Source organism: Streptomyces sp. R-74717, from assembly GCF_047305335.1.
GTDB lineage: Bacteria > Actinomycetota > Actinomycetes > Streptomycetales > Streptomycetaceae > Streptomyces > Streptomyces atratus.
The window spans coordinates 4735001-4965686 of the sequence record NZ_CP102361.1 but is presented as its reverse complement, the minus strand read 5'-3'; the positions used below and the strand labels follow the sequence as shown (position 1 = coordinate 4965686).

Annotated in this window: 186 protein-coding genes, 14 tRNA genes, 1 other RNA gene, 2 pseudogenes and 1 riboswitch (1 of these 204 only partly in view); of the genes and pseudogenes, 106 read left to right on the top strand and 97 right to left on the bottom strand. The window is 69.6% G+C overall.

The genetic code is table 11. From position 1 onward, the window contains the following. The 6 genes from efeB to NRF20_RS22630 form a co-directional block, all read right to left on the bottom strand. A protein-coding gene (efeB, locus tag NRF20_RS22655; protein ID WP_398628445.1) for an iron uptake transporter deferrochelatase/peroxidase subunit crosses the window boundary here: on the bottom strand, positions 1-460 show its 5' portion. The gene continues 854 nt to the left of window position 1, outside the view; only the first 460 of its 1314 coding nucleotides appear in the window; it begins with the start codon at positions 458-460; its stop codon lies off the left edge, out of view. 8 nt (positions 461-468) lie between these two features. Next, positions 469-2427, bottom strand: coding sequence for a copper resistance CopC/CopD family protein (locus NRF20_RS22650; RefSeq protein ID WP_413753190.1), 1959 nt, complete (start codon positions 2425-2427; stop codon positions 469-471). A gap of 14 nt (positions 2428-2441) precedes the next feature. Next, a complete protein-coding gene (locus NRF20_RS22645) occupies positions 2442-2891 on the bottom strand; it encodes a copper chaperone PCu(A)C (RefSeq protein ID WP_398628447.1) in 450 nt (149 codons plus the stop codon). Beyond that, positions 2888-3541: an SCO family protein gene (locus tag NRF20_RS22640; RefSeq protein WP_398628448.1), complete on the bottom strand. Its 654-nt coding sequence runs from the start codon at positions 3539-3541 to the stop codon at positions 2888-2890. The genes NRF20_RS22645 and NRF20_RS22640 overlap by 4 nt, the downstream gene beginning before the upstream one ends. A gap of 46 nt (positions 3542-3587) precedes the next feature. After that, entirely contained in the window at positions 3588-4316 is a 729-nt protein-coding gene (locus NRF20_RS22635) for a YcnI family protein (protein WP_413753189.1), read from the bottom strand. 166 nt (positions 4317-4482) lie between these two features. Next, positions 4483-5286 (bottom strand): hypothetical protein, encoded by an 804-nt coding sequence (locus NRF20_RS22630; protein ID WP_266359713.1) that lies wholly within the window; start codon positions 5284-5286, stop codon positions 4483-4485. Positions 5287-5545: 259 nt separating this feature from the next. On the opposite strand from NRF20_RS22630, the gene NRF20_RS22625 reads away from it, so the two are divergent. Continuing rightward, positions 5546-6073, top strand: coding sequence for an ATP-binding protein (locus tag NRF20_RS22625; RefSeq protein ID WP_413753188.1), 528 nt, complete (start codon positions 5546-5548; stop codon positions 6071-6073). A gap of 56 nt (positions 6074-6129) precedes the next feature. Here NRF20_RS22625 and NRF20_RS22620 read toward each other — a convergent pair whose 3' ends face one another. Continuing rightward, positions 6130-7593, bottom strand: coding sequence for an aminopeptidase P family protein (locus NRF20_RS22620; protein WP_266359709.1), 1464 nt, complete (start codon positions 7591-7593; stop codon positions 6130-6132). Positions 7594-7728: 135 nt separating this feature from the next. Then, positions 7729-9153 (bottom strand): PP2C family protein-serine/threonine phosphatase, encoded by a 1425-nt coding sequence (locus NRF20_RS22615; RefSeq protein ID WP_413754592.1) that lies wholly within the window; start codon positions 9151-9153, stop codon positions 7729-7731. A 568-nt stretch (positions 9154-9721) separates the two neighbouring features. Between NRF20_RS22615 and NRF20_RS22610 the strand changes: the two genes are divergently transcribed. Next, entirely contained in the window at positions 9722-10444 is a 723-nt protein-coding gene (locus tag NRF20_RS22610; RefSeq protein ID WP_398628453.1) for a bifunctional DNA primase/polymerase, read from the top strand. An 849-nt stretch (positions 10445-11293) separates the two neighbouring features. On the opposite strand, the gene NRF20_RS22605 is transcribed toward NRF20_RS22610, so the two are convergent. From NRF20_RS22605 to NRF20_RS22595, 3 genes are all read right to left on the bottom strand, one after another. Next, a complete protein-coding gene (locus NRF20_RS22605) occupies positions 11294-12259 on the bottom strand; it encodes a DUF5926 family protein (protein ID WP_398628454.1) in 966 nt (321 codons plus the stop codon). A 199-nt stretch (positions 12260-12458) separates the two neighbouring features. Further along, on the bottom strand, positions 12459-13064 hold the full coding sequence (locus tag NRF20_RS22600; RefSeq protein WP_398628455.1) for an ATP-binding protein: 606 nt from the start codon (positions 13062-13064) through the stop codon (positions 12459-12461). A 53-nt stretch (positions 13065-13117) separates the two neighbouring features. Beyond that, positions 13118-13951 carry a glycerophosphodiester phosphodiesterase gene (locus NRF20_RS22595; protein ID WP_398628456.1) on the bottom strand — a complete coding sequence of 278 codons (834 nt, stop codon included), beginning with the start codon at positions 13949-13951 and terminating at the stop codon, positions 13118-13120. A gap of 242 nt (positions 13952-14193) precedes the next feature. Between NRF20_RS22595 and NRF20_RS22590 the strand changes: the two genes are divergently transcribed. Beyond that, positions 14194-15690 (top strand): trypsin-like peptidase domain-containing protein, encoded by a 1497-nt coding sequence (locus NRF20_RS22590; protein ID WP_398628457.1) that lies wholly within the window; start codon positions 14194-14196, stop codon positions 15688-15690. A gap of 50 nt (positions 15691-15740) precedes the next feature. Beyond that, positions 15741-15825, top strand: a tRNA-Ser gene (locus tag NRF20_RS22585). 174 nt (positions 15826-15999) lie between these two features. Here the strand turns inward: NRF20_RS22585 and NRF20_RS22580 are convergent. The 3 genes from NRF20_RS22580 to NRF20_RS22570 all read right to left on the bottom strand — a co-directional run bounded on the left by NRF20_RS22580 (position 16000) and on the right by NRF20_RS22570 (position 18232). Beyond that, a complete protein-coding gene (locus NRF20_RS22580) occupies positions 16000-16470 on the bottom strand; it encodes a hypothetical protein (RefSeq protein ID WP_398628458.1) in 471 nt (156 codons plus the stop codon). Positions 16471-17037: 567 nt separating this feature from the next. Next, the gene (locus NRF20_RS22575; RefSeq protein WP_398628459.1) at positions 17038-17280 is read right to left on the bottom strand and encodes a hypothetical protein; all 243 of its coding nucleotides are present in this window, start codon (positions 17278-17280) and stop codon (positions 17038-17040) included. Positions 17281-17347: 67 nt separating this feature from the next. Next, positions 17348-18232 (bottom strand): bifunctional DNA primase/polymerase, encoded by an 885-nt coding sequence (locus NRF20_RS22570; RefSeq protein ID WP_398628460.1) that lies wholly within the window; start codon positions 18230-18232, stop codon positions 17348-17350. Positions 18233-18554: 322 nt separating this feature from the next. Between NRF20_RS22570 and NRF20_RS22565 the strand changes: the two genes are divergently transcribed. The 8 genes from NRF20_RS22565 to NRF20_RS22530 all read left to right on the top strand — a co-directional run bounded on the left by NRF20_RS22565 (position 18555) and on the right by NRF20_RS22530 (position 26402). Then, on the top strand, positions 18555-18866 hold the full coding sequence (locus NRF20_RS22565) for a hypothetical protein (RefSeq protein WP_398628461.1): 312 nt from the start codon (positions 18555-18557) through the stop codon (positions 18864-18866). Positions 18867-19071: 205 nt separating this feature from the next. After that, positions 19072-20247: an acyl-CoA dehydrogenase family protein gene (locus tag NRF20_RS22560; RefSeq protein ID WP_398628462.1), complete on the top strand. Its 1176-nt coding sequence runs from the start codon at positions 19072-19074 to the stop codon at positions 20245-20247. Beyond that, positions 20244-21203 (top strand): bifunctional MaoC family dehydratase N-terminal/OB-fold nucleic acid binding domain-containing protein, encoded by a 960-nt coding sequence (locus NRF20_RS22555; protein ID WP_266359689.1) that lies wholly within the window; start codon positions 20244-20246, stop codon positions 21201-21203. Before NRF20_RS22560 ends, NRF20_RS22555 begins: the two co-directional genes overlap by 4 nt. A 1-nt stretch (position 21204) precedes the next feature. Further along, positions 21205-22239, top strand: coding sequence for an acyl-CoA dehydrogenase family protein (locus NRF20_RS22550; protein ID WP_398628463.1), 1035 nt, complete (start codon positions 21205-21207; stop codon positions 22237-22239). After that, a complete protein-coding gene (locus NRF20_RS22545; RefSeq protein ID WP_398628464.1) occupies positions 22236-22631 on the top strand; it encodes a MaoC family dehydratase in 396 nt (131 codons plus the stop codon). The genes NRF20_RS22550 and NRF20_RS22545 overlap by 4 nt, the downstream gene beginning before the upstream one ends. Further along, positions 22628-23794 carry a lipid-transfer protein gene (locus NRF20_RS22540; protein WP_398628465.1) on the top strand — a complete coding sequence of 389 codons (1167 nt, stop codon included), beginning with the start codon at positions 22628-22630 and terminating at the stop codon, positions 23792-23794. Before NRF20_RS22545 ends, NRF20_RS22540 begins: the two co-directional genes overlap by 4 nt. A 190-nt stretch (positions 23795-23984) precedes the next feature. Further along, positions 23985-24608, top strand: coding sequence for a SigE family RNA polymerase sigma factor (locus NRF20_RS22535; protein WP_398628466.1), 624 nt, complete (start codon positions 23985-23987; stop codon positions 24606-24608). 144 nt (positions 24609-24752) lie between these two features. Next, positions 24753-26402 (top strand): long-chain fatty acid--CoA ligase, encoded by a 1650-nt coding sequence (locus NRF20_RS22530; protein ID WP_398628614.1) that lies wholly within the window; start codon positions 24753-24755, stop codon positions 26400-26402. Positions 26403-26524: 122 nt separating this feature from the next. Here NRF20_RS22530 and NRF20_RS22525 read toward each other — a convergent pair whose 3' ends face one another. After that, entirely contained in the window at positions 26525-30613 is a 4089-nt protein-coding gene (locus NRF20_RS22525) for a PAS domain-containing protein (protein ID WP_413753187.1), read from the bottom strand. A gap of 215 nt (positions 30614-30828) precedes the next feature. Next, entirely contained in the window at positions 30829-31287 is a 459-nt protein-coding gene (locus NRF20_RS22520) for an SSI family serine proteinase inhibitor (RefSeq protein WP_413753186.1), read from the bottom strand. 239 nt (positions 31288-31526) lie between these two features. On the opposite strand from NRF20_RS22520, the gene NRF20_RS22515 reads away from it, so the two are divergent. From NRF20_RS22515 to NRF20_RS22480, 8 genes are all read left to right on the top strand, one after another. Next, a tRNA-Ser gene (locus tag NRF20_RS22515) sits at positions 31527-31617 on the top strand. 248 nt (positions 31618-31865) lie between these two features. After that, a tRNA-Arg gene (locus tag NRF20_RS22510) sits at positions 31866-31938 on the top strand. A 79-nt stretch (positions 31939-32017) separates the two neighbouring features. Beyond that, positions 32018-32899 (top strand): DUF2797 domain-containing protein, encoded by an 882-nt coding sequence (locus NRF20_RS22505; protein ID WP_413753185.1) that lies wholly within the window; start codon positions 32018-32020, stop codon positions 32897-32899. Between the two features lie 34 nt (positions 32900-32933). Beyond that, on the top strand, positions 32934-33812 hold the full coding sequence (locus NRF20_RS22500) for an amidohydrolase family protein (protein ID WP_413753184.1): 879 nt from the start codon (positions 32934-32936) through the stop codon (positions 33810-33812). Between the two features lie 91 nt (positions 33813-33903). After that, positions 33904-34644, top strand: coding sequence for a response regulator transcription factor (locus tag NRF20_RS22495; RefSeq protein WP_398628470.1), 741 nt, complete (start codon positions 33904-33906; stop codon positions 34642-34644). A gap of 4 nt (positions 34645-34648) precedes the next feature. Next, positions 34649-36202 carry an ATP-binding protein gene (locus NRF20_RS22490; RefSeq protein ID WP_398628471.1) on the top strand — a complete coding sequence of 518 codons (1554 nt, stop codon included), beginning with the start codon at positions 34649-34651 and terminating at the stop codon, positions 36200-36202. A gap of 26 nt (positions 36203-36228) precedes the next feature. Next, positions 36229-37569, top strand: coding sequence for a glycosyltransferase (locus NRF20_RS22485; RefSeq protein WP_398628472.1), 1341 nt, complete (start codon positions 36229-36231; stop codon positions 37567-37569). Further along, positions 37566-39758 carry an ArnT family glycosyltransferase gene (locus NRF20_RS22480; RefSeq protein ID WP_413753183.1) on the top strand — a complete coding sequence of 731 codons (2193 nt, stop codon included), beginning with the start codon at positions 37566-37568 and terminating at the stop codon, positions 39756-39758. Before NRF20_RS22485 ends, NRF20_RS22480 begins: the two co-directional genes overlap by 4 nt. Positions 39759-39762: 4 nt before the next feature. Here the strand turns inward: NRF20_RS22480 and NRF20_RS22475 are convergent, their stop codons facing one another. Then, a complete protein-coding gene (locus NRF20_RS22475; RefSeq protein WP_398628474.1) occupies positions 39763-40620 on the bottom strand; it encodes an endonuclease/exonuclease/phosphatase family protein in 858 nt (285 codons plus the stop codon). A gap of 129 nt (positions 40621-40749) precedes the next feature. On the opposite strand from NRF20_RS22475, the gene NRF20_RS22470 reads away from it, so the two are divergent. Further along, positions 40750-42279 (top strand): MFS transporter, encoded by a 1530-nt coding sequence (locus NRF20_RS22470; RefSeq protein ID WP_413753182.1) that lies wholly within the window; start codon positions 40750-40752, stop codon positions 42277-42279. 94 nt (positions 42280-42373) lie between these two features. Continuing rightward, positions 42374-43132 (top strand): TetR/AcrR family transcriptional regulator, encoded by a 759-nt coding sequence (locus NRF20_RS22465; protein ID WP_413753181.1) that lies wholly within the window; start codon positions 42374-42376, stop codon positions 43130-43132. Positions 43133-43147: 15 nt separating this feature from the next. Here the strand turns inward: NRF20_RS22465 and NRF20_RS22460 are convergent, their stop codons facing one another. The 5 genes from NRF20_RS22460 to NRF20_RS22440 form a co-directional block, all read right to left on the bottom strand. Continuing rightward, positions 43148-44110: an NAD(P)-dependent oxidoreductase gene (locus NRF20_RS22460; RefSeq protein WP_413753180.1), complete on the bottom strand. Its 963-nt coding sequence runs from the start codon at positions 44108-44110 to the stop codon at positions 43148-43150. Between the two features lie 27 nt (positions 44111-44137). After that, complete coding sequence (locus NRF20_RS22455) at positions 44138-44608, bottom strand: PPOX class F420-dependent oxidoreductase (RefSeq protein WP_398628478.1); 471 nt, start codon at positions 44606-44608, stop codon at positions 44138-44140. A gap of 9 nt (positions 44609-44617) precedes the next feature. After that, positions 44618-45433: a YceI family protein gene (locus tag NRF20_RS22450; protein WP_413753179.1), complete on the bottom strand. Its 816-nt coding sequence runs from the start codon at positions 45431-45433 to the stop codon at positions 44618-44620. Between the two features lie 154 nt (positions 45434-45587). Continuing rightward, positions 45588-48083: an MFS transporter gene (locus NRF20_RS22445; protein ID WP_413753178.1), complete on the bottom strand. Its 2496-nt coding sequence runs from the start codon at positions 48081-48083 to the stop codon at positions 45588-45590. A gap of 23 nt (positions 48084-48106) precedes the next feature. After that, positions 48107-48625 carry a MarR family winged helix-turn-helix transcriptional regulator gene (locus tag NRF20_RS22440; RefSeq protein WP_398628481.1) on the bottom strand — a complete coding sequence of 173 codons (519 nt, stop codon included), beginning with the start codon at positions 48623-48625 and terminating at the stop codon, positions 48107-48109. A 565-nt stretch (positions 48626-49190) separates the two neighbouring features. Between NRF20_RS22440 and NRF20_RS22435 the strand changes: the two genes are divergently transcribed. Then, positions 49191-49409, top strand: a complete 219-nt coding sequence (locus tag NRF20_RS22435) for a hypothetical protein (protein ID WP_398628482.1) — start codon at positions 49191-49193, stop codon at positions 49407-49409. 39 nt (positions 49410-49448) lie between these two features. Here the strand turns inward: NRF20_RS22435 and NRF20_RS22430 are convergent, their stop codons facing one another. The 9 genes from NRF20_RS22430 to NRF20_RS22390 all read right to left on the bottom strand — a co-directional run bounded on the left by NRF20_RS22430 (position 49449) and on the right by NRF20_RS22390 (position 55125). Further along, positions 49449-50255: a hypothetical protein gene (locus NRF20_RS22430; RefSeq protein ID WP_398628483.1), complete on the bottom strand. Its 807-nt coding sequence runs from the start codon at positions 50253-50255 to the stop codon at positions 49449-49451. A gap of 67 nt (positions 50256-50322) precedes the next feature. Beyond that, the gene (locus NRF20_RS22425) at positions 50323-51189 is read right to left on the bottom strand and encodes an RNA polymerase sigma factor SigF (RefSeq protein WP_398628484.1); all 867 of its coding nucleotides are present in this window, start codon (positions 51187-51189) and stop codon (positions 50323-50325) included. A gap of 235 nt (positions 51190-51424) precedes the next feature. Continuing rightward, positions 51425-52324, bottom strand: a complete 900-nt coding sequence (locus tag NRF20_RS22420) for an RNA polymerase sigma factor SigF (protein ID WP_413753177.1) — start codon at positions 52322-52324, stop codon at positions 51425-51427. 198 nt (positions 52325-52522) lie between these two features. Continuing rightward, entirely contained in the window at positions 52523-52816 is a 294-nt protein-coding gene (locus tag NRF20_RS22415) for a Dabb family protein (RefSeq protein WP_398628486.1), read from the bottom strand. Between the two features lie 9 nt (positions 52817-52825). Further along, positions 52826-52990, bottom strand: a complete 165-nt coding sequence (locus tag NRF20_RS22410; protein WP_413753176.1) for a hypothetical protein — start codon at positions 52988-52990, stop codon at positions 52826-52828. 456 nt (positions 52991-53446) lie between these two features. Beyond that, positions 53447-53531: transfer RNA gene (locus NRF20_RS22405), tRNA-Ser, on the bottom strand. Positions 53532-53609: 78 nt separating this feature from the next. Further along, positions 53610-54131: a tRNA adenosine(34) deaminase TadA gene (tadA, locus tag NRF20_RS22400; RefSeq protein ID WP_413753175.1), complete on the bottom strand. Its 522-nt coding sequence runs from the start codon at positions 54129-54131 to the stop codon at positions 53610-53612. Positions 54132-54140: 9 nt separating this feature from the next. Further along, the gene (locus NRF20_RS22395; RefSeq protein WP_413754591.1) at positions 54141-54701 is read right to left on the bottom strand and encodes a hypothetical protein; all 561 of its coding nucleotides are present in this window, start codon (positions 54699-54701) and stop codon (positions 54141-54143) included. 187 nt (positions 54702-54888) lie between these two features. Further along, complete coding sequence (locus NRF20_RS22390) at positions 54889-55125, bottom strand: hypothetical protein (RefSeq protein ID WP_413753174.1); 237 nt, start codon at positions 55123-55125, stop codon at positions 54889-54891. Between the two features lie 95 nt (positions 55126-55220). Between NRF20_RS22390 and upp the strand changes: the two genes are divergently transcribed. Beyond that, on the top strand, positions 55221-55856 hold the full coding sequence (gene upp, locus NRF20_RS22385; RefSeq protein ID WP_266747425.1) for a uracil phosphoribosyltransferase: 636 nt from the start codon (positions 55221-55223) through the stop codon (positions 55854-55856). 47 nt (positions 55857-55903) lie between these two features. Here the strand turns inward: upp and NRF20_RS22380 are convergent, their stop codons facing one another. Both NRF20_RS22380 and NRF20_RS22375 read right to left on the bottom strand, forming a co-directional pair. Further along, a complete protein-coding gene (locus tag NRF20_RS22380; protein ID WP_398628616.1) occupies positions 55904-56497 on the bottom strand; it encodes a LytR C-terminal domain-containing protein in 594 nt (197 codons plus the stop codon). A gap of 164 nt (positions 56498-56661) precedes the next feature. After that, positions 56662-56958 (bottom strand): type II toxin-antitoxin system VapB family antitoxin, encoded by a 297-nt coding sequence (locus tag NRF20_RS22375; protein ID WP_072488263.1) that lies wholly within the window; start codon positions 56956-56958, stop codon positions 56662-56664. A 103-nt stretch (positions 56959-57061) separates the two neighbouring features. Between NRF20_RS22375 and NRF20_RS22370 the strand changes: the two genes are divergently transcribed. Next, positions 57062-58756, top strand: a complete 1695-nt coding sequence (locus NRF20_RS22370) for a helicase HerA-like domain-containing protein (RefSeq protein ID WP_398628487.1) — start codon at positions 57062-57064, stop codon at positions 58754-58756. A gap of 33 nt (positions 58757-58789) precedes the next feature. Here NRF20_RS22370 and NRF20_RS22365 read toward each other — a convergent pair whose 3' ends face one another. Next, complete coding sequence (locus NRF20_RS22365) at positions 58790-59407, bottom strand: HhH-GPD-type base excision DNA repair protein (RefSeq protein WP_413753173.1); 618 nt, start codon at positions 59405-59407, stop codon at positions 58790-58792. Between the two features lie 266 nt (positions 59408-59673). Here NRF20_RS22365 and NRF20_RS22360 point away from each other — a divergent pair, with 266 nt between their 5' ends. After that, entirely contained in the window at positions 59674-60498 is an 825-nt protein-coding gene (locus NRF20_RS22360; RefSeq protein ID WP_413753172.1) for a DUF4157 domain-containing protein, read from the top strand. Positions 60499-60571: 73 nt separating this feature from the next. Here the strand turns inward: NRF20_RS22360 and NRF20_RS22355 are convergent, their stop codons facing one another. Beyond that, entirely contained in the window at positions 60572-61903 is a 1332-nt protein-coding gene (locus NRF20_RS22355) for a hypothetical protein (protein ID WP_398628490.1), read from the bottom strand. Positions 61904-62113: 210 nt separating this feature from the next. Here NRF20_RS22355 and NRF20_RS22350 point away from each other — a divergent pair, with 210 nt between their 5' ends. From NRF20_RS22350 to NRF20_RS22320, 7 genes are all read left to right on the top strand, one after another. Continuing rightward, positions 62114-62740: a helix-turn-helix transcriptional regulator gene (locus NRF20_RS22350; protein WP_266359634.1), complete on the top strand. Its 627-nt coding sequence runs from the start codon at positions 62114-62116 to the stop codon at positions 62738-62740. Positions 62741-63083: 343 nt separating this feature from the next. After that, positions 63084-65078: an HYR domain-containing protein gene (locus NRF20_RS22345; RefSeq protein ID WP_413753171.1), complete on the top strand. Its 1995-nt coding sequence runs from the start codon at positions 63084-63086 to the stop codon at positions 65076-65078. Between the two features lie 28 nt (positions 65079-65106). Beyond that, complete coding sequence (locus NRF20_RS22340; protein WP_413753170.1) at positions 65107-65946, top strand: DUF4255 domain-containing protein; 840 nt, start codon at positions 65107-65109, stop codon at positions 65944-65946. Further along, positions 65943-68039 carry an ATP-binding protein gene (locus NRF20_RS22335; protein WP_398628493.1) on the top strand — a complete coding sequence of 699 codons (2097 nt, stop codon included), beginning with the start codon at positions 65943-65945 and terminating at the stop codon, positions 68037-68039. Before NRF20_RS22340 ends, NRF20_RS22335 begins: the two co-directional genes overlap by 4 nt. A 123-nt stretch (positions 68040-68162) precedes the next feature. Beyond that, positions 68163-68954, top strand: a complete 792-nt coding sequence (locus NRF20_RS22330; RefSeq protein ID WP_398628494.1) for an alpha/beta fold hydrolase — start codon at positions 68163-68165, stop codon at positions 68952-68954. Continuing rightward, the gene (locus NRF20_RS22325; protein WP_413753169.1) at positions 68951-70240 is read left to right on the top strand and encodes a cytochrome P450; all 1290 of its coding nucleotides are present in this window, start codon (positions 68951-68953) and stop codon (positions 70238-70240) included. Before NRF20_RS22330 ends, NRF20_RS22325 begins: the two co-directional genes overlap by 4 nt. 142 nt (positions 70241-70382) lie before the next feature. Next, positions 70383-70940, top strand: coding sequence for a hypothetical protein (locus tag NRF20_RS22320; RefSeq protein WP_398628496.1), 558 nt, complete (start codon positions 70383-70385; stop codon positions 70938-70940). A 64-nt stretch (positions 70941-71004) separates the two neighbouring features. Here NRF20_RS22320 and NRF20_RS22315 read toward each other — a convergent pair whose 3' ends face one another. Further along, positions 71005-74325: a hypothetical protein gene (locus NRF20_RS22315; protein ID WP_413753168.1), complete on the bottom strand. Its 3321-nt coding sequence runs from the start codon at positions 74323-74325 to the stop codon at positions 71005-71007. Between the two features lie 490 nt (positions 74326-74815). Between NRF20_RS22315 and NRF20_RS22310 the strand changes: the two genes are divergently transcribed. The 13 genes from NRF20_RS22310 to NRF20_RS22250 all read left to right on the top strand — a co-directional run bounded on the left by NRF20_RS22310 (position 74816) and on the right by NRF20_RS22250 (position 86974). Beyond that, entirely contained in the window at positions 74816-76366 is a 1551-nt protein-coding gene (locus NRF20_RS22310) for a phage tail sheath family protein (RefSeq protein WP_413753167.1), read from the top strand. Positions 76367-76441: 75 nt separating this feature from the next. Then, entirely contained in the window at positions 76442-76885 is a 444-nt protein-coding gene (locus NRF20_RS22305; RefSeq protein ID WP_148833117.1) for a phage tail protein, read from the top strand. After that, on the top strand, positions 76885-77355 hold the full coding sequence (locus NRF20_RS22300; RefSeq protein ID WP_398628499.1) for a hypothetical protein: 471 nt from the start codon (positions 76885-76887) through the stop codon (positions 77353-77355). Before NRF20_RS22305 ends, NRF20_RS22300 begins: the two co-directional genes overlap by 1 nt. Beyond that, positions 77352-77495, top strand: coding sequence for a DUF6760 family protein (locus NRF20_RS22295; RefSeq protein WP_093896703.1), 144 nt, complete (start codon positions 77352-77354; stop codon positions 77493-77495). The genes NRF20_RS22300 and NRF20_RS22295 overlap by 4 nt, the downstream gene beginning before the upstream one ends. Before the next feature lie 29 nt (positions 77496-77524). Beyond that, positions 77525-79339, top strand: coding sequence for a hypothetical protein (locus NRF20_RS22290; RefSeq protein WP_413753166.1), 1815 nt, complete (start codon positions 77525-77527; stop codon positions 79337-79339). A gap of 41 nt (positions 79340-79380) precedes the next feature. Further along, positions 79381-79818, top strand: coding sequence for a phage tail protein (locus NRF20_RS22285; protein ID WP_093549687.1), 438 nt, complete (start codon positions 79381-79383; stop codon positions 79816-79818). Between the two features lie 5 nt (positions 79819-79823). Next, positions 79824-80630 carry a LysM peptidoglycan-binding domain-containing protein gene (locus tag NRF20_RS22280; protein ID WP_398628501.1) on the top strand — a complete coding sequence of 269 codons (807 nt, stop codon included), beginning with the start codon at positions 79824-79826 and terminating at the stop codon, positions 80628-80630. Further along, positions 80630-82669: a VgrG-related protein gene (locus tag NRF20_RS22275; RefSeq protein WP_398628502.1), complete on the top strand. Its 2040-nt coding sequence runs from the start codon at positions 80630-80632 to the stop codon at positions 82667-82669. The genes NRF20_RS22280 and NRF20_RS22275 overlap by 1 nt, the downstream gene beginning before the upstream one ends. 36 nt (positions 82670-82705) lie before the next feature. Next, entirely contained in the window at positions 82706-82999 is a 294-nt protein-coding gene (locus NRF20_RS22270) for a PAAR domain-containing protein (protein WP_398628503.1), read from the top strand. A 6-nt stretch (positions 83000-83005) separates the two neighbouring features. Further along, positions 83006-83419 carry a GPW/gp25 family protein gene (locus NRF20_RS22265; protein WP_383072936.1) on the top strand — a complete coding sequence of 138 codons (414 nt, stop codon included), beginning with the start codon at positions 83006-83008 and terminating at the stop codon, positions 83417-83419. Continuing rightward, positions 83416-85374: a putative baseplate assembly protein gene (locus NRF20_RS22260; RefSeq protein WP_413753165.1), complete on the top strand. Its 1959-nt coding sequence runs from the start codon at positions 83416-83418 to the stop codon at positions 85372-85374. The genes NRF20_RS22265 and NRF20_RS22260 overlap by 4 nt, the downstream gene beginning before the upstream one ends. 5 nt (positions 85375-85379) lie before the next feature. After that, on the top strand, positions 85380-85913 hold the full coding sequence (locus NRF20_RS22255; protein WP_413753164.1) for a phage tail protein: 534 nt from the start codon (positions 85380-85382) through the stop codon (positions 85911-85913). A 530-nt stretch (positions 85914-86443) separates the two neighbouring features. Next, entirely contained in the window at positions 86444-86974 is a 531-nt protein-coding gene (locus tag NRF20_RS22250) for a discoidin domain-containing protein (RefSeq protein ID WP_413753163.1), read from the top strand. A 141-nt stretch (positions 86975-87115) separates the two neighbouring features. Here NRF20_RS22250 and NRF20_RS22245 read toward each other — a convergent pair whose 3' ends face one another. The 9 genes from NRF20_RS22245 to NRF20_RS22205 all read right to left on the bottom strand — a co-directional run bounded on the left by NRF20_RS22245 (position 87116) and on the right by NRF20_RS22205 (position 99657). After that, on the bottom strand, positions 87116-88474 hold the full coding sequence (locus NRF20_RS22245) for a diaminopimelate decarboxylase (protein ID WP_413753162.1): 1359 nt from the start codon (positions 88472-88474) through the stop codon (positions 87116-87118). 132 nt (positions 88475-88606) lie between these two features. Next, complete coding sequence (locus tag NRF20_RS22240; protein ID WP_413753161.1) at positions 88607-90319, bottom strand: PucR family transcriptional regulator; 1713 nt, start codon at positions 90317-90319, stop codon at positions 88607-88609. A 515-nt stretch (positions 90320-90834) separates the two neighbouring features. Beyond that, positions 90835-92763, bottom strand: a complete 1929-nt coding sequence (locus NRF20_RS22235) for a YncE family protein (RefSeq protein ID WP_413753160.1) — start codon at positions 92761-92763, stop codon at positions 90835-90837. Between the two features lie 594 nt (positions 92764-93357). Then, on the bottom strand, positions 93358-93882 hold the full coding sequence (locus tag NRF20_RS22230; protein ID WP_413753159.1) for a Pycsar system effector family protein: 525 nt from the start codon (positions 93880-93882) through the stop codon (positions 93358-93360). Continuing rightward, complete coding sequence (locus NRF20_RS22225) at positions 93879-94787, bottom strand: hypothetical protein (protein ID WP_398628511.1); 909 nt, start codon at positions 94785-94787, stop codon at positions 93879-93881. The genes NRF20_RS22230 and NRF20_RS22225 overlap by 4 nt, the downstream gene beginning before the upstream one ends. Then, complete coding sequence (locus NRF20_RS22220) at positions 94784-96868, bottom strand: hypothetical protein (RefSeq protein WP_413753158.1); 2085 nt, start codon at positions 96866-96868, stop codon at positions 94784-94786. Before NRF20_RS22220 ends, NRF20_RS22225 begins: the two co-directional genes overlap by 4 nt. Beyond that, the gene (locus NRF20_RS22215) at positions 96865-97773 is read right to left on the bottom strand and encodes a hypothetical protein (protein WP_398628513.1); all 909 of its coding nucleotides are present in this window, start codon (positions 97771-97773) and stop codon (positions 96865-96867) included. The genes NRF20_RS22220 and NRF20_RS22215 overlap by 4 nt, the downstream gene beginning before the upstream one ends. A 169-nt stretch (positions 97774-97942) precedes the next feature. Then, entirely contained in the window at positions 97943-98629 is a 687-nt protein-coding gene (locus tag NRF20_RS22210) for a Crp/Fnr family transcriptional regulator (RefSeq protein WP_398628514.1), read from the bottom strand. Positions 98630-99144: 515 nt separating this feature from the next. Then, a complete protein-coding gene (locus NRF20_RS22205) occupies positions 99145-99657 on the bottom strand; it encodes a hypothetical protein (protein WP_398628515.1) in 513 nt (170 codons plus the stop codon). Between the two features lie 540 nt (positions 99658-100197). Here NRF20_RS22205 and uppS point away from each other — a divergent pair. After that, positions 100198-101001 (top strand): polyprenyl diphosphate synthase, encoded by an 804-nt coding sequence (gene uppS / locus NRF20_RS22200; RefSeq protein ID WP_413753157.1) that lies wholly within the window; start codon positions 100198-100200, stop codon positions 100999-101001. A 98-nt stretch (positions 101002-101099) separates the two neighbouring features. Continuing rightward, the gene (locus NRF20_RS22195) at positions 101100-102509 is read left to right on the top strand and encodes an oxygenase MpaB family protein (RefSeq protein WP_413754590.1); all 1410 of its coding nucleotides are present in this window, start codon (positions 101100-101102) and stop codon (positions 102507-102509) included. A 358-nt stretch (positions 102510-102867) separates the two neighbouring features. On the opposite strand, the gene NRF20_RS22190 is transcribed toward NRF20_RS22195, so the two are convergent. The 4 genes from NRF20_RS22190 to NRF20_RS22175 form a co-directional block, all read right to left on the bottom strand. Continuing rightward, on the bottom strand, positions 102868-105675 hold the full coding sequence (locus tag NRF20_RS22190) for a hypothetical protein (protein ID WP_413753156.1): 2808 nt from the start codon (positions 105673-105675) through the stop codon (positions 102868-102870). A gap of 378 nt (positions 105676-106053) precedes the next feature. After that, the gene (locus NRF20_RS22185) at positions 106054-106647 is read right to left on the bottom strand and encodes an IS1096 element passenger TnpR family protein (RefSeq protein WP_413753155.1); all 594 of its coding nucleotides are present in this window, start codon (positions 106645-106647) and stop codon (positions 106054-106056) included. Between the two features lie 54 nt (positions 106648-106701). Next, positions 106702-107382 carry a response regulator transcription factor gene (locus NRF20_RS22180; protein ID WP_266365404.1) on the bottom strand — a complete coding sequence of 227 codons (681 nt, stop codon included), beginning with the start codon at positions 107380-107382 and terminating at the stop codon, positions 106702-106704. A gap of 23 nt (positions 107383-107405) precedes the next feature. Next, entirely contained in the window at positions 107406-108647 is a 1242-nt protein-coding gene (locus tag NRF20_RS22175; RefSeq protein ID WP_398628519.1) for a sensor histidine kinase, read from the bottom strand. Positions 108648-108787: 140 nt separating this feature from the next. On the opposite strand from NRF20_RS22175, the gene NRF20_RS22170 reads away from it, so the two are divergent. The 5 genes and pseudogenes from NRF20_RS22170 to NRF20_RS22150 all read left to right on the top strand — a co-directional run. Beyond that, on the top strand, positions 108788-109966 hold the full coding sequence (locus NRF20_RS22170; protein WP_398628520.1) for a serine hydrolase domain-containing protein: 1179 nt from the start codon (positions 108788-108790) through the stop codon (positions 109964-109966). Positions 109967-110036: 70 nt separating this feature from the next. After that, positions 110037-111203 (top strand): serine hydrolase domain-containing protein, encoded by a 1167-nt coding sequence (locus NRF20_RS22165; protein WP_413753154.1) that lies wholly within the window; start codon positions 110037-110039, stop codon positions 111201-111203. A gap of 19 nt (positions 111204-111222) precedes the next feature. Further along, positions 111223-111390, top strand: a complete 168-nt coding sequence (locus tag NRF20_RS22160; RefSeq protein WP_398628522.1) for a hypothetical protein — start codon at positions 111223-111225, stop codon at positions 111388-111390. 167 nt (positions 111391-111557) lie between these two features. Then, positions 111558-113186 (top strand): IS200/IS605 family accessory protein TnpB-related protein, encoded by a 1629-nt coding sequence (locus NRF20_RS22155; protein WP_413754589.1) that lies wholly within the window; start codon positions 111558-111560, stop codon positions 113184-113186. A 26-nt stretch (positions 113187-113212) separates the two neighbouring features. Continuing rightward, positions 113213-113538, top strand: a pseudogene (locus NRF20_RS22150) (site-specific integrase); the annotation flags it as partial. Between the two features lie 376 nt (positions 113539-113914). Here NRF20_RS22150 and NRF20_RS22145 read toward each other — a convergent pair. Then, complete coding sequence (locus NRF20_RS22145; RefSeq protein ID WP_413753153.1) at positions 113915-115270, bottom strand: hypothetical protein; 1356 nt, start codon at positions 115268-115270, stop codon at positions 113915-113917. A 366-nt stretch (positions 115271-115636) separates the two neighbouring features. Between NRF20_RS22145 and NRF20_RS22140 the strand changes: the two are divergent. Beyond that, positions 115637-116292 (top strand): annotated as a pseudogene (locus NRF20_RS22140) (YdcF family protein). A gap of 541 nt (positions 116293-116833) precedes the next feature. Here NRF20_RS22140 and NRF20_RS22135 read toward each other — a convergent pair. Next, entirely contained in the window at positions 116834-117766 is a 933-nt protein-coding gene (locus NRF20_RS22135; RefSeq protein WP_413753152.1) for a hypothetical protein, read from the bottom strand. A 1082-nt stretch (positions 117767-118848) separates the two neighbouring features. On the opposite strand from NRF20_RS22135, the gene NRF20_RS22130 reads away from it, so the two are divergent. From NRF20_RS22130 to NRF20_RS22120, 3 genes are all read left to right on the top strand, one after another. Further along, positions 118849-119295, top strand: a complete 447-nt coding sequence (locus tag NRF20_RS22130) for a hypothetical protein (RefSeq protein ID WP_413753151.1) — start codon at positions 118849-118851, stop codon at positions 119293-119295. A gap of 272 nt (positions 119296-119567) precedes the next feature. After that, positions 119568-120227, top strand: coding sequence for an HAD family hydrolase (locus NRF20_RS22125; RefSeq protein WP_413753150.1), 660 nt, complete (start codon positions 119568-119570; stop codon positions 120225-120227). Positions 120228-120435: 208 nt separating this feature from the next. Further along, entirely contained in the window at positions 120436-120999 is a 564-nt protein-coding gene (locus NRF20_RS22120; protein WP_413753149.1) for an HD domain-containing protein, read from the top strand. Here NRF20_RS22120 and NRF20_RS22115 read toward each other — a convergent pair. After that, the gene (locus tag NRF20_RS22115; RefSeq protein ID WP_413753148.1) at positions 120987-121454 is read right to left on the bottom strand and encodes an NUDIX hydrolase; all 468 of its coding nucleotides are present in this window, start codon (positions 121452-121454) and stop codon (positions 120987-120989) included. The genes NRF20_RS22120 and NRF20_RS22115 overlap by 13 nt on opposite strands. Then, on the bottom strand, positions 121441-122214 hold the full coding sequence (locus NRF20_RS22110) for a helix-turn-helix transcriptional regulator (RefSeq protein ID WP_413753147.1): 774 nt from the start codon (positions 122212-122214) through the stop codon (positions 121441-121443). The genes NRF20_RS22115 and NRF20_RS22110 overlap by 14 nt, the downstream gene beginning before the upstream one ends. Positions 122215-122311: 97 nt before the next feature. Here NRF20_RS22110 and NRF20_RS22105 point away from each other — a divergent pair, with 97 nt between their 5' ends. The 5 genes from NRF20_RS22105 (at position 122312) to NRF20_RS22085 (ending at position 125819) form a co-directional block, all read left to right on the top strand. Further along, a complete protein-coding gene (locus NRF20_RS22105; RefSeq protein WP_413753146.1) occupies positions 122312-123004 on the top strand; it encodes an HAD family hydrolase in 693 nt (230 codons plus the stop codon). 107 nt (positions 123005-123111) lie between these two features. After that, entirely contained in the window at positions 123112-124014 is a 903-nt protein-coding gene (locus NRF20_RS22100; protein ID WP_413753145.1) for a radical SAM protein, read from the top strand. Then, positions 124007-124648 (top strand): hypothetical protein, encoded by a 642-nt coding sequence (locus tag NRF20_RS22095; protein WP_413753144.1) that lies wholly within the window; start codon positions 124007-124009, stop codon positions 124646-124648. The genes NRF20_RS22100 and NRF20_RS22095 overlap by 8 nt, the downstream gene beginning before the upstream one ends. Further along, entirely contained in the window at positions 124566-125213 is a 648-nt protein-coding gene (locus tag NRF20_RS22090) for an SAM-dependent methyltransferase (protein WP_413753143.1), read from the top strand. The genes NRF20_RS22095 and NRF20_RS22090 overlap by 83 nt, the downstream gene beginning before the upstream one ends. A gap of 18 nt (positions 125214-125231) precedes the next feature. After that, positions 125232-125819, top strand: coding sequence for a class IV adenylate cyclase (locus NRF20_RS22085; RefSeq protein ID WP_413753142.1), 588 nt, complete (start codon positions 125232-125234; stop codon positions 125817-125819). Positions 125820-126329: 510 nt separating this feature from the next. Here the strand turns inward: NRF20_RS22085 and NRF20_RS22080 are convergent. From NRF20_RS22080 to NRF20_RS22065, 4 genes are all read right to left on the bottom strand, one after another. Next, on the bottom strand, positions 126330-128078 hold the full coding sequence (locus tag NRF20_RS22080; protein ID WP_413753141.1) for a relaxase/mobilization nuclease domain-containing protein: 1749 nt from the start codon (positions 128076-128078) through the stop codon (positions 126330-126332). Then, positions 128075-128635 carry a MobC family plasmid mobilization relaxosome protein gene (locus NRF20_RS22075; protein ID WP_413753140.1) on the bottom strand — a complete coding sequence of 187 codons (561 nt, stop codon included), beginning with the start codon at positions 128633-128635 and terminating at the stop codon, positions 128075-128077. The genes NRF20_RS22080 and NRF20_RS22075 overlap by 4 nt, the downstream gene beginning before the upstream one ends. A gap of 319 nt (positions 128636-128954) precedes the next feature. Next, positions 128955-129824: a DUF2637 domain-containing protein gene (locus tag NRF20_RS22070; RefSeq protein ID WP_413753139.1), complete on the bottom strand. Its 870-nt coding sequence runs from the start codon at positions 129822-129824 to the stop codon at positions 128955-128957. A gap of 249 nt (positions 129825-130073) precedes the next feature. Beyond that, entirely contained in the window at positions 130074-131612 is a 1539-nt protein-coding gene (locus tag NRF20_RS22065) for a DnaB-like helicase N-terminal domain-containing protein (RefSeq protein ID WP_413753138.1), read from the bottom strand. 266 nt (positions 131613-131878) lie between these two features. Between NRF20_RS22065 and NRF20_RS22060 the strand changes: the two genes are divergently transcribed. The 3 genes from NRF20_RS22060 to NRF20_RS22050 all read left to right on the top strand — a co-directional run bounded on the left by NRF20_RS22060 (position 131879) and on the right by NRF20_RS22050 (position 134623). After that, positions 131879-132424: a helix-turn-helix transcriptional regulator gene (locus NRF20_RS22060; protein ID WP_413753137.1), complete on the top strand. Its 546-nt coding sequence runs from the start codon at positions 131879-131881 to the stop codon at positions 132422-132424. A 130-nt stretch (positions 132425-132554) separates the two neighbouring features. Next, positions 132555-132854, top strand: a complete 300-nt coding sequence (locus NRF20_RS22055; protein ID WP_413753136.1) for a helix-turn-helix domain-containing protein — start codon at positions 132555-132557, stop codon at positions 132852-132854. Beyond that, entirely contained in the window at positions 132851-134623 is a 1773-nt protein-coding gene (locus tag NRF20_RS22050; RefSeq protein WP_413753135.1) for a tyrosine-type recombinase/integrase, read from the top strand. The genes NRF20_RS22055 and NRF20_RS22050 overlap by 4 nt, the downstream gene beginning before the upstream one ends. 62 nt (positions 134624-134685) lie before the next feature. Here the strand turns inward: NRF20_RS22050 and NRF20_RS22045 are convergent, their stop codons facing one another. Together NRF20_RS22045 and NRF20_RS22040 are read right to left on the bottom strand one after the other, a co-directional pair. Beyond that, a complete protein-coding gene (locus NRF20_RS22045; RefSeq protein WP_413753134.1) occupies positions 134686-137745 on the bottom strand; it encodes an N-6 DNA methylase in 3060 nt (1019 codons plus the stop codon). A 306-nt stretch (positions 137746-138051) separates the two neighbouring features. Continuing rightward, positions 138052-138139, bottom strand: a tRNA-Ser gene (locus NRF20_RS22040). A gap of 120 nt (positions 138140-138259) precedes the next feature. On the opposite strand from NRF20_RS22040, the gene ffs reads away from it, so the two are divergent. The 6 genes from ffs to NRF20_RS22010 all read left to right on the top strand — a co-directional run bounded on the left by ffs (position 138260) and on the right by NRF20_RS22010 (position 146922). Continuing rightward, positions 138260-138356, top strand: an RNA gene (ffs, locus tag NRF20_RS22035) — signal recognition particle sRNA small type. A 70-nt stretch (positions 138357-138426) separates the two neighbouring features. Beyond that, positions 138427-140604 carry a DNA polymerase III subunit gamma and tau gene (locus tag NRF20_RS22030; RefSeq protein ID WP_398628549.1) on the top strand — a complete coding sequence of 726 codons (2178 nt, stop codon included), beginning with the start codon at positions 138427-138429 and terminating at the stop codon, positions 140602-140604. 93 nt (positions 140605-140697) lie between these two features. Then, positions 140698-141948, top strand: coding sequence for a phosphoribosylamine--glycine ligase (gene purD / locus NRF20_RS22025; protein WP_413753133.1), 1251 nt, complete (start codon positions 140698-140700; stop codon positions 141946-141948). A gap of 423 nt (positions 141949-142371) precedes the next feature. Next, entirely contained in the window at positions 142372-144138 is a 1767-nt protein-coding gene (locus NRF20_RS22020; protein ID WP_398628551.1) for a hypothetical protein, read from the top strand. A 294-nt stretch (positions 144139-144432) separates the two neighbouring features. Next, entirely contained in the window at positions 144433-145896 is a 1464-nt protein-coding gene (locus NRF20_RS22015; RefSeq protein WP_413753132.1) for a N,N-dimethylformamidase beta subunit family domain-containing protein, read from the top strand. Between the two features lie 111 nt (positions 145897-146007). Beyond that, positions 146008-146922: a phosphoribosylaminoimidazolesuccinocarboxamide synthase gene (locus NRF20_RS22010; protein WP_266359571.1), complete on the top strand. Its 915-nt coding sequence runs from the start codon at positions 146008-146010 to the stop codon at positions 146920-146922. A gap of 60 nt (positions 146923-146982) precedes the next feature. Here the strand turns inward: NRF20_RS22010 and NRF20_RS22005 are convergent. From NRF20_RS22005 to NRF20_RS21970, 8 genes are all read right to left on the bottom strand, one after another. Further along, positions 146983-147055 (bottom strand) — tRNA-Gly (locus NRF20_RS22005). 22 nt (positions 147056-147077) lie between these two features. Next, positions 147078-147689, bottom strand: coding sequence for a response regulator transcription factor (locus NRF20_RS22000; RefSeq protein WP_093894677.1), 612 nt, complete (start codon positions 147687-147689; stop codon positions 147078-147080). Next, complete coding sequence (locus tag NRF20_RS21995) at positions 147686-148945, bottom strand: sensor histidine kinase (protein WP_413753131.1); 1260 nt, start codon at positions 148943-148945, stop codon at positions 147686-147688. Before NRF20_RS21995 ends, NRF20_RS22000 begins: the two co-directional genes overlap by 4 nt. A gap of 13 nt (positions 148946-148958) precedes the next feature. Further along, positions 148959-149729, bottom strand: a complete 771-nt coding sequence (locus tag NRF20_RS21990) for an ABC transporter permease (protein ID WP_413753130.1) — start codon at positions 149727-149729, stop codon at positions 148959-148961. Further along, entirely contained in the window at positions 149726-150766 is a 1041-nt protein-coding gene (locus NRF20_RS21985) for an ABC transporter ATP-binding protein (RefSeq protein WP_413753129.1), read from the bottom strand. Before NRF20_RS21985 ends, NRF20_RS21990 begins: the two co-directional genes overlap by 4 nt. 154 nt (positions 150767-150920) lie before the next feature. After that, positions 150921-150993 (bottom strand) — tRNA-Gly (locus NRF20_RS21980). Between the two features lie 98 nt (positions 150994-151091). Then, positions 151092-151163: transfer RNA gene (locus NRF20_RS21975), tRNA-Gly, on the bottom strand. A 185-nt stretch (positions 151164-151348) separates the two neighbouring features. Next, the gene (locus NRF20_RS21970) at positions 151349-151684 is read right to left on the bottom strand and encodes a histone-like nucleoid-structuring protein Lsr2 (protein WP_266359562.1); all 336 of its coding nucleotides are present in this window, start codon (positions 151682-151684) and stop codon (positions 151349-151351) included. 384 nt (positions 151685-152068) lie between these two features. Here NRF20_RS21970 and purS point away from each other — a divergent pair, with 384 nt between their 5' ends. The 8 genes from purS to purM all read left to right on the top strand — a co-directional run bounded on the left by purS (position 152069) and on the right by purM (position 161151). Next, positions 152069-152329, top strand: coding sequence for a phosphoribosylformylglycinamidine synthase subunit PurS (purS, locus tag NRF20_RS21965; protein WP_176729353.1), 261 nt, complete (start codon positions 152069-152071; stop codon positions 152327-152329). Then, positions 152326-153006, top strand: a complete 681-nt coding sequence (gene purQ / locus NRF20_RS21960; protein WP_093894672.1) for a phosphoribosylformylglycinamidine synthase subunit PurQ — start codon at positions 152326-152328, stop codon at positions 153004-153006. Before purS ends, purQ begins: the two co-directional genes overlap by 4 nt. Further along, positions 153003-155252 (top strand): phosphoribosylformylglycinamidine synthase subunit PurL, encoded by a 2250-nt coding sequence (gene purL / locus NRF20_RS21955; protein ID WP_398628556.1) that lies wholly within the window; start codon positions 153003-153005, stop codon positions 155250-155252. Before purQ ends, purL begins: the two co-directional genes overlap by 4 nt. Positions 155253-155651: 399 nt before the next feature. Beyond that, on the top strand, positions 155652-156350 hold the full coding sequence (locus NRF20_RS21950) for a TetR/AcrR family transcriptional regulator (protein ID WP_398628557.1): 699 nt from the start codon (positions 155652-155654) through the stop codon (positions 156348-156350). 11 nt (positions 156351-156361) lie between these two features. Then, on the top strand, positions 156362-157162 hold the full coding sequence (locus NRF20_RS21945) for a sterol carrier family protein (protein WP_398628558.1): 801 nt from the start codon (positions 156362-156364) through the stop codon (positions 157160-157162). Between the two features lie 37 nt (positions 157163-157199). Continuing rightward, a complete protein-coding gene (locus NRF20_RS21940; protein WP_413753128.1) occupies positions 157200-158021 on the top strand; it encodes an META domain-containing protein in 822 nt (273 codons plus the stop codon). Between the two features lie 469 nt (positions 158022-158490). Continuing rightward, complete coding sequence (gene purF / locus NRF20_RS21935) at positions 158491-160017, top strand: amidophosphoribosyltransferase (RefSeq protein ID WP_114245671.1); 1527 nt, start codon at positions 158491-158493, stop codon at positions 160015-160017. Between the two features lie 60 nt (positions 160018-160077). After that, positions 160078-161151 (top strand): phosphoribosylformylglycinamidine cyclo-ligase, encoded by a 1074-nt coding sequence (gene purM / locus NRF20_RS21930; RefSeq protein ID WP_398628560.1) that lies wholly within the window; start codon positions 160078-160080, stop codon positions 161149-161151. Positions 161152-161327: 176 nt separating this feature from the next. Here the strand turns inward: purM and NRF20_RS21925 are convergent, their stop codons facing one another. Both NRF20_RS21925 and NRF20_RS21920 read right to left on the bottom strand, forming a co-directional pair. Next, complete coding sequence (locus NRF20_RS21925) at positions 161328-161585, bottom strand: DUF3073 domain-containing protein (protein WP_030929682.1); 258 nt, start codon at positions 161583-161585, stop codon at positions 161328-161330. 312 nt (positions 161586-161897) lie between these two features. Next, positions 161898-162989 (bottom strand): Leu/Phe/Val dehydrogenase, encoded by a 1092-nt coding sequence (locus NRF20_RS21920; RefSeq protein WP_398628561.1) that lies wholly within the window; start codon positions 162987-162989, stop codon positions 161898-161900. A gap of 176 nt (positions 162990-163165) precedes the next feature. Between NRF20_RS21920 and NRF20_RS21915 the strand changes: the two genes are divergently transcribed. Further along, the gene (locus NRF20_RS21915) at positions 163166-164011 is read left to right on the top strand and encodes a hypothetical protein (protein WP_398628562.1); all 846 of its coding nucleotides are present in this window, start codon (positions 163166-163168) and stop codon (positions 164009-164011) included. Positions 164012-164535: 524 nt separating this feature from the next. Further along, complete coding sequence (gene bldC, locus NRF20_RS21910; protein ID WP_003949541.1) at positions 164536-164742, top strand: developmental transcriptional regulator BldC; 207 nt, start codon at positions 164536-164538, stop codon at positions 164740-164742. A 513-nt stretch (positions 164743-165255) separates the two neighbouring features. Here bldC and NRF20_RS21905 read toward each other — a convergent pair. The 3 genes from NRF20_RS21905 to hrpA all read right to left on the bottom strand — a co-directional run bounded on the left by NRF20_RS21905 (position 165256) and on the right by hrpA (position 169772). Further along, on the bottom strand, positions 165256-165498 hold the full coding sequence (locus NRF20_RS21905) for a DUF6274 family protein (RefSeq protein ID WP_398628563.1): 243 nt from the start codon (positions 165496-165498) through the stop codon (positions 165256-165258). Positions 165499-165637: 139 nt separating this feature from the next. Further along, a tRNA-Asp gene (locus tag NRF20_RS21900) sits at positions 165638-165712 on the bottom strand. Positions 165713-165827: 115 nt separating this feature from the next. Continuing rightward, the gene (hrpA, locus tag NRF20_RS21895; RefSeq protein WP_413753127.1) at positions 165828-169772 is read right to left on the bottom strand and encodes an ATP-dependent RNA helicase HrpA; all 3945 of its coding nucleotides are present in this window, start codon (positions 169770-169772) and stop codon (positions 165828-165830) included. A 155-nt stretch (positions 169773-169927) separates the two neighbouring features. On the opposite strand from hrpA, the gene NRF20_RS21890 reads away from it, so the two are divergent. Genes NRF20_RS21890 through NRF20_RS21880 form a run of 3 tightly spaced genes read left to right on the top strand, consistent with a single transcriptional unit; the run spans position 169928 to position 172062 of the window. After that, on the top strand, positions 169928-170362 hold the full coding sequence (locus NRF20_RS21890; RefSeq protein WP_398628565.1) for a hypothetical protein: 435 nt from the start codon (positions 169928-169930) through the stop codon (positions 170360-170362). Between the two features lie 60 nt (positions 170363-170422). Continuing rightward, a complete protein-coding gene (locus tag NRF20_RS21885; RefSeq protein ID WP_413753126.1) occupies positions 170423-171217 on the top strand; it encodes a DsbA family protein in 795 nt (264 codons plus the stop codon). Beyond that, on the top strand, positions 171214-172062 hold the full coding sequence (locus NRF20_RS21880; RefSeq protein ID WP_413753125.1) for a cytochrome c biogenesis CcdA family protein: 849 nt from the start codon (positions 171214-171216) through the stop codon (positions 172060-172062). The genes NRF20_RS21885 and NRF20_RS21880 overlap by 4 nt, the downstream gene beginning before the upstream one ends. Before the next feature lie 38 nt (positions 172063-172100). On the opposite strand, the gene NRF20_RS21875 is transcribed toward NRF20_RS21880, so the two are convergent. From NRF20_RS21875 to NRF20_RS21865, 3 genes are all read right to left on the bottom strand, one after another. Further along, positions 172101-172177 (bottom strand) — tRNA-Phe (locus tag NRF20_RS21875). Positions 172178-172199: 22 nt separating this feature from the next. After that, positions 172200-172274: transfer RNA gene (locus tag NRF20_RS21870), tRNA-Asp, on the bottom strand. A 38-nt stretch (positions 172275-172312) separates the two neighbouring features. Then, a tRNA-Glu gene (locus NRF20_RS21865) sits at positions 172313-172385 on the bottom strand. A gap of 340 nt (positions 172386-172725) precedes the next feature. Here NRF20_RS21865 and NRF20_RS21860 point away from each other — a divergent pair. From NRF20_RS21860 to NRF20_RS21835, 6 genes are all read left to right on the top strand, one after another. Then, the gene (locus NRF20_RS21860) at positions 172726-173076 is read left to right on the top strand and encodes a metallopeptidase family protein (RefSeq protein WP_030929660.1); all 351 of its coding nucleotides are present in this window, start codon (positions 172726-172728) and stop codon (positions 173074-173076) included. 159 nt (positions 173077-173235) lie between these two features. Next, on the top strand, positions 173236-173805 hold the full coding sequence (locus NRF20_RS21855; RefSeq protein WP_413753124.1) for a hypothetical protein: 570 nt from the start codon (positions 173236-173238) through the stop codon (positions 173803-173805). 239 nt (positions 173806-174044) lie between these two features. Next, positions 174045-176216: a DEAD/DEAH box helicase gene (locus NRF20_RS21850; protein ID WP_398628621.1), complete on the top strand. Its 2172-nt coding sequence runs from the start codon at positions 174045-174047 to the stop codon at positions 176214-176216. A 378-nt stretch (positions 176217-176594) separates the two neighbouring features. Next, the gene (locus NRF20_RS21845; RefSeq protein WP_413753123.1) at positions 176595-178079 is read left to right on the top strand and encodes an FG-GAP-like repeat-containing protein; all 1485 of its coding nucleotides are present in this window, start codon (positions 176595-176597) and stop codon (positions 178077-178079) included. A gap of 112 nt (positions 178080-178191) precedes the next feature. Next, positions 178192-179745 carry an amino acid permease gene (locus tag NRF20_RS21840; RefSeq protein WP_398628569.1) on the top strand — a complete coding sequence of 518 codons (1554 nt, stop codon included), beginning with the start codon at positions 178192-178194 and terminating at the stop codon, positions 179743-179745. A gap of 91 nt (positions 179746-179836) precedes the next feature. Beyond that, positions 179837-179909 (top strand) — tRNA-Lys (locus NRF20_RS21835). Positions 179910-179943: 34 nt separating this feature from the next. Here the strand turns inward: NRF20_RS21835 and xerC are convergent. Together xerC and NRF20_RS21825 are read right to left on the bottom strand one after the other, a co-directional pair. After that, positions 179944-181557 (bottom strand): tyrosine recombinase XerC, encoded by a 1614-nt coding sequence (xerC, locus tag NRF20_RS21830; protein ID WP_398628570.1) that lies wholly within the window; start codon positions 181555-181557, stop codon positions 179944-179946. Continuing rightward, complete coding sequence (locus tag NRF20_RS21825; RefSeq protein ID WP_413753122.1) at positions 181554-182135, bottom strand: transcriptional regulator; 582 nt, start codon at positions 182133-182135, stop codon at positions 181554-181556. The genes xerC and NRF20_RS21825 overlap by 4 nt, the downstream gene beginning before the upstream one ends. Positions 182136-182223: 88 nt before the next feature. Between NRF20_RS21825 and NRF20_RS21820 the strand changes: the two genes are divergently transcribed. The 4 genes from NRF20_RS21820 (at position 182224) to NRF20_RS21805 (ending at position 186845) form a co-directional block, all read left to right on the top strand. Next, positions 182224-183444: a DUF3631 domain-containing protein gene (locus NRF20_RS21820; RefSeq protein WP_413753121.1), complete on the top strand. Its 1221-nt coding sequence runs from the start codon at positions 182224-182226 to the stop codon at positions 183442-183444. Between the two features lie 194 nt (positions 183445-183638). After that, positions 183639-184460, top strand: a complete 822-nt coding sequence (locus NRF20_RS21815; protein WP_398628574.1) for a DUF2637 domain-containing protein — start codon at positions 183639-183641, stop codon at positions 184458-184460. An 86-nt stretch (positions 184461-184546) separates the two neighbouring features. Then, positions 184547-185122: a plasmid mobilization protein gene (locus tag NRF20_RS21810; protein WP_398628575.1), complete on the top strand. Its 576-nt coding sequence runs from the start codon at positions 184547-184549 to the stop codon at positions 185120-185122. A gap of 4 nt (positions 185123-185126) precedes the next feature. Further along, positions 185127-186845, top strand: a complete 1719-nt coding sequence (locus NRF20_RS21805; RefSeq protein ID WP_413753120.1) for a relaxase/mobilization nuclease domain-containing protein — start codon at positions 185127-185129, stop codon at positions 186843-186845. 76 nt (positions 186846-186921) lie between these two features. Here the strand turns inward: NRF20_RS21805 and NRF20_RS21800 are convergent, their stop codons facing one another. The 5 genes from NRF20_RS21800 to NRF20_RS21780 form a co-directional block, all read right to left on the bottom strand. Continuing rightward, on the bottom strand, positions 186922-187320 hold the full coding sequence (locus NRF20_RS21800; RefSeq protein ID WP_266359521.1) for a hypothetical protein: 399 nt from the start codon (positions 187318-187320) through the stop codon (positions 186922-186924). Positions 187321-187726: 406 nt separating this feature from the next. Further along, positions 187727-188638 (bottom strand): aldo/keto reductase, encoded by a 912-nt coding sequence (locus NRF20_RS21795; protein WP_413753119.1) that lies wholly within the window; start codon positions 188636-188638, stop codon positions 187727-187729. After that, positions 188635-189819 (bottom strand): JmjC domain-containing protein, encoded by a 1185-nt coding sequence (locus NRF20_RS21790; RefSeq protein WP_413753118.1) that lies wholly within the window; start codon positions 189817-189819, stop codon positions 188635-188637. The genes NRF20_RS21795 and NRF20_RS21790 overlap by 4 nt, the downstream gene beginning before the upstream one ends. Positions 189820-189832: 13 nt before the next feature. Beyond that, on the bottom strand, positions 189833-190000 hold the full coding sequence (locus NRF20_RS21785) for a hypothetical protein (RefSeq protein WP_266359515.1): 168 nt from the start codon (positions 189998-190000) through the stop codon (positions 189833-189835). Positions 190001-190307: 307 nt separating this feature from the next. Continuing rightward, the gene (locus NRF20_RS21780) at positions 190308-190700 is read right to left on the bottom strand and encodes a hypothetical protein (RefSeq protein WP_266359513.1); all 393 of its coding nucleotides are present in this window, start codon (positions 190698-190700) and stop codon (positions 190308-190310) included. A gap of 125 nt (positions 190701-190825) precedes the next feature. Here NRF20_RS21780 and NRF20_RS21775 point away from each other — a divergent pair, with 125 nt between their 5' ends. Continuing rightward, on the top strand, positions 190826-192175 hold the full coding sequence (locus NRF20_RS21775; RefSeq protein WP_413753117.1) for a hypothetical protein: 1350 nt from the start codon (positions 190826-190828) through the stop codon (positions 192173-192175). Positions 192176-192813: 638 nt separating this feature from the next. Here the strand turns inward: NRF20_RS21775 and NRF20_RS21770 are convergent. The 8 genes from NRF20_RS21770 to NRF20_RS21735 form a co-directional block, all read right to left on the bottom strand. Next, positions 192814-193125: an SCO5918 family protein gene (locus NRF20_RS21770; RefSeq protein WP_327368876.1), complete on the bottom strand. Its 312-nt coding sequence runs from the start codon at positions 193123-193125 to the stop codon at positions 192814-192816. A 54-nt stretch (positions 193126-193179) separates the two neighbouring features. Further along, a complete protein-coding gene (locus tag NRF20_RS21765; RefSeq protein ID WP_398628581.1) occupies positions 193180-193584 on the bottom strand; it encodes a CBS domain-containing protein in 405 nt (134 codons plus the stop codon). A 44-nt stretch (positions 193585-193628) separates the two neighbouring features. Further along, positions 193629-195143 (bottom strand): DEAD/DEAH box helicase, encoded by a 1515-nt coding sequence (locus NRF20_RS21760; protein WP_398628582.1) that lies wholly within the window; start codon positions 195141-195143, stop codon positions 193629-193631. A gap of 320 nt (positions 195144-195463) precedes the next feature. Then, a complete protein-coding gene (locus NRF20_RS21755) occupies positions 195464-195667 on the bottom strand; it encodes a cold-shock protein (RefSeq protein ID WP_030304224.1) in 204 nt (67 codons plus the stop codon). Between the two features lie 765 nt (positions 195668-196432). After that, positions 196433-196771, bottom strand: coding sequence for a MerR family transcriptional regulator (locus NRF20_RS21750; RefSeq protein WP_266359503.1), 339 nt, complete (start codon positions 196769-196771; stop codon positions 196433-196435). Between the two features lie 1743 nt (positions 196772-198514). Then, positions 198515-199393, bottom strand: a complete 879-nt coding sequence (locus NRF20_RS21745; protein ID WP_398634330.1) for a hypothetical protein — start codon at positions 199391-199393, stop codon at positions 198515-198517. A gap of 330 nt (positions 199394-199723) precedes the next feature. Then, positions 199724-201112: an FAD-binding oxidoreductase gene (locus NRF20_RS21740; RefSeq protein WP_413753116.1), complete on the bottom strand. Its 1389-nt coding sequence runs from the start codon at positions 201110-201112 to the stop codon at positions 199724-199726. Between the two features lie 229 nt (positions 201113-201341). Further along, on the bottom strand, positions 201342-201752 hold the full coding sequence (locus tag NRF20_RS21735) for an SHOCT domain-containing protein (protein WP_266359497.1): 411 nt from the start codon (positions 201750-201752) through the stop codon (positions 201342-201344). Positions 201753-202051: 299 nt separating this feature from the next. Between NRF20_RS21735 and NRF20_RS21730 the strand changes: the two genes are divergently transcribed. The 6 genes from NRF20_RS21730 to NRF20_RS21705 all read left to right on the top strand — a co-directional run bounded on the left by NRF20_RS21730 (position 202052) and on the right by NRF20_RS21705 (position 207995). Further along, positions 202052-202273 (top strand): hypothetical protein, encoded by a 222-nt coding sequence (locus tag NRF20_RS21730; RefSeq protein ID WP_093894655.1) that lies wholly within the window; start codon positions 202052-202054, stop codon positions 202271-202273. 96 nt (positions 202274-202369) lie between these two features. Continuing rightward, positions 202370-203569 carry a flotillin family protein gene (locus tag NRF20_RS21725; RefSeq protein ID WP_266359496.1) on the top strand — a complete coding sequence of 400 codons (1200 nt, stop codon included), beginning with the start codon at positions 202370-202372 and terminating at the stop codon, positions 203567-203569. A 153-nt stretch (positions 203570-203722) separates the two neighbouring features. Then, positions 203723-203796, top strand: a tRNA-Met gene (locus NRF20_RS21720). Positions 203797-204111: 315 nt separating this feature from the next. Next, positions 204112-205200, top strand: coding sequence for a PP2C family protein-serine/threonine phosphatase (locus NRF20_RS21715; protein WP_398634334.1), 1089 nt, complete (start codon positions 204112-204114; stop codon positions 205198-205200). A gap of 335 nt (positions 205201-205535) precedes the next feature. Next, a riboswitch (cyclic di-AMP (ydaO/yuaA leader) is annotated at positions 205536-205688 on the top strand. Between the two features lie 11 nt (positions 205689-205699). Then, positions 205700-206881, top strand: a complete 1182-nt coding sequence (locus NRF20_RS21710) for a M23 family metallopeptidase (RefSeq protein ID WP_398634328.1) — start codon at positions 205700-205702, stop codon at positions 206879-206881. A gap of 169 nt (positions 206882-207050) precedes the next feature. Next, positions 207051-207995 (top strand): aldo/keto reductase, encoded by a 945-nt coding sequence (locus NRF20_RS21705; protein WP_398634327.1) that lies wholly within the window; start codon positions 207051-207053, stop codon positions 207993-207995. A 455-nt stretch (positions 207996-208450) separates the two neighbouring features. Here the strand turns inward: NRF20_RS21705 and NRF20_RS21700 are convergent, their stop codons facing one another. The 4 genes from NRF20_RS21700 to NRF20_RS21685 all read right to left on the bottom strand — a co-directional run bounded on the left by NRF20_RS21700 (position 208451) and on the right by NRF20_RS21685 (position 214152). After that, entirely contained in the window at positions 208451-209974 is a 1524-nt protein-coding gene (locus NRF20_RS21700; RefSeq protein WP_398634333.1) for a PrsW family intramembrane metalloprotease, read from the bottom strand. Positions 209975-210061: 87 nt separating this feature from the next. Continuing rightward, entirely contained in the window at positions 210062-210985 is a 924-nt protein-coding gene (trmB, locus tag NRF20_RS21695; protein WP_398634332.1) for a tRNA (guanosine(46)-N7)-methyltransferase TrmB, read from the bottom strand. After that, entirely contained in the window at positions 210975-212231 is a 1257-nt protein-coding gene (gene lhgO / locus NRF20_RS21690; protein ID WP_398634326.1) for an L-2-hydroxyglutarate oxidase, read from the bottom strand. The genes trmB and lhgO overlap by 11 nt, the downstream gene beginning before the upstream one ends. Before the next feature lie 211 nt (positions 212232-212442). Beyond that, the gene (locus NRF20_RS21685; protein ID WP_413753115.1) at positions 212443-214152 is read right to left on the bottom strand and encodes a sporulation protein; all 1710 of its coding nucleotides are present in this window, start codon (positions 214150-214152) and stop codon (positions 212443-212445) included. Positions 214153-215348: 1196 nt separating this feature from the next. Here NRF20_RS21685 and NRF20_RS21680 point away from each other — a divergent pair. Together NRF20_RS21680 and NRF20_RS21675 are read left to right on the top strand one after the other, a co-directional pair. Beyond that, positions 215349-217460 (top strand): asparagine synthase-related protein, encoded by a 2112-nt coding sequence (locus NRF20_RS21680; RefSeq protein WP_398634324.1) that lies wholly within the window; start codon positions 215349-215351, stop codon positions 217458-217460. Positions 217461-217533: 73 nt separating this feature from the next. Beyond that, positions 217534-220941: an ATP-binding protein gene (locus NRF20_RS21675; RefSeq protein ID WP_413753114.1), complete on the top strand. Its 3408-nt coding sequence runs from the start codon at positions 217534-217536 to the stop codon at positions 220939-220941. Here NRF20_RS21675 and NRF20_RS21670 read toward each other — a convergent pair. Further along, complete coding sequence (locus NRF20_RS21670) at positions 220928-222928, bottom strand: sigma-70 family RNA polymerase sigma factor (protein ID WP_413753113.1); 2001 nt, start codon at positions 222926-222928, stop codon at positions 220928-220930. The genes NRF20_RS21675 and NRF20_RS21670 overlap by 14 nt on opposite strands. Before the next feature lie 755 nt (positions 222929-223683). Next, positions 223684-224595 (bottom strand): TetR/AcrR family transcriptional regulator, encoded by a 912-nt coding sequence (locus tag NRF20_RS21665; protein ID WP_398634321.1) that lies wholly within the window; start codon positions 224593-224595, stop codon positions 223684-223686. Positions 224596-224934: 339 nt separating this feature from the next. Between NRF20_RS21665 and NRF20_RS21660 the strand changes: the two genes are divergently transcribed. After that, entirely contained in the window at positions 224935-226395 is a 1461-nt protein-coding gene (locus NRF20_RS21660; protein ID WP_398634320.1) for an NAD(P)/FAD-dependent oxidoreductase, read from the top strand. A 187-nt stretch (positions 226396-226582) separates the two neighbouring features. Beyond that, entirely contained in the window at positions 226583-228385 is a 1803-nt protein-coding gene (locus NRF20_RS21655; protein WP_398634319.1) for a SpoIIE family protein phosphatase, read from the top strand. A gap of 41 nt (positions 228386-228426) precedes the next feature. Here the strand turns inward: NRF20_RS21655 and NRF20_RS21650 are convergent, their stop codons facing one another. Then, positions 228427-229737, bottom strand: a complete 1311-nt coding sequence (locus NRF20_RS21650) for an MFS transporter (RefSeq protein WP_413754588.1) — start codon at positions 229735-229737, stop codon at positions 228427-228429. Between the two features lie 155 nt (positions 229738-229892). Between NRF20_RS21650 and NRF20_RS21645 the strand changes: the two genes are divergently transcribed. Continuing rightward, the gene (locus tag NRF20_RS21645; protein ID WP_093894641.1) at positions 229893-230450 is read left to right on the top strand and encodes a MarR family winged helix-turn-helix transcriptional regulator; all 558 of its coding nucleotides are present in this window, start codon (positions 229893-229895) and stop codon (positions 230448-230450) included. Positions 230451-230686: the final 236 nt, after the last annotated feature.

Genomic DNA, 230686 nt, shown 5'->3' with positions numbered 1-230686 from the left:
AGCCGAAGGTGACGGTCAGCGAGGAAGGTCCGGCATCCAGCGCGATCCCGGTGTCATGGGCGGCGCCGTCCGCCGCGCCGCTGTCGGCGGCTTCGCCGGCCATCAGGCGCCGGGCCACGGCCGACCATCGGCGCATCAGGGCAGCCGCTTCCTTCCGTCCCGCACCAGGCGCCAGATCGAAGGCGACGAGATGGCCGCGGGCCTGAAGCGGAGTGGTGATCCCCGGTTGATGTTTCCCGTGAAACATCACCTGGGTGGAGCCGACCGCGGTCAGAGCGGTCGGCTCGTCGGTCCGGGTCGCGGCATAGCCGGTCGCGCCGCCCGCCGCACCCAGTACCAGCCCGGTCGCACCGGCCGCGCCCGCGCTGCCGAGCAGCCGCCTCCGGGAGATGGCGCCGTTGCCACGGCCTTTGTCGTCCCCGCTGCCTGAGGAGGTCTTCCTGTTGCTGTTTCCGCTCACGATCCTGCTCAGCCGATCTTCACGTTCTTGTCGATGGTCGTCTGATCGATGTCCGACGTACGCACGGTCACCGCGACCTTCCAGTTGCCCGCCATCGGGATCTGGACGTTGCTCGCGGTCCAGTGGCCCTCGGTGAGCCGGACAGGGACGACGGGGAGCGGGCCGATGTCCTTGGACCCCAGAGTGAAGGCGAGCTTCAGCTCGGGGACGTCCATGGCCTTGCCGTCGATGCTGTCGATCCAGATGTGGAGTTCATTGGCACCGGTACGGGCGGGGTCGATGTCCATCCGCACCGTTCCCTTGCCGTTCTTGCCGCCTGTGTCGAAGGGCAGCGCCAGATTGACCGGGCCTTCGGCCGCGGGGGCGGTTGCCGCCGTCGAGCTGCGGGCCGCCTCTTCCTCGGTACGTCCCGGCTCGGTCGAGGTCAGCACGGTCGCCACGGCCAACAGCGCCACGGCGACCCCTGCCTCCGCCAGCACCGAACGGCGGAGCCCGGACCGGTCGGGGTCGGCATCGCGGATCCGCTTCTTCTCGGCTGTGGCCACGGCGGCCCTCTGCCGGGCGAGCTGGGCCGCCCGCGCGGGGTCCTCGGCCCTGGCGTCCGATGTACCCGGGGCCCGGGACTCCGTGACTTGGACTTCGTCCCTGGCGCCGGCCCGGGGCTCCGCTCCCTCCCCGCCGGTTCCGCTCGTGACCAGCCGTGCGGTCCAGCGGCGCGAGATCCAGGCGATCCCGACCAGGAGAGCAACGAGCCCCACCTTCACGAGCAGCAGTTGCCCGTACCCGGTGCCGGTGAGCGCGGACCAGGTGCCGACCTGGCGCCAGGACTGGTAGATCCCGGTTGCGGTGAGCACGAGCACGCTGCCGAACGCGATGCGGGAGAAGCGCCGTACGGCTGCGGCTTCGATGTCCGGTGTCCGGTACAGCGCGACCAGCAGGGCCGCCAGCCCGCCCAGCCAGGCCGCGACGGCCAGCAGATGCAGCACGTCGACCGGCATGGCGATGCCCGGCTGGATCCCGGTCGAGGCGTGTTCGGCGAGTGCCCAGGTCCCGGCGATCCCGGCGGCGATCACCGTGCCGCCGATGGCCAGACCGAAGGTGAGGTCCTTCTTCTCGCGCTCGTCCTCGCGCTTCGCGTACGCCCCGAACAGCACGGCGACGAAGAGTGCGGAGGCGCCGAGCAGCAGTAGCCGGGATACGAGTGCCGCCCCGGGCTTGGTGTCGAGCACGGCCTTCAGACCGTCGAGGTCGAAGGCGTCCGCGAGCTTCCCGGAGCCGGTGTACGGGTTGCGCAGGAGCAGCATGGCCAGGGTGGCCGCGGTGAGGGTCATCCAGCCGCGTACGACCAGGCGCTGCAGGGGGCGTGCACCCGCCCCGCGCTGCCAGCAGGCCAGTACGAAGGCGGCGCCGCCGGCCAGCAGAATGAAACCGGCGTACGCGGCGTAGCGCGCGATGCCGTAGAGGGTGCCGACGAGGCCGCCCCCGGCCTCGTCCGTCGGGAGGGCGACGGTGGTCTTGGAAGGGGCTCCGACGGAGAAGGTGAAGGCGCCCGAGACGGGGTGGCTGTCCGCGGAGACGGCCTGCCAGGCGACGGTGTACGTACCGTCGGGCAGCCCGGTGTGCAGTGAGACGCCGTACTTCACGGTGGAGCCGCTCTGCAGATCACGTGGTGCGGCGCCGGTGTCGGCGCGCTTGCCGTCCGGGTCCAGGACCCTGATGGAGTCGTCGCCCATGGCGACCTGCTCGGAGAAGGTGAGAGTGACTTCCTTGGGAGCGGTGCCGACCACCGCCCCGTCCTGCGGATCGCTCCCGGTGAGCGCGGCATGCGCGGACGCGGGGCCCGCGCCGCCCAGCAGCAGGCCGAACACCATGCCGACAAGGGTGGCGAGGAGTGCGGCCGCGGCGAGTGGGCGGCGTGGCGCGTGAGTGGACGGGGACGGTCCGAAGTGCGGGGCGGTGGCTGTCATGGCGAGTCAGTCCCTCACTGCTTTTTCGGGTTGTGGGTGGTCTCCTTCACGGGAAGGTCGACCTTTATCGGGTCGGCCTTCTCGAAGTGCAGTTCCACGGACACCTTCTCGCCCTGCTTGGGCTGCTGCTTGAGCTTCATGAACATGATGTGGCTCCCGCCGCGTTCCAGATCCAGCTCGCCGCCCGCGGGCACCTCGAAGGACGTCACCATGCGCATCGTCTGGTTCTTCGTCTCGTGGATCGTGACGTCGTCCGAGATCGGGCTGGTGACCGAGGTGAGCCGGTCGGACGTGCCGCCGCTGTTCTTGACGACGAGGAAACCGGCCGCCATGTCGCTGACGGGCTGCGGCATGAATGCGCCGGTCACCTTCAGCTCGGGCTTGCTGTCCGAGGACGAGCACCCCGTCAGCGTCAGCCCGGCGGTGAGGGCGATGACGCCGGCGAGGGTGGTGCGGCGGTTCACGGAGTCTCCCCCTTGATGATCTTGGGGAGGTCCTTGGTGTAGTCGTCGGGCGAGGTGTCCTCGCTGTATACGAGGTACCCCTTGTCGGTCTTCGGGGAGAACGCGATGACCTGGGAGCCGTGCATCGAGGAGATTGTGCCGTCCTTCTCCTTCTTCGGGGCGTCGATGCCGATGCCGATCTGGCGCGCGCCCGCCTGGATGGTCGGGAAGTCGCCGGTGAGGCCGATGAAGGAAGTGTCCTGGGCCTTGAGCCAGCTGCCCAGTGAGGCCGGGGTGTCCCGCTCGGGGTCGGTGGTCACGAAGACGACCTGGAGCTTGTCCTGGTCGGCCTTGGGGAGGGACTTCTTGGCGATGGCGATGTTGCTCATGACGAGCGGGCAGACGTCGGGGCAGTTGGTGTAGCCGAAGTAGATCAGCGTCGGCTTGCCCTTGGTCTGCTCACGGAGGTCGTACTTCTTGCCGTGGGTGTCGGTGAGGACGAGGTCGGGCTTGGTGAACGGCTGGTCGAGTACCGTCGCGGCCTTGGTCTTGGCCTGGACGGACACATCGGCGATGGGCTTCTTCGCGCCGTCGTCGCTGCTGCCGCAGGCGGACAGGGTGAGCGAGGCCGCGGCGACGAACGCCGCGGCCAGCACCGTTTTCTTACGCATGGAGCACTGATTCCTGGTGGGTCGGTGGGGCTGATGGGACTGTGGGTCAGGCGGTGCGGCGGCGCCCGGAGAGGACGCCGAAGACCACCCCCGCGGCGCCGATGACGATGCCGACGATGCCGAGGACGCGGGCCGTGGTGTCACTGGAGGACTCGTCCGACGCGGCCGTCGTCTGCTTGTCCGCTGCCTTCGCGGTGGCGCCGGCGGCTGCGCTGTGCTCGTCGGCGGTCGCCGCGGTCAGCTTGAGGACCGGTGCCGGGCTCTCGGGCTCGGCGGCACCGTCCTTCTGCTCCTCGATCCAGCGGACGACTTCCTTGTTGTCGTACGTCTGGATGGCCTTGAACACCAGCTGGTCGGCGTCCTCGGGAAGCTGGCCGATGGAGAGCGGGAACTGCTGGAAGTCGCCCGGGCGGATGCCGCGCTCGTCCTTGTCGCCCTTGGCCGTCCAGGTGACCTTGGAGACGGCCTCGTTGATCTTCTGGCCGTGCATCTCGAGCGGCTTGGCCAGCTTGCTCTTGGTGACCTCGATGTCCCAGCCGGGCACGGCCTGCGGCATGACGGAGGCCAGCGGATGGTCGGTCGGGAAGTTGACCTCGACCTTGGTCGTCGAGGCGTCGTCGCGCTCGTTGGGAACCTTGAAGTTGACGGTGGCGTAACCGCCCTTGGCGGCCTCGCCCTGGGGCTGCACGCTGACGTGCGCGGAGGCCGTACCGGCGAGGATCAGCACGGTGGATGCGGCGATGCCGCCGACGAAGGCGATGCGGGAAACGTTCATGACAGGAATCTCTCCACGGAAGCACGAAGGAAAGGTGGTCCGGCGCGCGGGTGCGCGACGGCATCGCGACACCTCTACCTCACGTGCGGCGTGCGTATGCCTACCCGCACGGCACCGGGTGGGTGCGTGAGCCGAGTCGTGCGTGCATCGAGCGGAGGGTGTCGCGTCAGGCTGCGAGTGCGTATACGGGTGGCGGCCCGCGCCTGATCACCATGTGCTGCAAGGGGTCCCCGGTGGCCGGGGACGGGGCGTCGGCCGCGGTACGGGGGGTGCGCGGCCCGGTTGCCGCGCCCCCGGGAAGTCCGGCGCGCAGGGCGTTCACGAGCGCGAGCGCGGCGCGCAGCGCACGCAACCGGGCTCCGGCCGCGACCTGCTGGGCGCCGTGCGCGGAGAGCCGGGCCAGCCGGAACAGGGCGATCTCGCCGCGTCGCAGCAGCCAGCCGGTGGCAACGGCGGCCAGCAGGTGGCCGAGCAGCATGGGCAGGCTGGGCAGCAGACCGGCGAGGGCGGCCGGGTCCGAGCCGGTTGCGGAGGCCATGTGCTGGTGTCCGCCGGCCGTCACCGACGCCGGGTCGATGCCCGCGGTGGTGACGATGCGGTGCGCTTCGGCGGCGTTCAACTGCGCGGGTCCCATGCCGCACACGAGGCTTGCCGCGAACCGGATCAGTGAGTCGTCGCCCGCCGCGGTGTCCGTCGAGGTGGTGTGCGTACCCACGCCGAAGAGGGTGTGCAGGGCGATCTGTCCACCGGCCAGCGCGGCGGCGATGGACGGCAGTGAGCGCTCGCGTCCGGCGAGCGGTGCCGTCACCGCGAAGATCCCCAGGAATCCGGCGAGCAGGGTCCACCAGGGGACGGCCGCGCAGGAAGCCAGGGAGTGACCTGCCGCGGACAGCGCGACACAGACCGCGGTGAACACCGCGGCCCTCAGGAGCCGCAGACCGGCTCCGGCGCGTGCGACAGGCATAGACATGGCGGGGTCATCATCGCACCGTGCCCCGGGCCTCCGTACGGCAGGTCCGGAAGGTCACCTTCCGTCCGATGGGATGCGGGCCGGGGCCGCTGTGACCGGTTTGGACACCGGTCGAGGCCATCGGCCGGATCTGGCATACACGGGTGTACGGAGTGCTGGTATCCGCCGAATGAGCGGTCTCACATCCGGTCTGTGCTTACGAACGGTCCTGCACGGCAATACGTAACGGTATGTCGAGCCGCAGCCAGGAGGCTGGAGCATGAGCATCTGGTGGTCCCTCCATTTGCGGCGCGAGGCTGCGAGCGTTCCGCTCGCCCGTCGTTTCCTGCTGGGCGCGATGGAGACCGCGGGCGTGGATCCGGAGATCTCCTTCGACCTCTCGGTTGCGCTCAGCGAGGCCTGCGCAAACGCCGTTGAGCACGGCGGTGACCACAGGGTCCAGGGAGAACGGAGCGTCGGCCGGGATCCGTGGGACGTATGGGACGAGCCCGCGGGTACGGCCTGTGGGCAGTACCGGGTCACCGCTTATCTGGACGGCGAGAAGTGCCGTATCGAAGTCGCCGATTCTGGGCCCGGTTTCCCCGCCCGGCGTACGTTGCGTACTTCCGCGCAGCAGCCCGATCCCCAGCTGCACCCGTCGCTCAGTGCGGAGGACGGCCGGGGTCTCTGTCTGATCGAGCAGCTTGCCGATCACGTCCACTTCGGCAACCGTCCCGGCCGTGGCGCCGTGGTGAGTTTCGACAAGGTCCTGAAATGGCGGGAGGGCGCCCTGCTCATGGTGTCCTGAGCGGGGCGCCCTTCGACGCGTGGAGGTCCGTCGCCGGACCTGCCGGACGTTCCGGATCAGCCCTTGAGCTGAGCCATCCACGCCTCGACCTCGTCGGCCCGGCGCGGCAGCTTGTCGGAGAGGTTCCGGTTGCCGTCCTCGGTGACGAGGATGTCGTCCTCGATCCGGACGCCGATGCCCCGGTACTCCTCGGGGACGGTCAGGTCGTCGGTCTGGAAGTACAGACCGGGCTCGACCGTGAGGCATACGCCGGGCTCAAGCGTTCCGTTGACGTACGTCTCGGTGCGCGCGGCGGCGCAGTCGTGGACGTCCATGCCGAGCATGTGGCCGGTGCCGTGCAGCGTCCAGCGGCGCTGGAGGCCCAGCTCCAGGACCTTGTCCACGGACAGGTCGCCCAGCAGGCCCCACTCGACGAGCTTCTCGGCGAGCACGCGCTGCGCGGCGTCGTGGAAGTCGCGGTAGTCGGCACCGGGCTTGACGGCCGCGATGCCCGCTTCCTGGGCCTCGTACACGGCGTCATAGATCTTCCGCTGCAGCGGCGTGAACGTGCCGTTGATCGGAAGGGTGCGCGTCACGTCGGCGGTGTAGAGGTCATTGGTCTCCACACCGGCGTCGAGCAGCAGCAGCTCGCCGGAGCGCACCGCGCCGTCGTTGCGCACCCAGTGCAGGGTGGTGGCGTGCGGGCCGGCCGCGCAGATCGAGCCGTAGCCGATGTCGTTGCCCTCGATGCGGGCGCGCAGGAAGAAGGTGCCCTCGATGTAGCGCTCGCTCGTCGCCTCGGCCTTGTCGAGAACCTTGACGACGTCCTCGAAGCCGCGTGCGGTGGCGTCGCAGGCCTTCTGCAGTTCCGCGATCTCGAAGGCGTCCTTGACCAGTCGGGCCTCGGAGAGGAAGACGCGCAGTTCCTCGTCGCGCTCCGCGGTGACCTTGTCGGTCAGCGCGGCCTCGATGCCGGCGTCGTGGCCGCGGACGTTACGGACCGGGCCGGTGGCCTCGACCAGCGTGGCCGGGAGCTCGCGCACGTCCTTCGCCGGGATGCCCAGCAGCTGCTCGGCCTCGGCGAGGGAGTGGCGGCGGCCGACCCACAGTTCGCCCTGGCCGTCGAGCCAGAACTCGCCGTTCTCGCGGTTGGAGCGCGGCAGCAGGTGGATGGTCGCCTCGTGCCCGTCCTGGGTCGGCTCCAGTACGAGGACGCCGTCCTGGGTCTGGTCGCCGGTGAGGTACGCGTACTCGGTGGACGCGCGGAAGGCGTACTCGGTGTCATTGGAGCGGGTCTTCAGCTTGCCCGCGGGGATGACCAGACGCTCACCGGGGAAGCGGGCGGAGAGCGCGGCGCGGCGGGCGGCGGTGTGCTCGGCCTGGGCGATGGGTTCGAGGCCGTGCAGCTCGGTATCGGCCCAACCGGACTTCATGTTCGCGGCGAGTTCATCGGAGACGCCCGGGTACAGGCCGTTCTTCCGCTGCTTGACCGTCTCTTCTTCTTCGGTCTCCGGGTTCTCCGGGGTGAGCTCCTCAGCCACGATTTGTCTCTCCTTGATACGACACTGGACCCCGTCCATCGTACGGGCGTACGGAAGGGGGCACAGGGCCGGAAGACCTGTTACACAGCTTGGCCGCGGCGGGTTGCACAGCGCAGTCGGGGCGGGCCGGCCGGCTCAGTCGAAGCGCGCGGCCAGAATGACCACGTCCTCCGTGCTGTTGCCCTGGTCGAGCCCGTTCGGCAGCACGGTCCGCAGCACGTGGTCGGCAACGGACCCGGCGTCGCCACGCAGCGCCTTCGGTACGCACGCCGCCGCCGTGTGGAGCCGTGCGAACGCCCGGTCCATCGAGTCGCCGGTGCGGCGCAGCAGCCCGTCGGTGTAGAGGAGTACGGTCTCGCCGGGCGCGGGAGTGATCTCCACGCTGGGCGCCTCCCAGCAGGCGAGCATGCCCAGCGGTGCGGAGACCGAGGTCTCGATGAACTCGGTGCGCCGGTCGCCGATCACGAGCGGCGGGGTGTGGCCGGCGCCGGCCAGCAGGATCTTGCGGCGGGCGGGTTCGCAGTAGGCGAACAGGGCGGTTGCGGAACGGGCGGGTTCGGTCAGCCGCAGCAGCAGTTCCAGATCCGAGAGCACGGCGACCGGATCCTCGCCCTCCATCACCGCGTACGCCCGCAGACCGGCACGCAGCCTGCCCATGGCGGCCAGGGCGCTCGGGCCGGAGCCGTTCACCGAGCCCACGGCGAGACCGAGCGCACCTTCCGGCAGAGCCAGCGCGTCGTACCAGTCGCCGCCGCCCTGCGGCGCCGTGCGATGGCGTGCGGCCAGCTGTACGCCGGTGACCCGGGGCAGTCGGCTGGGCAGCAGCTCCTCCGTGACGGTGGCGACATCTGCCCTGGCCCGCTCCAGCTCCAGCAGCCTGGCCAGATGCTCGCCGGCGTATCCGGCGTAGAGGCCCATGAGATGGCGCTGGCGTTCCAGTGGTTCGGCGGGTTCGTCGTACAGCCAGACGGCGGCACCGAGTCTGCCGGTCGCCTCGGCGGTGAGCGGCAGGGCGTAGCTGGCGGCGTATCCGAGCCGGGCGGCGACCTCGCGGCGGCGGGGATCCAGGCTGGTGTCGCCGAGCAGATCGGGGGTGGTCTGCGCTCCTTCGGCGTCCGGGAGCCCTTCCAGGATCCGGCCGTAGGAGGTGGCGCTGCGCGGCACCGTCTCGATGTGCCCGAGCTCGGCATGGGCGAGTCCGAGGCCGATGGTGCTTACGGGGCCGCGGTGGTCGGACGGTTCGAAGACGACCAGACCGCGGCGGGCACCGACCAGGGCGGCTCCGGCGTCCAGCAGTTCGTGCAGCGCATCGTCGAGCGTGCTGGTTCTGGCCAGCCGCTCGGTGAGTTCGTGCAGCGTGGTGAGGTCGGAGACCCAGCCGGCCAGCCGGTCCTGGATGAACGCTCCGGGGGCGGCCGGTCCTTCGGACAGAGAGCCGGCAGTGTGCGCTGAAACAGGAACCATGGGATCGATTCCAGCCACTTTCGGCAGGTGCGGGGCGCTCATGGCAGTCGGCTTTCCAACCGGTGCGATTCGTCGAATAGCATCGCAAACCCCCATGTCATTCTGCGCCGCTATCAGTGCATCCACGTGTGCACGCAGCATCCACATGTACACGCACAAGTAAGGCCATGTCCAGCATTGTCCCTGCGGGATTTGTGGTGTCCAAGTGACTCATAAGTTGGCCAAAAAGTGCACCCTGTGGCGGCTATTTGCGGTCGACTGGGTGTGCTCGACAGGGGGTGTTCTCGGGGTGAAGTCCCAGAGGGAGCGTCATTTCGGGCATGCTGGGTACGTAATCGATGACGGTCAGGGGCAGTTCCGATCGCCCCGGAACCTGGCAGCGGGCCCGGACGTCCTCATCTGTGACGGCTACGCCCCCACCCCCGAGTGGCGGGGTTTGCACCCTGGGACGGCAGGCGCGATACGTGCGCTGCTCCTCGCCATGCTTGTGCCCGGACTCGTCTCGCCCCTGCTCGAACCGGCTCAGAGCGTGCTCGGTACCGACGACCCACCCGTACCGCAGATTTGAAGAGCATGTACGCACAGTGAAGTGATGCACGCGTGCTGTGATGCGCGCGTGGTGTGATGTGGACCCTCGGCGTTCAACGGAAAGGAACGAGCGCTCATGCGCGAGATCCTCGGAAGGCGACGCAGGCTCCGGCTCCGGCGCAGGGTGAGGCCCGCCCAACTGGACGCGGTCCTGACCTGTGCCACCGCATGGCAGTGGCCCGTGCTCCCCGGAGTGGGACTCGAGGCGGCCGGTGGGCGCGGTGACCGTGGCCGTGGCTGTGCCTGTCCCGATCCCGAGTGCGCCGTACCCGGCGCACACCCCTTCGATCCCGGTCTCCTCGCGGCGACCACCGACGAGCGCATGGTGCGCTGGTGGTGGGCCAACCGGCCCACCGCCCCGATCGTGCTGGCCACCGGCGGACGCGCCCCGTGCGCGCTGAGCCTGCCGGCCGTGGCGGCCGCCCGGGCGCTGGCCGAGCTGGACCGGATGGGCGCACGGCTCGGCCCCGTAGTGGCGACGCCGACCCGGTGGTCGCTGCTGGTCGCTCCGTACACCCTCGAACGGCTCGGCGAGCTGCTGCACGCCAAGGACCGGGTGCCCAGCTCGCTGCGTTTCCACGGTGAGGGCGGCTATCTCGTCCTTCCGCCGTCCGAGGTGGGGGCAGGGCAGGTGCGCTGGGAACGAGCTCCTTCCGCGAGCTCCCGGCCGCGCCCGAACAGGGGGGAGCCTGTCCCCGGATCCGCCGCGCCGTGGCTGCCGGATGTGGGGGCGGTACTCGACGCACTGGTCGAGGCGAGCAACGGTGCACCGGACGGCGGAAGTCGGCTCGCCTACTGACGAGTGGTCGGCGGGCGGTCGGCGGGTGCGCCGCGCCCCTGTGGGGCGGAACCCGCGGTCGGCTCACTCGTTCGGACGTGAGCCGACCGGAGTTCCCGGTGTAAAAGGGCGTGCGGTACCGGGGTGTTCATATTCTGCTGACATCTCCGGCGTATCGTCAGAAATTCGGGCGAATCTGACAGGCATCCACGGATGCCGACAGGTGGGGTCGCGTGATTCTCCGCGTGATCGGTATCGCGGGTGTGGCAGCGTTCATGGCTCCGGTTCCGCGCCCGTCTTCTCCCGGCCACTCCATCAGTCCCGGTCTCATGCCGGTCAATGCAAAGTCTGCCGCTGCAAAGTGCGTCGGCGCAGGGATTTCTGATGGATCTTCCAGAACCCTCTCGAAGTATTCCTCGAAGATTTATTCGAGTGGCTCTGTGGAGGGGTATCCATAAGGGAGTTCCCGCTTCTGTCCGAGGCCGGCCGGTCCTGCGGAACCGGCGGTACGTCGGTGGGGGAGGCTCCGCTGCCGATGGCGGCCCGTCGTCAATCCGGGTTCTGTCGCGCCGGGTTGACGACGGTGCACAGGTGCTGGGCTGCCGGGGCCCGACGTGGAGACGAGTGTGGGGCTGTACCGGTGAGGGGGCGTGCGCGGGCTCGTGCGCCGTATCGCGCGCTGTGTGCCGTACCCGGAAATGAGAATGCCCGATCGCTGGCGACGGGGGATGCACCAGCGACCGGGCTTCTAGAACGGTAACAAGAGATCTGCCGTTCGCAAATTCGATCTCGCGTATTAGGACAGCGATTTACCTGTGAGTACGGCGAGTTGTGACATGCGTCACCGAACGGGCCCGGGGGTCGTCACTGTCAGCTGAGCGTCACTTGGCGGTTGGTGAGCCCGCCACGGGCCCGCCGCTCCTCGGCGGTGAGCGGCGCGTCCGAGGCGAGCGCCGCCGTCAGCCGCTCCGCGAGCTCGGCCGCGGGCTTCTCGCACTCCGCGGCCCCCATCGCGCTCGGCAGATCCCAGACCGGGACCATCAGCCCGTGCGCCCGGAAGGAGCCGACCAGCCGCGTCCCCTCGCCCAGCGAGGAGGTGCCTGCGGCGTGCAGCCGGGCGAGCGCGTCGAGGAGCTGCTCCTCGGGGTGCGGCATGACCCAGCGCAGGTGGTTCTTCTCCGGGGTCTCGCACCAGTACGCGGCGTCCACGCCGGAGAGCAGGGTCGTCGGGATCGCCGCCTCGTTCGCGCGCTCCAGGGACGCGGACACCTCGGGCGTGGCGTTCTCCGCGTCCTGGACCCAGAACTCGAAGCCGGAGTGGACAACGGGCTCGAACGCCGCATCGGGGTCGAGTACGTCCTGCAGCCGCGGACCGTCGGCCGGTGCCCGCCGCGCGGCCACGGGCGAACCCGGCTCGGCGGCCAGCGCCCGCTGCAGCGTATCCGCGAGGTCACGGCTGAGGTCGCCGGACGGGGTGTCGTTCTGCAGGGCGAGCAGCACCGAGCCGTCGTCGCGGCGGAGCGCCGGCCACGCCATGGGCAGGACGGTCGCGAGAGTCACGGAGGGCACACCCTCGGGCAGCCCGCCCTTCAGCGTCAGCTCGACCGTTGCCGCGGGTACAAGCTCACGCAGGGCGACCCAGCCGCACTCGCCGGCCAGGCCCTCGAAGGGACGGTGGACGAGCTCGGTCACCGCCTGGGCGGCGGCGCGGCCGTGACACGCCTTGTAGCGGCGGCCCGAACCGCACGGGCAGGGCTCGCGAGCCCCGACCACAGGGATCTCGCCGTCCTTGAGTTGCTGCTTCCCGGCCTTGGTCTGAGGGCGCTTCTTGGCCATGGTGGGCTTTCTCCCGATTGTGACAGTGCGGTCTGGGCCGCGAGCCTAGCTGGCCGTGTCGCGTCCGGGACACATCCGCCTGCGCGCCCGGTGGTACGGGAGTGCGTAACGCCCATGCGTACGCCTGTCCATCGACACGTGTGCCGGTACGGGTACCCGTATCGCCGTCACCGCAGGCATCCGTACCCGCGCGGGAACGTCAGCCCATGTCGTCGAAGGCGTCCGCGAAGCCCAGCCCGTCGAGCCCCGGCACACCCTGTACTCCGGACACCCGCCCGTGCCCCTCTCTGACGAGGACCCAGACGGTGACCTCGCCGGACGAGCTGTCGCGTACGCCCCACTCCTCGGCGAGCGCACTGATGATGTTGAGCCCGCGGCCGCCGCGCGCCGTCACCGACGGTGTGGCCGGAATCGGTCGGGTCGGACCGCCTCCGTCCGTCACTTCGACGGTCAGGCCGCCTGTTCTGTCCACGCGCCATGCGGCGCGGATGTCGCCGTCACCCACATCTGTGTGCCGTCCCAGCGGCCTGCCGTGCCGACAGGCATTGCTGAGTAGTTCGGAAAGGATCAATACAGCATCGTCGACGACCGAATCCCGCACCCCGTAGCTGCGCAATTGCTCACGCATCCGGTGCCGCGCCTGACCCACGCCCGCAGGGCCATGGGGTACGGCCATGCTCGACGACGTGGGCACTTCCTGTGCCACCACCAACGCCACCCCCGAGACCTCCTTTGCCCCACGCCACGGAGTGGATGCCCTCCTGGACTGGACCGGAAACCGGCCAATCGCCTGCCGGTGACGCACTCGTAACGATCGAATGCGGTTCGAATGCGCCGGTGTACTCCGTGTAACTGATGTTAAGAGCGTCCCAGTTGTGACAGAACCTGTTTCGGGCGGTTCGTGATGATTGCCTCGACGCCGAGATCGATGCAGAGCTCGACGTCCTCGGGTTCGTTGACCGTCCAGACATGCGCGCGGTGGCCCGCACGGTGCAGCCGCTCGATGTAGCCGGGGTGACTGCGTACGATCCGCATCCCCGGGCCGGCGATCCGCGCCCCGGCCGGCAGTCGCCCGTCACGCAGGCGCGGCGAGACGAACTGCATCAGATAGACGGTGGGCAGGGTGGGGGACGCGGCCTGGATGCGGTGCAGGGAGCGTGCCGAGAAGCTCATGATCCGTACCGGCGAAGGGCCTTCGGCCGGCGGAACGTCGAATTCGAAGCGCTTCAGCAGATGCAGCAGCCGCTCCTCGACCTGGCCCGCCCAGCGGGTGGGGTGCTTGGTCTCGATGGCCAGCTGGAGCGGGTGCCCGGCTGCCCGTGTCTCGGCGACCAGTTCCAGCAGTCGCTCCAGAGTCAGCACGGAGGTGAGTTCCCCCGGTACCGGATCCCAGTCCGGGGACTCCGACTCCTCGCGGTCCTTCCAGGAGCCGAAGTCGAGGGCGGCGAGCTCGGAGAGCTCCAGCGCGGAGACGGCGCCGCGGCCGTTGGAGGTGCGATTCACCCGGCGGTCGTGTACGCAGACGAGATGGCCGTCGGCGGTGAGCCGTACATCGCACTCCAGCGCGTCGGCGCCGTCCTCGATCGCCTTCCGGTATGCGGCCAGGGTGTGCTCGGGGGCGTCGTCGGACGCGCCTCGGTGGGCAATGACCTGGATGGAGTGGTGCGTGGATTGCTGCCGTGCGTGGGTCACTGCGTCATCGTGTCACCGACAAGCCACTGCTGCGTACAGCTTGCGCCACGGGTGTCCGCACCTTGCGACGCGGCTGTGGGCACCTCGTACCGGGAGACCGTTTTGCCGGATGTAAAGATTGGCGTGCGGATGCACAGGTCCTGCTTACAGTGGCCCGACGCGCCTTGGGAAAAACTGTCCCGGGACACGTGCACAGCGGATCTCTTGCCGAAAATGATGTGGAACCGAGGAGTTAAAGAGCTGTGAGCACAGAGAACGAGGGCAACGAGGGCACTGCGGCCGAGGCCGTTCCGTCCGTTCCGTCCGCACCTCCAGTGCCGGCCGATGCTCCTCAGGGGCCACCTGAGAGCACGCCCGACACCCCGGCGTCCCCGCAGACGCCGGACGCGGCAGCCGCGCAGCAGTCGCCCCGGGCGCAGCAGCCGTACCCCCCGACGGAGGAACCGGCCACAGCGACCACCCCCATGGCTTCCGTGCCGGGTACGCCTCCCCCCGGGCTCCAGTCGGCCGCCGAAGCCAACTGGCCCCCGCCCCCTCCCGCCGTCCCCGCGTACGCGCACCATGGCGCGGACGGCGGCGGTGCCGGTCCGGTCTGGGGTGCCCCGGCCCAGCTCCACTCCCCCGAGGGCCCGCGCAAGCGAGGTATGGGCGGCCTGGTGGCCGCAGTGGCAGCGGCGGCGCTGATCGCGGGCGGTATCGGCGGTGCCTTCGGCTACTGGGCGGCCGACCGGAACGGCTCGACCACGGTCGCGGCGTCGGCCAACCCGCAGGACCTCAAGCGCGATCCCGGCACGGTCGCGGGCGTGGCGGCCAAGGCGCTGCCGAGCGTGGTCACCATCGATGCGCAGAGCGGTGACGGCGAGGGCGGTACGGGCACCGGCTTCGTGTACGACAAGGAAGGCCACATCCTCACCAACAACCACGTGGTGGCCTCCGCGGCGGACAGCGGCCAGCTCACGGTGACGTTTTCCAACGGCAAGAAGTACGGCGCCGAGGTGGTCGGCCGGGCGCAGGGCTACGACGTCGCCGTTCTGAAGCTGAAGAACCCGCCGCCGGGGCTCGCTCCGCTGCCCCTCGGCAACTCGGACCAGGTGGCGGTCGGTGATTCGACGATCGCGATCGGCGCCCCGTTCGGCCTGTCCAACACGGTGACCACGGGCATCATCAGCGCCAAGAACCGCCCGGTCGCCTCCGGTGACGGTTCCGGCGGCAGCAACTCGTACATGAGCGCCCTGCAGACCGACGCCTCGATCAACCCGGGCAACTCCGGCGGCCCGCTGCTCGATGCGCGCGGCGCGGTCATCGGCATCAACTCGGCCATCCAGTCGACCGGCAGCAGTGTCGGTCAGACCCAGGCGGGCTCCATCGGCCTCGGCTTCGCAATCCCGATCAACCAGGCGACGAACGTCGCCCAGCAGCTGATCAAGACCGGCCAGCCGGTCTACCCGGTGATCGGCGCCACGGTCACGATGGACGAGAGGACCGGGGGCGCCGCCATCCCCGACCAGGGCACGGGTGGTACGGCAGCCGTGGCGAAGGGCGGCCCCGCCGACCGGGCCGGCCTCAAGGCGGGCGATGTCATCACGAAGTTCAACGACACCGTGATCGACAGCGGCCCGACTCTGATCGGCGAGATCTGGACCCACAAGCCCGGCGACCGGGTGACACTGACCTACAAGCGCGACGGCAAGACGGCAACGGCCGAAGTCACCCTGGGGGAGCGCAAGGGTGACAGCTGACCGGCTAGGCTGTCCTCGCGTCAACCTCGGTCCATGGGCCGAGGGCGCGGGGTGGGTTGCCCGAGCGGCCTAAGGGAACGGTCTTGAAAACCGTCGTGGCGCGAGTCACCGTGGGTTCAAATCCCACACCCACCGCTTGCAGGTCAGCGCAGATGCTGGTCAGAAGGGGTGTCTCTCACCGAGAGGCGCCCCTTCTGCGTTCACCGTGTCTCACCCCGGGTCGGGCGTGTACCGGGTCTGACCAGTGCGTGTGGCCAACCTGCGGCCCCCTTCCCGTGTGGCCAGGCTGATGTGTCCCTGCAGTACTGGTTAGCCGTGCATCGCGGTGCTGTAGACGTACAGGGCGATCACACCGGCGATGCAGGCGAGGATCACCCATGAACCGAAACTGGTGTGCTTCCCACTGCCTTTGGGCCGTGCGGCCTTCCCGGACCGCTTGGACCGCTTGGACCGCCCGGGCGCTGCCCGTCCTGGCGCGACCGGCGCCACATCGGCCGCCGCCTCGGCGAGCAGGCGACGGCAGGTCGCGGCGAGCACGCCTGTACCGGCGGAGAGGAGCACCACGGCCTCCGAACGCGCCGGAGCGGTGGTGCCGCCGTCCAGGATGCGCCCCGCGCGTACGAGGACCTCGTCCCGGCCGCCCGCCGGAGCGAGGCTGATCCACCGCCGTACATGCTCACCCCGGATGACCACACCGCCGGACCGCTCCCGGTACACGGTGTGTTCCCGCCACAATATCTCCGCCAACTCCCCGGCGGTGTCTCTCAGTTGTGCGCTCACAGCGCCTCCCCCTCCGCCCCGCGGCGAATCGAACAAGCATCGCACTCTAGCGGCAGGCGCAGAGCGGGGGTCCAGCAGTCCCCCCAGTGACCGTGCCCGCCCCCGGGCATGGATCTAGTACTACGGGGACACATCAGCCTGGCCACACGGGAAGGGGCCAGGAGGCGGCGGCCTTGTGCATCGCCGCAGGTCGCAACCGGATGTGTCCCTGTAGGACTAGCCAGTTCGACCGACTACCGCGAGTGTGGTGGCGGGGCGGGACGAAGGAGTCGCTGACGGGAGCGGTCGGCCAACCTCCGGCCAGGAAGTGCGCATGCGAGTCTTGCCGGACCTGTATGCCCAGGTCAAAGGCTCGTAGTGGCGATATGCGGACCGGTCTTGAAAACCGTCGTGGCGCGAGTCACCGTGGGTTCAAATCCCGCACCCACCGCTTGCAGGTCAGCGCAGATGCTGGTCGGGAGGGGTGTCTCTCGCCGAAAGACACCCCTCCCGCGTTTCACCCCGTCTCACCCCGGGCGCCTGAATCCCACGGTTGATCAGCCCGTGTGGGCCATGTGTGGGCCAGGATCACCCCTCATCGTTGCTGCTCAGCTCCCTGCCGAAGAGCTGATTGGACTGATTGGCCCGGTCCTGCTGACCGCGCAGGATCTTCCTGCAGAAGGGGAAGAGCACCGCGATGCTGTGGCCGGCGGGGCGCGCCACCTCGACCGGGTCGACCCCTGCATTGATCCAGAGCGATACGCCTGCATGCGCGCGGAAGAGGCGGCTATCCCCGCCCGGTCCGTACTGCTTGATGTGCTCCCGCAGCATCGCGACGAGTACAGGCGGGACTGGCACCGGCCGCGTAGCGCGGCGCGCTCTGCGCTTGAGTCCCGCTTTACGTCGTCCCTGATTCGTTCGGACAGCCTCTGCTGAGGCGGGCCGCCGAGGCGATGGTGGCGCGGGCTTCGCGTTCGGTGAGGCCGGTGGTGACGGCGGCGTGGGCGAGGGCGTCCGCCAGGGTGTCGCCGAAGCCGTGTTCGTAGGCGCGGCAGGCTGCCCAGAAGAGCCGTGTGTTGCGCTGACCCTCGCGTGCTGCCAGGACGAACCGGACCAGTCCCCGGCCCTGGTCGGCCCGGGGCGTGGGGTGGTGAGGGCGCGCGGGGGGTGTGAGCAGGTGGAGGAGTGCGCGGGGGCAGGGGGCCGGCGGGAGGTCGGCGGTGCCCGGTGCGAGCCGGTAGGTGCCACGGGCGGTGACCGAGCCGGGGCCCACCAGGTAGCCGCCGGCGCCGCGGATGTCGATGCCGGGTGCGAGCCGGCTCGCGGAGTTCGGTATGCAGATGCCGGGCGGGCCGGTCAGCCAGATGTGGCGGCCGCCGCTGGGGGTGAGGACCGTGACGGTCGGCGGGATGGTGAACAGGTGGTGCAGTGCCAGCTGTTGGAGGGAGACGGCGGAGTCGTTGCGACCGGTGGTGTCGATGTCCAGGTCGATGCCGATGAGGCGGTGCGGGGGCCGGCCGCAGGCGATGCCATAGCCGGTGGCCCAGGGGGCGGCGGCGAAGAGGGCGCGTACGGCGGCGGGGTCGGTGGTGGCGTCGTGGACGCCGTGTCCCAGAAGGCCACAGGCGCCCCGGCAGGTGACCGGCCGGTCTTCGTTCCGGTGCGGAGAAGGCAGGGCGGGGAGCTTGCCGGCGGAGAGCGGGATGACGGGGAGCCCGCGCTCGGCTGCGGAGAGTGCGTGGGCGAGGGCCAGGGTGGCGGTCTGCCGGTCGGTGATGGCCATGACTCTATTTTCGTACAGGTGTTCGAAGAAGGGAAGGGGGCTTGGCAGGGTCGGGTGCCGGAACGCTTCTCCTCTTGGTGTGTGCGGGATTGGACGGCCCGGAGGGGGCGGATGGGGGCGCAGGAGGGGTGTGAGCTGGGGCTTTGGGGGGCGCGAGAAGGTTTATCGGGTGGTCATCATGCTTGCGGGGGAATCGGATCACATGGGTGGTTCGCCGGGGATTCGGTGGGCAACTCTGGTCTCGCGACGTCGTGACCAACACCGGGGCGGTCGGCCAACTGCCTCGGGACAAGCCGTACTTCCGCTTCCTGGAGGAATTGACATGGCAAGCATCCGTACCGCTCGTGCCCTCGCCGCTGTTGTAGCTCTGCCCCTCGCCGCCGCGCTTTTCGGCGGCGTGGCCCAGGCCGACAGCGGTTCGTTCGCGAACGACGGATCGAACGCGGCCGTTGCGACGGTCGTCGGCAGCGGCGTCGGTGGCAACAACTCCGGTAATTCGTCCACGTCGCAGCAGCAGGCCGTCGGCTCCGGAGCGTCGAACCAGAGCAACTCCGCGCAGGTGAACGGATCGGCGTTCACCGCGATCCACCAGCACAACGAGAACGTCGTGGTGAACTTCACCAATCTCTGGTGACCCCCGACCGGTCATGGGCCGGACGGGGGGTCGGTCACGGCTGGTTGAACAGCGGCCTGTGCGAGGGCACTTCGGTGTCCTTGTGCAGGCCGCTTCGCGTTACCCGGCGACCGCGCCGGAGTGTCGGCGACCTTGACAGCGAGCACGGATCTGACGGACAGTCAGAAACCCTGATCCGTACGCCCGTGTCCGGGAGGCAGCCGCCGTGCACCTCGCCCAGACGGAGCGTCAGCAACAGCTGCGCGCCGAACTCCGCACGTACTTCAGCAAGGTGATGCCCGGGAGGGACGCGAGGACGGGGCCCGGGGTCGAAGACCCGGCCGAGCAACGCCGACTGCTGCGCCGGATCGGCGCGGACGGGATGCTCGGACTCGGCTGGCCCGTCGAGTACGGCGGCCGGGGGCGCGGCCCCGACGAGCAGTTCGTCTTCTTCGACGAGGCCTACCGGGCAGGGGCGCCCGTTTCGATGGTCACCCTCAACACCGTCGGGCCGACGCTGATGAAATACGGGACCGAGGAGCAGAAGGCGTACTTCCTGCCCAGGATCCTCAGCGGCGACGTCGTCTTCGCCATCGGCTACAGCGAGCCGGAGGCCGGTACGGACCTGGCCGCGCTGCGCACCAGGGCCGTGCGGGACGGCGACTCCTGGGTGATCGACGGGCAGAAGATCTTCACCAGCAATGCGCAGAACGCCGACTGGATCTGGCTCGCCTGCCGCACGGACCCGGATGCACCCAAGCACCAGGGCATCTCGATCATTCTGGTCCCGACGGATGCCCCGGGGTTCGACTGGACGCCGATCGAGACCGTGGGCGGGCTGACCACGACATCCACCTACTACGACGCGATACGGGTGCCCGCCACTCATCTTGTCGGAGCGGAGAACGGCGGCTGGGGACTGATCACCAACCAGCTGAACCATGAACGGGTGGCTCTCGCCGCCATCGGAATGCAGGCCGAGGACTTCTACGAGGCGGCACTCACCTTCGCTCGCACCCCCGACCCGCTGACGGGCCGGCGTCCGGTGGACGAGCCGTGGGTGCGGACCCGGCTGGCCGAGGCGTTCGCCCGGCTGGCGGCGACGCGCCTGCTCAACTGGCGGCTGGTGGGGGATGTCGGGGCGGGATCGCTGGCCCCGGGCGAGGCGAGCGGCGTGAAGTTCGTGGGAACCGAGAGCGCTGTCGAGGTGTATCGGATCTGCCAGGAAATCACGGGCGAGGCCGGGACGATCCGGGGCGGTTCGCCCGGCTCCTTCGGGGACGGGGAGCTGGAGCGGATGAACAGGGCGGCGCAGATCAACACCTTTGGGGGCGGAGTGAGCGAGGTGCAGCGGGAGATCGTCGCGACGATGCGGCTCGGCATGAAGAGGGGCAAGCGGTGACGGGCGCGCGGGAAGGGCGGGAAGAACCGGGCGGGTCGGATCAGTTGTACGGGCGGCTCAAGGAGTTCGAGGGGCGTGCCGCCGCGACCGCGGGCATCGGCAAGGATCTCGTCAACGAGCCGATGATCAGGCACTGGTGCGAGGCGATGGGGGACACCAACCCCGCCTACACGGGGCCGGAGGCGATCGCCCCGCCGACGATGCTGCAGGCGTGGACGATGGGCGGCCTCTCGGGGCACACCGACCGCTCCCAGGCATACGAGGACCTGTTCGGCCTGCTCGACGGCGCGGGGTACACCTCGGTGGTCGCGACCGACTGCGAGCAGGAATATCTGCGGCCGCTGCGGCCCGGCGACCGGATCACGTTCGACGCGGTGATCGAGTCGGTCTCGGAGCGGAAGGCGACCAAGCTGGGGACGGGCTACTTCGTGACGACGCGGATGGACGTCCGCGCGGAAGGGGAGCCTGCCGGGACGCACCGCTTCCGGATCCTCAAGTACACACCGGCAGTGGTGAAGCGCGCGGCGCCCCGCAGCGGCCGGAGCCTGCGCCCGAGGCCGGTGATCAACCGGGACAACGCCGGGTTCTGGCAGGGCGTCGCCGAGCACAGGCTGCTGATCCAGCGGTGCGGCGAGTGCGCGACGCTGCGTTTCCCCTGGCTGCCCGGCTGCAACGGGTGCGGCTGCCAGGAATGGGACACGGTCGAGGCGAGCGGCGAGGGCACCGTCTTCAGTTACGTCGTGATGCATCACCCGCACTTCCCCGCCTTCAGCACCTCCGCGGAGGGCGGGCCGTACGCGGTGGCGCTGATAGAGCTGGCGGAGGGCGTGCGGATGGTCGGCAATGTGGTCGGCGTGCCGTACGACAAGGTGCGGACGGGAATGCCGGTGCGGCTGGAATTCCTCCGCACGGACCCGGAGTTGGAGCTTCCGGTCTTCCGGGGAGGCGAGGGCTGACATGGACTTCGCACCCACCGAGGAGCAGACCGCGGCACAGGGGCTGGCGGCGCAGATCTTCGGGGATCTGTCGACGCACGAGCGCCTGGCCGGAGCCGGCACGGGGACGGACGCCGAGCTGTGGAAGGAGCTCTGCGCGGCCGGGCTGACCGCAGCCGTGGAGGAGATCGGGCTGCTGGGCCTGGTGCTCCTGCTGGAGGAGCAGGGCCGGACGACGGCGCAGGTGCCGTTCGCGGCGAGCTGTGTGTACGGGCTGCTCGCCGTCGCCGGTCACGGCACGGACGAACAGCGGGAGCGACTGCTGCCTCCGCTGCGGGACGGCACGGCTGTCGCCACCGGGGCGTTCCCGGCTCGCGGTGGGATACGGGCGGACGGCGAGGGGCGGCTGAGCGGCAGCATGCCGTACGTGCCGTGGCTGCGGGACGCGGGTCTCGTCCTTGTCGCGGACTCGGACCGGGGGCTGTGGATCGTACGGACCGCTGATCCGGGTGTGGTGACGGAGCCGGTGGAGACCACGGCGCCGTGGTCGGCGGCGCGGCTCGTCCTGGACGGGGCGCCCGGGGAGCGGCTCGGTGGCGCCGGGGCGTACGAGGCGGTGCTGGCCGCGAGCCGGACTGCGTTCGCCGGGTTGCAGGCCGGGGTGTGCGCCGGTTCGCTGGCCAGGGCCGTCGCCCACACGAACACGCGGGAGCAGTTCGGGCGCCCGCTCTCCACCAAGCAGGCAGTGCTGCTGCGCGCCGCCGACGCCCATATGGACACCGAGGCGATACGCGTCACCGCGTACGAGGCGGCCTGGCGGTATGACACGGGACTGCCGTACGGACCGCAGGCGCTGACCGCCGCCTGGTGGGCGTCGGAGGCCGGAAAGCGGGTGGTGCACGCCGGACAGCATCTGCACGGCGGAACGGGCGCGGACCTCGACCATCCCGTACACCGCCACTTCCTCTGGGGCCGTCAGCTCGACGCCTATCTGGGATGCGGCAGCGAAGTACTGCAGGAGATCGGCCAGTCGCTGGTGAAGGAGGGACCGGAGTGAAGGTCGGTGAGGAGCTGGCGCCGCTGGAGATCGCGGTGACCCGCACGCTGATCGTGGCGGGCGCCATCGCCTCCCGCGACTACCAGGACGTGCACCATGACGCGGAACTCGCCCGGGAGAAGGGCTCCCCGGACATCTTCATGAACATCCTCACGACCAACGGACTGGTCGGCAGGTACGTCACCGAGCGCTTCGGTCCGTCGGCAGTGCTCCGCAAGGTCGCCATCAGGCTGGGCGTGCCCAACTATCCGGGGGACACCATGGTCCTGAGCGGCACGGTCACCGCGCTCGGCGACGACGGGACGGCCGAGGTGTCGGTCGTCGGAGCCAACGGTCTCGGCAGGCATGTCACCGGCACGGTGACCATCAGCGTTCCGGCGGGGGCGGCATGAGCGTGCGCAGGGCCGACTCGCTCGGCGGCAGGGCGGCGGTCGTGGGGATCGGGGCGACAGAGTTCTCCAAGAACTCCGGGCGCAGCGAACTCAAACTGGCCGTCGAAGCGGTGCGGGCCGCCCTCGACGACGCCGGGCTGACCCCTGGCGATGTCGACGGCCTGGTCACCTTCACCATGGACACCAGCCCCGAGATCACCGTCGCCCAGGCGGCCGGCATCGGGGAGCTGTCGTTCTTCTCCCGCGTCCACTACGGGGGCGGGGCGGCCTGCGCCACCGTCCAGCAGGCGGCCCTGGCCGTGGCGAGCAAAGTGGCCGACGTCGTGGTCTGCTACCGCGCGTTCAACGAGCGCTCCGGACGCAGGTTCGGTTCCGGGGTGCAGCAGCGGGAGCCCACCGCGGAGGGCGCGGCGCTCGGCTGGAACCTCCCCTTCGGGCTGCTCACGCCGGCCTCCTGGGTCGCCATGGCCGCCCAGCGCTATCTGCACACCTACGGGCTGACGCCGGATGTCTTCGGCCATGTCGCGGTCACCGACCGCCGCCATGCCGCCCGGAACCCCGCGGCGTACTTCTACGGGAAGCCGATCACGCCGGCCGACCATGCCGCATCGCGGTGGATCGTCGAACCCCTGCGGCTGCTCGACTGCTGTCAGGAGACCGACGGCGGCCAGGCGATCGTCGTCACCAGCGCGGAACGGGCCCGGGACCTTCCGCAACCGCCCGCCGTGATCGTCGCCGCCGCCCAAGGGGCCGGGCGGGCGCAGGAGCAGATGACCAGTTTCTATCGCGACGATCTGACGGGCCTGCCGGAGATGGGGGTGGTCGCCCGGCAGCTCTGGCGGAACTCCGGCCTCTCCCCCTCCGACATCGATGTGGGCATCCTCTACGACCACTTCACACCGTTCGTCCTGATGCAGCTGGAGGAGTTCGGCTTCTGCGCACCGGGCGAGGCCGCCGACTTCGTCGCGGCCGACGCGCTGCCCCTGAACACGCACGGCGGCCAGCTGGGGGAGGCGTATCTGCACGGGATGAACGGCATCGCGGAGGCGGTCCGGCAGATCCGCGGCTCGTCGGTGAACCAGTTGTCCGGGGCGGCCAGGACCCTGGTCACGGCCGGCACCGGCGTGCCCACCTCGGGACTGATCCTGGGCGCGGACGACTGAGTGCGGGTCAGCTGCCCGAGTGGGGTGCCGTCCGGGCCCGGGCGGGACGTCGGGGGGCGACCCTGAGCCCTGATGACGGCGACTCCACCTACAGGAGGTGGGGCAGGCCCCATCCCTACACCCTGAGGCGGACGCGGTTTCGGGACCTGGGGCCGATCCCCGGGACGGCGCCCGCTCCTAGCGTGGAGCCATGACCACGCCAGTCTGCACGGGCACCTCCGGGGGAGCTGCCACCATCGGACACGTCCCGTACGGCCCGTACGCCGCGCGCACACCGTATGCCGCGCGCACTTCGTACGCCTCACGGGCTCCGCACGCTCCGTATCCGTCGTTCTCCTCGTTCGTACGGGCAAGAGGGCCCGTACTGCTGCGTGCCGCGCGCTCGCTCACCGCGAACCCGAGCGATGCCGAGGATCTGCTGCAGACCGCGCTCACCAAGACGTATGTCGCCTGGGAACGGATCGAGGACCACCGGGCGCTCGACGGCTATGTCCGCCGGGCACTGTTGAACACCCGGACCTCGCAGTGGCGCAAGCGCAAGGTCGACGAGTTCGCCTGCGACGAACTGCCCGAGCAGGAGGCATCGCCGACTCCCGACCCGGCCGAGCGCCAGACGCTCCACGACGCGATGTGGCGTGCCGTGCTGAAGCTTCCGGACCGGCAGCGGGCGATGGTGGTCCTGCGGTACTACGAGGACCTGAGCGAGGCCCAGACGGCCGAGGTGCTCGGGGTGTCCATCGGCACGGTGAAGAGCGCGGTGTCGCGGGCGCTCGGCAAGCTCAGGGAGGACCCGGAGCTGGCTCCGGTGCGGTGAACCCGGGTGGCGGCAGCGTGCCGGGCAGGCCTGATTTTGCCGAACGACACCGATTCGTACTCTCGGGACTAGTGACATACCGACTGGTATGTGAGCAGAATCAGCGGAACTCTACTGCCGCGTAGCGCCCACCGGGAGGACGCCGTGCTGAGCACCATGCAGGACGTACCGCTGACTGTCACCCGCATCCTCGAACACGGGATGACCATTCACGGGAAGTCCCAGGTCACGACCTGGACCGGTGAGCCCGAGCCGCAGCGGCGCAGTTTTGCCGAGACAGGCCGGCGGGCCACGCAGCTCGCGAACGCGCTGCGCGACGAGCTCGGTGTCGACGGCGACCAGCGGGTGAGCACCCTCATGTGGAACAACGCCGAGCACGTCGAGGCGTATCTCGCGATCCCTTCGATGGGCGCGGTCCTCCACACGCTCAACCTCCGGCTCCCCGCCGAGCAGTTGATCTGGATCGTCAAGCACGCCGACGACAAGGTCGTCATCGTCAACGGCTCCCTGCTGCCGCTGCTCGCGCCGCTTCTCCCCCATCTGACGTCGATCGAGCATGTGATCGTCACGGGGCCGGGAGACCGTTCCGTGCTCGACGGCGCGGCGCCCCGGGTGCACGAGTACGAGGAGCTGATCGCCGGACGCCCGACCAGCTACGACTGGCCCGAGCTCGACGAACGCCAGGCCGCCGCCATGTGCTACACCTCCGGCACCACCGGTGATCCCAAGGGCGTCGTCTACTCCCACCGCTCCATCTACCTGCACTCCATGCAGGTCAACATGTCCGAGTCGATGGGCCTGACCGACAAGGACACCACGCTGGTGGTCGTCCCCCAGTTCCATGTGAACGCATGGGGTCTGCCGCACGCCACGTTCATGTCCGGCGTCAACATGCTCATGCCGGACCGGTTCCTGCAGCCCGCCCCGCTCGCCGACATGATCGAGCGCGTGAAGCCGACCCATGCCGCCGCCGTCCCCACCATCTGGCAGGGGCTGCTCGCCGAGGTCACCGCCAACCCGCGCGATCTCACCTCCATGGCCCGCGTCACCATCGGCGGCGCCGCCTGTCCGCCCTCCCTCATGGCGGCGTACGACAAGCTCGGCGTCCGCCTCTGCCAAGCCTGGGGCATGACGGAGACCTCGCCGCTCGGCACCATGGCCAACCCGCCCGCCGGGCTGACCGAGGAGCAGGAGTGGCCCTACCGCGTCACCCAGGGCCGCTTCCCGGCCGGCGTCGAGGCACGCCTGGTCGGCCCCGGCGGCGACCATCTGCCGTGGGACAACGAGTCGGCCGGTGAGCTGGAGGTGCGCGGCCCCTGGATCGCCGGCGCCTATTACGGGGGCGCGGACGGCGAAGCACTGCGTCCCGAGGACAAGTTCAGCGAGGACGGCTGGCTGAAGACCGGTGACGTCGGCGTGATCAGCGAGGACGGCTTCCTCACTCTCACCGACCGGGCCAAGGACGTCATCAAGTCCGGCGGCGAATGGATCTCCAGCGTCGAGCTGGAGAACGCGCTCATGGCGCACCCGGACGTGGCCGAGGCGGCGGTCGTCGCCGTCCCGGACGAGAAGTGGGGCGAGCGTCCGCTCGCGACCGTCGTCCTCAAGGACGGTGCCACCACCGAGTACGAGGTTCTGAGGAACTTCCTCGCCGAGTCCGGCATCGCCAAGTGGCAGCTGCCGGAGCGCTGGACGGTCATTCCGGCGGTGCCGAAGACGAGCGTCGGCAAGTTCGACAAGAAGGTGATCCGCAAACAGTACGCGGAGGGCGAGCTGGACATCACCCGGCTCTGACCCGACCCGGTCGGGGAGTGCGACGAGGGCGGTACGGGATCTCCCGTACCGCCCTCGTCGTCATCTCCGGTCGCCCGCCCGGCCGTTCGCGCCGTTGGGTCCGTATTGCGTGTCCGTACGCGTCAGTTCGTGCCGATCTTCGCGAGCAGGTCGACGATGCGCGACTGCACCTCGTCGCTGGTGGAGCGCTCGGCCAGGAAGAGGACGGTCTCGCCCGAGCTGAGCTTCGGCAGTTCCGACCCGGTCATGTCGGCGGAGGTGTAGACGACCAGCGGGGTCCGGTTCAACTGGCCGTTGGCACGCAGCCAGTCGACGATCCCGGCCCGGCGGCGGCGTACCTGCATCAGGTCCATCACCACCAGGTTGGGCCGCATCCGGGTGGCGAGCGTCACCGCCTCGTTGTCGGTGGAGGCCCGCGCGACCTGCATGCCGCGGCGTTCCAACGTCTCCGTCAGCGCCAGCGCGATCTCCTCGTGCTCCTCGATCAACAGCACGCGCGGCGGATGCTGTTCGCTGTCGCGCGGGGCGAGCGCCTTGAGGAGCACGGCCGGGTCGGCGCCGTACGCGGCCTCCCGCGAGGCCTGCCCCAGACCGGCCGTCACCAGCACCGGGACCTCGGCCGCCACCGCCGCCTGACGCAGCGACTGCAGCGCCTTGCGGGTGATGGGGCCGGTGAGCGGGTCGACGAAGAGCGCGGCGGGGAACGCCGCGATCTGGGCGTCGACCTCCTCGCGCGAGTGCACGATCACCGGCCGGTAGCCGCGGTCGCTCAGTGCCTGCTGGGTGGAGACATCGGGCGCGGGCCAGACGAGCAGCCGACGCGGGTTGTCCAGCGGCTCCGGGGGCAGCTCGTCATCGACCGGCTGCGGCGACGGACGGTTGGCGACCTCGACCGCGCCACCCGGACCATCCAGCGGCTCCGGCCCCTCGGCGCCCTCGTCGGGTGCCCCTATGGCGTACGCGCGTCCTTCGGCCTCGGGAGCGGAGAGCAACTGCCCCGAACCCGGGCCGTGGCCCTGCGCGGCGGCGGACTGGGCCGACGCGGACTGCGGGGTGCGCTCGCCCTCCGGCGGGGCGGCGAGCTTGCGGCGCCGTCCGGCACCGCCGAGCGTCTGGTTCTGCTGGTGCGCGATGTGCTGGGCGAACGGCACACCCTGCCCGAGCGTCCGCACGCTGAACGCGCGTCCCTGCGTCGAGTCCGACGAGCCGCCGGGCATCGGTGCCTCCGCGGGCAGCGGCTGCCTGCGCGCGTCCGCTACGGGCGCGATGTTCTGCGGACGGCTCTCCGCGATGCCGGTGGCGTCGGCGGTGCCTGCGACGGCTGTGGTGCCGGTGGTGTGCGTGGTGTGGCCGGCCGCGGGCCATTCCGGATCGCCGCCGGACCGGCTGCCGGGGTGATCGGCGGGGTGATCGCCGGGGTGGCTGTCGTCCCGGTCGTCGGCCTGCTCGCCGGGGTGGCTGTCGTCCCGGTCGTCGGCCTGCTCGCCGGGCGTGGTCAGCGCGGCCGGGCCCTGCCCCGAGGAGCCGTTCTCCGCCCAGCCGCCGGACTGCACGGGCTGCTGCTCCGCAGGCTGCCCGACGGCCGGTCCGGCCTGCTGGGGAGCGTCGGCGCGACGCGCCCGGCGCTGCCCGGTCGCTGCGGAGTGCGCCTGGGCCGGTGTGTGGTTGTCGTCCGGCGCGAGGCGTACGGCGTCGTGGCGTCCGGGCAGCGAGGCGTCCGCGTCGGCGGCCGTGGGCGGGGTCCGGTCGGCATCCGCGGGCGGGAGTGCGAACGCGGTACGAGGCCCGGTCGGCTCGGCCTGAGCGGAACGCTCCTGCACGGCCGCCAATGCCCGTCGCGCTCGCCGCCCGGTCGGCTGAGGCGCCGGCGCCGGACCGTCACCGGCCTGCGGGCCGCCTTCGGCGGCAGGAGCGGAAGCAGAAGCTGAAGCGGAAGACGGCAGAGCCAGCTGGTTCTCGCCGCCCTGGCGCGCCCGGTGTCCACCCGCAGGCACCGGCATCGGCGTCTCGGCCGGAACACCCCGCGGAGGCACGGTCTGCCCACGCTGCGGACGGCCACCGCCACCCTGCGCGCCCTCGGCCGCCGTCACCACCGCCCCCTCGGACGGTGCCGGGGCGGCGGGCAGCGCCAATGCCTGTCCCGGCCCCTGCTGCTCGACAGCAGGCTGCCCGGGCTTCTGCCCCTGCGCCTGCTCGGGCAACTGGGACAGCTGAGCCGGAAGCGAATGCTGAGCACCGGTCTCGGCCGGACTCGGCCGCCCACGCCTGCGCCCCGAACCCTCGCTGTGCTGGGCCGGAATGATCTCGTGCGGGCTGTGCGCGTTCTGCACACCCTGCGTCTCCTGCGAGCCCTCCACCGCGGGCTCACGACGTGCCCGTCGGCGCCCCGTCGGCTCGGCCGCAGCGGTGTCTCCGTCCCCGGCCCCGGCCCCCGCCCCGGAACCGCCCACAGGGCTCTCCAGGAACGCGTCCGTGGACGCCCGCCGCGCCCGCCGCCGCCCGCCGCCCGGCGCGGCCTGACCGGCCATCGGATCCGTCCCGGGTTCGGGCTCCGGCTCGGGCGCCGGTGGCATCACCGTTCCCGAGCCCGCGCCCAACGGCACTTCGAGCACATACGCGCTGCCGCTCATCCCCGGCACCTCGTGTGTCTGGAGCACGCCGCCGTGCGCCCGTACGATCCCGCGCACGATCGGCTCATGCACCGGGTCTCCCCCGGCGAACGGCCCGCGCACCTCGATCCGTACGACCTCACCGCGCTGCGCCGCCGCGACGACGACCGTCGAGTCGACGTAGCCACCGCCCGGCACCACGCGGGTCTTGCCGGTCGAGTCGACCCCGGCGACATCCGCGACCAGATGGGCGAGCGCGGTCACCAGCCGGGCCGCGTCCACCTCGGCCTCGATCGGCGGCGCGTGCACCGCGAACTGGGCGCGCCCGGGACCGATCAGCTCGACGGCCGCGTCGATACCGGCCGTCACGACCGAGTCGAGCAGCACGTTCGCCTTGACCAGCTCCTCCGAGCCGGCGTCCAGACGCTGGTAGCCGAGCACATTGTCGACGAGCGTCGTCATCCGGGCGTAGCCCGCGGCCAGGTGGTGGAGGATCTGGTTGGCCTCCGGCCACAGCTGGCCGGCCGGGTCGGCGGCGAGCGTGGAGAGTTCGCCGCGCAGCTCCTCCAGTGGCCCGCGCAGCGACTCGCCGAGTACGGCGGTGAGCTGGGTGTGCCGGGCGGTCAGCGCCGCCAGCTGTTCGGCCTGCGCTTCCAGTTCGGCCGTGTAGCGCTCGGCCCGGTCGGCCAGCTCCGCGCTGTGCCGTTCCGTCAGCCCGGTGACTTCCGCGGTGTGGCCCGCGGTCAGTTCGGCGACCTCGGCCCTGTGCTGCTCGCTGAGCTCCTCGTACGGCCTGCGGTCGGTGAACGTCATGACCGCTCCGACCAGCTGGTCCCCGTCCCGGACCGGCGCGGTGGTCAGATCGACCGGTACCTGCGCACCGCTCTTGGACCACAGGACCTGCCCGCGCACCCGGTGCTTGCGGCCGGACCTGAGGGTGTCGGCGAGCGGCGACTCCTCGTACGGGAACGGCTCGCCCTCCGTCCGCGAGTGCAGGATCAGCGGATGCAGCTCCTGGCCACCCAGATCGCTGGCGCGGAAGCCGAGGATCTGCGCGGCGGCGGGGTTGACCAGGACGACCCGGCCGTCCGTGTCCGTACCGACGACGCCCTCGGCCGCGGCCCGCAGGATCATCTCGGTCTGCCGCTGCGAACGGGCCAGTTCGGCCTCGGTGTCGACGGTGCCCGACAGATCCCGTACGACGAGCATCAGAAGCTCGTCACCCGTGTAGCTGCCGCTGTAACTGCTCTGGAAGTCGTTGTACGCGGCCTGCCCGTCCTCCAGGCTGGCGCTGGTGACCTCGACCGGGTACTCGTTGCCGTCGGTCCGCCGTGCGGTCATCCGAGTCGGCTTCGTGCGGCCGCGGTCGTCGGCGGACTCGGGCCGGCGCATCGATCCCGGAATCAGCTTGGAGTCGAACTCCGGCAGCAGGTCGAGGAGCCCGCGCCCGACGAGCGCGGTGCCCGGCGTCTCGAACATTTCCAGCGCGATGGTGTTGGCGTTGACGACCGTGCCGTTGCAATTGACGAGCAGCAGCCCGTCAGGGAGTGCATCGAGTATGGCTGCGAGGCGAGCAGTGCCTCGGGATGGCCTGCTGCTCACGACGACGCTTCCTCCCTGGTTACCGCACCTTGCCGACAGCGGGCCCCATCTTGCCCCTCGGACCGCAGGCTGTCACGGAAGGAGTCTAAAGGCAGGGGAGGGGCGTGGGGCGGCGGATGAGGGGGAGCTCTCACCAAGGTTCTGTGCATACGGTGTACGACTCCAGCCCGTCACGTGACGTTCGATAGGCCCTGGACAGGGATGCGGACCCCTGCTCATCGGACGTTGGGGAGCATCGGCCGCAGCCCGTTCCAGCGCGAGATCGCGCAGCCGTTAGTCCGGTCGAAGACCGTGTCGATGCCCCTCCCCCGCCAGGTCCCGGTGACCCGGGCGGTGGCCGGACCCCCGAACTGCTGGGTGCACATCGCGTCCCCGGGCACCGGGGCGAACGGGTCCGCGCCCTCGCCCGCCAGCTCCTCCAGCCGGTCACAGGCCCGCTGCGCCGCCGGGTGGCTGCCGCCCGCCGGTCCGCACTTCAGCTCGAAGACGCCCTCGGCCGCGGGATCCCCCGTGCCCGAGACCGTCACCGTCAACCGGGTACGGGCGTCGTCGGCGTGCAGCAGATGCAGCGGCAGGGGCAGGGGCAGGGGGCCGGTGGCCGCGGTCGCGGCGGGCGCGGCGGCGGACAGCGCGGCGAGAGACGCGACGGCGGTGAGGGCGAGGCGACGCAACATGCGGGCTCCTGTGCTCGTGCACTTCGACGAGAGGGACGGGACAGCGGGTGGAACGAATGGAAGAACGGGAAGGCTGCGCCTCCCCCGTCTCACTAACGCTCCGCACGCCACGGCGTTGCGCAACCGCAGGCGCTTTGCCCTCGTGCCCGACTGCCTAGTACCGTAGGCAGCGATTGGTGAGGCAGTGCTCGGCTGTGTCATCATCTGCACGCACCACTCGCGCTCGCGCGAAGTGTGCTGGAGGCGTCGCCTAGTCCGGTCTATGGCGCCGCACTGCTAATGCGGTTTGGGTCTTAAAGCCCATCGAGGGTTCAAATCCCTCCGCCTCCGCTTCATCACCGAAGCCCCGTGTCGCTGACACGGGGCTTCGGTCGTATCCGGACCCGGGCGGTCCGGATACGACCCCGCGGTGGCTCGCGGCTCGCTCGGGTGTCCGGTCGGACAGTCGCCCGCGGCAGCCTCAAACGGGGCGTTTTCGCAGGTCAGCGGTGGTTTGGCTAATGGATTTCGCGCTACGGCGCAGGTCATGTAATGTTGTTCCCGCAACGCCGACCAGGCAGAAAAGCCCGGAACGCTAAGCACTCGTAGCTTAACGGATAGAGCATCTGACTACGGATCAGAAGGTTGCAGGTTCGAATCCTGCCGAGTGCACAGTCCCAAGAGGCCCCCGGATGAATCCGGGGGCCTCTTGGCATTTCCTCCGCCTGAATCGGAATCCGGGAGTTCGCGCATGGGGTGGCAGTGCACCGGGCTGCGATGGCCAAACGCGCAGGGGGCGCCCGTGCTGGGGTGGCGGCGGGGCGGGGCCGTTCGGGTGAGTGTGCTGTCCTACGGGACGGATCTCGGCTTCCGGGCCGTGGGGGAGCGATGCTGCGTCGGGGCGCGCGGGAATGCGTGTCCGGTGAAGGCCGCGGTGTCGGGGCGGAGCGCGGGGGCGCGGTGTCCTGAGTGCGCGCGGCTGGACCGGGCGCACTCGGTGGCCGCCGACACGATCGCCGATGATCCCCGGACGTACCGCGTGTATCTCGCCTGGTTCGGGCCGGGGATGGTGAAGGTCGGGATCACCGCCGAGGAGCGGGAGGCGGCGAGGCTGCGGGAGCAGGGGGCCGTGGTGTTCAGCTGGCTGGGGCGGGGGCCGTTGATGGCGGCGCGGCGGACCGAGGAGCTGCTGCGGTCGGCGCTCGGGGTGCCGGACCGGATTCCGTACGCCAGGAAACGGGCCGTGCGCGCGGTGCTGCCGGGGGTGGCGGAGCGGCGGGCCGAGGTGGCGCAGCTCTACGGGCGGGCTGCGGCGCTGGAGGGGGCCGGGTGGCCAGAGGCGCTGGAGCGGTTGCCGTTCGAGGTGGTCGATCATGCCGGGCTGTTCGGTCTTGACGGCGCGGTCGAGGTGGCGTGGGCGGTCACCGAGTTGGTCGACGGGGGCGTGGTGGCGGGGCGGCTGGTGGCGGCTGCGGGGCCCGATCTGCATCTGGAGACGGTGAAGGACGGGGTCGTGGTGCTGGACACCCGGCTGATGACCGGGTGGGAGCTGGCGGGCGCCGACGCGCAGGCAGGGGTGGGCGTGCCGGTGACCGACATCGGGGGCGGTGGCGTGCAGGGCGGGCTGTTCTGAGATCGTCGGGGCCGGACGGTGAAAGGGGTGTGCAATGAGTGGTGACGCCGACGACGTCGTGCGGTTCCGGGAACGGCTGGGGCTGCCCGGGATCATCGATGTCCATACGCACTTCATGCCGGAGCGGGTGCTCCGCAAGGTCTGGGCGTACTTCGACTCCGCGGGGCCTCTGACCGGGATGGAGTGGCCGATCGAGTACCGGCACGACGAGGACGAACGCCTCGCGCTGCTGCGCTCGTTCGGCGTGCTCCGGTTCACCTCGATGCTCTACCCGCACAAGGCCGGCATGGCGGCCTGGCTGAACGGCTGGGCGGCCGACTTCGCGCGCCGGGTGCCGGACTGTCTGCACACCGCGACGTTCTTCCCGGAGGAGGGCGTGGAGCGGTACGTACGAGAGGCCGTGGAGGCGGGGGCTCGGGTTTTCAAGTCGCACCTTCAGGTCGGCGCGTACGACGCCAACGACTCGCTGCTGGAGCCGGTGTGGGGGCTGCTCGCGGAGGCCGGGGTTCCGGTGGTGATGCACTGCGGCTCCGGGCCGGCGCCCGGCAAGTACACGGGGCCCGAACCGGTCGGCCGGCTGCTCGCCCGGCACCCGCGGCTGCGGCTGATCGTGGCGCACATGGGGATGCCGGAGTACCCGGAGTTCCTGGCGCTGGCGGAGACGTACCCGGAGGTACGGCTCGATACGACGATGGCGTTCACGGACTTCACGGAGCGCTTCACGCCGTTCCCGGTGGCCGAGCGGGGGCGCCTCGCGGCGCTCGGGGACCGGATTTTGCTGGGGACGGACTTCCCGAACATCCCGTATCCGTACGCGCATCAGCTGCACGCGCTGGAACGGCTGGATCTGGGGGACGACTGGCTGCGCGCGGTCTGTCACGGGAACGCGAGCGTGTTGTTCACCGTGGACTGACGGGCTGCCGGTCCGCCGAGGGTTCCGCTTTCTCAGGGAATTCACAGAATCGGGAAAGGACCCTCTCAGAGGAGCCTCACAGGGTTGCGGCATGACGACGACGACCTCGCCCCAGGGGCGTACCGAACTGCTGAGGGCGGACCGCAGCCCCGTCCGTGTGCTGGTGGTGGACGACGAGGCTCCGCTCGCCGAGCTGCTCTCCATGGCCCTGCGTTACGAGGGCTGGGAGGTGCGCAGCGCCGGGGACGGTGCCGGTGCCGTACGGATGGCGCGCGACTTCCGTCCCGATGCGGTGGTCCTCGATGTGATGCTGCCCGACACGGACGGGTTCGCCGTGCTCGGCAGACTGCGGCGGGAGCTCTCCGAGGTCCCCGTGCTGTTCCTGACCGCGCGCGACGCGGTGGAGGACCGGATCGCCGGGCTCACGGCGGGCGGCGACGACTACGTCACCAAGCCGTTCAGCCTGGAGGAGGTCGTGGCGCGGCTGCGCGGGCTGATCCGGCGGTCCGGTACGGCGGCCGTACGCAGCGAGTCGACGCTCGTCGTCGGCGATCTGATGCTCGACGAGGACAGCCATGAGGTGAGCCGGGGCGAAACGTCCATCCACCTCACGGCGACCGAGTTCGAGCTGCTGCGCTTCCTGATGCGCAATCCGCGGCGGGTGCTGAGCAAGGCGCAGATCCTGGACCGGGTGTGGAACTACGACTTCGGCGGGCAGGCGAACGTCGTCGAGCTGTACATCTCGTATCTGCGCAAGAAGATCGACGCCGGGCGGTCGCCGATGATCCACACCCGGCGCGGGGCGGGGTACCTCATCAAGCCCGGTGAGTAGGCGCGTGAGGCGGCGGCGGGGGCCGTGGACGCTGCGGACCCGGCTCGTGGTCTCGGCGGTGGCGCTGATCGCCGTGGTCGCCGCGGTCATCGGCTCGGTCACCACCATCGCCTACCGCAGCTATATGTACGGCAAGCTCGACGATCAGCTCCATTCCATCGCCATGCGGGCCTCCAAGCCGCCCCCTGGCGCCGGAGGGCCGATGCCCGGCGGTGCACCGCAGAGCGACGACCGGCTGGCCTTCGTCGACGCGCGCGGGCTGCCCGTCGGCGCCTTCGGGGCCGTTCTGTCGGACGACGGCTCGGTCACCGAGTCGAGGGTGGTCGCGGAGAGCACCACGCCGGGGCCGGGGACCGAGGACGGCGGGCAGCCGATGACCGGCGCCCAGCAGAGCGCCCTGGAAGCGGCGGACACCCCTGTCGGGGGCGGGGCGCAGAGCATCGACCTGCCTGTACTCGGCTCCAACCGGGTGGAGGCCGTCACGGACCCGCAGGGGACGACGATCCTTGTCGGCATCCCCGCCGCCGAGGTGAGCTCCGCCCTCACTACCCTGATCCTCGTCGAGGTCTGTGTCACCGGAGCCGGTCTGATCGCGGCCGGTATCGCGGGCGCCGCCATGGTCGGTGTCGCGCTGCGGCCGCTGCGCAGGGTCGCCGCGACCGCGACCCGGGTCTCCGAACTCCCGCTGCACAGCGGTGAGGTGGCCCTCCTGGAGCGGGTCCCGGAGGCCGAGGCGGATCCGCGGACCGAGGTCGGGCAGGTGGGCGCGGCGCTCAACCGGATGCTGGGCCATGTCGGTTCGGCGCTGGAGGTGCGGCACGAGAGCGAGATGCGGGTACGTCAGTTCGTCGCGGACGCCAGCCATGAGCTGCGCACCCCGCTGGCCTCGATCCGCGGATACGCCGAACTGACCCGGCGCGGCCGCGAGGAGACCGGCCCCGACACCCGGCATGCCCTGGGGCGGATCGAGTCCGAGGCGGAGCGGATGACGGGCATGGTGGAGGATCTGCTGCTGCTCGCCCGCCTGGATGCCGGGCGCCCGCTGAGTCACGAGAGCACCGATCTCTCCCCGGTCGTCGTCGACGCGGTGAGCGATGCCCGCGCCGCCGGGCAGGGGGATCACCACTGGCGCCTCGAACTGCCGGACGAGCCCGCGACCGTGTACGGCGATCCGACCCGGCTCCATCAGGTGCTGGTCAATCTGCTGGCGAACGCCCGTACGCACACCCCGCCCGGCACCACCGTCACCGTGCGGGTGCGTGCCACGGCCGGCCACCCCTGGGTGACTCTGGAGGTCCAGGACGACGGGCCCGGCATTCCGCCCCAGCTGCTGCCGCATGTCTTCGAACGGTTCGCGCGCGGTGATGCCTCGCGCTCCCGCCACGCGGGTTCCACCGGGCTCGGTCTCGCCATCGTGCACGCCGTCGTCGCCGCGCACGGCGGCCGGGTGGAGGTGGCCTCGGTCCCGGGACACACGGTGTTCGCCGTCCATCTGCCGGCGCTTCCCGTGGTGGCTCCGCACTCACAGCAGGGGGACAGGCTCAGCACATCGGCGTGACAGCGGGGCTGGCGAGTGTCGACGGCATGCGAACCGACACTCCTTGGAGCACCCTGCCGGCCCGGGACCACCTCCTCGCCGGAGCGGTCGATGCGGCAGGTGCACCCGTACTCGATGTGGTGGTACCCGTCTACAACGAGGAGAAGGACCTCGAACCGTGTGTGCTGCGCCTGCACGACCATCTGGCGCGCACCTTCCCGTACGCCTTCCGGATCACCGTCGCGGACAACGCGAGCACCGACCGGACACCGCAGGTGGCGGCCCGGCTCGCGGCGGCGCTGCCCCGGGTGCGGTCGTACCGGCTGGAGGAGAAGGGCCGCGGGCGGGCGCTGCGCACCGTCTGGTCGCACTCGGACGCCCCGGTCCTGGCGTACATGGACGTCGATCTCTCCACCGGCCTCAACGCGCTGCTGCCGCTGGTCGCACCGCTGATCTCGGGCCACTCGGACCTGGCGATCGGCTCGAGGCTGGCCCGTAGCTCGCGGGTGGTGCGCGGATCGAAGCGGGAGTTCATCTCGCGCGCCTACAACCTCATTCTCCGTTCGTCGCTGGCCGCGCGGTTCAGCGATGCGCAGTGCGGATTCAAGGCCATCCGACGTGAGGTCGCGCAGCGGCTGCTGCCGATGGTCGAGGACACGGGTTGGTTCTTCGACACCGAGATGCTGGTGCTCGCCGAGCGCGCCGGGCTGCGTATCCACGAGGTGCCGGTCGACTGGGTCGACGATCCCGACTCCACCGTCCACATCGTGCGGACCGCGACCGAGGATCTGAAAGGGGTGTGGCGGGTGGGGCGGGCGCTGGCGGTCGGCGCACTGCCGCTGGACCGGTTGGCGAGGCCGTTCGGGGACGATCCGCGCGACCGCGCTCTGAGCGGGGTGCCGCGCGGCCTGGCCCGGCAGCTCGTCGGATTCTGTGTCGTCGGCGCGCTTTCCACGCTCTTCTATCTCGCCCTGTACTCGCTCTTCCGGCTGGGTGTCGGCCCGCAGATCGCCAACGGCGGCGCGCTGCTGGTGTCCGCCGTCGCCAATACGGCGGCCAACCGGAGGCTCACCTTCGGCGTACGCGGCCGGGGCGGAGCCGTACGCCACCAGGCGCAGGGCCTGGTCGTCTTCGCCATCGGTCTCGCGCTGACCGCCGGCTCGCTGGCCGCACTGGGAGCGGCATCCGGATCGCCGTCTCACGGCACGGAAATCGCCGTTCTGATCGCGGCCAACCTCGCGGCGACGGTGCTGCGGTTCCTGCTCTTCCGCGCCTGGGTCTTCCCGGAGCGGGCCGCCGGGGGGCCCGTGGCTTCCGCGGCCTCTGCGGCTCCCGCCTCGGCCGGGCGCGCCGATGACACTCACCACGAACTGGGGAACGTCCGATGACCACGCTGCATCCCGACCGCCTTCCGGCCCCGCCGGATGCGCCGACGCCCCCGCCACCGGCCGCCGGGGCCGGCCACGCGCGCTCGAACAGGCCCTTGGCGCACCGCGTGTGGCGGGGCAGGCCCGACGACCCGCGCTGGGCGCGGCCCGCCTTCCTGGCCCTGCTGCTGGTCATCGCGCTCGCGTACCTGTGGAACCTCAGCGCCTCCGGGTACGCCAACTCCTTCTACTCCGCGGCCGTCCAGGCCGGCAGCCGGAGCTGGAAGGCCTTCTTCTTCGGCTCGTTGGACGCTGCCAACGCGATCACCGTCGACAAGCCCCCGGCCACGCTCTGGCCGATGGCCCTGTCGGTGCGGATCTTCGGCCTCGGTCCGTGGGCGGTTCTGGTTCCGCAGGTGCTGATGGGGGTGGCCACGGCCGGGGTGCTGTACGCGGCCGTACGCCGCCGTTTCAACGCCCCCGCCGGACTGATCGCGATGGCGGTGTTCGCGCTCACGCCCGTCGCCGCGCTGATGTTCCGCTTCAACAACCCGGATGCGCTGCTGGCGTTGCTGATGACCGTCACCGTCTACTGCGTGCTGCGCGCGATGGAGAACGGCCGGACCAAGTGGCTGGTGTGGGCGGGTGTCGCGGTCGGTTTCGCGTTCCTGTCCAAGACCCTGCAGGCGTTCCTGATCCTGCCGCCGCTGGCCGTGCTGTACGCGGTGTTCGCGCCGGTCTCCGTACGCAAGCGGTTCGGCCAACTCGGGCTCTCGGCGCTCGCGATGGTCGCAGCGGGCGGCTGGTGGGTGGCGATCGTCGAACTGTGGCCCGCCTCGTCGCGTCCGTACATCGGCGGCTCGCAGAACAACTCCTTCCTGGAACTGACCTTCGGCTACAACGGCCTCGGCCGGATCAACGGCGACGAGACCGGCAGTGTCGGAGGCGGCGGGGGTGGCGGCGGTCAGTCCGGCGGTCAGTGGGGGGAGACCGGCATCGGCCGGATGTTCAACTCCGAGATCGGCGGCCAGATCTCCTGGCTGCTGCCTGCCGCACTGATCCTGCTCGCCGCGGGTGTCTGGCTCACCTGGAAGGCCAGGCGCACCGATACCGCCCGGGCGGCGTTCCTCGCCTGGGGCGGCTCGCTGCTGATGACGGCGGTCGTCTTCAGCTTCATGGCCGGCATCTTCCACCAGTACTACACGGTCGCCCTGGCTCCGTACCTCGCGGCGCTCGTCGGTATGGGGGCCACGGTTCTGTGGGAGGAGCGGACCAGGTGGTGGGCGCGTGGAGCGCTCGGCGTGACGGTCGCGGTGACCGCGCTCTGGTCGTACGTCCTGCTGGGCCGGACCGCGGACTATCTGCCGTGGCTGCGCTGGGCCGTCCTCATCGGCGGTCCGGCCGGGGCGGCGGGCCTGCTGGTCGCCGCACGTCTCGGACGCCAACTGGCGCTCGCAGCGGTGGGGGTGAGCTTTGTCGCGTCGCTGGCCGGGCCGACGGCGTACACCCTCAGCACGCTGAACACCGGACATCAGGGCTCGATCGTCACGGCCGGTCCGTCCGGCGCCAGTTCCATGGGCGGTCCCGGTGGCGGCGGCCGGGGCGGCCCCGGTGGCATGGGCGGTGGAATGCGGCCTCCCGGCCAGGGCAACCAGCAGGGCGGCGGCATGGGTCAGCCCCCGGCGGGCGGCCAGGGCGGCGGTCCCACCGGACAGCAGGGGCAGGGTCAGGGCCAGGGCGGCAACCAGCAGAACGGCCGGCAGCCGGGAGCCATGCCCGGTACAGGCACCGCACCCGGCGGTATGGGCGAAGGCGGTACCCCAGGAGGCGGCGGCATGGGCGGTCTGCTGGGCGGTTCGTCCGTCAGCGCCGAGGCCGAGAAGCTCCTGGAGAAGAACGCCGGCGACTACACCTGGGCCGCCGCCGCCATCGGCTCACAGAACGCGGCGAGCTACCAACTCGCCACCGGTGACCCGGTGATGGCGATCGGCGGCTTCAACGGCAGTGACCCGTCCCCGACGCTCTCCCGGTTCAAGAAGTACGTCGAGGACGGCAGGATCCACTACTTCGTCGCGGGCGGGATGGGCGGGGGCGGCGGCAACAGCGGCACCTCGTCCCGGATCTCCTCCTGGGTGGAGGAGAACTTCAAGGAGGTCACGGTCGGCAGCGCCACCTTCTACGACCTGACGCGGCCGAAGAGCGGCGAGTAGAGGCTCAGCGCCGCAGCAGCAGATCCGCGACAACCGGGCGGTGGTCCGAGGCAAGCGTCTCGGCCACCGCCGCGTCGCGTACCCGTACGGAATCCTTCGACACCGCCACGTAATCGATCCGCTGTACCGGATCCTGCGCCGGGTACGTCGGCCCACCGGGCTCGATGTCCGTCAGTTCCTCCCACAGCGGGGCGAGTTCGGGAGCGGCCGGTGCCGCGTTGAAGTCGCCGAGCAGGATCTGCCGCACCTTCTGCCGCCCCGGTGCCTCGTCCTCGGCCATGACCCGGCGGGTGTCGGCGACCTGGGCGGTCCGTACGGACGGGTCACCGCGGTAGTCGAGGTGCGTCACATACACATGCACGGGCAGCCCCTTCACCCGCAGGACCACCTCGCCGAAGCCGGGCGCGGGGGCCGGAACCGGGTTCGGGTCCTGGGTGGAGAGCCGGGTGATCTCGTGGTTCTCGGCGCTCACGATCCGGTACCTGGACAGCACCGCGACACCGAACTCACGCCGGGGCGCACCCGGAGTATCGGGGTCGAGGCTGTAGACCGGGGCGAACGAGACCTGCATGTGCAGCCGCTCGGCCAGCTCAGCCGCCAGGTCGCGCCACTCGCTGCGGGTGCCCCAGTGGACATCGACCTCCTGGAGCCCGATCACATCGGCGTCCAGTGAGCGGAGCTCGGCGGTCTGCCGGTCGAGATCGAAGACGTTGTCCATGCCGGCGCCTGCATGGATGTTGTACGTGGCCACACGCAGCGGCACCGCGTGCCCCTGCCCGGCGGCCGATGCCGGGGGCGCGACGGCGGTGCCCAACAGGCCCGCTGCGATGAGTACTTCCACCGTACGACGACGCAGTGACATGCCACTCCAGTCCTTGTCGGATCAGCGGCGAGCACGGTACCGCGCAGAAATGAGTTGTACAGCGTATAGGGAGTGGTTATACGGTGTACGTCTCCTTCTCGTACACCGTATAAGGCACCAGGAGCCCGCATGACGGCGACCGCCGCCGAGCAGAACCGCCTCACACCACCGAGCCACCCGCAGCGCTGGCTGATCCTCGGCGTCATCTGTCTCGCCCAGCTCACCGTGCTGCTCGACAACACCGTCCTCAACGTCGCGATCCCCTCCCTCACCCGGGAACTGGACGCCTCCACCGCCGACGTGCAGTGGATGATCAACGCCTATTCGCTGGTCCAGTCGGGTCTGCTGCTCACGGCCGGCAGCTCCGCCGACCGCTACGGCCGCAAGAAGATGCTGGTCGCGGGGCTCGCCCTGTTCGGCATCGGCTCGCTGGTGGCCGGACTGGCCCAGTCGTCCACGCAGCTGATCGCCGCCCGGGCGGGCATGGGCATCGGCGGTGCGCTGCTGATGACGACGACCCTGGCCGTCGTCGTGCAGATCTTCGACGACTCCGAGCGGGTCAAGGCGATCGGCATCTGGTCGACCGTCAGCTCGCTGGGCTTCGCCATCGGACCACTGATCGGCGGAGTGATGCTCGACCACTTCTGGTGGGGCGCGATCTTCCTGATCAACATCCCCGTCGCGGTCATCGGTCTGGCCGCCGTCGTCCGGCTCGTCCCGGAGTCCAAGAACCCCGGGGGCGAGCGGCCCGACCTGCTCGGCGCGCTGCTCTCCACCATCGGTATGGCATCCGTCGTGTACGCGATCATCTCCGGCCCGGAGCACGGCTGGACATCGGGCCGGGTGTTGCTCACCGCCCTCATCGGGGTCGCCGTCCTCACCGGATTCGTGCTGTGGGAGCTGCACATCCCGTACCCGATGCTGGACATGCACTTCTTCCGCAACCAGAAGTTCATCGGGGCGGTCGCGGGCGCGATCCTGGTCGCGTTCGGGATGGGCGGCTCGCTCTTCCTGCTCACCCAGCAGCTTCAGTTCGTCCTCGGCTACGGGCCGCTGGAAGCCGGTCTGCGTACGGCTCCGATGGCGCTGAGCGTGGTCGCGCTCAACCTCACCGGACTGGGGGCCAGGCTGGTGCCCAAGCTGGGCACGCCCGTCACCATCGCGGCCGGGATGGGCCTGCTGGCCGCGGGTCTCGCCGCGATCGCGCTGCTCGGCGGAGACGGCTACGGCGGCATGCTGCTCGGCCTGGTCGTGATGGGCGCGGGCATCGCGCTCGCCATGCCCGCCATGGCCAACGCGATCATGAGCGCCATTCCGCCGGAGAAGGCAGGCGTGGGCGCCGGGGTCAACGGCACGCTCGCCGAGTTCGGCAACGGTCTGGGGGTCGCCGTCCTCGGCGCGGTGCTCAACTCCCGGTTCGCGGCGCTCGTGCCGGCGGCCGTCGGGGCCGCCTCGCTGCCCGCCGCGCTGGCCTCGGCCACCGACGACGGGGAGCGGGCGCGGATCACGGACGCCTTCGCCTCGGGGCTGGAGACCAGCCAGCTGGTCGGAGCGGTGGCGGTGCTGGCCGGCGGACTGCTGGCCGCGGTGCTTCTGCGGCGCGCGGAGCGGGCAGAATCTGCCCGGGCGGGCTCGGCCGAGGCCGAGGTGGCGGCATAGCATCGAGGCAGGGCGCATCGGACCGTACGGATCCGCTTCCTGCGCACGAGTACGCATCCGGTCCGTCCCGCCGGCAAGACGAGGAGAGTGCGCCATGGTGTCCGCGGCCGACCGTGTGAAGAACCCTGCCAGGACCAGCGTGTGGCTGGACCGGAGGACACCGTCGCGCACCCGTAAATCGGACCAGCCGGCCGGTCTCGACCGGGACAGGATCACTGCGGCTTCTGTCCGGCTGCTGGACGCCGAGGGCCTCGCCAAGTTCTCCATGCGCCGGCTCGCCGCCGAGCTGGACGTCACCGCGATGTCCCTCTACTGGTACGTGGACACCAAGGACGATCTGCTGGAGCTGGCCCTCGACTCGGTCTACAGCGAGATCGCGCCCCCTCGCGAGGACGCGCACTGGCACGACCGGCTGCGCGAACTGGCCATTTCTTACCGGGAATTGCTGGTCCGGCATGGCTGGGTGTCGCCGCTCGCCGGTCACTTCCTCAACATGGGCCCCCACTCGATGCTGTTCTCGCACGCCGTACAGGACGTGGTCCGGGCGACGGGGCTGCCGCTGCACCAGCAGACGGGGGCGCTCTCCGCGGTCTTCCAGTTCGTGTACGGATTCGGCACCATCGAGGCCCACTTCGTGCAGCGTAGCGCGGAGTCGGGGGTCAGCCAGGACGAGTTCTTCCAGCAGGCGTTGGGCGCCGTCCGGAGCCAGCCGCAGCTCAGCCGGATCGTCGAGGCCTCGCAGGACCTGATGGACGCCCGCGGTGGCGACACGGTCGAGGAGATGCGCGACCGGGACTTCACCTTCGCCCTGGACCTGCTGATCGCGGGCATCGAGGCGATGAGGGACCGCTGAGACCTCGTTCGTCCCTCAGTACCCGCGCCGCACATCCACGGCCGTCCCCGGCAGCCGGCCCTGCGCCATCGCCTCCCAGCACGCGGCGAAGTCGGTGACGATGTCCTCGTCCGCCGTGATGCCCGCGGAGTGCGAGGTGATCACCGTACGAGGCAGTTGCCAGCAGCGATCGCCGGGCGCGGCGGGCTCCTCGGGCAGCACGTCGAGCACCGCCCCGCCCACCGCGCCGGAGTGCAGCCCGGCCTCCAGCGCCCGCATGTCCACCGTCGCGCCCCTGCCGACATTGATGAACGTGGCACCGCCCATGCCCGCGAACCGGTCCGCTCCGAAGAACCCGGCCGTGGCAGGGGTCAGTGGCAGCGTGGAGACCACCCACCGCGCCTCGGCGAGCGGCTGTGCGTCGTCGTCCGCCCCGACGACCCGGTCGAAGCCCGCCGGTGCCGTACGTGCCCCGCGTCCCACGCCCACGGTCCGGATGCCGCACCCGCGCAGCAGGGCGGCGACGGCCGAGCCGATGCGGCCGGTCCCGTAGATCACGGCCGTCTCCCCGGAGACGAGTTCGGAGGGGATACGGCGCCACTCGGCCCGTGCGTGCTGGGCGGCGAACTCGGGGACGGACTGGCAGTCGGCGAGCACCCAGGCCAGTACGTACTGCGCGATCCGCTCACCCATGCGGCCCACCGTCCGGGTGAGCAGTACCCCGGGCGGCCACGGTCCGGCGCTCAGCAGGGCGTCCGTACCGGCGTTCACGCTGTGGAACCAGACCAGCGGCCCGCTCCGAAGCGCGTCCGGCAGCGAGGCCCCGACATAGACGAAGGGCTCCTCAGACGCTGCGCTTGAAGAACCCTGTTCCACGGGGCGGCCGGTGATCCGCTCCAGTTCGCGGACGACGGAGGCGCCCAGCGTGGGCGCGGCCAGCAGCCGGGCCCGCGCGAGCAGGCCCGGCGCCGGAACATGTGCATGTATTCGGGAAGGCATCCGGGAAACGTATCCGGCAGACGGCAGTCAGTCGCCGGGCGCCAGGTGGGCGGGGAAGCCGCCGGTTGCGACCGGGCCCCAGCGCTCCGGAGTGATCCGGATGATCGACTTCCCCTGCTTCACCATCGCCGCCCGGTACTCGTTCCAGTCCGGGTGCTCACCCGAGATGTTCCGGAAGTACTCGACGAGCGGCTCGACCGAATCCGGTGAGTCGATCACCTCGGCCGAGCCGTCGATCTGCACCCACGGCCCGTTCCAGTCGTCGGACAGGACGATCACGCTGACCCGCTCGTCCCGCTTCGCGTTGCGGGCCTTGGCCCGTTCGGGGTAGGTCGAGACGACGATCCGTCCTGCGTCGTCGACGCCGCAGGTCAGCGGGGAGCCCTGGGGGCGGCCGTCGGACCGGGTGGTCAGCAGGATCGCCCGGTGCCTGGGCCGTACGAAAGCCAGCAACTCGTCGAGTTCCACGGCGGTGTTCGTCGCGATGTCGGGTGCCATGTCCGCAGACTACGACGGCAGGGACTCACCCTGCACGGCCTGGATGTCGAGATCCACCCGCAGCGTCGTACCGATCGCCGAGATGCCCGCCTGGACCACCTGGTTGTAGTTCATGGCGAAGTCCTCCCGGCGCAGCTCCGCCGTTGCGCTGAACGCCGCACGCACCCCGCCCCACGGGTCCGGGCCCGTCCCGAGGTAGCTCAGGTTCAGGTCGACCGTGCGCACGACGCCGTGCAGCGACAGTTCGCCGTGGACAAGCCAGCGGTCGGGTCCTGCCGGGGTCAGTCCGTTGGAGCGGTACGTGATCTCCGGGAACCGGTCCGAGTCCAGGAAGTCCGGCGAGCGCAGGTGCTTGTCGCGCATGCCGTTGCCGGTGTCGATGCTGGCCGCGCTGATGACGGCGTCGACCCGGGACTGCGCGACGTCCTCCGCGATCTCGATCCGGCCGTCGAACTCGGTGAACCGGCCGTGCACGCTGGAGATCCCCAGGTGCTGCGCGACCGCGGCCACCGAGGAGTGCGCCGGGTCCAGCGACCAGGCGCCCGGCGGCGGCAGCTCCACACCGCCCTGGCGGGCCAGCACCACCGTGCCGGCCTCGACCCGTCCGCTCGCGGTGACGAGGGCGGTGGAGGCGGCGGGGGCGTAACCGACCGCCGTGACGATCACTGTGTACGCGCCGGCCTGCAGGGGAGCGTCGGTCCGCACCGCCCCGTCCTCGTCGGCAGTGGCCCGCAGTACCTGCGCGCCGGTCATGTCGGTGACCGTCACGACGGCGTGCTGGACCGCCCAGCCGTCCCGCGTCCGTACCTGTGCGCGAAGTCCCATCCCGATTTCTCTCCTTGCTCAATGACTCAATGAGTCGGGCCCCGGGGCGGGGACGGCAGGCCGTCCCCTGCCTGCCGTCCCCGCCGCCGGGGCCCATTTCCACCGGCCGGTACAGCGTCTCCGCTCGAAACGCCGACCCGCCAGGGGTCTGTGGTTACTCGCCGGGGTGGGCGAGCTCGATGTCGTGGCCGTCGACCCCGCGACCGGCCACGGTCAGCGCGCCGGCCACCGGCGGGTAGCCGGTCGCGATGACCGAGTACTCGCCCGCGTCCAGGTCGGCGAAGGCGTACGCCCCGTCGTCCCCGGTCGTCGAGGTGGCGACCACATTGCCCGCCGCGTCGACCAGCGTGACCCGGGCGTCCGGCAGCGGCCGCCGGCCGGAACCGGCCCGCACGACGCCCTGCACCAGCGCACCGGACTGCAGTGCGGCCTCGATCCGGGTGACGCCCTGGCCGCCGATCTCCACCGGCAGCGCCAGCGGACGGAACCCTGCGGCGTTCACCGCGACGGTCACCGAACCGGGGACCAGCTCACCGAAGGTGAACTCGCCCGTCTCACCGGACCTGCCGGTGGCCAGCACATCGCCGCGCACATCGGTCACGATGACCATGGCGCCCTCGACCGGCGAAGCGGTCTCGGCGGTCCGCACGATCCCGGCCAGGCCGCTCGTACCGGACAGCAGGATGTCGTACGAGAGCGGCTCGTCACCGACGACCACGGTGGACGCCTGCGGCTGGAAGCCGTCGGCGGACGCGATCAGGACGTAGCTGCCGGAGCCCGGCGCGTCCAGACCGTAGCTGCCGTCGGCCTGGGCGACGGAGCGCCCCAGCTGTCGGCCGGCCAGCGAGATCAGCGTGACGGCGGCCCGTGCGACGGGTGCGCCCTCGGCGCCGCGCACCACACCGTGCACGGCCGTGCCCTGCAGGGTGGCGACCGGGGCTTCCAGGGTGTCGACCGAGGAGACCGGGGCGGCCTGGGCCGTTGCCCGGGAGACCGGCGCGGCAGCGGTGGCCGGAGCCTCGACCGCCTCCGCGACGGGGACCTCGGCCGTGGCCGGGGCGTCATTTACGGCGTTCGACTTCAGAGCGACCTCCTTGATGAAGATCGTGATCAGGAAGGCGATCAGCGCGGCCGGGGCGGCGTACAGGAAGACATCGCCGACAGCGTGCCCGTAGGCGCTCTCCATGACCGTACGGAACGGCGCGGGCAGCTTGTCCAGGTCGGGGATGCCCCCACCGCCGGTCCCGCCGTGGCCCATGGCCGCGCCCTTGGGACCGAGCTCCGCGAGGCCGTCCTGGACGTAGTGGGTGACGCGGTTCGCCATGACGGCGCCCAGCGCCGAGACGCCGATCGCACCACCGAGGGAACGGAAGAAGGTGACGACGGAGCTGGCCGAGCCGAGGTCGGCCGGAGCGACCTGGTTCTGCGTGGCGAGCACCAGGTTCTGCATCATCATGCCGATGCCGAGACCCATCACGGCCATGAAGACCGCGATGTGCCAGTACTCCGTGTCGTACCGGATCGTGCCCAGCAGACCGAGCCCGGCGGTGACCAGGAAGCCACCGGTGACCAGCCAGGCCTTCCAGCGGCCGGTCCTGGTGATGATCTGGCCGGAGACCGTCGAGGAGACGAACAGACCCGCGATCATCGGGATCGTCATGACACCGGACATCGTCGGCGACTTGCCGCGCGCCAGCTGGAAGTACTGGCTGAAGAAGACAGTGCCCGCGAACATCGCGATACCGACGAACAGCGAAGCCAGCGAGGCCAGCGTGATGGTGCGGTTACGGAAGAGGCGCAGCGGGATGATCGGCTCGCTGGCCTTGGACTCGACGGCCACGAAGAGCGCGGTGAGTGCAGCGGATCCGATCAGCATCGCGGCGGTCTGCCAGGAGAGCCAGTCGTACTTGTCGCCCGCGAAGGTCACCCAGAGGAGCAGCAGCGAAACGGCGGCGCTGATGAAGAACGCACCCCACCAGTCGACCTTGACCTCACGCTTCACGACCGGGAGCTTCAGCGTCTTCTGCAGCACGACCAGCGCGATGATGGCGAACGGCACACCGACGTAGAAGCACCAGCGCCAGCCCATCCAGCTGGTGTCGGTGATGACACCGCCGAGCAGCGGACCACCGACGGTGGCGACGGCGAACACCGCACCGATGTATCCGCTGTAGCGGCCGCGCTCACGCGGGGCGATCATCGCCGCCATCACGATCTGCGCGAGGGCGGAGAGACCGCCGACGCCGATGCCCTGTACGACACGGCAGGCGATCAGCATGCCGCTGCTGGTCGACATACCGGCGACGACCGAGCCCGCGACGTAGATGACGAGGGCTATCTGGACCAGCAGCTTCTTGCTGAACAGGTCGGAGAGCTTGCCCCACAGGGGGGTGGTGGCGGTCATCGCCAGCAGCGAGGCCGTGACGACCCAGGTGTAGGCGCTCTGGCCGCCGCCGAGGTCGGAGATGATCTCCGGAAGGGCGTTGGAGACGACCGTCGACGACAGGATCGCGACAAACATGCCGAGCATCAGCCCGGCCAGTGCTTCCATGATCTGCCGGTGTGTCATCGGCGCGCCGGACGAGGCATCGGATGATCCCCCGTGCTTGGCGTGGCCGCCCCGCACACCGGTTGGTGTGGTCGTAGCCATTGAGTTCCTTGTCTTTGCTTCTGTTACACAGGTGTACGGGTGTGCGAGTCGTTGTCGCTGTCGGCATGCCGGGAGCAGTCGTCGATGTGCCTTCCGGGGGCGCACCCTCCGGGGCCGCGACAGGCAAAACTGTCGCGCAGCCTGGCCAACAGCGTGTTGAGCTGTCCGACGTCGTCGTCGGACCAGTCCGAGAGGTTGTGGATGAACATTTCGGTGGTCCGGCGGTTCAGATCGCTGAGCACGTCGTGTCCGGCGGGGGTCAGCCGCAGGATGCGGGACCGCTTGTCCGCCGGGTCCGAGGACCGTTCGATCCAGCCGCGCTCTGCCACATGGGCGACATGACGGCTGGTCACCGACATGTCGACGGCCATCAGCTCGGCCAGTCTGCTGATCCGCATTTCGCCGTGTTCACGGAGAAGTGCCAGTACGGCCGCCGAGCCGCCAGGGCATTCGGGGGGCAGCATGCGGGCGAGACCCCGCTTGACGGCCCCGATGGCGCTGAGCTGCCGGGCCAGTTCCTCATACTGACTTCGTACGGCCACGGGCCCCCCAGGCATCTCACCGGTTCATCTTGTTGCTTAGGGCAACCATATAAGTGTTGGTTGCTGCAGGCAAACGAAATGAGGCTTGCATAAGTAAAGGAAAGCAAAAGGCTGCGTAGAGCTCGGGTCAAACGCCCGGCCTGTGCGGGGCGGTCGGGGTGGGTGTGTCTCGTGCCACACCGGAGGAGTGGACGGTGCCCCGAAACGGCAGTAGGCCCCGAGCGTTACTAGGGGCCCGGCCGTTGCCCCGTAGGGGCATAAGGTGCTGCCGGACCGCTAGGGTCCTGACCCATGGCACACAACCGTCCCTTGGCGCCCGGCGCGAGGTGCTGTGCGTCTGGCGGGCCATCCCGAACGGTCTTGGATGACCCGGTTCTCCGCTTTCGCACCCCGGTGGCGGCACGCGTCACGCGCGTGATCCAGTCCGTGGCGGGCAGAGTCCCTGGTGCGAGAGGGGTCGAGCGTTGGCCGCAGGACCCTCCTCCGCGTGACGACGCTACAGTTCCACAGGCTTCATATCGCAGTATCCGACGAGCACTTCACCTGATCGAGTGGGAATGCATTCATGCGTAATCAGCCGCCGGTAAATGGCAACCCCCAGGGTCCCGAGGGCAATTACGACCCCGCGGGCAGCACCCAGATGTTCCGCGCCTTCGTCGACGAGGGTGAGCCGCAGCGTCGGCAGCAGCCGGCTGCCTCGTCCGGACCGAAGACCGGGGTGATCGTCGCCGTCGTCGCGGTGATCGTCGTCCTCGCAGCGGTCGCCTGGCTCGCGCTCGGCTGACCGCCGCACCGGTTCTTCCGTACCTCCTGTCCCCACCCGTCACTTCAATACGGCGGTGACGTCCCGGGTCTCGACATGCATACCCAGGGGCACCCGCCAGGCGTCCACACAGACGGTGTACGTCTTCGTCCGCGCCGCTCCCGCGTCGATCGGCGCGGGCAGTGGCTCGGTCGACTCGATGGTCGCCCAGTCGATGCCCAGCCCGCCGATGATGTGTGTGGCGAAGGTGACGGTCCCCGAGCGCGCCGGTGATCCTCCGGTGTTGCGGAACTCCACAGTCACCTTCTCGCACCAGCGCTCGTCCGCTGCCGCCCGCTCGGGGGCACCCACCACCAGCACGGCAGGCCCCGCGGGCGCGGTGGAGCCGGGAGCCGAAGGGGTTGCGGGGCCCGTGGAGCCGCCTCCGGGGCCGTCGGAGTCACCGGAGCCGGTCGTACCGGCTGTGCCGCCGCCCACACTGCCGGTGCCGCTGCCCGCACCGCCTGCGCCGGGTCCGGTTGTGCCGCGCGGCCGGTCGGGCCCGCCACTCGCGGTGCTCGTACCCCCGGAGCCGTCGCCCGCGGCGGAGGCGGCCGGCGAAGGCCCGCCGCCGTCGGCCCGGTCTCCGCCACTCCCACCGCCCTTGCCGCCCCTGTCCAGCGGCACCAGCGTCACCTTTCCCGACGGCGCCACCGCTCCCGACGGCGCTTTCTCGGGGCCCGCGCCTGCCGCGCCGACCGCCACGTAGCCGTCGTCCGCCGTCCCACCGCCGCAGGCGGCCAGCGCGCCGCCCAGACACAGCACGGCCGCCGAGGCGGCGATCACGGTGCCCCGGCGGCCGGTCGAGTCGCGTATCTGACGTCGCATCGCGCCAGTGTGGCTGACGGTCCGTCAAATCGGAACCCTCGTGCCACGGTGCGGCGGTCCACGGCGGTCAGTCGGCGATGAGCCCTTCCCTGAGCTGGGCGAGCGTACGGGTCAGCAGGCGTGAGACGTGCATCTGCGAGATGCCGACCTCCTCGCCGATCTGGGACTGCGTCATGTTGGCGAAGAACCGCAGCATGATGATCTGGCGTTCGCGCGGCGGGAGCTTGGCCAGCAGCGGCTTGAGCGATTCGCGGTACTCGACGCCCTCCAGTGCCGAGTCCTCGTATCCGAGCCGGTCCGCGAGGGAGCCCTCGCCGCCGTCGTCCTCGGGCGAGGGCGAGTCCAGCGAGGAGGCGGTGTACGCGTTGCCGACGGCCAGTCCGTCGACCACGTCCTCCTCGGAGACGCCGAGCGCCTTGGCCAGCTCGGGCACGGTCGGCGAGCGGTCGAGCTTCTGGGCGAGCTCGTCGCTGGTCTTGGTCAGCGCGAGCCGCAGCTCCTGGAGGCGGCGCGGGACGCGCACCGACCACGAGGTGTCGCGGAAGAAGCGCTTGATCTCCCCTACGACGGTCGGCATCGCGAACGTCGGGAACTCCACGCCCCGATCGCAGTCGAACCGGTCGATCGCCTTGATCAGGCCGATCGTGCCGACCTGGATGATGTCCTCCATCGGCTCGTTGCGGCTCCGGAACCGCGCCGCGGCGTAACGCACCAGCGGGAGGTTGAGCTCGATGAGTGTGTCCCGTACGTAGGCACGCTCCGGGCTGTCCGTTCCATCGGGGCCCGGCGCGGGCCCCAGCGCGGCGAGCCGCAGGAACAGGGAGCGGGACAGAGTGCGGGTGTCGATGGCTTCCGACGAGCTGGTGAGCACAGCGGGTGCGGGTGCGCTCTTCGTGAGCGTGAGCACCTTCGAGCTGCCCTGTTCTGCGGACATGCCACCCCCTTGAGGTCGCGGACGGTCGCGTTGAGCCGCGACCATCGGAGGAACGCAGCCTCCACCTGAATACCGGCGGCGGGGCCACGGCAAACGCGGTTCCCGCAGAATGTCACATGTCGGCAACACGCTGTAGTGACATGTCGACAAGTCTTTGTGGCATCTGCGCAGTTAACGGGGGGGGTGCGGCATTTCGGCCACCCGAACCGGACTTCGAGCGCTCTACCCGTTCCGGTTACGCCTCGATCCTGTTTGCGGATCGAAGTCGGGCGAAACTACGGGCCAGCAGCCTTGACACATGCATCTGCGACACACCCAGTTCGGCGCTGATCTGCGACTGCGTCAGATTGCTGTAGTAGCGCAGCATCAGGATGCGCTGCTCGCGCTCGGGCAGCTGTACGAGCAGATGCCGCACCAGGTCGCGGTGCTCGACCCCGGCGAGGGCCGGGTCCTCGTAGCCGAGCCGGTCCAGCAGGCCGGGCAGTCCGTCGCCCTCCTGTGCGGCTTCCAGCGAGGTCGCGTGGTAGGAGCGGCCGGCCTCGATGCAGGCCAGCACCTCGTCCTCGGAGATCCTCAGCCGCTCGGCGATCTCCGCGGTGGTGGGGGAGCGGCCGTGAGCGGTCGTCAGATCCTCGGTGGCGCCGGTGACCTGGACCCAGAGCTCATGCAGCCGGCGCGGGACGTGGACGGTCCGTACGTTGTCGCGGAAGTACCGCTTGATCTCACCGACGACGGTCGGCATCGCGAAGGTCGGGAACTGGACACCGCGTTCGGGGTCGAACCGGTCGATGGCATTGATCAGCCCGATCGTGCCGACCTGGACGACGTCCTCCATCGGCTCGTTGCGGCTCCGGAAGCGCGCCGCGGCGTACCGCACCAGGGGGAGGTTCGCCTCGATCAGCGCCGCCCGTACGCGGCCGTGCTCCGGGGTCCCCGGCTCCAGGTTCTTGAGCTGCCCGAAGAGGACCTGGGTGAGCGCCCTGGTGTCGGCGCCCTTGGTCCTGGCGGGCGGTGTCGTGCTGTCGGGCGTCTCGGTCTGGACGGTCTCGACGGTCTGGGCGGTCTGGACGGTCTGGGCGGTCTGGACGGTCTGGACGGTCTGGGGAGGCACTTGAGGCGCTGCACTGGCCGGCACGGTGACGCCACCCCTTTGCGGTCAACTTCGGTCAACTCATCCGTCAAAAGCGGTCATAGCATCACAAGACATGTCCACTGTGTGCAAGCACCGTATAGCGTCGTGTTGGGGTCAACTTGGTTTAAACGCCAAGAAAAGCCCCTCGCCGTGGTGGCGAGGGGCTCAGCGGGACCGGTTGGATCAGGCGGACCGGGCGAATCAGAACGGATAGTCGGCGATCACCCAGGTGGCGAACGCGCGCCACTGCCCGGCAGCGGCCTGATGGGCGGGGTGCTCGATGTAACGCTTCAGGGCATCCTCGTCGGCGACCGCGGAGTTGATGGCGAAGTCGTACGCGATCGGCCGGTCGGTGACGTTCCAGGCGCACTCCCAGAACTCCAGCTCGGGGATCTGCCCCGCCAGCTCCTGGAAGGCCTTCGCCCCGGCGACGACCCGCGGTTCGTCCCGCTCGACGCCGTCGTTCAGCTTGAACAGGACCAGATGGCGGATCATGGGGTACTCCTACTTCACGAGCTCGGACATGAAGTCGCCGACGCCCTGTGCGGCACTCGAAACGCCCTCGAAACCTATCTGGACAAGATCCGCCGCCCGGGCCGGGGACGTGATGATCGTGTACAGCACGAAGGCGACTATCACGTAGAGAGCTATCTTCTTCGCTTGCACCATCAGCCCCTGCCTCGCCTTCGATCCCCTGTGCAGTCGGGCGATTCTATCCGCACGAATGGCCGTATCCCTCTGATGTTTCCGACCACTCACATGGCCTTTAAGGACCAAGGGCCCGGCGATCGGGGCCCTTTGCCTGCTCGTAAGGCTTCTGCGAGGCCGCAGGATGGACGGTGAGCCCAGCGGATCCGGCAGGAATCCGCAGGGCGAGGAACGGGACCTCACTGTGGGGTTCTCGCCGCGAGCTTCCCCCTGACTGCGGCGAGGGCTTGAGGGCCCGTTCTCATCGGGGGGAGCGGCTTGTCCCCCCGATGCCGCTTCCCCCGGCCAACACTTCGCGGGCTGTGGTCCCGGGTGCGACGACCGACGCGCCCGGGACCACAGTCGTGTCCGTATCCGCGAGTGCAGGTGCGGAAAACCCGAAGGGCCCGACGCGATGCGCCGGGCCCTTCACAAGAGCGGTAGCGGAGGGATTTGAACCCTCGGTGAGTTTCCCCACACTCGCTTTCGAGGCGAGCTCCTTCGGCCGCTCGGACACGCTACCGAGAGAGAGCTTAGACCATTCCGGCCGTCCGCCGAAATCCGATTCGCCGCAGCAGGCCGCGGACGAGCGGAAGCCTGGTCAGAGGCCGCGGAAGAACGCCGTCAGCTGATCGGCGCAGACGTCCTCCAGTACGCCGTGGATCACCTCGGGGCGGTGGTTGAGCCGGCGGTCGCGCACGACGTCCCAGAGCGAGCCCGCCGCACCTGCCTTCTCGTCCCGCGCCCCGTAGACCACCCGGTCCACGCGGGACTGCACAAGCGCGCCCGCGCACATCGTGCAGGGCTCCAGGGTGACCACCAGGGTGCATCCGGACAGCCGCCATTGACCGAGCGCCGCTGCGGCCCGGCGGACAGCGAGGATCTCGGCGTGCGCGGTCGGGTCACCGGTCGCCTCGCGTTCGTTGTGTCCCGTGGCGAGCAGGGAACCGTCCGGGCCGAGCACGACGGCGCCGACCGGCACATCGCCGGCCCGCGCCGCCAGGTCGGCCTCGGCCAGGGCGCGGCGCATGTGCGCCCGCCACGGGTCTCTCACGGGATCGTTCGGGTCTCTTACGGGTTCGTGCGGTTCCGGCGGTCCTTGCGGGTGCGGTGGTTCGCTCACCCGCGGACCCTAACGGACGGTCTCCAGGACCTCGGCCGCACCCAGCGCGTCCGCGATCTCCACCAGTGCGTCCGTGCGCAGCGTCAGCAGCTCCGCCTCGGGGAGCCCGAGGTCGGCCAGGATCCCGGTGTCACCGAGTGGGCCTGCCGGTACTGCGTCGGCATCGATTTCGTCGTCGTCGTTGTCGTTGTCATCGTCGTTGTCGGGGGTGATGTCCGGCTCGCCGTCCTCCGTACCGTCGAGGCCGACGAGCTCTTCGAGGGCGGCAATCGTGTCCTCGGCCCCGGGTTCGCGGCCGAGCAGTTCATCGGTGAGCAGGATCTCCCCGTACGAGGAACGGGCGGCGGCGGTGGCGTCCGAGATGAAGATCCGGGGGTCCTCCTCACCGTCCACCCGGACGACGCCGAACCAGGCGTCCTCCTGCTCGATGAAGACGAGCACAGTGTCCTCGTCCACCGAGGCCTCACGGGCCAGATCCGTCAGGTCGGACAGGGTCTCCACATCGTCGAGTTCTGTGTCGCTCGCTTCCCACCCGTCTTCGGTGCGCGCGAGCAGTGCGGCGAAGTACACCGTGACTCTCCCACTGGTCATAGGGGTGTCGGTCCGGCGGGAGGGCAGCCGGTGGCCCGGCTGTCCTGCGTCCCGCCCATCGGAATCGTGGCAGAAACATAGGCCTTGCGAGAGGAGTTCGGCCGTTGCGTCGGCCATCAGTTCTCCTGGACACCGCCACCAGGGGGACACCGGGCCGCCGTCCGACCTACCAGCGGAAGGTCCGCATCCGCATGGCCTGGCGCATCCGGGCCGCCCTGGCCCGGCGCGGCTGGACCCGGTCGCGGAGCGCCTTCGCCTCATGAAGCTCGCGCAGGAACTGGGCGCGCCGCTTGCGGCGCGCCGCGTCGGCCTCCTGCGCGTCCTGCCGGCCCTCTGCGCCCTGCGGGGCCGGCGTGTCCCGGCCGGCCCCGCTTCCGCTGTTCCCCGTCAGGCATCGGCTCATCACCCCAAGGCTGGGTCCGTATGCCCCCACCTTCCCTCCGAACGTGCGGTTGATGCCAGCGCACGGGTGCGGGAGGCCCGGTTACTGTTGAGCCCATGCGGATCCACGTCGTCGACCACCCACTGGTCGCGCACAAACTCACCACCCTGCGCGACAGGCGCACCGACTCCCCGACCTTCCGGCGGCTCGCCGACGAGCTGGTCACCCTGCTCGCCTACGAGGCCACCCGGGATGTGCGCACCGAACAGGTCGACATCGAGACCCCGGTCACACCGACGACCGGGGTGAAGCTGTCGCACCCGCGCCCCCTGGTCGTACCGATCCTGAGGGCCGGTCTCGGCATGCTCGACGGCATGGTGCGGCTGCTGCCGACCGCCGAGGTGGGCTTCCTGGGCATGATCCGCGACGAGGAGACGCTGCAGGCGTCCACGTACGCGACGCGGATGCCGGAGGACCTCTCGGGTCGCCAGGTGTACGTCCTGGACCCGATGCTGGCCACCGGCGGCACGCTGGTCGCGGCCATTCAGGAACTGATCAAGCGCGGTGCGGACGATGTCACCGCGGTCGTGCTGCTCGCGGCGCCCGAGGGCGTCGAGGTGATGGAACGCGAGCTGGCGGGTACGCCGGTGACCGTGGTCACCGCCTCGGTCGACGAGCGGCTCAACGAGAACGGCTACATCGTCCCGGGTCTCGGTGACGCGGGCGACCGGATGTACGGCACGGTCGGCTAGAACCCCGAGTGGGATGTGCTGGGCTGCCGGGGTCGACCCGGCAGCCGTCAGCAGGACGGTGCGGAGGCCGACTTCGCCAGGGCGGCGAGGGCCGCGGCGGCCGACTGGGGCGTGCTGAACGCCTTGAACGTCGTACCGAGAATCAGATCGACGTCCGCCGTCTTGCGCGCGTCGGTCTTCGCCACGGCCCCCTGCAGCTGTGTACCGAGGACCGGGAACGAGCCGTTCGTGGCCGACGGGGCGCCCAGCAGCACTCCCGGACCTGCGACCTTCTTGTCGTACGCGGCCGGGGCGTTCCCCACCTTGCCGATGGTGAAGCCGCGCTTCTTCAGCTCGTCGGCGGCCTTCTTGGCGAGCCCGCTGCGCGGTGTCGCGTTGTAGACGTTGACGGTGATCTTCGCGGGTTTCGGCAGCGCCTTGGCGGGCGCGGACGGCTTGGCCGACGCGCAGTTGGTCGAGTGGTCGGCGGCGCCGGCCTTCCTGTTGCTGCCCGTGAAGACATCGATGAGCTGCAGCGTGCCCCATCCGGCCAGCCCGAGGGCAACCACGGAAGCGGTGGCAGCGAGGATCAGTTTGCCGCGACGCCGGGGGCGGCGCATGCGCGGGTACTTGTCGCCCGTGATGCGGTACTTTCCGCCCATGCCGGGGGGAGTGAGCATGCTCATGGGCGCAGCGTAGTGCGACCCGGTGATGATGCCTACTAAATGATCAATGGATCGCACCCGTCCGGGTGCGAATGCACCCGAACGAACCCGGAGCGGCCCGCAGGGCTTGCGGGTCCGTGGAGGGAACCCGCCGGGCTCCGTCAGCCGAGTTCGAGTACCCGGGCGTGCAGTACCTGGCGCTGCTGGAGCGCGGCGCGGACCGCGCGGTGCAGTCCGTCCTCCAGATAGAGGTCGCCCTGCCACTTCACGACGTGCGCGAACAGGTCGCCGTAGAACGTCGAGTCCTCGGCGAGGAGGGTCTCCAGGTCCAGATTGCCCTTGGTGGTCACCAGCTGATCGAGGCGGACCGGGCGCGGCGCGACGTCCGCCCACTGCCGGGTGCTTTCCCGGCCGTGGTCGGGATAAGGCCGCCCATTTCCGATGCGCTTGAAGATCACACGGAAAGCCTACCGGGCAAGAGCCTCCGGGCGCAGCCATGGGGCGGGACTGCGATTCTGGAAAGAACGCCATAAAAGCGGGCATTCCGGAATAGGGGCCGTGATGAGTGACTGCGACAGCGCGGGCGGAGACCCGGCTTCGGGCACTGGCGGAGGTTCGGACACCGATGCGCCGGACACGGGCGTGGCGTCGGGCGGAGGTGCCGGGGTTCTGCCGCAGCCGGCGCAGGAGATCGCTGCCGGGTACGCCGCCTCCGGGGCCGCCCTCGATCTGGGCGCATTGCTCTGGGACGGTGTGTGCCTGCCCGATGCGCAGATCCGGATTCCGCTGGCGATGCTCAACCGGCACGGACTCGTCGCGGGCGCCACCGGCACCGGCAAGACCAAGACGCTCCAACTGATCGCCGAACAGCTCTCGGCCAACGGTGTTCCGGTTTTCCTCGCAGACATCAAGGGGGATGTCTCGGGCATTGCCGCTCCCGGCGCGCCGGGCGACAAGGTCACCGAGCGGGCCGGGCAGGCCGGACAGGAGTGGGAGGCCAAGAGCTTCCCGTGCGAGTTCTACGCGCTCGGCGGCATCGGGCCCGGCATTCCGCTGCGAGCGACGGTCACCAGCTTCGGCCCCGTACTCCTGTCCAAGGTGCTGCAACTCAACCAGACACAGGAGCAGTCGCTCGGCCTGATCTTCCACTACGCCGATGCCAAGGGCCTGGAGCTGGTCGATCTCAAGGATCTGCGGGCCGTCGTCGCGTTTCTCGTCTCGGACACGGGCAGGGCCGAACTCAAGGAGATCGGCGGGCTCTCCACGGCGACGGCCGGAGTGATCCTGCGGTCGGTCACCGCCTTCGAGCAGCAGGGCGCGAGCGGCTTCTTCGGCGAACCGGAGTTCGACACGGCCGAGTTCCTGCGGCAGGCGCCGGACGGGCGCGGGCTGGTCTCCGTACTGGAACTGGCGGCCGTGCAGGACAAGCCCCAGCTCTTCTCGACGTTCCTGATGTGGTTGCTCGCCGATCTCTTCCACGATCTGCCGGAGGTCGGCGACCTCGACCGGCCGAAGCTCGTCTTCTTCTTCGACGAGGCGCATCTGCTCTTCAAGGGGGCCTCGAAGGCATTCCTGGAGTCGATCACCCAGACGGTGCGGCTGATCCGCTCCAAGGGCGTGGGCATCTTCTTCGTCACGCAGACGCCGCGTGACGTGCCCGGCGATGTGCTGGCCCAACTGGGCAACCGGGTGCAGCATGCGCTGCGCGCCTTCACTCCCGACGATGCGAAGGCGCTGCGGTCGACGGTGAAGACGTTTCCGAACTCGCCCTACGACCTGGAGGAGTTGCTGACCCGGCTGGGCATCGGCGAGGCCGTGATCACGGTGCTGAGCGAGAAGGGCGCGCCGACTCCGGTCGCCGCGACCCGGCTGCGGGCGCCGCAGTCGCTGATGGGGCCGTATCCCGCCGCCGAGCTGGACGCGGCGGTGAAGGGGTCGTCGCTGTACGGGCGTTACGCGCAGGCGGTGGACCGGGAATCGGCGTACGAGAAGCTGAGCGCCGACCAGGAGGCGAAGCAGCGGGCCGAGGCGGAGGCTGCGGACAGGGCGGCGGTGGAGGAGGCACTGAGAGGCGGGGAACGGGCCGGGGGCAGGGCGTCCTCGGGCGGGGCCGGGAAGACGCCCGAGGAGGATGCCTCGCTGTTCGAGCAGGCGGTGGCGAGCGGGATGTTCCGGTCGTTGGCACGGTCTGTCGGGACGCAGCTGGGGCGGGAGATCTCACGGTCGCTCTTCGGTACGGCCCGCCGCAGGAGGTAGTTCTCGGCGGCGGGCGGCGCTGTTGTCCGTCGGCTACTTGTCGGATGCGTGTTTGGCCGCCCTGGCCGCCTGTTTGGCCTGCTGCTTGAACGCACGGACCTCGGCGAGTGAATCCGGGCCGGTGATGTCGGCGACCGACCGGCGCGAACCCGCCTCGCCGTACGGCCCGGCCGCCTCCCGCCAGCCCGCCGGCCGGACCCCGAACTGCTTGCCCAGCAGCGCCAGGAAGATCTGCGCCTTCTGGGTGCCGAACCCCGGCAGGGCGTTCAGCCGTTTCCGCAGCTCGGCCCCGCTGGAGACATCGCTCCACACCGCGCTCGCGTCGCCGTCGTACTCCGCCACCAGGTACTGGCACAGCTGCTGGACCCGCTTGGCCATGGAGCCCGGATAGCGGTGCAGGGCCGGTTTGGCGGTGAAGAGTCCGGCGAAGGCCTCCGGGTCGTAAGCGGCGATCTCATGAGCGTCCAGGTCGTCTCCGCCCATCCGCCCGGCCAGGGTGTACGGGCCGGAGAAAGCCCATTCCATCGGCACCTGCTGGTCCAGCAGCATGCCGACCAGAGCGGCGAGCGGGCTGCGCGCGAGGAGCTCGTCCGCCTCCGGCTGCTGGGCGATCCGCAGGGTGATGTTCTGGTCCTTGTTGCTCTTGGTCATGCCTTCGATCATCTCGACGGCGGCGCGGCCCTGCCACCCCACTGCCCGCCGATGCAGCCGGCGGTCCGTACGAGACAGGCGTGCGGGCTCTCGATCCGGTCCGCATCCGTCGCCGCGTTCGAACGGTCCGGATGCCCGAAGGGGCAGCGTCGGCTGCCCCTGACCGGCGAGGTCCGGGCTGGACGAGGAAGTGACACGTCGTGAAGGTGGAGTGGTGGGGCCATCACGACGCGCCTTCGACCGGGGCACGGTCAGGGGAGATGACGATGCACGCACAGGAATGGGACCAGGAACACGACCACGAGCGGGATCACGGGCACGGGCAGGAGCACGACGAAGCCCTGCACGCGTCCAGGGCGACCGAGGGCCGGGAGGGGGCGGACACCCCGCATCTCTACCGTGCGGCGGCGGCCGCCGGGCGGGCCGATGTGGTCGGGGCCGGCGGCATGAGCGTGCTCCAACGGGCGGTCGGCAACAGGGCCGTGGGGTCGATGCTCCAGCGACGGGAGGAGGAAGAGCGCTCCCCCGTGCACGACGTGGTCTCGTCCGGCGGCGGGCAGCCCCTGGACACCGATACCCGCACCGATCTGGAGGGGCGGATGGGTGCGGACTTCTCCGACGTACGCATCCACACCGGTTCCGCCGCGCACGAGTCGGCGAAGGGCGTGGGCGCCCATGCGTACACGGTCGGCAACAACGTGGTCTTCCAGCGGGACGCGTACGATCCCTCCTCGCCGCAGGGCCGCACCACGCTGGCCCATGAGCTCACCCATGTGATCCAGCAGCGCAACGGCCCGGTGGAGGGTACGGAGGCGCCGGGCGGTATCCGGGTGAGCGATCCGTCCGACCGGTTCGAGCGGGAGGCCGTCGCGAACGCCGACCGGGTGCTGTCGGACCCGGACCCGGCCCCGGCGCCGGCTTCGGCGGCTGCGACAGGGGTGGCCGGTCATGACTCGTCCCCCGTCGCGACGCCTGCTGTGCAAAGGGCGGCGACGGAGGACGAGGACGAGCAACCTGCCGATGTGCAGGGCTCCTTCGTCCAACGGGCGGAGGAAGGGGCCGAGGAGGAGGAAGAGGCTCCGCCCGCTTGAGGGGCCCGCGGACCGGCCGGCCCGATCCGCGGTGTCAGCCCGCGGTGTCAGTCCGCGGTGTCAGTCCGCGGTGTCAGTCCGCGGTGTCCGTCCGCATCGTGCCGCCGAGGAACAACGATTCCGCACACCGCGAAGGCGTCGGCGCGTTCACCGGTTTGCCCACCTTCCGGCAGTCGACGGTCATCGTGACCTTGCCGCCCGCGGGCACCAGGATCGGCGTGACGAAGTGGTAGTCGGAGTCCCGGAAGTTCTCCAGTGCCAGCCGGAGCACGGGCGCGTCCCGGCCGGAGGAGACCACGAGCGTTCCCGCATCGCCCTGCGGGTTCTGGACCACGATGTCCGTCAGCTGGAATGTGTGCCCGCTGGGCACCTGAAGGGCCGTCGAGGTGTTCGACCCGCCGCCCACCGAGTCCCTGACCTGCACCTGCGCACTGGTCGGGGCCGCGGCGGCCGCGGTGGCCGCGCCGTCGGATGCGCCGGGGCTCGGTGAGGGGCTGGGCTTCGGTGAGCCCCCGTTCGCACCGGAGGAGTCGCCTCCGCCCGATCCCGTTCCGGCCGTCGAGCCGTTGTCCGGGGCCTTGCTCTTGCCGGCCGCGACGGCGGACCGGACCGCGTCCGGCGTGATCGCCTCCCGGGCCGCCGACTTGACGGCCGGCCGCAGCAGCGCGTACCAGAGCCCCACCAGCGCGATCAGCAGGACAGCCGCAGTGATGAGCGCCCTGGGAAGCCAGCGCGGCAGGATCGGCTCCTGCTGGTACGAGCCGTCCAGGACCACCGGTGCGACCGGGTCCTGACCCTCCGCCACAACCGGCGTGGCGACCACCTGGAAGGGGTGTGTGACCGGCGTACCGCGCCACACGCGCTTGGCCGGACGGATCCGCAGCTTCCCGAATTCTGCCCGGCCGGGTGCGATCTGCAGGGTGTCCGCCGCGAACGTGACCCGGGCCCGCTCCGTACCGGACCGGGCCCCCAGCCGTACGGCCGTCGGGGTGTTTCCCCGGTTGTCGACGGCGAGTTGGTGCCTGCCGCGCCAGGCGCCGTGCGAGCTGCGCGGTACCAGCTCGGCGGTCGTCTCGGTGAAGGGGAGTACGGTCACCCGCCCTTCGGGCACCACCGTGTCACCCTGCTCGCTGGTGGGCACCACCCGGATCCCGAAGGTCGTCTCCCCCGCGAGCACGGTCGAGTCGCGGGGCGGACGCAGTACGAGGGAGACCGTCTGCGAGTCGCCCGGATACAGGGACAGGGCCGCCGGCTCCACCGTCGACCAGGCGGCACACGCACCGACCACCTCGAAGCGGTATTCCTCGACGGTGCTGCCGGAGTTGAGGATCCGCAGAGGGAGAGCCGTCTCCTCGCCCGGTGCGGCAGTGACGGACGAATCGTCGAGGCTTGCCGTGAGACTCATAGGGCGCACCGTAGGGTCGGCGCCGAACGCCGACATCGGCCGTGAAGGAACACTTCCGGGCAGATTCTGTGCCCGGATCGGCTTTTCTGTTTCCCTGTAGGTATACGCGGGAATCTTTTGACCGCCTCAAGACGAATGAGGCATACGAAACAGCCGTGATGGTTGTGTTCGCTGTGATGCCATCGGCTGTTGCCCAGGGGGAGCATTGCCATGGAGCGCATCACTGTCGCATTACGGGCCCAGGATCCGATCTCGCAGGCGGGCGTGGCCAGTCAGTTACGAGCCCGCCCCGAGGTCAGCGTGACGGAGTGGGGAGAGGGAGACGCCTCACCTCGGATCGTGGTCGTCGTCGTGGACGCAGTCGACGAGGAGGTGCTGACGATGCTGCGCCACATTCAACGCACCAGCACCTCGCGCACCGTCCTCGTCACCACGGACATCGACGAGCAGAAGCTGGTGAGCGCCGCGGAGTGCGGCGTCGCCGGTGTGGTCAGGCGCTCCGAGTCGACCCCGGAGCATCTGGTGCAGGTCATCGGGACGGTGGCGCGGGGCGAGGGGCATCTGCCCTCCGACCTGCTGGGAAGGCTGCTCGAGGAGGTGGGTCGCCTCCAGGGACAGGTGCTCGGTCCGCGCGGCCTGCACTTCACCGGTCTCGCGGCGCGCGAGGTGGATGTGCTGCGCCTGGTCGCGGAGGGGTACGACACCGCGGACATCGCGACGAAGCTGGCCTATTCCGAGCGCACGATCAAGAACGTGCTGCACTCGGTGATGACCAGGCTGCAGCTGCGGAACCGGTCGCATGCGGTGGCGTACGCGATGCGGCAGGGGCTGATCTGAGCCGTCCTGTACGGACGTGAGCCGTCCTGTACGGACGTGAGCCGTCCTGTACGGACGTGAGCCGTCCTGTACGGACGCATACGGCGGCTCTGACAGCTACGGCAGCTGCGGCAGATCCGGTAGATCCCCCGCTGCCCGAAAGGGCAGCGGGGGTTTCCCGAGGGTGTGACTCCTGTACCGCTGCGGGCCGGCTGCGCTTACGGGACCGTGGCGTCCGGTGTGCCGATCGGCCGAGGGTGGGGAGACTTCCGTGCGCTGGTTCCAGCCGCTTCAGAGGGCGCCGCGGTCGCGGTCGGGTCCGGTGGCCCGGCCCCGGTCCTCCGCCTCGCGCAGGACCCTCGCCGTGCTCCGTGTCCCGGTGCTGGCCCTTCTCCTCATGGCCACCGGCATCGCCCCCGGCTCGGCCGTCACCTCCGGGGCGCCGGCGGTGGCCGTCCCCGAGCCCTGGGTCACCCCCGCCGAGTTCACCGACGCGGTCGACCCCGGCGGCTCCACGGGTGTGGCCAAGCAGGTGCGTACGCCCGCGATTCCGCCGAAGCCGGATGTGGTGCTGCTGGTGGACGGCACCGGGAGCATGGGCGACCCGATCGGCGATGTGCAGGTGGGTTTGAAGGACATCACGACGAAGGTCCTTGAACAGCAGCCGGATTCCCGCTTCGCGGTGGCCACCTACGGCGACGAGAAGGACGACCCGACGGCGGAGTTCGCTGTCCTCCAAGGGCTGACGACGAACATCGACGACGTACAGACGAAGGGTGTCGACGAACTGGACACCTCCCGCGGATACAAGAGCAAGGGCCCGTCCGAGGACTGGATCTACGCGCTGTGGAAGGTAGCGAACGGCGCGGACGGTGGAACCGTCTTCCGGGACGGCGCCAGCCCGGTGATCGTCCTGGTCGGTGACGCGTCGAGCCACAACCCCAGCAACAACATCCCCTATGAGGACGCGGTGTTCGCGCTCCAGGACAAGGGCGTGCGCGTCATCGCCGTCGACGTGAACACCGAGGACGGCGACGGTCTCAACGGCGATGGGTACAGCAGCCCCACCTATCAGGACCCGTACCACGAGCCCGACCAGGCCAAGCGGATCGTCGAGGCCACCAACGGCCGCATGTTGAACGGAATTCCCGGGACCGGCGTCACCGACGCCATCATCGAGGGCTTCAACAACCTTCCCACCAACGTGAGCTACCGCCTGGAAAACTGTGATCCGCATCTGTCCGTCAGCCTCGCCCCGCCCACCCAGCAGGTCACCAGCGGGGACACCGCGCATTTTGCGGAGAACATCGACGTCTCCGCGGACGCACCCCAGGGCACACGGCTGACCTGCACCGTCCAGTTCCTGATGGGCACCCAGCCGCCGGGAACGGACACGATCGGGCCGGCCGCGGCCGCCGACCCGGACTTCCAGGAGCAGATCAGCATCGATGTGAACGACATCGACGCGCCCGTCGTCACCGTGGACGATCTGACCGTCCGGGCCAAGGACAAGAAAGGCGCGCGCGTGACGTACGACGCGACGGCCCAGGACGCCACCGACGGCACGCTCCCGGTGACCTGCACCCCGGCCTCAGGCTCGATCTTCCCGGTCGGCAGCACCACGGTGACCTGCTCGGCCACCGACTCGGCGGGCAACACCGGGACGGACACGGCACAGATCGAGGTTCTTGAGGCCCCCGTGCCGCCCTCGGCGGATGTGGCGATGAAGGTCGACGTCAGCCCGGACCGTACGTACACCGGCCGGCCGGCCCGTGCCCGCTTCGCCGTCACCAATGCCGGACCGGACGCGGCGACGGGGGTCGTCATCGGCTCGGCCTGGCCGAAACCGTCCAAGGCGAAGGACCGCAGTCTGCCCGCCATGACCCGCTGCACGGAGGCCAAACCGTGCACCATCCCGGCCGGTGGCCGCATCGAGGTGACCCAGACGGCGACGTACCGCGTGGCGGTCACCGGGGACGTTCGGGCCACCGTGCGTGGCACGCTGCCCGACCGCCGGAAGGCCAACAACGAGGACACCGACCGGCTGCGCGTCCTGAAGCCCTCGCTGACCGTCACGCCGCAGGTCGCCAAGCCGGGTCAGCCGGTGCTGGCCCGCGGCAAGGACTACCCGCCGGGCGCGACCGTACGTTTCACGTGGAACACCGGCATCACCCCCGAGGGGTCGGTCGCCACGGTGGGCCGCGACGGCACCTTCGAGGTGCAGATCCTGGTCCTGCGCAAGGACAAGCTCGGCCCGCGCAAGCTGCGGGCGGATTCGCGCGACCTCGACCGACTGCAGAAACCGGTCCTGGTGGTCCAGCGAAATCTCCAGCCACCGGACTTCGCGGGCCGCGCATGAGCGCCCACGACCGTACGGGAGTGATCGGGTGATCCACGAGGTCGACGACGTACTGCGGGCCCTGATCAGGGCGGAGGTGCTCGAAGGCGGCCAGATCGCGGTGGTCTTCGACGCCCCGACCCGTGAGTGGGCGGCGAAGGTCAACGCACCCATGGTCAACCTCTACCTCTACGACATCCGCGAGGACATGCGGAGGCGTGAGCGAGGTCTGCACAACGAGTACGACGAGCGCGGCACGATCATCGCGCGCCGCCGCCCGCCTCGCTTCTTCAAGCTCTCGTACCTGATCACGGCATGGACGAAGCGCCCGGAGGACGAACACCGGCTGCTCTCGTCGCTGCTCGGCTTCCTGCTGCGTTACGAGGCGCTGCCTCCGGAGCGGCTGACGGGCACCTTGGCGGAGATCGGAGTGGCCGTACCGATGTCGATCGCACTGCCGCCGCCGGAGGACCGCTCGTTCGCCGACGTATGGAGCGCGCTGGGAGGTGAGTTGAAACCCTCGCTGGACCTGGTGATCAGCGTGCCGGTGACGGCGTCGCCGAGCTATGTGGTCGGCCCGCCGGTGGGGGACGAGGGGTTGCAGGCCCGCTTCGGGGACGTGCCAGAGGAGGCCGAGCCGTTGTCGGAACCGGTGCCGGGGCGCGGAGGGCTTCCGGTGTACGGAGGCCGGCCGGGCCGCCCCGGCCGGCTGGGCGGTCCGGGAAATCCGGGCAGTCCGGGTGGGGACGTTCCCCGTACCTCCGACGCGGAGCGGCGGCGCGGTCTGTCCCTCCGTATCACCGAGAGCCGCAAGGCCGCTGCGGCGGACGGCATGCGGCGCGGCGCGGCAGACCCTGCCGAGGACAGCACGGAGGACGGCACCGAATGACAACCGCGGGCGACCCGAACCTGCGCCATCTACTCGCCCGTGCGGTAGCGGTGGAGCAGCGCGTCCGACGAGCCGTCGAGGCCCGGCAGCTCACCGACCCGGACCCGGACGACGCCTTCCGCGGCCTCTACCTCACGGACGAGAACATCGCCCGTCTGCTGGACGCGGAGGAGGCCCGCGGCTTCCCGTCCCCCGTTCCGGACTGCGACGAGACGGCGACGGAGACGCCGCCCGGGGCGACGGCCGAGACGCCGACCCAGGCCTCCCGGCTCGCCGCCCTGCCCGAATCGTCCCGACTCACTGCCCTGGCCGATGAGTTCGGCCTCACCGCCCTCGACATCGAGATTCTCCTCATCACGCTCGTACCGGATCTCGACGACCGCTTCGAGGCGTTCTACGGCTACCTGAACGACGACGTCACCCGCCGCCGTCCATCCATCGGTCTGGCCCTGGGCCTCTGCGGCCTGTCCCCCGCCGATCAGGTGGCGCGCGGTCGGCTGTCGGCCCTTGCACCGCTCCGCGAGGGCCGCCTCCTCCTGGTCGAGGACCTGGACCGCCCGTTCCTGAGCCGTGCGCTCCGCGTCCCCGACCGGGTCACGGCGCACCTCCTGGGCGACGACACCCCCGACCCGCGTCTGGCCGATCTTCTCGCCCCCTGGCACGCCGTACCGGGCGTCGGTGACCCGGCCCCGCTGGCTGCGGCCCTCGCCCGAGGCGCCTCGCTCGCCTACCTCCGCGAGGACCAGGGCGGCGCGGGCACCGCCCTCGCGGCCTCGGCGCTGACGCTCGCGGGCCACCGGGTCCTGGGCCTGGATCTGGCGCGACTGGCCGAGGACCCGTCCCCCGTCGAGGCGGTCCGCTCCCTGGTCCGCGAGGCCCGACTGACCGGCGCCGGCCTGGTCTGCGCCCCGCTCGACGCGGTCTCCCGCGAACACCCGGAACTCCTCCGGCTGCTCACCGGTACCCCGGTCCCCACGATCCTGGTGGGCCGGGCCCCCTGGGACGCCGCCTGGTCCGCCGTCCCGCCCCTCCTCCTGCACGCCCCACGCGTGGAACCCTCGACCAGAGCCGCCCTCTGGACCGACGCGTATGAGGCCCCCGTCCCCGAAACCATCGACGTGGACCGCCTGCTCTCGCCGTTCCTCCTCACCCCGGAACAGATCACCCGCGCCGCCCGGGGCGCCGCCCAGACCACCCACCTGGACGGCGGCACCCTCACCCCCGACCACGTACGCCAGGGCGCCCGCGCCCAGAACGCGGCAGGCCTCGACCGCCTGGCCCGCCGCATCGAACCCACCGTCACCTGGAACGACCTGGTCCTTCCTCCGGACACCCACGCCCAACTGCGCGAACTGACCGCCCGCGCGCGCCACCGCGACCGGGTCCTGGGGGAGTGGGGCATGCGCCCCGGCGGCGGCAGGGGCCGAGGCGTATCGGCACTCTTCGCGGGCGACTCCGGCACCGGAAAGACGATGTCCGCGGAGGTCATAGCCGCAGACCTGGGCCTGGACCTCTACACGGTCGATCTGGCGACGGTGATCGACAAATACGTGGGCGAGACGGAGAAGAACCTGGAACGGATCTTCTCCGAAGCCGCGGGTGTGAACGGAGTCCTTCTCTTCGACGAGGCGGACGCGATCTTCGGCAAACGCTCGGACGTGAAGGACGCCCATGACCGCTACGCGAACGTCGAGAGCGCGTACCTGCTCCAGCGCATGGAGTCCTTCGACGGCCTGGCCATCCTCGCCACCAACCTCCGGGCCAACCTGGACGACGCCTTCACCCGCCGCCTGGACCTGGTCATCGACTTCCCGGTCCCGGACCCCGAACAGCGTCTCCTGCTGTGGGAACGCTGCCTGGGCCCCGTACTCCCCCGGGGAAGGGACCTGGACCTCGCCTTCTGCGCGGAGAACTTCGAGCTGGCGGGCGGCAACATCCGCTCGATCGCGGTGACAGCCGCGTACCTGGCGGCGGACACGGGCGAATCGGTGACGATGCCGACACTGATCCACGCGATCCAGCGCGAGTACCAGAAGCTGGGCCGCCTGACGCTGGCGTCGGAGTTCGGGCCGTATCTGGGGCTGCTGGCGTGACGCTGCCCGCCTGAGGGCGGGAGCCCTCGCATGGGCCCTTGCGCGGACCCGGAGTTGCCGCCACCGTGGGCGGAGTCGGGCCGGTGACCGACCGGTCCGCTCCGTACGGTGACGGGAGTCAGCGTGACCTCATTGCCCCTGCCCCACGGACTGCACGGCGACGGCCCGCACAAGGTGATCGCGGTGCACGGCTGGCTCGCCGACCGTTCCGCGTACGCCCCCGTGCTGCCGGATCTCGACCTTGGTTCGTTCCAGTACGCGGTGGTGGACTTGCGGGGATACGGCGAGGCCCGGGACGTGGACGGCGCGTACACCACGGCCGAGGGCGCCGAGGACGTGCTCGCGCTGGCCGACCGGCTCGGCTGGGAGAGGTTCTCGCTGATCGGCCACTCGATGGGCGGCTCCGTCGCTCAGCGGACGCTGGCCATCGCACCGCAACGGGTGCGCAGAATCGTCGGAGTGTCGCCCGTGCCCGCGTCCGGCCTGCCCCTCCCGCCCGACCAGTGGGAACTCTTCTCCGCGGCGGCGCACACCCCCCAGAACCGCAGGACCATCCTCGACATCACCACCGGAGGCCGGCGCCCCGCGGGCTGGCTGGACCGTATGGTGCGTCGCTCGCTCGAACGCAGCGATGCCAAGGCGTTCCGCGCCTGGCTGGATTCCTGGGCGGGCGAGGACTTCCACGATCGGATCGACGGTTCGCCCGTGCCGGCCCTGGCTGTGGTGGGCGCGCTGGACCCGGCACTGTCGGCCGAGTTGCAGCGCGCCACGTGGATGCGCTGGTTTCGGCGGGCCGAACTGGTGGAGCTGCCGTCGTGCGGCCACTACGCGATGGACGAGGCCCCGCTCGACCTGATCCGCGTGGTGGAGGACTTTCTGCGGGCCGACGCGGAGGACGGCGGGGCGAGGGCATGAGCGAGCCCGCCCCCGAAGCACCGGAGCAAGCGGCTGTACCGGACGTCTTCGACCCGAGGCAGTACGCGCAGGGCATCCCGTACGACCGCTACCGCCACCTGCGTGATCACCACCCCGTGGCGTGGCAGGAGGAGCCGGAGGTGCTCGGCTGGCCGGCGGGCCCCGGCTTCTGGGCGGTCACCAGGCACCGGGACGCCGTCCGCGTGCTGAAGAACTCCTCGACGTACTCCTCGTACCTGGGCGCGACCCAGATCCGTGACCCCGACCCCGCTGACCTGCCGTTCATCCGCCGCATGATGCTCAACCAGGACCCTCCGCACCACCGGCGGCTGCGCGTCCTCGTCAGCCGCGCGTTCACACCCAAGCGCGTGGACCGCTTCGAAACGGTCGTCCGGGAGCGGGCCCGTTCCCTCCTCACCCGAGCAGTCGCCGAGGCACGGGCCACCGACGGCACCTGCGACCTCGTCACACAGGTCACCGACGACTACGCCCTGCTCAACCTCACCGACCTGCTGGGCGTGCCGGACAGCGACCGCGGACTCCTCCTGCACTGGACCCAACGAGTCATCGGCTACCAGGACCCGGACGAGGCCGGGACCCTGGCGCTCGGCCCGGACGGCAAGCCGGTCAACCCGAGGTCCCCGGCGTCAGTGCGCGACATGTTCGACTACGCGCACACCTTGGCGGCGCACAAGCGCCAGCACCCCGGCGACGACGTGATGACGGTCCTGGCCACGGACCCCGAACTCACTGCGCCGGAACTGGAGATGTTCTTCTTCCTGCTGGTGGTGGCAGGAAACGACACGGTACGCAGCGCAGCCCCCGGCGGCCTGCACCTGCTGGCGGGGAACCCCGACGCGTACCGTCGCCTGCGCAACGGCGAGGCGGCACTCGCCACCGCCGTGGATGAACTGCTCCGCCGCCATCCCCCGGTCCTGACCTTCCGCCGCACCGCCACCCGGGGCACGGAACTGGCGGGCACGCGCATCCGCACCGGCGACAAGGTGGTTGTCTTCCACGCCTCCGCCAACCACGACGAACGCGTCTTCCCCGCCCCGTTCACCCTGGACCTCACCCGCTCCCCGAACCCCCACATCTCCTTCGGTGACGGCCCCCACGTCTGTCTCGGTGCCCATTTCGCGCGTTTGCAGCTGAGAGCCCTGTACGAGGAGGCGTGCCGTGCTTTGCCACCCGGCCCGCTCCAACTCGCGGCCCCGCCACGCCGCCTGGTGTCCAACTTCATCAATGGGTTGAAGTCGCTGCCGGTGTGGGTGGCCGGTACTTGAAACCTGGTCCGTGTACGACTTCTTGGCGCATCTCGGCGAGGTGTAGGTAGCGTGCGAAACAGAAACGGTCTGGCTGGTCGGCGCACAGCCCAACTATTCTGGACGCAGAGAGATATTTTTGGATGACTAGGATTGGAGACCTATGCGTAAACTCGCATTTGTGCTCGAAACCCATCAAGACGTCTTTGCCGAGTTTGCGCAGCGGAGCGGTTGGGTGCGAACGCTTGAAGATTCAGAAGACTTCCCCAGTTTCGACGAGCGGTCCGTCTGGTCCTGGCAGGTTCCGCAGGGGGGAGGCGTGAGATTCGTTGACGACGACGCGTTGCGACTTCAGTACATTGAGATCTCTGGCGATCACGCTGTGCAGCTTGAGGAAGCAGTGCAAGAAGAGTTCACCTGTTATGACAAGAGTGATTGCCTCGATATTGTCGACCTCAACCAGGATGAGGAGATTGTCACCCACGCGCTACGTCTCTTGACCTGCACATCTGTAGGGGAATTCGATCAGGAAGTGTTTGATAGGGCAATCGCGGCGCTGGATGACGAAAGGGAAGATGTGCGAATTGCGGCGCTGAGGATTCCGAGATATACCGAATGGGTCGAGTTTCTTTCGGAAGTGAATCGCGTCTATTTGTCCGATCCGAGCGGACGCGTTCGTGCCCAGGCCGGGAACGTGAAGCTTATTTTGGAATTGATCTGAAGCGGAACTTGGGCGACGCGTCGGGCGAGGTCGGCGGTTTTTGATCGGGTCGACATCGACTTCGCTACTCTTCCAGGTCAGCGACACCGGATTTGAGCTTGATCGGCACCTTCTTCATTTCCTGAATGGCCGTATCGAATTTATCGTTCCAGTATGCAATCTGTTTCACGAGGGCCAGTTGATCCTTGGGGTCAAGTTTCTTGAGCTCCCCTTGGATCGCCGGGTCGGTCGCTGGCATTACGCTTATGTTTTCGATCCCCCAGGACCTGAGCCTGATGAGGCCCTCCTTCGCTGTCTTGATGCGTATGAACTTCTCGGTGTTCCCCTCGTCATCCTCCACCTCGACGCTTCCGTGATATGCGCCTATTGACATTACTTCGAGCTTTAGGTTCCATCCTTTATTTTCTTTTGCCCAAACCCTGAGTTCCCCTAGGCGTTGTGCGCATCTGGGGCAAGGGCTACGGGTGACCTTTACTACAAGAACGCCTTTCGGCCGCTTTGCGCCGTCGGTAATCTCTGTAGCTGCTGGTCCGACGCAGTGATCCCATTCTGATTTTACATCTGCTATGACCAAATCTTCCGCATGGGTGTTCTCGTCCTTGCTGACTTTCTTCTCGAACGATGTAACCCTGGATGCGGTGTGTAATTCGCTGACTGCGCGGGTCGGTCCCCAGCCGCCTGGCTTCCCGGCGACGGGGAGTTTGAACGATCCAGAGAGAATTACGTCACGCGGGAGTTCGAAGGTGGCCTCCGCGTATGGTTGCCCCTTGTTGTTGAGGAGTTGGCGTGCTGCAGAGTCATCCGGGTCGACCTTTGTAGATCGAATCTTAGTGACGGGACTGGCGGCCATGATGATGTCAAATTCACCAGGATTTGCCCCTTCCCTGACCCCGAGCATGTCGAGGCCCCGGCTTTTGTATTTCGAATAAATTGAGCGAACGGTGGAAGGGATCTGTTCGTCCTTGGTTCCATCTCCAAGCTTTGCGTTGACGTCTGCGGCGACTAGCTCCCGGATGCGTGGATCTTTCGAGTTCTTATTTTCCCCGTTCTTCTCATCCTTTCCGTTCTTCCCGTTCTTTCCCTTGAGTTTGTTCCAGAGGGCTTTGCCCTTCTTGGCGATGAAGCCGACGATTTTGTCGATGGCGCGGTTGACGGGTTTGGCGACGGCGTGGAAGACGGATTTGACTTTGTTGGCGAGGGAGCCGATGCCGAGGAGTGAGGCGAGGAAGCCGATGAGGAGGGGAACGCTGGCGGCGAGTGCGGCTTCGACCATTTTGGGTACGCCTGCCGAACCGCCGTTGGCGATGGCGATGACGGCGTCCAGGACGGCGTTGACGAACTCCACTATCTGGGCGCCCTGGTTCACGATGAACGTGACGATGTCGATGATGCCCTTGACCGCGCGGACGAACGCGGAGGCGGGGTTGAGGAGGGAGATGATCCAGGTGATCCCGGCGACGATGACGGTGGGGATCAGGTAGCTGGTGAGTTTTTCGAGGATGGTGGCCTTGAGGTCGCCGGCCTCGGCGGTGATTTCCTTGACGGCGCCCGCCGGGCCCTCGCGGGCGAGGGTCTGGGCGACCGGGACGGACTGTTCGACCGCGGTCATCGCCTGGTCGGGGATGCCCTTGCGGGTGATGCGGGCGCGGATGTTGTCCCAGGTCAGGCCGAGGAGGGAGGCGATGAGCTGGATGATGCCCTTGAGGTCGAACTTCTGGGGGAGTTCGAGGCCGGCCTTGACGGCGGTGCCCAGGAGCCAGGACACGACGCCGGTCTTGAGGTGGTCGGCGATGTTGGTGATGAAGAGGTTGAGGCCGGCGCCGACTGCCTTGACCAGGTTGCCCAGGAAGCCGATCGGGTCCTTGATGATCTTCATGATGGCTGAGGCGGCCTTGGCGAGGATGCCGAGCAGGAGGTTCTTGAGCTCGTTGATCGTCTTGATGGCGCCGACGATCGCGTCCTTCGCCTTGTCGATCAGGCCCTTGTTGGCCTCCTGGAGCTTCTTGATCTCCTCGTCGACCTTGTTCAGGGCTGCCGTGTACTTCGTCGCGAGGTCCTGGACGAGCTGTTCGGACTTCTCGTTGACGGTGGCTTCCAGGTCGTCGAACTTCCCCGCGAAGTCCTTCGCCGCGTCCTCGCCGAACTGGCACAGGTCGGCGGGAAGTTTGTCGACCTCCGCCTTCAGCTCCGTACGGCCCTTGGCGATGCGGGCCTTGGCCTTGCCGAGTTCCGCGCCGATGATGTCGGCGACGGAGGAGATGACCGTCTGCATCTGGGCGACGTAGAGCTTGCGGGCTTCCTGGAAGAGGTCGTTGGCCTCCTTCGGCATGCCCATGAGCTTGTCCTTGGCCCACTTCGCCGGCCCGAACATGCCTGAGTACCGCTTGTCCTTGTACTTCTTCATGCGCCGCTTGTGGTCGGCGGTGAACGCGTCCCGGGCCGCCTTCTCGCCCGTCGTGAACGCGGTGTCGACCTTCTTGTCCAGGCCGGACAAGGCGTCCTCGACGTCCTTCTTCGTGCCGTCGTAGACCTTCTGCAGCTTCGCCGTGACCTCGGCGCGTTTCTTCTCGTCCTTGGACTTGGTGTCGCCCTTCCCGCCGTCGACCTGTTTCCCGGCCGAGGCACGGGTCGCGGTCAGGGCGGTCATGGCCTGGGCACCGGAGGCCGCTGCTCCGGCCTTCGCCGTGGTGAGTTGCTGGGTTTCGGCCGCCTTGCCCTTGGCGGGGGCCTTCGCCGAGTCCGTCTCGGCGGTTTTCTTCGCGGACAGGGCCTGATCGAACTCCGGCTCGTTGCCCTTGGCGAGCTGCTCCTCGGTGACCTCGGCGTCGGCCATGGCCTGGTCGTTCTCGGCCGGGCCCTGGGAGAAGTCCGTTACCGCGGCCGGCTGCTTCTCAGGGATCGCGTCGGTCGCGGACGGGGCACCCGGGTTGGCCGGGGGCTGGTCCGGGGTGAGCGGCGTGACGGGTTTGTCCTTGGCGGCGGACGTGTCGGGCGGGGCCTTCGTCGCCGTGTCGATGTCCTTGGCCGAGGACTCCTTGCCGTCACTGACCTTGCCGTCGACCTCGTCCTTGATCTTGTCGGCCTTGCCCGACTTGGAGAACTTGTCCGCGTCGTCGAGGTTCTTCGGCGCCTGCGCGTCGATCGCCTTGTTCACCGCGTCGATGAACGCCTGCTTGTTGAACTCGCCGGGCTTCGCCGCGTTCATCTTCTCCGCGTTCGCCGCCTTGCCCTGCGCCTCCTTGTCGTCGGGTGGCGCGACCGCCGCGTCCTGCGCCGATTTGGACTCCGTGGCAGCAGGGGCATGAGCAGCGATCCTCGTCCGCTTCGCCGCCACATCCGCCTTGACCTTGCGGAAGCCGGGAGCCTGGGCGGGGGAGGGCTTCACGGGGGCCGTGTAGCGCTGGGCCACCAGGCGGGCGACCGCGCTGTTGCCCGCCGCGCGTTGCAGACGTTGCAGGCTGCGGGAGTCCGGGGCTGGGCGGTCACCCGGCGGCCGTTGGGGTGGGGGTGTCTGCGAACGTGACACTTCGGGCGTGCCTGTCACGTCGTCGCGACGGGGGGTACCTCCATGGCCGGACACGGAGGAAGGGTCCTTCTCCGGAACCGCCTTCATCCGCCCTCCCGGCCCGCCACTTCCCCGGACAGTCGGCACTCGACGCACATGGCCCTGCCGCCGTCCCAGGGTGCGGGGGCGGTGCATCGCGTACGCAGCGCGTGGAGACGCGTCCGGGGGCAGCGCGCGCTGACACGTACAGCGCGGGAACGTTGCCTGATCGGGCAGTGGCCGGTGCACGGCAGGGCGGCCGTGTGTCCGTTCCCGGTGATCGCCGCTGTCACGAGAATTGCGGGCGTTCCCCGGCCAAGGAGAGACTCACATGCCGTCGTACCTGTCCCCGGGCGTCTACGTCGAAGAGATCGAGTCCGGATCCCGGCCGATCGAAGGGGTGGGCACCTCGGTCGCCGCCTTCGTCGGCTTCGCGCAGAAAGGCCCGTTCGACGAGCCGACGCTGATCACGAACTGGAGCCAGTTCGCCGGCACCTTCGGCGACTTCGTCGACGGTACGTATCTCGCCTCCGCCGTCTACGGGTTCTTCTCCAACGGCGGCGGTGTCTGTTACGTGGTGCGCATCGGTGACGGTACCGAGCCCCCGGCCGAGGACGAGAGCAACGGGGCCGCCGGACAGCTGCCCGCCGGATCGGAGACGCAGCTCGGGCCGTACGCGGTGAAGCCCCGCCCCGGTGCGGCCGGTGAGATCACCGTCGAAGTGACCGAGGTGGAGGGAGACGATCCGCCTTCAGATGTCTTCCAGCTGATCGTGAAGCGGGACGGACAGGTCGCGGAGACGTACCCGAGCGTCACGACCAAACGCAGCAAGGAGAACGTCGCCACCCGGGTCAACGCCAAGTCGGAGCTCATCGAGATACGGGAGTCCGGGCGCGGCGCCGCTCCCGCCAAACCCGAGCCGCAGGCCGTGACCCTGGCCCCCGCAGCGCCCGCGTCACCCGGAGCCGGGGCGCTGACCCCCGAGGTGTACGTCGGCGATCCCGACCGCAGGACCGGCCTCGGCGGGCTGGAAGCCGTCGACGAGGTCACCACGATCGCCGTGCCGGACCTGATGAGCGCATACGAACGCGGGCTGCTGGACCTGGAGTCGGTCGTCGCTGTGCAGCAGGGGCTGATCAGCCACTGCGAGCTGATGGGCGACCGCGTCGCCATTCTCGACCCGCCGCCCGGACTCAGCCCGCAGCAGATCCGGGCCTGGCGCACCGACGGCGCCAATTTCGACTCCAAGTACGCCACGCTCTACTACCCCTGGATCCGGGTGGCCGATCCCTCGTCGGGGCGCGCGCAACTGGTCCCGCCGAGCGGCCACATCGCCGGGGTCTGGGCCCGTAACGACGAGTCGCGCGGTGTGCACAAGGCCCCCGCCAACGAGGTCGTACGAGGGGCGGTCGCCCTGCAGACCCAGCTGACCAAGGGCGAACACGATCTGCTCAACCCGATCGGGCTGAACTGCATCCGGTCCTTCCCCGGACGCGGCATCCGGGTCTGGGGCGCGCGCACGCTGGCATCGGACCCGGCCTGGCGCTATCTGAACGTCCGGCGTCTCTTCAACTACCTGGAGGAGTCGATCCTCGCCGGTACGCAGTGGGTCGTCTTCGAACCGAACGACGACGCCCTGTGGGCCCGCATCCGGCGCACGGTCTCGGCGTTCCTGGTCAACGAGTGGCGCAAGGGAGCGCTGTTCGGGCTCACTCCGGAAGAGGCGTTCTACGTCAAGTGCGACCGTGAGACCAACCCGCCGGAAAGCATCGACGCAGGTCAGGTCATCTGCGAGATCGGGGTGGCACCGGTCAGGCCGGCCGAGTTCGTCGTCTTCCGCCTCTCCCAGCTGACCGGGGGCACCGGCGGCGTCGACGAATAACGCCGCCGGAGCCGGGCCGAGCAGCGCGGCCGTCCTGAGGTCCCCCAAGCGGTAAAAGCGGTAAAGGAGCCTGTTGTGCCACTTCCCGATCTCGACAGCACCGTCGGGGCCTCCTTCGGCCTCGAATTCGACAGCGTCGTCATCAAGCAGATCACCGAGGTCAGTGGTCTGAAGATGGAGCAGGACGTCATCGAGCTGAAGCAGAACACCGCCGACGGCCGCTACGCCATCAAGAAGCTCCCGGGCCGGCCGAAGGCCGGTGAGGTGACCGTGACCCGGGGCCTCACCGAGGACAACAGCTTCGAACGGTGGATCAAGGACTCCCGGTTCGGCCGGATGACCACGGCCCGCCGCAACGGTGCGGTCATCGTGTACGACCACGAAGGCATCGCCATCAAGCGCTACAAACTCATCAACGCCTGGCCGAAGTCGCTGGAGATCGGCACCCTCAAGGCCGGTGACACCTCGGTCCTCACGGAGAAGCTCGCGATCACCTACGAGAGCATGGAACTCGACTGATGCGACGTACGGCACAGGCCCCGGCTCCGGCCGCGGCTGTTGAACGGCCGGACGGGCAGATGCCGGCCGGTGGGGGCGGGAAGTCCGGGCAACGGGACGTCCTGCGTACCGAGTTCACCTTCGAGCTGCCCCGCGGGTACGTCGACGAGGCGGGCGTCGTGCACCGTACCGGAGTCATGCGGCTCGCGACCGCCCGCGATGAACTCGTGCCGTTGCGGGACGACCGGGTGCGTGAGAACTCCGCCTATCTGTCGGTCGTGCTCATCGCCAGGGTCATCACCCGGATCGGCACGATCGATGACATCCACCCCGGCATCATCGAGGACCTCTTCGCCTCCGACCTGGCCTTTCTGCAGGACTTCTACCGGCGGATCAACGCCGAGGGCCACACCCGCGCCGCCGTCACCTGTCCGTCCTGCCAGGAGGAGTTCGCGGTGGATGTCGCCGGTGGCCGCCTGGGGGAATCGTGACGTACGCGGCCGACCTGCTCTACGAGGAGGTCGCGTACCTCGCCTACCACTTCCACTGGCCGCTCGATGAGCTGCTGGACCTGGAGCACCCGGAACGACTGAGGTTCGTCGCACAGATCGCTCGCCTCAACGGGCAGTAGCGAAGAGCGCAGGGAGGGCGGGAAATTCCATGGGCCTGATGTCCTGGCTGCGCGGCGGCGGGCGGACGGAGACGGGAACGGAGATCTCCGGGGAAGCCGTCGCTCCGGCCGCTGTGCCGCGCAAGCGGGTTGATCTGAGTGAACTGCCGCCCATTCAGCGGACGTTGGGCAGTCAGGATCTGGTCATCGATCCCTCCGGGTTCCAGGGATCACTCTCCACCCGGCAGGACACCGCACTCGGTACGCCTCTGGGCCATCTGGTCAGCCCGGATGCGCCCACGGGGCTCGTGCACGGGATCACCGCTCCGGCGCCGGTGGACCGGCCTGCGCCGCTGCAGCGGTCCGTGGAGCGGGCGGTGGAGATACCGGGTCGGAGCAGGTCCGTGCCGGTGTCCGTGTCCGCGCCTGTGTCCGTTCCCGTTCCCGTTCAGCGCGCGGGCAGCGGTGGTGCGCCCGCGATGACGTCGGCCGGTGAGTCCGCCGTGGCAGAGTTGCCGGTACGCCAACTGGTGGGCGAGCAGCCCTTCGTACCGGCATCGACGGATCCCGTGCCCATGCCCGCGTCCGCGCCTGCGTCTGTTCAGCGTGCGGTGACGCCTCCGGTCGCGGAGCGGCCCCGGCGTGCGCCCGGTCTCGGTGCACCCATGTCCGGCCTGCCGCCCACGGCGCAGCGCCAGGCCGCCGCCGCCGTCCCGGAGACGGAGACGGGTACAGAAACGGAGACGGAGGCGGCAGCGGGGGCCGGGGTGGTTCCGGTTGCCCGGAGCATGGAGGACAGTGGGGCCGGCGAGAATCCTCCGGCCATCGAGGCCCCTGCGGCCCCTGTGGCCCGTGAGGCGCCCGCAGCTCCGGAGCAGACACCTGACTCCGACGCGCCCACCGCCCCGTTGCTCGGCGACGACCCGCTGCTCCCCGCCCCGTCGGAGTCCGCTCCCGCTCCCGCGCCCACGCGCCCATCTGCACCGGCGGTGCAGCGGACCCCCGCCGTGCCCGCACAGGCGCCCATGTCGCCGCCCCCGCCCACCGCTCCGGTCGCGCCGCTGCTCGCCGACCGGCCCTTCACGCTCTACTCCAGCAACTCCAGCAACTCCAGTGAGAGCGGCGGGACGGGTGGGGCAGTCGCCGTACAGCGTTCCGTCGCCGGTGCTGCGGGTGCCGCGGGAGAGTCTCCGTCGGCCCGGGCCGTGCATGTCTCCCCGCCCGATGCCGTTCCGGTGCGCTGGACTTCCGGCGGGGCGGGGGCGCCGGCAGTGGCCGCGACGGCTTCCGTACCGGCAGCTCTGCAACGTACCGCCACGTCTCCGGGGGATGCGCCGGGTGTGCTTCCTCGGCCGCTTCCCGCCTTGCAACGTCAGGCAGCCGGCGGGCCGCCGGTGCCTCGTTCGTTGCCGGGTGCCGGCAGCCGTAGCGCACCCTCCGCACCCTCCGCGCCCACCGCCCCCTCGTTCTCCACGGCCGGTTCGGTCGCCGTGGCCGCTGGGGTGGCTCAGCGGATGGCCGACGGAAGTGTCGTCTTCGGCTCGCCGTCACCGCCGTACTCATCACCCGTTGTGCAGCGCGAGACCGAGACCACGCAACCACCGCCTCCGGAGCCTCCCCAGGAGCCCGAACCGGAACCGGAACCGGAACCCGGGCCCATGGCCGAGGACCACGGCGCACCGGGCGCGGCCGCCTCCGCCCCTGGCGCGCCGCCCGGTCGGAGCGGCGGTCACGGCGGCGTCGCAGCCCCCGTCGTCACCGACGAATTGGTACGCGCCCTGTACACACCGCTCAGCAGGCTGTTCAAGGCGGATCTGCGGCTGGAACGCGAGCGAGCGGGTTTTCTCATCAACACCCGGCACTGATGAACGGCAGCGACAACACAGGGAATTGAGAGGTACGTGCCATGGCCACCGCCCAGGACAACGATCCCGCCGTCAGCGTCTGCTTCGTCGTCACGATCGACGACATCGAGCTCGGATCGTTCAACACATGTGACGGGCTGGGCTGCGAAGTGGTGCTCGAAACGCGCGAGGAGGGCGGCAACAACGGGCATCTGTGGCAGCTGCCGACCCGCCTGAAGTACTCGAACGTGAAGCTGTCCAGGCCGCTGACCAAGGAGACCGAGAAGGTGGCCCGCTGGTTCGCCACCATGACGACCGGATTCAGCCGCAAGACGGCGCACATCGAGGCGCGTACCGGGGACGGTCAGAAGGTGGCCCAGTGGGGGCTGCTGGAGGTCGTGCCCGTCCGCTGGACCGGCCCCTCCTTCACCCCGGAATCGCCCAAGGTCGCGATGGAGACGATCGAGATCGCCCATCACGGCTATGTGATGGAGGGCTGACCGTCGTGAGTGGCGCAGGTCCCATCGCGTTCAGCGCCGCCGGTACGTCCGGGGCGTCGTCGGCGGCGAGGGCGGGCAAGGGAGGTTCGGCCCGGCCCAAGCTGGAGCACGCCTATCTGGAACTGCGGACGCCGCCGACCGGCGGTGGCCTCACGCCCGGTGGTCCGTGCGGACGGATCGACTTCCAGTTCAACCCCAAGGAGCTGAGCCTCACCAAGGCCGCCTCCTGGAAGCGGAGTCCGGCCAAGGGTGCCAAGAGCTCGGGGCCGCCGGAGTATCAGGGCTCGCAGCCCAGCAAGCTCACCGTGGAGATGTTCTTCGACGCCAGCGACACCCAGGACACCCGTGTGGTGACCTCGGTCGAGCAGCTCTTCGCGTGCTGTGTGCCGACGAGCGAGACCCGTCAGCAGCAGCGTTCGTCACCGCCGTGGGTGGTCTTCCACTGGGGCGGGCTGACCGGGTTCCCCGGCTACGTCAGTCAAGTACAGGCGAAGTACACCCTGTTCACCACATCGGGCGTGCCGATCCGGGCCGTCTGCCAGGTCACGATGGAGGAGATCAGCGGCGACACCCCGGGGCAGAACCCGACCTCGGGCGCCCTCGCGGCCCGGCGGGTCCACCGGCTGGACGCCGGGGACTCGCTGCCGTCGCTCGCCCAGCGGGAGTACGGCGATCCGGCGGCCTGGCGGGTGATCGCGGAGGCGAACGGGATCGACGACCCGATGCGGCTGGCCCCCGGACAGCAGCTGCTGCTCCCCGCGCTCGACGAGCTGAACCGGCTCGAAGAGAACCGGGACGGGAGGCGGTCCTGATGGCGCAGCCGGGCGTCGCGACGGCGCTGGTGGTGGAGTTCGGCGGTCGGCCGCTGCCGCCCAAGTTCGTGAACACACTGGTCGAGGGGTACGTCGACGACAGTCGGACGCTCCCCGACCTGTTTCTGCTGCGCTTTCGCGATCCGGACCGGGTACTGCTGGAGCAGACCGGGCTGAAGATCGGCAGCGAGGCCCGGCTGCTGGCCCGCGCGGGCGGGGACACGGCACCGAAGCCGCTGCTGAAAGGGGTGGTCACCGCACTGGAGGTGGAGCTCGACGAGACCGGCACCTTCACCGTCGTACGCGGGCTCGACGAGTCGCACCGGCTGTTCCGGGGACGTCGGGTGGCCAGCTATCAGAACATGACGCTCGCCGACATCTGCGCCCAGGTGGCCCAGCGCGCCGGGCTGAAGCCGGGGACGGTGGACGTGGCCGGCCCCGTACTCGAACACATCGCCCAGCCCAACGTCACGGACTGGGAGTTCGTGCGCGATCTGGCGGAGGAGGCGGGCGCGCAGGCGTACGTACTCGACGGACAGCTGCACATCACCAGACCCGCGGAGGCGAGCGGCGCACCCGACGGTTCGGCACGCGCCGACCGGAATCCGCTGGTTCTGGAGATGGGCAGCAATCTGCTGCGCTGCCGGGCCGGGGTGTCCTCCGCGGAGCAGGTCTCCGAGGTCGAGGTACGTGGCTGGGACATCAAGACCAAGCAGCCGCTCGTCGGGCGGGCGCCCGCGGGGAAGTCGGCGACGCTGGAGCTGGGGGTGAGCGCGGCCGAGGTGTCCGCGCCCTTCGGCGAGGCGCGTTTCGTGGTCACGGACACGGCGTACGGGGCGCAGGCGCAGGTGGACCAGGCGGCGAAGGCCCTGGCGGAGCGGATCGCCGGATCGTTCGCGGAGCTGGAGGCGGTGATCCGGGGGAACCCGGAGGTGCGGGCGGGCAGTGCGGTGGCGCTCAACGCGGTGGGGGCGCCTTTCGAGGGGCGGTACACGGTTACGTCGTCGCGGCATGTCTTCGACCCGGTGCGCGGGTACGAGACCTGGCTCACGGTCTCCGGGCAGCAGGAGCGTTCGCTGTTCGGGCTGACCGGCGGAGGTCCGGGGAGCGGCGGGTACGGAGCAGGGGCCGGTGGCGGGCCGCGCTGTGCGGGCCTGGTCAACGGGACGGTCACGGACACCCACGATCCGGACGGCTCGGGCCGGGTCAAGGTGCGGTTTCCATGGCTGTCGGACGAGTACGCGAGCGACTGGGCGCGTACGGCGCAGTCGGGCGGGACGAGCGGCGGCGAGGCGTTCATCCCCGAGGTCGGGGACGAGGTCCTGGTGGGATTCGAGCACGGGCATCTGGACCGTCCGTACGTCCTCGCCGGTCTGTACAACGGGAAGGACCGCCCGTCACAGGGCAGCGGCGGCGGGTCGGGCGGGGGTGCCGGTGGCGCGTCCGGGCCGGGTGGCCCCGAGGCGGGTGCCTCCGGGCCGGGCGCCGGACCCGGGCCGTCCACAGGCCCGTCCGCCGGCGTGCCGCCCGCCGGTTCACCAGCAGCAACGTCCGCCGCACCCCCCGCCCCAGGAGGTGAGCTGGTCGACCCGACCACCGGGGCGGTCAACCGGCGTTCGCTCGCTTCCAAGAGCGGGAACCAGCTGGAGCTCCTGGACGGCGCCAACGGACCGCAGGGCGTACGCCTGCTCACCGGCGACGGAAAGCTGAAGATCGATCTCGACCGCAGAGGCACCGTGATCGTGATCAACAGCGACGGCAGCGTGAACATCGAGGCCAAGCAACAGGTGTCCATCAAGGCGGCGCGCGGGGTCGCGCTGGACGGCGGACAGGGAACGCTCGAACTGAGCGGCGACAGCGTCACCCTGACGTCCCGCAGCGGAGTGCGGGTCGACGGCGGAAACGGCGAGGTCAAGCTCTCCACCGGCGGCACGGTGGACGTCCGCGGAGCCCAGGTCGCGGTCAACGGAACACAGCGGACCGACATCAAGGGCGGCAGCTCCCTGGCCATCAACGCACCTCTGGTGAAGATCAATTGACGGCGCGGACGCGCTGAGCGAGAGGAACGGACTTTCATGTCAGCAGCCGCGGCGGCAGCCGCACGGGTCGGCGACCCCACCGGACACCCCGGCACGGTCGGGCCGCCCGGTGTCCCGTCCGTGCTCATCGGCGGCCTCCCCGCCGCCACGGTCGGCACCCCGCACCTGTGCGCGATGCCGCCGCCCGTGGTGCATCCGCCGTCCGCGATCGCGCCGCCCGGCAGCGCCACGGTGCTGATCGGCGGGCAGCCCGCCGCACGCGTCGGGGACCTGGCCGCCTGCGGATCGCCCGTCGTGTCCGGTTGTCCGACGGTGCTGATCGGAGGCTGAGCGTCCATGGGTCAGCAGTTCATCGGCGCGGGCTGGGCCTTCCCGCCGCGTACGGACGCCACCGGTTCCATCGCCCTGGTGCGTGGCGAGCACGAGCTGGAGGAGTCGATCCGGCTGATCCTGGCCACGTCACCGGGCGAGCGGCCCATGCGCCCGGAGTTCGGCTGCGCGGTCAACGACTACGTGTTCGCCCCGGCGGACGCGGGCACGGCCGGGCAGCTCGCGTACGAGGTACGTCTGGCGCTGGACCGGTGGGAGCCCCGGATCGAGGTCACAGAGGTCGTCGTCCGGTTCGACGAGGTCGACCACGGAGTCCTGTACATCGACATCGGCTACACCGTACGGGGCGCCAACGACCCCCGGAACCTGGTCTTTCCGTTCTATGTGATCCCGCAGCACGAGGAGGTGGACGGCGCGTGACGCTGCCCAGTCCGCATCTGGACGACCGTCGCTTCCAGGGCCTGGTCGACGAGGCGAAACGGCTCGTCCAGCAGCGCTGCCCCGAGTGGACCGACCACAATGTGTCGGACCCCGGCGTGACCCTCATCGAGGCCTTCGCGACCATGGTCGACCAGCTGGTCTACCGGGTGAACCGGGTTCCGGAGAAGAGCTATCTGACCTTCCTCGACCTGATCGGGGTCCGGCTCCACCCGCCCACGGCCGCCCACACCGATGTGACGTTCAGGCTCTCCGCACCGCAGCCCGAACCGGTACGGGTAAGGGCCGGTACGGAGGTGGCGACCGTCCGTACGGAGACCGAGGAAGCGGTCGTGTTCACGACCGGCCGTGAACTGTCCATCGTGCCGTGCGAGTTCGCGCATCTCGCCACCTGGCCGACGTCCGGCGACGCCGTCGACCGTACCGAGGAACTCACGCTCGGCCGGGCCGTCCCCTGCTTCGACACCACGCCCGCGCCCGGCGACGCCCTCTATGTGGGCCTGTCGGCCGCCGTCCCGTCGGGAGTCGTCGTGCTGCGGCTGGACTGCGCGGTCGAGGGCGTCGGCGTGGATCCGCTGCGGCCACCGCTGCTCTGGGAGGCCTGGGACGGCAGTGCCTGGACGGTCTGCGAGGTCGAGAAGGACGACACCGGCGGCTTCAACCGGTCCGGAGAGCTGATCCTGCACCTTCCCGAGGGACATACCCCGGCCGTCGTCGTGCGCCGGACCGGCGGCTGGCTGCGCTGCCGCCTGGTGGAGGCCACCCCCGGGCAGCCCACCTATATGGCGTCTCCGGTGGTGCGCCGGATCACGGCGTTCACGATCGGCGCGACCGTCGGAGCGGTCCACGCCGAGACCGTGACCGACGAGGTGCTCGGCCCGGCCGAAGGCGTACCCGGACAGACCTTCACGGTGAGCCGCCCGCCGGTGGTGCCCGGCGACTTCGTCGTCGAGGTCGCGGATCCGGCGCGGGGCCCGCAGGGCACGGAGTGGACCCGCGTCGACGACTTCGCGCACTCCGGACCCGACGACCGGCACATCACGCTCGACCCCAACTCGGGGCGGGTCGAATTCGGTCCGGCGGTACGGGAACGGGACGGCTCCATCCGCTACTACGGCGCGGTACCGCCGAAGGGCGCCACCGTACGCGTGCGTTCGTACCGCACCGGCGGTGGACTGCGCGGAAATGTCGCCCGCTCCACGCTCCGGGTGCTGCGCAGCGCCATCCCGTACGTGGCCCGGGTGGAGAACCGGCGCCCCGCGCTCGGCGGAGTCGACGGCGAGACGGTGGACAGCGCACGGGTACGCGGGCCGATGACCTTGCGGACCCTGCACCGGGCCGTCGTACCGCACGACTACGAACTGCTGGCCCGCGAGGTCGCACCCGACGCGTCCAGGGTGCAGTGCATTCCGGCCGGCGGGGACTCGGACGTCGAGGCGGGCGGGGTGCGGCTGCTCGTCGTACCGGCCGGACGCAGCGACGAGCAGGGCCGGATCCAGTTCAACGAACTCGTCCCGCCGCAGCACACCCTCGCGCTGATCGCGGGCCATCTGGACGAACGGCGGCCCATCGGCGCCCGGTTGGTGGTCGAACCGCCCTACTACCAGGGGGTCACCGTGGTCGCCTCGGTCCAGGCCCGCAGGGGTGCCGTACTGGAACGCGTACGCGAGGAGGGGCTGGCGGCCCTCTACAGCTACTTCAACCCGCTGAGTGGCGGCCCCGGTGGCGAGGGCTGGCCGTTCGGCCGGCCGATCCAGTCGGGCGAGGCGTTCGCCGTACTGCAACAGGTGCCGGGGTTGGACCTGGTGGAGGACGTACGCCTCTTCCCGGCGGACCCCGTGACCGGGGAGCGCGGCGAACCCACCACCAAGATCGCACTGGACCGGCACGCACTGGTCTTCAGTTACGAGCACCAGCTCCGGGTACGGGAGGCCTGACCGCCATGCGCACAGCCGTGACCGGCCTGCCGACACCGCACCCGCTGATCGAGCAGCTCCCGGCGGTCTATCTGGAGCAGGGCTTCCTGCAACGGTTCCTTGCGGCGCTCGACGACGTACTCGCCCCGGTCCTGCTCTCGATCGACAATCTGCCCGCCCACCTCGACCCCCGCAGCGCGCCGGAGGACTTCCTGGCCTGGCTGGCCCAGTGGGTGGCCGTCGACACCCGCGCGGACCACCCGGTCGAGCAGCGGCGCGCGGCGGTACAGGGCGCGGTCGAGCGGCACAGCAGGCGCGGTACCAGGCGTGGGCTGGCCCAGGCGGTGTTCCTGGAGACCGGGATCGAGCCGGACATCGTCGAGAGCGGCGGCACGGCGTGGTCGTCGACGCCGCGCACACAGTTCCCGGGCGGCCCGCGGCCATGGGTGACGGTCCGGGTCCGGGCCTCCCAGCCGTACCAGGTCGACCGGGTGCGGCTGGAGGAGCTGATCCGTACGGAGATACCGGCGCATGTGGGCTTCGACCTGGAGGTCTCGTGATCTGTGAGGCGTGCGGGCAGAGCAATGCGCCGGGGACGCAGTTCTGTACGTCGTGCCAGGCTTTCCTGGAGTGGGACGGGGCGGATGGGGGTTCCTCGGCGTCCTCTGTCGGTCCTGCTCCTGCGCCTCAGCCGTCACCCCAGCCGCAGCTGCAACCCCCGCCACAGCCGCAACCCCAGCCCGCGCCCCCACCCCCCGTCACTGCGGCTGCCCCGCGTCGCCCCGGTGACGAGCCGGACGAGTCGGTGCCGGGGCCCGAGGCGCTGCCCGACGTACCGCCGGAACCCACGAGCACACCCCCGGGTCCACCTGTCGCTCCACCCATTCGCTGCCCCAACTGCCGCACGGAGAACTCCCCGGACCGCACCCTGTGCATCCGCTGTGCCCTGCTCCTGGACCCGGGCCCGCCGCCCGAGGTCCGGCCCCCCTGGTGGCGTCGGATCCTCCGAAGGCGACCGCGTCAGGCGCCCACCGCCGGTACCCGGCCGCGGCGTCGGTTGTGGCGCCGCCCCGGTCTTGCGCTTCCGATCGTGCTGATCGTGGTGGCGTGCGGCGTCTGGTTCGCCCTGCCGCATGTGTCCGGCTGGTTCGGCTTCGCCAAGGACGAGACCGGGACGCCGGAGGCGGTGCCGCCCACCCGGTTCCGGGCCTCCAGCAGGGCTCCGGGCCACCCGGCGGGTGCGGCGTTCGACGGTTTCAACAATCGTTACTGGGCGCCCTCGGCCGCAGGTCCCGACACCGGTGTGGGCCAGTACCTGGAGTGCGACTTCGAGCAGCCGGTACGCGTGCTGAAGCTGGTCGTCTTCTCCGGTACGTCGGCCAAGAAGGACGAGTTCCTCACCCAGGCCCGCCCGGCCAGGATCACCGTACTGCTCACCTCCGCCGACGGAAGCCGGGTCAGAAAGGAGATCAGGGTCAAGGACCAGCCAAGTCAGCAGACCTTCGACCTTCGCGGTTCGGAGATCGTCCGGGCCCGCCTCACGACGGACACCACCTATGGGGCGGGTCCCGGCCGTCGACTGGCCGTCGCCGAGGTCGAGTTCTTCGGCCGAAGGCCCTGACCCGGAAAGGACCGCCGACACTCGACGGGCCGCCGACGCCCGGACGAACTTGCTCCGGTCCCCGCGTGGTGAGTACCTGACCCCTCACCCGCATCGGGCGCCCCGGATGAGCGGCGCCGGCCCCGCCGAGCACGGAGACGATCAGTCCGCGCGCAGGGCCACCAGTGCGCCCGCCTGCGCGAGGCCGCTCTCCTCGACGACCTCGCGCACGCTCTGCGCCTCGCGTACGAGCGCGAAGTGCACCCGCCCGTCGGCACCCGTCCGGTAGCCGTACACGGCAGGCCGCGGCAGCGAGTTGTACGAGAAGTGCGACGAGAAGTAGTACGCCCCGGTGTCGTGGAGCGCCACCACGTCGCCGGGCTCGATGACCGGGAGCTCGCGCCCGGTCGCGGTCAGGTCCCCCGCGAAACAGCACGGGCCCGCGATGTCGACGATCTCGGTCGGGCCCTGCTTGGGGCGGCCCGCGGCGTCGAACACCCCGGCGCGGAGCGGCCAGGCACCGGGCATGAACACCGTGCGGGTGGCCACCTGGGCCCCCGCGTGCGTGACTGCGATCTGCCGCCCCCCGGCGGACTTGGTGTATTCCACGACCGTTGCGACTGTTCCGCTCTTGGCCAGCAGGGAACGGCCGAACTCCGTGATCAGGGTGTAGCGCCCGTCGAACAGACCGGGTACGGCTCTGCGGAGCTCGGTGACGTAATCGGCGTACGTCGGGCGGTCGTCCTCGCTGTCGAAGTTGACGGGCAGGCCGCCGCCGATGTCGAGCCCGGTGATCTGCGCGCGGCCCAGCTGTGCGTTGATGCGCTCGGCCAGTTCGTACGCGAGCTGGATGCCCTCGGCGATGAGCGGCAGCGGGCAGCCCTGGGAACCGACGTGTGCGTGCAGGCGGTTGAGCCACGGCCGGCGCACGAAGGCGTCGATCACCTCGTCGACCGCCCCCGGATCGCGCAGTGCGACGCCGAACTTCGAGGTCGCCGTCGCAGTGCTCATCGCATCGATGGCACCTGCCCCCACCTGGGGGTTCACCCGCAGACCGATCGGCCCGGCGGCCGGTCGCCCGGCCAGCAGACGGTCGACGCGGGCCATCTCCTGGAAGTTGTCCAGGTTGATCGCGATGCCATGGGTGAGGGCGAACTCCAGCTCCTCGACCGTCTTCGCGGGGCTGTCGAAGACCAGCCGGTCGTACGTGAACCCGGCCGCCAGCGCCTGTTCCAGTTCACCGGGCGAGGCCACCTCGCAGCCCATCCCGGCCTCGGCAAGCAGCCGCAGCACGGGCACCAGGCCGCACGCCTTGGCCGCGAACGTGTGCTGTACCGGGGCGGGTCCTTGGAACGCCTTGTTCAGCGCGTCGACGGCGGCGAGCACACCGTCCACGTCGAGCAGGCCGACCACGGGCGAGCGCGGACCGAGCAGCCCGTCCTCGACGGCACGCGCCAGCGCCGCCGCACGCCGGGCACCGCGCTGCTCGGCTGCCGAGCGGGCTGCCGAACCGGAAGTCATGTGAACCACAACAACAACCCTCCATCTGTCACGTCGGCTGTACGGACAGCTTCGACGCGGAGGGGAAGGCGCGTCTTCGACCGACACGACGATGCCTGCCCGATTCCTTTGTCTCACCGGACAGCTCGACGATCAACGGCTGCCCGGCCCGTGCGCTCCGCGAGCCGCGATGCGCAGCCCGATGTCCGCGAGGAGCCGCACGGTCGGGTCGGCCAGATCGACGCCGAAGAGCTCCCGGGCCCGGCGCAACCGGTACCGCAAGGTGTTGGGGTGCACATTCAGGCGCCGCGCGGCCGTGCCCGTATCGCCGAACGCGTCGAGGTAGGCGGCGACCGACGCGCCGTACTCCGAACCGTGAGCGCGGTCGTGCTCCACCATCGCGTGCACGGGCCCCGACAGCGACTTCCACAACGGCTCGACCCGGTCGAGCACCCGGAGCACCGACGTGTCGACCACCACCTCGCCGAACGCCGCCACCGCCGACACCACCTCCGCGACCGGCAGCCCCGCAGCCCGCTCCCGCAGCACCCGCACCACCAGCTCCGCGGCCTCCCGCGACGCGGGCAGCCCCGACAGGTCCGCCGCCAACGGCCCGACGCCCGCGAACACCACACTGCGCGGCGCCGAGCGGGCCGTCGCCAGCAGGGTGCGCGCCGGATCGGCCTCACCGTCGCTCGCAGGGACCAGGACGTACAGCCGCCGCCCGGACCGCGCGGTCACGCACCCCGGCCGGTACGCGGCGGCCTGCAACGCGAGCACATCCAGAACCCGCTGCTCGGCACCGGTGCCGGTGTCGGCTCCGCCCCCGGACGCGGCGCCACCCGCCCGGCTGTCGTACGCCTGGGCCACCATCACCGCGTACGGCCGGTCCGCCGCGATCCCGGCATCGTGCGCGGCCTGCGACGCGTGTGCGGCCCCGTCCAGGAGCGCGTGCACCGCCTCCTCCCGTGCCATGGCCGCCGCCCGGCCCCATGTCCGATGGTGGGACAGATGCGGTACGGCGGCCCGGGCGGCCGTGCGCAGCGCCGCCGCCGCACCGTCGGCGAGCGGTCGGCCGTCGGCGGCGGCCCAGATGGACCCGAGCACCTCGGACCCGTGGCGCACGGCGATGGCCAGCCGCTCGGCGGACCGGTCGTCGGCGGGCCGGCGCACCACGTCGTCGGTGCTCCACAGCGCCTGGAAGAAGCCGCTCTCGCGCAGTTCGTCGACCCGCCAGCGAGGGACCGCCTGCCCGAGGATCGTCAGCCGACGCATCGGATCGGGTTCGTGGTCCATCCGCGAGTACGCCAGCACCCGCGACTGCGGATCCTCGATCGTGATGGCACCGCCGACCAGGTCCGCCACCGTATTGGCCAGCCCCGACAGATCACCGAGCCGGAGCCCGACCACCCCGTCGGGGCCGGCCGATTCGGCGGTGGAAAAGGCCGGGGCGCTGTGCACCAGAGCGGTCCGCAACCGGCCGAGCACCTCCGTCCATCCGTGCCCCGGCCGCCGGGTCAGCAACGCCGTACGCCCCTGACCGGCCGCCTCCACCAGGGCCGCCCGCGGCCCGCGACCGCCCCGCCGCATGACCACGGCTGCGGCTCCGGCCCGGTCTGCGTCACGCAGCACGTCGATCGCCTCGGGCGAGGCGACCTCCACACCGACGGCGAGCAGGATCAGCCCGGATGCCGCCCGGGCGTCGTCGTCCCGTTCCTCACCGGGATCGTGCAGCGCCACATCGGCCACCGGCACGCCGGTACCGCGCGGCGCCACGACGACATCGAGCATTCCGGGGGCGATCAGCCCGAGGATCTGCTCCAGCGAGGGCCCGGTGTCGGGCCGGTCCGGTTCATGCGTCGGCATCCGCCCATCATGGTCGGCGGTTCCCGGCGGGAACCATGGCGGGCACACCCCCTATGCGTGGAATCCGTCGAATGCGGCCTCGGACGCCTGGCAGCGCGCGGACTTCGCGAGGGATCACAACTGCCTGTTCTGGAAGAACCACCGCTGACCGGCCGCGGTCCTGGGCGTCGAAACCTGGAGTTTTGTCCGTAATAGTCCGGAAACCCTTGACCCGGGAGAAATAGGGAGGACAATCTTCAGTACACCAGAAAACCAGAGCGAGCCGCACCGTCGGCGGAGACGTTCGCCGAACCGAGTGACCCACTCGTTGGCTCTGGCCAGGCCCCCGGCAGATCCTCTCGATCCCGGAACTTTCAGCGACGGTTGAAAGCTCGTGGAACCAAGAAGGACTACCGGGGACTGCATGCCCCACATCCACGGAAAGCAGAAGGGCCCCACCGCAAGCGGTGGGGCCCTTCCATGTGTCACCGACATCCTCATCCGGTCCGCGATCCGGCCGATCCGGACGAATCGGCCTAGCTGGAGAAGTACAGGTACTTCCAGGGCCCGTATGTCGTCGTGTTCACGTTGTCGCCGGACGATCCGTTGACGTACACCGACCGCATACGCGCCTTGATCCCGGACTTCCCCGGCGCCTCCAGGCGTACGGCCGACTTTCCGTTCGTGCCGAGCGGGAAGTACTGCGAGCCGGCCGAGTACCACTTTCCGCCCGAGTAGACCTGCAGGTCGAAGCGCTGGTCACGGCCCTTGTAGTAGGTCATGGTCGTCGTGAGCACCGGGTCGGTGCTCTTGTGGAACCAGTAGTACGACGTCGAGCCGATCTTGGCCGTCTTGTAGTGCTTGGAGACGGCGGTGGAAATCTTGACCCTGGCGTACGCCGTGGACTTCACCGTCCTGGGGGCGGTGCGGGCGTCCCCCTTGAAGACCGCGGTGACCTCCGTGTCCCGCGTCATGTCCACCGTCGCGGAGATGTTGCCGCTGGAGTTGACCTTCCCGGTCTTCAGCAGCTTGTTGGGCTTGTCGCCGCCGAAGGGATTCGCCCAGATCTCGACCGTGCGGTTCTTGTACGTCGAGCCGAGGTGCGCGGTGAAGGAGACGTCGGAGCCGTAGTTGTAGACGTTGCCGTTCTTGTTCAGGGTCAGCGTCGGCTTGGTACGGGAGACCGCGACCTTGTCGGACGCGCTGACCGCCGTATGCCCGGCGTCGCCCGAGTAGGCGACCTTGTAGGTGACTGTGCCGCCGGCCGGCGGGGTGTCGGCGAAGGCGTACGAGCCGTCCGCCTTCACCTTCGTGGAGGCCAGCGCCTTGCCACTGGGGCTCTCCAGGTCGGTGCGGGTGACCTGGAGCGAGGCACCGCTCGGCAGCGGCACCGTCGCCGACAGCTTCCCCGTTACGGTGAGTTGCTTGCCGCGCGTGGCGGTCGACGGCGCGTTCACCGTCAGGCTCGGGACGTTCAGCGTCGGGTCGGTGAGCGCCTTGAGGGCGTAGCCGCCGCTGGTCCCCACGAGAGCGAAGATCCGTGAGGAGTCCGGGGCCCACGTCAGGTCGGCCGCGTTGGCGGCGTAGGTACGGAGCGGCTGGGCGGCGCCGGGCCGGTAGACGGCCACCTTGGTGCCGTTGACCTGGGCGACCAGTCCGTTCGCGGCGATGTCGGCGCGCTGGCCGGAGGGGTAGGTGCCGGCGGCGGTGAATTTCCCGTCCGCGTACGCGTCCCGCTGAGCGCCGTTGACCAGCACCTGCGAGGCGCCGGGCACGAGGTCGATGTCCCCGATGCCGTCGTTCAGTGTGTAGTCGCCGTTGTGCCAGGCGAGCAGTTGCGGCGTGGTGCCGGAGACGTCGACGACGGCCATCGAGTCCGTGGAGAGACCGGTCTCGCCGATGGCCAGCAGGCCGGGCGCGGACGGGTCGGTGTCGAGGAGCGCCGGGCCCCAGACCTTGGACGAGAACTGCCCGAGCGCCACCGCGTCGGTCCCGCTCGCCGGGTCCACCGCCGGGTCGACCGAGCCCAGGTCGCCGTCCCACTGGTCGCCGTACGAGAACCAGACCTTGCCGCCGGCGAAGGCGATGTGGCGCGGGCCCGTGTCGGTGGCGACGGCGTAGCGGGCCCTGACGTCGAGCGTGGCCGCGTCGAGGGCCACGATCTCGTGGCTGTCCTCCGCGGCCGCGTACAAGGTGGCGCCGTCATCGGACACCGCCAGACCGGAGACCCCGCTGACACCGCTCACCGAGTCGACGAGGGCGCCGGTGTAGTCGGCGGCCACGATCTTCCCGGTCGAGCGGTCGCCGACGAAGACCCGCTTGAGGACGCCATCCACGACGACGCCACCGGGCGAGATGACGGTGGCGGAGGCGGCCGAGGCGGATCCGGCTGCGACGACGCTCAGTGCCGCCGAGCTGAAGAGGACCGCGAGCGCTGTCGCGGTCGAGATGCTGCGCGTGCGCACAGTGATTTTCCCCCCACAAGGAAACCCGGTGGATGACCGGGAGTTGAGAGCGCCGCGCAACGCCCGGACGTGACCGCGAACATGCGGTGACGCGCGGGGCGCGGCTGCTGTCGGGCAGCGTATGGCATGACAGCGACAGATGCAGAGGGAGTTTCCCGTACGGGAACCGGCGCGAGCACAAGTCGACCGGAGTGGATCGGTGCCCGCAATCTTCCGGACGGGAGGTGCTACCTGTTGAGGGCTTTCGCGCCGTGAGTCAGTGGCGTACTCGCAAGGGGCCCTAGGGTCGATGATCTATACCTGTGCAATTCGGGGTAAAAGGGCGCATCGGGCCGATGATCTGCGTGCCGGGCTACATCGACGAAGCTCGCCCAGCAAACTGCGCATGGCAATGCGCAGTTGCTGTTTTGAAGACAGCGGACATGCTCACGCGGGCTCAGATGCGCGTGTCGCTGAAGATGGCGTTGACCTCACTGTCCGGAGCGCCGCACTGATGCTCCAGCGCGGCGATCAAGGACTGTCCGTGGCTGAGAACGGTCGCCGCCTCCTCTTCGGTCGCGAGGCGTCGCTGTCAGCCAGTGCTTCCGTAGTGCCTCAGGCACCGGAGAGCAGCGCCGCGCTCACGGCGGTGACCGCCGGCAGCAGCATGAGAACGGCGCCGTGCACACATCTGTTCTTGGTACGGGCGATGCGGCTGGTTCCGGCCAGGGCGCGGAACAGGCGGGCGTGCGGGTCAGAGCTGCTCAGGAGGAGCCCGGACGACAGTTCCGCACGCTTCTCCGCCCGGAGCACGTCCTCGTAGTAGGCGAGGATGCGGGAGCTCTCCCTGGTCCTCGCTCCGTGGCGGGGCAGCAGCGCCGCCAGGAGAAACAGCAGGGCCACGGTCGTGGTGACCGCCGCCGTCCACCACAGCGGGTGGGGCCAGAAGGTGCCGGGCGGGCGGCGGATCAGGAGGATTCCGAGCAGCGATCCCCCGGTGGCGAGCAGGACAGCGGCCTTGCCGTCCGCCCGGCCTATCTCGATGTGGTTCTGAGCGATCAGCTCGCGCGACAGTGCCACCACGTCCTCCGGCTCGGCCCCGTGCGGCGGGCGGCGGACGAAGGGCAGGCGGGGGATCACCGGTGATCCCCGTGCGGGCCGTTCCCGTCCCTCGCCACGTCGGTGTGGCCGATCCGGCGCAGAACCTCGTCGCCCTGGGGGACCCCCACGTCGCTGAGAACGCGCGCCAGGTTGACGCCGACGAAGCCCCGATCCTCCGGTGTCAGTGACTGAAGTGTCGCCGCGAGGGTGCGTTCCCAGCCGTCCCGGTCGGAGAGGAGATTGCGGTGGGTCACCGTCCAGTCCAGCACGTCCCTCGCCTGTTCCGGCTGATGCAGCAGCCAGAGGGCTGCCAGGCCGACGGGACCGCCTGCGACAACCTCCCGGTAGAAGCGGTACGCCTCACGGTGGGCTTCGCCGAAGCCTGACGGAAGGGTCGGTTCCGCGCTGGTGCCGGGGGTGGGCAGGAGCGCGGCCGGCGGGTCCAGGAACCAGTACGTGAGGCCGAAGCCGTCGATCACCCGTGGTTGGCCGGGCGGCTCGACCTCGGTCGTACCGAAGTGGGGCGGGGGCCTCCGCAATGGGTCGGCGGTGCCGGGCAACGTGGCGTTCTCGCTGATGTGGCCGACCACCAGGTGCCGGGCCCGTTCTTCGGTGATCCGGTTCCTCGCCGCGACGACCGGGTTGCTGATCTTCCAGGCGACCCCGTAACGGGCAGGGGGTTTCGGCGGCCGGCGCGGGATGTCGACCGAAATCCGCCGTTCCGCGAGCGAGACCCACACGATGTCGAAGAAGTCCCCCTGACGCACCGCGCGCGCTGTCGGCCGCGGATAGCCCCAGTAGTCGCCGCCGCGGGGCGGCACCATTGCGTCGGCCCCGTCGTCCGCGAGAAACACCAGGGCCCGGTCCTCCGGGGAACCGAGGCGGAGGCGGAACAGCTGCCAGGCCGGCGAGGAGTTCAGAGGTGTGATGAGCGGGCCGGTCATGAGGCGAACCCTTCTGCCGGGGAGGCCGTACGGACGCGATGGCGGCGCAGGACGTATCGCATGACGCCACGGTGGCTCCGGGCCGTGCCGGAGAGTGCGGCGAGGAAGTGCGGGAGGGCGGTCCGGTGCCGTAGGCCCGGGTCGCTCTCGATCAGGGACAGGCCCGTCGCCGTCGCTTCGTGGGTGGCAGGGTCGTCCAGGGCTGTGACCACGAGGTCGAAGGCCCGCTCGGGGTGGTCCGCAAGCAGGTCGGCGAGACGCACGCGCCGTACGCCCGGCGCGCCGGGCCGGGGGAAGGCCGTCAGGCTCATCGATTCGATGACGTGAACCGCCAGGGCATGACGCTGTGCGCCCGGATCGGCTCCCTGCCACTCCCGCAGGCGGTCGAGGACGAGGGGGTGGTTGGCGTCCTCGGAGAGAAGGGTGCTGAGAGCGAAGGACACTGCGGTACGCAATCTGCGCTCCAGGTCCTTCTCCGGCTCGTCGAGTACGGCGTCCAGGAGTTTCAGGGCGACGGCGGGCCGGGCCAGGCCGTAGCTGCCTGCACAGGTCTCGGCCACGGTGCAGCGGAGGGGTACGGGGGCGGCCCGGCTCCATTGCCGTAACTGATCCCGTACCGCGCCGGTGAGGGCGGGGTACTGGACCATCTCCCCGAGCGCGTAGGCCACCAGACGGCGGCGCCAGCGCTTGTCCGACGCAGCGAAGGGGTGCAGCTGGCGCAGAGTGTCCGGGCCGGTCGCGTGGGCCAATACCTTCCCGATCGCCTGGCCCGCTGCCAGTTCGATGCCGGAGTGGTGGGGAGCCTCGTCCAAGGTCTTCCACAGCAGGCCCGCCATGCCCTCGTAGTCCAGCCACAGGCACCGGAGCAGGGCGTTCGACCGGTGCCGTCCGGAGAAGGCGACCGGCTGGACCGGATAGTGCTGTGCCGCCCCGAAACGGGGTGGCAGCAGGCGTGCGCCGACGGCCGCCAGCCGGTCCTCGAAGGCCGGTCCGAGAACGTCGCGCCGCGTATGCGGCCCCTCCGTGACCGGTCCGTGCGCATCGATGCGCTCCGGCCGCCCGGCCATGACCGGTGCCGAGCCGCCGCGTTCGTCGATGTGGGGGCGCAGAATCGCGCTGAACTCCTCGACGACCGTACGGTCCTGTTCGGACAGCAGCGAGATTGCCGCCATCAGGGCAAGGCTGTCGGCTCGGTGGCTCGATTCCGCCAGAGCTTTGCGGGCGGCCGTGGGGCTGCCGGTCTGCAGATCGTCGAGTACGGATGCGGCGGCCTTCCCCGACACGACGAGATCACGCAGTCCCTTTGCCACCTCGACACCGTCTTGTGGCAGCGGGTGAGCGTGCAGATAGCCGGTGAAGTCTGGGGAGGCGAGGCGTCTTAGTGCGTCGGCCCCCTGCTCAGAGGTGAGCTCACCCGCCTCGGCCATGGTGTTCAGGCGCTTCGTGGCCACCTCGGCCGGCGGCGGCGGGCGGTGCACGACCTGCCAGGGCACCGTGTCGCCGGGAAGCGCCGTTTCCGCCCGTACGGTGACGACCAGATGGGCGCCCGATCGACGCAGCAGCGCGGCCAGCGCGGTGAGCACGACTTCGCCGAGCGAGGCGGCGGCCGCCGGGGACAGACCCTGGAGCAGATAGCCGCGCCCCTCCTTGGGGCGCCAGCGCGAGAGGTCGTCCGGTGAGTCCAGGCCGGTGATGCCGTCGGCTCCGTACCGTTCTGCCAGCAGTGCGAACGCGGCGGTGCTCGCGCCTGTGCCGCTGCCGGCCCTCAGCATCAGGATGTGGCAGTCCAGCACCTTCCGGCACTGTGCGTAGGCCGGTGGCTCGACGAATCCGCGCAAGCGGGCGTGGATGTCGTCCGCAGGGTAGGGGCCCTCCCGCAGGCGGGGTTTGACGACGAGGTCCGTGACGGCCTCGTCGAGCGGGGCGCCGATGATCACGGTGGCGTCGCCGCCGATTCCGCCCATGACTGCCATGCCCTGGTCCAGCCGTTGCTGGTTTCCTCGGTAGGAGTTCCTCGGATCCGGTCGGCCGTCGGCGTCCGGGCCGTCCGGGCCGGGAGTGGTGTCCGCGCCGGCGCTCACCGGTGGTCTCCGGCTCCGCCGACCCGCTTGTCGCCCGCCACGTTGTCGCCGCCGCCCCAGTGCTGGTTGGTGCCGCGGTATGAGGTGGAACCGCCGGTGTACGTGAAGTCCCGTCCGACGTTCCCCATCACGGCGGCGCCCTCGCCCACGTGCTGCGTGTTGCCGCTGTAGTGCGTGCCGGGCCGCGTCACCGGGTCGTGTTCCTGATCGGCGGATGCGTCGGCCTGCGCTGCGGATTCCTCGCGCGGTCGCACACCGGCCTGTACGAGGTTTCCGGACGGCGACGGGACGTACAGCCATGCCCGCTGCGAGAAGTTCTTCCCCTCCACGGTGGCCGGAACCTCCACACAGCGGTCGGGGTGCAGCCCGGTGTACGCGCCGAGCACGACGTCTTCGTAGACGCGCTGGGAGATGACCGCCGCCAGGTGGGTGACCTGCTCGCTTGCCGCAGCCAGGATGGCCTTGACCGGACGGGAGTCCAGCAGCCGGTGCGTGTCGTTGCGGGCGGTGCCGTTGCCGTCGCCGGGACCGCCCGCGTCCGGCAGCGGCCCGACGTGGACGCTGGCCCGGAGCCGGATGCGAGGGCCCACGCACTGCCTGTTGTACGCGCCGAGGATGTCGTCCAGCACGCCCAGGAACGGCCAGAGGACAAAGGGCAGCAACGCCGGATCGAAGCCGAACACCACGCCGTCCCCGGTGTTGGCCGGAAACCGCTTGGAGTCGCGCAGCTCGTGGAGCCCGGCTCGCTCCAGCGCCTGGTCGACGAGTTCGGGGATCAACTGGCTCACCGGACCGTGCTGGACGGCGGGAAGACCGGTGAAGTCCTTGGCGTCGACGGCGAACAGGGCACGGTAGGGAGGAAGCGGTCGGCTCTCGGTGTACGGGGCGGGAACGGGCGTGGACATGCGTGATCTCCTCGCGGACGGTGGGGCGGTGACGAAGCCGGTGGTCGGCTGATTCGAGGTTCCGTCGGTTCCGTCCGTCCGACTGCACAGCGCAGGGCACTTTGCGGGTGTCCCACGTCACAGCGAGGGCGTGCTCAGGCGACGCTTCCCGCTCCCGGCGCGGGTGCGTTCATTCAGCCGGGGACGGGGAGAAGGGTGACGCGGGCGTGGTCTTCGGGGCGGTCGTCGCCCAGTCGCGCAGCGCCTTCATGTCCTTGATGACGATCACTCTGCGGGCCGTCTCCACCGCGCCGGACTCTCGCAGCCGTTGCAGTCCGGTGATGACCGCGTTGCGGGTCACTCCGGTCGCTTGGGCGATCTCCTCCTGGCTCAGGCCGGTCAGCCGTACGACGTCCGATTCGGTGCCGGGCGCGGTGAGTTCGGCAAGTCGCAGGAGTGCCCGTGCCAGCCGGACGACCAGCGGCAGGGTCAGCAGTTCGGTGCGGTGTGCGTCGGACTCTCGCAGTCGGGAGAGGGCCTGGCGCATCAAGTCCATGACGAGCCCACGCTGTTCTATGAATCGGCGGAACCGTTCCGCCTCCAGCACGACAGCCGTGCAGGGGGTGAGCGCGACCACTTCCGCCGTGCGTGGGGTGCCGTTGAAGACGGACACCTCGCCCAGCAGGTCGCCCGGTCCCCGGAAGGCCAGCCAGGTCACGATTCCGCCCGGTTCCCGGCACACGACCTTGGCGAGGCCGTCGGTGAGGGCGAGCAGGTGCGTTCCCGCAGAACCCTGTCTCAGCATCACGCTGCGTTCGCGAAAGCTGCGGGTCGCACCTTGGTCCCGTAGCTCGCGCCACGTCTCGTCCGACAGCACTCGTCGCCTTCCCCGTCCGTCCTGTACACGGCCTCGCCCTGCCCCGTACGCGGCCTCGTCGGCCTCGCCTCCTCATGAGTTCTACGCCGGGCCGACCGCTTCCGCCGCCAATCGGGCGACCTTGTCCGAGAACGGCTGCCGCCCACACGCCACCACACACATGTACGGGCGAGTGTCGAGCACTCCGGCGGCTGGCAGGAGGTCGGCGCCCCGTCTACCCCGACCGGTTGCCGGCGTTCCGCAAGCCGCCCTCGCCCTGGGCTACCCGCTGGCCTGACGCCACAAGCAGCGCCACTTCAGGGCACTCATCGAGGCGGCGGTCTCCGGCCAGGGGCGGAGCGCAAGCCAACTGCGCAGGGTCACGTCCGCTGGGGGTGGTGTATTGACGGCCACACCGGCCGCTGCACGCTTGCACCGGCGCACTACTGGTTGGGCGCGGTTGCTGTGGTTGCCGTACACGGCTGCTGTACCGGGAGCCGTCACTGGTCGCAGCGCACCCATGAGTCAGGTGAGGCTCAGGCGGCACCGACGAAACCGCCACGAGCGCGGCCTCCCGTGAACAACTCGTCCCAGTCGAGTTCGTCCGGCAGCGCATCCAGGTCGCCGCGTTTGATGCGGCGGGCGGTCCCGGCGACCCGGCGCAGCCGCCGGAGCACCAGTTCGGCGGCGAGGACGGTGAGGGGGACGACGGCGGCGAGCACGGCGAGGGCCGCGTATCTCATGTGCCGGTCCAGGGCCTGGATACTGCGCAGCTCGCTGCTCCTATCCACCCGGACGGCCAGCACTGTGCCGTCCACGCGGTCCGCCGCCCACATCCGCGGCCCCTGGGCCGGCTTCCGGGTGTCGTACCAGGTCACGGGCACGAACGTGGGCGCGGAGTCGAGCCCGTCCCGCAGTTGATCCGGTACGTCGTCGCCGATCAGGTAGGTGGAAGGCGCCGACGGGGACGGTCGTGCGGGCTGCGCGCCCCGGAACTCGGCTTCGGCCGACTCCAGCTCGCTCACCGCGTAGGCGCGGCCGATGTTCATGGAGCGGGCCTCGGTGGTCCGGATTCCCCGGGTTTGCCCACGGAGCGTGGGCAGGTCGATCAGGTGAATGGCGGTCGAGCCTTCGGCGCCGCCGCGAGGCCTTGTCGTCAGAACCGGCTCGGCCGAAACGGCGGAGTCGGGTGTCGGCGGTGTCGAAGCGTCCGGTTCTACCCGATTCCGGTCAAGGCGCGACCACGAGGTCGTTAAAGCGGACTGACGTACTACAGGTGAATATGCGGAGATTGCGATGTGTCCGGGGCCGGGCACCGGCACTCTGCTGAGTGTCGATCTGAGTGGCGCTGCGGCGGAGGATCCCCCGGGACCGTCCGGCGGAGCGGGCCGGTCCGTCGTCTGCGGGAGCGAAACCCGTCCGCAGCCTCGACAGGCTTCCGGCGGATGCGCAACGCGCTCAGCAGAGTCCGGACACAACGGGGCGCTGTCCGGGCCCACTGCGGCAGAGCCTTGCGGCCAGGAGGCGCTGCGACCAGTGGGTGGTGCGAGGCGGAGGGGGACTGTGTTGCGGCAGCCGGGGGAGCACGGATGACGGTTGAACGAGTGGGCGGCACTTCTGCCTCGTCGTCGGCCCGTACACCTCCGCGTCGCCCAACCGGTGAGGACCGGCACAGGGGTGTGCCGCGCCATGTCGCGTGCGTGATGGACGGGAACGGCCGGTGGGCGGCACGGCGGTCCTTACCGCGCACATCGGGTCACCGGGCAGCGGAAACAACGGTGATCGACGTCATCGAGGCGGCGCGGACGTCGGGAGTGGAGTGGCTGAGCCTGTACGCGTTCTCCACCGAGAACTGGCGACGGCCGAGCAGCGAGATCGACTTCCTGATGCGACTGGTGCGCCGCGTAGTACGCAAACACGCCCCGTTGCTGCACGCGCGCGGCATCCGCTGCCGGTTCCTCGGAGTGGCGGACCCGAGGATCCCCGGGCCGCTGGCCCGGGACTTCGCCGACCTGATGACGCTGACCAACACGAACCGAGGCATGACGCTGACCGTGGCGTTCGACCACGGCGGACGCAGGGACATCGTCGAGGCGGCACGGTCTCTCATCCGCAGCGGGGTACCGGCCGATGCCGTCGACGAGCAGCATTTCGCCGCTCACCTGCCCTTTTCCGACACGCCCGATGTGGACCTCGTCATCCGGACGTCCGGCGAACAGCGGATCTCCAACTTCATGCTCTGGCAGGTGGCCTATGCCGAATGGATCTTCCCGCCGGTGCTCTGGCCCGACTTCCGTGCGCCGCACTTCTTGGAGTGCCTGCACGCCTACCAGCAACGCAATCGCCGCTTCGGCGGCGTGACGCCGCACGCGAACGGAGAACCTCACCCGTGACGGACACAGGCAGCAGCCGCCCCAGGCGCACGCGTTCCGGAGCCACCGATCACCACGGTGACCCCGCGCGGCCGACCCCCGAAGCACAGTCCGGATCCCTGTTCGGTCCCGACTCGCAGTTCCACCGGTTCTTCAACGATCCGCGCTGGGCACTGGCCCTGGTCAGGGCCACGGTATTGGAGGCCGCCCACCCGCAGATCGGCGCCGCCCTGATCGACAACTCGACGTTCGTCGCGCACCCGTGGCGACGGCTGCGCAACACCCTCGTGAGCCTGCAGCGCATGTTCGGCACCGACGATCACGAGCGGCAAAGGGAGGCGGCGCGGCTCAACCGCCTGCACGCGCGGCTGAGCGGCACCGACGCACAGGACCGGCCCTACGACGCGATGGACCCCCAGGTCCGCGCCTGGGTGGTCGCGACCCTCTTCGAGAGCTCCGTCACCATGTGCCGACTGAGCGGGCAGCCGCTCGACCAGACCTCCATGGAACGGCTCTACGCCGAATACCAGGCATTCCTCGCGGTCTTGGGGGATGGGGTCGGCCATCTGCCGCCCACGTTGCAGGAGTTCTGGCAGTACTACGACCACATGGTCCAGGAGGAACTGGAGGACACGGAGGCGCTGCGTATCATCCTCTACAAGCTCTTCGACCATCTCCCGGCACCGCCCCTGCTGGACGGCCTGCCCACCGTATGGGCGGCGGGCCGCGCGCTCGCAGGCCCGGTCATCGGCACGATCACGGTGGCGTCCCTCCCCGAGCCTTTCCGCCGACGGGCGGGTCTGCCCGAAATTCCTGGCGCCCAGACGCTGATGCAAAGCGTCTACGTGGCCGTCGGCCTGGCGCGCTTCCTGCCCGACAACTGGCTCCGGGCCGAGGGCCTCACCAGCCTGCTCCACCTGTCCTCGGACAGCGACGTTCCTCAAGCCGCGACGCTCACCGCGCTGCGCGGCCGGATGAAGCAGGCCGGCGCCCTGTTCCGGCTGGTCACGCCGTTTGCCGTGCAGCACGGTCCCGCCGAGGGAACCGGGTCGCAGCGGAGCGCTGACGAATTCTTCACCGCGGTGCTGGACCAGACCGGCGACGGCTACCTGGACTGGCCCGATCTCGCCGCCATGGCCCGGGAGTTGTCCTCCCGCCTCGATCTGGACGAACCGGAGGAGACCAGGCTCTACAACGCGTATGCCGAGTGGTGGAGGGAACTCCAGGCGGCCCTCGACATCGACGGCGACGGCCGCATCAGCAAGGAGGAGTACGCCGCCGCTGTCCCCTCCCTCGCCGGGCCCGCGCTGATCAGGGTCGCCGAAGTGCTCTTCGACGTCACCGACGCGGACGGCAACCAGTTCATCGACGCGGACGAGTACCGGACCCTGTTCCGGACCGGGTTCCGGCGCACGGTGCCCGATGCCGACGCAAAGTACTCCCGCAGCGCGTTCGTGAAGGACTTTCTCTCCTTCATGTCGGGCCGCCGGCGCTCGACCGCTTATGACCCGCTGCTCGCCGACGCGTAGGACCCCCGGACACGACAGGGGCCGCCGCGAGGACAGACCATGGGAGGAGCTTCACCACCCCGATCCGGTTTCGGCAGTCCTGCGGCGGATCCTGGCTGGTACCGGAAAGGGGCACCGCACGATCTACCCGGTGACCGGTCCGGCCGTCGGCAGACCCGGGCCCGACTGAGACGGACAACGTCGAAGGGCCCACCGCACGGTCGAGTCCGGTCCCGGCGCCATTCTTGCCCGTCGCCCCGGCGGGAGCCGCAGTGGCCGTCGAGGGGGAAGCGGGTTTCCGTGGCCCCCGCGTGGCCCCCTCACGCCGATGGCACCGGTCCCCGTGGCAGGGGCCGGTGCCATCGTCCAGGTGGTGCGCTCAGGCACCGTCAGCGCGGGACGTGGACCCCGGGCGCCAGTCCTGGCGCGCGTCCGTGACCTTCCCCGTGAGGAGGGGGCCCTCCATCCACTCGTCCTCCTTGAGGATGTACACCTGCATCTGCAGGGACTCCTCCGACTCGGTCAGCGCGTCGGTGACCGTGGGCACGGACACTTCGGTGCTCGTCTCGCCCTTGGGGACGGACACCCAGAGGGAGGGACTGTCCGTGGACAGAGGCCGCTCCGGGTCGGCGGCCTCGCCGAGTTCGGAGAGCCATTCCTTGTCGACGTCCTTCGTGGACAGCTCCGTGCCCTCGCGCACCGGCAGGAGGTCGAACCGCGTCTCGATGTTGGTGTCGGCGGGCTGGGAGAGCTCCACCTTCCAGGTGAGCTTCTGGCCCTCGGTGACCGAGTCGGCGACCGGGGTCACGGTGGCCGTGGGCATGGGGTCGTCGTTCTCGACGAGCACGCCCCCGAAGGAGCCGCCGACCGCCGTGCCGCGCACGGCCTTGGCCACGACCTCGTGGCGGAGGTCGTAGTTGTAGCGGGAGTTGCCCTTGACCGTGATCGACACGCCCACGGAGCCACCGGCCTTCACCGTCACGGTGCGGACGGTGGACTTGTAGGTCTCCGGGTCGCGGACGGCGAGCTTGATCACGCCGGTGCCCTTGCCGGTGACTTGGACGGGTACGCGGTAGGTGCGGGTGCCGGAGTCGCCCTCCTTGACCGTCAGCCTGCCGATGTCGACACGCGGGAGCGCGACGGGGCGTACCGCCGGGGTGCCGGGGCGCCAGCCCCAGGCGTCCATCAACCAGAGCTCGCCGGAACTGCTGCGTGGGGTGAGCTCCAGCGACTGCGTCCGCTTCAGGTCGACACCGGCGCTGACGGCGGCCTTCAGCGGGACGCGGACCTCACGCGCCCAGTGCGCGGCCGTGGAGTCGGAGCCGGGAAGGCCGTCGACGGTGACCTGGCCGAGCCTCACCCGCTTGCCGGAGGTGTCGGTGAGGGCGACGTCGAGCCGGGTGCCCCGGGTGTTCGGCGGCACCATCACCCGCAGGGCGAGCGCGTCGGAGCCCGCCAACGAGAAGGCGCGCTCCGGCGTCAGCCGGACCGGGATGCCCGGCTTGGTCCAGCGGGCCGTGACCGCGTTGCGGCCCGGCTCGCTGGTGGTGTCCGCCCAGGACGCGAAGTGCGGCGACTTACCGGGGTCGGAGTCCGGCCTACAGGCCCGGGTGGTGCTCGTCGTGATCTGCCGGCACACACGCCCGTTCGTCACCGAGAGCGGAGTGTCGGGCCGGATCGCCGGGGTGCGGTTGCCGCCGACGGCGTGGGTCAGCACCCGGGCGGGGCCGGCCGAGGGCGCGCGCCGGTCGGAGCCGTCGAGCAGCGGGCGGACCCGGTCGTCGCCCGCGAGGAAGAGCCGCGCGGCGGCGGCGATGTAGGTGGCGCCCGCCGTCTGCTGCTGCTTGGCGCTCAGCCGGGTCTCGGCCCGTGCCGAGCAGACCGGGTCCGGGTTGTTCTTGTCGTCCCAGAAGTCGTCGGCGGCCGGGGCCTCGGCCTGGCCGGGCGTCCACTCCGTGTTGAAGAAGTTGTGGTTGGCGCCGACCATGTACACCGCGCTGTGCAGCGCCGTGCCCTGGCCGATGCCCCGGGTGCCGTCGAGGTACATCTGGCCCTGAAGGTCGCTCACATCGCCGTCACAGCCCGGCAGGATGGTCATGGAGGGCACGTCGGGCGTGGGGTTCTGGCCGAAGTTGGTGGGGCCGATCAGGACGGTGCCGCGGATCCGCCAGCCCACCGGCCCCCGGTAGCCGTCCTCGGCGGGCGGCGGCGGGGAGAGGCTGTCGAGGGCCGCCCGGTTGACGCCCTCGCCGCCCCGGGAGTGGCCGACCAGGAGCACCTTCGAGAGGTCCGCGGGCTCCGTCGCGCGCACGGCCTCGGGGGCCTTCGCGGGGCTCGCACCCCACTCCGCCCAGCGGGCGAGGTGCTGGCGCACCAGGGACGAACGGGCCTGCGCCCCGAAGTCGGCCGCGCGGCCGTCCTGCGCGTTGACACCGTTCGCGGAGATGGAGACCGTCACATAGCCCTGGGACGCCAGGAGCTTCTGGTCGTGCAGAAAGCCGCGGTAGCTCGGGATCTCCTTGTTGCCCGGCTTGCACGGCCACTTCATGCCCGCGCTGTTCTTGCCGGGCTCGTAGCAGGTGGCGCCGCGGCCGTGGACGAAGAGCGCCAGCGGTCGCTTCCCCGGCGCGTCCGTCGGGCCGACGACCGTGGCGCGCATCTCCACGGGCTCGGCGTAGCCCGGCAGCCTCACCGACTTCAGGGAGTACTCACCACTGATGGTGTGGTACTTACCGGCGACACCGGGGTCGACCGGGTTGGCGGGGAACGGGTCCTGGGGCGCCGCCGCGGCCGAAGAGCGCCGCTGACCGGGTGCCTGGTCAGCCCTTGCGGCGTCCAGCCGCCGCGAACCGGCGACCACCTGGAGTTCGCTCACCGGTCCGACCCTCGCCCCGTCGAGGCGGAGCCGGAAGGTGCGTTGGTCGGGGGAGGGCTCCGGGACGCCGAGGGTCCGCTCCCCCGAGCGGAACTCGACCAGGGCGCCGCCCATGCCCACGGGCTCGGGCGAGCTCCAGATCAGCTCCCCGCCCTCGACACGCCACCCCTCCGGCAGCCGCTCCCCGGAGGCGCCCGGCGGCGCGCCGGGTATGGACTCGGCGGCCGGTTGCGCGTGCGCCGGCCCTGGCACACCCGCCGCCAGCGCCACGGCCGCCAAGGCAGCCGTCAGCGCGCGTGAGACCTGTCTCACGATGGTGTCTCCTCGTTGTCGGTCGTGCTTCAGCGCCCCAGGAATCCCAAGAGTGCCCCCCCGCACCGGGGAGAGGGTGACGTGTCGTCACCGGTTGTCCCACCTCGGGAACCTGACAGGAATCTGACAGGACCCGAACAGGAGCCGAACAAGAGCCGGACGGGAGCCATGGGGCCGGTCCGCTGATCGTGGGGTCCTGGCCCGGAGCGGCGGTCCGACGTCCGTGCGGTGAGCGGGGCCCGGCGCCCCGTGTTCGCCGAGGTTCGTGGCGACCGGGCCGGTGGGATGCGGCGGGAGTGTGTGATGTCCGGGGCTCCTTGTCGACCAGCCGACGTCTTGGCCTTGTCCGGGGTGGTGCGCAGCGGCCGCTGCCCGTGCTCACCGGCCCGCTTCTTCACGCGGCCTCTCCGGCGCTGTGCTTTCCGGTGGCGCGGCGACGCTTGTGTTCGGCGTCGAGGTCCTCCAGCTCCCCGGGACGCCGTCGATGGTGAACGCGTGCATGTGGCAGTTCTGCCAGCCCATCGCGTCCTGGATCACGGAATGAAGCCGGTCCAGACGGATCGCGGCGGGCACCAGCAACTGCCGCCAAACCGGGGGGTCGTCTACGTCGGCGAGCTCGACGAGGATCCGCAACACCGCGTCGCCGGGCTCGGGCCCGCCGCGCATCCGGGCCGTCTCGGTACGGCCGTCCGCCGTCAACTCGGCGCATTCATCGGTGAGATGGACAGCGCCCAGGGAGACCGGGGCCGTCAGGGCCCGTTGGATGTCGTGGTCGTTGGCGGTACGCAGATGCCCCAGACGGTCGGGAGACAGGTCGTCGAGCACGTACAGCGGGCTGACCGCCTGCCACACCACCTCGTACAGGTCGCTGAGTGGCACCGGGACGGTGGTCGCGTACAGCCGCTGCTGCAACGCCCGCAGACCCCGGCCGTACTCGTGCGAGAGTAGGGATTCCAGCCAGCCCGTACGCACCTCTGCACTACAGCCCGTACGCCGACAGCGACCGCGAAGAGGAGCGGAAGCCGGTCAGCCGGCGAAGCCCGGGACCACCAGACCGGACTCGTACGCGATCACGACCGCATGGGTCCGGTTCTGCGCGCCGAGCTTGGTCAGCACGTTTCCGACGTGGGTCTTGACCGTCTCCAGGCTCACCGTGAGGGACTCCGCGATCTCCGGATTGGAGAGCCCGGTGGCCATCAGGCGCAGCACCTCCTCTTCCCGGCCGGTCAGGGTGGCCTGCGGCAGGGCCTCGGCGGAGCCCAGCGGGCGGGCGGCGACCATGCGGCCCAGTGCGGCCGGGAAGAGGACCGCTTCGCCCGCCGCCACCACCCGGACCGCCTCGGCGATCTGGCGGACCGGGAGGCGCTTGAGGACGAAGCCGCTGGCGCCCGCGCTGAGGGCGGCGGTGACGTAGCCGTCGTTCTCGAAGGTGGTGATCACCACGACCTTCGGCGGGTCGGCCGCTTCGGCCAGCAGTTGGCGGGTGGCCTCGATCCCGTTGCGACGCGGCATCCGGACGTCCATCAGGACCACGTCCGGCCGTAGGCTCCGCGCCCGTTCGACCGCCTCGACGCCGTCGGCGGCCTCGCCGACCACCGTGATCCTCGGCTGTGCGGCGAGCAGCATGCGCAGGCCGCTGCGGGTCACCTCGTCGTCGTCCGCGATCAGGAGGGTGACGGCGGGGCTGGTGACGGCGGGGAGGGCCATGCCTTCGCTCGCGTCGGATCCACTCACGCCGACGCCCGTACCGGCAGCCGGACGGCCAGTCGCCAGTGCTGCGTCCCGTCCGGGCCGGCCTGGAACTCACCATGCAGCAGCCGGACGCGCTCGGCCAGTCCGGGCAGACCGTGACCGGAGGTCGGGAAGGCCCCCGGGCCCGGGCCCATCCGTGCCCCGGTCCGGTTGACCACCGTGAGATCCAGTCCGTCCGGCCCGGCCGCCACTCGGACCTCGATCGGGCCGCCCGCCCCGTGGCGCAGCGCGTTCGTCAACCCCTCCTGGAGAATCCGGTACGCCGCCCGGGAGAGCGTCCCCTGCACCTGCGCCAGCTCGCCCGACACCTCCGGTTCCACCACCGCCCCCGCGTGCCGCAGGCGGTCCAGCAGCTCGGGGAGGTCGGCCAGGGTCCGGGTCGGCGCCGTCCCCGACTGTTCCTCGCGCAGCACTCCGAGCACGTAGTCCAGGTCCTCCAGCGCGGCCCGCGTCGACTCCTCGATGCTGCGCATGGCGGCCCGCGCCGCCGCCGGGTCGGCGGAGAGCACCTCGTCCGCCACCGCCGCCTGGATGGTGGCCGTCGTCAGCGTGTGCCCGATCGAGTCGTGCAACTCGTGGGCAATCCGGTTGCGTTCGGCCAGCAGCAGTTCCCGTGCGGCAGCCAGCGCGAGCCGTTCGGCCGCCGACGGCCCCAGCAGCCGTGGCGCCGACCACCGCAGAGCCTTTGTCACCAGTACGCAGACGGCCACCGCCAGCAGGATGCACACGGCCGCCACCACCCAGCTCCACCCGCCCGACACCCGGACCGACGTGCCGAACAGACTCGCCCGCGCCTCGCCGCCGAGCCAGTTCCCCGGCAGGGAGAGGCCCATGATGAACAGCACCCCGCTCGCCAGCGCCCCCGTCCACCCGACGGTCACGTGCAGCACCAGCCAGAGCGGGGTCCGCCAGCGGTCGAGGCCGAGTGAACCGGAGGTCCGGCGACCGGCCACCGGATCCGGCAGCGGCACCCGCAGCAGCCGGCGGGCGGACACGACCAGCGCCCGCCGTACGGGGCGCGCCAGTCCGACCACGCCGACCAGTACCGCCCAGACCAGCAGGACCAGGACCGACTGCACGCTCTCGGGAGCGGTTCGCCACGACAGCGCCGGCAACAGGGCGAAAGGCAGCAGCGGAAGGCTCGCCAGCGCGCCGCAATAGGCGAACAGCACACCCGAATACGTGGAGCCGCGCAGCAGCGGCCGAATTCCCCTGATCATGGTCGCCAGTATTGCCGGGCAGCCCACCAGCAGCCTCCCCCGATCGGGGGAGCGATTTCTCCCGCCTTCCCGCGATGCGGTCAGAGGGCCCTGGGAACCAGGATCGTGCCCCGACCAAACGATTCCCCAGGAGTTGACTTATGCGTGCTCAGACCCGACAGGGCCTTCGTTCCTCGACCCGGCAGCAGGGCGGCAGGCGGCGACGAGCCGTGTCGGCCGCGGCCGCGGTGGCCATCGGCGTCATGACGCTGGGTGCCCTCGCCCCGCCCGCCGCCTCCGCTGCTGCTGCCGCCAGGCCGGACGCCGTCCAGCAGAGCCTGAACGCGCTGGTGCGCGACGACGGGATGCCCGCCGCGCTGGCGAGCGTCCAGGACCGGAACGGCCGCACCCGCACCTACACCGCAGGAGTCGGCGACCTGACCACCGGCTCGAAGGTGCCCAGGGACGGCCAGGTACGGATCGGCAGCAACACCAAGGCGTTCACGGCGGTCGTGGTCCTGCAGCTGGTCGGCGAAGGGAAGATCGGCCTCGACGCCACCGTCGACACCTACCTGCCCGGCCTCGTCCGCGGAGAGGGGATCGACGGGCGCCGCATCACCGTCCGCCAGCTCCTTCAGCACACCAGCGGACTCCCCGAGTACGGCATCCACGTCGACGACGACGAGATCAGGAACCGGTACTTCGAGCCCCGCGAGCTGCTCGACATCGCCCTCCGGTACAAGGCCGACGCGGCTCCGGGGACGACGTGGGGGTACAGCAACACCAACTATGTCCTGGCCGGCCTGATCGTCCAGAAGGTCACCGGCCGCCCCCTCGCCGAGGAGATGGACCGGCGCATCATCAAGCGCATCGGGCTGCGCCACACCTACTTCCCCGCCCCCGGCGAGATGACCATCCGAGAGCCGCACCCCCAGGGCTACCACCGCAACGCGGCGGACGGACCGCTGCGCGACTTTACGGAGATGGACCCTTCCGCAGGCTGGGCCGCAGGCCAGTTGATCTCCACCAACTCCGACCTCAACCGCTTCTTCACCGCGCTCCTCGCCGGCCGCCTCCTCCCGGCGGCCCAGCTTGCCGAGATGCGCACGACCGTCCCCGCCGGGACCTCCGGCCTCCGCTACGGGCTGGGGCTCGCGAGCAGGCCGCTGTCGTGCGGCGGCGTCTACTGGGGCCACGGCGGCGACATCGCGGGGTACGAGACCCGGGGCGGTGTCACCGACGACGGCCGCGCCGCCAACGTCGCGGTCACCAGCATCCCGACGGACGAGGCGGCCACGCAGCACGTGAAGGACGCCGTGGACAGGGCCCTGTGCGGCTGAATCACGCACCCGGCAACCCGGCAACCCGGCAACCCGAACGACGATCCAACGATTCCTCAGGAGTTGACTCATGCGTGGACAGACACGGCAAGGGCTTCGCTCGCCGGGCCGGCAGCAGGGCACGCGGCGACGGGCCCTGCCCGCCGCGGCCGCGGTGGCCATCGGCGTCATGACACTGGGCGCCCTCGCCCCGCCCGCCGCCTCCGCCGTCAGGCCGGACGCCGTCCAGCAGAGCCTGAACGCGCTGGTGCGCGACGACGGGATGCCCGCCGCGCTGGCGAGCGTCCAGGACCGTGACGGCCGCTCCCGGATCTACACCGCAGGGCTCGGCGACCTGGCCACCGGCGCACCGGTACCCGTCGACGGGCAGGTGCGGATCGGCAGCAACACCAAGACCTTCGTCGCGGTCGTTGTCCTCCAGCTCGTCGCGGAGCGGAGGGTGGACCTGGACGCCTCCGTCGACACCTACCTGCCCGGCCTCGTCCGCGGGGAGGGGATCGACGGACGGCACATCACCGTCCGCCAGCTCCTCCAGCAGACCAGCGGACTCCCCAACTACAGCAACCACCTCGGGGACGATGTCCGGTACTACGCCCCCCGCGAACTGCTCGCCACAGCCCTCCAGCACCCGGCCGACTTCGCCCCCGGGACGAGTTGGAAGTACAGCAACACCAACTACGTGCTTGCCGGCCTGCTCGTCCAGAAGGTCACCGGCCGCCCCCTGGCCGAGGAGATCGACCGGCGCGTCGTCCGACGCGCCGGGCTGCGCCACACCTACTTCCCCGCCCCCGGTGACGCGAGCATCCGGGAGCCCCACCCCCACGGCTACTACCGGGAATCGGCGGACGCGCCGCTGCGCGACATCACGGAGATCGACCCCTCCTGGGGCTGGGCGGCAGGCCAGATGGTCTCCACCGGCTCCGACCTCAACCGCTTCTTCAGCGCACTCCTGGCCGGTCGCCTCCTGCCCTCGGCCCAGCTCGCCCAGATGCGCTCCACCGTCCCCGCCGAAGTGACCTTCGGCCCCGGTGCCCGCTACGGACTTGGACTCGTCAGCAGGCCGCTGCCGTGCGGCGGCCTCTCCTGGGGCCACGGCGGCAGCTTCCCGGGGTACGAGACCCGGGGCGGCGCCACCGACGACGGCCGCGCCACCAACGTCGCGGTCACCATGCAGCTCACCGACGAGGCGGGCCGGAGGAATCTCGAACGCGCCGTGGACACCGCCCTGTGCCGCTGAACCCCGCCGAGGGCGTTCCGTGAAGCAAAACGACCGACGCCGCGAGTTCAAGAACACCAAGTCGCGTGCCGGCCGCCGCACCATCGGGCTTCCGGACCCGATCATCAAGCTCCTCCGGAAGCACCAGGACGACCAGGCGTGGGAGCGGAAGCAAGCCGGGGACGAGTGGGAGGACAAGGGGTTGTGAGCTGCTGTCGGTTTGCTGCACTGAAGTGCGTTGCAGTGAGCAGGAGTGAGTCCTGTCGGCGGGTTCACCGAGTGGGAACGGAAGTTCTGGGATCGAATGGGTGACCTTGGCGTCTGCTGCTCGTTGGGCAGGTGGCAGGTGTCCAGTCTGGAGGAGGGGGTGTTGTGGTGGGTGGTGTGCGGGAGCTGGCCGCGCCCTTCGTGGTGCCCGGGCCGTGCGGGGTGGCGGTCCGGGACCGTCTCAAGCACCTCACCCCCCAGGACGAGATAGTCCTACGTGCGGTCGGTGAGTATCAGGGCCGTCTGGCTTCCCGTGATCTCAGGGCCCGTTGTGCGGATGGTCTGGAGCACAGCAAGGAGACCTGGGCGGCGCGCAAGCGGGACCTGACGCCGCTGTCGTCATCGCGGATCGCCGGTGCGATCACCAAGGCCACGCACGATCAGTGGGCGCTGGCGCGCCGTTGCCAGGCCGCGCACATCCAGACGCTGGAAGCCGGGATCGGGACGCTGCGGCACCGCCTGTCCCTCCCCATCGGCGCGAGGGGCACCAAGCGGGCCGCGGGCGGCTACCGCTCCAGGGGCGAGTGGTTCCACAAGTCCCGCCGCCTCGCGGCGCTGGAAGCCCGGCACGATGCCGCGGTCCGTGACCGGCAGGCCGGACGCGTCCGGGTCGTGCGGGGCGGCAGACGCCTCCTGAACACCCGCCATCACCTCACCCAGGCCCGGCTGACCGAGGAGCAGTGGCGGGAGCGCTGGGAAGCGGAACGCTGGTTCATCGCCGCCGACGGCGAGTCCGGGAAACGGTTCGGGAACGAGACCATCCGCGTCACCCCGGACGGCGAGGTCAGCATCAAACTGCCCGCCCCGCTCGCGCACCTGGCCAACGCCAAGCACGGCCGGTACACCCTCACCTCGACCGTGGCGTTCGCGCACCGAGGTCAGGAGTGGGCCGATCGCATTGTCGCGAACCGGGCCGTGGCCTACCGCATCCACCTCGACGTGGGCCGTGGCCGCTGGTACCTGACCGCGTCCTGGCAGCGCCCCGCCGTCCAGACCATCCCGCTGGAGGCAGCCCGGGCCCGGGGCATGATCGGCGTCGACACCAACGCCGACCACTTCGCCGCCTACCGCCTCGACCCACACGGCAACCCCATCGGCGAGCCCCGGCGGTTCTTCTACGACCTGTCCGGCACCGCCGATCACCGCGACGCTCAGATCCGCCACGCCCTGACCCGCCTGATCAACTGGGCCAAGCAGGCCGGTGTCACCGCGATCGCCATCGAGGACCTCGACTTCACCACCGAGAAAACGCGGGAGAAGCACGGCCGCAAGAAGCGGTTCCGGCAGCTGATCTCCGGTATTCCGACCGGGAAGCTCAAGGCCCGGCTGGTCTCCATGGCCGCCGAACAGGGCCTGAGCATTGTCGCGGTCGACCCCGCCTACACCTCCCTGTGGGGTGCCCAGCACTGGCAGAAACCACTGGCCACCCCCAACCGAAAGATGTCCCGTCACGATGCCGCCGGTATCGCGATCGGACGACGCGCCCTCGGACACCCGGTCCGGCGTCGGACGGCACCGCCCCCACACGACCGGAGTGATCGTGCGGGGCATCGGACCGCCCAGGCCCCACCAGGCACCCGGGGGCGGGACGGAACCCGCCCACCCGCAACGGACCACGCCCCCAGAGACGTGCCGCCGAACGGGATGCGAAAGCGGGAACCGAGCGCATCCAACACCGTTCGGGATGCGCCCAGTACACATCGGTGGGTCCAGGACTCACTCATGCACACTGGCTAGGAACGGTGCGTCTTCGCGCAGCCGACTGGGGCCCGCTCATTCCGAATACCGACTACCAGCACTGGAAGAAGCTCTGGACGACGCGGGCGTGCGGGACGGCCGTCTTCATGACGCACGCCACACCGCCGGGACCGTGCTCCTGCTGCTGGGAGTCCCCGATGTGGTGGTCGACGCGATCATGGGCTGGGAGCCCGGCGGCTCGGCGCGGATGCGCGCCGGGTACCTGCACGTCACCGGTCCCATGCTGAAGAACGTCGCCAAGCAGGTCGGTGACGCGCTCTGGGACGCTACCGAGGAGGCAGGCCCCGACACCGGCTCGGACCCCGCAGAGCGGGCCGCAGACCCCAACTGAGACGGAAACTGAGACGGGGAGACGCGAAGGGCCCCACCGCAAGCGGTGGGGCCCTTCAACGTATTGCCCGGTGAGAGCAATGGCGGAGGATACGAGATTCGAACTCGTGAGGGGTTGCCCCCAACACGCTTTCCAAATGTTCGTCCGGGGGTCCGGGGTGAGCCATCGGCGTCCTGACCTGCGCCGGAATGAGAGGCGGGGCGTCCGGTGGACGTTGCTGGACGGGGGCGAACGAGACCAGAACTGAGACCATCAGGGCAGGGCCGCCGAGGCCGCCCCGTCGGCACGGCCGCCTCTTGACCAGCCCCGCTGCAGCTTTGTGTGCCCCCGAGTAGGCACTACCAGGACCGATCGGCAGTTGACGCTGGCTGCTGGGTCACCCGTCCTGGAGTCGGATCGCCATCACGGTTCCGTCGGGGCGGATGGACACCGCGTTCCACTGCTCTGATGTGCTGCGGTCCGGCCACTGCCCTCGTAGGGCGTGTACCTCACTTCGGTATTCACTGACGCGCCCGTGGTGGAGGTGCGTGTAGAGGCTCCTCTTGAGCCCGGAAAATGCCTCTATGCGGGTGCCATTGAGGCGGTAGATGTGGTCGGTACCGACGAAGTCGATGTCGTGGATGCGGTGCTCCGCATCTCGCAGCCCGGCCGTGTTGGCATGGACATCGTGCTGGAAGTGGCGTCGGCCTTGTTCCTTGGTCAGGTACTGGGCGGTGGGTTTGCCACCTCCGGTGAAGGCCGTGAGCGTGGCTGCTTCCGTCCGTGCCAGCACGACGCTGAACCAGGCAAAGGAGTCGGGCAGTACCTGGAACCCGGGGACGATCATCTCTCCGCGGTCCGTGGGCCGCACGACGTCGGCCATACGGTTCCCCTGCTCCAGGGCGAGATCCAGGCCGGCTTCTGATGTCTCTCCGGACGGGCGGAGGACGGTCGTACCCGGCGCCTCCAGGATGTGCACGGCAAGGCTCTCCGTGGTGGGGATCTCGGTTCCGATGAGCAGGTACGGGACTGTGCCGTACGGCCCAATGTGCACGGACTCAACGTGGGCGCTGGCCGTACCGAGCTGCTTCTGTACCTGGTGAACGCTGCTGTGGGTGCCCTTGGAGGAGAGGAGGAGGACCTTGGACGGCTGGCCTGGTTGCCAGGCTTCGACGAAGAAGTGGGGCCGTCGCTGTAGCGGCTCCGGGCGAGTGCCGGTACCGGAGCTGCGTAGGGTCCAGCCGGCCTTCAGAGCGATGTCCGCCGGGATCACGGAGACCGAGTGGTCGGGGTAGCGGGACCTGACCAGCTTCTCGGCCAAAAGAGAGGCGAAGCCGGTGCCGATTTCTCCGGACTGGGTGGCCTTGTAAAAGCGCAGGAGATCGCGCCCTTCGGACGACAGCTGCAGGTATCGGCCGCGGTTGGCTTCCAGGGCCTGGCTGTAGCGCAGGCTGCCCCAGTGCTCGGCGAGTCCTCGCCCCGCACCTTGGCGGGCCGAAGCGGCTCCGAGGCCGATGGCGTGGATGACCTGCCAGGGTGTGAGTGTCAGTGATCGCGGCGCTGTCCGGACGGCCCTGTAGTCGGTGCGTCGGCGAAGGGAGCCCCGCCCGTCCTCTATCCGCTTCTCGTCCTCGTCCGCCGCAGCCTTGGCGACCTGGGCGGCGAGCTCGGGTGATGAGCGGACCTGGACGTGGGAGGTGGTGCTCAGCTCGTGGAGGATCTCGGCGACGGCTTTGGATTCGTCCTTGTTCACCGGCAGCCCTTCTGTCGATGTGGTGCGGCGTGAGCTGGAGGACCGTAGGACGGGACAGGGGAGCGCAATCAAGTGCGCACGAGGGGCGCAGGCCGGTATTCGGCCAGCCCCCTTCGAGGAACGTTCGAGCGGTGTGCGGTCCCGCACTCCCCAGCCGTCGGCGAGCGCGGCCACCAGGGCCAGACCGCGTCCGGACAAGTCGGTGTCGGCGGCCTGGCGAGCCTGATGAAGGACTCCTCGTCCTCGATCAGGCCATCCGCACGGCCGCGCAGGACGGACGCGTACACCAACTGCGCAGTAACGAGGGCATCAAGGCCATGAGCGAGGGGCCGACCGGCCCCGGCAGCGGTGACCAGGGAGAGACGCGTGAGCGACAACCAGCAGGCCATAACCGAGGACCGGTGGCGCCGGGCCGCGCTGATCTGGGACTACCACCAGATGCACCACCAACTGCGTCCCGGGCTTGGGCAGCCACGACCTCGGCGTTGCCACTCACTCCGCCAAGCTGTATCGCTCCGGGCTGTTCCCGGCCCTGGTCTTCACCGGCGGCAACAGCCCCACCACCGCCAAGGTCTTCCCGCGCGGCGAGGCCGTCCACTTTCGCGAGCACGCCATCGACCTCGGCGTCCCCGCCGAAGAAATCCTGCTGGAACCGGAGGCAGGCAACACCGGGCAGAACATCACTCTCTCCCGTGAAGTCCTCGCCGCCGCCGGCATCACCCCGACGAAAGTGATGCTGGTTTCCAAGCCCTACATGGGAACGACGCTCGTTCGCGACCGCCCGCAAGCTATGGCCCGACGTCGAGATCCTCTGTGCGTCGGAGCCACTGGAGTTCGACGACTACGTGAAGTCCATCGGCGACGAGAAGCTCGTCCTGGACATGCTCGTCGGCGATCTCCAGCGGGTCATCGAGTATCCGGAGCTCGGATTCGCCATCGAGCAGGAGGTCCCGGAGGACGTGCACGGAGCGTACGAATCCCTCATCCGTGACGGCTTCACCAGCCGTCTCATCGCTTCCTGACCTGCCGGAGCCGGGCGGGCTGTGCTCAATTCACCAGCCCCAATCTGTGCAGTGGCTGACCGTCCCCACACGCCTTCCCCACGGACGGCCGACTCTCACTCGGGACGCGTTGATCGACGATCCCGACCGGGTTCGCCGGAAACTGAGGCTCGCCGATCTCTCCGCCGTGACCGGCGCCAGCGCGTTCGACGGCCGGCCCAGCCGCGTCCCCAACCTCACAGGGCAATACAGCTAGGGCCGTGCGGCTTTGAGCGGTGGGCAGGCGCCAGCGACGTACTGGCGGCAACTGCAACCACCAACGCCGAAGGGCCCCACCGTGAACGGTGGGGCCCTTCGACGTATTGCCCGGTGAGAGTAATGGCGGAGGATACGAGATTCGAACTCGTGAGGGGTTGCCCCGAACATGCTTTCCAAATGTTCGTCCGGCTGTTCGAGGACGGACGCGGGCGTATCTGGCCTGGGCGGAGGCAGCGGCTACGGGATCGCCGAACTGTGGTGTACGCCTGCGATCGAGGTCAGGACGTGATTTACCTATATTATTTTAGAGTACATCTGGAATTTTTTCCTTCATGCCTGTTGAGCCTTTACCGGCGCTTACAGGGAGCATTCCTTCTTCGGATTTGTCATCATAGATGAACCGAAGGAACTTTAGCTTCTCACCTCTGGCGTGCGCGTTCCATGCTTTTACCGTTGTTCCATACAGGACGGTCTTGTCGCGGTAGGACAGGGCGCGATCCATCCGTGCGATTGCTCTGTTCCGCAAGAGGAGGATGGGATCTCCCTTGGACATATTTTCGCCCAAGATCATGCCTTCGACGAATGATTCAATCGCCCCAGGATTGCTCCCGCGGGAAGCCTGTGCGAGTACTGCCAGCATATTTGTCGATGAACTTCCACACGCCCGATAGATGCGTGACGCTGCTGAGGCGTATTCTTGCAGTTCGGGCCATTGCTCCACGGTTTCGAAAACGACATCGTTATCGAAACTTCCACGATGCATGAAGGAAGCTTCGTTTCCGTTTTCCCTGCAGACGTCTGCAAAGAGGATGATCCTGGCTGCGCCTTTGATGATGTTCGCGTTTGCTACTCGCATGAATTGCGATGGGACGCGACCGTAGCCGGTATCGATCACTGCAAAAGTGGATGGATCTGCGCCGACGTGGACCCTCATTGGGACCACCGTCTTGGAGTGAATTACGGCTAGTAGGCGATGCTGCCCATCGATCAAGTTCCCTTGGCTGTCAAAGGCGATGGATTGGTGTGTCAGCTTCCAGCGGCCCTCCGCCATGGCCTTTGAATATCGCTTCACTCGTAGAGTGGACGCCTTCCTGTTCCCCTCGAGGTTTCTTTTTAGCCATTTCTCGGCCAATTCTGCCCCGACCCAATAGTTGCCGGAACGTACGGGGATTCCATTTTCGTTGAGTGTTGGAACGGAGAACGCGTAGCCATCTTCGAGTCTGGTGATGTCGTTCATGGTGTGTTGGAGCTAATCACGAGCGCTCTGGTGAAGAAATGTTTCTTTGCTGGACCGTGGAGCGCTCGTCACTCGTTCGAGCATATTAACTAACTCGTCAGAGTGAATTCTGGAAGCCCAGCGCCAGCCGTGGTGGCCCTCGTTCGTCGGTTCTTCGCACGGCACAGCCTGGGACTGCGGACGTCGGCCCGGCCGCAGGGCGTGTCTGCGTGCCTGGTTACGAAGCACCCCACCGTGAGGGGTGGTGGTGGACGCGAAAACCGCAAATCAGGGACTGGAGTGGCGTGCAGAACTGCGGAACCCACATACGCGGCGGGTGGTGCGGGCTCGAATGAGGGATGCCCACGCTCGGCATGCAACCAGCCTCTGGACGGCTGCAGCAGCCCGTGCCAGGAGTGCGGCCATCTCTTCGAATTGCTGTGGGCGGCTGCTTCCGCTCTGGGGCGCCCTCCGGGGGAGGTGGGCCCGTGTACCCGGTGCCCTCAAGTGATGCGCCGCTACGGACGCAACGCGGCGATGGTGTGCGGCAGCTTCCCCGCCGAGGCCAACCCGAGGCCGGCGTAGCGCCGGAAGGGCAACTGCTGGGGTCATAGACGTTAGTGGTTGCGGTTTTGGTCCGTAGCAGTCCGGTCGGAAGCCGAACGAGGGTGATGAGACCAGGAATGAGACCAGTACGGGCGGTCTGACGGCGCCGCTGTTGGCCGGTACCGTATCGCCGAGCACGAGGATCAGCCTCGGTGGCAAGATCCTCAAATTTCCTGCCGACCGAGGAGTCTCCTGGATACTCTCGATCGCACTGAAGTGATCAAGTGCCCTCGGGAAACGGACCCGCCAGAGTGACAAAGGCCAACCCCTTCGCGCCGCCACCAGGGCACGCGAACACCCCGGCGTGGTCATCCCTGGACGACCATCTGTGGCACTCGTGCGAGATCGTCGCGGATCTCCTTGCAGGCGGTCTGGCTCGCCGTCCGTTGATCGCCACGACAGCGAGACTGGAGCGCGACGACCGTGCCCTGGCTGTCGGCCCCGGTAAGCGTTCGACCTGGCGAGCCCCAGGCAACGGGCGGTACCAGCACAACAGTGTGGTCGCCGTCGGCAATCCCGCATTCGTCATCGGGAGTCTTCTGGGTTCCGCGATCGGCAACTCCGCCAGGCGGCGCCAAGCAGCGCGTGACGCCCAAGCGCGATGGATGGTCGACGGCCCGGGGGAGGTGACGATCACCCGTCAGAAGCTGCACTTTGCGAGCAGCGCGGGCGGACTTGACCTTGATTGGAAGGCCCTGAGCACGATCGACCTCGTGAGCGTGGCTACGTTCCAGACGAGCTTCGTCAATACTCGCGGCCAGCAGGTGAACACGATGGTGCACACACCATGGGCGTCCCTCGCCTTCGCTGTCGCCGCCATCACCGCGTTTCCCGCACATCCTCGCCTGCTGAGCGGTGGATGGCTCCCCCCGGGGTTCGAGCAGAAATGTGCCCGCTTCGGTCGGCCTTGCCGCCCCGCCGCCACACTTGCGGTGTCCCAGTAATCCACCCCGCTTCCCGACACGCGTCGATGTCGGCTTGGGCTCGGGCAGCGCGTCGCCCGCCGACGACGTTCCCGCTGCCACCTGCCTGAGCGAATCCACGATGTCGACGACGAGTGGATCGAGCTTGAACGGATGCCTGTGTTCGGGGTGCGCGACGGTCGCGAACGAACCGAGGGCGCTCGCTGTGCTTGAGGTCAGAGGCGGGGTGGATAGTCAGCCGCAGGCCGACAGGGCTGTCTACTCTAGGTGCTGCACCGTCTAACCTGCGGAGCATGATTCGTGCGGTGGTGTTCGACGTGGGTGAGTGTCTTGTCGACGAGACCCGGGAGTACGGGACCTGGGCGGACTGGCTGGAAGTGCCGCGGCATACCTTCGCGGCGATGTTCGGGGCGGTCATCGCGCAAGGGCGTGACTACCGGGAGACGTTCCAGGAGTTTCGTCCGGGGTTCGACCTGACTGAGGAGCACGAGAAGCGCGCGGCAGCCGGGAAGCCGGAATGGTTCGGCGAGGACGACCTCTACCCCGATGTGCGGCCCACGCTGGCCGCGCTGCGGGAGGCCGACCTGTGGGTGGGCATCGCGGGAAACCAGACTGTGCGAGCCGGCGGCCTGCTGCGCGGGCTGGACCTTCCATCCGACCTGATCGCCACCAGCGACGACTGGGAAGCATCGAAGCCGGACGTGGCCTTCTTCGAGCACGTCATCGAAGCGACGCCTGCCGAGCCGGGCGAGATCCTGTACGTCGGCGACCGGCTCGACAACGACATTCGCCCGGCCGTGCAGGCTGGGCTTCTGACTGCTTTGATTCGGCGTGGGCCGTGGGGCACGATTCAGCAGCGTGACCCGGATGCGGACTCGATCACCACGATGCACATCGACTCGCTCGCGGAGCTGCCCGAGAGGATCGCCAAGTTCAACGCTGGAGAGCGCTGACTGTCCTGTCCCAGTCGTAGGGAGGCGGTCGTCGAGGTTGCCGACGCTCTGCTTGCCCAGGGAATGGCGTTAGGAGCTCGCATTTTCGCTGGCCGAGGTCCGCCGGTGACGAGTGTTGTCCCGCTCCGCGCTCAGCCGAGGCGAGGGGTGACGCGTTGATCTGTGCGGCTCAGACTGTGCCGGGCTGTACCTGGGCAAGTACCAACCCATGGATGGATCAATCGTGAAGTGGGCGTGCGTGGTGGCCGAGGCGGAGTTGAGCGCGCCACTTCCTCGTCGATGGGCGCACTCGCAGGGGGTCGCGCAGCGCGCGGCCGATCTGGCTGGGGTTCTGGGAGACGACGCGGAGCTGCTGACCTCTGCGGCTGTCCTGCATGATGTGGGCTACGCTCCGCGGCTGGCTGTGACCGGATTTCATCCGCTGGATGGCGCTCGGTTTCTTCGTGACGTCCATGCTGCGGATGAACGCCTGGTTCGGTTGGTGGCGAACCATTCGCTGGCGTTGCTGGAAGCGGAGGAGCGCGGATTGCGGGACGTGCTGGAGGTTGAGTTTCCGCTGCTCGACGACCAGCGGCTTGTGGACGCCCTTGTCTACTGCGACATGACGACCACGCCCGATGGTGAGGGCACTTCTGTCGAGGCTCGTCTGGCGGAGATCAATGTCCGTTACGGTTCTGACAGTCTGGTAGGGCGGTTCATCCGTCGGGCATCGCCGGAGATTCGTGCTGCTGTGGAGCGGGTGGAAGCAGCGTTGGCGGCTCAGCCCAGGTAGGGGTAGGTGCCGGCGAGGTAGTCGCCGATCTGCTGACGCATGCTGGGGTGGATGTCGTACTGGTCAAGGTCGGACGGCTGGACGAAGCGAACTCCGTCGGCCTCGTCGTTGATGGTGGGCTCGCCGCCCACCGGGCGTCCGATGTACGTGTTCTCGTACTGCTGGCGGATCTCGCCGTCGGTGTAGGCCACGATGTGGTTGGGGTTTGTGTAGACCCCGAGGAAGCCTGTGATCTCGGCGATGATGCCGGTCTCTTCGAGGCATTCGCGCACGGCGCACTGTGCCGCCGTCTCCCCGATGTCCTGGGCGCCGCCCGGCAGGGCCCATTGGCCTGTGTCTCGACGGCGCTGGAGAAGGATGGCGCCGCTGTCGTCGACGACGAGCATGTTGTTGGCGGGAATGAGCGTGTTTGCCTTGGGGGCTTTGGGGTCGTTGTAGTACTCAGTCCTGCCCATGTGACGAGGGCCCCTCCTGGTCTGGCGTCCAAGGGCTCGCGGTGGCCCAGACAGCTTCGAAACTCTGAGCGTAGTTGTCGAACCACCCTGCAGCATCAACTCTCTTGAGATGGAGCAGAGGGTTGGCACTGGCTGGCTGGCCCCAGACATGCGGGTTGACCAGCAGGTCGTTGTCATAGCGGAACAGGGAGGCGTAAAGCGTGGTGTCGTGCAGCCTGACCTCACAGCCCGCCTCAGACAATAAGGGCCGGTAGTAGGTCAGGGAGGCGCGGATCTTGGCGGCAAGCGTGTCGCCGATGCCCTCTTCACGGCCGCGGATAGCCACAGCTCGGCCGCTTGACTCACCGAAGCAGAGCCGTACTTGCACCCCGTCTGCCGCTCGCTCGGCGAGCATCTTTGCGACGTGGGGGTTGGACTGGGCGAAGAACGTGCCGGAGAAGACGAGGACACTGATCTGGTCCTGGGCCCCCTTCAGCAGCGAGAGCCACATGTCCCGCGGAACGCTGGCCCGGTTCTGGTAGGTCCCGACCAGCTCCAAGCCTGACCCGGAAGTGGGCTGTCCGGCACTCGGCGCCGGTGCTGGCCAAAGAAACAGCTCCTCCACACGCAAGTGCTGAGCGGCACGGAATCTGTGGCGCGCGTGGGGAACGCGCCCCCCGAGCCAGCGACTGACGGTCTTCGGGTCTACCTCGCAGAGCTCAGCGAGTGACTCTGGCGAGAGGCCGCGCTGGGCGAGTACGGAGTGCAGTCGCTCGTTCACAGGCGCCATACAAGCCGAGGCGGCCAGGAGCGGGCAAGGACGTTATGGGACGTTCCTCAGGAGCCGGAGCTTCGACCATGGTACTTACGCTGGTCGTATGGAGCTCATCGTCCTGTGGGACATCGACCACACGCTCATCGAGAATGCCGGGGTCAGTAAGGAGATCTACGCCGCCGCGTTCACGGCGCTGGCGGGAACCCCTCCGATCGAACCTGCGCGGACGGAGGGCCGTACGGATCGCCTGATCATGCGTGACATGTTCCAGCGGAACAGTCTGTCCGAGCCGGACTGGCCGGCTGTCGAGGCTGCTCTTGCCAGTGCCGGAGAGGAACGCCTCCACGATCTCAGCGTGCGCGGGACGGCGCTGCCGGGCGTGCGTGACGTCTTGAAGGTGACCTCGGTACACGAGGGCTGGGTGTCTTCGGTTCTCACCGGCAATATTGCGGCCAACGCCCGCGTGAAGGTATCGGCCTTCGGACTGGACCCCCTCCTCGACCTGTCTGTTGGTGCCTATGGGGCTGACGCTCTCCAGCGTCCGGGCTTGGTAGCTGTTGCCCGGGAGCGCGCCCAACGCCTCCGAGGCGCGTGGGATGACGTGCCTGTCGTGCTGGTAGGAGATACCCCGAGGGATGTCGAGGCCGCGCTCGCCACGAACTCCGGGATCATTGCGGTCGCTTCTGGCGTCCACAGCGCCGAAGAATTGAGGGCTGCCGGCGCGCAGGTAGTGCTACCGAACCTGACGGACACTGCGCATGTTCTCGGGATCCTGGAGACCCTCGCGGCCCACTGAAAACGTCCCAGGACGTCCCCGGGGCGTCCGGATACGCGGTGATGCTGTCCGTACTCGTTCCGCCAGCATCAGGTCTCCCACCAGGCAACTGCCCGAAGGAGACCCACGTGATCGGGGAAGTCACCGGGATCCGCAGGATCCGGATGCTGTACCTGCAGCTGTTGTACCGCTGCAACTTCGAGTGTCTGCACTGCTTCCATGGCAAGAGGCTCAAGCACGCCGATGCCTTCACTGCAGACGAGGCCGTCAACCTCCTCACGCTCATGCGCGACCAGTACGGCACCGAGGCTGTCACCCTGCTGGGCGGCGAGCCGTTCGTCTACAAGGACCTCGCCTACGTCGTCCGGTACGCCAAGCAGGAACTGGGCATGCAGGTCGAGATCTGCACCAACGGCTATCGGATCGAGCGCCGGCTCACCGAGATCGCCCCCCACCTGGACCTGCTACGGGTATCGCTGGAGGGCATCGGCTCGACCAACGACCACGTCCGCAAGTTCGGGAGCTACCAGAGTGCGCTGAGCGCACTCGACATCGCCCGGGGACTCGGTGTCCGCACCGGTGCGACCCTGACGGTCACCTCTCGCAACATCGATGAGGTGCTCCCTCTGGCGCGCACCCTGCAACACTATGGAGTCGAGCAGTTGAAGCTTCACTGCCTCCGACCGGTCGGCAACGCAGCAGATCACCCCGAGCTCCTCATCACCGACTCCGCCGCCTACATCCGCCTACGTGAACAGCTCCAGACCGCCGACCTGACCATCGAAGTGATCGTCGACGAGGACTTGTCCGAGAACGGCGCCCCGGAGATTTGCGCTCCTGCAGGTGGCCCGACACAGATCGATCGGATCGAGGCCGACCCGCGCGGCGCACTCACCATGTCCTGCAAGGCCGTCGGCAAGGACTCCCACGCTTTCTGGTACGACAAGCTCGCTGACCACATCGACCACCGGCCATCCGCCACCGACGAACTCACGCTCGCGGTACCGGACGTCGTGTACGGCCGTGTCTGACGCCCCGCTGTTCGAGAGCCTCGAAGGACTTCGCGGCACCGGCAAGTCGACCATCGCACCGATGCTGGCAGCAGCCCGTGAAGCCGTTCTGGTCCCGACCGTGCCGCTCATCTACCAGCCTCTGCGGCGCGAGGTGGACCTGCGGGGGAATGCCGAGGCCAGGATGTGCTTCTACCTGTCCGCGCTGTTCACCGCGGCTGATGAGATACGGCGCTACCTGTCCTCGGGCACCCCGGTCGTCGTGGAGAGCTACTTCGCTCGCTGCCTCGCCACCCACCGCGCTCTCGGCGTTCGTCTTGGGGTCAGTCTGCCGCCCGACCTGCCGCAGCCCGTGACCTACCAGCTGACGTGCGGCGAAGACGAGCGCCGGCGTCGGCTCACTGAGCGGACCAAGCCGGTCTCCCGCTGGGACACCCTCGTCGAGGACTCTGGCGACCGGGTCACCGATGCCTATGCCCAGTTCCCGATGCACCGCGTGGACACCACGCGCCTGGACCCCGACGAGGTCGTCCAGGCGATCCTCGCCACCGACACGCAAGGAGCCCACCACCGTGCAAACGCAGAGCCTGTGGGAGCACACCCTCACCTTCTTTCCCCAGTTCCTCGCCGCGCTGAAGGAGCGTGCCACTCCTGACGCCACTGTCGCGGTCATCGGCGCGAGCGACGGCAAGTTCATCCTGCCGCTGGCCGCCGCCGGCTACCGAGTGATCGCCGTAGAACGCGACCCCCTTGCTCTTCACGGTGGTGAGGTCACGCTCCCGGGTGACAACCAGGCCCACGCCATGGGCCTCATCGACCGGCTCAAGCTCGAATCGCTATACGACCGAGTGCAGGTCGTGGAGGAGGACTTCCTTCAATGGGAGCCTCTGGACATGCCCTGCGACGCCATCTGGACGAGCTGCTCGTGGCATTACAGTGCCAACCACCATCGCCCGCTCGCCGAGTTCATCACCCGCATGCAGTCGTCCGTACGCCAGGACGGTCTGTTCGGCGCGGAGTTCATGATGCCTGTCACCCAGCGCCAGCACCTGATCGAGCACTACACGTCCCCCGAGAAGCTCGGGCGTCACTTCATCGGCGACTGGGACGTTCTGCTGACCCTGCGAACGAATGAGTTCGCCGAGCGGGCCCACATCGGCCAGCTCCAGGACCACACCCACCGGATGGGCCTGCTCCTCGCGGCCCGCACCCCCTCCTAATCGCTAAAGGAAGAACCCGTGAAGCACGAGTACGAGGCCAAGTTCCTCGCCATCGACGTCGCCGGCCTTCAGACCAAGCTGACCACTCTGGGCGCCGCCCAAGCGTTCCCGCGCACCCTTCTCACCCGCAAGATCTTCGAGAACGACGCCCTCGAAGGAGGTGCCTGGGTGCGGCTGCGCGACGAGGGCACCCGGTCGACGCTGACACTCAAGCAGGTCACCGACGCCACCACGATCGACGGCACCACCGAGATCGAAACCGAGGTCACGGACCTGCACGCCATGGCCGAGATCCTCCGCAGCCTCGGTATGCGCGAGGTCCGGTACCAGGAGAACTACCGCGAAGAGTGGCGCCTCGGCGAGGTCGCCTTCGACTTCGACACCTGGCCGGACCTCCCCACCTTCGTCGAGATCGAAGGGCCTGACGAGGCATCGGTCCGACAAGCAGCTGCACTGCTCGAACTCGACTACTCCGAAGCCCGGTTCGGCAGCGTGGATGAGATCTACAAGAGCGAATCAGGCCGCGACATCCTGGCGGAACCCACCCTCCTCTTCGCGGACGCCGACAAGAGTGAGGCAGCCCCAGTGGCCGCCCATGGCCACTGACCTTGAGGGCTGAGCTGTGCTTATGGAACTGGCCGTACCACACCGGGTGATACCCGGGATCGCCGAGTTCGCTCGCGGTGGTCTGCCCGCACCGGCAGGTACCGACGACGGCAACCACTGGATCGATGGGCTCTGCTGGCTCTACTGCGGCCAGAAGTGGACCCGTGTCCTGTGGATCGGTCCCGTGAGCGTGGCCGGTGCCCAAGCAGCGATGTACGCCTGCGGCCCTTGCATCCGGGCACTTCAGGAGCAGGTCTGGCAATCCATCCTTCTCAACGATGATCCGGTTCGTTCGACGCAGCCCGGGATCCCTCCTCAGGCAGAGCCGGTTGGCGGACGTCGGGCGGGGAAGCATCGAGCACGAAGTGGATTCTTGCGCCGCGGATAGCCTGCTTGGTTGGGGCGGTCACCGCGACTCTCCACAGCGATGGCTCTGCGCGAACGCCGTACCAACCAACCGCAGGGGACGGTCACCCAACGGGTTTCCGTTCCCTGCGGCTGTGACGACTTCTATCGGCGGTGGGGCTGTTGGCGCTTGTCTGTGGGCGAGCCTGTTGCTACGTGTATTGCGGTTCGGTTCTGCTGGACGGGGGCTCCTGCGGCCGTGGTGGTACGCAGGCGGGCCGCTTCTGCTCGACGGTTGCGTACAGGGTTGCGGCTGGTGTGCTGGATACGGGTGATCAGGACGCGCGCGGGTTGACGGGCGGTGGTCAGTTCGCGTCGAGCGGCGGCTTCCTGGAGAAGCTGGTGGGGTTTGTGGCCGCGTGCTTCGGCGTCGGCGAGGACGGTGGCGAGAGCGGGCCAGCCGGGGTCGGTGAGGATCCGGTCGGCGTGTTCGGGGACAGCGGCGCGTACGTCGCTGGCCAGGGTTCGGCGGTTCTCGTCCTTCGGGCGGCGGGCTTCGAGCTTGATCAGTACGGGGGTGAGGGCGCTGTCGGCTGCTGCCTGGAGATGCTGAAGGGCCTGCCGGGCGGAGTCGGCCTGGGGGGCGTTGCCTTTGGCGTCGTGCCAGCGTCCGGCGAGGATGGCGGCCCAGACCATGGCGGCGACGAGGGCGGCGAGGGCGCTGCCGCCGGGGCCCGTGGCGGTGTTGGCGATGTCGCGGGCTGCGGTCCGTAGAGCGTGGGCAGCGCGGTCCTCTCCCCAAATCTGGGAGCGCTGGGCACGGGCGAACGCCTTGCTGGCCAATTGCAGCTGGACGCGCAGGTCGGTGGGGGCCTTCTGGGCAGTGGCTTGCATGAGTTCTCCGAGGGCGGTGATCTGGGCCTGGGCCATCGCGCCACCGTTGTCGCCGGTGCTGGTGTCGGTGCTGGTGTCGGTGAGGTGGGTGTGAAGGGTGTTGAGGGCTTCGGTTGCCTGCTGCCAGGGGCTGCTGGGCTGGTTGCGGCGGGCACTGGGGTGCTCCTCCGGCGCGCTGCTTTCTAGGCGGGCCTTCAGTTTGGGCAGGGTGAGGTCGGGGGCGATCTTCCCGCCGGGGTGGAAGATCTGCTCGCCGTCCTTGTTCAGGTTGCCGGGCCGGCCGACCGCGTAGCCCAGGAGGTCGCCTGAGGGTCCTCGGCGGAGCTTGACCAGGACGTCGTCGGCCTCGAGGTAGGCGAGGAGATCCTCGGCGCTGCTCGCGTGGGGGATGGCGGCGCGGATGCGATCTTGGAGCCATTCGCGGCTGGTCTGTTCCCAGCCGAGGCGTTCGGCTTTGTGCATCTCAGCCTGGGTGGGGCGGCGTCCGGCGGTGCGGTCACCCTTCTTCAGCTGGCGTAGGCCGTAGTCCGCCTCGATCCGGCGGCATGCGTCGCCGACGCGGATGCCGCTGTCGTGGAGCTTGGGGCGGCGTCCGTCTTCGCGGACGGTGGTGGCGAGGATGTGGATGTGGTCGTCGGCGTGGCGGATGGCTATCCAGCGGCAGGCCAGGTCGTCGCCTTTGGGAGCGATGCCGGCGGCTTCGACGATGCGCTGGGCGATCTCGCCCCATTCGGCGTCGGAGAGGTGACGGTCTTCGGGGGCGGCGCGGACGGGGCAGTGCCAGACGTGGTCGGTGACCTTCTTGCCGAACTCGCTGTTGCGGAGCCGGACGGGCTCGTCGATGTGGCGGGCGAGCTGGGTGAGGGTGGCGTTCTCGTCGCGGCCGGGGTCGGGCATGCCGAGCATCGCGAAGCCGGCCAGGATGTGCGGGTCGGTGTGCTCGTCGTGGTGGCCGGGGCCGTAGAGGTAGGCGAGCAGGCCACGGGTGTTGGACCCGGCCGGTTTGATGGCGGCGATCATGCAGGCAGGTCCTTCCTGGGGTCGGTGGGCTCTCGCAGGGCTTCTGCGATCAGCTCCAGCACGTGGTGCAGCTCGCCGAGACGCTGGCGGATGTCGGGCGGGGTGAGGTCGCTGTTAAGTGCGCGGGCGATTTGGTTGATGTTGATGCCGATGCGGTTGAGCTCGCGCAACACCTGGGCGCGGAACATGTGGGTGCGGCGGCGGTCTTCAGACAGCGGCAGATTCGCGGTGAACCGACCGGAGAGGAAGGCGAGGACGATGTCGGCGGCGAAGCCGGAATCGCCCTTGTAGCCATGCTCGGCAGCCGCCTCTTGGAGGTCGGCGTGCTCGTCGCCGGTGAAACGCAACGGGCCGACTCGGACGACGCGCTTGGTGCCGGTGAAGCGGCGGATCGTGGGCTGAACGCTCTGCACGGATTGCTTGCCGGCGGCAGACGCGGTGGTGGGTGCGGGGCGGAGTATCTGCTGCTGGACGGCGTGGAGTTCGTCCAGGTCGCGGCCGCCCTCGGCCCCGACCTCCTGGTGCGGCGCCCCCTGGCGCTGGGCCGTCTCCGCCACCCCTGGGGCGGAGATCCCCCGAATCCGGCCTTGAGTCGGACTCGGGGTACTACTGGCTCCGCCAGGGGCAGCCCGTCCGAACGCCCGCCGCAAACGCCCCATCAGCGTAGGCGATTTCGGCAGCGGCAGCGGCTCGTCGAGGGTGTCCTTGGCGTGGTGCGGGTCGTGGGTCACGGGTGGTTCTCCGGGGAAGAGCGGGTGGGCTGGTGGCGTGCGGAGGGCCACCGCCCGGCCACAGGTGTGGATAAGTGATCGGGTGGCGAGGCCACGATCGCGTGGCCGGTGGCCGGAAGAGTTCCGGCCACCGGCGGGCGGGTGGTCAGCCGGTGTTCGGACCGGCGTCGGCTTCGGCGTCGGATTCCGGCCGGAGGATGTTCATGACCTCGGTCAGTCGTTGGCCGCTGACCGTATGCCCCTTGTCGCGTATGGCCTGTTGAACGATGGCCCGAGTGAGCTTCCGCTTCTCGACCGCAGCGATCCGGCCGATCTCAACCAGTTCCTCGACCGCCGCGCTGACCGGTCGGCCACCACGCGGCTGGCCGTCCGAAACCGGGGGCGGTGGCGGCATCCGGACGGAAACGGCCGACTGCGGTTCGGCGAGGTAAGTGGATGGTGGGGCAGGTGGTTCTAGCGTCTCGGCGGAAGCGACGACCGGGTGGTCGAGGGGCCGGTCAACCACTTGGTGGATCTGCCGCATCAGCACGCCGAAGGCCAGCAGGGCGGCGGTCGGGGGGACCGCGGCGACCACGTAGTCGAGCAGGGGCACGATGCTTGCATTGCCCGTTCCGCTGACGCCGGCCACGTTGAGCGCGATGGATCCGACCGACCCTGTGGCCGTTAGAGCGATCGCCCACCAGTCGGTCACCCGGCGCAGCCCCGCGCGGAGCATGAGTAGTTCGCCCGCGACGATGAACGCGTCCAGGGTCGCAGGCCAGGCCCATTGCCGGACCGGGGAGCTTCCCAGCCCATGCTGTCCAGCAACCTGGGCGAGGTGTGCGTACGAGAGCCAGAATCCGCCGGCGGTGAGGGCGATGATGACGACTCCGGCCGCGACGAGGGCGTACCGCTCGGCAGCGTGCTGGGGCGTTGCTTGCCGCTCCACCGCCTGGATGCGCTGCGTACGGGGCGTGGGGCGATTCCACTGGGTGGTGTGGTGGGTGGTGTTGCAGGGTGTGGCGGGTGTGGTCATGCGGGGTTCTCCGGGGGTGGTTCTGCGGAGGCGATCACGGCGTTCACGCAGGGGGCGTACACGCGAGCCCCCTTCTAAAGGGGGGCTCACGCGTGAACGCTGGGGTGCGTGTACGGCGTGAACGATCGCGTGATTGTCTGACCTGGGGTTTTGTGCTTGGCGTGTACGCCTGCGGTGTCGCGTGGGCCCGCGTGTGGGGGAGGGGTGCGTGTACGCCCTCGTGTACGGTCCCGGCGTCCGGCGGTGGGGTCAGGAGACGGCGCCGATGTGGCGGAGCGAGGCGCGGTAGCGGGCTTGCTGGCCGCCTCCGGTGCCGCCCGCGGTTCCTTCGGCCTTGTCCGCGAGTCCGGCCCTGACGAGGCGGTCCAGGGTGCGCCTGGCCTTCTCGGTGGCGGAGCGCTCGGGGTTGTTCTGGCCGCTTTGGATCACGGCGAGTTCGCGCACGGTCAGGCCGTCGGGACGCTGGCGCAGGATGGCGACCGGGTCGAGGGTGGGGTCGAGCGTCGAGGTGCCGCGTTCGTGGTCGTGGATGACCTGGAGGGGGCCGATCTCGCCGGTGGGGGTTTTGAGGTGGTGCAGGGTGACGGCGAGGTCGCCCGCTTCCCCGGAGACGAAGAGGACGCTGCCCGCGCCGGAGGTGATCCAGGTGGAGCCGTAGACGCGGTCCAGTGTGGGCTTCTGGGCGCGTGGGGCGCCCTCGGTGGCCTTGCGCTGGTGGTGGAGTTCCATGATCTCGACGCCGTTGCGGATGGCTCGCTGGCGGGCGTTGTTGTACGCGACGCCGAGGGCGTCGTCGACCAGGGTGCTCACTGCGTCCTTGAGGCTGTCGATCACGATGGTGTCGGCCTGGTGGGCGGCGGCGAGGTCGGCGAGGAGGTCGGGCTCCTTGTCCAGGGTGGCGGGCAGAGGTCCCTGCCAGACGGCGAGCCCGTCGCGCAAGCGCTGCTCGTGTTCGGGTCGGACGCTGCGGGCCATGGCACGGGCTATCTGCTTGTACCGGTCCAGTGCCAGGTACAGCACCCGTCGGCTCGGTGCCACCGGCATGTCCAGGACGCTGTCCGCCAGGCCCAGGCGGGCGAGGATCACCTGGTGGGCCAGTGTGGTCTTCCCGACACCGGGCGCTCCGACGATCATCAGGCTCTCGCCCGACGACCAGGCCGTTTGCTCCCGCGTGCCCCACAGCGGCTCGGTGTCGGTGCCGGTCTCGGTGACGAAGCGCCAACCGTCGGTGATGAACCGGGAGAGCCGGCCCTGGCCGGAGGCGAGCGCACGCTCGCGCTCGGTCCGGACATCCGATTCCACCTCGCTGCGGATGGCGTCCGGATCGGCGCCCGGCTCCATCGTGCGTTGGGCGGTCCGGATGCCGGAGGCACGCAAGCGGCGCAGGTCGGCCATCCTGCGCACGATGCCCGCGTAGTAGACGGCGCTGCTGACCGAGGGCACGGCGTCGGCGAGCTGGTGGACGTACACCACACCCCCGACCCGCTCCAGGTCGTCCTGGGCACGCAGCTGGTGAGACAGGACGATTGGGTCGGTCGGCTTGTCCTCGCCGTGCAGAGCGAGGATCGTGCGCCAGATCGTCTCGTGCGCGGGGCGGTAGAAGTCGGCCGCGTCGAGCAGTTGGCGTACTTCGTCGATCACCGCCGCCTGATGCATGCAGGCCCCCAGCACGGCGGATTCGGCGTCCACGTCGTGTGGTGGAACCGCGGTGAGGTCGCCCGCCGTGGGCTGGCGGCCGGGTCCCGTGAGGTGTGGCGCGTTCGGCCGGGGTTCGTCCATACTGGACATTGAGCTCCTCAACTTGCGGGCCGTATGGGACGGCGAATCCCAGGCCACGCGGGTCAATCGTTCAGGGATGGGCGGTTACGAGAGTTCGTGCTTGGCCCCCGGTGTTCGTAGCACCGGGGGCTTTTTGCGTTCACCCCCGTTCGAGGGCGGACGACTACAGTACCTGACGTTTTCGGAAGCGCAATGGTTGCATTCTGCTCCGCAATGGTGTTTAGTTTTCACCATCGCCCAGGGTCTCCGCCGGGCCCTGTTCAGGAGGTGCAGTGATGAGTAGTGACGAAGGCGCCTCCCGCGCGGGGCCGGATCGGCCGCTGGCAGAGGATCACGTCGCGCAGCGCATCAAGCTCGAACGTGAGGCGCGCGGGTGGAGCACGGTCACGCTCGCCGAGCGGATGGCCGAGGCCGGCCACCCGGTCAACCAGTCCGCGATCTGGCGCATCGAGAGTGGCAAGCCCCGGCGGCGGGTCAACCTCGATGAGGCGCTCGGCTTTTGCAAGGTCTTCGACCTGACCTTCGACGAGCTGACCAGCCCGCCCGGCCAGCTCGCCAACCCGCTGGTCCGTCGTCTCGTCGGCGAGTACGTCGCGAGATGGAAGGAATGGCGGGCCCTTGGCAAGGACATGCGCCGGATCCAGGACGAACTCACGGCGTACACGGACGCCAACCCCAACCAGGAGGACATGGTCAAGGGCCTGCTGACCCACGAGCTGACCATCGCCTCCAACGGCGACTTCCACCGCCACCGCGGAGCCCCAACCCAACTCCGCAGCTTCCTCGGTGAGCGCATGGACGCGCCGCCCGAACAGAGCTGACTCGGCCCTTCGCTGCTACGAACAGCGCGGTCTTGCCGTACCCGGCTCCTTAATTTCACGCCCATCCCTGAACGACTTGCCGGCCAATCGGGATTCGCCGTCCCATGGCCTGTCAGGAGAGGACCCTCCCTTGCACCGAAGCGAACTTCCGCTTGCCCAGATAGCCGACCTCCTGGACGTCCCCGAGGACGACCTGCGGACTCTGATTTCCGAACACCGTCCCGCTGGAGGCGACACCACCCTCGTGGCCCTCACCGTCGCCGAGGCTGCGCGGCGGATCGGTATCGGCCGCACGAAGCTGTACGAGTACGTCACCTCCGGCGAGATCGCCTCGGTCAAGATCGGCAGCTTGCGCCGTATCCCAGCGGAGGCGGTGAACGACTTTCTGGCCCGGCGCCTCACGGCCAGCGACTTCGGGGCCGCCGCGTGACGCGGGGCGCGACGGCGAAAAGCCGTCAGCCCAACGGCGCCTCAACTATCTATCTCGGCAAAGACGGGCGCTGGCACGGCCGCGTCACCGTCGGCGTCAAGGACGACGGTAAGCCTGACCGCCGCCATGTCAGCCGCAAGACCCGAGCCGAGGTCACCAAGGCCGTACGGGAGCTGGAGCGGCAACGCGACAAGGGCGCGGTCCGAAAGGCCGGTCAGAGCTGGACGCTGGAGACCTGGCTCACCCACTGGGTCGAGAACATTGCCGCGCCGAACGTCTCCGAGAACACCATCGATGGCTACCGCGTTGCGGTAAATCACCACCTCATCCCCGGCCTGGGCGCCCACCGCCTGGAGAAGCTGGAGCCGGAACACCTGGAGCGCTTCTACAAGAAGATGCAGGAGACCGGCAGCGCTGCAGGCACCGCGCACCAGACCCACCGCACCATTCGCGCCGCCCTCAACGAGGCCGTGCGCCGTGGACACCTCACCCGCAACCCAGCCACGATCGCAAAGGCCCCACGCCTCGAAGAGGATGAAGTCGAGCCGTACTCGGTCGAAGAGGTCCAGCGCCTTCTGGCAGAAGCGGGGAAGCACCGCAACACAGCCCGCTGGGTCATTGCCCTGGCGCTCGGCCTCCGACAAGGCGAGGTTCTCGGCATGCAGTGGACCGACGTCGACTTCAAGCTCGGCGTGATCCGCGTCCGCCGAGGCCGCTTGCGGCCCCGCTACCAGCACGGCTGCGGCGACCGCTGCGGGCGCAAGCCCGGCTTCTGCCCGCAGAAGATCAATACACGGCGGGAAACCAAGAACGTGAAGTCACGCGCCGGACAGCGGCCCATCGGCGCCCCGGACGAGCTGATGGACCTCCTCCGGCAGCACAAGGAGGAGCAGGCCCGCGAACGGGCCCTTGCCCGCGACCTCTGGACGGAGAAGGGGTACGTCTTCACCTCGCCCATCGGCGAGCCCCTGAACCCGAACACGGACTTCCATAAGTGGAAGGACCTGCTGAAGGCAGCGGATGTCCGTGACGGCCGCCTCCACGATGCCCGCCACACCGCAGCGACGGTTCTGCTTATCCTCGGCGTCTCCGACGCTGTGGTGGACGCCATCATGGGCTGGGAGCCCGGTAAGTCCGCCCGGATGCGCCGCCGCTACCAACACCTGACCAGCCGCGTCCTCAAGGACACCGCCGACAAGATCGGCGGCCTCCTCTGGGGCAACGACCCGAGCCAAGCGGGCGGAGCAATCGCGCCCAGTGCCGGCTACAGCCCCGTACTCGCGGAGCTGACGGTCCACGTTGCACGCCTCGGCGAGCGGCGGGTGCCCTTCGTCCAGCGCGAGCACGCTGCCGAGGTCGTTGCCCAGTGGAGCGAGGACTGGCCGGACCGAACGGCTGAGGTCGAGGAGTGGGACCGAGGACGCTGGGAGCGCAACGGACCCGGCGGCGTGCGCGCAGTGCGCGACCAGATGCCGGAGCGGACCGTTGTCTTCCACGCTCGAGCCCTGTTCCTCCCGGGTGGGGAGCGCGCAACGACAGGACTCCTCGATCAGTGGTCGGTGCCGGCCTGGGACTTCGAGACCGATGCCTACACCAGCCGCTCGTCGGTTTGGCGTACGGTCCGGCTGCCTGGCGCGGGCCAGGAGGTCGAGGCTAACGCGCGCGGTACGGACAAGGCTGCTGTGGAGGCCGCCTTCGACGAGGCGTGCGCACAAGCTGTGGACCGTGCCCAGAACCCGGGGAAGTACGGCGATATCGACGACTGGTAGTCGGCATGGCACTGGGCAGGCTGATTGCTGCCTGCCCAGTGCCATGCCTTTTATGAAGGCCGTTACTCAAGCAACAGGCGTACCAGCAAGTCGAGTTCTTCCGCCTCGGGAGAGTCGGCAAGGACGGATCGGATGACCCTACGCAGTTTTACGAAGTTCGCGGTCTCGTCGATCGGCAGCTCCGCAATGTGTTCGGCTTGGGCAGCTCCGAGCTCCGCCAAGCGTCGGTGCCCCGGATTGAGCGAATTGAACTCAGGGATCGGGAGCTGCCACACCGCCTTGTCGATATGGCGCTCGTCCTTGCTATATGCCATGAGCGGCCGGACTACCTCAGTCAGTGCTGGGGTGTTGAGGATCGCGCAGAGGTACATGCCCTCCTCGCGGGTAGCAACCGTTCCCCAATACAGCACGTGGTCGATGATCGCGTTCGGATCGTCTACCAAAGCGGCTGAGACGTGCATGCCGGACTTGCCGTAGACGACACGCAGAGGAGTGGCCGGCAACTGGTCGGAGAGTTTGTGCCGGAAGTCCAGCTGTTCAGAAAGTGTCAGCCGCTCACTGCTGCGGTTCGCCATCCACTGCGCCTCTGCTGCGCGCCACCAGTTGGTGAGATCGGGGTAGCGTTCCAGATGAGGGTGTTCACCGTTGAGGAGGGTGGCATTTCCCTCAATAGGGAGAACTACCTTGCGGGGAGGCAGCAAGCGAAAAGGAAGGACGCTTTCACCGAGGAGAGCTGGCCGCACGAACTCCTTCTCCACAACCCCTTCCATGTCAGGAAGGCTCTTCCACGGTGGCTTCTCCGTGCTGCTCCGCTCTGAACGCACCGCTACGCGGCCTCCGCCAAGACCCAGCGGGCCGGTCTCCTGCTGCTCGACGAAGAACAGCACACGAGGCACGATCGAAGCCCCCTGCCAGAATCGCTTCCGGTATGGCGACGAGATCAGGTCCTCCCCGGCGAACTTGAGCTCGTGATCCTCGCGCTTGACCCACTTCTGGACGTGCGCCCAGTCCGAGTTCCGCCCCGGAATCTTGCCGGTCCACCGCTCGGTGATCGTGGGCAGGGGGACGGGTGTGTTGCCCTTTGCCGCCTCACCGATGAGGGCCTGAATCCGCCGTCCGAAGATGACCGCACTGCCGCGGGGGAAGAAGTGGGGCCGAAGGCGGCGCAGATCCCATGAGCCGGAGAACGCGATCTTTACGGTCTCGTTCGAATCCGGATAGTGGCCGGCGCGGAATCCTGACCAGTACGGACGGTCCAGTACGGGATTCGGTACCACGAAGGCGAACGTGCCGTCGACGGCCAGGTACTGCTGGACCGCTCGGGCGATGAACAGTCCCGAGAGGTCCTGATGCGTTGCAACTTCGTCGCCGCGCCACAGCTTGCGGGACTGCGCCATGTCCTTGAAGAGCTCTTGCATCTCCTCAGACATGTGTCGGTACGACAGCCACGGTGGGTTGCCGACCAGGACATCCACGCGGTTTTCTTCGCGCGACAGCCACATCGGGCGTGCGAGGTTGCGGACGTAGTACGACCAGATGTGGTTGCGTCCGTTGTCGACCAGGTGGCACAGGAGCCGGAAGTTCTCAGTGAGCTCTTGCTGATCGTCTTTCGAGGAGATGCCCAGCCGGTTGAAGAGAGTCGTGAGGGAGGGCTTGCTCTTGGGAGGGCGGTTCGTGGCTCGGTCCGCGAGTTCGTTGACGATGGTGTCGAAGCGCCCGGCGTCTGCCAGGAGGTGCTCGGAGAAGCGCAGCTCGTTCTCGAAGAGCTGTCCGCCTTCCTCCGTACGAATCACCAGATGGCCGTGGTCCAGTAGGTCTGTCCGCTGCTGCCACTGGACACTGTCGCCCAGGTAGACCGGAACCCTTATCGGCCCACGCTCGTCCGACACCAGTCGCGACCGGCCGATGGCCAATAGGTAGGTGACACGCGCAAGGGCTACAGCGACGGGGTGAAGGTCGATGCCCGCAACGTGGTCGCTGATGTCGATGAGAGTCTGGCGCAGCGGTCGGCCCTCGTCCTCCGCGGCCTGCAGATAGCGGCGCGCTGCGTGGAAGAGAAAGGTTCCTGAACCGCACGAAGGGTCCAGTACACGCTGGTTCAGGGGGTCCGTGACAGCATCGGCCACCACCTTCTCGGCAAGCCAGTCGGGTGTGTAGTACTCGCCCTGATTCTTCCGAGTCTCCGCAGCGATGACGGACTCGTAGAGCACCTTGAGCACGTCGTGCTCGACCTTGGCCCAGTCGTAGCGCGTCAGTCGTCGCGCGACGGTGCGCACGAAGCCTTCGCCGCCGGGTACCTCAATGACCCAGCCGAAGAAGTCGGACTCGACGACACCGTAGATCTGCGCCTGCTCGAATCGCTGCCCCAGCACCAGCGTCGACGGCTGCATGTCCGTGACGTCGATGCCGAGCACGAGGTGGGCGATGATCTCTGCGCTGTTGACCAGCAGGGTGTGCTCGATGAACAGCTCGTCGCTGTCCTCGAACTGGGTGCCCAGTGCGCTCCTCAGCAATCGCGCCCACAGCTCGCGCTTGAGTTTCACGGTGGGCAGGCCCTTGTGCTCCTCGTAGAGCGCGGTCAGAGTGGCACGGTCGAGCTTGTGTGAGACGCTGTCCGCGCCCAGGCGGCTCTCGATCGCGTCGGGCGTCGGTCGGATGCCCTCTGCTGTCGCGAGGACACCCTCCAGCCATCTCAGCAGGTCAGCCGGCGGAGTCTTCTGCTTCACTTCGAACCGGCTGACCTGGATCAGGTCGTCGCCGGACAAGCTGTACGCCCGCCAGTCAGCGCCGTCCGTCAGTATGCCGACGTATCGCTGGCCGACTTGTTCTGTGCGGGCATGAACGTATCCACCGAGCTGCTTGACAGCGTCTTTCAGGATCGCGGCGCTCCGCAGATCCTTCTTGGTCTCGATGGCCGTGAAGCCAACCTCGATGTCGATGCGTCGGCCGTCCCCTACCTGGGCCTCCAGATCGACACTCAGGTCGTTCTCGTCGAGGTTTAGGCCACCATCGAGCAGCAACTGTCGAACGTCGGCTTGAAGCGTTGCCTCTGTACGCATCGGCTTACGATCGAGGAGCCGAGCCAGGAGCTTTTCAAGGTTGGTCTGTGAGGCTGTGGTCATGTGCCGCGGGCGTACCAAGCAGACCTGCCGGGGTAGCGAATCGTCGGCGCATCGCTGTAGCCGGACGCGTGGTCGTGCTGGAGGACGCCCCCTCCTTCCCTCTGCCGAGACCGCGGACGTCGAGAGCCCGGACGCGGCGGTGAACCCAAACTGCAGCCATTCTGCCGCAAGGGGTCAAAGTGGATCAGACGTTCGGGCGAGACCAACGCGCGTGGAGGCCAACTGAGACCAAAACTGAGACCACCAACGTCGAAGGGCCCCACTGCAAGCAGCGGGGCCCTTCGACGTATTGCCCGGTGAGAGCAATGGCGGAGGATACGAGATTCGAACTCGTGAGGGGTTGCCCCCAACACGCTTTCCAAGCGTGCGCCCTAGGCCACTAGGCGAATCCTCCGCGGCAAACAATACAAGACGTTGAGGAGTGCTCGCGAACCCGTTCCCCTCGAGCTCGTCCGGGGAGGTTCCGGAAGGTGGGGCAGTGGACTGACAGGGGTGGGGATCGGCTAAGGTGGGCTTCAGCCCCTCACGTGGCGCTATCTGACTGAACTCCCCCAGGGCCGGAAGGCAGCAAGGGTAGGTTGGCTCTGGCGGGTGCGTGGGGGGCCCTTGTGTTTTCGGGGGGTGTGCGGCGCTTCGCCGGTCCGGGGCCGGTTGTCGGTCCGCCCGGATAACCTCGTATGTGTGTCGTCCCTTGCGCTGTACCGCCGCTATCGCCCCGAGTCGTTCGCCGAGGTCATCGGGCAGGAGCATGTCACTGACCCGCTGCAGCAGGCCCTGCGGAACAACCGGGTCAATCACGCGTACCTGTTCAGCGGTCCGCGCGGCTGCGGCAAGACGACCAGCGCGCGCATCCTCGCCCGCTGTCTGAACTGCGAGCAGGGGCCGACGCCCACGCCTTGCGGAGAGTGCCAGTCCTGCCAGGACCTCGCGCGCAACGGGCCGGGATCGATCGATGTCATCGAGATCGACGCCGCATCGCACGGTGGCGTGGACGACGCCCGTGATCTGCGGGAGAAGGCGTTCTTCGGGCCCGCGTCGAGTCGTTACAAGATCTACATCATCGACGAGGCGCACATGGTCACATCGGCGGGGTTCAACGCCCTGCTGAAGGTGGTCGAGGAGCCGCCGGAGCACCTCAAGTTCATCTTCGCGACCACCGAGCCCGAGAAGGTCATCGGCACGATCCGGTCGCGTACGCACCACTACCCGTTCCGCCTCGTGCCGCCGGGGACGCTGCGCGAATATCTCGCCGAGGTCTGTGGCAAGGAGAACAGCTACGTCGAGGACGGCGTGCTGCCGCTCGTCGTGCGGGCCGGGGCCGGGTCCGTGCGTGACTCGATGTCCGTGATGGACCAGCTGCTGGCCGGCGCGGGCGACGACGGTGTGACATACGCCATGGCGACCTCCCTGCTCGGCTATACGGACGGCTCGCTGCTCGACTCGATCGTGGATGCCTTCGCGGCGGGCGACGGGGCCGCGGCCTTCGAGGTCGTGGACCGGGTGATCGAGGGGGGCAACGACCCGCGCCGCTTCGTCGCCGACCTCCTGGAGCGACTGCGTGACCTGGTGATCCTCGCCGCCGTGCCGGATGCCGGGGAGAAGGGCCTGATCGATGCTCCGGCCGATGTCGTCGAGCGGATGCAGGCCCAGGCGTCCGTCTTCGGCGCCGCCGAGCTGAGCCGCGCCGCCGACCTGGTCAACGAGGGGCTGACGGAGATGCGCGGGGCGACCTCGCCGCGCCTCCAGGTCGAGCTGATCTGCGCCCGGGTGCTGCTGCCCGCGGCCTTCGACGACGAGCGTTCGCTGCAGGCCCGGCTCGACCGGCTGGAGCGCGGTGCGTCCTTCGCGACCGCCGGTACGGGGCCCGCCATGGGGTACGTACCCGGGCCGGAGGCTCTGGCCCATGCCCCCGTCCCTGTTGCCCCGGCCGTGCAGCCCGGCGCCGGACCCGCTGCCGCGCGTGCGGCGGCACGGGGAGAGGCACCCGCCCCCGCGGCGCCGCCCGCACCCGCCGCGGCGCCCCCGGCACCCCCGCAGCCCATGGCCCCCGTCGCTCCGGCCGCTCCGCAGCCGCCGGCCGAGGCCCCGGCTCCCGCGGGAGGTCAGCGCCCCGGTGCCTGGCCCAGCGCCGCCGCCCCGGAATCGGGCCGCCGTCCTGGTGGCTGGCCGACCGCTTCCGCTCCCGGCCAGTCGCCTGTCCCGCAGGCAGCCCCGGCCACCGCCCCGGCCCAGGCCGCGCCCGCGGCACCGGTGCCCGCCGTCGAACCGAGCGCGGGAACGACACAGGGCGCCGGCCAGGTACGGAACATGTGGCCGGACATCCTGGAGGCCGTGAAGAACCGCCGCCGGTTCACCTGGATCCTGCTCAGCCAGAACGCCCAGGTCACCGGCTTCGACGGCACCACCCTTCAGATCGGCTTCCTGAACGCGGGCGCGCGCGACAACTTCGCGAGCAGCGGCAGCGAGGACGTGCTGAAGCAGGCACTTGCCGAGCGGTTCAACGCACAGTGGAAGATCGAGGCGATCGTCGACCCGTCGGGCGGTGCGGGCGCACCCCCGCAGACCGGTGGCGGCCGCCCCTCCGCCGTCGCGCCCGCGCCGCAGCGACCGGCCCCCGCGCCCCAGCAGAGTTACGAACCCCGGCCCGCCCCCGCCCCGCACCAGCAGCCGAGCGCCGCACCTGCCGCGGAGCCCGTACCGCAGTCGTACTCCGCGCCCGAACCCCCGCGATCGGTCGCTCCCGAGGACGACACCCCGGAGGCGGACGACCCGGACCTCGTCGACTCGGCGCTCTCCGGGCACGACCTGATCGTCCGCGAGCTGGGCGCCACGGTCGTCGAGGAGTTCACCAACGAGTAGCGCGGGCCGTGCGGGCACGCGGTACACGTCACGGACTGTCCACGGAGCGGCGTCCGTCGAGGCCGCCGCGCCCCGGCGGCTAGGCTGCACACCGTGAAGGTCCTCGTCATCGGCGGCGGCGCCCGCGAACATGCCCTGTGCCGCTCTCTCTCCCTCGACCCCGACGTCACCGCTCTGTACTGCGCTCCCGGCAACGCCGGCATCGCGGAGGTGGCCGAACTGCACCCGGTCGACGCACTCGACGGCGACGCCGTCGCGCGCCTCGCCACTGATCTGGGCGCCGAGCTGGTGGTCGTCGGCCCGGAGGCACCGCTTGTCGCCGGCGTTGCCGACGCCGTGCGCGCCGCGGGCATCCCCTGCTTCGGCCCGTCCGGTGAGGCGGCCCAGCTGGAGGGCTCCAAGGCGTTCGCCAAGGACGTGATGGCCGGGGCAGGCGTTCCGACCGCCCGCAGCTACGTCTGCACCACCCCCGCCGAGATCGACGCCGCCCTCGATGCATTCGGTGCCCCGTACGTCGTCAAGGACGACGGTCTCGCCGCCGGTAAGGGCGTCGTCGTCACCGACGACGTCGAGGCGGCCCGCACCCACGCCCTGGCTTGCGACCGCGTGGTCATCGAGGAGTTTCTCGACGGCCCCGAGGTCAGCCTCTTCGCGATCACGGACGGCACCACCGTGCTGCCGCTCCAGCCCGCGCAGGACTTCAAGCGCGCCCTGGACAACGACGAGGGCCCGAACACCGGCGGCATGGGCGCGTACTCCCCGCTCCCGTGGGCCGACCCCAAGCTGGTCGACGAGGTCATGCAGTCGGTGCTCCAGCCGACCGTCGACGAACTCCGCCGCCGCGGCACCCCGTTCTCCGGGCTGCTGTACGCGGGGCTCGCGATCACCTCGCGCGGAGTCAGGGTGATCGAGTTCAACGCCCGTTTCGGTGACCCCGAGACCCAGGTGGTCCTGGCCCGTCTGAAGACTCCGCTGGCCGGTGTCCTGCTGGGCTCCGCCAACGGCACCCTGGACGAGCTGCCCCCGCTCAAGTGGCGCGACGAGGCCGCCGTCACCGTGGTCATCGCCTCGCACAACTACCCGGGTACGCCGCGCACGGGTGACCTGATCCACGGCCTCGACGATGTGGCGGCGCAGGATGCCCCGCATGCGTACGTCCTGCATGCCGGGACCAGGCGCGACGGCGACGAGATCGTCAGCGCGGGCGGGCGGGTGCTGTCCGTGACCGCGACCGGCAAGGACCTCGCCGGCGCCCGTGAGCGCGCCTACACGGCGGCGGCCCGGATCCGGCTCGACGGATCGCAGTTCCGTACGGACATCGCCAAGAAGGCCGCGGAGGCCTGAGACCGGAACGGAACGGACTGCCGGAACGGAACGGACTGCCGGAACGGAACAGACTGCCGGAACGGAACAGACTGGACGGGAGTCCCCCCGGACCGTACGGGTCCACCCCGGACCGGGGCGCGGGGCCGGGTACGTCACCCGATCTGCCCGCCCCCGGCTGCGGCTCAAGTCCACCCCCCGAACCCCCGTCGACACCCACTGACGCGCCGCTGCCCCAAGGACCGCGGCGCGTCAGCACCTTTACCCAAAGCCATTCCATCGAGTGACGGCTGAGCTATACGGATGACGCCCGCCGAGGCCCCAACTAGGGTGCGGCGCAAGCATTCCGGCACTTGGCCCACTGGCATTGCGATGTCAGTGACGGGTGCCACAGTGGGGGAGTGAACAACACCGCCGCGGGGGCAGAGGGGGTGACGTCCGGCCGTGTCCGGTACCGGTACAAGTGAGGAGCCGGGTGCGCAGAGTGCGCGCGCCCGCGCTCTCGCTCTGCTGCGCATCCGCAGCAGAGCGACCGCCGCAGCCATCCTGCCGGCGGCGGTGGCCGTCGTGCTGCTCGTCGCGGGCGCACAGGGCCATGCCGTCGGCAGCGGCTGGGACACGGCGCGCTGGGCCGTGACGGCCTGCGCGGTCGTCGTGCTCCTGCTCGCCGCAGTGGTCGCGGTCGCGATCGTACGGGCGAGGCCGGCGGTCAGCCCGACCGTCCCGCTCCCGGAGGACGCCGCCCCCGATCTCTATCGCCTGGTCAGGGACCTCGCCGACCGGCTCGGGGTTCCCGCGCCCTCGGCGATAGCACTCACGCCCGACTGCGACAGCTGGCTGGAGGACCGCACACACCCCTCGGCGCAGCCCGCAGCAGGCCCCGGAGCGGATCCGGGAACGCGTTCCCCGGTCCGGACCCGCCGTAGCGTCCGGGCGGCGCCCGTGCTGGTCATCGGTTCGCCGTTCCTGTGGTGGATGCGGGTCGCGGAGCTACGGGCGGTGCTCGCCCCGGTCGTCGCGGGCACAGGCCCCTCCGCGCATCCCGACATAGCCGCGGCGCGTCGTTTCGTACGAGGGCTGGACGGAGCGGTTGCCGACGCGGCCGCGCCCGTCTCCGGGCCGCTGTCCGGGGTGCGCCGAGTGCCGCGGGCCTTCGTCGGCTGGGTCGCCCTGTTTCTGCTGCGCAGCTGTCGCAGCCATGCCGCGGAGATGGAGCGGGGCGTCGCCGCCGCCGCGTCGGTGCGTGCACAGGGTGTGGATTACGGGCTGCGGATCGTCGCCCAGGAGCAGGTCGGCCTCGCCTACGCGGGCTGGGACCGGCTGCTCACCCGCGTCGCGCTGCCCGCCTGGCAGATGGGCCGCTGGCCGTCCCGACTGGACGCGGGTGTGGTGTCCGCCCTCACCGAGCTCTCCCGTCGCGACCGGCTTGCCGACGGATTCGCCTCGCGGCTCGGTGAGCGCCCTGCCTGTGACCTCCTGGAGGAGCCGGGCGCGGCCGACGAGGCGGCATCGCTGCTGGCGGCACGGCTCTTCCACGGCGGCCCGGCAGAGACCGGTCCCGACTGGTCGCCGGTCGACTGGCAGCAGTATCCGGAAGAGGTGGTCGACCGGAAGTGGCGCACCGAGGCTGCACGGCTGCACCGTGTCCTCGACTCGATGGGTACGGCGCCCACGTCGCCCGACGGCGGTGCCTCGGACGATCCCGACTGTGCGGTATTTTCCGTCGACGCCACAGTGCCCACGCTGGCCCGTGTCGTCGAGCATCTGGCAGGCCGGTGCGGGAGCGGCGAGGAGCTCGCGGCCGGGATTAGCGCCGCGGTGGCCCGTGAGGAGGAGGCGGCCCAACAGCCTCCGGCGGGCGGCACATCGGGCCCGGTGGGTGCCCGGAGCGCCGCTCACCCGGGCGGGGACGTCCTGGACTTCTGGGGCCCCGTCCCCCTTCCGCTCTTCCCGCTCCAGCCACCCCGTACGGGTACGGAACTGCTCGCCGACCATGTCGCGGCGATGGTCTGCTGCGCCGCCGTCGACACGGCGGGTGCGGCGCCCGGACTCGACTGGCTCGACGGTCCCGCGCTGTTGGTCGGTGGTGAGCGCCGGGCGGATCTGGGCAGTCCCGTCCTCAGTCTGGTCGAGGACGGGGACGCGGGGCCGTTGCGTTCCTGGCTCGCCTCGGTCGGCGTACGTACCGACAAACCCGTCCGTCTTGTCTGAACCATGGGTCTCGACCACAGAGCCGAACCGCAGCATCCCCACCCTGCTCAGAGACAACGCCGCCGGGAGCACCGCACCCCCAATACCCGGAAGGAAGCGTTCCGTTCACGTCAATTAGCGACGAACGGTGACGGAGTGCATGCGTTATGTGATGTGCTGGGGATCGACGCTGACAGTCGTCGCATCACTGCCGGTGCACCGATGGTGCACGGCCGGTGACGATCGCCGTTGATCACCGGTGACGATCAACTTTGTCTCACTGTTGACTCGGGGGACTAGAGGGAGGGAAGCGGTATGGGGGCGGAGCAGATTCGTCGATGGGAGTCGGGTGCCCTCGCGCACGCCGTCTCCGACCCCTTCGGGCAGGGCCCGCTGCCCTGGCTGCGCGGCAGTGAGAACTACTTCGACGACACCGGACATGTCGTCCCCTGGTACGTGGACCCCACCCTGGCCCGCAGCTCCACCGACGGCGGCACCCGTACGGCCGACGATGTGCACCGCCAGATCAAGGGCTTCACCTCCACGGGCGCCGCGGCCCCCGGAGAAGCGATCGACTTCCACATCACCGTGGACCCGCCCCAGCAGTTCTCCGTGGACATCTACCGCATCGGTCACTACGGGGGCGACGGCGCCGCCAAGATCACCACCAGCCCCCGGCTCTCCGGCATCGTCCAGCCGGCCCCGCTCACCGCCGACCGCACGGTCTCCTGTCACCACTGGTGGCAGTCCTGGCGGCTGCAGATCCCCGCCTACTGGTCGATCGGCGCATACGTCGCCGTGCTCACCACGGTCGACGGATACCGCTCCCACATCCCGTTCACGGTCCGCGACGACCACCCGGCCGATCTCCTGCTGGTCCTGCCGGACATCACCTGGCAGGCGTACAACCTCTACCCGGAGGACGGCCGCACCGGCGCCAGCCTCTACCACGCCTGGGACGAGCAGGGCCGCCTCCTGGGCGAGGAGGACGCCGCGGTCACCGTCTCCTTCGACCGCCCGTACGCGGGCGCCGGCCTGCCGCTCCACGTCGGTCATGCCTACGACTTCATCCGCTGGGCCGAGCGGTACGGCTACGACATCGCGTATGCCGACACACGCGATCTGCACGCGGGCAGGATCGACCCGGGCCGCTACCGGGGCCTGGTCTTCCCCGGCCACGACGAGTACTGGTCGGTGCCCATGCGCCGTACCGCCGAACTCGCCCGCGACGACGGCACCTCGCTCGTCTTCCTCTCCGCCAACACCATGTACTGGCAGGTCAGCCTCTCCCCGTCGCCGTCCGGCGTCCCGGACCGGCTGCTCACCTGCCGCAAGCGCCGCGGCCCGGGCAAGCCCGCGCTCTGGCGCGAGATCGACCGTCCCGAGCAGCAGCTTCTCGGCATCCAGTACGCGGGCCGGGTCCCCGATCCGCACCCCCTGGTCGTACGGAACGCCGAGCACTGGCTGTGGGAATCGACGGGCGCCTGCGAGGGCGACGAGATCGACGGTCTGGTCGCGGGCGAGGCCGACCGCTACTTCCCGCGCACCGCACTTCCCGAGCACGAGAGCCGCATCCTGCTCGCCCACTCCCCGTACCAGGACAGCGAAGGGGTCAAGCGCCACCAGGAGACCTCCCTGTACCGGGCCCCGTCCGGCGCACTCGTCTTCGCCTCCGGCACCTTCGCCTGGTCTCCGGCGCTGGACCGCCCCGGCCATGTGGACCCCCGCATCCAGCGGGCCACCGCCAATCTCCTCGACCGCATCTGCAAACGCGCCTGAAACGCCTCCGGGGCCACGGCACTCGGCGCCACGGACGCCCCCGCTCCGCCCCACCGCACCTCGATACGGGAGAATCGGTACGACTCCTGGATCAACCTACGCGGAGGCAGCGTGTCCGGATTTGTAGAAAAGCCCGAACCAGTGCAGGTCCCGGGGCTCACCCACCTCCACACCGGCAAGGTGCGCGACCTGTACCGGAACGAGGCGGGCGACCTCGTCATGGTCGCCAGCGACCGTATGTCCGCGTACGACTGGGTCCTGCCCACCGAGATCCCCGACAAGGGCCGGGTGCTCACCCGGCTCTCGCTGTGGTGGTTCGACCAGCTCGCCGATCTCGTACCGAACCACGTTCTGTCCACGGAGCTGCCCGCCGGAGCCCCCGCGGACTGGGCAGGCCGGACACTCATCTGCAAGTCGCTGCGTATGGTCCCGGTCGAGTGCGTCGCCCGCGGCTACCTCACCGGCTCGGGCCTCGTCGAGTACAAGGAGTCCCGCACGGTCTGCGGCCTCGCGCTGCCCGAGGGCCTCGTCGACGGCTCCGAGCTCCCGGCACCGATCTTCACCCCCGCCACCAAGGCTGCCGTCGGCGACCACGACGAGAACGTGAGCTACGAGGAGGTGGCCCGCCAGGTCGGCGCGGAGACCGCCGCCCAGCTGCGCCGCACCACACTGGACGTGTACAGCAGGGCCCGTGACATTGCGCGCGTACGCGGGATCATCCTCGCCGACACGAAGTTCGAGTTCGGTTTCGCCCCCACGGCCGACGGCGGTGAGGAGCTGATCATCGCGGACGAGGTGCTGACCCCGGACTCCTCCCGCTTCTGGCCCGCTGCCACCTGGGAGCCGGGCAAGGCCCAGCCCAGTTACGACAAGCAGTTCGTGCGCGACTGGCTGACCTCGCCGGCCTCCGGCTGGGACCGCAAGAGCGAGCAGCCGCCCCCGGCGCTGCCCCAGGAGATCGTGGACGTGACCCGGGCGAAGTACCTGGAGGCGTACGAACTCCTCACCGGCACGCCCTGGCAGTAAGCAGCTCCCGGAACACGAAGAAGCCCCCGGCCGAAAGGCCGGGGGCTTCTTGCTGAACCGAGCGGACGACCAGGTTCGAACTGGCGACCTCAACCTTGGCAAGGTTGCGCTCTACCAACTGAGCTACGTCCGCAAGCGCCGAAGCGCGATGACCACTATACCCATCCGCGCTCGCGTGCGAGACGCACTGCCGCATGACGGTTCTCCGCCCCGAGCTTCGAGGCGGCCGCCGAGAGGTAGTTCCGTACGGTTCCCTGCGACAGCGACGCCCGCTCCGCGATCTCCGCGACCGGCGCCCCGTCGGCCGCCAGCTCCAGCACCTCGGCCTCGCGCGCGGTCAGCGGCGAGTCCCCGGCGGAGATCGCATCGGCCGCCAACTCCGGGTCCACGTAACGGTTTCCGGCGTGCACCGTGCGGATGATCCCGGCCAGCTGCCGGGCGCTGACGGTCTTCGGCACAAAGGCCCGCACGCCTGCCGCGAGGGCCCGCTTCAGATGTCCCGGCCGGCCGTGACTCGTCACGATCATCGTCCGGCAGCCGGGCAGTTCGGCCCGCAGGGATGTGGCGACGTTCACACCGTCGGCACCCGGCATCTCCAGATCGAGGACCGCCACATCGGGGCGATGGGCCCGCGCCATGGCCAGTGCCTCCGGGCCGGTCGCCGCCTCCGCGACCACCACGAGGTCGTCCTCCAGGGCGAGCAGCGCGGCCAGCGCGCCCCGGATCAGATGCTCGTCGTCGGCGAGCAGCACCCGTACAGCCGTCATCGTCGCTCCTCCTGAAGAGCCGGGGTGAGGTCCGGGGCCGTGTGCGGCAGCGGAATCGTGGCCGTCAGCCGGAACAGCCCGTTCCCCGCCGGACCCGCGTCCAGCGAACCGTCGAGTGCGTGAAGCCGCTCCCGCAGCCCGGCCAGCCCGGAGCCGCCCGGCCCGGCGGTGGCCCGCTGCGCCCCGTCGTTCTCCACGTCCAGCACCGCCGCGTCCGCCGAAGCGCGCAGCCGGATCGTGCAGTGCCGCGGATCGCCGTGCCGCAGCACATTGGTCGCCGCCTCCCGCACCACCCAGCCGAGCGCCGACTGCACGGGCGCGGGCAGCGGACCGCCCTCATGGCCCTCCACCGCGCACTCGATCCCGGCCGCCCGCAACACGCTCTGAGCGCCCATGAGTTCGGTACTCAGATCGGCCTCCCGGTACCCACGTACGACATCGCGCACCTCCTGCTGGGAGGCACGGGCGATGCGCATCACCTCGACCATCTGGTCCACGGCCGCAGGCTTGCCGCGCTGGGCGAGCTCCACCGCCAGCTCGCTCTTCAGCGCGATCACGGCCAGATTCCGGCCCAGGACGTCGTGCATGTCCCGGCCGAACCGCAGCCGTTCCTCGGCGACCGCCAGCCGTGTCTCCACGTCCTGCGCCTCGCGGATCTTCCACATCACGCCCAGCGACCAGGCGGACATCCGCGTGGTGACGGACATGATCCCGCCGCCGAACGCCGTCGCGATGAACGCGGACGTCACCAGCGCACGGCCGCCGCCGAGCAGGCCCACCACGGCGCACACCCCGGCGGAGACGGCGGCCTGCTGCACCATCGACACCCACTTCGGCACGATGAGTACGAAAGCGCAGGAGAACGGCACCACACAGGCGCTGAGCACATATCCCGGCTCCGGGAAATCGCGCATGCCCGTGCACCGGGCGAGGGCCAGCATCGCCGCCACGTTCGCCACCAGCGACACGGCTCCGACAGCGACCAGCCGCCGGTCCGGGGTGCCCCGGCCCAGATACCTCTCCAGCCCCCTGGCGGTGAGCGCCGTCCCGCAGACCCCCTGCGCGATGGCGAGCAGGATCGCCAGGGCGATCAGCGCAGCGGGCGCCGCACCGCGCACGGGCCGGGTCACCGACATCAGGATCTGGATCACCACCGCGAGCCACACCAGCCCGTACAGCGTGCCGCGCGTATACAGGTCGACCTTGTCGAACCCGCTGCGGCCGCGCCAGCTCCCCGTCCGCCACCGCACGCGCACGGCACACCCCTCCTCAGCGTCGAGGTTCCCAGCGGAACCACCGCTGCACAGCAAACACGGCAAGCACCGTCCAGGCCAGCGCGGTCAGCCCCGCCCCGAGCAGGTCGTACCCGTCCGCCCCGCCGAGCCAGCCCGCCCGTACGAGCGTCATCACTCCGGTCACCGGCAGCAGTTCGCACACGGACGCCACCCGGTCCGGCAGGATCTCCAGCGGCACGAAGAGCCCGGAGCCCATCATCGAGACGAGGAACAGCGGCAGCGTGGTGATCTGCGCCGTCTGTACGGTCCGGGTCACCGCGGACGTGGCGGCAGCCAGGGCCGCCAGCAGCACCACACCCAACAGCAGGCCCGCGACGAGCAGTTCGGGCCGCTCGGGCGCACCGAGACCGAAGAGCGCCGCACCGGCCAGGACCACCAGCACCGTCTGCGCCAGCGCCAGCGCGACCGACGGAAGCGCGGTCCCGGCGAGGATCTCCCCGTCGGCGATCTCGCCGGTACGCAGCCGCTTCAGGACCAGGTCCTCGCGCCGCGCCACATAGGCGGCGACCAGGTTCATGTACACGACCTGCATCAGCACCATGCCGATGCCGCCGCTGAGCGCCGCCCCGGCCACGGTGAGCCCGGTCCCGCCCAGATCGACCTGTTCCAGCGTCGACTTCATGGCCGCGACCATGGCCAGGGGCACCAGCAACGCGACGAAGACCGCCGTCCTGTTCCGGGCGAGCAGGGTCAGCTCGGCCCGCCCGAGAGCGTTCAGCCGCCCGGACATCGTTGTGCTCGTCATGCGGCAGCCACCCTCTCCGGTTCCGACGCGCTCTGCGCGATATTGAGGAACGCCTCTTCGAGCGAGGCCGACCGGGCATCGAGCCCGAGCAGCGCCACGTCCGACTCCCGGGCCCAGAGCAGCAGTTCACCCAGCGAATCCTGCAGCCGGTGGGTACGGATCTCGACCCTGCGTCCCTCGGCGGCTGCCCGCAGCGGCAGCGGAAGCCGCGCCGCCGGGACTCCCTCGGGCAGCTCGAACCGAATGCGGGCGGGGCGGGCCGCCGTCACCTCGGCGGTGGTGCCCGCCGTCACGATCCGCCCCCGGTGCATGATCGCCAGCCGGTCGGCGAGCGTCTCGGCCTCCTCCAGGTAGTGCGTGGTGAGCAGGACGGTGATCCCGCCCTCGCGCAGCCCCCGTACCAGCTCCCAGGTGTCACGCCGCCCCTCGGCGTCGAGCCCGGTGGTCGGCTCGTCCAGGAAGAGCACCTCGGGCCGGCCGAGCAGGGACAGTGCGAGGTCGAGGCGGCGTCGCTCGCCGCCGGAGAGCTGCTTGACCCGTACGCGCGCCCGGTGGGTGAGCCCGACCAGATCCAGCGCCTCACCGGTCGGCCGGGCGCCGCTCGTGCACCCCGCCCACATCCGTACGGTCTCGGTGACCGTCAGCTCGGACGGGAAGCCGCCCTCCTGGAGCATCACCCCGATCCGCGGCCGTACCGCGGCGCGCTCGCGGTACGGGTCGTGGCCGAGCACCCGCACCGTGCCGCCGTCGGGCCGGGCCAGGCCCTCCAGCAGTTCGACGGTGGAGGTCTTTCCCGCTCCGTTCGTACCGAGCAGGGCGAAGAGTTCGCCGCGGGCCACCGAGAAGGAGACACCGGTCACGGCCTCGAAGCCGCCGGCGTAGCGCCGCCGCACACCGCTCGCCTCGATCACGGGATCGATCACGGAGTCGGTCGCCGAAACGGTCACGGCGTCCGTTGTGAAACCGGTCGCGGGTTCGTCTGTGATGTCCGCCACGGTGCCGCCCGCACGGACGCTGGGAATGTCGTCGCTGGTCATGCCTACAGATTTCCGCCGGATCGTCCCCGCGGGCAGTGCGAGCTGTCACCACTGCTCATGACAAACGTCATGAGCATGAGGCAGGGAGCGCGGACGGGAATACGACGAAGGCCCTGGTCGATATCGACCAAGGCCTTCGAACAAACCCATCAAGAGCGGACGACGAGATTCGAACTCGCGACCCTCACCTTGGCAAGGTGATGCTCTACCAACTGAGCCACGTCCGCATTGCTGCCGCTCATTGTACTCCCCTTGAGGAGATCCACCGGGCGGTGCGAGCACTACTCTACCCGATTCACCGGAGTGGTCGGTAAGAGTGATGCAGAGCGGGTGACAGGAATTGCACACTGCGCCTTCCCCCTGGAAGGGGGATGTTCTGCTACTGAACTACACCCGCACGCTGCGTGGGGTTCGGCTTTGCGGCCTTGCCCTTCGGCGTGCTCCAGACTTTAGCCGACCTGCAGGGGTGTAGCGCAAGTCGGTGGCCACGGGGTGTCGCCGAGAGGTGCGCCGGAGCGGCGGCGAGCGTTCACCGGCCGGCCCCGGCGACCGGCCCGGGCGATCCGGTCGCGGGCCGGGTTCTCAACTGGCTGCGCGGAACGCCTCGTAGACCTTCTTGGGGATCCGGCCGCGGGCCGGTACCTCCATCCGGTGGGAGCGGGCCCAGGCGCGCACGGCCGCCGGGTCGGGTGCGAGTGAGGTGTGCCGGTACGACGCAGGGGTCTTGCCGTGCTTACCGGCATTTGTCTGCTTTCGACCGGCCGCCATGTACGGCGCCAGGACCTTGCGCAGTTTCTTTGCATTGGACGGATTGAGGTCGATCTCGTACGACTTCCCGTCCAGGGCGAAGGCAACCGTTTCCGCCGCTGCTCCCCCGTCGATGTCGTCGAAGAGCGTGACCACTACGCGCTGAGCCACGGATGTCGGTCCTTTCCTACGGCGTCGGCGCGTCTGACATGCGCTGATGCCGGCCTTCCGGCTGTTAGGCGGATGCGAGTCGACCGGTGTCGACTGTTTAGGGGCAATGCTGCATTCCCCGGTAATCATTTGTACAGCGGTGGGTGCCGCATTGTGAAGCCCAGCCAATTACCTCCGCGTGTCAGCCTTCTATGTGTGCTGCTGGTGAGGATTTTTTTTGCAGGACTTTCCCCATGTGTTGTCACGGCCGATATCTGGACGTGATCAAGGGTGCTCGATATCTACCCGCGTAGAATTTCTGGCCAGGTAGGCTGAGGGGACCTGCGGGGGTCTGGGGAACCCCCCCGGAGAAACAGCCGCACCACACCACCACCGGGAGTGCCAGTGGCACGCGTCGTAGTCGACGTCATGCTCAAGCCCGAGATCCTCGACCCGCAGGGACAGGCGGTGCAGCGCGCACTGCCCCGTCTCGGCTTCGAGGGAATCGCGGACGTACGTCAGGGAAAGCGTTTCGAGCTCGAGGTCGAGGGGCCGGTCGACGACGCCGCCCTCAGCCGTATTCACGAGATGGCCGAGACTTTCCTCGCCAACACCGTCATCGAGGACTTCACCGTGAAGGTGGAGAAGGCCGAGGAGTCGAAGTGACTGCTCGTATCGGAGTCGTCACCTTTCCCGGCACGCTCGACGACAAGGACAGCCTGAGGGCCGTACGGGTCGCGGGCGCCGAACCCGTGTCGCTGTGGCACCGCGACAAGGACCTGCACCAGGTCGACGCGGTCATCCTGGCGGGCGGCTTCTCCTACGGCGACTATCTGCGGGCCGGAGCCATCTCCCGCTTCTCGCCGGTCATGGAGACGATCATCGAGAACGCGCGGGCCGGGATGCCGGTCCTCGGTATCTGCAACGGCTTCCAGATCCTGACCGAGGCGCATCTGCTGCCCGGCGCGATGCTGCAGAACAACCACCTGCACTTCATCTGCCGCGACCAGAAGCTGCGCGTCGAGAACGCGGAGACCGCCTGGACCTCGGACTACTCCGCGGGCCAGGAGATCTCCGTACCGCTCAAGAACATGGACGGGCGTTACGTCGCCGACGAGCGCGTCCTCGACGAGCTGGAGGCGGAGGGCCGCGTCGCCTTCCGCTACCTGGACGTGAACCCCAACGGTTCGCTGCGCGACATCGCCGGCATCACCAACGCCGCAGGCAATGTCGTCGGTCTGATGCCGCACCCGGAGCACGCCGTCGAGCCGTTGATCGGAACCGGTCGTACCGACGGCCTCGGTTTCTTCACCTCGATCATCAAGAAGCTGGTCAACGCATGAGCCTGGATACGGTCAAGCACGCGGCCGAGACCCCGGACGTCGCGCAGCCCTGGAAGGAGCTCGGCCTCAAGGAGGACGAGTACGCCCGGATCCGCGAGATCCTGGGCCGCCGTCCCACCGGCGCCGAGCTCGCCATGTACTCCGTGATGTGGTCCGAGCACTGCTCGTACAAGAGCAGCAAGGTCCACCTCAAGCAGTTCGGCGAGAAGGTCCCCGTCAACGACGCGATGCTCGTCGGCATCGGCGAGAACGCCGGTGTGGTCGACGTCGGTCAGGGTTACGCGGTCACCTTCAAGGTCGAGTCGCACAACCACCCCTCGTACATCGAGCCCTACCAGGGCGCGGCCACCGGCATCGGCGGCATCGTCCGCGACATCCTCGCCATGGGTGCCCGTCCGGTCGCGGTCGTCGACCCGCTGCGGTTCGGAGCGGCCGACCACCCCGACACCAAGCGGGTCCTCCCGGGTGTCGTCGCGGGTATCGGCGGGTACGGCAACTGCCTGGGACTGCCCAACATCGGCGGCGAGGTCGTCTTCGACGCCTGCTACCAGGGCAACCCGCTCGTCAACGCCGGCTGCATCGGTGTGATGAAGCACGAGGACATCCACCTGGCCCAGGCCTCCGGCCCCGGCAACAAGGTGATCCTGTACGGCGCCCGCACCGGCGGCGACGGCATCGGCGGCGTCTCGGTCCTGGCCTCGGAGACCTTCGAGTCGACCGGCCCGGCCAAGCGCCCGGCCGTCCAGGTCGGCGACCCGTTCCAGGAGAAGCTCCTCATCGAGTGCACCCTGGAGATCTTCGGCGAGAAGCTCGTCGCCGGTATCCAGGACCTCGGCGGTGCGGGCCTGTCCTGCGCCACCTCCGAGCTGGCCTCCGCAGGCTCCGGCGGTATGCGCGTCGAGCTGGACACCGTTCCGCTGCGCGACTCCTCCCTCTCGCCCGAGGAAATCCTCATGAGCGAGTCGCAGGAGCGCATGTGCGCGATCGTCGAGCCGCAGCACGTCGAGCGCTTCCTGGAGATCTGCGAGAAGTGGGACGTCATCGCCACCGTCATCGGTGAGGTGACCGAGGGCTCGCAGCTGGAGATCTTCTGGCACGGCGAGCAGATCGTGGACGTGCCGCCGCGGTCCGTCGCCCACGAGGGCCCGACGTACCACCGCCCGTTCGCCCGTCCGTCCTGGCAGGACGCGCTGCAGGCCGACGACGCGGGCAAGCTGGCCCGTCCGGCGAACGGCGCCGAGCTGCGCGAGCAGGTCCTCAAGCTGGTCGCTTCGCCGAACCAGGCGTCGAAGTCCTGGATCACGGACCAGTACGACCGGTTCGTGCAGGGCAACACCGTGCTCGCGATGCCCGAGGACGCCGGCATGGTCCGGATCGACGAGAAGTCGAACCTGGGCGTGGCCATGGCGACCGACGGCAACGGCCGGTACGCCAAGCTCGACCCGTACACCGGTGCGCAGCTGGCGCTGGCGGAGTCGTACCGCAATGTCGCCGCCTCCGGCGCCAAGCCGCTCGCGATCTCGGACTGCCTGAACTTCGGTTCGCCCGAGGACCCGGACGTCATGTGGCAGTTCGCCGAGGCCACCCGTGGTCTTGCGGACGGCTGCCTGGAGCTGGGCACCCCGGTCACCGGCGGCAACGTGTCGCTGTACAACCAGACCGGCGAGACGGCGATCCACCCGACGCCGGTCGTGGCCGTGCTCGGTGTGATCGACGATGTCACCCGGCGTACGCCGGTCGCCTTCAAGGAAGAGGGCCAGCTCCTCTACCTGCTCGGCGACACGCGTGAGGAGTTCGGCGGCTCGGCCTGGTCCGAGGTCATCCACGGCCACCTGGGCGGCATGCCGCCCAAGGTCGACCTGGGCCGCGAGAAGCTGCTCGGCGAGATCCTGATCTCGGCCTCCCGCGACGGCATGGTCGATGCGGCGCACGACCTCTCCGACGGCGGTCTGATCCAGGCGGTCACCGAGTCCTGCCTCCGTGGCGGGAAGGGTGCCCGGCTGGTCGTGCCGGACGGTCTGGACGCGTTCACCTTCCTCTTCTCCGAGTCGGCGGGGCGCGCGGTCGTCTCCGTTCCGCGCAGCGAGGAGCTCCGCTTCAACGACATGTGCGGGGCGCGGGGTCTGCCCGTCGCCCGTATCGGTGTCGTGGACGGCGAGGAGATCGAGATCCAGGGCGAGTTCAGCATTCCGCTGAGCGAGCTGCGCACGGCGCACGAGGAGACCATTCCGGGTCTGCTCGCCTGACGCCCGATCCTGTTCGAGGACGGCCCCGCCCGGTTCATGGGCGGGGCCGTCCTCGTTCCGTCAGGCTCGGCGGATCCGGAACTCCGGGAATTCCGCCGAGCCGCATATGCATTTCCTGCTGATGGACTATCGGGGTGCGGATGCGGACAGCCCGCGGAATTCTGTTCACGATCGGCACGGTCGCCGACGAAACGATGTTCGTGTCGAGCACGGCCGGCGGGATCGTGGCGATGCAGAGCACGAACCCGATGATGCGTTGCCGACCGGTCATGGCTGTGGATAGGACGGGACTCCCCTCCGGAGCAGGGCGGTGCTGCCGCCGTCGCATCACCATGCCATGTAAATATATCGGGTCAATATTTGATCTGAGAGTAATCTTCATCCTGGTACAGTGATGCCATGACTGAGGGGATGAGCCTGCGCGAGCGCAAGAAGCTCCAGACGCGACACCGTCTGCTGACCGCGGCCACCGCGCTCTTCGCCGAGCGCGGCTTCGACAAGGTCTCGGTCGCCGAGATCGCCGAGGCGGCCGAGGTGTCGAAGATGACCGTCTTCAACTACTTCGCCGGCAAAGAGGACTTGGTCCTCGCTCCCATGGAGGAGCACATCGGTGATGTCGCGCGGGTGGTACGGGACCGGGGCCCCGGCGAGTCCGCGGTGGCCGCCGTGCGGCGTCAGTTCCTGACCGCCATCGAGGCCCGCGACCCCTCCGCCGGGCTGAGCGACGCGCCGGTGGTGCTCGGGCTGCGCCGGCTGATCCAGGAGACCCCGGCGCTGCTCATCCGGGCCCACGCGTTCTCCATGCGCTCCTTCGACCTGCTCGCCGAAGTCCTGGTCGAGGAGGGGGAGGAGCCGTCCATCGCCCGGATCGCGGCCGCGCAGCTGATCGTCACCCGCAACGCCCTCATCTCCGCGAATCAGATGCGGCTGCTGGCGGGGGAGTCGGCGGACGCGGTGGCGCCGGATGCCGTCGCGCTCGCCGAGCGCGGTTTCGATCTGCTCGACAAGGGACTGGGCGGCTTCGCGACCAGGTCCCGGGGCAGCCGGTCCGACGGTGCTCAGGGCCTGTCCGACCCTGAGCCGCTGGACACCCCTTAGGCTCCTGGACCATGCCGCCGTCCCAGAAACGAGCCCGCCGCTACGACCCGGTCAGGACCCGCACCGCGGTCCTGGCGCAGTTCGCCCATGTCCGGGAAGCCGTCCGCGTCCTGACGCCCGAACAGCTGGCGCTGCCGACCCGGCTCGGGGACTGGACCGTGCGCGAACTGGCCGTCCATCTGACCATGGCGCTCTCGCACGTCACGCGGAATCTGGAGCTGCCCGAACCCGCCTCGCCCAAGCCCGATCTGACGCTCCTCGAATGGCCGTTCTCGACCGCGGACCGGGCCGGGTGCATCGCCGACGACACCAAGGCCCTCGCCGTGGACCGTCCGGACCTGGACGCGCTGTACGGGGAGGTCGCCGGGCGGTTCGAGGAGCTGGTGTCCGACGCCCCGGAGGACCGGTTGCTGCCGACCCGGGCCGGCGCGATGCGGCTGGCCGACTTCCTGGTCACGCGTACCGTCGAACTCGTCGTGCACACCGACGATCTGAACGAGGCGGCCGGTCTCGGTATCCCGTACGACCGGCAGGCGCTCGCCGCCTGCACCCGGCTGCTCGCCGACGCGCTCGCGGAGAAGGCGCCGGGCGGCTCGGTCGAGGTGCGCGTCCCGCCGTTCGCCGTCGTCCAGTGCGTCCAGGGCCCCAAGCACACGCGCGGTACGCCGCCCAATGTCGTCGAGACCGATCCGCTCACCTGGATCCGGCTCGCCACCGGGCGTACGGAGTGGGCCCAGGAGCTCGACGCGGCGAAGGTCGGCGCCAGCGGTGAGCGGGCCGATCTCGCCGTGCTGCTGCCCCTGATGGGGTGAGGGGGAACCGGACGACCGCCCGCACCGTCCCAGGGCCATGCGTAAACAAGGTGCGGCTGTCGGAGTCCTGGCCCTCCTCGCCCTGGCCGCCTGCGGTACGGAGACGGGCGCCGGGGCCGGTTCGGGGCCCGGTTCCGGCGGTGGCGCCGTGCGGACCGATCTGCCCGTCACCGGTGTCCGCTGGGGCGTCGAATCGGTGACGGCCGACGGGAAGCGGACTGCCGCCCCCTCCGGCGCCCATGTCGAGATCGACTCCAAGGGCCGGGCCACCGGGAACTACGGTTGCAACCACTTCACCGCCGATGTCCGCATCGACGGCGAGACGATCACGGTTGGGCCGGGCACGAGCACCTCAATGGCCTGCGAGAAGGACGTCCAGCGGTTCGAGGCGGCCATGTCCGGCGCGTTCAGCGGCGAACTCACCGCGGCCGTGGCGAAGAAGACCCTCACCCTGACCGCGGAGAACGGCGACTCCATCGCCCTCACGGCGCAACAGCCGGCCCGGCTCACCGGCACCACCTGGACGGTCACCACCCTGGTCTCCGGCGCGGTCGCCTCGTCGCTGCCCGCGGGTGCGCAGGACAGGGCGCAACTGAGCTTCGGCAAGGACGGCTCCGTACAGGGCACCCTCGGCTGCAATCGGTTCCGCGGCACCGCGGTGGTCTCCGGTTCCACCATCACGTTCGGCCGGATCGACGGCACCAAGATGATGTGTCCGGCCCCCCGGATGAAGCTGGAGCGCGAACTGCTTGCGATCCTGGACGGCCGGACGACGTACCGGATCGATCACCGCACCCTGTCCCTCACCGCGGAGAACGGCAAGGGACTCGGCGCATCGGCCACCGGGACAAGGGGCTGACTCGGGAACCCGTCGGGTACGGCAGCAGGCCGGCGTCCGTCCGCTCCCAGGACGCCCGCAACTCGGCCGACAGCTCCGGCTCCGCGGCAGCCGGGTTTCCCGACGCCACCTCTGCCGAGGCCCCCTGGAAGCCGCATACCGGGCTCCCAGGTGTGAGGCTCACCACGAAACGGACGTTCGGCCGGACTCCGCGCCAGAGCATCGGCCGGCTCACCCAGCGCCACCATCCGGCCCGGCTGCCCCCGTGCCCTGAGTGGCCGGAACTAGCCGGTAACCGGCCGCTGGTCCGGGTGACCGCTGCCCTGCGGCCGGTCCGCGCCCCGTCCCGCACCTCTCCGCTACCCGGACATGGTCACTCCGGGTGACTGTCCGGACCGGCCCGCGAACCGCCCCTGGGAGCGCTTCCCCGGTGCTCGGGCCCGGTATCCCGAATTCGGACCAGTGGTCGATCTCGCCTACACTCGGTGGCGTGCCCCGTGGTGATGGACGACTCAACCACGACCTGCTCCCCGGAGAGAAAGGCCCCCAGGACGCTTGTGGCGTCTTCGGTGTCTGGGCTCCGGGTGAAGAGGTCGCCAAGCTCACCTATTTCGGACTGTATGCCCTGCAGCACCGTGGACAGGAGTCCGCGGGCATCGCAGTGAGCAACGGGTCCCAGATCCTGGTCTTCAAGGACATGGGACTGGTCTCGCAGGTCTTCGACGAAACGTCTCTGGGATCTCTCCAGGGCCATATCGCGGTCGGTCATGCCCGCTACTCCACCACCGGTGCCTCGGTGTGGGAGAACGCGCAGCCGACGTTCCGTGCGACCGCGCACGGCTCGATCGCCCTGGGTCACAACGGCAACCTGGTCAATACGGCCCAGCTCGCCGAGATGGTCGCCGATCTTCCCCGCAAGGACGGCCGCGCCACCCAGGTCGCCGCGACGAACGACACCGATCTGGTGACCGCGCTGCTCGCCGGCCAGACCGATGAGGACGGCAAGCCGCTCACCATCGAGGAGGCCGCCGCGAAGGTGCTCCCCGATGTGAAGGGCGCCTTCTCCCTCGTCTTCATGGACGAGCACACCCTTTACGCCGCCCGCGACCCGCAGGGCATCCGCCCGCTGGTTCTCGGCCGTCTCGAGCGCGGCTGGGTGGTGGCCTCCGAGTCCGCCGCCCTCGACATCTGCGGCGCCAGCTTCGTCCGCGAGATCGAGCCGGGTGAGCTCGTCGCCATCGACGAGAACGGCCTGCGCACCTCGCGGTTCGCGGAAGCGAAGCCCAAGGGCTGTGTCTTCGAGTACGTCTATCTGGCCCGCCCCGACACCGACATCGCCGGGCGGAACGTGTACCTCTCCCGCGTGGAGATGGGCCGCAAGCTGGCCGCCGAGGCCCCGGTCGAGGCCGATCTGGTCATAGCGACCCCGGAGTCCGGCACCCCCGCCGCCATCGGTTACGCGGAGGCCAGCGGCATCCCGTTCGGTGCCGGTCTGGTCAAGAACGCGTACGTCGGCCGGACCTTCATCCAGCCGTCCCAGACCATTCGCCAGCTGGGCATCCGCCTCAAGCTGAACCCGCTCAAGGAAGTCATCAAGGGCAAGCGTCTCGTGGTCGTCGACGACTCGATCGTCCGCGGCAACACCCAGCGCGCACTGGTCCGGATGCTCCGTGAGGCCGGCGCCGCCGAGATCCACATCCGGATCTCGTCCCCGCCGGTGAAGTGGCCCTGCTTCTTCGGCATCGACTTCGCGACCCGCGCCGAGCTGATCGCCAACGGCATGACGGTCGACGAGATCTGCACGTCGATGGGTGCCGACTCGCTCGCGTACATCTCGCTCGACGCGATGGTCGAGGCGACGACGATCGCCAAGCCGAACCTGTGCCGCGCCTGCTTCGACGGTGAGTACCCGATGGAGCTGCCGGACCCGGAGCTGCTCGGCAAGCAGCTGCTGGAGACCGAGCTGGCGGCAGGCCCTGCGGCAACCGCCGCGTCCGACGCACTGCGTCGTCCGTGACGGCCCAGCCGTACACCCCTGGCCACCAGCCCCGTATTTCCACACGAAAGATCCCAGGCAATGTCTGAGACAACAGGTGCTTCCTACGCGGCAGCGGGCGTCGACATCGAGGCCGGCGACCGCGCCGTCGAGCTGATGAAGGAGTGGGTGAAGAAGACGCAGCGCCCCGAGGTCGCGGGCCTCGGCGGCCTCGGCGGTTTCGCCGGCCTCTTCGACGCCTCGGCCCTCAAGCGTTACGAGCGTCCGCTGCTCGCCTCCGCCACCGACGGCGTCGGCACGAAGGTCGACCTCGCCCGCAAGATGGGCGTGTACGACACCATCGGCCACGACCTCGTCGGCATGGTCGTCGACGACCTGGTCGTCTGCGGTGCCGAGCCGCTCTTCATGACCGACTACATCTGCGTCGGCAAGGTGCACCCCGAGCGCGTCGCGTCCATCGTGAAGGGCATCGCCGAAGGCTGTGTCCTCGCCGGCTGCGCCCTGGTCGGCGGCGAGACCGCCGAGCACCCGGGTCTCCTCGGTCCGGACGACTTCGATGTCGCGGGCGCCGGTACGGGCGTGGTCGAGGCCGACCAGCTGCTCGGCCCGGAACGTATCCGTAAGGGTGACGTCGTGATTGCCATGGCGTCGTCCGGTCTTCACTCCAACGGGTACTCGCTCGTCCGTCACGTGGTCTTCGACCGGGCCGGCTGGGCGCTGGACCGCGAGGTCGAGGAGTTCGGGCGGACGCTCGGCGAGGAGCTCCTGGAGCCCACCAAGATCTACTCGCTGGACTGCCTGGCCCTCACCCGTACGACCGAGGTGCACGGCTTCAGCCACGTCACCGGTGGCGGCCTGGCCAACAACCTGGCCCGGGTCATTCCGGACGGACTGCACGCCAGGGTCGACCGCTCCACCTGGACGCCCGGCGCGGTCTTCGACCTGGTCGGCAAGGCGGGGCAGGTCGAGCAGCTGGAGCTGGAGAAGACGCTGAACATGGGCGTCGGCATGATCGCGATCGTCCCGGAGCAGTCCGTGGACGTCGCCCTGACGACGCTGGCCGACCGCGGGGTCGACTCCTGGGTCGCGGGCGAGATCTCGGAGCGCGGGGCGCACACCTCGGGTGCCGAGCTGGTGGGCGACTACGCGCGATAGGCACGGGCGGGCACACCGGGGTCACCCGGTGACCGCTTCGTCCTCGGTCGCCGGGTTTCCAACCCGTCCACGGCGATCGAGGACACCGAAGGCCGCCCCAGCGGCCGGACCGGATCGGGGCAGCACAGAACCCGGTCCGGGACAGGCCCGGACCGGGTTGATGTGTCAGCGCGAGGTCAAGCGCCGCGGCGCTGTGACGACGGACCGGACTGATCGTCCTCGTCCTCGTCCTCGTCGTCGTTGTACAGATCCGCGTACTGTGCGTACGGGTCATCTTCCTCGTCGTCGTCCTCGAACGGCTCTGCGTTCGGTGGTTGACTCGAAGGCGATGCGCCCAGCTCATTGGCCAGACGCGACAGGTCAGTCCCGCCGCTGCTGTACTTCAGCTGGCGGGCGACCTTTGTCTGCTTGGCCTTTGCCCGGCCGCGCCCCATGGCTCGACCCCCTCGGTGACGGGGCTCGACGGCCCCAGAGTCTTGACACGCGTTCATGTTTCAGGACGGACTCTCGGCAGAGAGACCGTGCCCGTAGGGCTTTAACGGTACCTGCTTCCGCGGCCATACGGTACGCCGCCCGCATCACGTGCCCCGGAAGAGGACCGGCGAGAAGCCCCGTCCTCGCTGGTCAACTGCGATTTTAACCTCTTCTTGGCATGCGACCCGCCGACCGGCGTGAGTCTTGTCTCGCCGGTCGGCGCGTCCGCAGGCAGGAAGGGGCAGAGACGCCGGGTGACGCCCCCGCGACCGTCAGCTACGGCGTGCTTCGGCCATCCGCTGTTCGGCGATCCGGTCGGCTGCGGCAGCCGGCGGAATGCCGTCATCCTTCGCACGTGCGAATATGGCGAGTGTGGTGTCGAAGATCTTCGACGCCTTGGCCTTGCACCGGTCGAAGTCGAACCCGTGCAGCTCGTCGGCGACCTGGATGACACCGCCCGCGTTCACCACATAGTCGGGTGCGTACAGGATCGACCGGTCCGCGAGGTCCTTCTCGACGCCGGGGTGCGCGAGCTGGTTGTTGGCCGCGCCGCACACCACCTTCGCCGTGAGCACCGGAACGGTGTCGTCGTTCAGCGCGCCGCCGAGCGCGCACGGGGCGTAGATGTCGAGGCCCTCGGTACGGATCAGCGCCTCGGTGTCCGCGGCGACGGCGACCTCGGGGTGCTCATCGGTGATGCGGCGGACGGACTCCTCCCGCACATCGGTGATCACGACCTCCGCGCCGTCGAGAAGCAGATGCTCGACCAGGTGGTGACCGACCTTGCCGACCCCGGCGACCCCCACTTTTCGGCCACGCAGCGTCGGGTCGCCCCAGAGGTGCTGGGCGGAGGCCCGCATGCCCTGGAAGACACCGAAAGCGGTGAGGACCGAGGAGTCGCCGGCGCCACCGCTCGAAGGGGAGCGGCCGGTGGTCCACCGGCACTCGCGGGCGACGACGTCCATGTCGGCGACGTACGTGCCGACGTCGCAGGCCGTCACGTAACGGCCACCGAGCGAGGCCACGAACCGGCCGTAGGCCAGCAGCAGTTCCTCGCTCTTGATCTTCTCCGGGTCGCCGATGATGACGGCCTTGCCGCCGCCGTGGTCGAGACCGGCCATGGCGTTCTTGTACGACATACCGCGCGACAGGTTCAGCGCGTCCGCGACGGCCTCTTCCTCGGAGGCGTACGGGTAGAAGCGGGTGCCGCCGAGGGCCGGGCCCAGAGCGGTGGAGTGGATGGCGATGACGGCCTTGAGGCCGCTGGCACGGTCCTGGCAGAGCACGACTTGCTCGTGGCCCCCCTGATCCGAGTGGAACAGGGTGTGCAGTACATCGCCAGGCGCGCCGGTCACATCGGTCACTGTGGTGACTCCCAAGTACGAAGCGGCGGAGGACCCTCCTGAAGGTGGGGAGGGTCGCGGACCGGCCGGCACGGCCGGTCCGACTGGGCAAGAGCGTAAGTCCTACGCGGACGTAGATCTGTTCCAGTGCCCAGGATCACCCCCCGGCGGAGTACGGGCATGACACGATTTGCTGCATGTCGGTGGTGTCCTCAGTGCTCGTCCCTTACGCGTCCTACCTCCGGGTGTACGAGCCGCTGGCCGCCTTCCCGGAGCCCGAACGCGACCACTGGGCCCGTTACGCCGGGCGCTCCCGAATTCCCACGGCCCAGGACGAACTGCGCCGTTCGCTCGCCGACTTGGTGGCCACACCGCCGGTCGGCGTGCCGGTGCACGAGAGCGGGGACGCGTTCGTCGCCGAGATGGACGGCGTGGTGTGTGTCTGCCCGTGGCGGACCAGGCTGCGCGGCTGGCTGGCGCTGGACGAGCTGATGGAGATGTTCCCCGGGCCGGTGCTCGACGCGGTGCTGCCGCCGGTGGTGCGCGGGCAGGCCGTCGCGGACCACGAGCGGTGGGCGGAGCGAAATCCGGACGCCAGGCCCTGGATCCTCACCTCGGTGTGGCAGGTCCCGGTGCGCTGGTTCGTGCTCTTCTCCGACGAGGAGCGGGAGTACGCGGAGGCGGGCGAGGGCGGTGAGCCGCCCGTGCTGCGCTACCGGACGCCGATGGTCCAGGCCCGGCGCCGGCTGGCCCGGGCGCTGAAGACACTGCGGGAGGCCGTGGACGAAGGGCCGCTGACCGAGGGGCTCGTCGACGTGGGGCGCTGGCTGGAGGAGTTCCATCCGCGCGCACTGGTCGAGCTGGACTATGCGGGTCTGGTGCACGCACTGCCGGCGGCGCAGCTCGCCGGGGACCGCTCGGCCGCCGATGTGGCCGAGGGCATCGCCGCTCTGCAGGCCGGCGACGCCGAAGGGGCGAGTGAGGCGTACGGGCGGCTGGCGGAGCGCTGGCGGGCGGTAAGGGATCGTCAATTCGCCAACTGACAGGGCCTCATCCGCGTCTGAACCTGTGACCCATGTGGCACGTGAGGATGAAGAGGCGGAAGCGTACCTCAGTGGTCCTAGGACCTACGTCCCGAACCGGGCCTTTGCCTCAAGCGTGACGGATAGCACTAACGGGGCCCTTGCGCCCTTCCCTACTCCTCGTGCCAAAATAGGACAAGGAGTCCGGGGAGGGCTCCTTCCGTCCAACTAGGGGCGGAATGCTCAGCATTGCACGCTATGGGGGGTCTGGTGGCTCCTGATCACTCTGTGACTGATCGTCACGGCGGTGTGACTGTCCGCTATGGCATAGTCCATCGGCTTCCGTCGCTGATGAACACCTGGGAGGGCAATTCCATCGGTTTGGCCGACGAGGCTGGACGGATGGTGTAGTTGTAGTGCCGAGGACAAGCCGTTCGTCCTATAACCGACTCGGCCCGCGTCCGCCATTTCGGGCAACGCGGGTCAAGGTGCAGAATTTAAGAGGAAAGAACCGAGATGGTTCGGTTCTCCCGAGGAGGCCGCTCATGACCGCTCGCACCCCTGATGCCGAGCCGCTGCTGACCCCGGCTGAGGTTGCCACGATGTTCCGCGTGGACCCGAAGACGGTTACCCGCTGGGCCAAGGCGGGCAAGCTCACGTCCATCCGCACGCTCGGTGGACATCGCCGGTACCGCGAGGCAGAGGTCCGCGCACTGCTTGCGGGTATTCCGCAGCAGCGCAGCGAGGCCTGACACACCCCCTGTCGCCGCGCCACAACTGGGCTTCCGGGTACCCCAACTCGTACAGGCCCACCCATAGCTCCAAATGACGGGCGCCCGCCCCAACGGGCGCCATACCTGTGCAATACGGGTGCGTCGTTCGATCGCGCTGGACTCCGCCGGGTCCAGCGCGATCTTTTTTGTGCCCCCAGGGGCCGGAGGCCTCCCGGCCCGCGCTGACCCGGGCGGCTCGGGCGTCGCTGGAAACCGGGCGTCCGGTTGGCTCCGGCCAGGGTGCCGTGCGGGCTTGCGCGGGTCTGTGCGGGACTGTTCCCGACCGCCCCGGGGCAGTCGGGCCGGGGTGGTTCGGAAGGCCCCGCGGCACTCCCGTCCGAGTGGTGCAATTGCACATATTAAATTCGCCAGTTGTAGGAAGGGTGTAAAGTCACCCCTTCTCAAAACTCATTCGGTGACTCCCGTCACACTGCATGAGCCTTGCCAAGTACGAGCCTGCCACCTTCAGGAAGCGGAATGCCGCGCCATTGGTCACCCGGCCGAGGGGCTTTCGTCCTGTGCCTCCCGGCCTTCGAGGGCGCCGTCCTGGCGCCCCGCGCACAGGACCGGCGGTCTGGGTGGGGATGCGGTCCGGGAGGCCGCCACGGGCTCCATGGTGAGCCGCAGGAGCCGATGGCAGATCGGACAGTGGCGAGTGAGGTGGCGGTAGCCGGAAGCGGCGGCCAGGTGGGCGCGCAGGAGTGCGTGGGTCTCGTGCCCAGTGGACGCCGCCATACGTGCCACCTCCCGGTGTGGACTGCCGCCCCGCGCCGGGGAACAGGGGCGGCCCCTGTTGTCTGAGTACTCGTCGGCAGTTGCCGGAGTCAAGACACGCGAAAGCCCGGATCCAGAAGGATCCGGGCTTTCGTTACTGCGGTCCTGACGGGATTTGAACCCGCGGCCTCCACCTTGACAGGGTGGCGAGCACTCCAAACTGCTCCACAGGACCAGGTTTTCGCGGCTGCCTTGCGGCTGCCTGCGAAGACAGACTGTACAGCAGGTCAGAGGGTCTGGTCGACCTCACCGAAGGTGGTGGTTCCGTTACGGCTCCGACCGGGGCTGTCTCACGGGGCCGCCGCGTCGATCGCCTTCATGATCCGCTTGTCGGAGACGGGGTAGGCCGTCCCCAGGGCGTGCGCGAAATAGCTGACCCGGAGCTCCTCGACCATCCAGCGGATGTCCAGGACCTCCTGCGGAACGGGCCTGCCCCGCGGCATCTGTTCGAGCAGCCAGGCGTACTCGTCCTGCATCTCGTGGACCTTCTCCATGCGCGTGGTGTCGCGCTGGACGGCCGTCGGCATCTGCTGGAGCCGGCGGTCCACGGCGACCAGATAGCGCATCAGGTCGGGCAGTCGGCGCAGCCCGGTCGCGGTGACGAAGCCCGGCGGCACAAGGGCCGCGAGCTGGTCCCGTGCATCGGTGACGTTGTTGACCAGGACGAGGCTGTTGGTGGCCTTCAGGCGCCGCTCGCAGGCATGCCAGGCGGCCAGTACCTGCTGCACCTGCTTGACCGTGTGCTCGGTCAGCGCCACGAGGTCGGCGCGCACCTTGTCGTACAGCTTGCGGAACGACTCCTCGTCCCAGGCCGGGCCGCCGTGCGCGCCGATCAGCCGGTCGGCGGCCGCAGTCGCGCAGTCCTCGAAGAGCGCCTGGATGGAGCCGTGCGGATTGCGGGACAGAGCCAGCTTCTGCTGGTTCGTCAGCTTGTCCGAGGCGAACTTCGCCGGTTTCACCGGGATGTTCAGCAGGATCAGCTTCCGGGTGCCGCGCCACATCGCCTGCTGCTGCTCGGCCTCGGTGTCGAAGAGCCGTACGGCCACTGTGTCTGCCGCGGCTCCCTCCTGCTCGACGAGAGCCGGGTACGCCTTGACCGGCTGGCCGGCCCGGCGGGTCTCGAAGACGCGGTTCAGGGTGCCGATCGTCCAGTCCGTGAGGCCCGAACGCTCGATGGACTCGCCCGAGGGCCCCGCAGTGGCCGCGGCGGCCTTGGAGAGGGCCTGACGGGCCTTGGGGCGCAGCTGGAGCTTCAGCGCCTCCAGGTCCTTGTCCTCGGCCACCTTGCGGCGCCGCTCGTCGACGATCCGGAAAGTGATCTTCAGGTGGTCCGGGATGCGGGTCGGGTCGAAGTCGTCGGCGCCGACCGGGACGCCGACCATGCGCTGGAGCTCCCGGGCCAGCGTGACCGGGAGCGGCTCCTGGAGGGGGACCGCCCGGTCCAGGAACTTGCCCGCGTAGTTCGGCGCGGGGACGTAGTGCCGGCGGATCGGCTTGGGCAGCGAGCGGATCAGCTCGGTGACCACTTCCTCGCGCAGGCCCGGGATCTGCCAGTCGAAGCCCTCGGCGGTGACCTGGTTGAGCACCTGGAGCGGGACGTGGACGGTCACACCGTCCGCGTCCGCACCGGGCTCGAACTGGTACGTCACCCTGAACTTGAGCTTCCCCTGCCGCCAGGAGTCGGGGTAGTCGTCCTTGGTGACGGCCCCGGCCTTCTCGTTGATGAGCATCGAGCGCTCGAAGTCCAGCGCGTCCGGCTCGTCGCGGCGCTTGTGCTTCCACCAGGAGTCGAAGTGCGCCCCGGACACCACGTGATCGGGGATGCGCTGGTCGTAGAAGTCGAAGAGCGTCTCGTCGTCCACGAGGATGTCGCGGCGCCGCGCACGGTGCTCGAGCTCCTCGACCTCGCCGAGGAGCTTGCGGTTGTCGTGGAAGAACTGATGGTGCGTCCGCCAGTCGCCCTCGACCAGGGCGTTGCGGATGAACAGGTCGCGGGAGGCCTCGGCGTCGATACGGCCGAAATTGATCTTGCGCTGGGCGACGATCGGCACTCCGTAGAGCGTGACGCGCTCGTACGCCATCACCGCCGCCTGGTCCTTCTCCCAGTGCGGTTCGCTGTAGGTGCGCTTCAGCAGGTGCTGGGCCAGCGGCTCGATCCACTCCGGCTCGACCTTGGCGTTGACCCGCGCCCACAGCCGGGACGTCTCGACCAGCTCGGCCGACATCACGAACCGTGGCTGCTTCTTGAAGAGCGCCGATCCGGGGAAGATCGCGAACTTGGCGCTGCGGGCACCCAGGTACTCGTTCTTCTCGGTGTCCTTCAGCCCGATGTGCGAGAGCAGCCCGGCCAGCAGTGAGGTGTGCACCGACTGCTCGGGCGCGGCCAGGTCCGCCGAGGGCTCCTCCAGATGCATGCCCATCTGCTTGGCGACGGTACGCAGCTGCGCGTAGATGTCCTGCCATTCGCGGATGCGCAGGAAGTTCAGATACTCCTGCTTGCACATCCGGCGGAAGCTGGACGAGCCGCGCTCCTTCTGCTGCTCGCGGATATACCGCCACAGATTCAGGAACGCCAGGAAGTCGGAGGTCTCGTCCTTGAAGCGGGCGTGCTGCTGATCGGCCTGTGTCTGCTTGTCCGAGGGCCGCTCGCGCGGGTCCTGGATGGAGAGCGCGGCGGCGATCACCATGACCTCGCGCACACAGCCGTTGCGCTCGGCCTCGATGACCATGCGGGCCAGGCGCGGGTCGACGGGCAGCTGCGAGAGCTTCCGGCCGAGCTGGGTGAGCCGCTTCTTCGGATCCTTTTCGTCCGGGTCGAGCGCACCGAGTTCCTGGAGGAGCTGGATGCCGTCGCGGATGTTGCGGTGGTCCGGCGGGTCGATGAAGGGGAACTTCTCGATGTCGCCGAGGCCGGCCGCGGTCATCTGGAGGATGACGGAGGCCAGGTTCGTACGCAGGATCTCGGGGTCGGTGAACTCCGGACGGGTCAGGAAGTCGTCCTCGGAGTACAGCCGGATGCAGATGCCGTCCGACGTACGCCCGCAGCGGCCCTTGCGCTGGTTGGCGCTGGCCTGCGAGATCCGTTCGATCGGCAGCCGCTGGACCTTGGTGCGGTGGCTGTAGCGGGAGATGCGGGCGTTGCCCGGGTCGATCACGTACTTGATGCCGGGGACGGTCAGCGAGGTCTCGGCGACGTTGGTCGCCAGGACGATCCTGCGTCCCGTGTGGCGCTGGAAGACGCGGTGCTGCTCGTGGTGCGAGAGGCGGGCATAGAGGGGGAGCACCTCGGTGTGGCGGAGGTTCTTCTTGTTCAGCGCGTCCGCGGTGTCGCGGATCTCGCGCTCGCCGGAGAGGAAGACCAGGACATCGCCGGGGCCCTCCGACTGGAGCTCGTCGACGGCGTCGCAGATCGCGGTGATCTGGTCGCGGTCGGAGTCGTCGCCCTCCTCCTCGAGGAGTGGGCGGTAGCGCACCTCGACCGGGTACGTACGCCCGCTGACCTCGACGATCGGTGCCTCGCCGAAGTGGCGCGCGAACCGCTCGGGGTCGATCGTCGCCGACGTGATGACGACCTTCAGATCCGGGCGCTTGGGCAGCAGCCTGGCCAGATAGCCGAGCAGGAAGTCGATGTTCAGCGACCGCTCGTGGGCCTCGTCGATGATGATCGTGTCGTACGCGCGCAGCTCGCGGTCCGTCTGGATCTCGGCGAGCAGGATGCCGTCCGTCATCAGCTTGACGAACGTCGCGTCGGGGTTCACCTGGTCGGTGAAGCGGACCTTCCAGCCGACCGCCTCGCCCAGCGGGGTCTTCAGCTCGTCGGCGACACGCTCGGCGACCGTTCGGGCCGCGATCCGGCGCGGCTGGGTGTGCCCGATCATGCCCCGGACACCGCGCCCCAGCTCCATACAGATCTTCGGGATCTGCGTGGTCTTGCCGGAGCCGGTCTCCCCGGCGACGATCACGACCTGGTGGTCGCGTATCGCCTCCAGGATCTCGTCCTTCTTCTGGCTGACCGGGAGCTGTTCCGGGTACGACAGGGCAGGCATCCGCGTGGCACGCAGCGCGAGCCGCTCGGCTGCCTTTCCGGCCTCGGTGGCGATCTCGTCCAGCACGGTCTGCCGGGCCTCGGGCTTACGGATGCGGCGCGCCCCTTCGAGACGGCGGCCGAGCCGGTGTGCATCGCGGAGCGAGAGCTGTCCGAGCCGGTACTGGAGATCAGCGAAGGAAGTAGACATACGGAGCCCAGGATCTCACCCGGGTCCGAAGAACGGCGAATATATTTCGTGCGGTCCGGGTCACCACATCGGCACTGCGCGGAGGTGCGGGATCACAGCACGTACCATTTCCGGCAGCTGACCACCCGTTGCCCCGTCCGGAAAGGCCGGTCGCCGTGTCCCGTACGCAGTGGTGCTGCCTGGTGGCGGTGCTCGCGGTCGCACTGGGGCTGTTCTGCGGTCCGGCGACGGCTGCCGCGGGTGATGCAGGACGTACGGCGGTCGTGGCTGCTGAGGCCGGCGCCGAAAGGGCGGCTGCTGAGGCCGCCCCCGTCAGGGATGCCGCGTCCACCGGCCCCGCCCCGGCCACCGCGTCGGCCGTGGACCGGCACGGGGCCCCCGGGTGCGGCAAGAGCCGGAAGCACGAGGACGGCGAGCCCGCTCTGCCGGGCCGGACCCGTGCGGCGTACGACCAGGCGCCCGGCCTCGCCGAGTGGGGCCTGCCCGCCGCCACCGGACAGGGACCCGTCCGCCCGCCCGCACGGATAAAGCTGCGCGGCCCCGCGGCTGCCGCGCCCACTCCGGTCGAGCTCTCCGTACTGAGGGTGTAGACGGCCGCTCTCCGACCGACCGTCCTTTTTTCCTCCCGCATCACCAGCACGGAGTCCCGCATGCCCAAGTCCACGTCCTCACGTACGCCGTCGTCCAGGAAGCCGCTGATCTACGGCGCCGGAGTCGTCATCGCCGCAGCTCTGCTCGGCTTCGTCTCCTACCGGGCCACCGCCCCCGACCACTCGGCTTCTCCCTCTTCCTCCTCCTCGTCGGCCGCCGATGTCACTGCGGACCCGGACGCCGGCGTCTACCCGGAACTGGCGAAGCTCGCCCGGCGCGACGCCGGTGACAAGCTCGCGCAGGGCAGGGTGGACGCGCCCGTCGTCCTCATCGAGTACGCCGACTTCAAGTGCGGCTACTGCGGCAAATTCGCCCGTGACACCGAACCGGCCCTGGTGAAGAAGTACGTCGAAAACGGCACCCTGCGCATCGAGTGGCGCAACTTCCCGATCTTCGGCGCCGAGTCCGAGGCGGCCGCCCGCGCCGCCTGGGCCGCCGGGCAGCAGGGCCGCTTCTGGCAGTTCCACCGTGCCGCGTACGCCGAGGGGGCCAAGGAACAAGGGTTCGGCAAGGACCGGCTGAAGGCGCTCGCCCAGCAGGCCGGGGTCGCGGACCTCGACCGGTTCGCGCGCGACACCGACAGCTCCGCCGCCTCCGCCGCGGTGGGCAAGGACCAGGAACAGGGGTACGGGATCGGTGCGACCTCCACCCCCTCGTTCCTGATCAACGGCCGACCGATCGCCGGAGCCCAGCCGATGGAGACCTTCACCCAGGCCATCGAGGAAGCGGCCGAGAAGGCCCGCAACACCGAGGACGCCAAGGGCGACGAGGATGCCGAGGGCAGCGCGAAATGACGGCTGACATCGGCTACTTCGCGGCCTTCCTCGGCGGGCTGCTCGCCCTGGTCAGCCCGTGCAGCGCGCTGCTGCTGCCCGCCTTCTTCGCGTACTCCATCGACTCCGCCTCGCGGCTCCTGGCCCGTACCGGCATCTTCTACGCCGGTCTGGCCACCACCCTCGTCCCGCTCGGCGCCGCGGGCTCGTACGCCGGACGGCTCTTCTACAGCCACCGCGACGCGCTCGTCCTCGGCGCCGGGTGGCTGATCATCGCGCTCGGTATCGCGCAGATCGTGGGCCTGGGCTTCGCCTCGCGCCGGATCGCCGCACTCAGCGGCCGGATCCGCCCGACCACCGCCGTATCCGTCTATGCGCTGGGCGCTGTATACGGACTGGCCGGTTTCTGTGCGGGGCCGATCCTCGGCAGCGTCCTCACCGTGGCGGCGGTCAGCGCCAGCCCGGTCTACGGCGGACTGCTGCTCGCCGTCTACGCCCTCGGGATGGCTGTCCCGCTCTTTCTGCTCGCTCTGCTCTGGGAACGCTTCGACCTGGGCCGACGGGCCTGGCTGCGCGGTCGTACCTTCCGGCTCGGCCGCTTCGAGCTGCACACCACGACGCTGCTGTCGGGGCTTTTCTTCATCGGTCTCGGCGCGCTGTTCCTCGCGTACGACGGGACGACGGCGCTGCCCGGACTGCTGGACGTGGACGAGTCGTTCGCCGTCGAGCAGTGGGCCCAGCGCATCGGCGAGCATGTGTCCGACGCAATGGTGCTGGTGGCCGCGGTCGCGGTGGTGCTGCTCGTTCTGGCGGTACGGGCGTGGCGCGGCCGGGGCGTGAACTCGGCGGACCGGGAAGAGGCCTGACACGGCGAAGGCCCCGTCCATCGGACGGGGCCTTCGGGTGGTGGCTGGGGCCGGGATCGAACCGGCGACCTATCGCTTTTCAGGCGATCGCTCGTACCAACTGAGCTACCCAGCCACGCAGCCCATAAGGGCTGCAGCGGTCCTGACGGGATTTGAACCCGCGGCCTCCACCTTGACAGGGTGGCGAGCACTCCAAACTGCTCCACAGGACCAAGCTTTTGTGCGACTAAGTGTCGCACAAGGTAATGCGTGCCCCCAACGGGATTCGAACCCGTGCTACCGCCTTGAAAGGGCGGCGTCCTGGGCCACTAGACGATGAGGGCAGAACTGCTAGTGCTGCTGCTTCTGCGTCTGTCGCCCGAGGGGACGTGAGAAGCATGTGACTCCGCTTTCCCTCGAGAGGTTCCGCTTCTCCTTCAACCTCTAGGGTCTCAGAACGGTCAAGCCCTGACCGGCGCCCTTGGGCACGTCGGAGACTGTACTACGGCGTTTCGGCGTCAGCCAAACCGAATAGGCGAAGGGGTCGCTCCGGCCGGGTTCTCCTCCGGCAGATGGCGGCTGACCTCGGCCGTCGTCGGGCCAGGACCGCCCGGGGTGATCTCGGCCCGGCCGGTGGGCGGCGGCGACCAGGCCCGGCGCGCGGCCGTACGGGACAATGGCGGGGTGCTGGAGATGACGCGCGAGGAGTTCGAAGAACTGGTCGCCGAGGCGCTGGACCGGATCCCGCCGGAGCTGACGCGGCTGATGGACAACGTCGCGGTGTTTGTCGAGGACGAACCCGACCCGGGCGATCCGGAGCTGCTCGGGCTCTACGAGGGGACACCGCTGACCGATCGCGGTGAGTGGTACGCGGGGGTGCTGCCGGACCGGATCACCATCTACCGCGGGCCGACGCTGCGGATGTGCGAGTCGCGAGAGGACGTCGTCGCCGAGACCGAGATCACGGTCGTCCATGAGATCGCCCATCACTTCGGCATCGATGACGAGAGGCTGCACGCGCTCGGCTACGGATGAGCGCGCGAGCGCCGTGCGGGTGGCGCGCAGGAGGCGTGCGGGAGGTGTGCGGGCCGGGCGCGGGGCGTGTCCCCGGCGGGGCAACGGGAGTTGGGCACAGTGCCCCCCGTTTCTTCCCGTACCGCTCCGCCCCCTCTTCGTACCCCGGAGGTGCCTCCCGTGCGCCAGTTGTCCGCCACCGTCCGATGGGCGGCCGTCATCGCAGTGACGGTCGCCGCGTCCACAGGCTGTATGAGCGTCGGCGACGACGGAGGGAAACCGGCTCCGCCGTCGTCGTCCGGGCCGAAGGGGAGCGCGGCGGGGCCGGACGGCGGCACCGTGGCGGGCGTCGGCGGCGCCCGCCACGGTGGTGGCGGTGCCGAGGCGCATTCCGAACGGGAGGCGGCCGAATCGGCGGAGCCGAGCGGCTCCGCAGGCCCTTCCGGCTCGCCCGGCGGCGTACGCCCCGGCACGAAGTCGGGTGATCCGGGGTCGGCGGGGGGTGGCGGGCTGCCGGTGCCCTCGGTCTCCCAGCCGGGGCCCGGGGTGCCGCATCAGCCCGAATCCCCGCCGCCGTCCGAGTCGGCCACCCCCGAGCCGCCCGCCTCCCCGGAGCCGGAGCCCTCGGAACCGTCGCCGCAGCCGTCCGCCTCGTCGGCGGCTCAGCTCCGCAAGCGCGCTATGCGTGCGCTGGAGGGGCCGTCGGCGCTGCGGACGCCGCATGTCTCGCCGCAGGTGGGGCCGGTGTAGCAGGGGACCGAGGGAGGGCGGTTTGCGCAATGTGGGGGGGAGTGCGTATGGTAGTAGATCGTTTGATCCCATTGCCCGGCGCCGAAACAGAAGCGCGCCGTGTGGCGCGTACTCTCCCTTGCCGTGGCTGGACCGCATTGAGGCGGTCGAAATTGCGAATCACGGAGTTACGGGCGCGTGCCGAGACTCCGGAAGGTTTCGCATTTCGCATGTCAATTTCCAGTTCTGACCACACCGTCATGCCCGAGAACATCGAGAACGACGAGCTCGTCGAGGCCGCAGAGGCCGTCGTCGCCGAGTCCGCCGACTCCATCGAGGCCGACGCCCCCCGGGCCGAGCAGGCCGACGCCGACTCCGCCGTCGACGCGGACGCCGAGCCGACCGTCACCTTCGGCGACCTGGGCCTGCCCGAGGGCATCGTCCGCAAGCTCGCGCAGAACGGTGTGACCGCACCCTTCCCGATCCAGGCCGCGACCATTCCGGACGCCCTGGCCGGCAAGGACATCCTGGGCCGTGGCCGTACCGGCTCCGGCAAGACCCTCTCCTTCGGTCTGCCGACCCTGGCCACGCTGGCCGGCGGCCACACCGAGAAGAAGAAGCCCCGCGCGGTCATCCTCACCCCGACCCGTGAGCTCGCGATGCAGGTCGCGGACGCGCTTCAGCCGTACGGCGATGTGCTCGGCCTGAAGATGAAGGTCGTCTGCGGCGGTACGTCGATGGGCAACCAGATCTACGCGCTGGAGCGCGGTGTCGACATCCTCGTCGCCACCCCGGGCCGGCTGCGCGACATCATCAACCGGGGCGCCTGCTCCCTGGAGAACGTCCAGGTCGCCGTCCTCGACGAGGCCGACCAGATGTCCGACCTGGGCTTCCTGCCCGAGGTCACCGAGCTGCTCGACCAGGTTCCGGTCGGCGGTCAGCGCATGCTCTTCTCCGCCACGATGGAGAACGAGATCGGCACGCTGGTCAAGCGCTACCTGAACAACCCGGTGAGCCACGAGGTCGACAGCGCCCAGGGCAACGTCACGACCATGACGCACCACGTCCTCGTCGTGAAGCCGAAGGACAAGGCGCCGGTCACCTCCGCCATCGCCGCCCGCAAGGGCCGCACCATCATCTTCGTCCGCACCCAGCTGGGCGCCGACCGCATCGCCGAGCAGCTCGTCGAGGCGGGCGTCAAGGCGGACGCACTCCACGGCGGCATGACGCAGGGTGCCCGTACCCGCGTGCTCGCCGACTTCAAGGACGGTTACGTCAACGCGCTCGTCGCGACCGACGTCGCCGCCCGCGGTATCCACGTCGACGGCATCGACCTGGTGCTGAACGTGGACCCGGCCGGTGACCACAAGGACTACCTGCACCGCTCGGGCCGTACCGCCCGTGCCGGCAAGTCCGGTGTCGTCGTCTCGCTGGCGCTGCCGCACCAGCGCCGTCAGATCTTCCGTCTCATGGAGGACGCGGGCGTCGACGCCTCGCGTCACATCGTGGGCGGCGCGGGTGCCTTCGAGCCGGAGGTCGCCGAGATCACCGGCGCCCGTTCGCTGACCGAGGTCCAGGCCGACTCCGCGAACAACGCCGCCAAGCAGGCGGAGCGCGAGGTCGCCGATCTGACCAAGCAGCTGGAGCGCGTCCAGCGCCGCGCCGGTGAGCTGCGCGAGGAGGCCGACCGCCTGGTCGCCCGTGCCGCGCGCGAGCGGGGCGAGGACCCCGAGGCCGCGGTGGCCGAGGCCGCCGCCGAGGCGGAGGCCGCGATCGAGGCCGCTGTCTCCGTACCGGAGCAGGCCACCGCCCGCGACGACCGCCGCGACGACCGCGGCAACTTCGACCGCCGGGACAGCCGCGGCGGCGACCGTGGCGGCTACCGCGGTGGCAACGACCGTCGTGACGACCGCGGTGGCGACCGTGGTGGTTTCCAGCGTCGTGACGACCGTCCGTCGGGTGGCTTCCGCCGCGACAACGACCGTCCGTCGTTCAGCCGGGACCGTCGTGACGACCGCGGTGGCGACCGTGGTGGTTTCCAGCGTCGTGACGACCGTCCGTCGGGTGGCTTCCGCCGCGACAACGACCGTCCGTCGTTCAACCGCGACCGTCGTGACGACCGTCCTTCGGGCGGCTTCCGCTCCAACGACCGTCGTGACGACCGTGGTGGCCGTTCCTTCGACCGCCGCGACAACGACCGCCCGTCGTTCAACCGCGACCGTCGTGACGACCGCCCCTCGGGTGGCTTCCGCTCCGGTGGCAGCGACCGTCCGTTCAACCGCGACCGTCGTGACGACCGCCCCTCCGGCGGCTTCCGCTCCGGTGGCAGCGATCGTCCGACCGGCCGCCGCGACGACCACCGTGGCACCGGAACCAACACCGGTTCCTTCGGCCGCCGTGACGACAAGCCGCGCTGGAAGCGCAACGGCTGAAAGCTGTGAAGCAGACCTGCTGAAGGTCTGCTGAGGTTCTTCGGAAAGCGGGCCCGCTCTTTACGAGCGGGCCCGCTTTTCTTTTCACTTCCATCACATGAGTAACGGCTTTTAACATCCGGCGACTTGCACAGGGGCGCGGCCGGGGGGCCTGCATGATTCCTTTGCGGCAGTCTGCCGTTTGATCACCTGTGCCCTTCATGCCTTTCGGGCATTTCGGGGAGGACTGACCCTTTTGGCTCGCCTTGCTTCTCCACACAGCCGTTCCGTCGGGCGCCGTCGTGCCGCCTTGGCCGCTCTCACGGTGGTCGCGGCCGGTCTCGGCACGATGCCGACCGCCAGTGCCGCGGACGCGCCGACCCCGCCGCTGCCGGTGCCGTGCTCGCCGGGCTGCTGGGCTCCGCGCCGCAGGCCCGGGCGGCCACGACGGTCCCCTCGTGGCTCATCCCGCTCTACTACGACGACTACGTGGACGGCTCCCACCGGGCCTGCACGGGCATCACGCTGTCCAGGACCCGGACTCTGGCCACGCCCGACTGCTTCACCGGCCGCAGCAGTACGGACATGGAGTGGGAATACGACCTGAAGAGCGGTCAGCTCCGGGGCGGCAGCAGCGATCCGCGCTATCGCAGCCACCCGGCGTACGACGCGGCCATGCGCCGGGGTGGGTTCTCGGTGGCGATCCGGGCGACGCCGGCCGCTTACGGCAAGCCGGTGCTGGCGTCGTCGGGCGACACGGCGTTGTACGCCACAGGCGCCAAGGCGACGTTCCACTCGTGGTCGGGCCTGGATCTGAACGACGCCCCGCGGGTCCGCCACACCGAGCAGGTCGTGCTCAAGTCGGCGGCGTCCTGCGCCATTCTGCTCGGCCGCACGCTGCCGAGCGGCACGCTCTGCACCGTACCGGCGCCCGGCGCGCCCCCCGTCGCGGACGAGGACCAGTGCTTCGGCGACGCGGGCGGAGCGCTCGTCGGCGGGGGCAAGCTCATCGCCGTATCGGCCACCAGTGCGACCGGCTGTGTCCAGGGAGGGGTACGCCTCTACACCCGGATCTCGTCCTACCGGTCCACGATCACCGACTGGACCCGTGACGTCGACCTCGACGAACGGATCAGCGGCTCGGTCCTGGCGCGGGAACCCGGCGACCTCATCGACCTCTGCACCACGAACCAGCAGGCCGGACTCGAGGATTGCTACGTCGACAGCGTGGGCTCGATGCTCGACTGGAAGGACGACTTCAACTTCCTGACGGAGCTGGGCGACCTGGGCGGTGACGGCAAGGGCGACCTGCTCGCCCGTACACCGGGCGGCTCGCTCTACCGCATTCCCAACCCGCTCGCATACGGGGAGGTCGGCGACGCCCCGAAGGTGAAACTGGGCACCGGCTGGTCCAAATACAACAAGATCGTGGCCGCCCGGGACCTCAGCGGCGACGGCCTCCCCGACATCCTCGCCCGTGACACCTCGGGTGTGGTCTGGCTCTACCGCGGCAAGAGCGACGGCTCCCTGGCGGGCCGTACGAAGGTCACCACCTGGAAGAGCTACACCGCCATCGCCGGACGCGGTGACCTGTCGGGCGACGGCCGCGCGGACATCGTGGCGCGGGACGGCGCCGGGGTGCTCTGGCTCTACCGGGGCAACGGCAAGGGCGGCTTTGTTCCACGTACGAAGATCGGCTCGGGCTGGGGCAAGTACAACGCGATCGTCGGCAGCGGCGACATGGACCACAACGGGCGGCAGGACATCCTCGCGCGGACGCCCGCGGGTGCGGTGTACCTCTACAACGCGAACCACGTGGGGGGCTTCTCGACGCCGAGGAAGCTGGCCGATACGCGCTGGAAGAAGTACACAAGGATCAGCTGAGCGTTGAGCTGAGGCCCTTCCCGTTGCTGTGTGGCGTGTTGCCCGGCATGTTTTCCCAGTCGTAACCATGGCGACCGCATGTGTGCTCCGAGGCGAGGGCATCGCTGGGGACATGACAACAGACACCGGCGAGGACAGGCCACCACCGGGCGTTTCCGACGAGGAGCGTCTCGCGCAGCTCGGGTACACGCAGACGCTGGCCCGGCGTATGTCGGCATTCTCCAACTACGCCGTCTCGTTCACGATCATCTCGGTGCTCTCCGGATGCCTCACGCTCTACCTCTTCGGCATGAACACCGGCGGTCCCGCCGTCATCACCTGGGGCTGGGTCGGCGTCGGCCTGATGACGCTGTTCGTCGGCCTGGCGATGGCCGAGATCTGTTCGGCGTACCCGACCTCCGCCGGCCTCTACTTCTGGGCCCACCGGCTGGCCCCGCCGCGCTCGGCGGCGGCCTGGGCCTGGTTCACGGGCTGGTTCAACGTCCTCGGCCAGGTCGCCGTCACGGCCGGGATCGACTTCGGGGCGGCGTCCTTCCTGGGCGCGTATCTGAACCTCCAGTTCGATTTCGTGGTCACGCCTGCCCGTACGATCCTGCTCTTCGCCGCGATCCTGCTGCTGCACGGCCTGCTCAACACCTTCGGGGTCCGCATCGTCGCGATCCTGAACAGCGTGAGCGTGTGGTGGCACGTCCTCGGGGTCGCTGTCATTGTCGGCGCTCTGACCTTCGTGCCGGACAAGCATCAGTCGGCGTCCTTCGTCTTCACCGAGTTCGTGAACAACACCGGCTGGGGCAGCGGCTTCTACGTCGTGATGATCGGCCTGCTGATGGCCCAGTACACCTTCACCGGCTACGACGCCTCCGCCCATATGACGGAGGAGACCCACGACGCGGCCACGGCGGGCCCGCGCGGCATCGTCCAGTCGATCTGGACCTCCTGGATCGCCGGCTTCGTTCTCCTCCTCGGCTTCACGTTCGCCATCCAGTCGTACGACGGAGCGCTGAACTCCCCGACCGGCGCCCCGCCCGCCCAGATCCTCCTGGACGCACTCGGCGCCACCACCGGCAAGCTCCTGCTGCTGGTCGTGATCGGCGCGCAGCTCTTCTGCGGAATGGCGTCCGTGACCGCCAACAGCCGCATGATCTATGCCTTCTCCCGGGACGGTGCCCTGCCCTTCTCCCGCGTCTGGCACACGGTCAGCCCCCGCACCCGCACCCCCGTCGCCGCGGTCTGGCTCGCCGCCCTCGGCGCCCTGGCCCTGGGCCTCCCGTACCTGATCAACGTCACGGCGTACGCGGCGGTGACCTCGATCGCCGTGATCGGCCTGTACATCGCCTACGTCATCCCCACTCTGCTCCGCCTGCTCCGGGGCGACGACTTCACTCCGGGCCCCTGGCACCTGGGCCGCTGGTCCCGCCCGATCGGCGTCGTCGCGGTGGCCTGGGTCCTGATCATCACGGTGCTCTTCATGCTGCCGCAGGTCTCGCCGGTCACCTGGGAGACGTTCAACTACGCCCCCATCGCGGTCCTGGTGGTCCTCGGCTTCGCCGCGACGTGGTGGCTGGCCTCCGCCCGGCACTGGTTCCTCAACCCGAATCACAAGCGCACTACCGCCCCCGACGAGCCTCGCGGAAGCTTCGCCGACACCCCGGTGAAGCCCCTCTGATGCCTCCTGATCCCGTCGCGACGGGGCCCGGCAACCGATACCCGATCGGCGACCGGGCCCCGGCGGGCTATGCTCAGGGGTGATTCGCCGGGGGCCGTTAGCTCAATTGGCAGAGCAGCGGACTTTTAATCCGTTGGTTGTGGGTTCGAGTCCCACACGGCCTACGCGAAGCAGGGAGGGGAAACCCCATCTGACCTGCTACTTAGCGCCTCGATCGGCTTCGTCCGGTCGGGGCGCTTCGTCGTTCCCGGCCTCTTGCGTGAGCGATGCGTGAGCGGACGGTCCGACAGCAGGGGCTACGGCGGGGGCCTTACGGGCACGTGGCACCAGCGCGGCGGCGGCTTCTGCCGCGGCTTTGTCGACCTCGGGCAGCAGGCTCGTGTACGTGTCCGACGTGAGCGTGATCGTGGAGTGGCGCAGCGTCTCCTTGATCGTGTGGAGGTCACCACCCCCGCCGTGGGTGAGAGTGGCCGCGACGTGACGCAGGTCGCGCAGGGTGATCGGCGGCAGGTCGGTGGTGGCGAGGATGCGGCGGAACGTCTCGGAAACCGTCTCCGGGTGCAGCCAGGAGCCGTCCTCACGGGTGAAGACCTTGCCGGTCTCGTTCCAGGCGTCGCCCCACTTCTCCCGGGCGCTCAGCATCGCTTTGTGGTGCTCGCGCAGAAGAGCGACGTTGACGCTGTCCAACGCGATCGTGCTGGCGCTGCCGTCGGTCTTGGGGGCTGACTCGTAGGTGTCCCAACCGTCGACGACGATTTCCTTGGCCGGGGTGATGAGGCCGGCGTTCAGGTCGACATCGGTCCAGCTCTGGCCAACGGCCTCGCCCCTGCGAAGGCCACGGGTGCCGACGAGGTGGAAGAGGGCGTAGAGCCGATCGGATTCGGCCGCGTCCAGGAACGTGCCGAACTGCGCCGGTGTCCAGACCATCACCGGTGACGGCAGCTCACCGGTGGCATGCCAGCGCTCCACCCGCTGGGTCGTCCAGAGCAGGGGCTTGGGGCGCTTGCCGGACTCCAGCTCGACGTGGGAGGCCGGGTTGAAGGTGATGTACTGCTGGGCGATTGCCGCGTTCAGAGCCGCTCGCAGCGTGCGCCGGATGCTCTGCTGCGTCGCTGGGCCGGTGATCTTCCGGAAAGGCTTCATCTCGGCGAGTTTTTCCCGCTCGACGGCGAGCCGCGCCCGCTCGGCTGCAATGGGGCGGCCGGGCTTGCTGGGCTTGCACCTGGCGATCTGCTCGCGGCGTTCGAGGTTCTCCGCCTGGATCACCTCGTTGGCGTCGGCTATGCCGTCGTACATCTCCACCAGGTGGCCGACATTGAGACGGTCGAGGCGGACATGGCCGATGCGCGGCTTCAGGTGCACGCGGATGTGCGAGGCATACCCGTTGAGCGTCGTCTTCCGTGACTTCTTCGAAAGAAGCCACTGGTCGAGCCATTCGCCCACGGTTCGTCGGCCGATCAGGTCCAGGCCCGCCCTGAAGCGCCTGCGGGTGTCTTCTACGTCGGGCAGCGGAGCCTTCTCGTCCGCGACCTGTTCGAGCAGGGCTGCGATGCGGGCCAGGTCGTGCTCGTCGTCGGAATCGGCGATGGAGATGAGAGCCCGTACATGGTCCAGGTTGGACTGCGCGGCCTTCAGCGTCTCGTAGCCGGCGCGGTTGAAGGAGCGGCGGGTGCCGTCCTCGCGGGGTGGGAGTTCCTGGCGTATGGAGTAGGAGCCGTGCTTGCGGCTGGTGAGCTTGGGGCACTTCTTGCCGAGCGGCTTGCCGGTCTTGGGGTCGCGGCAGTAGCAGCGGCGGTGTGTGGAGCCCTTCAAAGGCGTTCCTCCGTGGTGGTGTCAGGGACGACCCACTCGGGCGGGTCGACGTCGTGGAGTGCGGGTGGGAGGTCGGGTGGGGTGGCTCCGTCCTCGCGGAGTTCCCGGCGGAGGTGGCGGAGCTTGTACTTGGCGGAGATGGCCTGGTCGGCGTACGCGCTCTGCTTGCGTTCGGCTTCTTCCTGCTGGGCGCGGCCGGTTGCCGTCCTGGCCGTGAACCGTGCTTGCTCTTCTTCTTCGAGTGCGGCCAGGGCGGTGCGTACGAGGCTGGCGTGGGCTTCGAAGTCGGGGACCAGGCCCAGGTCGTGTCCGGGCACTTCTTGTTCGCCGGTGAAGCGCCGTAGGGCGTCCCAGGTGGGGACGAGGCTCTGGAAGGGGAGTTCCTGGGTCTGGTCGACGTAGCCGACCGGGAAGATCAGGCAGGCCGGGTACGTCTCCAGGGCGGCAGCCAGGACCATGACGTCCACCAGCGGAAGGCTGGCCCGGCGGCCGGACTCCATGTTGGCGATCACGTTGCGCGGGATGGGGTGCCCGAGCTGCTCGCACTGGTCGGCCAGGTCCTGTGCGCTCCACCCCATCTCCTCCAGCAACCCCGAACGGCCCGTGAAGAACCAACCCGGCGGCAAGGGCGCGCAAGCCCGCCACCGCCAGACGAGGAGCTGCCCCGTGGAACATGCCGGAGCCGAGCCCTATTCCACCCCAGACAAGCCTTCCTGGCCGCCGGTCGCCATTCCCGGACAGCCGTCCGAGCCTGGACCGTCCGTGGACGGACCCGACAACTCCTCGGCCTCCGAGGGCGAGCGGGTGCTGACGGAGCTGCGGGAGCAGCTTCGCCGGTACGTCGTGCTGCCCAGCGAGGAAGCCTTCACAGCGGTAACCCTGTGGGTTGCGGCGACGCACCTGCAGACGGCGTGGCAGCACGCTCCGCGGCTGGCCGTGGTGGGGCCGGCGAAGCGGTGCGGTAAGTCGCGGCTGCTGGATGTGATCACCGAGAGCGTCCACGATCCGCTGATCACGGTCAACGCCTCGGCCGCCGCGGTGTTCCGGTCGATCACCGACACCCCGCCCACCCTGCTGGTCGACGAGGCCGACACCCTCTTCGGCTCCGCGAAGGTCGCGGAGAAGAACGAAGAGATGCGCGGCCTGCTCAATGCAGGGCACCAGCGCAACCGCCCCACCCTGCGGGTTTCTGGTCCCAACCACGAGGTGTCGAAGTTCCCGACCTTCGCCATGGCGGCCCTCGCGGGCATCGGTGACCTGCCGGACACGATCATGGACCGGTCGATCGTCATCCGGATGCGCCGCCGCAGGCCGGGCGAGAAGGTGGCCGAGTTCCGCACCTACCGCGACACCCCGCCTCTCCACGCCCTGCGCGACCGGTTCGCCGCCTGGCTGGCCCCGCTTCACGCCGATGCGATGGACCTGACACCGGCCATGCCGGTCCAGGACCGCGCGGCCGACACCTGGCAGCCGCTGGTGTCCGTCGCCGACCTCGCCGGCGGGCCATGGCCCCACCTCGCGCGTGCCGCCTGCCGGGTCATGGCCAAGCACGAGGCCGAGCAGGATCAGGACCGCAGCAGTCTGGGCATCCGCCTCCTGGCTGACATCCGGCGCGCCTTCGCCACCGAAGGCGACCCGCCGATGCTCCGCACCAGCCGGCTCCTCGACATCCTCAACCAGGACGACGAGACCCCCTGGCCGGAGTACACCGCCAACGGCCTGACCGCCCGGGGCCTGCAGATCCTGCTCCAGGAATACGGCATCGGTTCGGCGAATCACCGCTTCCACGGCAACGTCCAGGCCAAGGGCTTCACCCGCCAGCAGTTCGCCGACTCCTGGGCACGCTACTGCCCCGAACCCGCGCCGGAAACCACGGCCGGGGCCTGACCCGGCACGACCCGTCGCGACTCGTCCCCGCGCAGGTCAGCGCGGTGACGAGTCGAGGGGCGGTGACGAGTCGACTCGACATCACCGCCCCACCCGTACCTGCTCTGACCAGGCATGCAACGAGTCGCGACGGGTCTCTCTCCCCCTCACCGGGCCACGTCAGCCGCACCTCCGTACCCCTGGAGCACTCTCCATTGCCTTCCCCTGCCCTCGCCGCAGCGCCGACCGCTGCCCCGGTGCCCCTGGCCGCCGCGATCCGCACGGGCGTGGCGTTGCTGGCCGTGGCGGCCTTCGCCCTCTCCTACGACGCCCTGCGCCAGATGGCCGCCGCCAGCCACATCCACCCGGCGCTCACCTACGCCTTCCCGCTCGTCATCGACGGGTTCATCGCCATCGGGATCGGCGCCCTACTCGTCCTGCGAACCGCACCCCTGTCCGCCCGCCTCTACGTCTCGGCGCTGGTCGGCATCGCCACCGCCACAAGCATCTGGGCCAACGTCCTGCACGCCATCCGCCTCAACCAGCAAACCCGCCACAACGGCCTCGCCCTCGACGACAACACCGTCGGAGCCATCTCCGCCATCGCCCCACTCGCCCTGGCCGGAGCCGTCCACTTCTACCTCCTCGTCGCCCGACGCCCCACCACCGCCGGCCGCCACAACCCCATCTGTCACAGCGCCAATGACGGCCACAAACCCGCTGTGGGAGACATGGGTCGCGAGACGTCACCGCCAACCGCCACGAGCGCCAACGACGTGGCGCAGCCCGTCGCGAAGCGCCTGGCAAAGACTCCGCACCAGGCAGGTATGCCGGGAGGCATTCCGCCAAGCATTTCGCTGGAGCAGGCCATCGACATCGGTCGTACGGCTCCCCGCGGTCGGGCCGACCGTGTCTCGCGCCGCAACGTCGAGAAGGCGATCCGGGACAAGGGGTTCGGCATCTCCCGAAGCCGCCTGGACAAGGTCAAGGACCTGCTGCAGGCCGAACTCGACGAGGCCACCGCAAGCACCGGCTGACTCCGCAGCCCGTTGCCCTCGCCCGCCCTTCCTCGAATCAGCACGGGAAGGGCGGGTCCTCACCACCACCTTTTGCAGGAGTCCACATGCACGACCTCAACCACGAACTCCCTCCATCTCAGAAGCAGATGGCCTACACCCCGGCTCCGGGCGGAGCAAGCTGTAGCGCTGGACCGTCCAAGGGCCGGTCCAGCGCGCTCTCCTCCGCCCCGGGGGTGGCGGAGGAGGTCTGGCGCCAGGGGGCGCCGGACCAGGAGCTGGCGGCCGAGGGCGGCCACCAGCAGGACAAGCCCGCAGCCAAGCGGAGCCGTCGACGCTCCCGCCAGCCGCGGCAGCGCGTGAAGCGCCTGACCTTCCGCGCCAGCGAGGCCGAAGACGCAGAGATCCAGGCTGCCGCCGACGCCAAGGGTGTCTCCAAAGCCCGGTTCATCGCTCAGGCGGTCCATGCACAACTCCACGGCCGGAACGGACTCGACCAGGACGAGGCTCTCGACAGGCTCGAAGCGGCCCGCGTCGACCTGGCCCGTGTCGGCAACAACATCAATCAGATGGCGCGGATCCTGAACTCCGGCGGCGACGTCGTCCACCTCGCTCGCGCCACTCACGAGGTCTACGAGTCCGCAGCCATGGTGAAGGCTGCCGCCCGGAAGCTGGTGAGTTGAGTCCTTGGTCCCCGACATCAACCCGCCGGGCGGTCGGACGATCGGCCTGCTCAAGTACCTCTACCGGACCAGCGACATCGAAGCCCACGTCGACCCGCACATCGTTGCCGCGTACGACCCCTTCGTGGCCGATCCCGGCCGCCACCCGAGCGCCACATTGACAGGACTCGCCGCCGATCTCGACCAGTGGGTCGACGCCCTGAAGGACAAGGCCCCGGCCAAGCATGTCTGGCACTGTTCGGTGCGCACCGCGGACACGGACCGCATCCTCAGCGATGAGGAATGGGCGACCGTCGCACGCCGCATTGTCAACGCCACGGGCATCGCCCCTGAAGGGGACGAGCAAGCATGCCGCTGGATCGCGGTCCGGCACGCCCCCGACCACATCCATCTCGTTGCCACCCTCGTACGCGCCGACCGCACCCAGCCACGCCGCCACAAAGACGCCATCCGAGCCCAGGCTGAATGCCGCAAGATCGAGAAGGAATTCGGCCTGCGCCAGCTGAAGAAGGGCGATGGCACCGCTGCCAAACGCCCCACAAGCGCCGAGCGCCGCAAAGCCGAACGCCTCGGCCAAGAGGCCACATCCCGCGAGCTGCTGCGAGAGCACGTCCACCGTGCCCTCGTCGGCGCTTCCGACGAGGCCGAGTTCTTTGGCCGCCTCGCCTCCGAAGGCGTACGGATCAAGAAGCGCGTCGCCCCGTCCGGTGACCTTCTTGGCTACTCCGTAGCCGTCGTCGGTGACCGCAACGCCAAGCAGGAACCCATCTGGTATTCGGGCTCGAAACTCGCACCTGACCTGTCCCTGCCCAGAATCCGTGAGCGCTTCACTACCGAACGAGATGTCCCCGAGCCCCCGGCCCTCATGCAACGGGCCGGCGAATCCGCGCCGGGCCGCGCCCGCCGCTTCTCCGCCGAAGCCCTCGACACAGCCCTCACCGTGATCGCTTCCACCGACGACGAGGCTGCGGCTGCCCACATCGTCGGGGTGAGCGAGGTCCTCGACGCTCTCGCTCAAACCACCCTGGGCCGTCCACATGAGGAACTCCGAGATGCCGCAAGGACCTTCGAGCGCGCAACCCGCTCCCACATTCGCGGCGAGCAGACCCGGATGTACGCACTCCGACGGGCCGCTCGCCAGATCGTCCACTCCGGGCATGCCCTCGGACACGGAGCAGACGGTGCCGCCACCGCTCTCGTCCTTGACGTTCTGATCCTCGCCGTCGTCGCCGCCGGTCACTGGCACGCTGCCCACCAGCACGCCCAGCAAGCCGAGGCCGCACGCCAAACCGCCATGCACCTGCGCACGGCGTACCGGGCCGTTGCTGCAAGTCCGTTGGCTGGCATACGCGCATACGGCGAAAAGCTCTCCGCTCGGACACAGCACAACCAGATCGCCGCAATTCGTTCCGCACTGCCCGAACTGGCTGGCCGCGTCCAGACTGAGGCCAGCTGGCCCGCCCTGGCGGCCATGCTGGATCAAGCTCAGCGGGCCGGACATAACCCCTCGGTCCTCCTCCGCAGGGCCGCAGCACAGCGGGAGCTCGACAGCGCGGACTCCGTCAGCGAGGTGCTCGTCTGGCGCTTGTACCGGCTCGATCTCGTACCCGCCGAGATGCCCACCGCTGCGCGAGCCGACAAGCGACCGGCGAAACAGGGGCGGCACATCGCTCAGCCCGCCGCCCGCCCAAGTTCGGAGGCCGCGCGCCCTCGTCGTCGTTGAGGACGGAACCGACGTCCGAGGCGTGACGCCCATCGGCACCCTGTCCGTCTGCTCTCAAGCAGGTGGACAGGGAGGGTCAACCGAGCAGGCGGGCGAGGTGCTTCCGCAAGGGCACTTCGAGTTCCAGGTTGTTCCCGCGCTCGATCCCCTGGAGGTACTCGCTGGCCACGACCAGCTGGGAGAAGCGGCCGGAGGCGGACTGCAGGATGGGCTTGAACTCGCGAAGGACGCGGTCTGCAACCGAAGGGACAGCGAGGCTGGAGATGTAGAGGGTGGCCGCGTCGTAGCCGGCAGGAGCCAGTCCCCACCGCTCCCAGTCCAGGATGCAGAGCTCTGGACCGGTCAGATTCGACCACTGGATGTCGGCGTGTGCGGTACTCCACTCCAGGACCTCGGTGGCCACGTCCGTCCCGAGGAAGCGGGGCAAGGCCCAGCAGAGCCGTTCTTGGCGAACAGCCACACGGCTTGTGGACACGAGGGAAATCGTGTCCAGCGCATCGCGTAGCTGGGCCCACCACACGGGGGAGAGGTCCAGTCGCGATGGCGCCAAGGGCGACCGATTGAGCGGCCGGCCATCGGCGCGGTCGTGGACCTCCGCACGATAGGCGTACGCGTCCGCCGACCATTCGAAAGCCCCTCGGAAGCGAGGCCGCGGAATGCGGTCCGGCATCGCTTCGTGTGCTTCTTCCGGGCCCTTCCAGGATGCGCTGGCTGCTTTCTCTGCCCTGGTCTCGGCCACCCGCAGCCAGAGGTGGCCGCTGGCCGGGCCGCTCAGGGTCTTACCGTCCCACCCCCAGGTGTCCTCACCGCCAGCGGCATCGAGAGAGAAGATTGCGGCGGCGTACTCGAATGCTCGTCGCATTCGTTCTGCTGTGGCGTGGTCAGGCGCGGAAGGCGTCGACGATCTTTCTCAGTTCGGTGGTGTCGAAGAGGCGTGGGAGGGGCGGGGCTACGGCTTGCTCGGCTGCCGTCCAATGGCTTGTGGTGCTGGCCGACAGCAGGATCCGTGTCACGCCGGGGGTGGAGGCGACCGTCCCGAGCAGCAGTTGCATGGGCGTGGCTCCAGGAAGCACTTCCTGCGCGACGGTGGGAGTGACCATCTCTAGCAGCTCTCCGCCGTGGAGTGGCGCCGAGGCGAAGACTTCCAGGCCGGCGGCGTGGGCGTCGAAGAGAACGCCCCAGCCGTTTAGTGCGTCGGCGATGGGCCCCAGCTGCACGAGGCTCAAAGGGAGCTGGATCGCTGCGAACTTGTTGGTCATGCCTCCGGCCTTGTGGGCCAGTTCCATGAGGCGGCCGACCGTCAGCGACCCGTCGTGCAGCGCCGACCACGTGGCCACCCCGTACGTCTTGATCAGCCCTTGCCGGCAGCACTCCTCCAGCGTCCGGAACGCTTCGAGAAGGCGGGCGTCGAGCTCGTGTGGCTCTGGTCCACCGTGTTCGGGGTTGTGGACGAACGTGATGTCGGGGATCCGGCCGAGGGCGGCCTTGCTCTGTGCTGCCTGCCACCTCACATATGACGGTTCGAGGCAGTACCCCTTCCCGGTCCGCGAAGGGGTGAGCACGCCCTCCTTCGTCGCCCGCACCTGGCGGGCAGCGTCCAGGAAACCCACCTTCGTCGACACACGTACGGACGGGAAGGCGCCTAGCACGGGGGCCAGCTGCTCCTCGGCTGTGCCGCGCTGGTAGTTCGGGGCCGTATCGATCCAGGAGACGTCTTGGTCGATCGCGGCCTGGGCGGCGGCCGCAACGCCGGCCGTGCGATAGGTGCCCAGGCCGAGTTCGGCGCCCCTCACTGCGTGCCCCTGACCGAGGCGACCTGGCCGTTCACGAGTTCACTGATCACGGCAGCCGCCTGCCCCAGAGTGAGTTCGGTGTCGCTGACGAGGTCGGCGAGCCGGTGTTCCGATCGGTCGGCGAGACGCTTCAGCAAGGGCAGCGCGGGTGCTGTGAAGGTCCAGGACTCGCCGCCTGCCGTCAGAACGACGTTGCCGTCGTCCGTCGTGCTGAGCGCGTGGCGTGCGGTGAGCATCCGCGCCCTGACGCCAGGGTCGGCCGGTACTGCGTCCACGAAGGGCAGGCTGGGCCGGAACCGTACGGGCTCGTCCGCGTCCCGGTGCTGGAAGTAGCGATCGATCAGGCTTCCGTCAGCCATTTCTTTGACGAGCAGGTCGCGCACCTGGTCAACGACATGCTGCTTTTGATCGGAGGACCCGAAATGAGGGAGGTCTGCCCTGACTGTCTGTTCTGCTCGCAGGGTGTCCAGAACCCAGGACACGAGGTCGACGCCGGTCGTGGAGCTGAGCCCGCACGTCAAGTGGAGCGACCGCTGCCCCTCGGACGCAGAGACGGCGTGCCACCAGCCACGGGGCAGGTAGAGGATGTCCCCCGGTGTGAGGACGAACTCTGCGACGGGCTCGTCGGGCGGCGGGGCGGTCTCGGTCACGTCGCGGTACATGGGGGCGACGCGGGTCGGTCCGTAGATCTTCCAGCGTTTCCGGCCGTCCACTTGGACGACTACCACGTCGTGGTCGTCCCAGTGCACCCCGAAGCCCTCGCGCGGCTTCCAGGAGGCGTACAGGTTCACCTGGACCTTGGAGCGGAGCCTGGCCTCAAGAGCATGGGCAAGGCCATGTACGCCTCGGTGCAGTTCATCGAATGCGTCGATCACCATGGTGGCGCCCTGGGCGAGCTGTTCGTGCAGGGAGGCGGGGTGGATTCGATGCCATACCGTTCGGCGCCTGGCTACTTCACGCACGGTGTAGGCATCGAGGGGAACGACCACGCCGTCGGCGGAGAGACGGAGCCGCGGTGGTTCCAGGCGGTGCCGGGCGATGATCTCGTTGAGGTCGTCCCAGTCGAGGAGTCCGGCAATGCACTGGGCATCGCCAGGAATGACGCGGAAGGTGCGGCCGAACGCCTCGGCGAGGAAGTCCTCGCCGAGGCGTTCGACGACCGCGTGGGGCTGAGCGGTCATGTGTCCGGTCCCGTCAGGAATCGTTGCTGTCGGACCGGCCGCCGGTGTTGTCCGACGGGATGAACGCACGCTCCCGCGCCGCCTTCACCTGCGCACGGGCGACGAGCAGGCTGTCACCCGTGATGGGCGCCGTCAGGGCTGTGTGCGCCGAGTCCGCCTGCGTTTCGTGCTGGATCTCCATCGCTGACTCCTCTTCTTCTCTTGCACTTGCCGGTCGAGTACGGAGCGGTCCTCCGCACTCGTCGTACGCCCGCCCGACTGCCGACCCTCACGAGAACAGCCGGGCAGGGTTCTTCCCGCCTCTGCGGCGTCAGGCCGTTGGGGAAGCCATGAGTCGTCGCTCGGAGGCGGAGTCTGTGGGGCTAGTGGTCGCCGAAATACCAGATCAGAAGGCCGAGGGGGGCGGTGACAAGCAAGGGGAGGAGAGCGCCCGCCCACTCACGCCAGTCGTGCAGCCGCCGCTTGTCGGTCACCGGCGTCTCCGGTGGCTACCCATCGTTGGTGCCCTCCGGATGGCGCTCGCGGTAGAGACTGACGAAACGTCTCGTCAGTCGGCCGAGTTCACGCGTGTACTCGAAGGCAACGAACTGCGGAGTCTCAGCCGTCGGCCGGGCGTTCAGCTCCGTCAGGCGGTAAGCGTCTCTGTACATCTGCCGAACGACCGGGTCCTCGTCGAAGCCCAGCTCTTCCGTCACGAACAGGTTCAGCGCTCCACGCAACTGGGTGGCTGTCAGGTCGATTTCCTGCCGATCAGGCATGGACAGCGTGATGGCCAAAGCCTTCGTCACGACATCGCTGATGGCTTCGACGTCGATCGGCAGTGCCTCCGGATCGGCAGCGTCGACGCTCGGGGATCGGTCCTTGTCTGTCACGGCGGTCATCACGCGCTCCTCTCGTGTCCGCTTTTGGTTGCGGCGTGTGAAGAGCTAACTGCGAGATGTGCCCATCCGGGTACCGTAGGAGGGAGGCGTGACCGTGAAAGCCGTGAAACCTACGGGAGTTGGCAATGGCCAAAGCACCCCAGGACGACCGCAATACGGGACTCGAAACCCTGCTTAAGCAGGCGCAATGGTCGCGTACCCAGCTCGCCAATGCGGTGAACCGCACCGGTGTCCAGGTCGGTATGACCCTGAAGTACGACCACTCCGCCGTTTCGCACTGGCTGAGCGGGACGCAGCCAAGGGAGCAGGTCAGGCCGATCATCATCGAGGTACTCGAACGCAAGATCGGCCGCCCCGTGACCTATGCGGAAGCGGGTCTGCAGCCTCCGAAGGGCGGAGAGGACTCCGGCAGCGGAGACACTGTCGAGTCCCTCTTGGATCTGGGCAGGGCTGATATGGACCCCTCACGACGCGGCGTGCTCGCCGCCGGCTTGTACTCGGCTGCTCTCGTCGTGCCCCTCTTCGCAGGCGAGGCGCACGCAGAGGAACGCGAACGCGCCACGAAACCCACAGGCCGTATCGGGCCGGGCGAAGTCGCGACCGTACGGACCATGACCGACCGCATCGCAGACATCCTCGACGAGCTGGGCGGCGGCCACGCCCGCCCAATGGCCGCGGCATTCCTCGTCAACACCGTCGCGCCCTACCTGCGAGCCCAAGCAACCGAGCCGGTCAGAAACGACATGCTCTCCGCCGCCTCCGACCTGACCTACCTGACCGGGTGGATGGCGATGTACGAACGAGAGCACGGCCTCGGACAGCAGTACTACGTAAAGGCGTTGAACCTCGCCAAGGCTGCTGCTGACCACGTCACCTACTGCCGCACTCTGCGCGGCATGAGCCTTCAGGCATCACATCTGCGCCATGGGCAGATGGCCTTGAAGCTCGCGGACTCAGCTGCCGAAGCTGCACCCAAGGCCGGCCCGCGGCTGGTGGCGTTCCTTCGAGGTCAGCAGGCACACTCGGCAGCCATGGTCGGCGACCGGAAGCAGGCATTCACTCGCCTGCGTGAAGCCGAAGCAGCGCTCTCGAAGGCCGACTCACGCCGAGATGCTGTCGGCGGATACGACCAAGCGGCCTACCAGTTCCACGTCGCCCACGTCCTCTACGAGACGAAAGACCTGGCGGGCTCGATCGCGGCTCTGAAGAGCTCGGTCCGGGCACAACCCAAACAGGAACGGCAGGGCCGACTCCACGCCAACGGCGTGATGGCCCAACGCCAGTACGAACTGGGACACATCGAGGAGGCGTGCAGCACCTGGAATACGTTCCTTGACGACTACGTGGGCTTGTCAACCGCTCGCGGCGACGAGCACTTCGAGACGATGCGGAAGCGGCTCGCTCCCCACCGGAAGGTCCGGGCCGTAAGAGAACTCGGCGAACGCGCTCGCCAGGTCGCGACGCTGAAGGGGTAGTGACCCTGGAGAGAGGGCGATGAGGCGGGCGCCGCACCGCCCTCCTCGTCTGGGCGGCGCGCGGGTCAGGCAAGCAGGATCTGGCCGGCAGGGCAGTCAGGCTTCCAGTTACGGACCCGTCTCGTTTCCGCCGGCGCCCTGCTCTTCCAGCACTTGATTAACCGCGACAGCGGCTTCGTGTGCGTCTGCTGATTCACCGGCGTTGAGTGCCGCGAGGTAGCGCTCTCCGTGCTTTTCAGAGCGGCCCCGAGGACGACGCGCCGCACGTGGTAACCCAAGCGGCCCAGTCGGCCAGGGGGCCGCTCTCCTGCGGCCTCGTCGGGGGCGAACGGTTGTCCGCCGAGAGGCGAGACGCTGACCAGACGACCCCAACCGACAGGCTGGATCTCCCCCTCACCGAAGGAGCGTCGAAGCCTCGACGGCTTCCTCGCCGCTCACCGCGTTCGCGGCCCGTCGCCGTTCGAGGCGGCTGACTCCCGAAGCAGTCTGGAGGCAGCGGGTGTCGGAGGTCTTGGTGGCGATCGATGACGTCAGCGCTTGGACCATGGGCGACTTCAGCTACTCCGACCACTGAATCCACTGCTGCGCGCTGAGGACCCTCACTGTTGTTTTGGTGGCGGCTTGCGCCTGCGCGTCGGTCAGACGGCGGCAGGGGCGCCGAGCATCGCGGAAGCCTGTTGGAACGGGTTGAGGACGCGCGTGGGCGCGGCGGTGTGGGGAAGGCCGGGGCAGGTGAAGCCGAGTTGGGTCATGGCCCGGAGGATTTCGCCGGCGCTGAAATCGCGGCGGTCCTGGCGTGTGATGACCTGCCCGACCTGCTTGACGGGGTAGGTGCGGCGGCCGATGATCACGGACTCGCCGATGACCTGTTCGGGCTTGATGCCCTTCATGGATTCCAGGACGCCGCTCTTGGTGAGGTCGAACGGGAAGCGGGCGATGACACAGCGCATGATGCCTCACAGGGAGAAGAATGAAGGGGAATGGTTTCGCCGCGGTGAGGCGGTTCAGTGGGCAAGGGCGAGGACGCCCGGAGCGCTGCCCTGCTCGTCGACGACCGGCAGGGCACCGGACCGGCGGCCGCGCATCGCGTGCTGGGCTTCGGCGATCGTGGTAGCGGGTGAGGTGAACGGCCCGCGGTTGTCGAGAATGTCGCGTAGCTGGACCCGGTCCGTGTACGCGGGGCTGTCACGGACCGCGGCGAGCTGGGCCTGGGTGACCAGTTGGGTGCACAGGCCGTCGTTGTCGCAGACGAGCAGGTGCTCGGTGCGGGCACTGGTCATGACGGCCAGGGCGACTTCGATGGTCATGTCGTCGCAGACCTGCGGTCCGGCCGTGTCCATGGTGTCGGCCACTGTCCTGTGCGCGGGGGTGGCGCTCGCCGGGCGGGGTTGCATCTGAACCAGTGCCAAGATGTGCCTCCTGCAGAGATGGGCCAGTTTTCTGATCAAGGGTTCTAGGCCGCCGCGTCGAAGGAGGACTGCCGCACGATCGTGCGCCGGGCAGTCGAAGCGGGGCTGCGTCGACCGCGGGAGGCCGCGCTGCGGCTGCGCTGACGTCGCTCGGCCACCGGCGTGGTGATCGTCACGGGAATGCCGGAGGGGGTCTGGGCGCCGGTGATCCGGCTGAGTGCCTCCTCGCCCGAGCGGACCTGAGTGGTCTGCGGCACGATGCCGGCGGCTGCCATGAGGCGGCTCATGTCGCGGCGCTGGTTGGGGGTGACCAGAGTGACGACGCTGCCGGACTCGCCGGCCCGCGCGGTACGGCCGCCGCGGTGGAGGTAGTCCTTGTGGTCGGTCGGCGGGTCGACGTTGACAACGAGGTCGAGATTGTCGACGTGAATACCGCGCGCCGCGACGTTCGTCGCGACGAGCACAGTGACATGCCCGGTCTTGAACTGGGCCAGGGTCCGGGTGCGCTGCGGCTGCGACTTCCCGCCGTGCAGGGCGCCGGCCCGCACCCCGCTGCTCAGCAGATTCTGCGTCAGCCGGTCGACAGCGTGCTTGGTGTCCAGGAACATGATCACCCGGCCCTCGCGCGCCGCGATCTCCGTCGTCATCCGGTGCTTGTCGGCGCCGTGGACATGCAGTACGTGGTGCTCCATCGTGGTGACCGCCCCTGCGGACGGGTCGACGGAGTGGACGACCGGGTCGGTGAGGTAGCGGCGGACCAGGAGGTCGACGTTGCGGTCGAGTGTGGCGGAGAACAGCATCCGCTGGCCCTCGGGGCGGACCTGGTCCAGGAGCGCGGTGACCTGTGGCATGAAGCCCATGTCGGCCATCTGGTCGGCCTCGTCCAGGACGGTGATCGCGACCTGGTTCAGCCGGCAGTCACCCCGGTCGATGAGGTCCTTGAGGCGGCCCGGCGTCGCGACGACGACTTCGGCACCACGGCGCAGCGCGCTGACCTGCCTGCCGATCGGCATTCCGCCGACGACAGTGGCCAGGCGCAGCCTCACCGAGCGTGCGTGGGGGGTAAGAGCGTCGGTCACCTGCTGTGACAGTTCACGCGTCGGCACGAGGATCAGGGCCAGCGGCTGGCCGGGCTCGGCGCGCTGCCCGGCGGTGCGGGCCAGCAGGGCCAGGCCGAAGGCGAGGGTCTTGCCGGAGCCGGTGCGCCCGCGACCGAGGACGTCGCGGCCCGCGAGGGTATTGGGCAGGGTCGCGCCCTGGATCGGGAACGGGACGCTCATGCCTTGCGCGGTGAGCGAGGCCAGCAACTGCTCGGGCATGTCGAGGTCGGCGAACGCCTCGACGGCGGGCAGCGCGGGAGTGATCGTCTTGGGCAGGGCGAACTCGCCCGAGGCCGCCGCGGGCCGCCGGCCGCGGCCGCCTGGGCGGCTCGGCCCTCCGGAACGGCTCGGGGCGGGCGTGCCGAAGCGGTTGCCCCGGTGCGAACCGGCGCCGGAGCCGAAGGCGGGACCGCCGGTACGGCTGCGGGAGGAGCGGTTGTTCGTACGTGAGGGGTTCATTCAGAACCTTCCTTGATACGGCACGTATCAAGGAATTCTCGCAGCAGAAGAACAGCGCGGGGAATCACAAGAACGAGCCGAACGAAATGCGAAAGCAGATCTGGCCCGCGGTGAATCCGGTGCAAGTGCAGGCGATGAAATGGGTGACGTCATGCGGACGTGAGATCCCGGACGTCTACGGGTGCATCTTCAAAGAGGTCCGCATTCCTGGAGAGGGATCTACGGGCGTCGTTGCCCCACAGGGAAGCCCCGGGGAATGCCCGTAGCTGGGGCCCGCACCCCGAGGGATGCGGGCCCCAGCTACGAAGTGCGCGTCAGCGTCAGGCAGGAACGATGTTCTCAGCCGTCGGGCCCTTCTGGCCCTGCGCGATGTCGAAGGTGACCTTCTGACCTTCGAGCAGCTCACGGAAGCCCTGAGCGGCGATGTTCGAGAAGTGGGCGAACACGTCAGCGCCGCCACCGTCCTGCTCGATGAAGCCGAAACCCTTGGCCGCGTTGAACCACTTCACAGTGCCAGACGCCATGTCATATCTCCTTGTGGGGCAGTACGCCGGAACCCGCAATCCACGGATACCGGGTCGCCGCGATGATGCCCCGCCCGGAGATGACCGGAAATACAAAACGCTCCCCGCAGCTAAAAATGCCGACGAAAGGCGTTGAGGTTTTTGGGAACCACGACTGCAACTGAGATCGACAGTAGCATGCGGTAGCGGCCTGCGTACGGTCAATAATTCCGCTCTGCCCGTTGCAGTAAACACACTGTCCGCGCGGCACATTAAACTCTCGTCTCGCGGTCATAGATATTGATCCACCCGGAACACAGCGTTCCAGGAAGAGCGGTCGTCGTTTACGGCGGCCCATCAGCCCGTATACGGGTCCCGACGCAGATCAGCGCAGCGCTGCTGCGCGGCGCTCTCACGAGTGCCCCAGATCCCACCACCATGGACTGAGACTGAAGGCGGCCGACGCCCACCGTTCGTGCGAACCAGTCGGACAGCAGGACCTGCCCGGGGCAGCAGTACGCTCCGCGCGCGGGCTGATCGCCGTACGGTGGGCGAACACGTCCGAGCCGCCACTGTCCGGGCGGTGAAGCCGCAGCCGTTCTGCGCGTCAAACCACTTCACAGTTCCCGCGGCCCTTGCCTCACACCTTCCTGCCGATGAAGCGTCCTACGACATGCGGCAGACGGAGGCGGTCACCCTGGCTCCTCCGCCGCAGCAGAACGCCCACGACGAAGATGTGGGCGAAGGGAACATCCTGGTCAAGGCAGTTGACCCAGAAGCCACGCGTCAGCCCGCGGTCGTCGGGTTCTCTGATTCGGCGGCGTGGCGGTATTCGGCGTTGATGCGCTGGGCTTCTTCGAGCTGGTCCTCGAGGATGATGATGCGGCAGGCGGCCTCGATGGGGGTGCCCTGGTCGACGAGTTCGCGGGCGCGTGCGGCGATGCGCAGCTGGTAGCGGGAGTAGCGCCGGTGGCCGCCCTCGGAACGCAGCGGGGTGATCAGGCGGGCTTCTCCGATGGCGCGGAGGAAACCTTGTGTGGTACCGAGCATCTCGGCGGCCCGGCCCATCGTGTAGGCAGGGTAGTCGTCGTCGTTGAGACGGCCGAACGAGTCGTCTGCTGTCATTTGCACCTCTCTGTGGAACGCGTGGAGGGGCTCGGGTGCCGTACGGCACCCGAGCCCCGAAGGAACTGCTACACCATCTGCCGACCCTGATACTGCGCCGGCCTTCTATTTCCGCTGACCCGACCTGGAAGTTGTCGGGGGTGCGGGGATCGCGGTTGCTTGACCGGAGACCACCTCGCTATCGATGTCCTGCGGTACCCGGGCTCAAAACTTCCACCCGGGCGATCCTGATGGCGCCTGGCTCCTCCGTTCTTCCCTCTGGGATCATCACTTACCTACTGCTGGTACTGCTCTCCTGCGTACTGCTCTGTGGCCTGTGCCAGCGCCACTTTTCGACAGCCAGCCCCGTCGCCCGTCCTGCATCTGCTCTGGCTTAGAACCCCACTGCCGAACCTCCCGGTGCGCGCGTCCGCAGCCGACGCCTTCACCGAGGTGCTGCTCACTGACTTCACTGCTGCGTACTGCACTTGCGGGTACTGCTCACGGCGGCCCCTGATCACTGCGGGCCACCCGGTCCGGTCGCCAGTCCCGTCGCCGTCCTGCAACAACCCTGGCTTCGGAACTCCACCACCGCACCGTCCTGCGAACTGCAACTGCGGTTACTGCTGCCCGGCAGTTCGTCTCTGCCGGGCCCTGCTGTCTCTCTGGGCTACGAGAGAAACCATAACCACACCACCACCCAATGTCTACTCTGGCCGACATAGATTTCCGTTACCCGGGCGGAGAGATAGTCGGCCTCGGTCACGGAACGGGTGTGCGGCAGCCCCGCTCCAGCCAGGCTCGCCCGCTCCGACCAGCGCCGTTACGTGCAGCCTCGACGCCGCGAACACCGCAGTCGCCACGTCTGGCCATGCGGATGATCGCTCAGGACACGCGCGGGCTCGTGCGGTTGACACACCGCAGGCCGGGCACAAGCGCCGCCAGATAGGACCTGCGTGACGATCCAGAGATCAGGGTGGCCTGATGAACACAATGAGCGTCAACGTGGCAACTGCCCTCTCCACGGCATGCATTGCCAGCGCGCGCCGGAGCGCCCGGGATTTCCTCGCAGGTCACGATCTTCGCCGAACCTCATTTGGGACAAAGGGGCCGCTGGTTCAAACTCGAACCCGCCACGGCTGACTGCTGTCTGCTCTTGACCGGCAAGGCTCCGGCCGCGCCGCGGTCTCAGTTCTGGTCCCATCCACCGGTGTCCGGGATCGTTGAGGAACCCACCTGCCGACCTCTCCGCTCCAGGCCGGCACGCCCACCGACCCACCTCGGATCCCTGATGAACATTTGGAAGGTGTGTTGGCTCGGTCGTCTTCAACGGGGCCTGGATGCGTGAGCGATGCGTGAGCGGACGTGCTGACATGGCGCACACAACCTTGGACCGGCCAGCATGCGACATGCCTCTGACTAGGCATTTCTGGACCAGCGTGGAAGCTGGCGGAAGTCCCGGCAGGACCCTGCCGGGACTTTTAATCCGTTGGTTGTGGGTTCGAGTCCCACACGGCCTACGCGTGGCGGGTGAGGGGGGAACCCCTCTGACCTGCGGCTCAGCGCCCCGACCGGTTTCTGCCGGGCGGGGCGCTTCGTTGTACGGGGGGCTCTTGCGCCAGCCCCCCGTTCCGGTCCCCTGGGCGGACCGAACACCATGTCTCCTCCCGGGGCTTCGACGCTCCAGGTGCCTGTGCTTTACGAAGTGACGTCTCGGAGTGTCGGACGAGCCGTTGCGGTCGCGCACAACAAAGGAACATGTGGTCACGACGGCTTGGCGTCGCGTTCGCCCCGTTGGGCGGTGTTCTTGCGCTCCTGCGCGTGGGCGTAGGCCATGAGGCCGAGGAGGATGACCAGGAGTACGGCCGAGGAACCCGGCGTGCCGAGATCGAGGCCGCCCTTGGCGGCAGGCTTGGTGAGGAAGTCGCCGGCGGTGGCGCCCAGAGGGCGGGTGAGGACGAAGGCGATCCAGAACAGCGCGACATTGGGGACGGCCGGCACCCGCATCAGGGCGGCGAGTACGGCCAGGAGCGCCGTGACGAGCAGGGCGCCGCCGGCGTAGCCGAGGCCGGAGCTGTCGGAGAGGAAGTCGCCCATGGATGTGCCCAGTGTGTTCGACACCAGGATCGCGGACCAGAAGAGGGCCTCGCCACGGAAGGTGACGATGTCGCGGATGGCGAAGGTCTGTCCGGCGAGCTTCCAGACGATGAAGATGGCGATCAGCAGAGAGATCAGGATCGTGGCACCCGCGGGGTATCCAAGGCCCAGGCCCTGCGGGCCCCGGCCCAGCGAGGTCGTGCCCGCCGTGAGGTACTCGGCGCTGGCGTCACGGTTCATGAAGTCCGACATGGTGGTGCCGGCCATGCTCGTGGACAGGATGACCGTCCAGTAGAAGAACGGGTTGTAGCGCTTGGACCGCAACTGCACCACCAACGTCAGCACGAACACCAGGAACAGTGCGATCGTGGTGAGGAAATAGCCCAGTTGCAGCGTCTGGGAGAACAGATCTCCGGCCGTCTCGCCGAGGGTGGTGGCGGCGATCTTCATGACCCAGAAGGCCAGAGTGACCTCCGGGAGCTTCTTCATCACGTACTGGCGCTCACTGGCGACATCCACCGCGGTGAGGAATTCCGACTGTCCCAAAGCGCACTCCTGGTCGACCGTTCGGTGCTTCACTGCACGGGCAGTGGGCGACCCGTTGTTGTGTGACAGCGGTGAACGGCATCAGGCGCCCGGCTCGCACTCCCGGCCACGCCTGCGCGCCGGCCTCTCGCCGCATCTCCACGCCCGTGCAACGTAGACCGTCTACAGCTATGTAGACGGTGTGACACTCCCGTGGACGGTGAGCTGTATGCGGCCGATACCGGATACCGGGTGCGGGCCTTCGCGCGTATGGGACCGGAAGGGGTCTGCGGCGATGTGCTGACGGCCGGTCCGGTTGACGGCGACTCAGGGGCCGGCGATGCAGCCGGGTCAGGCCGCCGGCTCGATGTTCTGGTTGGCGCGGAAGAAGTTGTGCGGGTCGTAGGTGCGCTTGACGGCCGCGAGGCGGTCGTAGTGGTCGCGGTAGGTGGCGCGTACCCGGTCCGGGGTTTCGCCCGCGCCGATGAAGTTCACGTACGTACCGCCCATGGAGTGCGGGTGCAGCTCCTCCCAGTAGTCGACGCACCACTGCCTGAGCTTCTCGGCGTTGTCCGGGTCCGGATCGATGCCCGCGATCACGCCGGACCAGACCGCGTCCCGGTAGGCCCAGGCGGTGTCGTCGGGGCCCGGCCGGTGGGCGGCGCCGTCGACGGGGTACAGGTGCGTGGTCGACAGGTCGGTGGGGAGGTTCTCGGCGTACTTGGCGTGTACGGCGATGGCGTCGTCGCTGATCCGGTCGAAGAAGTTGCCGCGCCAGTACCACTGCAGGCCGGCAGGGAGCAGCTCGTCGAACATGGACTGCAGGGTGGTGTAGGGCATTGGCGCCGTGAAGTGGAAGGCGGGCGCGCCGGGGTCGTTCACGGGCTTCAGGGTGGCTTCGAGGAGGTCGGGGTCGCCCGTCCAGCACCACACGACACCGCACATCTTCTGGCCCTGGATCTCCTCCGGGAAAGGGGGACCGGGCGGCACGGTGAGCGCGGCGAAGAAGCCGTTCAGGTCCTCGGGAGCCTGTGGCAGGAAGTCGCGGTACCAGCGCAGTATTTCGGGGGTCCGGTCGACCGGCCAGAGGGTGATGGCGACGCCCACGGTGTCCACCGGGTGCATCCGGAAGGTGAAGGAGGTGACGATGCCGAAGTTGCCGCCCCCGCCCCGCAGCGCCCAGAACAGGTCGGGGTGGGTGGTGTCGCTCGCCGTCACCGCGGTGCCGTTCGCCAGGACCACGTCCGCGGCCAGCAGGTTGTCGGCCGTCAGGCCGTATCTGCGGGTGAGGTGGCCGTGGCCGCCGCCGAGGGTGAGGCCGCCGACGCCGGTGGTCGACTGGATTCCGGCGGGGGTGGCCAGTTGGAAGGCGTGCGCTGCGTGGTCGAGGTCGCCGAGCGTGGCGCCGCCGCCGACCGTGGCCGTTCGCGCGGTGGGGTCGATGTGTGCCCAGCGCATGGGTGACAGGTCGATGGTGACGCCGTCGTCCGCCAGGCACAGGCCGGCGGCGCTGTGCCCGCCGCCGCGGACCGCGAGCACGAGGCCCTCGTCCCGGACGAAATCGACCGCGGCCATGACGTCCGCCGTGTCGCTGCACCGCACCACGGCCGCCGGACGTTTGTCGATCATGGCGTTGTAGATCGTGCGGGCGGTTCGGTACTCCGGGTCCTGCGGACCGATGACGGGACCGCGGAGCGCGCTCCGCATCGCGTCCAGGGTTTCGAGCGTGGTGCCGTTCATGGTCCGGCCCTCTCCCTGCTGGCCGAGATGGGGACCGCACTCCGCCCGGCCCGCCCTGGCGGGCCGTCGGAGTGTGCAGCTGTATGCCGACGCTCCGGCGCCCCCCGGAACCGCGGGCGGAAGCGGCCACCGTGGGCTGATGTCTCAAGCCTCCCCGCGGTCCGGGAGCCGTGCCAGTTCGCCGGACCGGGCAGAGGGAGACATGCGCGTCACGGCTGCGGGGATGCGCTCAGACGAGGAGCTTCGTCTTCGCCCGCTGGTACTCCTCGTCCGTGATGGCCCCCCTGTCCTTCAGCTCGGCGAGTTTCGCCAGGTCGTCGACGTGACCGCCCTTCTTCGGGCCGCTCGCGTCGGAGGTGCCGGCGGCTTCGCGTACGTACGCCTTGAAGGCCGCTTCGCGTTGCTGCACCTCCTTGATGTCCCGCTTTCCCATGGATTTGCCGCGCACGATCACGTACACGAGGACGCCTAGGTACGGCAGCAGCAGGGCCACGATCAGCCAGCCGGCCTTGCCCCAGCCGCCGAGGTCGTCGCTGCGGAAGATGTCCGAGATGACCTTGAAGAGCAGGAACAGCCACATGATCCAGAGGAAGAACCAGAGCATGGTCCAGAAGAGGTTGAGCAGGGGGTAATCGTCCACTGTCGGCTCCCCGATCACCGCGAGTTCATCGCGTCGGCTGGCTGAATGGTAAATCAGTCATATCACTACATAACCACCCTCGCTCGTTGTCGTTCGGGCCGTCCTCCTGGGCGATCCTCCGGGGCGGGTGCGGAGTACCGTGGAAGTGTCGAGGGAGGCTCGAGCCTCCAGGAGGCGGGGTCGCCTCGTGTTCATGAAGCGGCGTGAGATGCGACGCGGAGAGCGGCGTGAGCGGCGGCGTGAGCGGCGGCGTGAGCACGCGTACGCAGGGACGTTCGCGAGGACGTTCGCGAGGACGCATGCACACGGCAGATGAGTCCGCCCGGAGCCCGGTCGGGGCGATAGGCCGCGTCACCGTGCCGATTCCGGCCGATGGTCCGGGCGAAGTGCTGGTGGCCGTACGGGGTGGGTCGGAGGCCTACACCGCATGGTCGGCGACGTCGATCGACAGGGACGTACGCGTCGTTGTCGTCGATTCGGTCTCGGCGCGGGGCGTGATCGTGGAACGACTGCCGTCCTGAGCCGAAGCGGTGACGTCACCACGCCGAGCAGTGAGGTATCTGCGTCGAGCAGTGACGTAGGTACGTCGGGCAGTCACGTACGGCAGGAGTCTTCCGATGTTCTTCTGGCACGTTCCCGCACCCAACGAGGCGATGCTCATATCCGGTTCCAAGGGGCAGACGCTGGACACCCAGTTCCGGATCGTCACCGGACACGGCAGTTTCGTGCTCCCCGTGAAGCAGAAGGCGCGCATGCTCTCCCTGGCGCTGCGCGAGGCGGAGATCACCGAGGACTGCGTGACGCAGCAGGGCATCCGCCTCAACGTCCGGGCCGTCGCCGTCTTCAAGGTCGGCGACGACGCCGTGTCCATCGCCAACGCGGCGCGCCGCTTCCTGTCCGAGCAGGAACAGATGGAGGAGCTCGCCGGCCGGATCTTCGCCGGTCACCTGCGTTCCATCATCGGCGGGCTGACCGTGGAGCAGATCATCCGCGAGCGCAACCGGGTCTCCCAGGAGGTCATCGCGGGCAGCCACGGCGAGATGGAGAAACTCGGCATCGTGGTGGATGCCCTCCAGATCCAGGAGATCGACGACGCCACCGGCTACATCAACAACCTCGCCGCCCCGCACGCCGCCGCGGTCGCCAGCCAGGCCCGGATCGCCGAGGCCAAGGCCGACCAGGAAGCCAGCCAGCGCGAGCAGCAGGCCGCCGCGCTCAAGGCGGAGTACGAACGTGACACCGCGATCAAGCGGGCCGGCTTCCTCGCCGAGACCGAGCAGTACAACGCCCGCGCCGCACAGGCCGGACCGCTCGCCCAGGCCAGGGCCTCGCAGGAGGTCATCGAGGAGCAGACCTCGCTGGCCGAGCGGCAGGCCGCTCTCGCCGCGCAACGGCTCGAAGCGGAGGTCCGGCGTCCGGCGGATGCCGAGGCGTACCGTCAGCGCACTCTCGCGGAAGCGGCCCGTGACCGGGTGAAGTTCGAGGCGGACGGCAGCGCGTACACCGAACGGACCCTCGCCCAGGCGCAGGCCGACGCCAACAGCGTGCGCGCCAAGTCGCTGCGCGACGGCAACCAGGAGCTCATCGCGGCCAACCGCATCGTGGAGAACCTGCCCGCCCTGGCCGACGCGGCCGCCCGCGGCATGTCGGGGGCCGACCTCACCGTTCTCAACGGCACCAATGGTGTCAATGAGATGGCGGCGGGCGTGGTCAGCCAGGGGCTGGCGATCCTCCACTCGCTGCAACGCGGCGCGAACCCGATGAAGCCCCCGGCGGTCAAGGGGAAGGTCACCCCTCGCATCACCGAGACGAACTGAAGGCCACTCCTCGTATCGCCGAGACGAACTGAGAGGGCCGGAGCCGCACTGTTCGCCGTCACCACGCGAGGAGCACGGACCGGGCGCCGAGTGGCCATGATTCGCCGAGTGGTCATTCGCATGCCGAACATGCCGTAGAGTTGTGTTTACCGACGCGGGGTGGAGCAGCTCGGTAGCTCGCTGGGCTCATAACCCAGAGGTCGCAGGTTCAAATCCTGTCCCCGCTACTGAAGAATCAGGCCCGGCACGCATGCAGCGTGCCGGGCCTGATTCATTTCCGCGTAACGCTCCGGGGCGTGGCACGGCCGGCCTGCGGGCCAGTGAAGGGGCAGGTCCGGACGGCGTGTGATCTGCACCACGCACGTACCCCCCATTGGCCGATGAAGAGTCGCCGCACGGCTCCGCTCCGGCGAGCCTGGGGGTGGGGCGCGGTACCGTCCGCAGCCGCGCGCGTACCGGGCAGGAGACCACAGGTGTGGAAGCGGCTGAAGCGGCGCGGCAGACATGCCGAGGGTGACACCCGCTCCCGGCGGTTCGTCCGCATGCTGCCCGCTCTGATGATCCTCGGCGGGCTGGTGTTCGATCTCCTCACCCCGCCGATTTTCACCGCCATTCCGCTGTTCGTTGCCGCGCCGCTGATCGCCGCGCCGTTCTTCTCGCTGTCCAGCACCATCTGTATCGGCATTGCCTCGATGGTGGCCGTCACCGTGCTGCGGTTGTCCGGCAACTCTTTGCCGTTGGTCGTGCCGTTGATCGAGTTGCTCACCCTGGCCACCGTCTCGGCCCTCGCGGTCGTGATCAACACGGTCGTACGGCGCGGCAATGAACAGCTGGCCTCCGCGCGGGTCATCGCGGAGACCGCCATGCGGGCGGTGCTGCCGAAGCCGTCCGACCGGATCGGCGGGCTGCATGTGGCGGCGCGGTACGAGGCGGCGCAGGCGGACGAGTTCGTCGGCGGCGACCTGTTCGCCGTGGCGGACACCCCGCAGGGGGTGCGGCTGGTGGTCGGGGACGTGCGGGGGAAGGGGCTCGACGCCGTGGAGTCGGTGGCGGTTGCCATCGGGGCGTTCCGGGAGGCGGCCGAACAGGAGCGTTCGCTGGAGGGCGTGGCGCAGCGGCTGGAGCGGGCGCTGGCGCGGGAGGGGGCGCGGGGCGGGCTGGACGCGGTCGAGGGCTTCATCACTGCCGTACTGGCCGAGATCCCGTCCGGGGTGTCCCGGGTGCGGATCGTCAACCGCGGTCACCCCGAGCCGATCCTGCTGCACCCGGACGGGGCGGTGGAGGTGCTGGGGCCCACGGTGCCCGCGCTGCCGCTCGGGATGGACCTGGGGGTGTGGCCGGACCGGGCGGACGAGTGGGATCTGCCGGCGGGGACGACCCTGCTCCTCTACACCGACGGCCTCTCCGAGGCGCGGAACGCCGATGGGGTCTTCTACGACCCGGCGGCCCGGCTGCGCGGGCGGATCTTTCCGGGGCCCGAGGAGCTGCTGTCCGCGCTGACCGATGACGTGCGGCTGCACACGGGCGGCGAGACGACCGACGACATGGCGCTGCTCGCGGTCGTACGTCCCGCGGAGGGGCAGCCGGACCGGCGCAGGACCGTGAAGATCGTGGGCCTGGAAACGATGTGACGGGTGGGGCGGGCGCTTCGTGTGGATCGGGCGCTTCGTGCGGGCCGGGTGCTTCGTGCGGGCCGGGTGTTTCGCGCGTCCCGGGGCGCGGCCTTGGGTGCGGGATGCCACCGTACGTAACCGAAAGGCGTCGCTCCGCATAACATTTGACGCAACGTCAGAAACCGGGTAATGGCTGAGGGTCGATCAACTCGTCCGGTTCCACCCGATTGTGTCCCGTAAAGTCCAGGCCAAAGACCTGAACGATCAGTGGGAACAGCTTGGAATCAGACCCGTGTGTCTATTAACGTTCGATAACGCAGCGCGGTCGTCCCAGCCGTCGTCAGTGGCGGCACCGTGCGCGAGCGCCGAATTCCGCAAGGGAACCGGGGAACCACCTACATGGGGTGAATCGGGCACCTGTGTCTCGTGAGAGGCAGAGGCGCCCGTAGGAGACCTTCCTGCTCCGAACCCGTCAGCTAACCCGGTAGGCGAGAAGGAAGGAAAGGAGTGCGCCCCCGTGGCGTCCAACAAGCCTGCCCCCGAGGCCCCCTCTCGGTTCAACCCCGAGTTCAGTTCCGACTTCGGCGCCGACTTCGGATCCGATTTCGGCTCCGACTACGGAACCGCCGGGACGGGAACGGTGTTCGGCGCCGAGACGGGCGGTGGCTTCGCCGGTGAGTTCGGCAGCGAATTCCGCGCCGACGGCAACGGTGAGCCCGACAGAAGCTGGGACGAGTGGAACCCCACCGAGGAGTCCGTCCGCCCCGTTCGCGGCAGGCACCGCGTCGCCAAGCAGCGCAACGGACTTGCCCGTAGCTCCACGGTACTCGGGGTCGGTGTCATCGCGGCAGTCGGCGCGGGCGGCATGGCCACCGCGCAGAGCAAGCCGCCGGTCTCCATCTCCCTTCCCGACTCCATCTCGGACAACCTCCCCGACGCCAAGTCCCTTCCCGGCGTGGGCTCCCTGCTCTCCGGCGAGTCCGAGGCCGACAAGGCCGAGGCCGCCGCCGCTGCCGCCCCGCTCACCACCGCCGGCCTCACCGCCGCCGAGGCCGAGCAGGGCACGATGGACGCGGGCGAGGCACTCCGCGCCCGCATCCTCCAGCAGGCCGAGCAGCAGCAGGACGCCGCCGACGCCGAGGCCAAGGCGGCGCAGGAGAAGGCGGCCGCGGAGAAGGCCGCCGCCGAGGCCAGGAAGCAGCAGGACGCGGCCGAGGCCAAGGCCGCCGCCGAGAAGAAGAAGGCGGAGGAGGAAGCCAAGGCGAAGGCTGAGGCCCTGCGGCTCGCCAAGCTCGCCGCCAGCTACGCCATCCCGACCTCCTCGTACACGATCACCTCGACCTTCGGCCAGGCCGGCCCGATGTGGTCCTCCGGCCACCACACCGGCCTCGACTTCGCAGCGCAGGCCGGCACCCCGATCAAGGCCGTACACGGCGGCACCATCAAGTCGGCAGGCTATTCCGGTTCGTACGGCTACCGCACGGTGCTGGAGCTCGACGACGGTACGGAGCTGTGGTTCTGCCACCAGTCCTCGATCGGCGTCAGTGTCGGCCAGAAGGTCACCACCGGTGAGACCATCGGCCGGGTCGGCGCAACCGGCAATGTCACGGGCGCGCACCTCCACCTGGAGGTCCACACCCCCGACGGTACGGGCATCGACCCGATGGCCTGGCTGCGCGGCAAGGGCCTCAACCCCTGATCCGCCGGCCGTCTCCCGGCCTGTGATCCGATCCGGTTCACAGGCCGTTGAACCCCGGCAGTCCTGGCGCTCACCCCCCGACGTCAGGGCTGCCGGTCTGCCGGAACAGCGGACTCCCGACGCCAGGGCTGCCGGAATAGCGGACCCGCCGGAGTCCGTTGTTCCGTATATGACTTCTCTTCGTGAGCTGGGCCCTTCCGACCTCCAGGTCTTCCCGCTCGCCCTCGGCGGCAACGTCTTCGGCTGGACCGCCGACGAGGCGCAGTCCTTTGCCGTGCTGGACGCCTACGTCGCGGCGGGCGGCAACTTCATCGACACCGCCGACGCCTACTCCGCCTGGATCCCGGGCAACGAGGGCGGCGAGTCGGAGACCGTCATCGGTAAGTGGCTCGCGGCACGCTCCAACCGTTCCGACATCGTCGTCGCCACCAAGGTCGGCGCCCACCCCTCGTACAAGGGGCTCTCCGCCGCGAACATCAAGGCCGCGGCCGAGGAGTCGCTGCGCCGGCTCGGCACCGACCACATCGATCTGTACTACACGCACTTCGACGACGAGACCGTCCCGGTCGAGGAGATCATCACCGCCCTCGACCAGCTGGTGAAGGAGGGCAAGGTCCGGGAGATCGGCGCCTCCAACATCAGCCCCGAGCGGCTCCAGGCGTCCCTGGACTTCTCGGAGCGCGAGGGGCTGGCCCGTTATGTCGCCCTGCAGCCGCACTACAACCTGGTCTCCCGTGACACGTACGAGGGCGAGCTCCAGGACACGGCCGCCCGGGCCGGGCTCGCCGCCGTCCCGTACTTTGCCCTCGCCTCCGGCTTCCTCACCGGCAAGTACCGTCCGGGCGCTTCGGTGGAGAGCGCGCGGGCCGAGAAGGCCGGTCAGTACCTGGAGTCGGAGCGGGGGCAGAAGGTCCTGGCGGCACTCGACAAGGTCGCCCAGGAGCGCGACGCGGAGATCGCGACCGTCGCGCTTGCGTGGCTCGCGTCCCGGCCGACCGTCGCCGCGCCGATCGCCTCGGCCCGTACGGTCGAGCAGCTGCCCGCACTGGTGGCCGTCGCCGACCTCTCGCTGACCGAGCAGGAACTGGCGGACCTCACCGAGGCATCCGCCTGACGGGGGCATCCGTGCGATGCGGAGCGGGGCGTCGCCCACGGACGGCCCTGCTGCGGTGGCGGTGGCCGGTGCGGGTTCAGAGGCTGGTGCGGGTTCAGATAGGGGTTGGTAACTGCTCGCCGGGGAGTGCGCATGACGTCGGTTCAGCTCGATCGTGTGATGGTCCGCTCGCGGGCTTGCGGTGCCCTGGGCCGACCCGGTTAACGTGATCGTGCGATCTGGGACGCCGGGTGCGGCGCCAGCGTGCGGGGCCCCCGCTCCACCGGAGTGATGGTTCGGGGCCTCCCCGTCGCCTCTGGCCGTATCCACATGGCCAGGTCGCGCAGGGAACCGGCCTCCCGAGATCGGACCACGCACGGATGCGTGTCGCCGCCCCGGGGTCGAGTACGCCGGGGGCCAGTGCGCCCAAGACCCTTCGGGGCGTGCGGCTGTCGGGACTCACTCCCGCTCATTCTTCAGGAACGGTTGTAGCCGTAGCCGCCGTAGCCGCCGTACTGCGTGTGCTGCGGGAACGGGTATGCGTAAGGGGCCATCGGCAGGTGGTGGGGGCGCAGGCGGCCCGTCGCCTGTGCCGCGTACGTCAGGGCGGGAGCGGCCACGTCCCTGCGCTGCCAGAGATGGTGCAGCAGCTCCAGCTCGCGCTCGGCGAAGTCCGGGCCCGCCGCCCCGCGGCGGGCCTGTCGGCGCAGCGAGGCCAGTGATGTCGCGAACGATTCGTACTCGGCGACGGCGCGGGCGGCAGCCCTGCCGTGGGCCTTGGCCTGCGCTTTGGCACGAGCCCTGGACCGGGCCGACGGCTCGCGCCCCGGCGACACATGTCCCGGCCCGAATCCCGGCGCATATGCATGCGCGTATCCCGGTCCGTACGGGCTTTCCCAGGCTGCGGCGAGGTGTCGTCGGCGTGCCGCGTCGCGTGCCATGCCGCGGGCCCGCATCGAGGAGAGGGCGAGTGGTTCGGCGGGGGTCAGCCAGCCGGCCGCCGCATAGGCGGGCAGCTCGGCCGAGAGCGTACGCAGTTCCCGCTGGCGCGACCAGATCGCCAGCCAGGTCACCAGGCCGAAGACCGGGACCATGAACACCCCGTACACGGCATAGAAGCCGTACGGGCCGAATGACGCCGACCCGTTCCACAGGGCGTGCATGCCCATGGCGAGGACGAGACCCAGCAGCGGCAGTGCGATGCGGCGGATCCGGCGGTGCCGCGCACTGACCGCGGCGAGACCGAAACCTATTCCGGTCAGCACCGTGAAGAGCGGATGCGCGAACGGCGACATCACCGCCCGTACGAAGAACGTCGCGGCGGTCACCGAGACAACGCCCGAGGTGCCTATCTGCTGGTCCTCACCGAAGGCGGTGCCCAGGTAGAGGATGTTCTCGGTGAAGGCGAAGCCGCTCGCGGTGAAGCCGGCGATGACGACGCCGTCGACGATTCCGTTGAATTCCCGCCTTCGGAACAGGAAGATCAGCAGGACGGCCGCGGCCTTGGCGCTCTCCTCGATGACCGGCGCTATGACCGTGGCGCCGAGGGTGTCGGCGCCCGACGGGTCGGCGGTGGCCGTGGCTATCCAGCGGGTCGCGAACGAATTCGCGATGATCGCGACCAGGGCGGCCGCGAACGCACCCCAGGCGAAGGAGAACAGCAGATTCCGCCACGGCGCCGGTTCGACCCGGTCCAGCCAGCGGAACGCCGCCATCAGGAGCGGGACGGGCAGCACGGCGAGGCCCAGACCTACGAGAAACCCCTCGGTGCCCGTCTGATCGCGGACCAGGGCCAGGATCGCCAGACCGCACAGCGCGAGCACCGTGACCACGGCCCCGATGCGGAATGTCCTGCTGCGCCACACCATGCCGACGCGGCGCGGCCGGTAACGCCAGTGCCTGCGCTCCGGCACGGCAGCCAGGATCTCGCCGACCCGCTGCTCCTCGAGAAGCGGGACGGCCGGCTGCGACTGCCGCTGCTGGACAGACCCGTCGGACACCACCCGATGACCCTAACCAGCAGCACTGACAGCTGGCCATGGGGCGACGGGTCCGTCAGGTCCCGTCGCCGGCTCCGCGCGAAGGTCTCAGCGGCGGGCGAAGAGCAGGTCGTGCACGACATGGCCCTTGTCGAGGCCCTGCCCCTCGAACCGGGTCAGCGGCCGGAACGCAGGCCGCGGTGCATAGCCACCGTCCGCCACGGTGTTCTCGAAGAGGGGGTGCGCGGTCAGCACCTCCAGCATCTGCTCGGCGTACGGCTCCCAGTCGGTCGCACAGTGGATCACGGCCCCCGGCTTCAGCCGCTGCGCCACCAGATCGAGGAACTCCGGCTGGATCAGCCGCCGCTTGTGATGGCGCTTCTTGGGCCACGGGTCGGGGAAGTACACCCGCAGCCCGTCCAACGAGTCGGGCTTCAGCATCTCGCGCAGCAGGATGATCGCGTCACCGTTGGCGACCCGGATGTTGGACAGGCCGTTCCGGTCCGCGAGACCCAGCAGATTGCCCTGGCCCGGGGTGTGCACATCGACGGCGAGAATGCCCGTACCCGGGTCGTCGGCCGCCATCTGCGCTGTGGCCTCGCCCATGCCGAAACCGATCTCCAGCACGGCCGGGAGCCCGTCGAACAGCTCGGGCAGGTCGAGGACGCGCTGCCCGTCGATGTCCAGGCCCCACTTCGGCCAGAGCCGCAGCAGGGCGTCCTCCTGGCCGGGCGTGACGCGGCTGCGGCGCGGCTGGAAGCTGCGGATCCGGCGCTCGTGGTGCGATCCGGCCGGATCGATCGCGGGTCCGCCGGGGAAGCGCGGCTCCTGGCGCAGCCTGCGCTGCCGCTCGAAGGAGGCGGCGCGCAGATCGTCCGGAATCCCGGCAGCGGCGGAGGCGGGGGCGTGGACCGAGGAGACGGTGCCGGTCCCGGCTGCGGCGCTGCTCGTCCCGGCCGCGGCCTCGCAGGGCGTCGGAGCGGAAGGATTCGCGGAGGGATCTGCGGAGGGGTTCAAGGACTCAGACACAATGCCCCGATTCTACGGCGGGCGGCTTCCACCCCGTCCCCCGCGCCCGGAGCAGCGCCCTGCGTGCCACCTCCCGCCCGATGGGCAGGGAGGCCGTCGCGGCGGGCGACGGAGCGTTCAGCACGTGCACGGTGTGCGGGGCCTCGCGGATCAGGAAGTCGTCCACCAGGGTGCCGTCCCGCAGCACGGCCTGGGCCCTGACCCCGGGCGTGGCCGGACGCAGATCGGACTCCGTGACCTCGGGCAGCAGCCGCTGCACGGCTTTCGTGAACGCCCGCTTCGACAGCGAACGGTGCACCTCGCCCGCCCCGTACCGCCAGTGTCTGCGTGCGATCTGCCAGGTGCCGGGCCAGACCAGGGTGTCCGCCAGCTCACGGGGGCGTACGACGGGCCAGCCGTACCCTTCGCGGGCCAGCGCCGGGACCGCGTTCGGCCCGACGTGGACGCTGCCGTCGTGGCCACGGGTCAGATGCACGCCGAGGAACGGGAACGCCGGATCGGGCACCGGATAGACCAGGCCGCGCACCAGCTCCGGCCGCGCCAGCTCGTAGTACTCCCCCCGGAAGGGCACGATCCGCACCCCCGGGTCGTCGCCCGCGAGCCGCGCCACCCGGTCGCAGTGCAGCCCCGCGCAGTTGACCAGCACCCGGGCCCGCACCACCGGACCGTCCGCCGTACGCACCGCCACACCCCAGGGGCGCCTGTCGATGGCGGTGACCTCCGCCCCGTAACGGATCACTCCGCCTGCCCCGCTCACCTCGAAGGCGAACCGCGCCGCGACCGCCCCGAAGTCGCACACCCCGGTCGTCCCGACGCGGATCGCGGCGAGCCCGTGCACCTGCGGCTCGTACTCCGCGATCTGGGCGGGCCCCAGTTCGCGCACCGGCAGCCCGTGCTGCCGGCCTCGCTGGACCAGTGCGTGCAGCCGGGGCAGCTCGGACCGCTCGGTCGCGACGATCAGCTTGCCGGTCACCGCGTGCGCGATGCCGTGATCGGCGCAGAAATCGACCATTTCGGCGGCGCCGCGTACCGCGTAGCGGGCCTTGAGCGAGCCGGGGCGGTAGTAGATGCCGCTGTGGATCACTCCGCTGTTACGCCCGGTCTGGTGACGGGCGGGGCCCCATTCCTTCTCCAGCACCGCCACCCGGGTGCCCGGAGCGGTGCGCGTGATCGCATACGCCGTCGACAGGCCGACGATCCCGCCGCCGATCACCAGCACATCGCAGTCGTACGCCGCGTGCGTCATCATCACGCCACCTCCCACCCCGATAGTGCACTGACCCACTGACAACGCACTCAAACCAGCGAAGCCCAGCGTGGCGCCGAATCCTTACGCCTGGCGGCGGCCGGATGCCGCCGGGACGCCGTCCAGACACTGTTTGTATGCCGCAAGGACGTCGTGGCGACACGTGTGAGGAGGCGCATGGTCCGTCCTGCGTGGTCCGTCCTGCGCGGTCCGGCTACGCGGGCGCCACCAGCAGCGGCCGGGCCCTTTCACGCAGCTCGGCGACGCGCGGCTCGTGCCCGTACGGTTCGAGCCGGTGCAGCAGATCCCGTACGTACTCCGTGGTCCGCGCCGAGGAGATGCGGCCCGCCACCTCCACCGCCCGGGTGCCCGCCGCGCAGGCCGCGTCCAGATTTCCCGACTCCAGCTCGGCCACCGCCGACACCACGAGCCGCAGCCCGTGCGAGCGGACGAATTCCTCGGTGGGCCTGGACAGGGCCTGCTCGGTGAAGCGCCGCACCTGCCCGGGCGCCTTCAGATCCAGGTGGCACTCCGCGGCATCGGCCGCGAACCTGTCGTACGAGTAGAAGCCCAGCCACGAGGGGTCCGCATCGCCGTCCCTGGAACGCTCCAGCCAGCCCTCGGCGGCCTTCAGCGCTGCCCCTGCGGCCGGTGCGTCACTCGCCTTCGCATGGGCGCGCGCCTCCACCAGGCGGAAGAAGCTCATGGTGCGGGCCGTGGCGAGTCCCCGGTTGCGTTCGACGGCGGCCTGTGCGAGGTCGACCCCCTCGTCGGCGAAGCCGCGGTAGGTCGCTTGCAGTGACATCGAGGCGAGCACATAGCCGCCGAGAGGTACGTCGGCCGCGGCCCGCGCGAGCCGCAGTGCCTGGATGTAGTAGCGCTGCGCGGCCTCCTGCTGGCCGGTGTCGAAGGCCATCCACCCGGCGAGTCTGGTCAGTTCGGCCGCTGCGCCGAAGAGCGCCCGGCCCACCTCGTCGCTGTACGAACCGAGCAGCAGTGGCGCGGCGTCCACGCGTAAGCACTCGGGGACCATGGAGGAACGCCAGTCCCCGCCGCCGTACTTGGAGTCCCAGCGGCGGGCGTCCTGGGCCGCCTCGCGCAGCTTGGAGACATCGCTGTGGCCGACCCGCAGCGGGGAGATGTCGCTCGTGACCGTGTTCGCGCTGGTGGGCGTGGGCGTGGACGCGGACGCGGTCTCCGGGCCCGGCTGGGCCGGGATGGATGGTGTCCGCTGTGTCCCCAGGGTCACCGGCGTCGTCCGAGCGGCCAGGGCCCCTGCCGCACCGGGCGTGCCCGCCGTTCCTGCCACGCCCGGCGCGCCGGAGTCCGCCTCCGCGCTCTGCCCCGCTGCCGCGCCCGGCGTACCCGGCGTCCTCTGCGCCCCTGCAACGGGGCGTGCGCCCCTTGCGCCCTGGGTGCCGAGGATGGCTGCCTCGGCGGCTGTCGAGTCGCGCGCCACCGACGGGTCGGCGGGGGATATCAGCCAGCGGGACGCGGGCGTCGCGTACGCACTCACCGAGAAGGAACCCGCCAGCGACTGCCAGATCCCGCCGCTGCCCGCCCGTCGCCCGGCCAGATCCAGCCGGTACAGCTCGGTCGCCGAACGGACGGCCTCGGCCACATCGCGCGGAAAGGCCAGTCCGACCTCCGGCGCAGGATCGGCGTCCGCGAGCCCGATCTCGTGCAGCGGGACCGGCCGGCCGAGTTTGGCGCCGATCGCCGCCGCGATGAGATGGGGCGCGGCGCCCTGCGGCACCATGCCCTTGGAGACCCACCGGGCCACCGAGGTCTTGTCGTAGCGGAGTGTCAGACCGCGCTGCGCCCCGAGGTCGTTGACCCGCCGGGCGAGCCCGGCGTTGCTGATTCCCGCGAGGGCGAGAACGGTTCCGAGCTTCTCGTTCGGTCCGCGTTGCTCCCTGGACATGCGCCACCCCTCGACACACAGACGGCAGCCGCGTCACCGTTGCGGCGCGCGGCATTCGTACCGTGTCCTCCCCAGGGACGAACCCCGGCACTCCGGCCGCACACGCATTTGGCCGAGCCCCGAGGAATATGCCTCCTGCCGAGAACCTCAGTAAACCCAGCGTAGTTCGCCGCATCCCTACCGTTAAGGGGCAGACGTCCGTATGGCGGGATTGTTGTCCGTGCGGACGCGAGCGGCTTCGCGGCACCGCTCCGGTCGCCGCGCACAGCGGCCCGGGGCCTGGCTCGGACCCGGCCCGGGACCCCGCTCGACGCCCCGCTCGACGCCCCGTTCGTGCGCTCCCTGGGGTGCCGTTCGCACGTGGCGTCGACACCGCCGGCCGAGTCCTGTACGTGCCCCTGGTGTGTGGCCGTGCGCCCGGCCGTGCGCTCTCGTACGGCCGTTTCGGAAGCGCTTCCATGGTTGCTGCGTGGGTCGGTCCACTGCATTGGACTCAGTGGGCTGGGGGACACTGCCGCCTCATTCCCCGCAGGCGGCGGACCGGTCCGGGAGGTGAACGGCACCTCCCGGACTGTGCGTGGACAGCGGTACGGGGCCTGTGCCGGGGCTGCCCGCCGCCCCGGTGGTGATCTCCTGCGGCCGACGGAGGACTCCGGGAGGGATTCGGGAAGAATCGGGGAATGAAGTGGGGCGAAAGGGGACTTCTGATGCGTCGAGTTCCCTGTCCCCGGGTTGCAGCGTGCTCTGAGAATGGCTGAATGTCGCCGGTTGACCGAGGTTGGGCCGACCGATTCGCGGACATCCCGTCGACCGTTCGGAGGTCCTACGCCACCGGTCCGTGGGCGGTTCGGGGTGTGGCCGGATTTCGGCCGGTAGATCTCGCTCGTACGGGGAACGCAACACGCCTGATCCATAAGCCCGTTGGCGCATGAGCCGCCTCCCGCGGGCCGCGTGTCGGTCGGCCTTCGGGAAACCCGCCGCCGGTTGCCGCCCCGACGTGCGCCCGTCCGCACCCGGCCGCCGTCCGTCCCGGCCTGGTCTTTGCCAGGGGCGCATGCGCTTCCGACGTGCGCCGTCCGTAGCCCCTCCTGCGCGCCTTTGTCGTGGCAGCATGTTCGCAACGGCGCCGCGCGTTACCGCAGTTCTCCCGGTACTTTCCTGCTGCGCCGTTTTGTCCACAGCCTGTGGAGGCGGCGATGCGTTGGTTGGTGGGGTGGAGCAGTATCGCCGCGAGCTTCGGCACGGCCGGTGCCGTCGGCTCTGCCGACGAGGGGCGCACGATGCACCCCGTCGGATCCCAACTCCTGTGGGGAGACCCCGATCCTCTCTGGGCCGTCGGCGACTGGCGCCCCGACGAGATCCGTATCAGCGCGGCCGAAACCGCCGAAGGCGCGCCCACCGCCCGGCTCGCCGTCCTCGGCTGCTGCAGCGCCACCGACGAACAGCTGCGCGCCGGCCTCCTCGCCGCCCGCGGCGGAGCCCTGCGCCATCTCACCTCCTGGCCCGGCAGCTATACGACCGTCGTCCAGGTCGGCCGCCGGATCACCGTCATCGGGGACCTCGCCGGAGCCCGCCCGGTGTTCTACACACCCTGGGCCGGCGGCACGGCGTACGCCACCGCCGCACTCCCGCTCGCCGACCTCATCGAAGCCCAGCTGGACATCGGTCACCTGGCTGCCCTGCTCGCCTGCCCCGAAACACCGGAGGCGCTGCGCGACGGCACCCCGTACGCGGGAGTGAAGCGCATCCCGCCCGGGCACGCGCTCATCCTCCGCGAGGGATCGCGCGAGATCACCGGGTACGAGGCGGTGGCGTCCCTCGCCGTCGCCGCGCCCCAACTCGACCCGGTCAGCGCCGTCGACGGAGTGCGCGACGCACTGGTCGAAGCCGTACGCGCCAGGCTCACCGCCCCGCGCCACGCCCCCGAAACCCTGCCGCCCGACCCCGGACCGGTCCCCGGCATGGGGCCCGCCGAACGACGCGCCGCCCGCGGCGCACCCGTACCCGGCATCGGCGCCGACCTCTCCGGAGGCAGTGCCTCCGCCACCCTCGCCCTGCTCGCCGCCGGACTGCCGGGCCTGCCCGGCACCCTCCTCGGCCACGGCACGGGGGCGGGGGAGCGGCTGCTCGCCGTCACCTTCAACGACCTCACCGCACGCGGACACGAGGACGAACTCGAACGCGCCCGGGTCATCGCCGCCAATCCGCGCCTGCACCATGTCGTCGTCGCCGCGGGGGAAGAGGCCCTGCCCTACGCCGACCTGGGCGGCGGCCCGCTCACCGACGAACCCGCCCCGTCCCTCGTCGTCGCCGAGCGCCACCGCCGCCGCCTCGCCTCCGGCAGCGCCGACCACTTCGTCGGCGGCGGCGCCCGGCAGGTGCTCGACGCCCACCCGGCCCGCCTCGCCGACCTGCTGATGGACCGGCGCCGACGCCATCTGCTGCGACCGGTCGCCGCACTCGCCAGGGCCGAGGGCCCGACTGCGCACTCCCTCTTCGTCCCGCTGACCGTCTACCGCGCGGCTCGCCGTCTGTCCCGTACGTCGTACCGCACCGGCCTGGAAACGGCGGCCGAGCAGCTGCCGGACGCCAACCGCCACGTCCCCGACCTCGACACCCCCGCCGACGCCTCGCTCGCCGCCCTCGCCTGGTCGCGGCCGGGGCCCGCCGCGCGCTGGCTCACGGGGGAGGCACTCGCCGAAGTATCGGTTCGTCTGCAGGAGGCGGCGATCCGCCCCGTCTCCGTCCAGCGCCCGGGCGAGGCCCGCGCCCGGGCCGCCCTTGCCCGGTACGCCGCCGACCACCGGATCCTGGAACAGGCCGCGGAGAACCGCAGCCAGCGGCTGCACGCCCCGTTCCTCGACAATCAGGTCGTACGCGCCGCCCGTGCGCTCCCCGAATCGCTCCGGGTCCAGCCGGGCGCACGCGCCGCCGTCCTGCGCCGGGTGCTCGCGGGCGCGGGCATCCACGAACTGCCGCCCGGCTGGGGCACGCCTTCCCTCGCCACCTCGAACGCGACCGCCCGCACCGGACTGCGCGCCGCCCTCCCCCACCTGATCGCCCTCTTCGACGCACCGCTGCTCGCCGACGCGGGCCTGGTCGAGGCCCGCGTCGTACGGAAAGCCCTGCGCGCGGCCTCGGAGGGCGAACCACTCCCGCTGGACGGTCTGGCGCATCTGGCGGCCACGGAACTCTGGCTCCGCCGCCTCGTCTCGCGGCGCGGCACCTGCTGGACGGGCACGGCGGCACCCCGCCAGCGTGCGGTCGCGGGCGGAGTCGTCCCGACGAGGCGGACGCTGCAGCCGTAGCAGCCGCAGTGGCGGTAGCAGCTGTTGTCGGTGGGGGCCTGCTTCCGGCCGCCCCGCGGGACAGAATGGCCGGGTGCGGTACCTGATCCTGGGCGTCACCGAGGCGCGAGACGAGAACGGCAGTGCGCTGCCCGTGGGCGGTACGCGACTGCGTGCCCTCCTCGCCGCCCTCGCCCTGCGTACGGGCCGGCCTGTCCCCGTCGCCGATCTCGTCGACGACGTATGGGCCGGCGATCCCCCGTGCGACGCTCCCGCCGCGCTCCAGGCCCTCGTGGGCCGGCTGCGCCGTGTGCTGGGCAGGGATGCGATCACGAGCACCCACGGCGGCTACCGCCTGGAGGCCGCGCCCGACGAGGTCGACCTGCATGTGTTCGAGCGGCTGTCCCGGCAGGGGGCCGCCGAGCTCGACGCGGGCGACCCCGTGACGGCGGCCCGCACGCTCCGTACCGCGCTTGCCCTGTGGCGCGGCCCGGCCCTGGCCGACCTGCCGGACCGGGACCACGGCCACGGCCTGCGCCCGGAGGCCCACCGCCTGGCCGCGCTGGAACGCCGCATAGAGGCCGACCTGCGGTGTGCGGCGATCGGCGCCGGTGCCGCTGTCGGCGTGGGGCCTGCTGCCGGCCCGCGCACCCTCGTACCGGAGCTCAAGGAGCTGACCGCCGCCCACCCGTACGACGAACGCTTCCGCGCCCAGCTGATCCGCGCCCTGCGCGCCGATGGCCGTCAGGCCGACGCGCTGGCCGCTTACGAGGACGCTCGCCGCGCCCTCGCCGACCGCCTCGGCACCGATCCCGGACCGGAACTGATCGCACTTCACCGGGAGTTGCTCACTCCTCCGTCGGGCGCGTCATCCGAAGCAGCCGCACCGGTACCGGCGGCAGCAGGTTCACCCGACCCACCGAACCACGCCCCCGGCCGAGGCAACCTCCGCCCCCGGCTCACCTCATTCGTCGGCCGTGAGCCCGAACTGCGCTCCATCCGCGCCGATCTGACCCGGTCCCGTCTGGTCACCCTCACCGGCCCCGGCGGCTCCGGCAAGACCCGTCTCGCCGAGGAGGCCGCCGCCCAGGGAGGCCGGACGCTCCCGGCCCCCACGGACGCCTGGATCGCGGAACTCGCCCCCGTGGACGACCCCGTGGACGTCCCCGGAGCCGTATTCTCCGCTCTCGGCCTGCGCGAGACGACCCTCCTCCGGGACAACAACCGCGACGGGCAGCCGCTGCGCACCGACCCGACCGACCTTCTCGTCGAGCACTTGGCGCACTGCTCCCGCATCCGCCCCTTCCTGCTCATTCTGGACAACTGCGAACACGTCATCGATGCGGCCGCCGCCCTCGCCGAGACCCTGCTCACCCACTGCCCGCAACTGCGCATCCTCGCCACCAGCCGCGAACCCCTCGGCGTACCCGGCGAATCCGTACGCCCGGTCGGCCCGCTCCCGGCCGACCCCGCCCACAGGCTGTTCGCCGAGCGCGCCCGCGCCGTACGTCCCGACTTCGACCCCGAGCAGGAGGCCGCACACGATCCGGATGCCGTCGCCGAGATCTGCCGGCGGCTCGACGGGCAGCCGCTCGCCATCGAACTCGCCGCTGCCCGGCTGCGGCTGCTCAGCCCGCGCCAGATCGCGGACCGACTCGATGACCGGTTTCGTCTGCTGACCGGCGGAGCCCGTACCGTACTGCCGCGTCAGCAGACGCTGCGCGCCGTCGTCGACTGGTCCTGGGACCTGCTCGACGAGGACGAACGCACGGTTCTGCGGCAGGTCTCCGTCTTCGCGGGCGGCTGGGACCTGCCCGCCGCAGAAGCCGTCACCACGGCTGGGGCAACCCCTGCAACCGAGGCCCCGAGCACCGAAGCCCTTGCCCGGCACTCCACCGCCGACCTGATCGGCGCTCTCGTCGACAAGTCCCTCGTCGTCGCCACCCCGACCGCCTCCGGCGAGATGCGCTACCGCCTCCTGGAGACCATCCACGAGTACGCCACCGAACGCGCCGCCGAGACCCCGGACGTCCGCGCCGCCGCCGCGAGCGCGCACACCGCGTACTTCGTCGCACTGGTCGAGGAGGCCGAGCCCCGCCTTCGCTCCGGCGACCAGCTCCCCTGGATCGCACGCCTGGAGACGGACCTCGACAACATCCGGGCCGCCCTCCACCGCTCCGTCGTCACCACCCCGTCCGAACCGGATGCGGTGCGCCTGGTACTCGGTATGGGGTGGTTCTGGTTTCTGCGGAACTTCCGTCCCGAGGGCCTCACCTGGGCCGAGCGGGCCGTGGCGCTCGGACCGGAACCGGCCGACGGCAGCGACCCTCGCTTCTGGCCGCGCATGCATCTGGAGGTACTGCGGTACTTCCTCGCCGCGGAGAGCCGCCCGGCCGACGACATCCGCGGTGATGACCGACGCTGGGCCCTGATGGGCCGGGTGGCCGACGCGTTCATGTCGTCCGGTCCGCAGTCCGCCCGTTTCCCGGGACTGATCTGGCCGATCACCTTGTTCGTGAGCCGCACCACCGCCGAAGCGCACGAGATGATCGATGTGGCGGTCGCCAATGCCCGTATCCACGGCGGCGGCTGGGAGTACGGCGTCACGCTGTTGTTCCGTACCCACATGGTCGTCGACATGTCCGGCGGCATGCCCGGTGTCGACGACGATCTCGCCGAGCTGCGCGAGCTGGGCCGCCGCGTCGGCGACCGCTGGCTGCGTGCGCAGGTCGCGGGCGCCGCCGCGGAGGCCGGCATGATGCGCGGACGGTACGAGGAGGCGCGCGCGGCGTACGAGGAGGCGTTGCTGCTCGCCCGCGAGGTCGGGGCGCACGCCGAGGGACCGTTCCTCCTCGCCCGCCTGGCCGAACTCGCCTACCGGACCGGGGACATGGTCGGCTTCGAGCGGACTCTGGCCGAGTCGGAGACCGAGGCGGAGCGCTACCAGGTGCACGACGCCCGCGCCTACGCCCACTTCCTGCGCGCCACCCTGGCCCTGGACCGCGGCGAGATCGCGAAGGCGCGACGGCTGGTCACCGAGGCGGAGGACTCGGCCGGACGCGGCAGCCCGCCGTCGCACTTCACCGCGGTGGTCGAGGGGCTGGCTGCCCGGATCGCCGTGCACGAGCCGGGGCCCGAGGGTGGCCCGGCGGCCGGGGTACGGGGTCTGACGCTCGCACTCCGCGCGGCGCGGGACGCCCAGTGCGCCGAGCTCGTCACCGGACATCTGGCGGACGCCGTGGCGACCGTGCTACCGAAGGTGGGTCGCCACCGAGCTGCCGTACGGATCCTGGCGGCGGCCGACGGCTGGCGCCTGTCCGGCCCCAGAACCAAGGCGCAACAGGCCGAGGCGGACGAGGTCGAGCGACGGGCGCGCGAGGAACTGGGACCTCAGCTGTACGAGTCGGAGCGCGCCGCAGGCCGCATGCTGACGGTCGACGACGTCATCGAGCTCCTGACCCGCATCACCGCGGAACTCCCGGGCCCTTTCACCGACAACTGATGGTCGAATCCGCCCAGTCGGCGAGGGCCGCGCCGCCGCCCGGTTTTACCCGCTCGACGACGAGCCGGATCCTTTGCTGACCGGTGATACCGACCCCGACGGGTACGGCAGGGTCGTTACCGTTCATCACCGGGGACTGCCACAGCCGCGTCCCGTCACCGTTGAGGACGGAGAAGCGCACCGAGCCGAACCCCATCGTCATGTCGTCGACCCCGACCATGGCCTCGTACCGAGTGCACTGCTGGTTCAGCCGGATGGTGACCGAGGACTTGCTGTGGACGGTCACCCCGTGCGCGTACTGCGTGCCGCCGATCCACAGGTCGGAACGCTTCCAGACCCAGTTGCTCTCACCGATCACCACCTCCGGTCGGGTGTGGTCACCCAGCATCGAGTAGCTCAGCTCGCTGACCCGGTAGACGGTCGGCGCGGGCGGTGGAGGCGGCTGGGTCGGGGTCGGGGCGGGCGGCTTCGGCGCGGGAGGCGTCGAGGGCTTGGGGGGCGGTGTCGGCTTGGGGGTGGGCGTCGAAGTCGGCGTCGGCGTCGACTTCGGCTTCGGCTTCGGTGGGGGAGTCGGGGACGGGGCAGGCGGTGCGGGCGGCGCCGGCGCATCGGGCTTCGGCTTCGGCGGTGTCGGTGTCGGTGTCGGCTTCGGCGGTGCGGGCGTCGGCACCGCGGGCGCCACGGCAGCCGGCTTGGTCGCATGTCCGGCCTCGGGCTTCGGCTGGTCGTTGCCGACCAGTGCCCAGCCCAGTCCGGCCGTCACGGCTACGGCAACCGCCGCCGCGATACCGGCCTTCGCCGGGGCACCGAGCCCTTCCGAGAGCGCGGCACCACCGGCCGTGCCCCCGGACGAGCTTCCACCGGTCGCCGCTGCGGCGGCACCCGCGCCCGCGGCTCCCGCCGCGCCACCGGCGACGATTCCGGCAGCCTTGAGCGCATATCCGGCGGCGAACCAGCCGATGACCGCGACCGGCAACAGCGCAGGAATCCCGGCGTTGACATGGGCCAGTTCGCCCGCAGCGAGCCGGCACTTCACACACTCGTCCAGGTGCCCCCGCAACCCGCGCTCGGCGCGCATCCGGAGTCCACCCCGGGCATACGCGCCGAGGCGGTCGGCGTAACGCGCGCAGTCGCCGCCCGAGGTGAGCGCCTGGCTCACATGCGCCTGCAGGTAGGCCTGTTTGAGTCCTTCGCGGGCCCGGCTGGCCAGCACCGCCGTGGCATTGGCGGTCAGCCCGAACAGCGGGGCGATATCGCTGGGCGACTCCTCCTCGACGGTGGTGTGCCACAGCACCGCCTGCCAGCGCTCCGGCAGACTGCGGAACGCCTGCATCGCCATCGACTGCTCGGCCTCGTGCATCGCCAGCACATCGGCACCGAGGTCGAGCGTGTCCGCGTCCGACACCTGGGAGGACTGGGATGCCTGGGCGGCGAACACCGCGAAGTCATCGACCAATTGCTCCCGCTTCGCGGTCTTGGTCCAGGCTGCTCCGACATGCCGGACAGCCGTCATGAGGTAGGCCCGTACCGCCTCTTCCGGCCCCTTGCCTCTGCGTACCGCCTGCAGTGTGCGGGCGAAGACCTCGGCCGTCAGGTCGTCGGCGGTGTGCGCGTCCCGGCAGCAGGTCCGCGCGTAGCGGCGCACCGCGTCCGAGTGCCGCCGGAACAACTCCTCGTACGCGAGATCGTCGCCGTCCCGCATCTGCCTGATCAGCTCGGCGTCGGAGAACGCGGAGCCGGAGGCACCGGCGGCGGCGGTTCGGCCGCCTTCCCGCTGCATCGGCACCGCGACGTCGGCCTCGACACCGGCCTCGACAGGCCCCGGCCACGGACCGGACAGGACGGTGCCGCCCTCGGCGTCACGACCGGACCGCCCGGGGCCGCCCTGACTCGGTACCTGCCGGGAGGACAGCCCACCGGCCTCCGCCGCACCACCCGCGGCGGATTCGTCGTCGAACGACTCTTCCTGCTGCCCGTCACCGCTCATCGCGGAAGCCCCCGTATGCGCTTTCGGACCCAAACCCCGGGCAAGAGTGCCACATGGCGCAATCACGCCGAACCTTCAGCCCCGGCAACCACTCATCCGGGGCGTTTTCCCGAATGTGAGCACTAACGGCCACTCATTCGGGGAAGGCTCATTGAGTTTTTTCTGTGCGGGCGGGTTGCAGACCAAGGGCAGCAGGCCCACCGACAAGAGCCGATCAAGCGCCGAAGGAACACCGATCAAGAGCCATTCAGGCGACGCCCGGGAGCCGACCGAAGAACCGGAGGAGAGCCGAAACGGCGCCACAGAGAGCCGTCCGGCGGGCAGAGAGCGCCCGGTCCGGGCCCGGCCGAGGGGGCGGATGCGGAGGCCGGAAGCGGAACGCGAGCGGTGCACGAGCGACGATGGGCTGCCGAGCGGGACCCACCTGCACGGGCCCTGCCGACCGCCCAACGCCCGGCGCATTCACGCCAGGCCAATCGCGCCGACGGCGCACCCCGGCCACCCGGTCCGATCCGACCGCTCACCCCAGCAACTCGCCCCGGAGAGCCGGCGCACCCACGCACAACACGCCCGCGCACCAGCACCCTCAAGTGCCATCGCGCTCACGCGCAGACTCCGCCACCTCATCGCGCCGGCACGCACGCGCACCACGCTCACACGCCGGCACGCACGCGCACCACGCTCACACGCCGGCACGCACGCGCACCACGCTCACACGCCGGCACGCACGCGCACTCCGCTGCCGCGCACCCCACTCACTCGACCGGTCGCGAGCGCAGCCCCTCCAGCAGGATGTCCAGCAGTCGGCTCGAAGCCGCAGCCTGCTGAGCCGCGTCGGGCAGCGAAGGCGCCGCCGTCGCGATGACCAGCAGCACATCCGCAACCGTCACATCTCGGCGCAGCTCACCGGCTTCCCGTGCCCGGTCCACCAGCCGGCCGACGACCTCCAGCAGTTCGCCGGCTCCCGTGTCGTCGTCCTCGATGCCGGTCTCCGCGGTGGAACGCCCGTCGGCCGGCCGGAGGTCGGCCTGACCCGCGTCCTGCCGCTGCTGAGGCACCCGTGTCTCGTCCCGAGCGCTGCCCGGACCCGAGTCCGATACGGAGGCCGCTATGGACCCCGGCTCCCCGGCCGCGTTCGAGTCGTCGGCATCGGCGTCAGTATCGACCCCGACCCGAAGCACCTGCGGCGGCAGCAGTCGCCCCGCGCCCGAGGCCACGGACGTCCGCAGGAAGCGCGACAGCGCAGACCACGGCTCTTCCTCCTGGCCCAGCGCGGTCCGCGCCTGGTCCGTCAGCCGGGAGGTCTCCTCCTCGGCTATCCGCCGCACCAGCACGTCCTTGCTCGGGAACCGCCGGTACACCGTGCCGACGCCGACTTTGGCGCGACGCGCCACGTCCTCCATCGGAGCCCCGTATCCCAGCTCGCCGAACACCTCGCGTGCGGCTCGCAGCACATGCTCCAGATTGCGCTGTGCGTCCACGCGGAGCGGAGCCGAGCGTCCGTTTGCTCCGGCGGCCCCGGCTGTTCCGGCCGTGCCGTCTGTCCCGGCTGCCGCGACCGGACCCACCGTGTCCAATGTCCCCACTGCTCCGCTTCGTCCGTTTCCGTCGGACGAATGGGACGTAACTGCCGCAGCAGTCTGCCAATGAGAATCCTGAATGTGCATAACTGTTCCCCCGGTTATGACGTCTCCCCCCGGAGACTTCCCGCCGTTTAGTCAGAGTGTGGATCATGGTCCGTACCCGACACCCCGACGACACACGAACATAGTTGAGCCCGGGTCAATTCAGAAGGGGGTAGTTCCGCACGGAGCGCCCCCCGATCGGAGCAAGGACCGGTTGGTTACTGATTCGACCCCCGCCCGCGACCCCTACCCCAACCCCTGACCTGCGCAGCTTCCGTGTTGTCGCCGCGATCGGCAGCAGCGGCCCGTCCAGAACCTCCGGTCACACAATTTGCCGGGGCTGTGGACAAACCCTTGAGCACGTTGCGTCATGGGGTGGTGATGGCTTCAGATTCCGGGGGAACACCCCCCGGCCCCCCGCCGGGTGTGCGCATTCTCGTCGTCGGCGGCGGCTACGTCGGGATGTACACAGCACTGCGTCTCCAGCGGAAGCTGAAGCAGAGACTCAGACACGGTGAGGCCGAGATCGTCGTCGTCACGCCCGAGCCTTATATGACGTATCAGCCATTTCTGCCCGAAGCGGCCGCCGGTTCGATCTCACCGCGCCATGTCGTCGTGCCGCTCCGCCGGGTCCTGGTGCACTGCAAGATCGTGATCGGTGAGGCACAGCGCATCGACCACGCCAAGCGCACGGCGACGGTCACCACCCTCGCCACCGGGGAGGACGGCACCGGCGCCGTCGAGATCCCGTACGACGAACTCGTCCTCGCACCAGGTTCCGTCTCGCGCACCCTCCCGGTCCCCGGCCTTGCCGACCACGGCATCGGCTTCAAGACCATCGAGGAGGCCATCGGCCTGCGCAACCATGTCATCGAGCAGATGGACATCGCCTCCGCCACCCGCGACCCGGCCATCCGCGACGCAGCCCTCACCTTCGTCTTCGTCGGCGGGGGATATGCGGGCGTCGAGGCCCTGGCCGAGCTGGAGGACATGGCCCGCTACACCTCGCGGTACTACCACAACATCAAGGCAGAGGACCTGAAATGGATCCTCGTGGAGGCGACCGGCCGCATCCTTCCCGAGGTCGGCGACGCCATGGGCACCTACGCGATCCGTGAGCTGCGAGGCCGCAATATCGACGTACGCCTCGACACCCGGCTGGAGTCCTGCGAGGACCGGATCGCCGTCCTGAGCGACGGTTCCCGCTTCCCGACCCGCACCCTCGTGTGGACCGCGGGCGTCAAACCCGCGCCGATCCTCGCCGCCACCGACCTGCCGCTCAACGAGCGCGGCAGGCTCACATGCACGGCGGAACTCACCGTCGACGGGGTCGAACATGCCTGGGCCGCCGGGGACGCCGCGGCCGTACCCGACCTGACCGCCGCGGAAACGGGCAAGGAGACCGCCCCCAACGCCCAGCACGCCGTGCGCCAGGCCAAGGTCCTCGCCGAGAACGTCCTCGCGTCGATCAGCGGCGAACCCCTCAAGGAGTACCGGCACAGCTACGCGGGCTCCGTCGCCTCACTCGGTCTCCACAAGGGCGTCGCCCATGTCTACGGTCGTAAGCTCAGGGGCTACCCGGCCTGGCTGATGCACCGTACGTACCACCTCAGCCGCGTCCCGACGTTCAACCGGAAGGCCCGCGTCCTTGCCGAATGGACCCTCGCCGGGCTCTTCAAGCGCGAGATCGTCTCCCTCGGTTCGCTGGAACACCCGCGCGCCGAATTCGAACTCGCCGCAGGAGGCGAACGCCCCGGGCGGACCGGCCCGCCGAACGCCGACGGCACGCCGGGACCCGGCCACCCACCAGGGCCCGAGGGCCCTCCGAGGAACGGCGGCTGACTGCCCGTCGGTCCGTCTGCGCACCCACCCGGGACCCGGCCGTACCGACAACTGTCAGTACGGTCCGTCACACTGGACGTGTGACCATGGGTGGACCCACACCTGCACAGAGTGACCCGGCCGGCAGTGACCGACAGTGAGCAGCCCGCCCGAGCGGACCAGACCGACACACGAGGCCAGAAATTCCGTGAACTTCACGCGTTGGAGCGCCCGCCTACCCGGAACGCAGCGCCGCGCCGCCGCACGGGACGACCGCAGTCCCGTGCCCTCGGCCCGCGCCGAGTACGCACAGCCCGAGACCGGGCCCTGCCCGCCGGATGGCGACACGCGCAGTGACACGCCTGGCGACAAGAGCGGCGACACGCACCACGACACGCACGGCGAACCTCCCGGGGACCGCGGCCCCGCCCTGGAGGATCTCTCCGCACGGGACATCCTCGGCCAGCTGCCCGCTCTGGTGGCCCTGGTGTACGGCCCCGACCACCGGATCGCGTACGTCAACGACGCCTACGCCGCCGCCTTCGGACCGCGCCCGGCCGGCGCCACCGCCGCCGAGGCCATGCCCGAGCTCACCGAGCTCAGCCTGCTGCCCCTCATGGACCAGGTCCTGCGCAGTGGCACACCCCGTACGGTCAAGTCCCGCAAGGTCCGCAACGGCAATTCGTACACCGTGACCTGCACCCCGGTGCACAGGGACAGCGACGGCGAAACCGACGGCGGCGACGGAGACGGGGACAGGGACGGGAACAAGAAACAGAACAAGGGCAACCGGAGCAGCAAGAACAGGAACAACGGCAGGGAAGGCGGAGTGCTCGTGTACGCCGTCGATGTCACCGACCATGCCGAAGCGGCCGAACGGCTCCGCGCCAGCGAGCGCCGCCACCGCGAAACGGCCGTCACCCTCCAGCGCTCCCTGCTCCCGCAGGAGCTGGAGCAGCCCGACGACCTGCGGATCGCCGCCACCTACCAACCCGGCGGCACGGACGCCGCGGTCGGCGGCGACTGGTACGACGTCATCACCCTCGGCGCAGGCCGCACAGCCCTGGTCATCGGGGACGTGATGGGCCGTGGGGTACGAGCCGCCGCCGTCATGGGCCAGCTCCGCACGGCCGTGCGCGCCTATGCCCGCCTCGACCTCCCGCCGCACGAGGTGCTCCAGCTGCTCGACGGTCTCGCCGCCGAGATCGACGCCAGCCAGATCGCCACCTGCGCCTACGCGGTCCATGATCCGAACGAGGGACGGCTCGTCTACGCCTCCGCCGGGCACCTCCCGATCCTGGTGTGCCACGAGGACGGTACGGTCCACCGCGCCGAGGACCCGACAGGACCGCCGCTCGGCACCGGCGGCTGGATCCACACCTCGGGCACGATCGCGCTGCCGCCCGGCTCCACCGCGGTCCTCTACACGGACGGCCTGGTGGAGCGCCGCAGCGAGGACATCGACGAGGGCGTCGCCGCTCTGGAACGCGCCCTTTCGGGTGCCAAGGGTTCACCCCAGGTGGTCTGCGACCGGCTGATCCGTTCCCTCGGCGTCACCGCGGAACACGACGACGACGTGGCGGTGCTGGTAGTCCAGCACCCCGCCCGAACGGGGGCGAACGCGGAGCTGTTCCACAACGCCTCGCTCGATCTTCTCGGCGGCATCGAAGCGGCCCCGCGCGCCCGCGCCTTCGCGACCGGCGTCCTGACGTCGTGGCGTTTCCCGGTCGAACTCTGTGACCTGGGCGTTCTGGCGGCCGGCGAACTCGTCGCGAATTCCCTCAAGCACGGCACCCCGCCGATGCGCCTGGGCCTGCGCCGCACCGATCGCCGCCTGATCATCGAGGTGACCGACGGCGACGACCACCTGCCGCGCCTCCGACGAGCCGACCCGGCGGACGAAGCGGGCCGCGGCATCTCCATCGTCGCGACGATCGCCACATCCTGGGGCAGCCGCCGGACACCGGGCGGCGGCAAAGCGGTCTGGTGCGAATTCACCCTGCCGCAGTAGGGGCCCTGCCGAAGCAGGACCCCTACTCGCCTTTTACCGCCTCAGCGAGTGGTGACGGCGGAGGCAACCACGGGCTCGGCCTCCGGCAGTGAAACGGCCACCACCCTGGACGGCACCGTCTCGATCGAAGGCTGGTCCTGTACGGGAGTGAGCCGCCGGCCGAGCCGCAGCGCCAGCACCGTGATGCCCAGCGAGAACAGCACGAACGTCACGATGTACGGGCCGTGCAGCGTCGCCCCCATCGGCCCGCCCACGGCCGGACCGACCGCCAGCGCGAGCTGCTTGCAAAGGGCGAACGCGGAGTTGTACTGCCCGACCATCGACTCCGGCGCCAGATCGGCGACCAGCGGCGCCACGGTCGGCGACAGCATCGACTCACCGAGCCCGAACAGCGCGTACGTGGAGATCATCGCGGCCGTCGCCATGGTCTGGCTGCCGTGCCCGAGCCCCGCGTACCCCGCCACGATCCAGGCGAACGCCCAGATCAGACCGACCGAGGCGATGACCCGGCTGCGCCTGCGGCGCTCCACCAGACGCAGCACGACGAACTGAGCCACGACGATGACGGCGGTGTTGGCGGCCAGCGCGATACCGAGCGTCGAGGGCTGGATTCCGGCGGCCTCGGTGCCGTACGCCGCGAGCCCGGACTCGAACTGTCCGTAGCAGGCGAAGAACAGCACGAAGCCCAACACGCACAGCTGCACCATGGCCCGGTGCGAGAGCAGCGCCCGCAGCCCGCCCGGCGCCTTGGACCCGTCGGTGGGCCTGGCGTCGGTGGCGTCGGAGAAGGAAGGCGTACGGGGCAGCCGCACCGTGGAGGCGATGACACCGAGCACGACGAACATCGCGGCCTCGATGAGGAACAGCAGGGTGAAGGTCTCCGGCCGGCTCGTGTCGACGATCTGTCCGCCGACCAGACCGCCGATGCCGAGCCCGAGGTTCTGCAGGAAGAACTGCATGGCGAAGGCACGAGTACGGGTGGCGGTGCTGGAGCACCACACGAGCATGGTGGCGAGCGCCGGCTGCATGACCGCCGTACCCGCGCCGAGGACCGCGGCCGACAGCACGGCGGCGGTCACATCCGACGACAGTCCGAGGGCGGCCGCGCCCAGGGAAGCGACGACCGAGGCGACGACGAGTACGGGCAGCGGCCCGCGCCGGTCGATGGCACGCCCGGTGAACGGCAGAACGGCGAGCGCTGCCATGGCGAAGACCGCCAGCACGACTCCCGCCGTACCAGCACCCAGATCCCGTACCTGTGCCACATAGACGTACAGATACGGAACGGTGAACCCCAGCCCGAATGCGCTCAGCGCGCTCCCCAGCTGGATCCGCCGCAGTGCTGCACCCATCTCCCTGGTCACACTCACCTACCTCAAGGTCTCGAAGCGACTTGCCGAGCCATCCGAACGACTCGAACCCGAAGATTTTAGCACTAAAGTTAGAGGCTCAACAATTCAGACTGAAGGACTTCGACGGCTTTGGAGGGCGTGCGATACTGCCCGCCATGCCTGACACCACCGAGCAGCCCGGACCCCAGGAGCCGAGCCTCGACGAGCAGATCGCCGCCTATCAGCGCGAGTTCCGTGACCTGGACCCCCAGGTCGAGCAGGTCGTCTCGGCCCTGGGTCGACTGAACCGCCGGATGAACGTGGCGTACGGACGCCAGGTCGCTGCCCTTGGCATCAGTAACGCCGAATGGGAGGTCCTCAAGACCCTGGTCCTGGCCGGTTCCCCGTACCGCCTGGGCCCGGGAGAGCTGGCCAAGCGCCTCGGTCTCACCCCGGCGGCGATGACCCATCGCATCGATCGCATGGCGGGCGAGGGCCTGGTCACCCGCGACCGGGACGAGAACAACCGGGTGCGTGTGATCGTCGAGCTGACCGACGAGGGTCGTACGAAGTGGCTGGAGGCGATGCGTATGGCCACCGACTTCGAGGAGGACCTGCTCCAGGACCTCACGGGCGACGAACGCGGTGTCCTCGGCGACATGCTGATCCGCCTCCTGCGTCGCGTGGAACATGCCCAGCCGGACGCCGGCGGCCGCCTCACCGACCTGGACTGACCCGGGCCGGGCGATCGGGGAACGAGCGGTGAAAACGGCTTGACCTGGCGGGGTTGACACGCCTCTCGCTGATCCGTAAGGTTCTCCGAGTTGTCATGGAGTCGGAACGGTTCTGCGACAGCCGATCCCGCCGCTACTGCGGCAACCAAAACTCTGCACGGCCTCCCACTCGGGAAGATTTCGGCATGCCGGAATTCATTTCGAGGGCGCGATTATGAATTGCCGGGGTGAATCCG

Coding starts and splice junctions, on each gene's coding strand:
- NRF20_RS22650 (WP_413753190.1), bottom strand. CDS start 2,427: ATGACAGCCACCGCCCCGCACTTCGGACCGTCCCCGTCCACTCACGCG.
- NRF20_RS22640 (WP_398628448.1), bottom strand. CDS start 3,541: ATGCGTAAGAAAACGGTGCTGGCCGCGGCGTTCGTCGCCGCGGCCTCG.
- NRF20_RS22635 (WP_413753189.1), bottom strand. CDS start 4,316: ATGAACGTTTCCCGCATCGCCTTCGTCGGCGGCATCGCCGCATCCACC.
- NRF20_RS22630 (WP_266359713.1), bottom strand. CDS start 5,286: ATGTCTATGCCTGTCGCACGCGCCGGAGCCGGTCTGCGGCTCCTGAGG.
- NRF20_RS22625 (WP_413753188.1), top strand. CDS start 5,546: ATGAGCATCTGGTGGTCCCTCCATTTGCGGCGCGAGGCTGCGAGCGTT.
- NRF20_RS22615 (WP_413754592.1), bottom strand. CDS start 9,153: ATGGGGGTTTGCGATGCTATTCGACGAATCGCACCGGTTGGAAAGCCG.
- NRF20_RS22610 (WP_398628453.1), top strand. CDS start 9,722: ATGCGCGAGATCCTCGGAAGGCGACGCAGGCTCCGGCTCCGGCGCAGG.
- NRF20_RS22605 (WP_398628454.1), bottom strand. CDS start 12,259: ATGGCCAAGAAGCGCCCTCAGACCAAGGCCGGGAAGCAGCAACTCAAG.
- NRF20_RS22575 (WP_398628459.1), bottom strand. CDS start 17,280: ATGCTGCGGGAGCACATCAAGCAGTACGGACCGGGCGGGGATAGCCGC.
- NRF20_RS22570 (WP_398628460.1), bottom strand. CDS start 18,232: ATGGCCATCACCGACCGGCAGACCGCCACCCTGGCCCTCGCCCACGCA.
- NRF20_RS22565 (WP_398628461.1), top strand. CDS start 18,555: ATGGCAAGCATCCGTACCGCTCGTGCCCTCGCCGCTGTTGTAGCTCTG.
- NRF20_RS22550 (WP_398628463.1), top strand. CDS start 21,205: ATGGACTTCGCACCCACCGAGGAGCAGACCGCGGCACAGGGGCTGGCG.
- NRF20_RS22540 (WP_398628465.1), top strand. CDS start 22,628: ATGAGCGTGCGCAGGGCCGACTCGCTCGGCGGCAGGGCGGCGGTCGTG.
- NRF20_RS22535 (WP_398628466.1), top strand. CDS start 23,985: ATGACCACGCCAGTCTGCACGGGCACCTCCGGGGGAGCTGCCACCATC.
- NRF20_RS22520 (WP_413753186.1), bottom strand. CDS start 31,287: ATGTTGCGTCGCCTCGCCCTCACCGCCGTCGCGTCTCTCGCCGCGCTG.
- NRF20_RS22505 (WP_413753185.1), top strand. CDS start 32,018: ATGGGGTGGCAGTGCACCGGGCTGCGATGGCCAAACGCGCAGGGGGCG.
- NRF20_RS22500 (WP_413753184.1), top strand. CDS start 32,934: ATGAGTGGTGACGCCGACGACGTCGTGCGGTTCCGGGAACGGCTGGGG.
- NRF20_RS22495 (WP_398628470.1), top strand. CDS start 33,904: ATGACGACGACGACCTCGCCCCAGGGGCGTACCGAACTGCTGAGGGCG.
- NRF20_RS22485 (WP_398628472.1), top strand. CDS start 36,229: ATGCGAACCGACACTCCTTGGAGCACCCTGCCGGCCCGGGACCACCTC.
- NRF20_RS22480 (WP_413753183.1), top strand. CDS start 37,566: ATGACCACGCTGCATCCCGACCGCCTTCCGGCCCCGCCGGATGCGCCG.
- NRF20_RS22475 (WP_398628474.1), bottom strand. CDS start 40,620: ATGTCACTGCGTCGTCGTACGGTGGAAGTACTCATCGCAGCGGGCCTG.
- NRF20_RS22470 (WP_413753182.1), top strand. CDS start 40,750: ATGACGGCGACCGCCGCCGAGCAGAACCGCCTCACACCACCGAGCCAC.
- NRF20_RS22465 (WP_413753181.1), top strand. CDS start 42,374: ATGGTGTCCGCGGCCGACCGTGTGAAGAACCCTGCCAGGACCAGCGTG.
- NRF20_RS22460 (WP_413753180.1), bottom strand. CDS start 44,110: ATGCCTTCCCGAATACATGCACATGTTCCGGCGCCGGGCCTGCTCGCG.
- NRF20_RS22455 (WP_398628478.1), bottom strand. CDS start 44,608: ATGGCACCCGACATCGCGACGAACACCGCCGTGGAACTCGACGAGTTG.
- NRF20_RS22450 (WP_413753179.1), bottom strand. CDS start 45,433: ATGGGACTTCGCGCACAGGTACGGACGCGGGACGGCTGGGCGGTCCAG.
- NRF20_RS22445 (WP_413753178.1), bottom strand. CDS start 48,083: ATGGCTACGACCACACCAACCGGTGTGCGGGGCGGCCACGCCAAGCAC.
- NRF20_RS22435 (WP_398628482.1), top strand. CDS start 49,191: ATGCGTAATCAGCCGCCGGTAAATGGCAACCCCCAGGGTCCCGAGGGC.
- NRF20_RS22430 (WP_398628483.1), bottom strand. CDS start 50,255: ATGCGACGTCAGATACGCGACTCGACCGGCCGCCGGGGCACCGTGATC.
- NRF20_RS22425 (WP_398628484.1), bottom strand. CDS start 51,189: ATGTCCGCAGAACAGGGCAGCTCGAAGGTGCTCACGCTCACGAAGAGC.
- NRF20_RS22415 (WP_398628486.1), bottom strand. CDS start 52,816: ATGATCCGCCATCTGGTCCTGTTCAAGCTGAACGACGGCGTCGAGCGG.
- NRF20_RS22410 (WP_413753176.1), bottom strand. CDS start 52,990: ATGGTGCAAGCGAAGAAGATAGCTCTCTACGTGATAGTCGCCTTCGTG.
- NRF20_RS22390 (WP_413753174.1), bottom strand. CDS start 55,125: ATGAGCCGATGCCTGACGGGGAACAGCGGAAGCGGGGCCGGCCGGGAC.
- upp (WP_266747425.1), top strand. CDS start 55,221: ATGCGGATCCACGTCGTCGACCACCCACTGGTCGCGCACAAACTCACC.
- NRF20_RS22380 (WP_398628616.1), bottom strand. CDS start 56,497: ATGGGCGGAAAGTACCGCATCACGGGCGACAAGTACCCGCGCATGCGC.
- NRF20_RS22370 (WP_398628487.1), top strand. CDS start 57,062: ATGAGTGACTGCGACAGCGCGGGCGGAGACCCGGCTTCGGGCACTGGC.
- NRF20_RS22365 (WP_413753173.1), bottom strand. CDS start 59,407: ATGACCAAGAGCAACAAGGACCAGAACATCACCCTGCGGATCGCCCAG.
- NRF20_RS22360 (WP_413753172.1), top strand. CDS start 59,674: ATGCACGCACAGGAATGGGACCAGGAACACGACCACGAGCGGGATCAC.
- NRF20_RS22355 (WP_398628490.1), bottom strand. CDS start 61,903: ATGAGTCTCACGGCAAGCCTCGACGATTCGTCCGTCACTGCCGCACCG.
- NRF20_RS22350 (WP_266359634.1), top strand. CDS start 62,114: ATGGAGCGCATCACTGTCGCATTACGGGCCCAGGATCCGATCTCGCAG.
- NRF20_RS22335 (WP_398628493.1), top strand. CDS start 65,943: ATGACAACCGCGGGCGACCCGAACCTGCGCCATCTACTCGCCCGTGCG.
- NRF20_RS22325 (WP_413753169.1), top strand. CDS start 68,951: ATGAGCGAGCCCGCCCCCGAAGCACCGGAGCAAGCGGCTGTACCGGAC.
- NRF20_RS22320 (WP_398628496.1), top strand. CDS start 70,383: ATGCGTAAACTCGCATTTGTGCTCGAAACCCATCAAGACGTCTTTGCC.
- NRF20_RS22310 (WP_413753167.1), top strand. CDS start 74,816: ATGCCGTCGTACCTGTCCCCGGGCGTCTACGTCGAAGAGATCGAGTCC.
- NRF20_RS22300 (WP_398628499.1), top strand. CDS start 76,885: ATGCGACGTACGGCACAGGCCCCGGCTCCGGCCGCGGCTGTTGAACGG.
- NRF20_RS22290 (WP_413753166.1), top strand. CDS start 77,525: ATGGGCCTGATGTCCTGGCTGCGCGGCGGCGGGCGGACGGAGACGGGA.
- NRF20_RS22285 (WP_093549687.1), top strand. CDS start 79,381: ATGGCCACCGCCCAGGACAACGATCCCGCCGTCAGCGTCTGCTTCGTC.
- NRF20_RS22275 (WP_398628502.1), top strand. CDS start 80,630: ATGGCGCAGCCGGGCGTCGCGACGGCGCTGGTGGTGGAGTTCGGCGGT.
- NRF20_RS22270 (WP_398628503.1), top strand. CDS start 82,706: ATGTCAGCAGCCGCGGCGGCAGCCGCACGGGTCGGCGACCCCACCGGA.
- NRF20_RS22265 (WP_383072936.1), top strand. CDS start 83,006: ATGGGTCAGCAGTTCATCGGCGCGGGCTGGGCCTTCCCGCCGCGTACG.
- NRF20_RS22255 (WP_413753164.1), top strand. CDS start 85,380: ATGCGCACAGCCGTGACCGGCCTGCCGACACCGCACCCGCTGATCGAG.
- NRF20_RS22245 (WP_413753162.1), bottom strand. CDS start 88,474: ATGACTTCCGGTTCGGCAGCCCGCTCGGCAGCCGAGCAGCGCGGTGCC.
- NRF20_RS22240 (WP_413753161.1), bottom strand. CDS start 90,319: ATGCCGACGCATGAACCGGACCGGCCCGACACCGGGCCCTCGCTGGAG.
- NRF20_RS22225 (WP_398628511.1), bottom strand. CDS start 94,787: ATGACCGGCCCGCTCATCACACCTCTGAACTCCTCGCCGGCCTGGCAG.
- NRF20_RS22215 (WP_398628513.1), bottom strand. CDS start 97,773: ATGTCCACGCCCGTTCCCGCCCCGTACACCGAGAGCCGACCGCTTCCT.
- NRF20_RS22205 (WP_398628515.1), bottom strand. CDS start 99,657: ATGAACATCGGCCGCGCCTACGCGGTGAGCGAGCTGGAGTCGGCCGAA.
- uppS (WP_413753157.1), top strand. CDS start 100,198: ATGACGGTTGAACGAGTGGGCGGCACTTCTGCCTCGTCGTCGGCCCGT.
- NRF20_RS22180 (WP_266365404.1), bottom strand. CDS start 107,382: ATGGCCCTCCCCGCCGTCACCAGCCCCGCCGTCACCCTCCTGATCGCG.
- NRF20_RS22175 (WP_398628519.1), bottom strand. CDS start 108,647: ATGATCAGGGGAATTCGGCCGCTGCTGCGCGGCTCCACGTATTCGGGT.
- NRF20_RS22170 (WP_398628520.1), top strand. CDS start 108,788: ATGCGTGCTCAGACCCGACAGGGCCTTCGTTCCTCGACCCGGCAGCAG.
- NRF20_RS22165 (WP_413753154.1), top strand. CDS start 110,037: ATGCGTGGACAGACACGGCAAGGGCTTCGCTCGCCGGGCCGGCAGCAG.
- NRF20_RS22135 (WP_413753152.1), bottom strand. CDS start 117,766: ATGAACGACATCACCAGACTCGAAGATGGCTACGCGTTCTCCGTTCCA.
- NRF20_RS22125 (WP_413753150.1), top strand. CDS start 119,568: ATGATTCGTGCGGTGGTGTTCGACGTGGGTGAGTGTCTTGTCGACGAG.
- NRF20_RS22120 (WP_413753149.1), top strand. CDS start 120,436: ATGGATGGATCAATCGTGAAGTGGGCGTGCGTGGTGGCCGAGGCGGAG.
- NRF20_RS22115 (WP_413753148.1), bottom strand. CDS start 121,454: ATGGGCAGGACTGAGTACTACAACGACCCCAAAGCCCCCAAGGCAAAC.
- NRF20_RS22105 (WP_413753146.1), top strand. CDS start 122,312: ATGGAGCTCATCGTCCTGTGGGACATCGACCACACGCTCATCGAGAAT.
- NRF20_RS22080 (WP_413753141.1), bottom strand. CDS start 128,078: ATGATCGCCGCCATCAAACCGGCCGGGTCCAACACCCGTGGCCTGCTC.
- NRF20_RS22070 (WP_413753139.1), bottom strand. CDS start 129,824: ATGACCACACCCGCCACACCCTGCAACACCACCCACCACACCACCCAG.
- NRF20_RS22065 (WP_413753138.1), bottom strand. CDS start 131,612: ATGTCCAGTATGGACGAACCCCGGCCGAACGCGCCACACCTCACGGGA.
- NRF20_RS22060 (WP_413753137.1), top strand. CDS start 131,879: ATGAGTAGTGACGAAGGCGCCTCCCGCGCGGGGCCGGATCGGCCGCTG.
- NRF20_RS22045 (WP_413753134.1), bottom strand. CDS start 137,745: ATGACCACAGCCTCACAGACCAACCTTGAAAAGCTCCTGGCTCGGCTC.
- NRF20_RS22015 (WP_413753132.1), top strand. CDS start 144,433: ATGGGGGCGGAGCAGATTCGTCGATGGGAGTCGGGTGCCCTCGCGCAC.
- NRF20_RS22000 (WP_093894677.1), bottom strand. CDS start 147,689: ATGACGGCTGTACGGGTGCTGCTCGCCGACGACGAGCATCTGATCCGG.
- NRF20_RS21990 (WP_413753130.1), bottom strand. CDS start 149,729: ATGACGAGCACAACGATGTCCGGGCGGCTGAACGCTCTCGGGCGGGCC.
- NRF20_RS21985 (WP_413753129.1), bottom strand. CDS start 150,766: ATGACCAGCGACGACATTCCCAGCGTCCGTGCGGGCGGCACCGTGGCG.
- purL (WP_398628556.1), top strand. CDS start 153,003: ATGAGCCTGGATACGGTCAAGCACGCGGCCGAGACCCCGGACGTCGCG.
- NRF20_RS21950 (WP_398628557.1), top strand. CDS start 155,652: ATGACTGAGGGGATGAGCCTGCGCGAGCGCAAGAAGCTCCAGACGCGA.
- NRF20_RS21945 (WP_398628558.1), top strand. CDS start 156,362: ATGCCGCCGTCCCAGAAACGAGCCCGCCGCTACGACCCGGTCAGGACC.
- NRF20_RS21940 (WP_413753128.1), top strand. CDS start 157,200: ATGCGTAAACAAGGTGCGGCTGTCGGAGTCCTGGCCCTCCTCGCCCTG.
- purM (WP_398628560.1), top strand. CDS start 160,078: ATGTCTGAGACAACAGGTGCTTCCTACGCGGCAGCGGGCGTCGACATC.
- NRF20_RS21925 (WP_030929682.1), bottom strand. CDS start 161,585: ATGGGGCGCGGCCGGGCAAAGGCCAAGCAGACAAAGGTCGCCCGCCAG.
- NRF20_RS21915 (WP_398628562.1), top strand. CDS start 163,166: ATGTCGGTGGTGTCCTCAGTGCTCGTCCCTTACGCGTCCTACCTCCGG.
- bldC (WP_003949541.1), top strand. CDS start 164,536: ATGACCGCTCGCACCCCTGATGCCGAGCCGCTGCTGACCCCGGCTGAG.
- NRF20_RS21905 (WP_398628563.1), bottom strand. CDS start 165,498: ATGGCGGCGTCCACTGGGCACGAGACCCACGCACTCCTGCGCGCCCAC.
- hrpA (WP_413753127.1), bottom strand. CDS start 169,772: ATGTCTACTTCCTTCGCTGATCTCCAGTACCGGCTCGGACAGCTCTCG.
- NRF20_RS21885 (WP_413753126.1), top strand. CDS start 170,423: ATGCCCAAGTCCACGTCCTCACGTACGCCGTCGTCCAGGAAGCCGCTG.
- NRF20_RS21880 (WP_413753125.1), top strand. CDS start 171,214: ATGACGGCTGACATCGGCTACTTCGCGGCCTTCCTCGGCGGGCTGCTC.
- NRF20_RS21850 (WP_398628621.1), top strand. CDS start 174,045: ATGCCCGAGAACATCGAGAACGACGAGCTCGTCGAGGCCGCAGAGGCC.
- NRF20_RS21840 (WP_398628569.1), top strand. CDS start 178,192: ATGACAACAGACACCGGCGAGGACAGGCCACCACCGGGCGTTTCCGAC.
- NRF20_RS21825 (WP_413753122.1), bottom strand. CDS start 182,135: ATGGGGTGGAGCGCACAGGACCTGGCCGACCAGTGCGAGCAGCTCGGG.
- NRF20_RS21810 (WP_398628575.1), top strand. CDS start 184,547: ATGCACGACCTCAACCACGAACTCCCTCCATCTCAGAAGCAGATGGCC.
- NRF20_RS21790 (WP_413753118.1), bottom strand. CDS start 189,819: ATGACCGCTCAGCCCCACGCGGTCGTCGAACGCCTCGGCGAGGACTTC.
- NRF20_RS21785 (WP_266359515.1), bottom strand. CDS start 190,000: ATGGAGATCCAGCACGAAACGCAGGCGGACTCGGCGCACACAGCCCTG.
- NRF20_RS21780 (WP_266359513.1), bottom strand. CDS start 190,700: ATGACCGCCGTGACAGACAAGGACCGATCCCCGAGCGTCGACGCTGCC.
- NRF20_RS21775 (WP_413753117.1), top strand. CDS start 190,826: ATGGCCAAAGCACCCCAGGACGACCGCAATACGGGACTCGAAACCCTG.
- NRF20_RS21770 (WP_327368876.1), bottom strand. CDS start 193,125: ATGCGCTGTGTCATCGCCCGCTTCCCGTTCGACCTCACCAAGAGCGGC.
- NRF20_RS21760 (WP_398628582.1), bottom strand. CDS start 195,143: ATGAACCCCTCACGTACGAACAACCGCTCCTCCCGCAGCCGTACCGGC.
- NRF20_RS21755 (WP_030304224.1), bottom strand. CDS start 195,667: ATGGCGTCTGGCACTGTGAAGTGGTTCAACGCGGCCAAGGGTTTCGGC.
- NRF20_RS21750 (WP_266359503.1), bottom strand. CDS start 196,771: ATGACAGCAGACGACTCGTTCGGCCGTCTCAACGACGACGACTACCCT.
- NRF20_RS21740 (WP_413753116.1), bottom strand. CDS start 201,112: ATGAACGGCACCACGCTCGAAACCCTGGACGCGATGCGGAGCGCGCTC.
- NRF20_RS21730 (WP_093894655.1), top strand. CDS start 202,052: ATGCACACGGCAGATGAGTCCGCCCGGAGCCCGGTCGGGGCGATAGGC.
- NRF20_RS21725 (WP_266359496.1), top strand. CDS start 202,370: ATGTTCTTCTGGCACGTTCCCGCACCCAACGAGGCGATGCTCATATCC.
- NRF20_RS21715 (WP_398634334.1), top strand. CDS start 204,112: ATGCTGCCCGCTCTGATGATCCTCGGCGGGCTGGTGTTCGATCTCCTC.
- NRF20_RS21705 (WP_398634327.1), top strand. CDS start 207,051: ATGACTTCTCTTCGTGAGCTGGGCCCTTCCGACCTCCAGGTCTTCCCG.
- lhgO (WP_398634326.1), bottom strand. CDS start 212,231: ATGATGACGCACGCGGCGTACGACTGCGATGTGCTGGTGATCGGCGGC.
- NRF20_RS21685 (WP_413753115.1), bottom strand. CDS start 214,152: ATGTCCAGGGAGCAACGCGGACCGAACGAGAAGCTCGGAACCGTTCTC.
- NRF20_RS21680 (WP_398634324.1), top strand. CDS start 215,349: ATGCGTTGGTTGGTGGGGTGGAGCAGTATCGCCGCGAGCTTCGGCACG.
- NRF20_RS21670 (WP_413753113.1), bottom strand. CDS start 222,928: ATGAGCGGTGACGGGCAGCAGGAAGAGTCGTTCGACGACGAATCCGCC.
- NRF20_RS21665 (WP_398634321.1), bottom strand. CDS start 224,595: ATGCACATTCAGGATTCTCATTGGCAGACTGCTGCGGCAGTTACGTCC.
- NRF20_RS21660 (WP_398634320.1), top strand. CDS start 224,935: ATGGCTTCAGATTCCGGGGGAACACCCCCCGGCCCCCCGCCGGGTGTG.
- NRF20_RS21650 (WP_413754588.1), bottom strand. CDS start 229,737: ATGGGTGCAGCACTGCGGCGGATCCAGCTGGGGAGCGCGCTGAGCGCA.
- NRF20_RS21645 (WP_093894641.1), top strand. CDS start 229,893: ATGCCTGACACCACCGAGCAGCCCGGACCCCAGGAGCCGAGCCTCGAC.